Annotated in this window: 177 protein-coding genes and 3 pseudogenes; 89 read left to right on the top strand and 91 right to left on the bottom strand. The window is 68.2% G+C overall.

All coding sequences use genetic code 11. The features are described from left to right. Positions 1 to 111 precede the first annotated feature (111 nt). The 7 genes from holA to ACODTB_RS13345 all read right to left on the bottom strand — a co-directional run bounded on the left by holA (position 112) and on the right by ACODTB_RS13345 (position 7,131). Positions 112 to 1,164, bottom strand: a complete 1,053-nt coding sequence (gene holA / locus ACODTB_RS13315) for a DNA polymerase III subunit delta (RefSeq protein ID WP_291113706.1) — start codon at positions 1,162 to 1,164, stop codon at positions 112 to 114. 22 nt (positions 1,165 to 1,186) lie between these two features. Next, positions 1,187 to 1,726 (bottom strand): LPS-assembly lipoprotein LptE, encoded by a 540-nt coding sequence (locus ACODTB_RS13320; protein WP_291113703.1) that lies wholly within the window; start codon positions 1,724 to 1,726, stop codon positions 1,187 to 1,189. Between the two features lie 10 nt (positions 1,727 to 1,736). Continuing rightward, a complete protein-coding gene (gene leuS / locus ACODTB_RS13325) occupies positions 1,737 to 4,418 on the bottom strand; it encodes a leucine--tRNA ligase (protein WP_291113700.1) in 2,682 nt (893 codons plus the stop codon). A 114-nt stretch (positions 4,419 to 4,532) separates the two neighbouring features. Continuing rightward, positions 4,533 to 4,967, bottom strand: coding sequence for an ExbD/TolR family protein (locus ACODTB_RS13330; protein ID WP_291113697.1), 435 nt, complete (start codon positions 4,965 to 4,967; stop codon positions 4,533 to 4,535). 79 nt (positions 4,968 to 5,046) lie between these two features. Then, positions 5,047 to 5,724, bottom strand: coding sequence for a MotA/TolQ/ExbB proton channel family protein (locus tag ACODTB_RS13335; RefSeq protein ID WP_291113694.1), 678 nt, complete (start codon positions 5,722 to 5,724; stop codon positions 5,047 to 5,049). Positions 5,725 to 5,746: 22 nt separating this feature from the next. After that, positions 5,747 to 6,556 carry a 4-hydroxy-tetrahydrodipicolinate reductase gene (gene dapB, locus ACODTB_RS13340; RefSeq protein ID WP_488929392.1) on the bottom strand — a complete coding sequence of 270 codons (810 nt, stop codon included), beginning with the start codon at positions 6,554 to 6,556 and terminating at the stop codon, positions 5,747 to 5,749. Positions 6,557 to 6,564: 8 nt separating this feature from the next. Further along, complete coding sequence (locus ACODTB_RS13345) at positions 6,565 to 7,131, bottom strand: outer membrane protein assembly factor BamE (RefSeq protein ID WP_488929393.1); 567 nt, start codon at positions 7,129 to 7,131, stop codon at positions 6,565 to 6,567. Positions 7,132 to 7,318: 187 nt separating this feature from the next. On the opposite strand from ACODTB_RS13345, the gene fur reads away from it, so the two are divergent. After that, complete coding sequence (gene fur / locus ACODTB_RS13350) at positions 7,319 to 7,762, top strand: ferric iron uptake transcriptional regulator (protein WP_291113688.1); 444 nt, start codon at positions 7,319 to 7,321, stop codon at positions 7,760 to 7,762. Between the two features lie 80 nt (positions 7,763 to 7,842). On the opposite strand, the gene hprK is transcribed toward fur, so the two are convergent. From hprK to hpf, 3 genes are all read right to left on the bottom strand, one after another. Next, positions 7,843 to 8,793, bottom strand: a complete 951-nt coding sequence (hprK, locus tag ACODTB_RS13355; protein ID WP_291113686.1) for an HPr(Ser) kinase/phosphatase — start codon at positions 8,791 to 8,793, stop codon at positions 7,843 to 7,845. A 92-nt stretch (positions 8,794 to 8,885) separates the two neighbouring features. Next, positions 8,886 to 9,356, bottom strand: a complete 471-nt coding sequence (locus tag ACODTB_RS13360; protein WP_291113683.1) for a PTS sugar transporter subunit IIA — start codon at positions 9,354 to 9,356, stop codon at positions 8,886 to 8,888. A 141-nt stretch (positions 9,357 to 9,497) separates the two neighbouring features. After that, a complete protein-coding gene (hpf, locus tag ACODTB_RS13365; protein ID WP_291113681.1) occupies positions 9,498 to 9,827 on the bottom strand; it encodes a ribosome hibernation-promoting factor, HPF/YfiA family in 330 nt (109 codons plus the stop codon). Between the two features lie 90 nt (positions 9,828 to 9,917). On the opposite strand from hpf, the gene ACODTB_RS13370 reads away from it, so the two are divergent. The 3 genes from ACODTB_RS13370 to corA all read left to right on the top strand — a co-directional run bounded on the left by ACODTB_RS13370 (position 9,918) and on the right by corA (position 14,328). Continuing rightward, the gene (locus ACODTB_RS13370; protein ID WP_291113679.1) at positions 9,918 to 11,834 is read left to right on the top strand and encodes an ATP-binding protein; all 1,917 of its coding nucleotides are present in this window, start codon (positions 9,918 to 9,920) and stop codon (positions 11,832 to 11,834) included. 31 nt (positions 11,835 to 11,865) lie between these two features. Beyond that, positions 11,866 to 13,131: a patatin-like phospholipase family protein gene (locus ACODTB_RS13375; protein ID WP_291113677.1), complete on the top strand. Its 1,266-nt coding sequence runs from the start codon at positions 11,866 to 11,868 to the stop codon at positions 13,129 to 13,131. Between the two features lie 210 nt (positions 13,132 to 13,341). After that, a complete protein-coding gene (gene corA / locus ACODTB_RS13380) occupies positions 13,342 to 14,328 on the top strand; it encodes a magnesium/cobalt transporter CorA (RefSeq protein ID WP_291113675.1) in 987 nt (328 codons plus the stop codon). 94 nt (positions 14,329 to 14,422) lie between these two features. Here the strand turns inward: corA and ACODTB_RS13385 are convergent, their stop codons facing one another. The 7 genes from ACODTB_RS13385 to ACODTB_RS13415 all read right to left on the bottom strand — a co-directional run bounded on the left by ACODTB_RS13385 (position 14,423) and on the right by ACODTB_RS13415 (position 21,137). Further along, positions 14,423 to 15,115 carry a 5'-methylthioadenosine/adenosylhomocysteine nucleosidase gene (locus tag ACODTB_RS13385; protein WP_488929423.1) on the bottom strand — a complete coding sequence of 231 codons (693 nt, stop codon included), beginning with the start codon at positions 15,113 to 15,115 and terminating at the stop codon, positions 14,423 to 14,425. Positions 15,116 to 15,250: 135 nt separating this feature from the next. Continuing rightward, positions 15,251 to 16,939 carry a long-chain-fatty-acid--CoA ligase gene (locus ACODTB_RS13390; RefSeq protein ID WP_488929394.1) on the bottom strand — a complete coding sequence of 563 codons (1,689 nt, stop codon included), beginning with the start codon at positions 16,937 to 16,939 and terminating at the stop codon, positions 15,251 to 15,253. 200 nt (positions 16,940 to 17,139) lie between these two features. Continuing rightward, entirely contained in the window at positions 17,140 to 18,564 is a 1,425-nt protein-coding gene (locus tag ACODTB_RS13395) for an NAD(P)(+) transhydrogenase (Re/Si-specific) subunit beta (protein WP_291113667.1), read from the bottom strand. Then, positions 18,561 to 18,884 (bottom strand): NAD(P) transhydrogenase subunit alpha part 2, encoded by a 324-nt coding sequence (locus ACODTB_RS13400; RefSeq protein WP_291113664.1) that lies wholly within the window; start codon positions 18,882 to 18,884, stop codon positions 18,561 to 18,563. The genes ACODTB_RS13395 and ACODTB_RS13400 overlap by 4 nt, the downstream gene beginning before the upstream one ends. A 3-nt stretch (positions 18,885 to 18,887) precedes the next feature. Continuing rightward, the gene (locus ACODTB_RS13405) at positions 18,888 to 19,646 is read right to left on the bottom strand and encodes a hypothetical protein (RefSeq protein ID WP_291113661.1); all 759 of its coding nucleotides are present in this window, start codon (positions 19,644 to 19,646) and stop codon (positions 18,888 to 18,890) included. A gap of 1 nt (position 19,647) precedes the next feature. After that, the gene (gene panD / locus ACODTB_RS13410; protein WP_291113658.1) at positions 19,648 to 20,010 is read right to left on the bottom strand and encodes an aspartate 1-decarboxylase; all 363 of its coding nucleotides are present in this window, start codon (positions 20,008 to 20,010) and stop codon (positions 19,648 to 19,650) included. Beyond that, the gene (locus ACODTB_RS13415) at positions 20,007 to 21,137 is read right to left on the bottom strand and encodes a Re/Si-specific NAD(P)(+) transhydrogenase subunit alpha (protein WP_291113655.1); all 1,131 of its coding nucleotides are present in this window, start codon (positions 21,135 to 21,137) and stop codon (positions 20,007 to 20,009) included. Before ACODTB_RS13415 ends, panD begins: the two co-directional genes overlap by 4 nt. Positions 21,138 to 21,241: 104 nt before the next feature. Here ACODTB_RS13415 and ACODTB_RS13420 point away from each other — a divergent pair, with 104 nt between their 5' ends. Beyond that, the gene (locus tag ACODTB_RS13420) at positions 21,242 to 21,739 is read left to right on the top strand and encodes an NUDIX hydrolase (protein WP_291113652.1); all 498 of its coding nucleotides are present in this window, start codon (positions 21,242 to 21,244) and stop codon (positions 21,737 to 21,739) included. A 77-nt stretch (positions 21,740 to 21,816) separates the two neighbouring features. Further along, positions 21,817 to 23,184: a DUF3422 family protein gene (locus ACODTB_RS13425; RefSeq protein WP_291113649.1), complete on the top strand. Its 1,368-nt coding sequence runs from the start codon at positions 21,817 to 21,819 to the stop codon at positions 23,182 to 23,184. Here ACODTB_RS13425 and mnmA read toward each other — a convergent pair. Then, on the bottom strand, positions 23,181 to 24,332 hold the full coding sequence (mnmA, locus tag ACODTB_RS13430; RefSeq protein ID WP_291113646.1) for a tRNA 2-thiouridine(34) synthase MnmA: 1,152 nt from the start codon (positions 24,330 to 24,332) through the stop codon (positions 23,181 to 23,183). The two genes, ACODTB_RS13425 and mnmA, sit on opposite strands and share 4 nt — an antisense overlap. A gap of 79 nt (positions 24,333 to 24,411) precedes the next feature. Between mnmA and ACODTB_RS13435 the strand changes: the two genes are divergently transcribed. The 4 genes from ACODTB_RS13435 (at position 24,412) to ACODTB_RS13450 (ending at position 27,949) form a co-directional block, all read left to right on the top strand. Further along, complete coding sequence (locus ACODTB_RS13435; RefSeq protein WP_291113643.1) at positions 24,412 to 25,827, top strand: ethanolamine ammonia-lyase subunit EutB; 1,416 nt, start codon at positions 24,412 to 24,414, stop codon at positions 25,825 to 25,827. Then, positions 25,824 to 26,606 (top strand): ethanolamine ammonia-lyase subunit EutC, encoded by a 783-nt coding sequence (gene eutC, locus ACODTB_RS13440; protein WP_291113640.1) that lies wholly within the window; start codon positions 25,824 to 25,826, stop codon positions 26,604 to 26,606. Before ACODTB_RS13435 ends, eutC begins: the two co-directional genes overlap by 4 nt. A gap of 23 nt (positions 26,607 to 26,629) precedes the next feature. After that, on the top strand, positions 26,630 to 27,034 hold the full coding sequence (gene arfB, locus ACODTB_RS13445) for an alternative ribosome rescue aminoacyl-tRNA hydrolase ArfB (RefSeq protein ID WP_291113637.1): 405 nt from the start codon (positions 26,630 to 26,632) through the stop codon (positions 27,032 to 27,034). 171 nt (positions 27,035 to 27,205) lie between these two features. Beyond that, positions 27,206 to 27,949: a hemerythrin domain-containing protein gene (locus tag ACODTB_RS13450; protein ID WP_291113634.1), complete on the top strand. Its 744-nt coding sequence runs from the start codon at positions 27,206 to 27,208 to the stop codon at positions 27,947 to 27,949. Here ACODTB_RS13450 and ACODTB_RS13455 read toward each other — a convergent pair. Both ACODTB_RS13455 and ACODTB_RS13460 read right to left on the bottom strand, forming a co-directional pair. Next, complete coding sequence (locus tag ACODTB_RS13455; RefSeq protein WP_291113631.1) at positions 27,946 to 29,313, bottom strand: GAF domain-containing protein; 1,368 nt, start codon at positions 29,311 to 29,313, stop codon at positions 27,946 to 27,948. The two genes, ACODTB_RS13450 and ACODTB_RS13455, sit on opposite strands and share 4 nt — an antisense overlap. After that, positions 29,310 to 29,807, bottom strand: a complete 498-nt coding sequence (locus tag ACODTB_RS13460; protein ID WP_291113628.1) for a hypothetical protein — start codon at positions 29,805 to 29,807, stop codon at positions 29,310 to 29,312. The genes ACODTB_RS13455 and ACODTB_RS13460 overlap by 4 nt, the downstream gene beginning before the upstream one ends. Positions 29,808 to 29,915: 108 nt before the next feature. On the opposite strand from ACODTB_RS13460, the gene ACODTB_RS13465 reads away from it, so the two are divergent. Continuing rightward, on the top strand, positions 29,916 to 30,518 hold the full coding sequence (locus tag ACODTB_RS13465) for a TetR/AcrR family transcriptional regulator (protein ID WP_291113625.1): 603 nt from the start codon (positions 29,916 to 29,918) through the stop codon (positions 30,516 to 30,518). 56 nt (positions 30,519 to 30,574) lie between these two features. Continuing rightward, positions 30,575 to 31,459 (top strand): alpha/beta hydrolase, encoded by an 885-nt coding sequence (locus ACODTB_RS13470; RefSeq protein WP_291113622.1) that lies wholly within the window; start codon positions 30,575 to 30,577, stop codon positions 31,457 to 31,459. Between the two features lie 18 nt (positions 31,460 to 31,477). Here the strand turns inward: ACODTB_RS13470 and ACODTB_RS13475 are convergent, their stop codons facing one another. Then, positions 31,478 to 31,954 carry a MarR family winged helix-turn-helix transcriptional regulator gene (locus ACODTB_RS13475; protein ID WP_291113619.1) on the bottom strand — a complete coding sequence of 159 codons (477 nt, stop codon included), beginning with the start codon at positions 31,952 to 31,954 and terminating at the stop codon, positions 31,478 to 31,480. 125 nt (positions 31,955 to 32,079) lie between these two features. On the opposite strand from ACODTB_RS13475, the gene ACODTB_RS13480 reads away from it, so the two are divergent. The 4 genes from ACODTB_RS13480 to ACODTB_RS13495 all read left to right on the top strand — a co-directional run bounded on the left by ACODTB_RS13480 (position 32,080) and on the right by ACODTB_RS13495 (position 35,594). Next, positions 32,080 to 33,282: a 3-hydroxybenzoate 6-monooxygenase gene (locus tag ACODTB_RS13480; RefSeq protein WP_291113616.1), complete on the top strand. Its 1,203-nt coding sequence runs from the start codon at positions 32,080 to 32,082 to the stop codon at positions 33,280 to 33,282. A gap of 14 nt (positions 33,283 to 33,296) precedes the next feature. After that, positions 33,297 to 34,355 (top strand): cupin domain-containing protein, encoded by a 1,059-nt coding sequence (locus tag ACODTB_RS13485; RefSeq protein ID WP_291113612.1) that lies wholly within the window; start codon positions 33,297 to 33,299, stop codon positions 34,353 to 34,355. Between the two features lie 16 nt (positions 34,356 to 34,371). Beyond that, on the top strand, positions 34,372 to 35,073 hold the full coding sequence (locus ACODTB_RS13490; protein WP_488929395.1) for a fumarylacetoacetate hydrolase family protein: 702 nt from the start codon (positions 34,372 to 34,374) through the stop codon (positions 35,071 to 35,073). Positions 35,074 to 35,192: 119 nt separating this feature from the next. Further along, positions 35,193 to 35,594 carry a YbaN family protein gene (locus ACODTB_RS13495; protein WP_291111831.1) on the top strand — a complete coding sequence of 134 codons (402 nt, stop codon included), beginning with the start codon at positions 35,193 to 35,195 and terminating at the stop codon, positions 35,592 to 35,594. Between the two features lie 6 nt (positions 35,595 to 35,600). Here the strand turns inward: ACODTB_RS13495 and ACODTB_RS13500 are convergent, their stop codons facing one another. The 8 genes from ACODTB_RS13500 to ACODTB_RS13535 form a co-directional block, all read right to left on the bottom strand. Continuing rightward, positions 35,601 to 36,497: a LysR family transcriptional regulator gene (locus tag ACODTB_RS13500; protein WP_291111833.1), complete on the bottom strand. Its 897-nt coding sequence runs from the start codon at positions 36,495 to 36,497 to the stop codon at positions 35,601 to 35,603. A gap of 12 nt (positions 36,498 to 36,509) precedes the next feature. Continuing rightward, positions 36,510 to 37,595, bottom strand: coding sequence for an ABC transporter ATP-binding protein (locus ACODTB_RS13505; RefSeq protein WP_291111850.1), 1,086 nt, complete (start codon positions 37,593 to 37,595; stop codon positions 36,510 to 36,512). A 31-nt stretch (positions 37,596 to 37,626) separates the two neighbouring features. After that, a complete protein-coding gene (locus ACODTB_RS13510; protein ID WP_291111835.1) occupies positions 37,627 to 39,357 on the bottom strand; it encodes an ABC transporter permease in 1,731 nt (576 codons plus the stop codon). 74 nt (positions 39,358 to 39,431) lie between these two features. Beyond that, positions 39,432 to 40,766 (bottom strand): ABC transporter substrate-binding protein, encoded by a 1,335-nt coding sequence (locus ACODTB_RS13515; RefSeq protein ID WP_291111837.1) that lies wholly within the window; start codon positions 40,764 to 40,766, stop codon positions 39,432 to 39,434. Positions 40,767 to 40,886: 120 nt separating this feature from the next. Further along, positions 40,887 to 42,083, bottom strand: coding sequence for a phosphoglycerate kinase (locus tag ACODTB_RS13520; RefSeq protein ID WP_488929396.1), 1,197 nt, complete (start codon positions 42,081 to 42,083; stop codon positions 40,887 to 40,889). 71 nt (positions 42,084 to 42,154) lie between these two features. Next, entirely contained in the window at positions 42,155 to 43,909 is a 1,755-nt protein-coding gene (locus tag ACODTB_RS13525) for a phosphoethanolamine transferase (protein WP_291121727.1), read from the bottom strand. A 65-nt stretch (positions 43,910 to 43,974) separates the two neighbouring features. Further along, positions 43,975 to 45,321, bottom strand: coding sequence for a sensor histidine kinase (locus tag ACODTB_RS13530; RefSeq protein WP_291121728.1), 1,347 nt, complete (start codon positions 45,319 to 45,321; stop codon positions 43,975 to 43,977). After that, on the bottom strand, positions 45,318 to 46,043 hold the full coding sequence (locus ACODTB_RS13535; RefSeq protein WP_488929397.1) for a response regulator: 726 nt from the start codon (positions 46,041 to 46,043) through the stop codon (positions 45,318 to 45,320). Before ACODTB_RS13535 ends, ACODTB_RS13530 begins: the two co-directional genes overlap by 4 nt. Positions 46,044 to 46,153: 110 nt before the next feature. Here ACODTB_RS13535 and ACODTB_RS13540 point away from each other — a divergent pair, with 110 nt between their 5' ends. Beyond that, positions 46,154 to 48,850: a sulfatase-like hydrolase/transferase gene (locus tag ACODTB_RS13540; RefSeq protein ID WP_291121730.1), complete on the top strand. Its 2,697-nt coding sequence runs from the start codon at positions 46,154 to 46,156 to the stop codon at positions 48,848 to 48,850. A 16-nt stretch (positions 48,851 to 48,866) separates the two neighbouring features. Here the strand turns inward: ACODTB_RS13540 and ACODTB_RS13545 are convergent, their stop codons facing one another. The 5 genes from ACODTB_RS13545 to def are packed head-to-tail and all read right to left on the bottom strand — an operon-like array spanning position 48,867 to position 51,991. Then, positions 48,867 to 49,202, bottom strand: coding sequence for an AzlD domain-containing protein (locus ACODTB_RS13545; protein WP_291121731.1), 336 nt, complete (start codon positions 49,200 to 49,202; stop codon positions 48,867 to 48,869). Further along, positions 49,195 to 49,938 (bottom strand): AzlC family ABC transporter permease, encoded by a 744-nt coding sequence (locus ACODTB_RS13550; protein ID WP_291121732.1) that lies wholly within the window; start codon positions 49,936 to 49,938, stop codon positions 49,195 to 49,197. The genes ACODTB_RS13545 and ACODTB_RS13550 overlap by 8 nt, the downstream gene beginning before the upstream one ends. After that, a complete protein-coding gene (fmt, locus tag ACODTB_RS13555; protein ID WP_291121733.1) occupies positions 49,938 to 50,918 on the bottom strand; it encodes a methionyl-tRNA formyltransferase in 981 nt (326 codons plus the stop codon). The genes ACODTB_RS13550 and fmt overlap by 1 nt, the downstream gene beginning before the upstream one ends. 39 nt (positions 50,919 to 50,957) lie before the next feature. Beyond that, positions 50,958 to 51,473 (bottom strand): hypothetical protein, encoded by a 516-nt coding sequence (locus tag ACODTB_RS13560; RefSeq protein ID WP_291121734.1) that lies wholly within the window; start codon positions 51,471 to 51,473, stop codon positions 50,958 to 50,960. Continuing rightward, positions 51,470 to 51,991, bottom strand: a complete 522-nt coding sequence (def, locus tag ACODTB_RS13565; RefSeq protein ID WP_291121735.1) for a peptide deformylase — start codon at positions 51,989 to 51,991, stop codon at positions 51,470 to 51,472. Before def ends, ACODTB_RS13560 begins: the two co-directional genes overlap by 4 nt. Positions 51,992 to 52,212: 221 nt before the next feature. Between def and ACODTB_RS13570 the strand changes: the two genes are divergently transcribed. Both ACODTB_RS13570 and dprA read left to right on the top strand, forming a co-directional pair. Continuing rightward, on the top strand, positions 52,213 to 53,448 hold the full coding sequence (locus ACODTB_RS13570) for a LysM peptidoglycan-binding domain-containing protein (RefSeq protein WP_488929398.1): 1,236 nt from the start codon (positions 52,213 to 52,215) through the stop codon (positions 53,446 to 53,448). Positions 53,449 to 53,456: 8 nt separating this feature from the next. Then, the gene (gene dprA / locus ACODTB_RS13575) at positions 53,457 to 54,563 is read left to right on the top strand and encodes a DNA-processing protein DprA (RefSeq protein ID WP_291121737.1); all 1,107 of its coding nucleotides are present in this window, start codon (positions 53,457 to 53,459) and stop codon (positions 54,561 to 54,563) included. A 16-nt stretch (positions 54,564 to 54,579) separates the two neighbouring features. On the opposite strand, the gene ACODTB_RS13580 is transcribed toward dprA, so the two are convergent. The 5 genes from ACODTB_RS13580 to ACODTB_RS13600 all read right to left on the bottom strand — a co-directional run bounded on the left by ACODTB_RS13580 (position 54,580) and on the right by ACODTB_RS13600 (position 64,039). Then, positions 54,580 to 56,973, bottom strand: a complete 2,394-nt coding sequence (locus tag ACODTB_RS13580; protein WP_291121738.1) for a DUF1631 family protein — start codon at positions 56,971 to 56,973, stop codon at positions 54,580 to 54,582. Between the two features lie 83 nt (positions 56,974 to 57,056). Continuing rightward, positions 57,057 to 58,010: a protein translocase subunit SecF gene (secF, locus tag ACODTB_RS13585; protein ID WP_291121739.1), complete on the bottom strand. Its 954-nt coding sequence runs from the start codon at positions 58,008 to 58,010 to the stop codon at positions 57,057 to 57,059. A gap of 15 nt (positions 58,011 to 58,025) precedes the next feature. Further along, positions 58,026 to 59,900 (bottom strand): protein translocase subunit SecD, encoded by a 1,875-nt coding sequence (gene secD / locus ACODTB_RS13590; RefSeq protein ID WP_291121740.1) that lies wholly within the window; start codon positions 59,898 to 59,900, stop codon positions 58,026 to 58,028. 93 nt (positions 59,901 to 59,993) lie between these two features. Next, on the bottom strand, positions 59,994 to 60,320 hold the full coding sequence (yajC, locus tag ACODTB_RS13595) for a preprotein translocase subunit YajC (protein WP_291121741.1): 327 nt from the start codon (positions 60,318 to 60,320) through the stop codon (positions 59,994 to 59,996). Between the two features lie 119 nt (positions 60,321 to 60,439). Then, positions 60,440 to 64,039, bottom strand: a complete 3,600-nt coding sequence (locus ACODTB_RS13600; RefSeq protein ID WP_291121742.1) for an indolepyruvate ferredoxin oxidoreductase family protein — start codon at positions 64,037 to 64,039, stop codon at positions 60,440 to 60,442. A gap of 182 nt (positions 64,040 to 64,221) precedes the next feature. Here ACODTB_RS13600 and ACODTB_RS13605 point away from each other — a divergent pair, with 182 nt between their 5' ends. The 7 genes from ACODTB_RS13605 (at position 64,222) to ACODTB_RS13635 (ending at position 70,084) form a co-directional block, all read left to right on the top strand. Then, positions 64,222 to 64,725 (top strand): Lrp/AsnC family transcriptional regulator, encoded by a 504-nt coding sequence (locus ACODTB_RS13605; RefSeq protein ID WP_291121752.1) that lies wholly within the window; start codon positions 64,222 to 64,224, stop codon positions 64,723 to 64,725. A 207-nt stretch (positions 64,726 to 64,932) separates the two neighbouring features. Then, entirely contained in the window at positions 64,933 to 65,523 is a 591-nt protein-coding gene (locus tag ACODTB_RS13610) for a hypothetical protein (RefSeq protein WP_291121743.1), read from the top strand. Positions 65,524 to 65,654: 131 nt separating this feature from the next. After that, positions 65,655 to 66,314: a hypothetical protein gene (locus tag ACODTB_RS13615; RefSeq protein ID WP_291121744.1), complete on the top strand. Its 660-nt coding sequence runs from the start codon at positions 65,655 to 65,657 to the stop codon at positions 66,312 to 66,314. Next, complete coding sequence (locus ACODTB_RS13620; protein WP_291121745.1) at positions 66,311 to 66,772, top strand: hypothetical protein; 462 nt, start codon at positions 66,311 to 66,313, stop codon at positions 66,770 to 66,772. Before ACODTB_RS13615 ends, ACODTB_RS13620 begins: the two co-directional genes overlap by 4 nt. A 7-nt stretch (positions 66,773 to 66,779) precedes the next feature. Then, positions 66,780 to 67,598, top strand: a complete 819-nt coding sequence (locus ACODTB_RS13625) for a fimbrial biogenesis chaperone (protein WP_291121746.1) — start codon at positions 66,780 to 66,782, stop codon at positions 67,596 to 67,598. After that, the gene (locus ACODTB_RS13630; RefSeq protein ID WP_291121747.1) at positions 67,595 to 69,556 is read left to right on the top strand and encodes a carboxypeptidase-like regulatory domain-containing protein; all 1,962 of its coding nucleotides are present in this window, start codon (positions 67,595 to 67,597) and stop codon (positions 69,554 to 69,556) included. Before ACODTB_RS13625 ends, ACODTB_RS13630 begins: the two co-directional genes overlap by 4 nt. A 63-nt stretch (positions 69,557 to 69,619) precedes the next feature. Next, positions 69,620 to 70,084, top strand: a complete 465-nt coding sequence (locus ACODTB_RS13635; RefSeq protein ID WP_291121748.1) for a hypothetical protein — start codon at positions 69,620 to 69,622, stop codon at positions 70,082 to 70,084. 126 nt (positions 70,085 to 70,210) lie between these two features. Here ACODTB_RS13635 and ACODTB_RS13640 read toward each other — a convergent pair whose 3' ends face one another. After that, positions 70,211 to 70,639 (bottom strand): helix-turn-helix domain-containing protein, encoded by a 429-nt coding sequence (locus ACODTB_RS13640; RefSeq protein ID WP_488929399.1) that lies wholly within the window; start codon positions 70,637 to 70,639, stop codon positions 70,211 to 70,213. Positions 70,640 to 70,987: 348 nt separating this feature from the next. Here ACODTB_RS13640 and wbaP point away from each other — a divergent pair, with 348 nt between their 5' ends. From wbaP to ACODTB_RS13730, 18 genes are read left to right on the top strand one after another with little or no spacing between them, the layout of a single operon-like run. After that, positions 70,988 to 72,574 carry an undecaprenyl-phosphate galactose phosphotransferase WbaP gene (gene wbaP, locus ACODTB_RS13645; protein WP_291121750.1) on the top strand — a complete coding sequence of 529 codons (1,587 nt, stop codon included), beginning with the start codon at positions 70,988 to 70,990 and terminating at the stop codon, positions 72,572 to 72,574. Next, on the top strand, positions 72,574 to 73,554 hold the full coding sequence (fcl, locus tag ACODTB_RS13650) for a GDP-L-fucose synthase (RefSeq protein ID WP_488929400.1): 981 nt from the start codon (positions 72,574 to 72,576) through the stop codon (positions 73,552 to 73,554). Before wbaP ends, fcl begins: the two co-directional genes overlap by 1 nt. Positions 73,555 to 73,573: 19 nt before the next feature. Then, complete coding sequence (gene gmd, locus ACODTB_RS13655) at positions 73,574 to 74,725, top strand: GDP-mannose 4,6-dehydratase (protein ID WP_488929401.1); 1,152 nt, start codon at positions 73,574 to 73,576, stop codon at positions 74,723 to 74,725. A gap of 19 nt (positions 74,726 to 74,744) precedes the next feature. After that, on the top strand, positions 74,745 to 76,088 hold the full coding sequence (locus ACODTB_RS13660) for a lipopolysaccharide biosynthesis protein (RefSeq protein WP_291111630.1): 1,344 nt from the start codon (positions 74,745 to 74,747) through the stop codon (positions 76,086 to 76,088). Beyond that, positions 76,085 to 77,680: a GMC oxidoreductase gene (locus ACODTB_RS13665; protein WP_291111628.1), complete on the top strand. Its 1,596-nt coding sequence runs from the start codon at positions 76,085 to 76,087 to the stop codon at positions 77,678 to 77,680. Before ACODTB_RS13660 ends, ACODTB_RS13665 begins: the two co-directional genes overlap by 4 nt. Beyond that, entirely contained in the window at positions 77,677 to 78,636 is a 960-nt protein-coding gene (locus ACODTB_RS13670; RefSeq protein ID WP_291111626.1) for an aldo/keto reductase, read from the top strand. The genes ACODTB_RS13665 and ACODTB_RS13670 overlap by 4 nt, the downstream gene beginning before the upstream one ends. Next, complete coding sequence (locus tag ACODTB_RS13675; RefSeq protein WP_291111624.1) at positions 78,624 to 79,949, top strand: O-antigen ligase family protein; 1,326 nt, start codon at positions 78,624 to 78,626, stop codon at positions 79,947 to 79,949. Before ACODTB_RS13670 ends, ACODTB_RS13675 begins: the two co-directional genes overlap by 13 nt. Before the next feature lies 1 nt (position 79,950). Next, a complete protein-coding gene (locus ACODTB_RS13680) occupies positions 79,951 to 80,937 on the top strand; it encodes an acyltransferase family protein (RefSeq protein ID WP_291111622.1) in 987 nt (328 codons plus the stop codon). An 18-nt stretch (positions 80,938 to 80,955) separates the two neighbouring features. Then, a complete protein-coding gene (locus tag ACODTB_RS13685; RefSeq protein ID WP_291111620.1) occupies positions 80,956 to 82,071 on the top strand; it encodes a glycosyltransferase family 4 protein in 1,116 nt (371 codons plus the stop codon). Further along, complete coding sequence (locus ACODTB_RS13690; protein ID WP_291111618.1) at positions 82,068 to 83,216, top strand: polysaccharide pyruvyl transferase family protein; 1,149 nt, start codon at positions 82,068 to 82,070, stop codon at positions 83,214 to 83,216. Before ACODTB_RS13685 ends, ACODTB_RS13690 begins: the two co-directional genes overlap by 4 nt. Continuing rightward, positions 83,213 to 83,785, top strand: coding sequence for an LbetaH domain-containing protein (locus ACODTB_RS13695; RefSeq protein ID WP_291111616.1), 573 nt, complete (start codon positions 83,213 to 83,215; stop codon positions 83,783 to 83,785). The genes ACODTB_RS13690 and ACODTB_RS13695 overlap by 4 nt, the downstream gene beginning before the upstream one ends. Then, positions 83,778 to 84,734 (top strand): nitroreductase family protein, encoded by a 957-nt coding sequence (locus ACODTB_RS13700; protein WP_291111614.1) that lies wholly within the window; start codon positions 83,778 to 83,780, stop codon positions 84,732 to 84,734. The genes ACODTB_RS13695 and ACODTB_RS13700 overlap by 8 nt, the downstream gene beginning before the upstream one ends. Before the next feature lie 13 nt (positions 84,735 to 84,747). After that, complete coding sequence (locus ACODTB_RS13705) at positions 84,748 to 85,731, top strand: glycosyltransferase family 2 protein (RefSeq protein WP_291111612.1); 984 nt, start codon at positions 84,748 to 84,750, stop codon at positions 85,729 to 85,731. 31 nt (positions 85,732 to 85,762) lie between these two features. Continuing rightward, entirely contained in the window at positions 85,763 to 86,662 is a 900-nt protein-coding gene (locus ACODTB_RS13710; protein WP_291111611.1) for a LamG domain-containing protein, read from the top strand. Further along, on the top strand, positions 86,659 to 87,942 hold the full coding sequence (locus ACODTB_RS13715; protein WP_291111610.1) for a glycosyltransferase WbuB: 1,284 nt from the start codon (positions 86,659 to 86,661) through the stop codon (positions 87,940 to 87,942). Before ACODTB_RS13710 ends, ACODTB_RS13715 begins: the two co-directional genes overlap by 4 nt. Then, entirely contained in the window at positions 87,939 to 88,676 is a 738-nt protein-coding gene (locus tag ACODTB_RS13720; protein ID WP_291111608.1) for a polysaccharide biosynthesis/export family protein, read from the top strand. The genes ACODTB_RS13715 and ACODTB_RS13720 overlap by 4 nt, the downstream gene beginning before the upstream one ends. Before the next feature lie 13 nt (positions 88,677 to 88,689). Further along, entirely contained in the window at positions 88,690 to 91,083 is a 2,394-nt protein-coding gene (locus ACODTB_RS13725) for a GumC family protein (protein ID WP_291111606.1), read from the top strand. 14 nt (positions 91,084 to 91,097) lie between these two features. Next, positions 91,098 to 91,565 carry a J domain-containing protein gene (locus ACODTB_RS13730; protein WP_291111604.1) on the top strand — a complete coding sequence of 156 codons (468 nt, stop codon included), beginning with the start codon at positions 91,098 to 91,100 and terminating at the stop codon, positions 91,563 to 91,565. Here ACODTB_RS13730 and mltA read toward each other — a convergent pair. Further along, positions 91,505 to 92,776 carry a murein transglycosylase A gene (gene mltA / locus ACODTB_RS13735; RefSeq protein WP_291111602.1) on the bottom strand — a complete coding sequence of 424 codons (1,272 nt, stop codon included), beginning with the start codon at positions 92,774 to 92,776 and terminating at the stop codon, positions 91,505 to 91,507. The two genes, ACODTB_RS13730 and mltA, sit on opposite strands and share 61 nt — an antisense overlap. Here mltA and ACODTB_RS13740 point away from each other — a divergent pair. After that, positions 92,709 to 92,861 carry a hypothetical protein gene (locus tag ACODTB_RS13740; RefSeq protein WP_291111600.1) on the top strand — a complete coding sequence of 51 codons (153 nt, stop codon included), beginning with the start codon at positions 92,709 to 92,711 and terminating at the stop codon, positions 92,859 to 92,861. The genes mltA and ACODTB_RS13740 overlap by 68 nt on opposite strands. A gap of 15 nt (positions 92,862 to 92,876) precedes the next feature. Here ACODTB_RS13740 and ACODTB_RS13745 read toward each other — a convergent pair whose 3' ends face one another. From ACODTB_RS13745 to ACODTB_RS13760, 4 genes are all read right to left on the bottom strand, one after another. Beyond that, positions 92,877 to 93,506, bottom strand: coding sequence for a response regulator transcription factor (locus ACODTB_RS13745; protein ID WP_291111598.1), 630 nt, complete (start codon positions 93,504 to 93,506; stop codon positions 92,877 to 92,879). A 120-nt stretch (positions 93,507 to 93,626) separates the two neighbouring features. Continuing rightward, positions 93,627 to 95,690 (bottom strand): two-component system sensor histidine kinase NtrB, encoded by a 2,064-nt coding sequence (locus ACODTB_RS13750; RefSeq protein ID WP_291111597.1) that lies wholly within the window; start codon positions 95,688 to 95,690, stop codon positions 93,627 to 93,629. A gap of 11 nt (positions 95,691 to 95,701) precedes the next feature. Beyond that, a complete protein-coding gene (locus ACODTB_RS13755) occupies positions 95,702 to 96,508 on the bottom strand; it encodes a carbon-nitrogen hydrolase family protein (RefSeq protein ID WP_291111595.1) in 807 nt (268 codons plus the stop codon). Positions 96,509 to 96,537: 29 nt separating this feature from the next. Then, positions 96,538 to 100,746, bottom strand: a complete 4,209-nt coding sequence (locus tag ACODTB_RS13760) for a YhdP family protein (protein WP_291111593.1) — start codon at positions 100,744 to 100,746, stop codon at positions 96,538 to 96,540. A gap of 14 nt (positions 100,747 to 100,760) precedes the next feature. Between ACODTB_RS13760 and glnE the strand changes: the two genes are divergently transcribed. Next, positions 100,761 to 103,673: a bifunctional [glutamate--ammonia ligase]-adenylyl-L-tyrosine phosphorylase/[glutamate--ammonia-ligase] adenylyltransferase gene (gene glnE / locus ACODTB_RS13765; protein ID WP_488929402.1), complete on the top strand. Its 2,913-nt coding sequence runs from the start codon at positions 100,761 to 100,763 to the stop codon at positions 103,671 to 103,673. Further along, positions 103,670 to 104,290, top strand: a complete 621-nt coding sequence (locus tag ACODTB_RS13770; RefSeq protein ID WP_488929403.1) for a rhomboid family intramembrane serine protease — start codon at positions 103,670 to 103,672, stop codon at positions 104,288 to 104,290. Before glnE ends, ACODTB_RS13770 begins: the two co-directional genes overlap by 4 nt. 30 nt (positions 104,291 to 104,320) lie before the next feature. On the opposite strand, the gene ACODTB_RS13775 is transcribed toward ACODTB_RS13770, so the two are convergent. Then, a complete protein-coding gene (locus ACODTB_RS13775; RefSeq protein ID WP_291111587.1) occupies positions 104,321 to 105,166 on the bottom strand; it encodes a ferritin family protein in 846 nt (281 codons plus the stop codon). A 209-nt stretch (positions 105,167 to 105,375) separates the two neighbouring features. Between ACODTB_RS13775 and ACODTB_RS13780 the strand changes: the two genes are divergently transcribed. The 9 genes from ACODTB_RS13780 to ACODTB_RS13820 all read left to right on the top strand — a co-directional run bounded on the left by ACODTB_RS13780 (position 105,376) and on the right by ACODTB_RS13820 (position 113,556). Next, positions 105,376 to 105,963, top strand: coding sequence for a glutathione peroxidase (locus ACODTB_RS13780; protein ID WP_291111585.1), 588 nt, complete (start codon positions 105,376 to 105,378; stop codon positions 105,961 to 105,963). Positions 105,964 to 106,304: 341 nt separating this feature from the next. Continuing rightward, on the top strand, positions 106,305 to 107,729 hold the full coding sequence (locus tag ACODTB_RS13785) for an NAD(P)/FAD-dependent oxidoreductase (RefSeq protein WP_291111583.1): 1,425 nt from the start codon (positions 106,305 to 106,307) through the stop codon (positions 107,727 to 107,729). Then, positions 107,726 to 108,598: a DUF1365 domain-containing protein gene (locus tag ACODTB_RS13790; RefSeq protein WP_291111581.1), complete on the top strand. Its 873-nt coding sequence runs from the start codon at positions 107,726 to 107,728 to the stop codon at positions 108,596 to 108,598. Before ACODTB_RS13785 ends, ACODTB_RS13790 begins: the two co-directional genes overlap by 4 nt. After that, entirely contained in the window at positions 108,595 to 109,824 is a 1,230-nt protein-coding gene (locus ACODTB_RS13795; RefSeq protein WP_291111579.1) for a class I SAM-dependent methyltransferase, read from the top strand. The genes ACODTB_RS13790 and ACODTB_RS13795 overlap by 4 nt, the downstream gene beginning before the upstream one ends. Positions 109,825 to 109,834: 10 nt before the next feature. Then, a complete protein-coding gene (locus ACODTB_RS13800; RefSeq protein WP_291111577.1) occupies positions 109,835 to 110,398 on the top strand; it encodes a chalcone isomerase family protein in 564 nt (187 codons plus the stop codon). Further along, positions 110,395 to 111,711 carry an MFS transporter gene (locus ACODTB_RS13805; RefSeq protein WP_291111575.1) on the top strand — a complete coding sequence of 439 codons (1,317 nt, stop codon included), beginning with the start codon at positions 110,395 to 110,397 and terminating at the stop codon, positions 111,709 to 111,711. The genes ACODTB_RS13800 and ACODTB_RS13805 overlap by 4 nt, the downstream gene beginning before the upstream one ends. Positions 111,712 to 111,720: 9 nt before the next feature. After that, positions 111,721 to 112,260 (top strand): DUF3833 domain-containing protein, encoded by a 540-nt coding sequence (locus ACODTB_RS13810; protein ID WP_291111573.1) that lies wholly within the window; start codon positions 111,721 to 111,723, stop codon positions 112,258 to 112,260. 83 nt (positions 112,261 to 112,343) lie between these two features. Beyond that, positions 112,344 to 113,108, top strand: coding sequence for an SDR family NAD(P)-dependent oxidoreductase (locus tag ACODTB_RS13815; RefSeq protein ID WP_291111635.1), 765 nt, complete (start codon positions 112,344 to 112,346; stop codon positions 113,106 to 113,108). A 7-nt stretch (positions 113,109 to 113,115) separates the two neighbouring features. Beyond that, positions 113,116 to 113,556, top strand: a complete 441-nt coding sequence (locus tag ACODTB_RS13820) for a nuclear transport factor 2 family protein (protein ID WP_291111571.1) — start codon at positions 113,116 to 113,118, stop codon at positions 113,554 to 113,556. A 13-nt stretch (positions 113,557 to 113,569) separates the two neighbouring features. Here the strand turns inward: ACODTB_RS13820 and ACODTB_RS13825 are convergent, their stop codons facing one another. Beyond that, positions 113,570 to 114,184, bottom strand: a complete 615-nt coding sequence (locus tag ACODTB_RS13825) for a glutathione S-transferase C-terminal domain-containing protein (RefSeq protein ID WP_291111569.1) — start codon at positions 114,182 to 114,184, stop codon at positions 113,570 to 113,572. Positions 114,185 to 114,309: 125 nt separating this feature from the next. Between ACODTB_RS13825 and purB the strand changes: the two genes are divergently transcribed. Continuing rightward, positions 114,310 to 115,737, top strand: a complete 1,428-nt coding sequence (gene purB, locus ACODTB_RS13830; protein WP_291111567.1) for an adenylosuccinate lyase — start codon at positions 114,310 to 114,312, stop codon at positions 115,735 to 115,737. On the opposite strand, the gene ACODTB_RS13835 is transcribed toward purB, so the two are convergent. After that, a complete protein-coding gene (locus ACODTB_RS13835; protein WP_291111565.1) occupies positions 115,738 to 116,160 on the bottom strand; it encodes a DUF3717 domain-containing protein in 423 nt (140 codons plus the stop codon). Positions 116,161 to 116,601: 441 nt separating this feature from the next. Here ACODTB_RS13835 and ACODTB_RS13840 point away from each other — a divergent pair, with 441 nt between their 5' ends. Together ACODTB_RS13840 and ACODTB_RS13845 are read left to right on the top strand one after the other, a co-directional pair. After that, on the top strand, positions 116,602 to 117,354 hold the full coding sequence (locus tag ACODTB_RS13840; protein WP_291111563.1) for a TerC family protein: 753 nt from the start codon (positions 116,602 to 116,604) through the stop codon (positions 117,352 to 117,354). A gap of 95 nt (positions 117,355 to 117,449) precedes the next feature. Then, positions 117,450 to 117,800, top strand: a complete 351-nt coding sequence (locus ACODTB_RS13845) for a phage holin family protein (RefSeq protein WP_291111561.1) — start codon at positions 117,450 to 117,452, stop codon at positions 117,798 to 117,800. Positions 117,801 to 117,826: 26 nt separating this feature from the next. Here the strand turns inward: ACODTB_RS13845 and ACODTB_RS13850 are convergent, their stop codons facing one another. Next, the gene (locus ACODTB_RS13850) at positions 117,827 to 119,521 is read right to left on the bottom strand and encodes a M48 family metalloprotease (RefSeq protein WP_291111559.1); all 1,695 of its coding nucleotides are present in this window, start codon (positions 119,519 to 119,521) and stop codon (positions 117,827 to 117,829) included. A 57-nt stretch (positions 119,522 to 119,578) separates the two neighbouring features. On the opposite strand from ACODTB_RS13850, the gene moaC reads away from it, so the two are divergent. From moaC to ACODTB_RS13865, 3 genes are all read left to right on the top strand, one after another. After that, the gene (gene moaC / locus ACODTB_RS13855; RefSeq protein ID WP_488929404.1) at positions 119,579 to 120,076 is read left to right on the top strand and encodes a cyclic pyranopterin monophosphate synthase MoaC; all 498 of its coding nucleotides are present in this window, start codon (positions 119,579 to 119,581) and stop codon (positions 120,074 to 120,076) included. A gap of 267 nt (positions 120,077 to 120,343) precedes the next feature. Then, entirely contained in the window at positions 120,344 to 121,198 is an 855-nt protein-coding gene (locus tag ACODTB_RS13860; RefSeq protein WP_488929405.1) for a site-specific integrase, read from the top strand. 127 nt (positions 121,199 to 121,325) lie between these two features. Next, entirely contained in the window at positions 121,326 to 122,033 is a 708-nt protein-coding gene (locus ACODTB_RS13865; RefSeq protein ID WP_488929406.1) for a hypothetical protein, read from the top strand. A gap of 61 nt (positions 122,034 to 122,094) precedes the next feature. On the opposite strand, the gene ACODTB_RS13870 is transcribed toward ACODTB_RS13865, so the two are convergent. Continuing rightward, positions 122,095 to 122,604 (bottom strand): hypothetical protein, encoded by a 510-nt coding sequence (locus ACODTB_RS13870; RefSeq protein WP_488929407.1) that lies wholly within the window; start codon positions 122,602 to 122,604, stop codon positions 122,095 to 122,097. Positions 122,605 to 122,800: 196 nt separating this feature from the next. Here ACODTB_RS13870 and ACODTB_RS13875 point away from each other — a divergent pair, with 196 nt between their 5' ends. Continuing rightward, on the top strand, positions 122,801 to 123,004 hold the full coding sequence (locus ACODTB_RS13875) for a helix-turn-helix domain-containing protein (protein WP_488929424.1): 204 nt from the start codon (positions 122,801 to 122,803) through the stop codon (positions 123,002 to 123,004). A 96-nt stretch (positions 123,005 to 123,100) separates the two neighbouring features. Here the strand turns inward: ACODTB_RS13875 and ACODTB_RS13880 are convergent, their stop codons facing one another. Next, positions 123,101 to 123,703 carry a recombinase family protein gene (locus ACODTB_RS13880; protein ID WP_488929408.1) on the bottom strand — a complete coding sequence of 201 codons (603 nt, stop codon included), beginning with the start codon at positions 123,701 to 123,703 and terminating at the stop codon, positions 123,101 to 123,103. A gap of 207 nt (positions 123,704 to 123,910) precedes the next feature. On the opposite strand from ACODTB_RS13880, the gene ACODTB_RS13885 reads away from it, so the two are divergent. The 4 genes and pseudogenes from ACODTB_RS13885 to ACODTB_RS13900 all read left to right on the top strand — a co-directional run. Beyond that, positions 123,911 to 124,795 (top strand): sce7726 family protein, encoded by an 885-nt coding sequence (locus ACODTB_RS13885; protein WP_488929409.1) that lies wholly within the window; start codon positions 123,911 to 123,913, stop codon positions 124,793 to 124,795. Positions 124,796 to 124,797: 2 nt separating this feature from the next. Further along, positions 124,798 to 125,733: a sce7725 family protein gene (locus ACODTB_RS13890; RefSeq protein ID WP_488929410.1), complete on the top strand. Its 936-nt coding sequence runs from the start codon at positions 124,798 to 124,800 to the stop codon at positions 125,731 to 125,733. Next, entirely contained in the window at positions 125,730 to 126,761 is a 1,032-nt protein-coding gene (locus ACODTB_RS13895; protein WP_488929411.1) for an RES family NAD+ phosphorylase, read from the top strand. The genes ACODTB_RS13890 and ACODTB_RS13895 overlap by 4 nt, the downstream gene beginning before the upstream one ends. Before the next feature lie 217 nt (positions 126,762 to 126,978). Further along, positions 126,979 to 127,116, top strand: a pseudogene (locus ACODTB_RS13900) (cyclic pyranopterin monophosphate synthase MoaC); the annotation flags it as partial. A 10-nt stretch (positions 127,117 to 127,126) separates the two neighbouring features. On the opposite strand, the gene tfpZ reads toward ACODTB_RS13900, so the two are convergent. The 9 genes from tfpZ to sucC all read right to left on the bottom strand — a co-directional run bounded on the left by tfpZ (position 127,127) and on the right by sucC (position 137,986). After that, positions 127,127 to 127,888, bottom strand: coding sequence for a TfpX/TfpZ family type IV pilin accessory protein (gene tfpZ, locus ACODTB_RS13905; protein WP_291111555.1), 762 nt, complete (start codon positions 127,886 to 127,888; stop codon positions 127,127 to 127,129). An 11-nt stretch (positions 127,889 to 127,899) separates the two neighbouring features. Beyond that, a complete protein-coding gene (locus ACODTB_RS13910) occupies positions 127,900 to 129,729 on the bottom strand; it encodes a PglL family O-oligosaccharyltransferase (RefSeq protein ID WP_291111553.1) in 1,830 nt (609 codons plus the stop codon). A gap of 78 nt (positions 129,730 to 129,807) precedes the next feature. Beyond that, complete coding sequence (locus tag ACODTB_RS13915; protein WP_291111551.1) at positions 129,808 to 130,293, bottom strand: pilin; 486 nt, start codon at positions 130,291 to 130,293, stop codon at positions 129,808 to 129,810. Between the two features lie 189 nt (positions 130,294 to 130,482). Then, positions 130,483 to 131,286 carry a 3',5'-cyclic-nucleotide phosphodiesterase gene (locus ACODTB_RS13920; protein ID WP_291111549.1) on the bottom strand — a complete coding sequence of 268 codons (804 nt, stop codon included), beginning with the start codon at positions 131,284 to 131,286 and terminating at the stop codon, positions 130,483 to 130,485. Positions 131,287 to 131,481: 195 nt separating this feature from the next. Next, on the bottom strand, positions 131,482 to 132,111 hold the full coding sequence (locus ACODTB_RS13925) for an FHA domain-containing protein (RefSeq protein WP_291111547.1): 630 nt from the start codon (positions 132,109 to 132,111) through the stop codon (positions 131,482 to 131,484). A gap of 50 nt (positions 132,112 to 132,161) precedes the next feature. Continuing rightward, positions 132,162 to 132,947: a Stp1/IreP family PP2C-type Ser/Thr phosphatase gene (locus ACODTB_RS13930; protein WP_291111545.1), complete on the bottom strand. Its 786-nt coding sequence runs from the start codon at positions 132,945 to 132,947 to the stop codon at positions 132,162 to 132,164. Positions 132,948 to 132,957: 10 nt separating this feature from the next. Continuing rightward, on the bottom strand, positions 132,958 to 135,651 hold the full coding sequence (locus ACODTB_RS13935; protein ID WP_291111543.1) for a CHASE2 domain-containing serine/threonine-protein kinase: 2,694 nt from the start codon (positions 135,649 to 135,651) through the stop codon (positions 132,958 to 132,960). A gap of 227 nt (positions 135,652 to 135,878) precedes the next feature. Further along, positions 135,879 to 136,772: a succinate--CoA ligase subunit alpha gene (gene sucD / locus ACODTB_RS13940; RefSeq protein WP_291111541.1), complete on the bottom strand. Its 894-nt coding sequence runs from the start codon at positions 136,770 to 136,772 to the stop codon at positions 135,879 to 135,881. 53 nt (positions 136,773 to 136,825) lie between these two features. Continuing rightward, positions 136,826 to 137,986 carry an ADP-forming succinate--CoA ligase subunit beta gene (gene sucC / locus ACODTB_RS13945; RefSeq protein WP_291111539.1) on the bottom strand — a complete coding sequence of 387 codons (1,161 nt, stop codon included), beginning with the start codon at positions 137,984 to 137,986 and terminating at the stop codon, positions 136,826 to 136,828. Positions 137,987 to 138,156: 170 nt separating this feature from the next. Here sucC and argC point away from each other — a divergent pair, with 170 nt between their 5' ends. Both argC and ACODTB_RS13955 read left to right on the top strand, forming a co-directional pair. Next, positions 138,157 to 139,068, top strand: coding sequence for an N-acetyl-gamma-glutamyl-phosphate reductase (argC, locus tag ACODTB_RS13950; protein WP_291111537.1), 912 nt, complete (start codon positions 138,157 to 138,159; stop codon positions 139,066 to 139,068). Positions 139,069 to 139,169: 101 nt separating this feature from the next. After that, positions 139,170 to 140,729 (top strand): MFS transporter, encoded by a 1,560-nt coding sequence (locus tag ACODTB_RS13955; protein WP_291111535.1) that lies wholly within the window; start codon positions 139,170 to 139,172, stop codon positions 140,727 to 140,729. Between the two features lie 9 nt (positions 140,730 to 140,738). Here the strand turns inward: ACODTB_RS13955 and recX are convergent, their stop codons facing one another. Next, entirely contained in the window at positions 140,739 to 141,200 is a 462-nt protein-coding gene (gene recX, locus ACODTB_RS13960) for a recombination regulator RecX (RefSeq protein ID WP_291111533.1), read from the bottom strand. Positions 141,201 to 141,217: 17 nt separating this feature from the next. After that, on the bottom strand, positions 141,218 to 142,339 hold the full coding sequence (gene recA / locus ACODTB_RS13965) for a recombinase RecA (protein WP_488929412.1): 1,122 nt from the start codon (positions 142,337 to 142,339) through the stop codon (positions 141,218 to 141,220). 134 nt (positions 142,340 to 142,473) lie between these two features. Between recA and ACODTB_RS13970 the strand changes: the two genes are divergently transcribed. The 3 genes from ACODTB_RS13970 (at position 142,474) to ACODTB_RS13980 (ending at position 145,262) form a co-directional block, all read left to right on the top strand. Beyond that, complete coding sequence (locus ACODTB_RS13970; RefSeq protein ID WP_291111521.1) at positions 142,474 to 142,992, top strand: MarR family transcriptional regulator; 519 nt, start codon at positions 142,474 to 142,476, stop codon at positions 142,990 to 142,992. 100 nt (positions 142,993 to 143,092) lie between these two features. Continuing rightward, positions 143,093 to 143,767, top strand: coding sequence for a response regulator (locus tag ACODTB_RS13975; RefSeq protein WP_291111520.1), 675 nt, complete (start codon positions 143,093 to 143,095; stop codon positions 143,765 to 143,767). A gap of 115 nt (positions 143,768 to 143,882) precedes the next feature. Continuing rightward, positions 143,883 to 145,262, top strand: coding sequence for a sensor histidine kinase (locus ACODTB_RS13980; protein WP_291111531.1), 1,380 nt, complete (start codon positions 143,883 to 143,885; stop codon positions 145,260 to 145,262). A 4-nt stretch (positions 145,263 to 145,266) separates the two neighbouring features. Here ACODTB_RS13980 and ACODTB_RS13985 read toward each other — a convergent pair whose 3' ends face one another. Further along, complete coding sequence (locus ACODTB_RS13985) at positions 145,267 to 145,917, bottom strand: glutathione S-transferase family protein (RefSeq protein ID WP_291111518.1); 651 nt, start codon at positions 145,915 to 145,917, stop codon at positions 145,267 to 145,269. 23 nt (positions 145,918 to 145,940) lie between these two features. Beyond that, the gene (locus tag ACODTB_RS13990) at positions 145,941 to 148,886 is read right to left on the bottom strand and encodes a DNA topoisomerase III (protein WP_291111516.1); all 2,946 of its coding nucleotides are present in this window, start codon (positions 148,884 to 148,886) and stop codon (positions 145,941 to 145,943) included. 97 nt (positions 148,887 to 148,983) lie between these two features. Between ACODTB_RS13990 and ACODTB_RS13995 the strand changes: the two genes are divergently transcribed. The 3 genes from ACODTB_RS13995 (at position 148,984) to ACODTB_RS14005 (ending at position 151,205) form a co-directional block, all read left to right on the top strand. After that, complete coding sequence (locus ACODTB_RS13995; protein ID WP_488929413.1) at positions 148,984 to 149,523, top strand: SET domain-containing protein; 540 nt, start codon at positions 148,984 to 148,986, stop codon at positions 149,521 to 149,523. A gap of 114 nt (positions 149,524 to 149,637) precedes the next feature. Beyond that, on the top strand, positions 149,638 to 150,438 hold the full coding sequence (locus ACODTB_RS14000; RefSeq protein ID WP_291111514.1) for a biotin--[acetyl-CoA-carboxylase] ligase: 801 nt from the start codon (positions 149,638 to 149,640) through the stop codon (positions 150,436 to 150,438). After that, positions 150,432 to 151,205 (top strand): SPOR domain-containing protein, encoded by a 774-nt coding sequence (locus ACODTB_RS14005; RefSeq protein ID WP_291111513.1) that lies wholly within the window; start codon positions 150,432 to 150,434, stop codon positions 151,203 to 151,205. The genes ACODTB_RS14000 and ACODTB_RS14005 overlap by 7 nt, the downstream gene beginning before the upstream one ends. A 19-nt stretch (positions 151,206 to 151,224) precedes the next feature. Here the strand turns inward: ACODTB_RS14005 and ACODTB_RS14010 are convergent, their stop codons facing one another. The 5 genes from ACODTB_RS14010 to tkt form a co-directional block, all read right to left on the bottom strand. Next, positions 151,225 to 153,144, bottom strand: coding sequence for a S8 family peptidase (locus tag ACODTB_RS14010; protein WP_488929414.1), 1,920 nt, complete (start codon positions 153,142 to 153,144; stop codon positions 151,225 to 151,227). Between the two features lie 133 nt (positions 153,145 to 153,277). Further along, positions 153,278 to 154,174 carry an alpha/beta hydrolase family protein gene (locus tag ACODTB_RS14015; protein WP_291111509.1) on the bottom strand — a complete coding sequence of 299 codons (897 nt, stop codon included), beginning with the start codon at positions 154,172 to 154,174 and terminating at the stop codon, positions 153,278 to 153,280. A 10-nt stretch (positions 154,175 to 154,184) separates the two neighbouring features. Next, positions 154,185 to 154,787, bottom strand: coding sequence for a TetR/AcrR family transcriptional regulator (locus ACODTB_RS14020; protein ID WP_291111507.1), 603 nt, complete (start codon positions 154,785 to 154,787; stop codon positions 154,185 to 154,187). Between the two features lie 111 nt (positions 154,788 to 154,898). Beyond that, the gene (gap, locus tag ACODTB_RS14025; RefSeq protein ID WP_291111505.1) at positions 154,899 to 155,897 is read right to left on the bottom strand and encodes a type I glyceraldehyde-3-phosphate dehydrogenase; all 999 of its coding nucleotides are present in this window, start codon (positions 155,895 to 155,897) and stop codon (positions 154,899 to 154,901) included. 43 nt (positions 155,898 to 155,940) lie between these two features. Then, positions 155,941 to 158,034 (bottom strand): transketolase, encoded by a 2,094-nt coding sequence (gene tkt, locus ACODTB_RS14030; protein WP_488929415.1) that lies wholly within the window; start codon positions 158,032 to 158,034, stop codon positions 155,941 to 155,943. 208 nt (positions 158,035 to 158,242) lie between these two features. Here tkt and ACODTB_RS14035 point away from each other — a divergent pair, with 208 nt between their 5' ends. The 7 genes from ACODTB_RS14035 to ACODTB_RS14065 all read left to right on the top strand — a co-directional run bounded on the left by ACODTB_RS14035 (position 158,243) and on the right by ACODTB_RS14065 (position 166,530). Then, a complete protein-coding gene (locus ACODTB_RS14035; protein ID WP_291111527.1) occupies positions 158,243 to 158,938 on the top strand; it encodes a nucleotidyltransferase family protein in 696 nt (231 codons plus the stop codon). A gap of 40 nt (positions 158,939 to 158,978) precedes the next feature. After that, complete coding sequence (locus ACODTB_RS14040; RefSeq protein WP_291111501.1) at positions 158,979 to 160,376, top strand: aminopeptidase P N-terminal domain-containing protein; 1,398 nt, start codon at positions 158,979 to 158,981, stop codon at positions 160,374 to 160,376. Between the two features lie 132 nt (positions 160,377 to 160,508). Next, complete coding sequence (locus tag ACODTB_RS14045) at positions 160,509 to 161,693, top strand: imelysin family protein (RefSeq protein ID WP_291111499.1); 1,185 nt, start codon at positions 160,509 to 160,511, stop codon at positions 161,691 to 161,693. A gap of 143 nt (positions 161,694 to 161,836) precedes the next feature. After that, positions 161,837 to 163,330: a di-heme oxidoreductase family protein gene (locus ACODTB_RS14050; RefSeq protein ID WP_488929416.1), complete on the top strand. Its 1,494-nt coding sequence runs from the start codon at positions 161,837 to 161,839 to the stop codon at positions 163,328 to 163,330. Then, positions 163,327 to 164,421 carry an imelysin family protein gene (locus ACODTB_RS14055; RefSeq protein WP_291111497.1) on the top strand — a complete coding sequence of 365 codons (1,095 nt, stop codon included), beginning with the start codon at positions 163,327 to 163,329 and terminating at the stop codon, positions 164,419 to 164,421. The genes ACODTB_RS14050 and ACODTB_RS14055 overlap by 4 nt, the downstream gene beginning before the upstream one ends. Next, positions 164,411 to 165,517, top strand: a complete 1,107-nt coding sequence (locus ACODTB_RS14060; RefSeq protein ID WP_291111493.1) for a DUF1513 domain-containing protein — start codon at positions 164,411 to 164,413, stop codon at positions 165,515 to 165,517. The genes ACODTB_RS14055 and ACODTB_RS14060 overlap by 11 nt, the downstream gene beginning before the upstream one ends. Before the next feature lie 98 nt (positions 165,518 to 165,615). Beyond that, the gene (locus ACODTB_RS14065; RefSeq protein WP_488929417.1) at positions 165,616 to 166,530 is read left to right on the top strand and encodes an AraC family transcriptional regulator; all 915 of its coding nucleotides are present in this window, start codon (positions 165,616 to 165,618) and stop codon (positions 166,528 to 166,530) included. A gap of 12 nt (positions 166,531 to 166,542) precedes the next feature. Here ACODTB_RS14065 and ACODTB_RS14070 read toward each other — a convergent pair whose 3' ends face one another. The 14 genes from ACODTB_RS14070 to ACODTB_RS14135 form a co-directional block, all read right to left on the bottom strand. Then, the gene (locus ACODTB_RS14070; protein WP_291111488.1) at positions 166,543 to 168,051 is read right to left on the bottom strand and encodes an amidase; all 1,509 of its coding nucleotides are present in this window, start codon (positions 168,049 to 168,051) and stop codon (positions 166,543 to 166,545) included. A gap of 31 nt (positions 168,052 to 168,082) precedes the next feature. Next, positions 168,083 to 168,790: an ABC transporter ATP-binding protein gene (locus ACODTB_RS14075; protein ID WP_291111486.1), complete on the bottom strand. Its 708-nt coding sequence runs from the start codon at positions 168,788 to 168,790 to the stop codon at positions 168,083 to 168,085. Further along, positions 168,783 to 169,529: an ATP-binding cassette domain-containing protein gene (locus ACODTB_RS14080; protein WP_291111484.1), complete on the bottom strand. Its 747-nt coding sequence runs from the start codon at positions 169,527 to 169,529 to the stop codon at positions 168,783 to 168,785. The genes ACODTB_RS14075 and ACODTB_RS14080 overlap by 8 nt, the downstream gene beginning before the upstream one ends. Next, positions 169,526 to 170,512: an ABC transporter permease subunit gene (locus tag ACODTB_RS14085; protein ID WP_291111483.1), complete on the bottom strand. Its 987-nt coding sequence runs from the start codon at positions 170,510 to 170,512 to the stop codon at positions 169,526 to 169,528. Before ACODTB_RS14085 ends, ACODTB_RS14080 begins: the two co-directional genes overlap by 4 nt. Continuing rightward, complete coding sequence (locus tag ACODTB_RS14090; protein ID WP_291111481.1) at positions 170,509 to 171,372, bottom strand: branched-chain amino acid ABC transporter permease; 864 nt, start codon at positions 171,370 to 171,372, stop codon at positions 170,509 to 170,511. The genes ACODTB_RS14085 and ACODTB_RS14090 overlap by 4 nt, the downstream gene beginning before the upstream one ends. A gap of 7 nt (positions 171,373 to 171,379) precedes the next feature. Next, entirely contained in the window at positions 171,380 to 172,609 is a 1,230-nt protein-coding gene (locus ACODTB_RS14095) for an ABC transporter substrate-binding protein (RefSeq protein WP_291111479.1), read from the bottom strand. Between the two features lie 147 nt (positions 172,610 to 172,756). Next, positions 172,757 to 173,194 (bottom strand): hypothetical protein, encoded by a 438-nt coding sequence (locus tag ACODTB_RS14100; protein WP_291111477.1) that lies wholly within the window; start codon positions 173,192 to 173,194, stop codon positions 172,757 to 172,759. Further along, complete coding sequence (locus ACODTB_RS14105; protein ID WP_488929425.1) at positions 173,191 to 174,003, bottom strand: heme ABC transporter ATP-binding protein; 813 nt, start codon at positions 174,001 to 174,003, stop codon at positions 173,191 to 173,193. The genes ACODTB_RS14100 and ACODTB_RS14105 overlap by 4 nt, the downstream gene beginning before the upstream one ends. 131 nt (positions 174,004 to 174,134) lie before the next feature. Further along, positions 174,135 to 175,217: a FecCD family ABC transporter permease gene (locus tag ACODTB_RS14110; protein ID WP_291111473.1), complete on the bottom strand. Its 1,083-nt coding sequence runs from the start codon at positions 175,215 to 175,217 to the stop codon at positions 174,135 to 174,137. Then, positions 175,214 to 175,711, bottom strand: a complete 498-nt coding sequence (locus tag ACODTB_RS14115) for a VOC family protein (protein ID WP_291111471.1) — start codon at positions 175,709 to 175,711, stop codon at positions 175,214 to 175,216. Before ACODTB_RS14115 ends, ACODTB_RS14110 begins: the two co-directional genes overlap by 4 nt. A 61-nt stretch (positions 175,712 to 175,772) precedes the next feature. Further along, entirely contained in the window at positions 175,773 to 176,678 is a 906-nt protein-coding gene (locus ACODTB_RS14120; RefSeq protein WP_291111469.1) for a heme/hemin ABC transporter substrate-binding protein, read from the bottom strand. A gap of 94 nt (positions 176,679 to 176,772) precedes the next feature. After that, positions 176,773 to 177,843, bottom strand: coding sequence for a hemin-degrading factor (locus ACODTB_RS14125; protein ID WP_291111467.1), 1,071 nt, complete (start codon positions 177,841 to 177,843; stop codon positions 176,773 to 176,775). Positions 177,844 to 177,880: 37 nt separating this feature from the next. Next, positions 177,881 to 178,210, bottom strand: coding sequence for a hypothetical protein (locus ACODTB_RS14130; RefSeq protein ID WP_291111466.1), 330 nt, complete (start codon positions 178,208 to 178,210; stop codon positions 177,881 to 177,883). Positions 178,211 to 178,219: 9 nt separating this feature from the next. Continuing rightward, entirely contained in the window at positions 178,220 to 180,463 is a 2,244-nt protein-coding gene (locus tag ACODTB_RS14135; protein WP_291111464.1) for a TonB-dependent hemoglobin/transferrin/lactoferrin family receptor, read from the bottom strand. 198 nt (positions 180,464 to 180,661) lie between these two features. Between ACODTB_RS14135 and bfr the strand changes: the two genes are divergently transcribed. From bfr to ACODTB_RS14150, 3 genes are all read left to right on the top strand, one after another. Then, positions 180,662 to 181,138 (top strand): bacterioferritin, encoded by a 477-nt coding sequence (bfr, locus tag ACODTB_RS14140; RefSeq protein ID WP_382152838.1) that lies wholly within the window; start codon positions 180,662 to 180,664, stop codon positions 181,136 to 181,138. A 140-nt stretch (positions 181,139 to 181,278) separates the two neighbouring features. Next, entirely contained in the window at positions 181,279 to 181,503 is a 225-nt protein-coding gene (locus ACODTB_RS14145) for a (2Fe-2S)-binding protein (RefSeq protein ID WP_382152835.1), read from the top strand. Positions 181,504 to 181,731: 228 nt separating this feature from the next. Beyond that, complete coding sequence (locus tag ACODTB_RS14150) at positions 181,732 to 184,059, top strand: NADP-dependent malic enzyme (protein WP_488929418.1); 2,328 nt, start codon at positions 181,732 to 181,734, stop codon at positions 184,057 to 184,059. Between the two features lie 21 nt (positions 184,060 to 184,080). On the opposite strand, the gene ACODTB_RS14155 is transcribed toward ACODTB_RS14150, so the two are convergent. Then, entirely contained in the window at positions 184,081 to 184,281 is a 201-nt protein-coding gene (locus ACODTB_RS14155; protein WP_291114878.1) for a hypothetical protein, read from the bottom strand. Here ACODTB_RS14155 and ACODTB_RS14160 point away from each other — a divergent pair. Both ACODTB_RS14160 and ACODTB_RS14165 read left to right on the top strand, forming a co-directional pair. Then, positions 184,280 to 184,702, top strand: coding sequence for a guanyl-specific ribonuclease (locus ACODTB_RS14160; protein ID WP_291114880.1), 423 nt, complete (start codon positions 184,280 to 184,282; stop codon positions 184,700 to 184,702). The two genes, ACODTB_RS14155 and ACODTB_RS14160, sit on opposite strands and share 2 nt — an antisense overlap. Before the next feature lie 54 nt (positions 184,703 to 184,756). Further along, positions 184,757 to 185,152 (top strand): annotated as a pseudogene (locus ACODTB_RS14165) (barstar family protein); the annotation flags it as partial. 199 nt (positions 185,153 to 185,351) lie between these two features. Here the strand turns inward: ACODTB_RS14165 and rsmA are convergent. From rsmA to ACODTB_RS14180, 3 genes are read right to left on the bottom strand one after another with little or no spacing between them, the layout of a single operon-like run. Next, positions 185,352 to 186,125, bottom strand: coding sequence for a 16S rRNA (adenine(1518)-N(6)/adenine(1519)-N(6))-dimethyltransferase RsmA (rsmA, locus tag ACODTB_RS14170; RefSeq protein ID WP_291114885.1), 774 nt, complete (start codon positions 186,123 to 186,125; stop codon positions 185,352 to 185,354). A gap of 34 nt (positions 186,126 to 186,159) precedes the next feature. After that, positions 186,160 to 187,545 (bottom strand): peptidylprolyl isomerase, encoded by a 1,386-nt coding sequence (locus ACODTB_RS14175; RefSeq protein WP_291114887.1) that lies wholly within the window; start codon positions 187,543 to 187,545, stop codon positions 186,160 to 186,162. Then, positions 187,538 to 190,003: an LPS-assembly protein LptD gene (locus ACODTB_RS14180; RefSeq protein WP_291114889.1), complete on the bottom strand. Its 2,466-nt coding sequence runs from the start codon at positions 190,001 to 190,003 to the stop codon at positions 187,538 to 187,540. Before ACODTB_RS14180 ends, ACODTB_RS14175 begins: the two co-directional genes overlap by 8 nt. Before the next feature lie 144 nt (positions 190,004 to 190,147). On the opposite strand from ACODTB_RS14180, the gene ACODTB_RS14185 reads away from it, so the two are divergent. Beyond that, entirely contained in the window at positions 190,148 to 191,239 is a 1,092-nt protein-coding gene (locus ACODTB_RS14185) for an aminoglycoside phosphotransferase family protein (protein WP_488929419.1), read from the top strand. A 2-nt stretch (positions 191,240 to 191,241) separates the two neighbouring features. Further along, a complete protein-coding gene (locus ACODTB_RS14190; protein WP_291114893.1) occupies positions 191,242 to 191,967 on the top strand; it encodes a 16S rRNA (uracil(1498)-N(3))-methyltransferase in 726 nt (241 codons plus the stop codon). Between the two features lie 5 nt (positions 191,968 to 191,972). Here the strand turns inward: ACODTB_RS14190 and ACODTB_RS14195 are convergent, their stop codons facing one another. The 4 genes and pseudogenes from ACODTB_RS14195 to ACODTB_RS14210 form a co-directional block, all read right to left on the bottom strand. After that, positions 191,973 to 193,502 carry a methyl-accepting chemotaxis protein gene (locus ACODTB_RS14195; RefSeq protein WP_488929420.1) on the bottom strand — a complete coding sequence of 510 codons (1,530 nt, stop codon included), beginning with the start codon at positions 193,500 to 193,502 and terminating at the stop codon, positions 191,973 to 191,975. Between the two features lie 19 nt (positions 193,503 to 193,521). Further along, a complete protein-coding gene (locus tag ACODTB_RS14200; protein WP_488929421.1) occupies positions 193,522 to 195,102 on the bottom strand; it encodes a methyl-accepting chemotaxis protein in 1,581 nt (526 codons plus the stop codon). 58 nt (positions 195,103 to 195,160) lie between these two features. After that, positions 195,161 to 196,717, bottom strand: coding sequence for a methyl-accepting chemotaxis protein (locus tag ACODTB_RS14205; protein WP_488929422.1), 1,557 nt, complete (start codon positions 196,715 to 196,717; stop codon positions 195,161 to 195,163). 35 nt (positions 196,718 to 196,752) lie between these two features. Then, positions 196,753 to 197,143 (bottom strand): annotated as a pseudogene (locus tag ACODTB_RS14210) (methyl-accepting chemotaxis protein); the annotation flags it as partial.

A 197,143-nucleotide genomic window follows, 5' to 3' on the forward strand; every position in this document is an offset into this window, starting at 1 on the left:
TGTTGACGAAAGGGTAGCGGCAGACCCGGGCAGACACCCGCGAGCGGCCGGCGCCAGCCTGCCCGGACCACCCGACCTCGCCAACCGCGGCAGAGTGAAAAAGGAAGAAGCCTACCGAACCGAACAGGCCAAAGACACCTTCATGGCCATCTGCTGCAAAGCCTGCCAGGGATCGGCAGGCCAGGTAGGCACCTTGAGGCCTTTGACGATGCCGTCCACGGTGTGCGCATCATCGAGCCAGCGAGACAGGGTGGCGATGCTGAGCAAAGGAATCGCGCGCTCCATGAGCTTCTCCTTCACCCCCCACACCCGGTTCTCGCGCAAAGCCATCGGCAAAGGCCGGCCCGCGTCCATCGCGGTGCGGACGCGGTGCAGCGTGCGGATGTCTTCCGACAAAGCCCAATGCACCAGCACCGGTGCCTCGCCCTCCGCCTGCAGACCGTCCAGCATGCGCTGCACCCGCTGCACCTGCCCGCCCAGCACGGCCTCGGCCAGCTTGAAGGCGTCGTAGCGCGCCACGTTCAGCACCGCGCCCTCCACCTGCTCGAAGCTGAGTTCACCCGCAGGATGCAACAGCGCGAGCTTCTGGATCTCCTGGTGCGCGGCGAGCAGATTGCCCTCCACCCGGTCGGCAAAGAACTGCAGCGTGCGCTGGCCCTCCTCGCCCGAGGCCACGCGCTGGCCTTGCTGTTGCAGGCGCTGCGCGATCCACTGCGGCAAGGCCTTGCGGTCCACCGGGTCCAGCTTCACGGTGGCGCCGTAGCTTTCCAGTGCGGCGAACCAGGCGCCTTTTTGCGTGGCCATGTCCAGGCGCGGCAAGAGCACGAGCGTGAGGGTGCTGTCGTTGCCCTGCGCGGTTTCGGCGATCTGCTGCAGCACTTGCGAGCCGTCCTTGCCCGGCTTGCCGGAGGGGATGCGGATCTCGATCAGCTGCTTGTCGGCGAACAGGCTCATCGAGCCGCCACTGGCCAGCACCTCGCCCCAATCGAAATGCGCGCCCGCCACGGTGTGCACCGTGCGCTCGGTGTAGCCCTGCTCGCGCGCCACCGCGCGAATCGCATCGGCCGCCTCCTGCACCAGCAAGGGCTCGTCGCCGTGCAGGGTGTAGAGGCTCTTGAGCCCACGCTGCAGTTGGGCGCTGAGTTGCGGTGCGGCGATCTGCATGGGTCTCGCTGGGCGCTGTTCGTCAGAGGGATTTCACCGCCGCCATGCGGCGCACGACCTGCTGCACGGCATCGCTCACCATGTCCCGGTACAGCAGCTCTTCTTCGGACGCCTTGGAGAGCACCACCGTTTCGTTGAAGCTCAGCTCGCGCTCCAGCAGCAGTTCCGTGTCCTCGATCAGATCCTTGTCGGTTGCCGTGCGCAAGCGGAAGGTGAAGCGCGTGCGCAACTGCAGTTCTCGCACCTGGCCGGCGGCCGTCTGGCCCACGGCGATGCGCTCGCGCTGGTCGGCAACCACGGTCAACACCACGTCGGCGGGTGTCGCACCGCTCACCACCTGCAGGCCGTTGGTGAGCAGCGCCTTGCGCAACTCGTATGCCACGGGTGTGCTCGCGGCACTGGCGAAGCGCACGGTCTTGAAGGCGAAGGTGGGTGCCTGGCGCAGCTTGAAGCCGCAGCCGGCAACGCCGCCCGCCAGCACCACGGCGCCCGCCGCCAGTTGCAACAGTGCGCGGCGGCGCGTGGCAGAAGGGGACGACGGGAGCGCGCGGTGGGTTGGCATGAATCGACTTTCAGATGACCACGTTGACCAGGCGACCGGGCACGACCACCACCTTTTTCGGCGCGGTGCCCGCGGCCTGCTTGATGAAGGCTTCGCTGGCCAGCGCCGCGGCTTCGATGGCGGCCTTGTCCGCAGCGGCGGGCACGGTCACGCTGCCGCGCAGCTTGCCGTTGATCTGCAGCATGAGTTCGATCTCATCGCGCTGCAGCGCGGCGGGGTCGGCCTCGGGCCAGGGCGCATCGAGCAGCTCGCCGGCGTAGCCCAGGTCGCTCCAGAGCGTGTGCGCGATGTGCGGCGTGGCCGGGTAGATCGAGCGCAGCAGGATGCCGAAGCCTTCGGCCAGCGCGGCGTTGTCGCCCGCGGAGCCGTCGGGCTTGAAGTCTTCCAGCGCGTTGAGCATCTTCATCGCGCCCGAGACCACGGTGTTGTATTGCATGCGCTGGTAGTCGTAGTCCACCTGCTTGAGCACGGTGTGGATTTCCAGCCGCAGCGCCTTGGCAGGCTTGGACAATGCCTGACCCGACACGCCGGCGGCGAGCGCGCCCAGGCCACCGATGGCCGAGAGCTTCACGCCGAAGGCCCACACGCGGCGCAGGAAGCGGTAGCTGCCCTCCACCGCCGCGTCGTTCCACTCCAGCGTGGCTTCAGGCGGCGCGGTGAACATGGTGTACAGGCGCGCGGTGTCGGCGCCGTATTTCTCGATCAGGTCCTGCGGGTCCACGCCGTTGTTCTTGGACTTGGACATGGTGCCCACGCCCTCGTAGTCGATTGGTGTGCCCACGGGCAGCATGCCGTCGCCGCTGGTGGCGGGGTTCTTGAGCTTGGCGCCGATGATCTTGCCGCCTTCGTCGAGCACGTGATCCACGTCGTGCGGCCAGAAGTAGTCCTTGCCGCCCTTGGCGGTGCGCCGGCTGTAGATGTGGTTGAGCACCATGCCCTGCGTGAGCAGGTGGGTGAAGGGCTCATCGACCTTGACCAGGCCGAGATCGCGCATGACCTTGGTCCAGAAGCGCGCGTACAGCAGGTGCAGGATGGCGTGCTCGATGCCGCCGATGTACTGGTCCATCGGCATCCAGTAGTCCGCGCCGCCAGCGACCATCTGCTCGTCGTTGGTGGGGTCGCAGTAGCGCATGAAGTACCAGGACGAGTCCACGAAGGTGTCCATGGTGTCGGTCTCGCGGCGCGCGGGCGCTCCGCACACGGGGCAGACCACGCCGGCGTGGAAGCCCTCGTGCTTGTGCAGCGGGTTGCCCGAGCCGTCGGGAATGCAGTCCTGGGGCAGCACGACCGGCAGGTCCTGCTCGGGCACGGGCACGGCACCGTGTTCGGCGCAGTGGATGATGGGAATGGGGGTGCCCCAGTAGCGCTGGCGGCTCACGCCCCAGTCGCGCAGGCGGAAGGTGGTCTTCTTCTCGCCCATGCCCTTGCCGGCCAGCAGCTCGGCGACCTTGTCGACGGCGGCCTTGTAGCCCAGGCCGTCGAGCACGCCGGAGTTCACGCACACGCCGCGCTGCTTGTCGCCGTACCAGTCGGCCCAGGTCTCGGTGCTGAAGGTTTCGCCCTCGACCGCCACGACCTGCTGGATCGCGATGCCGTACTTGTTGGCGAACGCGAAGTCGCGCTCGTCGTGCGCGGGCACGCCCATCACGGCGCCGTCGCCGTAGCTCATGAGCACGTAGTTGCCGACCCACACATCCACCTCCTTGCCGGTGAGCGGGTGGGTGACGGTCAGGCCGGTGGCCATGCCCTTCTTTTCCTGCGTGGCGAGCTCGGCTTCGGTGGTGCCGCCGGTCTTGCACTCCTCGATGAACGCGGCCAGGGCCTTGTTGCTCTCGGCGGCGTGCGCGGCCAGCGGGTGCTCGGGCGCCACGGCGCAGAAGGTCACGCCCATGATGGTGTCGGCGCGCGTGGTGAAGACGTACATGCGGCCGCCGCCGATCGGCGTGCCACCGGCGTCCTGGATGGTGTGCGGGAAGGCGAAGCGCACGCCCTCGCTCTTGCCGATCCAGTTTTCCTGCATCAGGCGCACCTTGTCGGGCCAGCCGTTGAGCGTGGCCTTGGGGTTGCCGATCTGCACATGGTCGAGCAGTTCGTCGGCGTAGGCGGTGATGTTGAGGTAGTAGCCCGGGATCTCGCGCTTCTCGACGACCGCGCCGGTGCGCCAGCCCTTGCCGTCGATCACCTGCTCGTTGGCCAGCACGGTCTGGTCTACCGGGTCCCAGTTGACGACCTGGGTCTTGCGGTAGGCGATGCCCTTTTGCAGCATGCGCAGGAACAGCCACTGGTTCCATTTGTAGTAGCTCGGGTCACAGGTGGCGACTTCGCGCGACCAGTCGATGGCCAGGCCCATGGCCTGCATCTGCTGCTTCATGTACGCGATGTTTTCGTAGGTCCACTTCGCGGGCGGCACGCCGTTCTTGAGCGCGGCGTTCTCGGCCGGCAGGCCAAAGGCGTCCCAGCCCATGGGCATGAGGACGTTGTGGCCCTTCATGCGCAGGTGGCGCGCGAGCATGTCGTTGATGGTGTAGTTGCGCACATGCCCCATGTGCAGCTTGCCACTGGGGTAGGGCAGCATCGAGCAGGCGTAGAACTTCGACTTGCCCGCATCCTCGCTCACGCGGTAGGCGTCGATGGCGTTCCAGTGGGCGTGCGCGGCGCGCTCGACTTCCTTGTGGGCGTATTTGTCTTGCATGAACCAGGGGCCGGACCAGCCGGGGACGGGGTGAAAGGAGAGAGGGCGCGCGGTGGCGCGGGGAGATGCGGGATTTTAGGCCTTGGCCCGATCCGCACGCCGGTGCCCCGGCATTCAGCGCGCGGCGGGGGGCGCGCTGTCGGCCACGAAGCCGATGCGCGAGAGGCCGGCGCTCTGCGCCAGGCCGATCAGCTGCACCACGCGGCCATAGGGCGCGGCGGCGTCGGCGCGCAGCTGCAGCTCGGTGGCAGGGTTGCGCCGGGCAGTCTCCTGCAGGCGCTGGCGCAAGGCGTCCTCGGCCAGCGGTTCGTCGTTCCAGTGCAGCTGACCCTTGGCGTCCAGGGCCAGGGAAACAAAGGCCTCGGCCGCCGCCGGGGCGGTGGCGGGCGCCTCGGCCTTGGGGAGTTCCAGGGCCAGCCGGCCGGCCATGAAGGGGGCGGCAATGATGAAGATCACCAGCAGCACCAGCATCACGTCCACCAGGGGCGTGACGTTGATGTCGCTCATGGGCCGGTCGCCCGTGGGGCGTTCCAGCCGGCCGAAGCTCATGCCCCCACGCTCCGCCGCTGACGCGGGTCGCTGCCCCCCGAGGGGGCTGACCTGCCTTGGGGCGGCCCGGCGGCAGGTCTCACGATGGGCTACCCGGATGCGCCAGGAGCTCGCGCAGGTCGCGCGCGAAGCCTTCCAGGTCGGCCTCGATGCGGGCAATCTGGCGGCCCAGCACGTTGTAGGCGAGCACGGCGGGAATCGCCACCGCCAGGCCGGCGGCGGTCATCACCAGCGCCTCGCCCACCGGGCCGGACACCTGCTCGATGCGAAAGGGCCCGTCCAGCCCGATGCCGGTGAGCGCGTGGTAGATGCCCCAGACGGTGCCCAGCAGGCCCACGAAGGGCGCGGTGGAGCCCACGGTGGCCAGCAGCACCTGGCCGAACTGCAGGCGGTGCAGCACGCGGTGCAGGGCATCGCGCAGCACACGGGTGAGCTGCTGGGAGCGGTCGCCGGCGGCGGCCAGGGTGTGGGGCGCTGCGCTGTCCAGGCCGCGAGCGGCCTGCAGCAGGGGCAGCACGATCTGCTGCGGGTCGAAACGGCCCAGGCGGGCCTGGGCGTCGTCCAGGTCGCTGGCCTGCCAGAAGGCGGCGGTGCTCAGGTTCAGGTCGGCGGCGGCGCGGCGCAGCAGCCAGGCTTTCCAGAGAATGACCACCCAGCTCGCGACCGACATGGCCAGCAGCAGCAGGGCCACGGCACGGCCAAGAGCGTCGGCCTGGCTCAGGGTCTGCAGAAGGCCCACCGGGGCGCTGGCGTCCATGGGGCTGTGGCGGAGGCGGTGCTCAGCGCAGGCCTAGCACGTCGAACATGTCGTACAGGCCAGCGGGCTTGCCAGCCAGGAAACGCACCGCGCGCAGGCTGCCCTGAGCGTAGGTGGTGCGGCTGCTGGACTTGTGCGTGATCTCGATGCGCTCGCCGGTGCCGGCGAACAGCACGGTGTGGTCGCCCACGATGTCGCCGCCGCGGATGGCCGCGAAACCAATGGTCGACGGGTCGCGCTCGCCGGTGACGCCTTCGCGCGCATAGACCGCGCATTCTTTGAGGTCACGGCCCAGCGCGTCGGCGATCACCTCGCCCATCTTGAGCGCGGTGCCGCTGGGCGCGTCCACCTTGTGGCGGTGGTGCGCCTCGATGATCTCGATGTCGTAGCCCGTGGCCATGGCCTTGGCCGCCATCTCCAGCAGCTTGAGCGTGACGTTGACGCCCACGCTCATGTTGGGCGCCATGACGATGGGGATCTGCTTCGCGATCTGCGCGATCTCGGCCTTCTGCGCGTCGGTGAATCCGGTGGTGCCGATGACCACGGCCACGCCGAGCTTCGCGCATTCGCGCAAATGCGCCATCGTGCCCTCGGGGCGGGTGAAGTCGATCAGGAACTGGCTGCCCGAGAGGCCGGCGGTCAGGTCGGCGGTGATGGCCACACCACTGGCCTGCCCCGCAAAGCCGGCCGCGTCCTGGCCGATGGCCGGGCTGCCGGCGATGTCGAGCGCGCCGGTCAGGGTGCAGTCGCCGCTGTCGCGCACGGCTTCGACCAGCATCTGACCCATGCGGCCGCTGGCGCCGGCCACACACACGCGCAGGGCGGTGTTCACGGCGGCGCTCAACGTGCCGCTCCCGAGCTCTCCAGCGGCGGGTAGACGGTGTCGGGCGATGGCGCCGGCGGCGTCGGCTCGGGCGCCAGGGGGGTGTTCTTGTCCTGGAAGGCTTTCAGCTGGGCCTCGGTGGCCTGCAGCTGCGGCACCTTGCCGAACTTGCGCCTCGCGTCGAGCGAAGCCACGAATTCCACCTCGCTGGGCAGCTCGTCGCCCTCAAAACGTTCGAGCGTCTCGCCCTTGAAGAACACCGTCAGCTTGCGCTGCTGGGGCTCCTGGCCCTGGCGGCGGAAGGTGAACACGTAGTCCCAGCGGTCGGCATGGAACACGCTGGACAGAAGGGGCGAGCCCAGGATGTCGCGCACCTCGGCCCGCGACAAGCCGGGCTTGAGCGCCTGCGCCTGCTCACGCGTGACCACGTTGCCCTGCACGATGTCGATCTTGTAGGGGGTGATGATGGTCGGGACGTAGCTGCAGGCCGAGAGCGAGGCCACGGCCATCAGCGCGCACAGGGCGTGCGCCAGACGCGGAGACGGCTTCGTGGAACGGGCGCGGCGGGGTGAGAGGAAATGCATGTGGGCTGACCCTGGAGGCGCAACGCCGTGTGCCGCACGGGGAAAAATGCGGCAGCCGGCGGACGCTGGCGATATGATCCGATCATTGTAGCCCCGGGGTCCTGCGCCGGAGGGCACCCACCCCAGGGGTCGGCGATGCCCGGTGGCGCTGATTTGCGCCTGTTTCAACCCCTTGCACCTGCCTGCCATGACCAACATCGAAGAACTCAAGAGCACGGGGCTCAAGGCCACCCTGCCCCGGCTGAAGATTCTGGAGGTGTTCCAGAACGCCAAACAACGGCACATGACGGCCGAAGACGTGTTTCGCGTGCTGCTCGAAGAGCGCTCGGACATCGGCCTGGCCACGGTCTACCGCGTGCTGATGCAGTTCGAGCAGGCGGGCCTGCTCACGCGCAGCAACTTCGAGTCGGGCAAATCGGTGTTCGAACTCAACGAAGGCCAGCACCACGACCACCTGGTGTGCCTGGACTGTGGACGGGTCGAGGAATTCTTCGACGCCGAGATCGAGAAGCGCCAGCAGATGGTGGCCAAGGCCCGTGGCTTCGTGCTGCAGGAGCACGCGCTGTCGCTCTACGCCAATTGCAGCAAGACCGATTGCCCGCACCGGGGCAATGTGCACCGCGTCACCTGACGAACGCGCCCGGGTTTTCTTTTCTAGAAGCGCCGCGGAACTGGCTTTGCCAGGCCGCAGGCGGCGCGGGGGTGTTTCTTCTACTCACTGCGCGACATGGCCGCGCGGTGGCGTGAGACGAATTCCTGGTAGGTGTCGATGCCGCGCAGCTGCAGGATGGTGTTGCGCACGGCCGCTTCCACCAGCACGGCGATGTTGCGGCCGGCCACCACCTGGATCACTGCCTTGCGCACCGGCACGCCCAGCACGTCCTGGTACAGCGGCTCGTGGGGCATGCGCTCGTAGTCCCGCTCCATGGTTTCTCGGCGCACCAGGTGCACGATCAGCGAGAGCCGCATCTTGCGGCGAACGGCGGTCTCGCCAAAGATGGCCTTGATGTCGAGCAGGCCGATGCCGCGCACCTCGAGCAGGTTCTGCAACAGCTCGGGGCAACGGCCCTCGATGCTGGTCTGGTTGATGCGGTAGAGGTCCACCGCGTCATCGGCCACCAGGCCGTGGCCGCGCGAGATCAGTTCCAGGCCCAGTTCGCTCTTGCCCAGCCCGGATTCGCCGGTGATCAGCACGCCCATGCCCAGGATGTCCATGAACACACCGTGCATGGAGGAACGGTCGGCGAAATGGCGCGAGAGATAGGCACGCAGCACGTCGATGACAAAAGCCGCCGACTCCTGCGTGGAGAACATCGGGATCTGGGCCCGCTCGCACATCGCGGTGAGGGCGTCGGGCGCGGTCTGCCCGTCGGCCACCACCAGCACCGGCGGCTCCAGCGTGACGATGCGCGCCACGCGGCGTCGGTTGTCGTCCTCACTGGGGCTGGTGAGGTAGGCGACTTCGCGCTCGCCGAACACCTGCACACGGTAGGGGTGGATGTAGTTGAGGTACCCGACCAGATCGGCGCCGGAACGCGCGGCGCGGATGGCGACTTCGTCGAAACGGCGCTCGGAAGCCCCGAGACCGGCAATCCACTGCCATTTCAGGGCGTCGCGATGGTCCTCGAACAGGACATCGGCGCTGACGACGGTGGGTTTCAAGGCAAGCGGCCAGCCGCAGGGCCGCCCCAAGGCTGGTCAGCCCCCTCGGGGGGCAGCGACCCGTGAAACGGTGAAGCGTGGGGGCTCAAAATTCAGGCGGCGGCGTGGGCCGACTGCCAGGACGTGATCAGCTTGTGCAGCTCGGCAGCGTCGGTGGAGGTCTTCATCTGCTCGCGCAGGGCGCTGTCGCTGAGCATCTCGGCGATCTCGGACAGGATTTCGAGGTGCTTCTGTGTGGCCACTTCGGGCACCAGCAGGAAGATCATGAACTGCACCGGCTGCTCGTCGGGCGCGTCGAAGCCGATCGGGCTGCCGAGCTGGAACACCGCGGCCAGCGGCTGCTTGAGACCCTTGATGCGACCGTGGGGGATGGCCACGCCATGGCCGAGCCCGGTGGAGCCGAGACGCTCGCGCGCGAAGAGGCTGTCGGTGATCAGGGCGCGATTGAGCCCGTGCTCGGTTTCAAACAGCAGGCCTGCCTCTTCGAATGCGCGTTTCTTGCTGGTGGCGTCGACGCCAACAAGCACTTGCACGGCGGGCAATATGGCGGAAAGTCGGTTCATGTGGGCCCTTTCGGACCGCAAATTATGCCGAGTTGGTGTCCCTTGGCTAGACTGCGGGCACAAAAAAGCCGCTTGACATATCAAGCGGCTTGCTGCAATGCAACATTTCTCACGCTCCCTGCGCCGGGAGCCGTGAGCGGGTCACATCAAACGTTTGACCGTACCGTGGTGATGGTCTTGCGTCTTGTCCTTGTAGCGCAGCACCTGGCGGTCCAGTTTGTCGGCCAGTTCGTCCACCGCCGCATAGAGATCGGCATGGACGCTTTCCGCAAACAGGTCGCGCCCTTTGACGTGGACATTGCACTCGGCCTTTTGTCGCAGGTCCTTCTCCTTGAGGTTGTCCACCGTCAACAGCACCTTGATGTCGACCACTTGATCGAAGTGTCGGGAGATGCGCTCCAGTTTGGTGGTGACGTAACCGCGCAAGGCGGGTGTGACCTCGAGGTGGTGACCGCTGATCGTCAGGTTCATAGATGAGCCTCCATTTGCTCCGGGTTGACACAAGCCGCCTGGGGCAAGACCTCCCGACGGCCACGGGGATGTCTTGAGACCACTATGCCCATGAATGCCCGACGGCGCAAGCCGCAGGGGGCAACAAAGCGCGAGAAACCGATGAAAAAAAATGCGCCAACTCGTAAACTTGAGCGCAACGGGAGTTGGCTCGAGACCGGAGGCGAACTCAGGACGCTTTTTTTCATGCCCAACACCGTCGACAAGCTGGACCTGAAACGGCGCCTCCTGCGCGAACAGGTGAGCATTCTGCTGAGTCACCTGCCGACCATGGTGATAGGCACGGTTTTGTTGGCCAGCGGGGGCGCTTGGCTGTTGTATCTTCAGAACCTGCCGACAAACCGGGTGCTGGGCTGGCTCGCGGGCATGACCTTGTACTCGGGTTTGCGACTGGTGCTGTATGCGAAGCGCCACCGCCATCCTGTCACCGATGGCAATGCCCACCGATGGGCGCTCGTTCTGACGATAGCCTCGGGGGGCGCCGGCCTGATGTGGGGATCGATCGCCCTGCTGTTCTTCACGCCAGAGAACCTCTACACACAGGCCGTCATTGCAATCATGCTATGCGGCATTCTCGCCAGCGCCGCCCAGTCGATTGGCGTGTACTGGCCCGCGCACATGGCCTTCGCGATTCCTTGCTCGCTGCCGTTTTCGTTCCGTTGCCTGATCGAAAATGTGCCGGAACTGACCACCTTGGGCGTGCTGTCGCTGCTGTTTCTGGGGTTCACTTCCTCGTTTGCTCGCAGCATCCCCTTGTCGCTTCGCCAGTCGATCCAGTTGCGGATGGAGAACGAGGCGCTGGTGGAACGCCTCACCTGGGCCAAGGAGCAGGCCGAAGCGTCCGAACGCCGAAAGACGCGGTTTCTCGCCGCGGCCAGCCACGATCTGCGGCAACCCATCCACGCCATGGGTCTGTTTGTCCCCGCGCTCCAGCGCCTGGTGCGGCACGCTCGGCCGTCCCCTCAGGCGCTGACCGACATCGCCGATCGCATGCATTCGGTGCTGGAGAGCATGGGCCAGCTGCTGCAGGTGCTGATGGAAATTTCCCGGCTGGACTCTGGCGCCGTCACGGTTCGAAGAGCCCCCTGTGCGATCAACCCCATCCTGCTGCAGGTCGGCGAGGTCTTGCGCGGCCAGGCGAAGGCAAAGGGCCTTCGGCTTCGACTGCGGGAAACTTCTCTCTGGGTGCAGGCCGATCCCGCGGTCCTGCACACGGTTCTCCTCAACCTGGTGGCCAACGCGGTGCGCTACAGCGAGCGCGGCGGGGTGCTGGTGGGCGCCCGATGCCGGGGCGACGAGGTGGAGATTCAGGTCTGGGACAGCGGCATCGGCATTCCGGAAGGCGATATGCCCCGGGTGTTCGACGAGTTCTACCAGGCCAGCAATGCGCACCGGGCATCGGCGCAGTCGCGTGGCTTCGGCCTGGGCCTGTCGATCGTCCATCGCTCGGCGGAGTTGCTGGACGCGCGCCTCAACGTGCGCTCGCGCCTGGGCCGGGGCTCGGTGTTCTCGGTGTTCCTGCCACGCTGCGACCCCGTGATCGAGCCGCCAGCCCCCGCCAGGACATCCGCGTCCGCCGCGCCCACCCAGGTGGTGCTGGTGCTGGACAACGACGAGCAGGTGGTTCGCGCGCTCACGCACTTGCTGAGCGGCCTGGGCCATCGGGTGCTGGGCGCGCAGACGATGCGCGACGCCCTCGTCCTGGCATGGAACAACAGTGCATCGATTTCGCTGATCGTGGTCGACTACCACCTGAGCGAGACCTTCGATGGCCTTCAGGCCATCTCCCGGCTTCGGGGCATTCTCGAGCGCGAGGTGCCAGCCCTGGTGATCACCGGCGACGCGAGCCTGCAGTTGACAGGCGGGGGCATGCGGCAGGACATCACCCTGCTGAACAAACCCGTCGATCCCCGCGCGCTGCAGCGCTGGATGACCCAGGCCGCCCCATCGGCCGCGGCGATTGATTAGGATGTGGCGATTCACACCGTTCGACACCCCTTTGTCTCTCGACACCCTCATCACCCACAACACGCTGCTGCCTGCCGCACCCGAGTACGGTGACGGCACCTGCGCGCTGGTGCTCATGGGGGGTGGCGCGCGCACGGCGTACCAGGTGGGCGTCCTCAAGGCCGTAGGCGCCCTGCTGGCCACGCGAGCGACCGCGGGCCCGGCGGTGCCGGCCTTCCCCTTCCAGTGGCTGTTCGGTACTTCGGCCGGCGCGCTCAACGCGAGTTACCTGGGCAGCATCGCCACCCTGGGCCTGCCTGCGCTGTCGCAACTGGCCACGTTCTGGAGCGGCCTGCGCTCGGAGCGCGTCTACCGGCTCGAAGCGCCCGGCTGGGTGCGGGCGAACCGTGTGGTGGCTGGGCTCACCTTGGCGCGCCAGGTGCGCCGGCACCGCGCTCTGCTCGACACGCTGCCCCTGGTGGACACCCTGCACCGCGCGATCGACCTGCAGGGCCTGGAACGCGCGCTGGAGCAACGGCTGATCCATGTGCTGGGCGTCACGGCATCGAGCTACACGACCGGTGAGCACTGGACCTTCTGCCAGACCCGGCCCGACCACCCGGTGCAGCCCTGGCACCGGCCGGGGCGGCGCTCGGAGTTCCAGCCCATCACCATTGAGCACCTGATGGCCTCGAGCGCCATCCCCTTTCTGTTTCCGGCCGTGCCGCTCTGGGTGGACGGGCACAAGGCGCATTTCGGCGACGGTTCGATGCGGCAGCTCTCACCACTCTCACCGGCGATCCAGTTCGGCGCGCGCCGCATTCTGGTGATCGGCGTCGGCCAACCCCAGCGCGCCGGCCTGGCCGCGCGCAACGGCAGCGAGCCCACGGCAGGCACCATCGCCGGCCACGCCATGGCCAGTGTGTTCCACGACACCCTGCAGGCCGACGTGGAGCAGACCCAGCGCGTGAGCCAGACCCTGGCGCGGCTGCCGCCGAGCCTGGCGGCCGCGTTGCCCTACCGGCCGGTGGAGGTGCTGGCGATCCAGCCCAGCTTCTCGCTGGACGAGCTCGCGAGCAAGCACATCCGCGAATTGCCCGCGCCCACCCGCAACACGCTGGCGGGCCTGGGCGCACTGGATACGCGGCGCGGCGCGGCCGGCAGCGCGGCCGCGCTGGCGAGCTACCTGCTCTTCGAGCCGGGCTTCGTCAACGCCCTGATCGAGTTGGGCGAACACGACACCTGGCGGCGAAAGGACGAACTGATGCGCTTTTTTGGCGCATCCGAAGACCTCGGGGCCGGCACCGCGGTGCCATAATTCGGCCTGTTTCACACATGGAGACCCGCATGGAAAGCACGCCCCCCAGTTGCGTGCTTTCAGCCACCCCCGCGACCGTCTGAGCGCCGCCCCCGAGCGGTTTTGGGTCAGGCGGCCGGACGGCTGAAAGCAGCCCCCGAACCGCCCCGAGGCCCGCGGAGCCGGCCTCGACCCTTAGCCAGACAGCACGAAACCGCCGGGAGCGCCGTCATGCTCAACGTATTCACCTTGGCCAATGGCCGCCTGTTCCAGGAAGAAATCGAGTCGCTCGAAGAGCTGGCCCGCTTCAAACCCATCTGGGTCGACCTGGAAGATCCCACCCTCGAAGAACGCCGCTGGGTCAAGCAGCACTTCGGCCTGTCGATTCCCGAAGACGCGATGGACGAGGACATCGAGGAATCGGCGCGTTTCTTCGAGGAAGACAACGGCGAGCTGCATGTGCGCTCGGACTTCCTGATCGACGACGACGAGGATCCACGCGCAGTGCGCGTGGCCTTCATCCTGAACGAGCACAACGACACGCTCAAAAGCCGGGGCGTGCTGTTCTCCATCCACGACGAGGACGTGCCGGTGTTCCGCCTGCTGCGCATGCGCGCGCGCCGCATGCCGGGCCTGATCGAGGACGCCAAGGACGTGCTGCTGATGCTGTTCGACGCCGACGCCGAGTACTGCGCCGACACGCTCGAGGACATCTACGACGAGATCGAGACCGTGAGCAAGAAAGTGCTCGACAGCAACGCCTCGGACAACCTGCTGAGCGAGGCGCTCTCGGCCATCGCGCGGCACGAGGACATGTCGGGCCGCATCCGACGCAACGTGATGGACACGCGCCGCGCGGTGAGCTTCATGATGCGCAGCCGCATGCTCAGCGTCGAGCAGTTCGAGGACGCGCGGCAGATCCTGCGCGACCTGGACTCGCTCGACAGCCACACGGCCTTCCTGTTCGACAAGATCAACTTCCTGATGGACGCGACGGTCGGCTTCATCAACATCAACCAGAACAAGATCATCAAGATCTTCTCGGTGGCCAGTGTCTCGCTGCTGCCCCCGACGCTGGTGGCCAGCAGCTACGGCATGAACTTCGATTTCATGCCTGAGCTGAAGTGGCACTACGGCTACCCGCTGGCGCTGGCGCTGATGGTGCTGTCGGCGGTCTTGCCGATGCTCTACTTCCGCAAGCGCGGCTGGTTGAGATAAGCCCACCCCTGCGCCGCGCCTTCGGCGCGTCACCCCCTCAAGGGGGCAATGCCTGCGGCCTGGCAGGGCCAGTTCCGCGGCATTCTGGTGAGCGTTACGTCTCTCGCAGCAGGGTTTCGATGACCGCTGCGCTGTAGCGGCTCGCCACCTCGCGCAGGAAGCGCGGAAAGTCCACGTGGGCCGCGTCGTCGGCGCGGTCCGAGATGGTGCGCACCACGGCCAGCGGCACGCCGTAGTCGTGACAGACCTGGGCGAAGGCGGCACCCTCCATCTCCACCGCGAGGGCCTCGGGCAGTGCTTCGCGCAGCGTCAGGCTCTCGGCGGTGGAAGAGACAAAGCGATCCCCACTGATCAGCAGGCCCTGGTGACAACGCGGGGCCTCCAGCTTGAAGGCCTGCATCACCCCGGCACCGAGGCGCGCGGGAAGTTCGCGCAGCACCTGCTCACTCGCCAGCGCCAGCCGTGCGCTCAGGCCGGCATCGGCGTCGAAGCGGGATCGGCCATAACCCGGCACCTCGTGGCGCGGAAAGAGCGGCGAGGCGTCCATGTCGTGCTGCAGGAAGTGCCGGGCCACCACCACATCGCCCACGTTCACGCCCGGCGCCAGCCCGCCGGCCACGCCGGTGAACACGATGCGCTGCACGCCAAAGCGCTCGATGAGCGCGGCGGCGGTGGTGGCGGCGGCGACCTTGCCGATGCCCGAGAGCACCGCCACCACGTCGTGCCCGTGCAGGTGCCCGCGCCAGAAGGCGCGCCCGCCCACGGTCTGCTGCTGTTCGTCGGGCATGAGGTCGAGCACGGCGGCCAGCTCTTCGTGCAGGGCACTCACGATGGCGGTGATGGTCACGGGAAGCTCACTCCTGGGAAGGCAAAAAGAAAAGGCGGCCGAAGCCGCCTTGCATTGTGGCGCAGCGCGCCCGCCTCATTTCTTGTCGCGCAACTCGCGCCGCAGGATCTTGCCCACGGGTGTCTTGGGCAGCTCGGTGCGGAACTCCACTACCTTGGGCTGCTTGTAGCCGGTGAGGTTGGTCTTGCAGTACTCGCGCACCTGCGCCTCGGTGAGGCTCTCGTCCTTCTTGACGATCACGAGCTTGACCGCCTCGCCCGACTTCTCGTCCGGCACGCCGACCACGGCGCACTCCATCACGCCGGGCAACAGGGCCACCACGTCCTCCACCTCGTTGGGGTACACGTTGAAGCCGCTGACCAGCACCATGTCCTTCTTGCGGTCCACGATCTTGAAGTAGCCGCGCGCGTCCATCACGCCCACGTCGCCACTCTTGAAGAAGCCGTCGGCCGTCATGACCTTGGCGGTCTCGTCGGGGCGCTGCCAGTAGCCCGCCATGACCTGCGGGCCCTTGATGGCGATCTCGCCCGGCTGGCCCATCGGCACCTCGTTGCCGTCGTCGTCCAGGCACTTCATGTAGGTGTGGGGCAGGGGCACGCCGATGGTGCCGCTGTACTCGGTGCTGGTGGTCGGGTTGCAGCTGGCCGAGGGGCTGGTCTCGCTCAGGCCATAGCCTTCGCAGATCGGGCAGCCGGTCTTCTCCAGCCAGAGCTTGGCCACCGCGCTTTGCACCGCCATGCCACCACCCACCGAAACCTTGAGGTTGCTCCAGTTGACGGTGTTGAAGTCGGGGTGGTTGGCCAGTCCGTTGAACAGCGTGTTGACCGCCGGAAAGCTGTGGAAGGTGTGCTTGCTCAGCTCCTTGAGCACGGCCGGCAGGTCGCGCGGGTTGGGGATCAGGATGGTCTTGCCGCCCGTGCGCATGGCCAGCATCATGTTCACCGTGAACGCGAAGATGTGGTACAGCGGCAGGGCGCACACGCTGGTGGGCTGCTCGCCGGCCGGCACCTTCTTCATCACCGGGTCGTTCCAGGCCTCCGACTGCAGCACGTTGGCGATCACGTTGCGGTGCTGCAGCACCGCGCCCTTGCTCACGCCGGTGGTGCCGCCGGTGTACTGCAGCACGGCCATGTCGTCGGGCTTGATCTCGGGCCGCTTGAGCGTGCCGCGCGTGCCCTTGGCAATGGCGTCGTTGAAGCGCACCGCCTGCGGCAGGCTGTAGGCCGGCACCATCTTCTTGACGTTGCGCACCACGTAGTTCACCAGCGCGCCTTTGAGCAGCCCCAGCTGGTCGCCCATGGCCGTGAGCACCACGTGCCGGGTCGGCGTGTTGGCGATGCACTGCTGCAGCGTGTGCGCGAAGTTCTCGATGATCACGATCGCCTTGGCGCCCGAGTCCTTCAGCTGGTGCTCCAGTTCACGCGGCGTGTACAGCGGGTTGACGTTGACCACCACGAAGCCCGCGCGCAGGATGCCGGCCACCGCCACCGGGTACTGGGGCACGTTGGGCATCATGATGGCCACGCGGTCGCCCTTGACCAGCCCCAGGCCCTGCAGGTAGGCCGCGAAGGCCTGCGAGAGGCTGTCGGTCTGCGCGAAGCTGACGTCCTTGCCCATGAAGCTGTAGGCGGTGCGACCGGCGTGCTTCTGGAAGCTTTCCTCCATCAGGTGCACCAGCGAGGGATATTGCGCCACGTCGATGTCGGCAGGCACGCCGGCGGGATAAGCCCCCAGCCAGGGACGGTTGGCCGTCGGTTCGCTCATTCGGAATCTCCTCGTTCTTGTGGATACAACAACCGGGCATTGTCAGTGGGAAGCAAGGCACGGGGCCTCGTGTTTTTCCCTTACGCGGTTCTGACAGCCCACTCTAAAACCCGCGACTGGCTGCAAGCATGCTACAAAAACCGAAGGGCCGGTGTCACCACGGGCCCTTCGGGTATCGGTCGAAAATGGACGCTTTCGATTTACTCGACGGCCTTGGTCATGTCCTCGACGACCTTCTTGGCGTCGCCGAAGACCATCATGGTCTTGTCCATGTAGAACAGCTCGTTGTCCAGACCCGCGTAGCCGGCGGCCATGGAGCGCTTGTTCACGATCACCGTCTTGGCCTTGTAGGCCTCCAGGATCGGCATGCCGTAGATCGCACTGCCCTTCTGCAGGGCGGCCGGGTTCACCACGTCGTTGGCACCCAGGATGATGGCCACGTCGGCCTGGCCGAACTCGCCGTTGATGTCCTCCATCTCGAACACCTGGTCGTACGGCACCTCGGCCTCGGCCAGCAGCACGTTCATGTGCCCTGGCATGCGCCCGGCCACCGGGTGGATGGCGTACTTTACGGTGATGCCCTTTTCGGTGAGCTTGTGGGCCAGTTCCTTCACCGCGTGCTGAGCGCGCGCCACGGCCAGACCGTAGCCGGGCACGATGACAACGGTCTCGGCGTTGCCCAGGATGAAGGCCGCGTCGTCGGCGCTGCCGCTCTTGGCCGTGCGCTGCACACCGCCGCCGGCCGCGGCCGCCGTGGCGTCGCCACCGAAGCCGCCCAGGATCACGTTGAAGAACGAGCGGTTCATCGCCTTGCACATGATGTACGAGAGGATGGCACCGGAGGAACCCACCAGCGAGCCGGCGATGATCAGCATGGAGTTGTTCAGGCTGAAGCCGATGCCGGCCGCCGCCCAGCCCGAGTAGCTGTTGAGCATGGACACCACCACCGGCATGTCGGCGCCGCCGATGGGGATGATGATGAGCACGCCCAGGATGAAGCCCAGCGCGATCACCAGCACGATGTCCATCCAGCTCTGCGAGTGCCAGAAGCCGAAGATGAAGAAGGCGGTGGCCAGACCCAGCAGCAGGTTGAGCTTGTGCTGGCCGGCGAAGGTGACCGGTGCGCCCTGGAACAGGCGGAACTTGTACTTGCCCGAGAGCTTGCCGAAGGCGATGACCGAGCCCGAGAAGGTGACGGCCCCGATGAAGGCCCCCAGCGCGAGTTCGATGCGGTTGCCGCCCGGGATCGCCTCGCCCTTGGCGACGATGGCGAAGGCCCAGGGCTCGGCCACCACGGCCACGGCGATGCACACCGCGGCCAGGCCGATCATGCTGTGCATGAAGGCGACCAGCTCGGGCATCTTGGTCATCTCGACCCGGTTGGCCATGAGGGCGCCGATGGCGCCGCCGACCACCAGACCGCCCAGCACCCAGACCATGCCCTGCGCCTTGCCGCCGGAGAGCTCGACGATGAGCGCGGCGGTGGTCAGCACGGCGATGGCCATGCCGGTCATGCCGAAGATGTTGCCCCGGATGGAGGTGGTGGGATGGCTCAGGCCTTTCAGGGCCTGGATGAAGCAGACGCTGGCAACGAGGTACAGCAGCGTGACGAGGTTCATGCTCATTTGTGCGCTCCCTCAGCGGCAGGCGCCTTGCGCTCTTTTTTCTTGAACATCTCCAGCATGCGCCGCGTGACCAGGAAGCCACCGAAGACGTTGACCGCGGCCAGCGCCACGGCCAGCACGCCCATGGTCTTGCCCAGGTTGGTCTCGGTCAGCGCGGCGGCCAGCATGGCGCCCACGATCACGATGGCCGAGATGGCGTTGGTCACGGCCATCAGCGGCGTGTGCAGCGCGGGTGTGACGTTCCACACCACGTGGTAGCCGACATAGATGGCCAGCACGAAGATGATGAGGTTCAGGATGGTGGGGGATACGGCTTCCATGGCTCAGTTTCCTGGGTTGAGATTGAGGGCCAACTTGTGGGGCTTGATGTCCATTGACGGCATTCGAAGCTTGCCGCTGAGGGAGTAGACGCTGCTGCGCACAGCCTCTTTCAGCTGCCTCCCCCAGCGCACATGCTGCGGCATGACACCACTTGGCAACTGCACGTCGGGCGTGTCGTCCTCGGGCGCACCGGTCTGCTGCGTGACGAAAACGCGCACGTCCAGAAATGTTCCCGTGGCCACCGAGTGATTGCTCATGATGGTGGCCATCGATTTGGGCAGCTGGAAGCGCGATGCACGAAGCCAGTCTTGCACCGCAGCAGGAGCCAGCTTGCTCATCACCTCCTCGGAGGCATACTCAGGAAGCACCTTCAGACAATGCGCGGCACGCGACTTGAACCCTTCATTGCCTTCGGCATAGAAGTACTCACTGCTCTGGCAGCTCGTGCTGTAGACCATCGTGCCGCTGGTGCCCATGCCCGAAGCATTGGCCCGGATCAGGACCATGGCGACAGCCTGCTCATCGGAGGAGGGCCGCACGAACAGCTTGGTCTCGCTCTTGATGACACCAGGGTGGTCGCCGCCATAGGTCTTGCCCGCGTCAGGCAAGACCACCTCGCGCCAATCGTCCGTCGGGAAAACCACCTCCACGCGGCCTACGGAAAACTCGACGGCCAAGGCGGGCTGCAGGCTCAACGCCAGCCACGCGGCGGCGGCGATCCCACGCAGTCCACGGCCCAGCCTTGAAGAAAAGCGGCTCATGTCAGGTTTTCTTGATCTCGTTGATGCGGTTGCCCTCGCCGAGCAACACGACACGCGGCTTCCACTGCGGCACGGCCGCGTCGTCCACCGGGGAGTAGGTGCAGATGATCAGCAGGTCGCCCACGTGCGCCTTGCGCGCGGCCGCGCCGTTGAGCGAGATCGCGCCCGACCCGCGCGCGGCCTTGATGATGTAGGTGGAGAAGCGCTCGCCGTTGTTGACGTTGTAGAGCTCGATCTTCTCGTACTCCCGCATGTCGGCGGCATCCATCAGGTCCTCGTCGATCCCGCAGGAGCCTTCGTAGTGCAGATCGGCTTCGGTCACGGTCGCGCGGTGCAGTTTCGCGCGCAGCATCACACGGCTCATTTGCGCTTGACCTCGCCACCTTGCGCCATCAGGCAGGCCGCCACGATGTCGTCTTCCATGTCCACGTGCAGCGCACCGTCCTTGTTGACGATGAGCTTGAGGAAATCGAGCACGTTGCGCGCATAGAGGGCCGAGGCATCGGCACCGACCATGGCCGCCAGGTTGGTCTCGCCGACCAGCGTCACGCCGTGTTTGACGACGGTCTTGTCGGCCTCGGTCAGCGGGCAGTTGCCGCCCACGCCGTCGGCGCCCTTGCCGGCGGCGATGTCCACGATCACGCTGCCGGGCTTCATGGACTTGACCATGTCTTCGGTGATGAGCACGGGCGCGGCGCGGCCGGGGATGAGCGCGGTGGAGATGACCACGTCGGCCTGCGCCACGCGCTTGGCCACCTCGGCCTTCTGGCGCTCCAGCCAGGATGGCGGCATCGGGCGGGCGTAGCCGCCCACGCCTTCGGCCGCTTCCTTCTCTTCGGCGGTCTCATAGGGCACGTCGATGAACTTGCCGCCCAGCGACTCGACCTGTTCCTTCACGCTCGGGCGCACGTCGGAGGCCTCGATCACCGCACCCAGGCGCTTGGCCGTGGCAATGGCCTGCAGGCCGGCCACGCCCACGCCCAGGATCACCACGCGCGCGGCCTTGACCGTGCCCGCCGCCGTCATGAGCATGGGGAAGAAGCGCTGGTAGTGGTGCGCGGCGACCATCACGGCCTTGTAGCCGGCGATGTTGGCCTGCGAGGAGAGCACGTCCATGCTCTGCGCGCGCGTGGTGCGCGGCGCGGCTTCGAGCGCGAAGGCGGTCAGGCCGGCCGTGGCCAGGCGCTGCAGGCCCAGGGGATCGAAGGGGTTGAGCATGCCGACCACGGCGGCGCCGGGTTTCATCAGAGCGAGCTCGTTGTCGAACGGCGGGCGCACCTTGAGCACCAGGTCGGCGCCCAGGGCGCCGGCCGCATCGGTGATCTCCGCGCCCACGGCGGTGTAGGCCGCGTCGGTGACGCTGGCGGCCACGCCCGCGCCCGACTGCACGCGCACGGTGTGGCCTTGCGCCACGTACTTCTTTGCCGTCTCCGGGGTCACGGCCACTCGGGTCTCGCCCACTGTGGTCTCAGCGGGTACGCCTATCAGCATGAATATCTCCTCACCCACAAGTTGAATGTGAAAGTCGCGCGAGCTTACCCGAAAGCGCCCGATTCGGCCCATGCCGGCGCGCCGCAAAGCCCATAATGCGCGCCATGAACACCCGATGGAAACCCAGCGTCACCGTGGCCGCCGTCATCGAACGCGACGGGCGCTTCCTGCTGGTCGAGGAGCACACGGCCGACGGCCTGCGCCTGAACAACCCGGCCGGCCACCTCGATCCGGGCGAAGGCCCGCTCGAAGGCGTGGTGCGCGAAACGCTGGAAGAGACCACCCACGCGTTCACGCCCACGGCCCTGGTGGGCGTGTACCTCTCGCGCTTCCAGCGCCCGGGCCGCGCGGGCCAGCCGGACGAGGACATCACCTACCTGCGCTTCGCCTACAGCGGGGAACTGGGCGAGGCACTTCCCGGCCGCGCGCTGGACGCCGGCATCGTGCGCACCCTGTGGATGACACCCGAGGAAATCCGCGCCAACGCCGCGCGCCTGCGCAGCCCGCTGGTGCTGCGCTGCATGGAAGACCACCTGTCGGGGCAGCGCTATCCCTTGTCGCTGGTGTTCACCGACCCATCGGTCGCCCCCTCGGTTCGCTAGGGCCTGTCACCCCTCAGGGGGCAGCGGCGGCCACGTCGCTTCGCATACAGTGGACGTCCATCGCCGATGCCACGCCCATGAACGACTCCCCCGAAACGTCCGCTCCGACCGCCCTGCCCCAGGGTCTGCTGCCCGCCGACGACGCGTTGCGCGCCGAGTTGCACAACGAAGTGCACGCGCGGCCTTCCGCGCGCATCCGGCTGCCCGCGCTGGTGGTGTTCGTCGCCGTGCTCAACGAGGGCGTGAGCCGCGAGCAGGAACGTGAGCACCTGCGCCGGCTGCCGGGCCAGCAGGGGCTCTCGCCCGAGCAGATGCAAGGCAACTTCCTGCGGCTGCGCTTCGGAGAGCACACGCTGAAGTGGGAGCGCCACACCGAATTCACGCGCTACTCCCTTGTGCAGGCCCTGCCCGCCGAAGCCGGGCTGGGCGCCAGCGACCCCGACCTGCTGGAGGCCCTGGTGACGCCACCGGGCTGGCTGCGCGACATTCCCGGCCGGACCATCGCGGCGATCCAGCTCGTGATGCTGCACGCCGAGCTGCCGGAGCAGACGCCGTCGGCCCAGGCCAGCCTCATGGGGCCGGCCCAGCGCTGGTTCGGCCACCGCACCGTGGTGGCCTCCCAGCTGGGCGGCGGCCATTCGTGGGCGGTGACCGACTTCCACCTGCAGCCCTCGGGCTTCGAACGCGTGCTGGTGATCGCGCCGCCCCACGTCAGCGAAACCCGGGCTGGGCGCATCTCGCAGCGTCTGCTGGAGCTGGAGACCTACCGGCTGATGGCGCTGCGCGGCCTGCCCGTGGCCAAAGCCCTGGGGCCCACGCTGACGCAGGCCGAAGCGCAGCTCGCCAGCATCACCGCGCAGCTGGAAAACAAGTCGGCCTCGGAACAGGACCTGCTGGACCAGCTCGTGTCCCTGGCCGCGCGCGTGGAGCGCGCCACCGCCGAGAACACCTACCGCTTTGCCGCGACGCGCGCCTACGACGCCCTGGTCACGCAGCGCATCGCCGAGCTGCGCGAGCGGCCCATTCCGGGCACGCAGACCATCGGCGAATTCATGCAGCGGCGCCTGTCACCGGCCATGGCCACGGTGGCCGCGAGCGCGCAGCGGCTCACGTCCCTCTCCGAGCGCGTCTCGCGCACCAGCGCCTTGCTGCGCACCCGGGTGGACATCGTGACCGAGGCGCAGAACCAGCAGCTGCTGGAGAAACTCACGCGCGGCCAGGAAATGCAGCTGCACCTGCAGACCACGGTGGAAGGCCTGTCGATCGCGGCGATCTCGTACTACGTGATCAGCCTGCTGCTCTACCTCGCCAAGGGCGCCAAGGCGGCGGGGCTGCCGATCCAGCCGGAAATGGCGGCGGGCGCCCTGATTCCCCTGGTGCTGTGGGCCGTGTGGCGCACCACGCGGCGGATTCACGCCCGGCTCGGGGCGTCGCACAAGGCCTAAGCCGTCACGGGCCGGGCATTCACCGGCGATGCCTGGAAAGACGCGGCGTCGGTGGTGATCACGCCACCACCCAGGCAGACCTCGCCGTCGTACAGCACCGCGCTCTGGCCCGGGGTCACGGCCCATTGCGGGTCGGTGAAGTCCAGCGCAAAGCCCTGATCGCCCTCGGCCTCGAAACGGCAGGGCGCATCGGCCTGGCGGTAGCGCGTCTTGGCGGCCAGGGTGGCGGTCTCGGGCGCATGGCCGGCCACCCAGCTCGCGTCCTGCGCGCGCAGGCGCGGCGTGAGCAGCCAGGGGTGGTCGTGACCCTGCACCACCCACAGCGTGTTCTTCTCGACGTCCTTGCGCGCCACGAACCAGGGCGCGTGGTCGTTGCCGCCCTTCTGCGCACCCTTCTCGCGCACACCACCGATGCCCAGGCCCTGGCGCTGGCCCAGGGTGTAGAAGCTCAGGCCCACGTGCTGGCCAAGCACGCGGCCCTTGGCATCCTTGATCGGGCCGGGTTCCTTGGCGATGTAGCGGTTGAGGAAATCGCGGAACGGCCGTTCGCCGATGAAGCAGATGCCGGTGCTGTCCTTCTTCTTCGCGTTGGGCAGGGCGATCTCGGCGGCGATGCGGCGCACCTCGGTCTTGGGCAGCTCGCCCACGGGGAACAGCGTCCTGGCCAGCTGCGCCTGGTTCAGGCGGTGCAGGAAGTAGCTCTGGTCCTTCAGCGGGTCCTTGCCCTTGAGCAGCTCGAACGCCCCGGCCCGCTCACGCACCCGGGCGTAGTGGCCGGTGGCGATCTTCTCGGCACCCAGGCGCATGGCGTGGTCCAGGAAGGCCTTGAACTTGATCTCGGCGTTGCACAGGATGTCGGGGTTGGGGGTGCGCCCGGCCTGGTACTCGCGCAGGAACTCGGCGAACACGCGGTCCTTGTACTCGGCGGCGAAGTTCACATGTTCGATGTCGATGCCCAGGACGTCGGCCACGCTGGCGGCGTCCAGGAAGTCCTGCCGCGTCGAGCAGTATTCGCTGTCGTCGTCGTCTTCCCAGTTCTTCATGAAGATGCCGATGACCTCGTGCCCCTGCTGTTTGAGCAGGTACGCGCTCACCGCGGAGTCCACGCCCCCGCTCAATCCGACCACCACGCGCTGTTTGCTTGCCATGGGGCGATTATCCCAGCGCGGCCATCCTCCCACAGGTTCCGGGGTGACTGGAGCCGCGCTTGGCCGTACAGTGGGGCGCATGGGTTTTCACCACAGCGTCGGCACACAGAACCACCGGTTCGACGACCTGCGCACGCTGCTGGCGCGCGCCACACCCCTGCGCTCGGGCGACCAGCTGGCCGGCGTGGCCGCCGCCAGCAGCCAGGAGCGCGTGGCCGCGCAGATGGCGCTGGCCGAACTCCCGCTCTCGCACTTCCTGCACGAGGCGGTGGTGCCCTATGAGGACGACGAGGTCACGCGGCTGATCGTGGACACGCACGACGCGGCCGCCTTCGCGCCGGTGGCGCACCTCACGGTGGGCGACTTCCGCAACTGGTTGCTCGGCGATGCGGCCAGCCCCGAGGCGCTCGCCGCGCTGGCCCCCGGCCTCACGCCCGAGATGGTGGCCGCGGTGAGCAAGCTCTGCCGGGTTCAGGACCTGGCCCTGATCGCGCGGAAATGCAGGGTGGTGACGCGCTTTCGCGGCACCATCGGCCTGCCGGGGCGGCTCGCCACGCGCCTGCAACCCAACCACCCGACCGACGACCTCGCCGGCATCGCGGCCAGCCTGCTCGACGGCCTGCTGCACGGCAGCGGCGACGCGGTGATCGGCATCAACCCCGCGAGCGACAACCTGCCCCAGGTGATGCGCCTGTTGTCCATGCTCGACGAGCTCATCACCCGCTACGCCATGCCCACGCAGAGCTGCGTGCTCACCCACGTGACGAACACGCTGCAGGCGATCGAACGCGGCGCGCCGGTGGATCTGGTGTTCCAGTCCATCGCCGGCACCGAGGCTGCCAACCGCGGCTTCGGCATTCACCTCGCGCTGCTGGCCGAAGCGCGCGCCGCGGCGCTCTCGCTGCAACGCGGCGCGCTGTTCGACGACGGCCGGCGCGGTGAACACGTGATGTACTTCGAGACCGGCCAGGGCAGCGCCCTCTCGGCCGGCGCGCACCACGGCTGCGACCAGCAGACCCTGGAGGCACGGGCTTACGCCGTGGCACGGCATTTCCAGCCCTTGCTGGTCAACACCGTGGTCGGCTTCATCGGCCCGGAGTACCTCTACAACGGCAAGCAGATCCTGCGCGCCGGGCTGGAGGACCATTTCTGCGGCAAGCTGCTGGGCCTTCCCATGGGCTGCGACGTGTGCTTCACCAACCACGCCGAGGCCGATGCCGACGACATGGACGCGCTGCTCACCCTGCTCTGCACGGCGGGCGTGCACTTCATCATGGGCGTGCCGGGCGCCGACGACATCATGCTCAACTACCAGAGCACCTCGTTCCACGACGCGCTGGCGATGCGGCAGCTGCTGGGCCTGCGGCCGGCGCCCGAGTTCGAGGCCTGGCTGCAGCGCATGGGCGTCACCGAAGCCGGCGACGTGCTGCGCCTGAGCCCCACCCTGCCGGCCGCGTTCGCGCCGGCCATCGCCCGGCTGGGCAGCAGCGCATGAGCGCGCCGGTGATCCCCGCCACCTGGGCGCGTTTGCAAGGCTTCACCGACGCGCGCATCGCGCTCGGCCGCGCGGGGCACAGCCAGCCCACCGCCGCGCACCTCGCCTTCCAGCTGGCGCATGCCCAGGCGCGCGATGCGGTGCACCTGGCCTTCGACCCCAGCGACCTGGCCGGTGCGCTGCAGGCACTCGGCCTCACCAGCCTGCACCTGCACAGCGCCGCGCCGGACCGCGCCGCCTACCTGCAGCGCCCCGACCTCGGGCGGCGCCTGGACGCCGCCTCGCGCGAGCGCTTGCAAGGCGGGGGCGCCGCCCCCGAAAGGCCCGACCTGGCCTTCGTGATCGCCGACGGCCTCTCGGCGCTGGCCGTGATGCGCCACGCCGCGCCCCTGATGGCCGCGCTCCTGCCCCGGCTGCGCGCCAACCCCGCCCCCCGCTGGACGGTGGCGCCCGTGGCCCTGGTCGAACAGGGCCGCGTGGCCATCGGCGACGAGATCGGCGAAGCGCTGGGGGCGCGCACCGTGGTCGTGCTGATCGGTGAACGACCCGGCCTGAGCTCGCCCGACAGCCTGGGCATCTACTTCACCTGGGCGCCCCGGCCGGGCCGCCGCGACGCCGAGCGCAACTGCATTTCCAACGTGCGCGATGCCGGCCTGCCTCCCGCGCGCGCCGCTGCGAAGCTGCATGCGCTGCTCACACAGGCCCGAGAGCGCCGGCTGACCGGCATCGGGTTGAAGGACGAGACCGACGACGACACAGCGGCCTTGCCTTCCGGCTGAAGGCCGCGTGGCACACTGCGCCGATGCCCATCACCATCGATCCCGCCGAGGTCGAGTTCACCGCCATCCGCGCGCAGGGCGCCGGCGGGCAGAACGTGAACAAGGTCTCCAACGCGGTGCACCTGCGCTTCGCGGTGCACGGGTCCTCGCTGCCCGAGGCCGTGAAGGAGCGCCTGCTCGCGCTGAGCGACCAGCGCATCACCACCGAGGGCGTGGTGGTCATCAAGGCCCAGACCAGCCGCAGCCTGGAACAGAACAAGGCCGAGGCGCTGGAGCGGCTGCAGGCCCTGGTGGACAGCGTGGCCACGGTGCCCAAGGCACGCAAGGCCACGAAACCCAGCTTCGGCTCGAAACAGCGGCGGCTCGAAGGCAAGGCCACGCGCTCGGAAGTCAAACAATTGCGCGGACGCGTGCGTGGTTTCGACTGATTGGCACCCGTTCTGTGCGCTTAAGGTTTTTTTACGATTCCTTTAAGCGCTATTTAGCGGCGCGCATCGGCTCGGATTCCTAGACTGACTCTCCATGATTCGTCGCACATGGGGTGCGGCGGTCATCCCGAGACAAGGCCGGGCCATTCGCCTGCCAAAGGAATCCACACCATGCAATCCCACACCCTCGAAATGGCGCACGTCGCCGCCACCGCCCGCACCGGCCTTGGCCGCTTCAACCTCTATGCCGGCATCCACAAGGCCTTGCGCGCCTTCATGGCCGACACCCTGCTCACGGTCGGCCGCACCGATCCCACCGACGGCGCGGAGTTGGCGCGCACCGTCGCGCAGGTGGTCGAGCTGATGGCGCTGTGCGCCAACCACGTGGCGCACGAGAACGGCTTCGTGCACCCGGCGCTGGAGGCGCGCTGCCCGGGCGTCTGCGATCGCGTGGCGCAGGAACACGATGGGCACCTGCACCACATCCAGCACCTGTGCGACGCCGCCCAGGCCCTGCCAGGCTGCGACGCGGACGAGCGCGAAGCCGGCCTGCACGCGCTGTACCTCGCGCTCGCCCTGTTCGTGGCCGACAACCTGCAGCACATGCACACCGAAGAGACCGCGCACAACGCCGCGCTCTGGGCCGCCTACACCGACGCCGAACTGGTGGACGTGCACAACGCCCTGGTGGCGACCATCCCGCAGGCCGAGATGATGCTCGTGATGCGCTGGATGCTGCCCAACCTGAATGCGCCCGAACGCCTCGGTGTGCTGCAGGAGATGCGGGCGGGCGCACCGGCACCGGTGTTCGAGGGCATGCTCGACGCCACGCGCGGCATGCTCAATGCGCACAATGCAATGAAGCTTGCGCGCGGGCTCGGCCTGCCGCCCGTGCCCGGCCTGGCCACGGTCTAGGCCGCCACCTCTTCCAGCTCGACCGGGCGCAGCGCCTCGAAACGGAAACACCCCCGCCCCGTCTTCTGGATGCGCAACTGCGGGCACTGCTCGGCCAGCCGGCGGTGCAGCAGCAGCAAGCGAGCCTCCAGGTTGTCGGCCACATCGGGCAGGCGCAGCGAGGCATCGAGCCGCAGCTCGCGGTTGGTGAACTCGCTGCGGCCCTGGCGCTGGCCGTCCTGCAGCAGTTTCCACAGGATCGCCCCCGCCACGCCCTTGATCAGGTAGCTGTTGTTGACGAACACGCTGTCGTTGCTGCGGTAGTGCCGCACGCGCAGCGCGGGCCCAGCCGGCACCGGTGCCGCGGTGGCGGCGGCGCTCGGGGTCTCTTCTTCGGTGCAGACCGTTTCAGACGCCTGCATCAGGTCGATCACGGCGCCGAGCTGCCCACCCAGCGCCACCAGCAGGTCCTCGTCTTCGTAGCTGAACCGCAGGTCCAACGGGCTTTCAACAAAGAGCACGCCGGCCACGCGGCCGGCCGACAACAGGGGCACGGCCAGCTGGCTGTGCGGCTCGGACAGGCCGGGGTACGGGATGTCGGTGCCGGCCGGGAAACTGCCGTCGCCACTCACCAGGCTGTCGCGCATGGCCCGGCTGTAGAGGTAGGCGCTGGCCATGTGGCCGATGCGCACCGGCGTGCGCTCGCGCGCGGCCACGCCAATCACACCGTCGCCCAGGGCGATCTCCGAACCCACGCCAGAAGTGGCGTAACCCCGGCTGGCCACGGTGTAGAGGCGCTGCGAGGCCGCATCGAGGATCAGCAGCATCGCGTGCGGCATGGCCAGCTCGTTCTCCAGCACGTCCAGCGTCGCTTCCAGCACCGCGCCCAGGCTGCGGGCGCTCGACAGGCGCGCACTGGCCCGGCGCAGCACCGCGAGCGCCGCCGGCGGGGCAGGCGGCAGCGGCAGCGGTTCGGCCAGCGGCTCCTGCGGCAGACGTTCCACCTCGATCACCTCATGGATGTCCGAGCCGCGCAGGCGGAACACCTCGGCCATGCCGGTGTGGGAAGCGATGCCGGCGAGCTGCGCCTTCATGCTCTCGAACACCGGGCCCTCCTCTTCGGTGCGCAGGTAACGCAGGTGCAGGCGGTAGAACACCGCGTTGAGCGGGTTGAGCACCAGCAGCGTCGAGCGCGGGTGGGCCAGCAGGTTCTGGCGCGTCTTGTTGAAGAACTGGAACGACAGCGCGACGTGGCCTTCGTCCACGTAATAGACCTGCGAGATGTAGGCCACGTTGGGCGTGCCGTCGGCCGCCGTGGTCGCCACCATGGCGGGGATCACCCCTTCCAGACAAGGCCGCACCTCGGCCAGGTCCACCGCCGTCATGCGCGCCCCGCGATGGGCTGGCCGGCCTTGCTGCCCGGCGTCTGGTCGAAGGCTTGTTCGGGCTCGAACTCGATCGCCACCACGTCGTCGAGGCGGTGCGTGAGCATGGCCCTCGCGTAGACACGGCCGAAGCCGAGCAAGGCCAATTCGTGCTCCATGCCGCGCAGGTAACGCTGCAGCACCGCCGCTTCCTCCTCGCGCGCCTCGCGCAGGCGGGCGGTGCGCGTCTTGAGCTGCACGGTCTTGTGGGTGCTGGGCTGGCTGAACACCGCGGCGAGGCGCCCGCTGCGGGCGATGTCGCGCAGCAGCTGCGCGGACTGGCTGCGGCACAGGTACACCGTGATGAGGCGGCCCTGCGGCCCGACCTGGCTGCCCACGGCCCGCATGACGCTGGGCGTGAGGTCCGGTCCGCAGCTGCTGACGATGACGGAAACCCCGGCATCCATCATGGCCAGGTGTTCCAGCGTCAGCAGGGGGGAGTGGGTGGGTTCCAAGGGCGGCCAACCAGGGTGCACAGGACGCCGCGATCATAGCGACGGCGGCGGGCTGCGCCAAGCGGAACGGGGTCTTGTTATTTCGCACGATCGTGCTAAAGTCGCGCCATGGACGCCCGAACCCAGAAAAGCGAAATGACGCGCGCCGCCATCGTGGGCGCGGCGCTCGACCTGGCCGCGTCCGACGGGCTGGAGGCCATCACCCTGCAAGCGGTGGCCGACCGCATCGGCATCTCCAAGAGCGGCGTGTTCTCGCGCGTGGGTTCGCGCGAGGCTTTGCAGAAGGCGGTGATCGAGGAGTTCGGCCGCCGCTTCATCGGCGACGTGTTCGTGCCCGCCATGCAGGCGCCCAAGGGGCTGCCGCGCCTGAGTGAGATCGTGCGGCGCTGGCTCATCCGCCTGCGCGATGTGGAGGCGCACACCGGCTGCCTCTACACCTCCGGCGCCTTTGAACTCGACGACCGCGAAGGCGAGCTGCGCGACCTGCTGCTGGGCGAGGTCACGCGCTGGCGGGCCGCGCTGCGGCGCACCGTGCTGCAGGCGATCGAGCTCGGCCACCTCCAGCCCGACACCGACCCCGAACAACTGGTGGGCGAGATCTGCAGCCTGGCGATCGGGCTGGTTCACGACGTGCGCTTCCTGCGCGATCCCCGCGCCGCCGAGCGCGCCCAGGCGACCTGGGCCCGCCTGGTCAAGACCTACGAACACTGACCGCTTCTCTTTTTTACCTCAATTTCGCACGATTGTGCGATTTAACGGAGAACCGCATGAACACCACCCCCTTGCAAACCGCCTCCACCTACTACCAGGCCAACCCGGGCACGCGCTGGCTGCGCTGGGCGCTGAGCCTGTCCGAAAAGCTCTGGCCGGCGCTGGCGGTGCGCGGCGCCTACCGCGTGTTCGGCACGCCGCTGCCGCCCAAATGGCTGCACCGCCGCCAGCCCGCGCTGGCCGCCTGGCGGGCCACGCCCTGGCCCTTCGAGCAGGCCAGCATCACGCTGTACGAGCCGCCCGGCGCGCCCGGCCCCGTGGTGCTCCTGCTGCATGGCTGGGGCGGCCACGCCGCGCAGATGCTGCCCCTGGCGCAGACCTTGATGAATCAGGGCCTGCGGCCCGTGCTGGTGGACCTGCCCGCGCACGGGCGCAGCCAGGGCCGCACCAGCAACCTGCCTCAGTTCGCGCGCGCCATCGAGTACCTCACCGCGCGCTTGCAGCAGCAGGGTCATGAGGTGCGCGCCGTGGCAGCGCATTCGCTCGCGGCCAACGCCCTGGCCTATGCGGCCGCGCGCGGCCTGCCCGTGGCCCGGCTCGCGCTGCTCGCGCCCCCCGCCTCGCCCCATGCGTACACCCGCCTGTTCGCGAAGGTCTTCGGCCTGAGCGAGGGCACGCGGGAGCGCCTGCAGCAGCGGGTGGAAGCGCGCGAGGGCATTCTGATGCGCCAGTTCGAGCCGGCGGCGGTCGGCCCGCGCGTGGCCGTGCCCACGCTGATCGTGCACGACCGGGAGGACCGCATCAACCGGTTTGCCGACGCCGAGGCCTACCGCGATGCGATCGCCGGCGCGCGCCTGATGGCGACCGAAGGCCTGGGTCACACGCGGCTGTTGCGCGACGATCAGGTGGTGAGCGCCGTGGTGGCGCACCTGCGGGGCTGAGCCGCCCCGCCGCGCGGCTCACTTCATCGCTTCGCTGGGTGCGCGGCTGTGCGCGTTGTTGGTGTCCACCAGCAGGCGCAGCAGCTTCATGAACTCGCCGCGCTGGCGCTCGGACAACGGCGCCAGGATGTGCTCCTGCACCTGCAGCATGGCCGGCACGGCCTCGGCCAGCAGCGCGTTGCCCGCGTCGGTCAACACGAGCTGGCGCGAGCGCCGGTCTTCGGGTGAGGTGCGCCGTTCCAGCCAGCCGCGCGACTCCATGCGGTCGACCACACCACCCGTGGTGGACGCGTCCAGCGCGATGGTGCGCGCCAGCGTGCGCTGGTCGATCCCGGGGTGGTTGGCCACGGTCTGCAGCGCCGCGTACTGCACCGGCGTGAGTTCAAGTTCGCCCAGCTCCCGAAGAAAGATGCCGACCGAAATCTGGTGCAGCCGCCGGATGTTGTGGCCGGGCTGATCGTCGATGTCGATGGCCGGAGGCTGGCAGCGCTTCATGAGAGAGGGGGGAGCGGAAGAGGGTCGGGCAGTCGGAGGACGGGAGGGGCTTGTCGGAATCCTAGCATCGCCCATACAATAAGTACACTTATCGTTAGCATGCCTTGCATGTGAAGGAGACAACCATGACTTCACCCTCCCAGGAACTCCCCGTGCTGGTGGCCGGTGGCGGTATCGGCGGTCTGGCCGCTGCGCTCGCCCTGGTGCGCCAGGGCTTTCGCGTCAAGGTGCTGGAGCAGGCGCCCGAGATCGGCGAGATCGGTGCCGGCATGCAGCTGGGCCCCAACGCCTTCCACGCCTTCGACGCGCTGGGGGTGGGCGAGCAGGCGCGCAGTCGCGCGGTCTACACCGACTTCATGGTGATGCACGACGCGCTCGACGAGTACCAGGTCGGCAAGATCCCCACGGGTGAGGCTTTCCGTCAGCGTTTTGGCAATCCCTATGCGGTGATCCATCGCGCCGACGCCCACGGCTCGCTGCTGGAAGGCGTGCAGGCCAGCGGCCAGATTCAGTTCCTCACCTCCACGCGTGTGGAGCGCATCGAGCAGGATGCCGCTGGCGTGACGGTGCACGACCAGCACGGCACGGCCCACCGCGGCCTGGCGCTGATCGGGGCCGACGGCGTGAAGTCCGTGGTGCGCCAGCAGTTCGTGGGCGACGAGGCCCGCGTGACCGGCCACGTGGTCTACCGCGCGGTGGTGGACAAGGCCGACTTCCCCGAAGACCTGCGCTGGAACGCGGCCAGCATCTGGGTCGGCCCGAACTGCCACCTGGTGCACTACCCGCTGCGCGGCGGCGAGCAGTACAACGTGGTCGTGACCTTCCACAGCCGCGAGGCCGAAGAATGGGGCGTGAAGGAAGGCAGCAAGGAAGAGGTGCAGAGCTACTTCCAGGGCATCTGCCCCAAGGCGCGCCAGTTGATCGACCTGCCCAAGAGCTGGAAGCGCTGGGCCACGGCCGACCGCGAGCCGATCGGCCAATGGAGCTACGGCCGCGTCACGCTGCTGGGCGACGCCGCTCACCCGACCACGCAGTACATGGCGCAGGGCGCCTGCATGGCGATCGAGGACGCGGTGACCCTGGGCGAGGCCCTGCGCGTGAACCACAATGACTTCGAGAAGGCGTTCGACCTGTACCAGCGTTCGCGCGTGGCGCGCACCGCGCGCATCGTGCTGAGTTCGCGCGAGATGGGCCGCATCTACCACGCCAGCGGGGTGGAGCGCCTGGTGCGCAACGACCTCTGGCGCGGCCGCAGCCCCGAGCGCTTCTACGATGCGATGGAATGGCTGTACGGCTGGAACGTCGAGAACTGTCTGGCCCCTCGCTGAACCCAGGAGACCCCATGAACGACCTCGGACGACTCGAAGACCTGCCCGCCGACTACGTGGCCGAGCTGCGCGCGCTCAACCTGGTGCCGCTGTGGCCCAGCCTGCGCGGCGTGCTGCCGCCGAAGATCCCCACCCGCCAGACGCAGGCCACGCACTGGGCCTACCGGTCGATCAAGCCCCTGCTGCTCAAGGCCGGTGAACTCACGCCGATCGAGAAGGCCGAGCGCCGCGTGCTGGTGCTGGCCAACCCGGGCCACACGCTGGAGAAGATGCAGGCCAGCGCGGCCATGTACCTGGGCATGCAGCTGCTGATGCCGGGCGAATGGGCGCCCAGCCACCGCCACACGCCCAACGCGGTGCGCATGGTCGTGGAAGGCGAAGGCGCCTGGACCACGGTGGACGGCGAAAAGTGCCCGATGTCGCGCGGCGACCTGATCCTCACGCCCACGGGCCGATGGCACGAACATGGCCACGACGGCGACCAGCCCGTGATCTGGCTCGACGTGCTCGACCTGCCTCTGATGTACTACCTGGAGGTGAGTTACCACCTCAACGGCGGGCGCCAGGAAACCCTGCCGGGCCGGGGCGACCGCGCCTACGCGCGACCGGGCGTGGTGCCCACGCCGGTGTTCGGCCGCAGCGGCAAGCGCTATCCCATGCTGCGTTATCCGTGGGTCGACGCGAAGGCGGCGCTCGAATCGATCGCCGCCGACCAACCCGAACTCGATGCGGTGCAGGTGACCTACACCAACCCCGAGTCCGGCGAGGACGCCGAAAACGTGCTGGGCTTCCACGCGCTGATGCTGCGCCCGGGCCAGGCGCTCACGCTGCCTGCGCGCTCGCCCGCGGTGATCTACCACGTGATCGAAGGCGCGGCCCGCGTGGCCACCGAGGCACAGGGTTTCGACCTGGTGGTGGCCGACACCTGCTGCATTCCCGGCTACACCGCCACCACGCTCACCAACGCCTCGGCCACGGCCCCGGCTTTCCTGTTCATTGCCGACGAGTCGCCGCTGCACCGCAAGCTCGGCGTCTACGAAGTGCGCCCCGACAACCAACCCAACATGCCGTGAAGCGGCCTGCCCTCCCATGACCACCTACCTCTTCTCCCCTCCCCCTGTCGCGTCCGTTCCCGTGCGCGGCAAGACCGAGCAGTTCCCCGTCAACCGCCTGTTCTTCGTCGGCCGCAACTACCACGCGCACGCGGTGGAGATGGGCAAGCCGGTGGACAAGACCGCCGAGCGCCCGTTCTATTTCACCAAAGCCCCGCAGACGCTCGCGCTCTCGGGCACGACCACGCCGTACCCGAGCGAGACGAACAACTACCACTTCGAGATGGAGCTGGTGCTGGCGGTGGGCAAGGCGGGCTTCCGCGTGAAGGCGGAGGACGCGCAGGACATCATCTACGGCTATGCCTGTGGCCTGGACATGACGCGGCGCGACCTGCAACTGGTGGCGCGCGACAAGGGCCGCCCCTGGGACCTGGGCAAGGACGTGGAGCATTCGTCCGTGTGCAGCGAGATCGTGCCCATGTCGGGCGTGGTGATCGAGCGCGGCGGCATCGAGCTGGCCGTCAACGGCGAGGTCAAGCAGAAGTCCGATGTGGACAAGCTGATCTGGAACATCCGCGAAATCATTGCCGACCTCTCGCTGTTCTACCACCTGCAACCCGGCGACCTGATCTACACCGGCACGCCCGAAGGCGTGGGCGCGGTGCTGCCGGGTGACAAGATCACCGGCAGCGTCGAAGGTGTCGGCACGGTCGAACTGACCGTCGGCCCGAAAACCTGAATCCCCCCCGCGCCGCCTTCGGCGTCACCCCCCTGAGGGGGCGCACCTGGCGGCCCGGCAAAGCCGGTTCCGCGGGTGCTCTGGCTGCCGTCCCTGGCGCTGGCTAAGATGCAGGCGTCATGTCCCCCTCTCCCTCGTCCTCCCGCACCGTGCGCTGGCTGCTCTGGCTGGCCGGCACGGTGTCGCTGGCGCTGGGCCTCATCGGTGTGGTGCTGCCGGGCCTGCCCACCACACCCTTCGTGCTGCTGGCCGCCGCCTGCTATGCCAAGGCCTCGCCCCGCCTGCACGGCTGGCTGCTCAACCACCACTTTCTCGGCCCCATGGTGCGCGACTGGGAGCAGCACCGCAGCCTGACCCGGCGCACCAAGACGGTGGCGATCGGCTCCATGGTGGTGATGGTCGGTCTGTCCGCCTGGGGCTTTCGGCATCAGCCCTGGGTGCTGGCCGCGCTGCTGGCCGCGGCCGCCGTCGGGCTCATCGTGGTGGCGCGCATCCCCACGCGCGAACGCCCCACCTCCTGAGCCGCCTCAGGCCGGCTGTCGCGATGGCAGGCCCCAGACCTGGCGCAGCACCGACAGCGCCGCGACGATGGCCGGGTCGTGCTCGGCGGTCTTGGGGTAGATGAAGCTCAAGAGGGCGGCCACGCGCGTGTGAGGCCAGATCACCAGCTCCTCGCGCTCGGCGGCGGGCACGGCCATGTCCTCGCGCAGCAGCGCCAGCCCCAGGCCCGCGCGCACCAGGCTGTAAGGCGCCGAGGCATCGTCGGACTCCACCACCTGGTTGGGCAGCAGGCCCTGGCGCGAGAACAGGTCGCGCAGCAGCGTCTGCACGTGGCCGGCGTGCGGCGTGCCGATCCAGGGCAGGTCGGCGATCTCGCGCCAGCCTGCGTGCAGCAGCCGGTCGCGGTAGGCCATCGGCGCCACCACCCGGTAGTGCAGCGTCTGCAGGGGCAGCCCGAGCACGTCGCGCGGAATGTGAGGGCCGATGTAGAACGCCGCCTGCAGCGTGGACGTGGCCACGCCCTCGCGCAGCGTCTCGGCGTCGCCCGAGCGGGTCTTGATGTCCAGCAGGGGCAGCGCCGCCACCAGGCCACCGAGCAAGGAGGCCAGCCGCAAGGCATCCGGGTCGCCCAGCGTGCCGATGACCAGCGAGCCGGCCACCTCGCCCTGCAGCTCCTTCGCGCGGCCGATCAGCGAGCCGGCGGCGGCCAGCACCTTCTCGGCCTCGGGCAGCAGGCGCTCACCGGCGCGCGTGAGTGCGATGCGCCCGGGCCGCCGGTCGAACAGCGAGACGCCCAGCTCTTCCTCCAGCGCCTTGATCTGCCCGGTGACGGCGGGCTGCGTGACGTGCAGGGCCTCGGCCGCTCGCGTGAGCTGGCCGATCTTGGCCACCGTGACGAAGGCACGCAGCTGGTAGATCTCCATGCGGGCGGGTACTTAGTGCGTCAGGAAGCGCGCCTGCGACGGCTCGATGCCCAGCCGCACCTCGGCCCCGGGCGGGAACAGCGAGAGGCCCGAGAAGTGCGCCTGGTTGGCGACGATCAGGGTCTCGCCCACGCGCACGCGGTAACGCGAGGTCTCACCCAGGAACTCGGAGCTTTCCACCCGGCCGTCGAGCCAGATGCGCGAGGCGTCGCCGTGCTCGTCGCGCACGCGGATGTGCACGGTGTGCGGCCGGAACGACAGCGACGCCGGCCCGGTGCCCGGGCTCTCCTGGTTGCGCGGCAGCACCATCTCGCCCAGGCCGTCGGCCTGGAAATGCAGGGTCTCGCCGTTGACGTGCGTCACCCGGCCCCGCACGAGGTTGGCCGTGCCCACGAAGCTCGCCACGAAGCGGTTGGCCGGGAAGTCGAACAGCGCCGCGGCCGTGCCCACCTGCTGCAGCACGCCCTTGTCGAGCACGGCCATGCGGTCGGCGGTGGTCATGGCCTCTTCCTGATCGTGCGTCACGAAGATGGTGGTCAGGCCCAGCGTGCGCTGCAGGTTCTTGAGCTCTTCGCGCATCTGCACGCGCAGGTTCTTGTCGAGGTTGGACAACGGTTCGTCGAGCAGCAGCAGCTTGGGCTCGATCACCACCGTTCGCGCCAGCGCCACGCGCTGCTGCTGCCCGCCCGAGAGCTGGCTCGGCCGGCGCTGCGCGTAGTCGTGCAGGCCCACCAGTTCGAGCGCGGCCCCCACCTTGCGGCGCAGCGAGTCCTTGGGTTCCTTGCGCTCCACCAGGCCGAAGGCCACGTTGTCCCACACCGTCATGTGGGGCCACAGCGCGTAGTTCTGGAACACCATGCCGACGTTGCGCAGGTGCGGCGGCGTGCCGGTGATGTCCTTGCCGTCGATCAGCAGCTCGCCGCGCTGGTGCTGGTTGAAGCCGGCGATGAGCCGCAGCAGCGTGGACTTGCCGGAGCCCGAGGGCCCGAGCAGGGCGAAGAACTCGCCCGGCTCGATGCGGATGTTGACGTCCTTGAGCACCTCGGTGCTGCCGTAGCTCAGGCTGATGTGGCGCGCTTCGAGGGAGACCTTGTTCAGATGCATGGCTGTCTTTCGATGTGTCTGTCGTTCAGGGCTGCGCGGCGCGGGTGGGGGCACGCGATTTCTCCACCACGCGGTGCGAGAGGTAGGTGCCGATGGCCACCACCACCACGGCCACCACACCCAGCGCGGCGCCCGGTCCGCGCCCGGCGATGCTCTGCATGTAGAGGTAGATGCCGTAGCTCATGGGCGCCTGGCTCTGCGCCGAGGTGAGCAGGATGGTGGCCGAGAGCTCCACCGCAGCAGTGATGAAGCTGGTGACGAAGCCGGCCAGGATGCCACCCATCATGAGCGGCACCATGATGCGCCGCACCGTGCTGACCTTGCCCGCGCCCAGGCTCTGGCCGGCCTCTTCCAGCGAGATGTGCACCTGCTGCAGCGCGGCCATGCAGGAGCGCAGCGCGTAAGGCAGGCGGCGCACCGCGTAGGCGATCATGATCAGCACCCAGGTGGTGATCACCGGCGTGTCGGTGAACGGAATGTCCACGCCCTTGAACATGCGCAGGTAGCCGATGGCCAGCACCAGGCCGGGAATGGCCAGCGCGATCGAGGCGATGTAGTCGAGCCAGCGGCGCGCGGGCAGCTCGGTGCGGAAGATCAGGTAGGCGATGAGCGTGCCCAGCACCACGTCCAGGCTCGCGGCCATCAGGCAGTACTTGAGGGTGTTGACCACCATCAGCTTGGAGTCGGTGAAGATGGTGGCGTAGTGCTCCAGCGTGTAGCTGTCGGGCAGCACCGAGAAGCTCCAGACCTTGGAGAAGGACATCAGCAGGATGCCGATGTGCGGCGCGAGCGTGACCAGCAGCACGAAGCCCACCCAGGCGTAGGCCAGCACCGAGGCCCAGCCGCGCAGCGGGCGGCGCTGCAGCGAGTTGCCCCCCTTCTGCAGCGTGGAGTAGTCCTTGCCCTTCATGACGCGCGAGGCCATCCACAGCGCCAGGATCGACAGCACGATCATGATCACGCTGATGACGTAGCCCAGCGGGTCCTCGATGCCCACCGAGGTGATGCGCAGATAGGCCTGGGGCGCGAGCATGTTGGTCACGCCCATCACCAGCGGCGTGCCCAGGTCGTCGAACACCTTCACGAACACCAGCGCCGCGCCGGCCAGGTAACCCGGCAGCGAGAGCGGGAAGATGATGCGCCAGAACAGGCGCCAGCCCTTGGCGCCCAGGTTCTGCGCCGACTCTTCCATGGCGCCGTCGATGTTGCGCATCGCGGCCACGAGGTTGAGCAGGATGAAGGGGAAGTAGTGGATGCTTTCGACGAAGGTGACGCCGACCAGCCCGTCCATGATGGGCACGGTGAAGCCGAACGCGTCGTTGAGCAGCAGGTTGACCGAGCCGCTGCGCCCGAAGATGAGCTGCAGCGCGACCGCGCCCACGAAGGGCGGCATGATCAGCGGCAGCACGCCCAGCGTCTGGATCAGCAGCGCGCCGCGGAATTCGAAGCGCACCGTGAGGTAGGCCAGCGGGATCGCGATCACCGAGGCGAAGAACACCGAGGCCAGCGCCACCACCAGGCTGTTGATCAGCGATTCGCGCAGCAGGCTCTGGCCGAAGAAGTTGCTGAAATGCCCCAGCGTGGGCGCGCCGGTTTCCGTCACGAAGGCGGTGTAGATCACCTCCGCGATCGGCAGCAGCAGAAACAGGAACAGGAAGGCCAACACCAGGCCGGCGAGCAGCCAGTGGCCCCACACGATGGGTGGGCGCAGCCGGCGCGGCGCGGGCGCGGCGGAACCTGTCAGGACAGCGGACATGGGCAATCTTTCCGAGAAGGGAGGGACCCGCGCGCGGCAGGCCGGCGCGCGGGCATCACGGGGCGTTCAGGCGCTCACTTGGCCAGCGCGGCGGCCTGGTTGGCCAGGTCGCGCGCGCGCTCGTAGTTGGCCTTGGCCTTCGAGCTCCACAGCTCTTCGAGCCCGGTGAGCTGCTTGGCCACTTCCACGTCGCGCTTGTTCTGGCGGAACAGGTTGAGGAATTTTTCGTCCTTCACCATGCTCTCGGGCACCAGCGACGAATAGGCAAAGCTGCGGGCCTGGCGCAGCAGCTCGCCGCCGTGCGCGTTGGGTTTGGCCTGCAGCTTGCGGTCGGCCTCGTGGATGGCGCGCGTAGCGGCCTGCAACTCCTTGAGGCGGAAGGTCACCATCTGATCGAACAGGCTCACCACCACCTGGTAGCGGTTGCTGGAGAGGTCGGTATTGAACTGCACCTTGGCGCGCTTGGCGATTTCCTGCGCGTCGGGATAACCGGCCGGCGCCTTGTTGCCGAACGAGGCGTTGGGCAGCACCGGCAGGCGACTGATCTTCGGGTCGAACAGCAATTCCTGGCCTTCGCGCGAGAGCGTGTAGGCAATGAACTTCTTGGCCTCGTCGGCGTTCTTGCCGCCGCTGATGAGTGCGATGTTGGCCGGCACCACCGCCGTCACCGAGGGGTAGTGGAACTCCACCGGGTAGCCCGAGTACTTGCCCGCCAGGCCGAAGAAGTCGATCACCATGCCGACGCCGTACTGGCCGTTGTTCACGCCATCGGGCACCGCGAAGCTGCGGTCGGTCACGGCCGCGCAGTTGCCCGCGATCTGCAGCATCTGCGTCCAGCCCTTCTCCCAGCCCTCGCCTTGCAGGATGGTCTCGACCGTGAGGTGGGTGGTGCCCGAGCGCGAGGGCGAGGAGATGGAGACGTGACCGAAGTAGGCGGGCTTGGTCAGGTCGGCCCACTCGCGAGGCGCGGGCACCTTGTTGGCCTGCATGTAGCGCGTGTTCCACATCAGGCCGTAGCCGGCCAGCGCCTGGCCGTAGTACAGGCCGTTCGGGTCGTTGATGGGGTAGTTGCCGACCTTGGCCGGCACCTGGGCGTTCTTGACCTCGGGCGCGGCCTGCAGCAGCTTGTCGCGCGCCAGCACCTCGAAGGCATCGGGTGCCGAGGCCCACATCACGTCGGGCCGCTGGCCCACCGCCAACTCCTTGATGTAGGCGATGCTGGCCGTGGTGTTCTTGTTGAGGATCTCGATCTTGATGCCGGGGTTGGCGGCTTCAAAGGCCTTCTTGTAGGCCTCCGTCAGTTCCTTGGGGAACGAGGTGAGCACGGAGACCGTGCCGGCCTGCGCCGTGGACCATGCCGTCACCAAGGAAAGAACCACCACCTTCAGTGCTGCTGTCTGTCGTGCCATGCCTGTCTCCATCGTTGTGTTTGCGACGGGACCAATTTAGCAACAGAAAGCGCGCGCGACCAATCATGGTTTCTGATAGGCCGCATAAACCGCGGCGTGAGTCGGGTAAACCCCGACGCTTCAGCCCCGAGCGCGGCGTTCGAGGACTTCGAAGGCCGGCAAGGTCTTGCCTTCGAGCACTTCGAGGAAGGCGCCACCGCCGGTGGAGATGTAGCCCACGTCCTTCTCGATGCCGTACTTGGCGATCGCCGCCAGCGTGTCGCCACCACCGGCGATGCTGAACGCGCTGCTCTTCGCAATGGCGTCGGCGATGGCCTTGGTGCCGCCCTCGAAGGCCGCGAACTCGAACACACCCACCGGGCCGTTCCACACGATGGTGCCGGCCTGCATCAGCTGCGCGGCCAGCTTCGCCGCCGTCTCGGGGCCGATGTCCAGGATCAGGTCGTCGTCCGCGACGTCCGTGGCCTTCTTCACCGTGGCCGGCGCATCCGCCGCGAAGGCCTTGGCCGTCACCACGTCGGTGGGGATCGGCACCTCGGCGCCGCGCGCCTTCATGGCCTCGATCACCGCCTTGGCCTCGTTCACCAGGTCGGCCTCGGCCAGGCTCTTGCCGATCTTCAGGCCCGCGGCCAGCATGAAGGTGTTGGCGATGCCACCGCCCACGATCAGGTTGTCCACGTTGTTCGCCAGGCTCTTGAGGATGGTCAGCTTGGTGCTGACCTTGCTGCCGGCGACGATCGCGACCAAGGGCCGTTTCGGGGCGGCCAGGGCCTTGGCAATCGCGTCCATCTCGGCGGCCAGCAGCGGGCCGGCCGAGGCGATGGGCGCGGTCTCGGCGATGCCGTAGGTGGTGCCTTCGGCCCGGTGCGCGGTGCCGAAGGCGTCGTGCACGAAGATGTCGCACAGCGCGCCCAGCTTCTTCGCCAATTCGGGGCTGTTCTTCTTCTCGCCCACGTTGAGGCGGCAGTTCTCCAGCAGCACGACTTCGCCGGGGGCGACGGAGAAGTCGCCGTCGATCCAGTTGGCCACCAGGCGCACCGGGCGGTCCAGCAGCTCGCCCAGGCGCGCGGCCACGGGCGCGAGCGAGTCTTCGGGCTTGAAGGCGCCTTCGGTGGGGCGGCCCAGGTGGCTGGTGACCATCACGGCCGCGCCCGCCTGCAGCGCCATCTGGATGGCCGGCAGGCTGGCCCGGATGCGGGTGTCTTCGGTGATGCGGCCCGCGTCGTCCTGCGGCACGTTGAGGTCGGCGCGAATGAACACGCGCTGGCCCTTGGCTTGGCCGCTGGAGCAGAGGTCGGAGAAACGGATGAAGGACATGGTGGGCGGGGTGGATCGTCAGAAAGAAGCCCGCATTGTAGGAAACGCGGCCCCCCATGCCCGTCGGCCGCTCAACCCGTGTGCAGGAGAGCGGCCGGTGGCTCGCCGGGCGAGCGGGCCTGCGACGCCGCGCTGCAGGGCATCAGCGCGTCCAGCGCGGGCTGGTAGGCGCGCGTCTGCACGTCCATCAACCCCAGCACGGAATGGAAGACATGGTCGTGCGTGATCGGCGCCGCCGCATGCCCGCGCAGGCAGCCCATCGACAGGCCGGTGCGGCGCTGCAGGCCGGGCGAGAACCAGCTCACCATGGGCACCTGGGTCTGCTGCGCCGGCGCCAGGGCGTAGGGCACACCATGCAGGTAGAGCCCGTTCTCGCCCAGCGACTCGCCGTGGTCGGACACGTAGATCAGGCCGGTGTCCTCGCTGCCGCGATCGGCGCGCGCCTTCAGCCATTGCAGGGTCTGGCCCAGGAAATGGTCGGTGTAGGCGATGGAGTTGTCGTAGGCGTTGACCAGCTGTTCGTGCGGGCATTCAGACAGGGTGATGCTGCGGCATTCCGGCTGGAACGGCTTGCGGTCTTCGGGCGCGCGGTGGGCATAGGCCGGCCCGTGGCTGCCCATCTGGTGCATCACCAGCACCACGCCGCGCGCGCGGCGCCGCGGGTCCAACGCGGCGAGGCGCTGATCCAGGCCATCGAGCATGGCCTCGTCGTAGCACTCGCTGCCATTGCAGAGGCCGGGCACGGCGTGGTCGCCTGCGTAGGCGTTCGGCACGCGGTCGCACACGCCCTTGCAGCCGGCCTGGTTGTCGATCCACAGCACGGCCAGGCCGGCGCGCTGCAGCACATCGAGCAGGTTCTCGTGTTCGGGGGTCTTGTCGCCGCCCTGCGCGCGCGTGAGCGGCGAGAAGATGCAGGGCAGGGAGACCTGGGTGTTGGTGCCGCAGGAACCCACCTGGGCGAAGTTCACCAGATCACCCTGCGCCTGCCAGCGCGCGAGCGTGGGCGTGGTGTTGCGCGCGTAGCCGTTGAGCCCGAAGTTCTGCGCGCGCGCGGTCTCGCCGATCACCAGCACCAGCAACGGTGGCCGCGGCTGGTGCGCGTAGCTCGCGCCCAGGGCCGCGTCCTGGCCCACCGGCTGCAGTGGGCGCACCTGGCGCGGCAGCTGGTCCACCACCAGGCGGGCGCCGGCGTACACGGTGTTGAGGGGGTTGGCCATGTAGCGCAGGTCCTTGTGGTTGCGCATGAGCGAGGCCAGGCCCTGGTAGCTCATCAGCGCGGCCGCCACCAGCAAGGCGAGCGCGGCCAGGGCCCCCGTGAGGTTGCGCACGGCTTGCGGCCCCAGGCTGCGCAGGGCCAGCGGCCGGCGCCAGAGCGCCCACAGGGGGAGCCCCGCCACCAGCAGCACCGTGCCCGGCAGGGCCCACGAGAGCAGGTCGCGCACCTCGCGCACGTCGGTGTGCACCACATTGGCGAGCATGGTGGGGTCGATCACCACCCCGTACTGCCACATGAAGTGGGAGTTGAACGCGGCCACCAGCAACAGCGCGCTGGCGGCGGGCCGGAACACGCGCGGCCAGGCCAGCAGCGAGAGCAGCGCCGCCAGGGCCCCCACCAGCAGCAGGCCCAGCCCAACGATCAGCGCCAGGCGCTGGGTGGGTGTGCCGCCCAGCCCATCGATGCGCTGCCACAGCGGCAGGTTGCCCACGCTGGCCAGCCACAGGGCCAGGCCCCACACCGCCACCCTGGGGCGTGTGCGCGCGCCGGGCGGGGAGAGATGGAGGGTCGGGGAAAAGCGGGGAAACGCAAAGGGCAACGAGAGCTGCATGGCCGGCATCCGAATGCCAGCACATGCCGGCCCCGGCACTGTGCGCAGCCGACGTTAAATCAACCTTATGCGCGCGGCCAGCGCAGCGTGAAGCGCGTCGTCATGGGCGCTTCGCCCCGGTCGCGCTCCAGCCGAGCGCCCATCTGCTCGGCGATGCGCTCCACCAGGCGCAGGCCCAGCCCCAGGCCACCGCGCTCGGCGGCCAGGGGGGCCGCGTCGGCGCGCTGGCCGTCGTCGCTCACCGAAACGCCCAGGTCCGCGCCGGTCCGCCACACCGCCACCGCCACCTGCGAGCCGCTGGGCGTGTGGCGCAGCGCGTTCTCGATCAGGTTGCGCAGCGCGAGTTCCAGCAGCATGGGCTGGGCCTGCACCACCACCGGCTCGTCGGGCTGCGACAGGGAAAGCTCGTGGCCGCTCTCGTAGGCCGCGGGCGCATGGGCCGCGATCAGCCGAGCCGCGAGTTCGCCCAGCGCCACCTGCCCCGCGACCAGGGGCCCCGCGCCCGCGATGGCGCTGCGCTGGGCGCGCGCCAGTTCCAGCAGCTGCGAAAGAATGCGGCCCGCGCGCAAGGCCTCCTGCTCCAGCTGCGCCAACCGCTCGGGGGACGGGTCGTGCTGTGCCGCGCCGGCCTGCAAGGCTAGCGCGGCCAGCGGCGTGCGCAGTTCGTGCGCCACGTCGGACGCGAACTCGCGCTCGCGCTGGGCGCGCGTCTGCAAGGTGTCGACCAGCGCATTGATCGCGGCCACCGTGCTCGCGAACTCGCGATGGCGGTGCTGCGTGCCCAGGCGCTGGCCCGCGAAGCCGTCGAGCGCGGCCACCTCGCTCGAGAGCTGGTCGAGCGGGCGCAGGCCGCGGCGGATCGCCCACCACAGCAGCAGGCTCACCAGGGGCAGCACCAGCAAAGCGGGCAGGGCCACGTGCTCCGCGATGTCCTTGCCCAGTTCGTAGCGTTGCTTCAGGTCCATGAGGACGATCACGCGCCGCAGCCGCCCTTCCTGCGTGACCTGGGCCGAGTAGGCGCGCCATTCGGGCACCACACCGGGGACGTTCACCCGCACGGTGGCGAAACCCTGCGCCGGCAATGCCGCCAGCGCCAGGCCACGCACCATGCCATGCGTGTCTGCGACCAGGCGCCCGTCGTCCCAGGCCACCAGCGCCACGTCCTGCAGATATTCGTGCTGCAGGTCCGGCACATCGACCGGTGCATGGGGTTCGAGCCGGTAGGGTGCCGCGCTCAGCCAGAGCTTGGCCACGGCGGTCATCTGCCCGTCGGAAAACTGGCGGGTTTCCCGGAAGGTGGTGGACCAGGCGAAAGCCAGCAGCGCGAGCCACACCACCACCAGCACCCCGAGCGCCCACGCCAGCAGGTAATGGCGCAGGGTCTTCGCACGCGCGGCCACGGCGTTGTTCATCGCCGCGCCGCTTTCGCGGGCGGCCCGGGCGCGTCCAAGGGCACGAAGTAGCCCACGCCGCGCACCGTCTTGATCAGGGACTCGCCGAGCTTGCGGCGCAGGTGGTGGATATGCACCTCGATCGCGTTGCTCTCCAGGCCTTCGTCAAAGCCGTACAGCGCCGATTCCAGCCGCGCCTTGGACAGCACCTGCGGCCGCGCCTGCAGCAGCGTGAGCAGCAGCGCGAACTCCTTGCCGCCCAGCGCCACCGGCTCGCCCGCGCGCCGCACGGTGTGGGCCGCCGGATCGATCACCAGCTCGCCGTGTTCGATCACCGGGTTGCTGCGCCCGCCGGCGCGCCGCAGCATGGCGCGCAGCCGGGCGAGCAGTTCGTTCGCGTCGAAGGGTTTGACGATGTAGTCGTCGGCGCCGCTGTCCAGGCCGCTGATGCGGTCGCTCACGCCGTCGCGCGCGGTCATGATCAGCACCGGCATGTCGTGGCGTGGCAGGTCGTCCCGCCCCGGCGCGGGCGCGGGCCGGCGGCGCAGCCGGGCCAGCAGGTCCAGGCCTTCGCCGTCGGGCAGGCCGAGGTCGAGCAGCATGACGTCGAAGGGCTCCACGGCGAGGGCCAGCCAGGCCGCTTCGAGCGAGGGGCAGGTGTCCACCGCATAGCCCGCCTGGCGCAGCGAAGCCTGCAGGCCGCTGGCAATGCCGGGGTCGTCTTCCACCACGAGAGCGCGCATGTGTTTGAAGGGGACGCGGGGTCCGTTGAGGCTGAACCCACCCATTATGGGTTCGCGCCTTAGCACCGCCTTAAGGCGCATTTAACCTGGGGCTCCCACAGTGCCGCACCATGCACGCACTGTCTCGCCCCCGCTGGGTCACCGGCCCCTTCCGATCGTCTCCCGCCACCTGGCTGCTCGGCCTGTTCACCCTCACCCTGCTCTGGGACCTGGGCGGCCTGGACATGGCGGTGATGCACGCCATCGGCACGCCGCGCGGCTTTGCGCTGCAGGACAGCTGGTGGCTCTCGCGGGTGCTGCACGACGGCCTGCGGCAGGCCATGACGGGTGGCTGGCTGCTGCTCTGCGCCTGGGCCTGCTGGCCCGGGCTGCAGATGCCCCGGCGCGAACGCTGGACCGTGGTGGCGCTGGCCACGCTGTCGCTGCTGGCGGTCAACCTGGTGAAGAACACCAGCCTGACCAGTTGTCCCTGGGACCTGCAGGCTTTCGGCGGACCGGCCCACTGGGTTTCGCACTGGGCCTGGGGCGTGGTCGACGGCGGCCCGGGGCGTTGTTTCCCGGGCGGCCACGCGTCCAGCGGTTTCGCGTTCATCGGCCTGTGCCTGCCCTGGCTGGACGCGCCGCCAGGCACGCCCCATCGCCAACGCGCGACCGGCCTGCGCTGGCTGGCCGCCGTGCTGTTCGTGGGCGGGGTGGCGGGTGCGGTGCAAACCCTGCGCGGTGCGCATTTTCCCAGCCACACGCTGTGGACGCTGCTGATTTCCGCCGCCGTGTCGTGGGCAGGCTGGCGGCTGGCCCAGCCGTGGCTGACCCCGTCGAAGAGCGCACGGCCTGCGCCGGCCGTGGGGGAGGTCGATCATCCGCCTCGCCGGCCCCGCCCGACCCACCTCCTCGCCGTGCTGCGCCCCCTGCTCATGCCCATGGCCTGCATGCTGGCGGTGCTGTGGCTGTCGCGCGCCGGGCTGGCCTGGTGGCAGGCCGACCGCATCGCCCAGGCCCAGGCGGCGCCATTGGTGTGGTGGGAAGGCTTGCGCTTTGACGCGGTGCTGATGGGCCTGGCCTGGGTGTTGCCCGCCACGCTCACGCCCTGGATGGCCACCCACCGGCGCAGCCAGCGCGCGTGGGGTGTCTTCCTGCGCGTGTACGGTGGCATCGCCCTGCTGCTGGTGGTCTTCATGGAGCTGGCCACCCCGGCCTTCGTGCTGCAGTACGACAGCCGGCCCAATTACCTCTTCGTGGAATACCTGGGCTACGCGAAGGAAGTGGGCGGCACGCTGATCAAGGACTATTGGGCGCACCTGCTGACCACGGCGGTGCTGCTGCCCACCATCGGCTGGGCCTATGTCCGGCTGACCCGCCCCGCGCCGCACCCACCCGCAACCTTGCGGGTCTGGCAGGCCGGGCTGCTGTCGGTGCTGCTGTTCGTGGCGCTCGCGCTCTGCGCGCGCGGCGCGCTGGGGCACCGCCCAGCCAACCCCGCCACGGCGGCCGTGACCACCGACCACCTGGTCAACGAGTTGCCCCTGAGTTCGCTCTACACCGTGACGTACGCGATCTACCAGTCGCGCAAGGCCGAAGAAGGCGGTATCACCTACGCCGAGATGCCGCTGGAGCGCGTGATCGACATCGTGCGGCGAGAAACCGGGCTGCCGCCCGGCGCCTTCACCGACCCCGCTTCGCCCCTGCGCCACACGCTGACCAGCCAGCACCCGCGCGCGCGGCCGCTGAACCTGGTGATCGTGCTCGAAGAGAGCCTGGGCGCCGAGTTCGTCGGCCGCCTGGGGGGCTTGCCGCTCACGCCGAACCTGGACCGGCTGGGCGATCAGGGCATCTGGTTCGACCAGCTCTACGCCACCGGCACACGGTCGGTGCGCGGCATCGAGGCGGTGGTGGCGGGCTTTCCGCCGACCTCGGCGGTGAGCACGGTGAAGCTGGCGAAATCGCAGCGCGACTTCTTCACGCTGGCCAGCTTCCTGAAGCCCAGGGGCTACGAGTCCACCTTCTTCTACGGCGGCGAATCGCACTTCGACAACATGCGCAGCTACTTCATGGGCAATGGCTTCGACCACGTGGTGGAGCAGAAGGACATGCCCGCCAGTGCTTTCATCGCCACCTGGGGCGCGTCCGATGGCGACCTGTTCGATGTGGCCCACCAGCGCTTCAGCCAGCAGCCCGCCGACAAACCCTTCTTCGCCCTGGTGTTCAGCTCGTCCAACCACGCGCCCTTCGAATTCCCGGACGGGGGCTTCGAGCTGCACGAGCAGCCGAAGAACACCGTGAACAACGCGGTGAAGTATGCCGACCACGCCCTGGGGCGCTTCTTCGACCAGGCGAAGCACTCCGCCTACTGGGACAACACCCTCTTCCTCGTGGTGGCCGACCACAACTCGCGCGTGTACGGTCCCTCGCTCATCCCGATCGAGCGCTTCCACATCCCGGGCCTGATCCTGGGCGGCGCGGTCCGCTCACCCGAGCGCATCCGCACCGTGGCCAGCCAGATCGACCTGGCTCCCACGCTGATCTCCATGATGGGCCTGAGTGGCGAGGTTCCGCTGACCGGCCGCGACCTGAGCGACCCGGCACAGCGCGCCCGGCCCGGCCGCGCCATCCTGCAGTTCGACAAGATCCAGGCCTACATGGAAGGCTCCAACGTGTCGGTGCTGCAGCCCGACAGCCCACCCCGGCTCATGAGCTACCTGGATGGCCAGCTGAAGGACAGCGACGAGCGCCACCCGGCGCTGGTGGAAAAGGCGCAGGCGCATGCGCGCTACGCGCAGTGGGCCTACCAGAAACAATGGCACCGTTGAACAACGGCGCCAGACCTCACCAGCCCAGGCCCAGGCGCAGCGGCAGGTAGACCGCCATGCCGCAGACGATGGTGCCGAGCACGCCACGCTTCCAGAAGAACCAGGCCATGCCGGCGGCCGCGGCGAACAGGCGCGCGTCCTTCCAGGTGGTGATGAGCGCGCCCTGGTTCATCACGATCTCGGGAACGATCACCGCCGCCAGCGCCGCGATGGGCGCGTACTGCAGGCCGCGCTGGGCCCAGTGCGGCAGGCTCCAGGGCTTGCTGGAGATGAAGAAGAAGCCGCGCGTGATCACGGTGATGCAGCCCAGCGCGACGATGGTGAGCAGGGTCCAGGGGTCGAGGTCAAACATGGTGCGCCCCCGATCCTGGCACCTGCGGCCTGAATTTTTCCAGCACCAGGCAGATCGCCACCGCGCTCGCGATCGCCACCAGGATGTTGAGCTTGAGCGGCAGCGCCCAGGCCGCGACCGCCGCCGCGCCGGCCACGCCAGCCGAGACGAAGCGCAGCTTCGATGACGCCAGCGAGCACAGCACGCCCAACAGCGCAAGGATGCCGGCGAAGCCCAGGCCCCAAGCCACGGGAATCGCGTTGGCCAGGGCGATGCCGGCCAGGCTCGCGCCCATCCAGGCCACGTAGTTCACCGCGCAGTTGCCCATGAGGTAGGCCTGCTGCTGAGCCAGCTCTTCCTCGTTGCTGCCCGGGTGCGGGTAGCGGCGCGCGAAGAACACGTAGCTCAGGTCGCCGGTGATGTAACCCTTGATCAGGCGCTCCCAGCGCGGCAGGTGCATCAGGTAGGGCCGCAGGTGCGCAGAGAACACGACGAAGCGCAGGTTCACGCAGAAAGCCGCCGCCAGGATCACCCACAGCGGCGCGCCCGCGGCGATCATGGGCACGGCGGCGAGTTGTGCGCTGCCGGCGTAGACGATCAGCGTCATGAGCACGGCCTCCAGTGCCGACAGGCCGGACTGCACCATGGCCACACCGGTCATCAGGCCCCAGGCACCGATGCCCATGGCCACCGAGACCTGGTCGCGCACGCCATCCCAGTACTCGGGGCGGTCGCGGTACTCGCGGCGGTGGAACATCAGGGCGCCTCTTTCGGCGAGGGCGCGGCGTCCAGCACCTGACCGGGTGCGAGCGCAAAACCGCGCAGGAATTCCGCCGCCGCGAGGCGCTTGCCGCCCGCGCGTTGCAGCTCGGTGAGCACCAGCACACCGCTGCCGGTGACCACGCGGATGCCACTCCCCTCCGCCGCCAGCACCTGGCCGGGCGTGCCCTGCACCGCTGCGGCCTCGGCGTGCGCGGACCACACCTTGATGGCCTCGCCCGCCAGCGCCGTCGCCGCCCCCGGGAAGGGGTTGAACGCGCGGACCCGGCGCGCCAATGTCTCGGCCGGCGCGGTCCAGTCGATCGCGGCCTCGGCCTTTTCGATCTTGTGCGCATAGGTCACGCCCTCGGCAGGCTGTTTCTCGGCCCTCAGGCCACCGCAGGCGGCGATCTCCAGTGCCTCCACGATCAGGCGCCCGCCCAGCGTGGCCAGCCGGTCGTGCAGGCTGCCGGTGGTGTCGTGGGCCTGGATGGGCAGGCGCTCGATCAACAGCATGTCGCCGGTGTCCAGGCCGGCGTCCATCTGCATGATGGTCACGCCGGTCTGCGCGTCGCCCGCCTCGATGGCGCGGTGGATCGGCGCCGCGCCACGCCAGCGGGGCAGCAGCGAGGCGTGGATGTTCAGGCAGCCCAGGCGCGGCGTGTCCAGCACCCACTGGGGAAGGATGAGCCCGTACGCGGCCACCACCATGGCATCCGCCTGCGCGGCCTCGATGGCGTCACGCGCCGCCCGCGCATCGTCGGGGTACTTGCCGTCCAGCCGCAGGCTGCGCGGCTGCGCCACGATGATCTGTTGTTCCAGCGCGAGTTGCTTGACGGGCGAGGGCTGCAGTTTCATGCCGCGCCCGGCCGGCCGATCGGGCTGGGTCAGCACCAGTGGCACGCGAAAGCCGGCGGCGAGCAAACGCTCGAGCGCCACACGCGCGAATTCCGGCGTGCCGGCAAAAATGAGGTTCATGAAAAAGGAAAGGGACCGATGGCGCGATGCCGCGCGGCCTCAGGGATGGGAGACCGCGTCGACGGGATCGCCGAGCACCTGGTCGTCGGAGAACATCAGCTGCCGCACCACACCCGAGGGATCCAGGTGCACATGCACCAGGCGCGGCCGCGTGGCCTCCAGAAAGCGGTAACTCCAGACCTCGCCATCGAAACGCGCCACGCGCTCCACCATGGCCGGGCGCCCCATGCCGCGCAGCACGTCCTCGCGCGTCCAGCGGCCGATCTCGATGTGCCGCAGCAGCCAGCCCGCGTCCATCACCTGCTCGTACCGCAGCAGGCGGCCATCGGGTCCGAGATCGAGGTTGTGCACCCAGGGGCCCGAGGGCTGCCCCGAGTACTGCAGGCGCGTGCCTGCGGGCAGCGTGTGAACCAGCGTCGGCCGGCCCAGCCGGGTTTCGATCTCGGTGCGCGGCGTGCCCGTCGCCACCTGTTCGGGCATCAGTGAGCAGCCCGCCAGTGCCAGCGCGCTCACCACGACCAGGCCACGCAGCGAAAAAGCCAGAGAGATGTTCATGCGCGCAATGCCTCTCGTTGAGCCTTGACCAGTTTGGATTTGATGCGATCGCGCTTGAGCGGCGAGAGGTATTCCACAAAGACCTTCCCGAGCAAGTGGTCCATCTCGTGCTGGATGCACACCGCCAGCATGCCCTGGGCATCGATCGTGCGCTCCACACCGTTGCCGTCGAGCGCACGCACCCGCACGGCGATCGACCGCTCCACGCCGTCGTAGATGCCGGGCACCGACAGGCAACCCTCTTCGCCCTTGCGCTTCTCCGGGCTGGCCCATTCGATCTCGGGGTTGATCAGCACCAGGCGCTCGTCGCGCGTCTCGCTCACGTCGATCACGATCAGGCGCTCGTGCACATCCACCTGCGTGGCCGCCAGGCCAATGCCATTGGCGTCGTACATGGTCTCGAACATGCGCTCGATCAGCGAGCGGATGCGATCGTCCACCGCCTTGACCGGCTGGGCCACGGTGTGCAGGCGCGGATCGGGGTAACGCAGGATGGGCAGAAGCGACGGCGAATTCATGAAAATCGGGTGGGTTCGGGACAGGTCCAGGCAGGGGCCTCCATTGTCGCGGGGCGACGGCTGGCGGCAAGCCGGTGACAGGCGGAAGACGATGTCGCTATTTTCGCCACTTTTGCGACGGCGCGTGAAATCCCTCCGCCATATACGTTGCCCAATCAATGGCTTGGGCGCAAAATCAAAAGCGACTTGTCAAGACGCGATCGCCGCTCAGGGGCCACTTCATGCCATTGCAAACCCGCCAGTCCGCCGAATTTTTCTTCTTGCACCCGCGACGTTCGCTGGTCTGTGCCGCCGCCGTGCTGGCCACCTCGATCACCGGCAGCGCCTTGGCGCAGAACTTCCCGATCACCCCCGGCCAACGCGCCACCGCCGACCAGGTGGCACAGAACGGCGTGCCGCTGTCCGAACTCGCGCCCAATGCGCCCGACAGCTACACCATCAAGCGCGGCGACACCCTGTGGGCCATCTCCGGCGTGTTCCTCAAGACGCCGTGGCGCTGGCCCGAGCTCTGGGGCATGAACCGCCAGGACATCCAGAACCCGCACCGCATCTACCCCGGCCAGGTGCTGTACCTGATCAAGTCCGGCGACCGCGCCATCCTCAGCACACGCCCCGCGGGCAACGGCGACCCGGCCACCGTTCGCGTGTCGCCCCGCACCCGCTACGAAAGCCTCGGTGACTCGGCAGTACCGCCGGTGTCGCTGCAGGCCATCGAATCGTTCCTGACCGAACCCATGATCGTGGACGAAGCCACCTTCGCGCGCGCACCGCGCATCGTGGCCACGCAGGAAAACCGCGTGCTGCTCACCCGGGGCGACCGCGCCTATGCGCGCGCCCTGTACGGCGACGGCCCGCAGAACGAACCGCTGCGGGTCGTGGACGGCAAGTCGATCGACTACCGCGTGTTCCGCAACGCCACCCCCCTGCGCGATCCCACCACGAGCGAAATCCTGGGCTACGAAGCCCAGTATCTTGGCAAGGCCCAATTGGTGAGCAGCGAGACCCAGCGCCCGACCACCGACGGCAAGGCACCGGCCGAGATCGTGCCGGCCTCCATCGACATCGTCGCGGCCAAGGAAGAGATGCGCATCGGCGACCGGCTGTTGCCCGAACCGGAACGCGAACTCACCCACTTCGTGCCGCGCGCGCCCGACACGCCACAAAGCGGCCAGATCGTCTCGGTGTATGGCAACGCGGTGCGCTATGCGGCCCAGAACCAGGTGGTCACCATCAACCGCGGGCGCGTGCACGGCATCGAGCGCGGCCATGTGCTGGCGCTGCAGCGCGAAAGCAGCCTGATCACCGACACCACCGACCAGACCCGTCCGCAACTGCGCCTGCCCGGTGAGCGCAACGGCCTGATGATGGTCTTCCGCACCTTCGACAGGGTGTCCTACGCGCTGGTGCTGCAGATCACCGACGGCGTGAAGGTCGGCGACCGCTTCGTCAACCCCTGATCGGCGCGATGCCCCGACCCGAGCTGGCCGCCTGGTTGCGGTTGCTGCTCACGCCAGGCGTGGGCCTCGACTCCGCGCGAAAACTGCTCGCGGCCTTTGGCCTGCCCGAAGCGGTCTTCGCCCAACCGGCCTCGGCCTGGCAGGCGGTCGTCGGTGCCCGCGTGGCGAACGCGCTGGAACAAGCCCCCGAAGATCTCGAGGCGCAGGTGGATCGCACGCAGGCGTGGCTGGCCGACGCCGCGGACCGCCACATCCTGACCCTGGGCGATCCGCTCTACCCGTCCGATCTGCTGCAGATGGCCGATCCACCGGTGCTGTTGTACGTGCTGGGCGACGTGCAGGCCCTGCACCATCCCCGGCGGCTGGCCATCGTGGGCAGCCGCAACCCCACGCCTCAAGGCGAAGCCAACGCCCGCCAGTTTGCGCAAGCACTCGGGCAGGCCGGGGTCTGCGTGGTCTCGGGTCTGGCCCTGGGCGTGGATGGCGCCGCGCACGATGGCGCGATGCTGGGTGGCGCGCCCACGGTGGCCGTGGTGGGCACTGGGCTGGACCGCGTCTATCCCAAGCGCCACCTGGCCTTGGCCCACCGCATCGGGGCGCAGGGCGCCATCGTCAGCGAGTACCCGTTGGGCACACCTCCGCTGCCGGCCCATTTCCCGCAACGCAACCGCATCATCGCGGGCCTGTCGCAAGGCACGCTGGTGGTGGAAGCGGCCGTGCAGTCCGGCTCGCTGATCACCGCGCGGCTGGCGGCGGAACAGGGTCGCGAGGTGTTTGCGATCCCGGGCTCGATCCATGCACCGCAATCGCGCGGCTGCCACGCGCTGATCCGCCAGGGCGCCAAGCTGGTCGAGTCGGCGCAGGACATCCTGGAAGACCTGCGCTTCGTCGAACCGGTGCTGCCGGACGACAGCGCCGGGCCGGGCAGCGGCCACGGCGCCAGGGAAGACAGCCTGTTGCGGGCCATGGGCCACGATCCGGTGAGTCTGGACGCCTTGCAGGCCCGCACCGGCCTGGACACGGCCCACCTGCAGGCGCGCCTGCTCGAACTGGAACTTTCAGGAGAGGTGGCCCGCTTGCCGGGCGGGCTGCTGCAACGGCAGGGCCAGGGCTGAGCCCCGGCAGACCCGCTCAGTTGAGCAGGCGCTCGGGGTTGGCTTCGAGCTTGGCCATCGCGTCGCGCGTGGCGCGCACCGTGAGGGCCTCTTCCTCACTGGGCACCAGCAGGCCAGCCTGCAGGTAGGACGCCACACGCATCGCCTGGATCAGGAAACAGCGCCCACCGTTGGTCACGAACAGGTAGAGCTGGCCACGCTCGCTGCGCCAGGCCAGTTGCACGCTGTTGAGCTTGCCGTTGTGGTCCAGGCCGAACCACGAACCGATCTGCAGCTCCACCGCCCAGGAGCGCATCGCCTCGTTGGGCTGGCTGCCGCCCTGGTTGATCACCTCGATGTTGCTGGCGTCCACGCCGGTGATCATCTCGATGCTCTCGGTGTCCAGGTCCAGGTCGCCCACACCGTTGGCCGGCAGGTAATCTTCCAGGTTGGCCAGCCGGTCGGACAGGTTGTCCAGGCTTTCCTGCGAGATGGGTTCGGTGCGCGACATGAAGGCATCGGCCAGCGTGTCGCTCACCGACTTGATGTGCTGGTCCTGCAGCGAGGTCGGGAAACCAAGAAGCCCCATGCCATGGCGCAGGCGCTGCAGCAGGCCGGGCAGTTGCTGGATCACGCGGGCGCGGTCGTTGCGGTTGGGCTTGGCGCTGGCCGCCCACAGCAGGTCGGACGCGACCTGCTTGAGCGAGGTCGTCTCTTCGTGCTTCAGGCCGTACTTCACGCTGGCCACGGCCAGCACATCGACCCACACCTTGAACAGGAAATCGCGCACCTCGTCGCGCACCGGCACGTCGTCCAGCAACTTGCGCAACTCGATCGTGTACTGCACCGACAAGGTTTCCTTCTGCTCCACCTGCTGCGCGACGCTCACGAAGCGGCTGGCGCTGCCTTGCTCGCTGAGGTAGGTGGAGAGGAATTTCTGGAACTCGTCGAACACCAGCTGAAACACGCGCCGCCCGGTTTCGGGATACTGCTCGATCACCTGCACCACGCGCTTGATCTCGGCCTCCAGCGCGGCCGAGCCGACGTTGGACTCGAAGCCCATCACACAGGAGCCCATGCGGTCGATCAGGCGGCGCGCCGGGTGCTGCAGGGCGCTGAAGAACTCGGGTTCGGCCAACGCCACGCGCAGCACCGGGATCTGCAGTCGCGCGAACCAGACCCGTACGCTCGGCGGAATGCGCTCTTCGGCCAGGATGCTCTGGAACATCAGCGCCACGACCTCGATGGTGGCCTTTTCGGTCGGCGTGCTCGCGGCCTGCTTGAGTTCGGCGGTGCGCTGGCGCAAGGAGGTGGCGACGCGCTCCACTTGCGAGGCGTCCACATACACCGCGCCCACGCCCGAGGAGCCGGACACGTAGAGACCCGCGGCCACGCTGGGCGACGCCACCTGATGCTGGATCGCCTGCTGCAGACGGGGCGAGGGCGGCAACAGCTGTGTGGCCTCGAAATCGCCTCCGACGCGGTCGATCAGCATGCGCTTGAGGCGCCCGACCACGCCCTGCGCGCGCATGCGCGCACGGGCCAACGGGGACGTGCCCGTCATGAGCCGGGTTTCATCGTGCACACCCATGCCGGACGATGGCGCGCCCGCACGGCCGGCGCCGAAGTTCGACCCCGGCCCCATGCCGGACACCCCACCAGGTGCGGAGGCGGGCATGGACGCCGGTCCGCCGGCCATCCGCTGTCCCGCCGTCATCGGGCGCGGCGCGGTGGCCGCCGCCGACGCGTCGCGGCGCACCACCGGACCTTCGCTGCGGCTGCCCGGCACCCGCTTGACCAGGGCCTGCAGGTCGATTTCCTTCATCACCCCGCTGGCCACCAGAAACTCGTTCGCGGCCTTGTAGGCCTCATGCAGCTTGGTGGCCATGACCGGCGCCAGCGCGTCCTGCACCAGCACCCAGGCCTCCCGCGTCATGTGAGCGTCCAGCCACTGGTCCACAAGGATGCGCGCGGTGACGTCGGGCAACAGCACGTCGCCCCGAGGCAGCTCCAGCCGGCCTTCCAGGTGCTGGATGCGCAGGCGCAATTCGTTGAGTTCGGTGGACGACTTGTCGAGCACCTGCATGGCCAGGCGCGAGGCCAGGATCTGGTCGTCGATCGCGCCTTCGGCCACCAGCTCCAGCTGGCCCGAGACACTGGTGGGACTGCCGGAGTTGGAGAAGCGCGGCAGCAGCGAACGCTGCAGCGCCTTGCGGCTCTGGTTGAGCCAGGTGGTCTGGTTTTTCTGGAACCCGGTCCATGCGTCGCGACGGGCCTGCATGTCGCGCGCCGAGCCGGCCTGATCGAGGATCGAGGTCAGCCGCGTGTCACAGACCTTGACCCATTCGGGAAGCGCCCGTCCCACATGAACCACGAAGAGTTCACGTGCCTGTTTGGCCAGGGATGAAACGTGCTGATCGGGCGGCGACACAATGTGTGCAGTATGACACGATTGGATTCATCCTCAGGCGTCAGGAGCGCGGGGCGCGCTGTATAAGGCGCGCGCTTTCGCGCTTAAACGACAGCACCGGCGTTCGGGTCGTCCGGATCGCCTTCGGTTTTGCTGCTGGTCTTGACCAGGTCTTCGCGCTTGATGCCCAGCCACATCGCCATGGCAGCTCCCACGAACACCGACGAGTAGATGCCGAAGCAGATGCCGATGGTCAGGGCCAGGGCGAAATAGAACAGCGTGGGGCCGCCGAACACCAGCATGGACAGCACCATGGCCTGCGTGGACCCGTGGGTGATGATGGTGCGGCTGATGGTGGAGGTGATCGCGTGGTCGATCACCTGCTGCGTGTTCATCTTGCGCTGGCGCCGGAATGTCTCGCGGATGCGGTCGAAGATCACCACCGACTCGTTGACCGAATAGCCCAGCACCGCGAGCACCGCCGCCAGCACGGCCAGCGAGAACTCCCACTGGAAGAAGGCGAAGAAGCCCAGGATGATGACCACGTCGTGCAGGTTGGCCACGATGGCCGAGACCGCGTACTTCCATTCGAAACGGAACGCGAGGTAGATCATGATGCCCACGATCACCAACCCCAGCGCCAGCAGGCCGTTGGTCACCAGTTCCTGGCCCACCTGCGGGCCAACGAACTCGGTGCGGCGCAGTTCCACGGCGGGGTTCTGCGCCTTGAGGGCTGCAAGCACGATCTCGCTCTGCTGGCTGGAGGTCTTGCCCGCCTGCACCGGCAGGCGCAGCAGCACGTCGCGCGAGGTGCCGAAGTTCTGCACCGGCACATCGGCGTAACCCAGCGATTCGATGACCTTGCGCACCGAGGTGAGGTCGGCCGGCTGTTCGTAGGCCACCTCCATGACGGTGCCGCCCGTGAACTCGACCGACAGGTGCAGGCCGCGCGTGGTCAGGAAGAAGACGGCGGCGATGAAAGTGAGGAAGGAGATCGCGTTGAGCAACAACGCGTTCTTCATGAACGGGATGTCGCGGCGGATGCGGAAGAATTCCATGGCGTGAGGTCCTGATCAGTCGGCCTTGGCCGTGGCGTTCTGGGCGTCGGGACGCCAGACGGTCCCGATGGAAACGGTCTTGAGCTTCTTCTGACGGCCGTACCAGAGGTTGACCACACCGCGCGAGAAGAACACCGACGAGAACATGCTGGTGAGGATGCCCAGGCAGTGCACGACGGCAAAGCCGCGCACCGGGCCGGAGCCGAAGATCAGCAGCGCAATGCCCGCGATCAGCGAGGTGACGTTGGAGTCCAGGATGGTGGACCACGCGTGGTCGTAGCCCGCGTTGATGGCCATCTGCGGCGACGCACCCCGGCGCAGTTCCTCGCGCACGCGCTCGTTGATCAGCACGTTGGAGTCGATCGCCATGCCCAGGGCCAGTGCCATGGCGGCGATGCCGGGCAAGGTCAGGGTGGCCTGCAGCATGGACAGCAGGGACACCAGCAGCAGCACGTTGAAGCCCAGCGCGATGCTGGAGAACACGCCGAACAGGGCGTAGTAGATGCACATGAACACCACGATCGCGATGAAGCCCCACAGCACGCTGTGGAAACCCTTGGTGATGTTCTCGGCACCGAGGCTCGGGCCGATGGTGCGCTCTTCGATGATTTCCATCGGCGCGGCCAGCGAGCCGGCGCGCAGCAGCAGCGCGGTGTCGTTGGCTTCCACCGTGGTCATGGCGCCCGAGATCTGGACCCGGCCACCGCCGATTTCGCCGCGGATCACGGGCGCGGTGACGACCTCGCCGCGCCCCTTCTCGAACAGGATGATGGCCATGCGCTTGCCGACGTTCTCGCGCGTGACGTCGCGGAACACGCGCGCGCCCTTCGCGTCCAGCGTGAGGTGCACGGCCGCTTCCTGCGTCTGGCTGTCGAAGCCGGCCTGGGCATCGGTGAGGTTCTCGCCAGTCAGCAGCACCTCGCGCTTGACGACCACCGACTGGCCGCCGCGCTCCGGATAGCGCTCGGCACCGAACGGCACCGGCCCGGTGCCGCGCGCGGCCGCCTGGGCTTCCATGCTCTCGTCCACCATGCGCACTTCCAGCGTGGCGGTGCGGCCCAGGATGTCCTTGGCCTTGGCCGTGTCCTGCACACCCGGCAGTTGCACGACGATGCGGTCGGCGCCCTGCTGCTGGATCACCGGTTCGGCCACGCCGAGCTCGTTGATCCGGTTGTGCAGCGTGGTGATGTTCTGCTTGAGCGCCTGCTCCTGCACGCGCCGCGCGGCTTCGGGACTGATGGTGCCCACCAGCCGGAAATCGGCCGTCTCGGTGACCTGCAGGTCGGCGAACTGGGTGCGGATCAGGTCGCGTGCCGCGCCCAGGGTCTGGGCGTCACCGGCGCGCAGCTCGATGGTCTGGCCGCTGCGGTTGATGCCGCCGTGCCGCAGGCCCTTTTCGCGCAGCAGGGTGCGCAGGTCGGTGGCGAGCACGTCGGCGCGCCGCTGCAGGGCGGCCTGCATGTCCACCTGCAGCATGAAGTGCACGCCCCCGCGCAGGTCCAAGCCCAGGTACATGGGCGAGGCGCCCAGGGAAGCGAGCCACGCCGGTGTGCGGGGCAGCAGGTTGAGGGCCACCACATAGCTGGCATCGGCCGGGTCGGGGTTGAGCGCTTTCTCCAGGGCATCGCGCGCCTTGAGCTGGTCGTCGGTGCTGTCGAAGCGGGCCTTGACCGAATTGGCATCGAGCTGGATGCGCGTGCTCTGCACGTTCTGCGCCGCCAGCGCCTGCTCCACCCGAATGACCGTGCTGGGCTCGATGCGCACCGTGGACCGGGCCGCCGAGACCTGCACGGCGGGCGACTCCCCGAACAGGTTGGGCAGCGCATATAGCGCACTGATCAGCAGGGCGACCAGGATGATCGCGTACTTCCACAGCGGGTAACGGTTCATGGTGAAGCCGGGCCTGAGGCCTGGAGTTGTTCAGCGGAAGCGAAAGCGCATTTCAAGGGCCCGGTCCGGCACAGCGGCGCCGGGCCGGCTTGCTCAGACGCTCTTGATCGTGCCCTTGGGCAGCACCTGCACGACGGCGGTGCGTTGCATCTGGACTTCCATGCCGTCGGCAAGTTCCACGCCGACATAAATCTCGCCGATCTTGGACACCTTGCCCAGGAAACCGCCGGCGGTGACGACTTCATCGCCCTTGGCCAGGGCCGAGACCATGGCCTTGTGCTCTTTCTGGCGCTTCATCTGGGGGCGGATCATCACGAAGTACAGCACCACGAACATCAGCACCAGGGGCAGCATGCCCAGCAGGGTGGATTGGGTGTCGCCAGCGGCTGCGGCTTGGGCGTAAGCGGAGGAAATGAACACGGGAGGTCTCCAACAGGTTCGGGGTCAGGACAACGCCAAAGGCCCGGGGCCGCCTGGATGAGGCGACGCCGGGCACTCCGGACTCAACCGGCGATTGTATGCCGGGGTGGTTCCGCGGATCAGGCGGCGCGGGCCAGGTTGGGCGCCGCTTCGGGCTGGCGCCATTGCTGCAGCAGGCCCTCCCGGCGGCTGCGCGCGGCGGCAAGGTGGCGCTCCTTCACATGGCCAAAGCCCTTGATCTGCTCGGGAAGGCGCGCGATCTCCACCGCCAGGGCGTGGTTCGTGCTGGTCAGGCCGCTCAGCAGCGCATCGACATCGGACCGGTACTGCCCGATCAGAGCCCGCTCGGTGCGGCGCTCTTCGGTGCGGCCGAAGACGTCCAGCGAGGTGCCACGCAGGCCCTTGAAACGCGCCAGCAGCTTGAACACCTTGAACATGAAGGGGCCGAACGGCCGCTTGACCAGCTCGCCCCGCTCATTCTTTTTGGCGATCAGCGGTGGGGCCAGGTGCACCTTGAGCTTGTAGTCGCCTTCGAACTGGCTGGCCAGGCGGGCGTGGAAGGCCGGGTCGCTGTGCAGGCGGGCGACCTCGTACTCGTCCTTGTAGGCCATGAGCTTGAACAGGTTGCGCGCCACGGCTTCGGTCAACGTGGTCTTGCCCAGCGAGGCTTCCGACGCGCGAACGCGGTTCACGAAGTGCCGGTACTGGTCGGCGTAGCCGGCGTTCTGGTAGCCGGTGAGGAAGTCGACGCGGCGGGCGATCAGGTCGTCGAGCGAGTCGCGCTTCTTGAACTGGATCACCTGCTCGCCCGCCCCGGCCTTTTGCCAGAGCGCGGCCACGGCCTGCAGGTCGTGCGCGGCGCGGCGGCCCCATTCGAAGGCCGCCTTGTTCTTGTCGATCTGCACCGCGTTGAGTTCGATGGCGCGCATCAGCGAAGCCAGTTCCAGCGGCAGCCAGCCCTTCTGCCAGGCGTAGCCCAGCATCATGGGGTTGGTGTACAGGCTGTCGCCCATCAGGCGCGTGGCCGCCGTCTCGGCGTCGAACGTGCCCACCGCATCGGCCCCCAGGCTGTGCACCAGCGCGTCCACGCAGGCCTGCGCCGGGTTCTGCCAGTCGGGGTTCTTGACGAAGGCCGCGGTGGGCGTGGCGTTCACGTTGAGCGCCACGTGCGTGCGGCCGGCGCGCAGGCGGGCCCAGGTTTCCTTGTTGGCGCTGACGATCGGGTCACAGCCCAGGATCAGGTCGGCCGACGCGGCCGACACGCGGGTGGTGCGGATGTCGTCCTGCCGTGCGCCGATGAGCACATGGCTCCAGGTCGCGCCGCCCTTCTGTGCCAGACCCGCCGCGTCCTGCGTGACGATGCCCTTGCCTTCCAGGTGCGCGGCAACACCCAGCAGTTGGCCGATGGTGATGACACCCGTGCCGCCCACGCCGGCGACGATGATGCCCCAGGCCTCAGCGTCCAGGGTGGGCAGCACGGGCAACGGCAACGCGCCGCCGGTCCATTCGAGCTTGGCCCCGCCCTTTTCCTTCTTGCGCAACTGGCCGCCTTCGACGGTGACGAAGCTCGGGCAGAAGCCCTTCACGCAGGAATAGTCCTTGTTGCAGGTGCTCTGGTTGATGGTGCGCTTGCGGCCGAATTCGGTCTCCAGCGGCTCGACGGACAGGCAGTTGGACTGCACGCCGCAGTCGCCGCAGCCTTCGCACACCAGCTCGTTGATCACCACGCGCTTGTCCGGGTCGACCATGGTGCCGCGCTTGCGGCGGCGGCGCTTCTCGGTGGCGCAGGTCTGGTCGTAGATGATGACCGTGGTTCCCTTGATCTCGCGGAACTCGCGCTGCACGGCATCGAGCGTGTCGCGGTGCTGGATCGCGATGCCCTCCGGCAGGCCCTTCACACTGTCGTACTTCTCGGGTTCGTCGGTGACGATGGTGATCTTCACCGCGCCTTCGGCGCGCATGCTCTGCGCGATCTGGACCACGCTGTGGCCTTCGGGCCGCTCGCCCACCTGCTGGCCGCCGGTCATGGCCACGGCGTCGTTGTAGAGGATCTTGTAGGTGATGTTCACACCGGCCGCGATGCTCTGGCGCACCGCCAGCAGGCCGCTGTGGAAGTAGGTGCCGTCGCCCAGGTTGGCGAACATGTGCTGGTCGTGGCTGAACGGCTGCTGGCCGACCCAGGGCACGCCTTCGCCGCCCATCTGGGTGAAGCCCACGGTGGCACGGTCCATCCAGATCGTCATGAAGTGGCAGCCGATGCCGGCCATGGCGCGCGAGCCTTCGGGCACGCGCGTGCTGGTGTTGTGCGGGCAGCCCGAGCAGAACCAGGGCTGGCGCTCGGCGCCGGCCACGCCCTGCGTGAGCAGGGTCTGCATCGACTGCTCCTGCGCCGTCAGGATGGCGAGCTGGGCATCGATGCGCGCCATCACGTCCTCAGGGACGCCGCCGATCTTCTTGAGGCGCCTGGCCACGGCGCGCGCGATGATGGCCGGCGACAGGTCGGCGTTGGCGCGCAGCAGGGTGCGCGCGCTGGGGTTGGGCATGCTCCATTCGCCGCCGCTGAAATCGCCCTCGACCTCGTCGAACTTGCCCAGCACGTTCGGGCGCACGTCAGGGCGCCAGTTGTAGAGCTCTTCCTTGAGCTGGTACTCGATGACCTGGCGCTTCTCTTCCACCACCAGGATCTCGCGCAGGCCGGTGGCGAACTCGCGCGTGGTCTGCGCCTCCAGCGGCCAGACCACCGACACCTTGTGCAGGCGCAGGCCGATGCGGCGGCAGGTCTCGTCGTCCAGCCCCAGGTCCAGCAGGGCCTGGCGCGTGTCGTTGTAGGCCTTGCCGCTGGCGATCAGGCCGAAACGGTCGTTCGGCCCGGCGATCACGTTGTGGTTGAGCTTGTTGGCGCGCACATAGGCCAGCGCGGCGTACCACTTGTAGTCGAACAGGCGGGCTTCCTGGTCGAGCGCGTGGTCGGGCCAGCGGATGTGCAGGCCGCCGGGGGGCATCTCGAACTCGGGAATCACGATGTTCACGCGCCCGGGATCGATTTCGGCCGTGGCGCTGGATTCGACGATCTCCTGGATCGTCTTCATGCCGGCCCACACGCCGCTGAAGCGGCTCATGGCCAGGGCATGCAGACCCAGGTCCAGGATGTCCTGCACCGAGGTCGGGAAGAACACCGGCAGGCCGCAGGCCTTGAAGATGTGGTCGCTCTGGTGCGCGGCGGTGGAGCTCTTGGCCACGTGGTCGTCGCCGGCCACGGCGATCACGCCGCCCCAGGGCGTGGTACCCGCCATGTTGGCGTGCTTGAAGACGTCGGAGCAGCGATCCACGCCCGGGCCCTTGCCGTACCAGATGCCGAACACGCCGTCGAAGCGGTTGCTGCCCGCTGGCGCGAAGCCCAGCTGCTGGGTGCCCCAGAGCGCGGTGGCCGCCAGCTCCTCGTTCACCCCGGGCTGGAACACGATGTTCTGCGCCTTCAGGTACGGCGCCGCCTTCTGCAGGGCCTGGTCGTAGCCCCCCAGCGGCGAACCCCGGTAGCCGCTGATGAAGCCCGCGGTGTTCTTGCCCAGCAAGGCGTCTCGCTGGCGCTGCAGCATGGGCAGCTTCACCAGCGCCTGCACGCCGCTCATGAAGGCGCGACCGTGATCGAGGGCGTACTTGTCGTCGAGGGTGACCGTCTCGAGCGCACGGCGGATGTGGTCGGGCAGGGGGGCGTTCATCGGCTTGTCTCCGTGGGGGATGTGGGGCCTGCTTCGTGGGCGGGTCGTGAACGGGGCTTGCAACGGGTAGATGCTCGCCTCCAGTGTGGCGCACAGTGTATGCCCCAGCGCGCGATAGGTGTTTGCGTTTCATGCCTGTTTTCACGATGATCTGGAAAGATTCATTCCCAAAACAGGCCATCATGGAAACACTCGACAAGTTTGACCTCGCCATCCTGCAAGAACTGCAAAGCGACGGCCGTCTCACCAACGCCGAGCTGGCGCAACGGGTGGGCCTGTCGGCCGCGCCGTGCTGGCGGCGCGTGCGGGCGCTCGAGGAATCGGGCTTCATCCGCGGCTACCGCGCCGAGATCGACCGTGAAAAGATCGGCCTGGGCGTGCTGGCCTTCGTGCGCCTGGACGCCGACCGCAACAGCGGCGACGTCACGCGCAACCTGGAAAACGCCATCCGCGGCATCCCCGAGGTGGTCTCCTGCCACTACATCAGCGGCTCCGGCACCTTCGAGCTGCAGGTGGTCAGCCGCGACCTGAACCACTTCAGCCAGTTTGCCCGCGAGGTCCTGCTCAACCTGCCCAATGTGAAAGACCTGCACACGAGTTTTTCCCTGGGCGAGGTGAAGTCCGGCAGTGCACTTCCGTTGCAGCACCTGGCAACCAGAAGTACGAACACGGCAAAAGCGGCGTGAACTTGAGCACTTTCTCCACCGCTCGTCTTCGTTTTTTTACCGTTGGTTAACAAATCCGCCGTAAGTGCTTGAAAAGTGTGAAATTTTTCCTCGGCCACATATTGATCCGCGAAGTGACTTTCCGTAACATCCGCCCATCACCCACCCGTGGGCCGCGTACCTAAAAGTGCTCAGACCCCACTTCTGCACCGTCCTGAAGGAAACGTCGTGAAAAAAGCCCTGTTGCTCCAATCTGCCCTGGCGCTGGCCCTGGCCACCCCGCTGATGGCTTCGGCCGAATCCCAGCTCGTCACCGGCGCGGGCAGCGCCGTGGCCCGCCTGGACTTCCGCGTGACGATTCCCCGGGTGCTGTTCCTGGCCGTGGGCACCGGTGCCGGCGCCTTCGCGACCAACACCACGATCGACACCGTGACCTTCGACTACACCAGCAACCCGGCCGCCGTCGGCACGGGTGCGACCGCCGGCGCGGTCACCGGCAACGTGGTGCCGGTCCGCGTGGTGGGCAACAACGGCCAGGTCACCCTGGCCGCGTCCACCACCGGCGCGCTGACCAACGGCACGGCCGACACCATTCCCTGGTCCGAAATCTCGGCCACCAGCAACCTGGCCGCGCTGCCCAGCCCGGCGATTCCGAACACCGGCGCGGGCGCGGCCTCCAACGTCACGCTGTCTTCGGGCACCAAGATCACCGACCGCACGGCCAACTGGACCTTCAGCTACGCCAACTCGGCCGTGGTGGCACCGGGCACCTACGGCACGACCAACGGCCGCGTGACCTACACCGCCTCCATGCCCTGAGTCTGCGCAGCAGACCTTGAGAGGGCGGTCCCACCGCCGCCATCGGCCTCCCGGAGGGTTTGCCCCGTGCAACCCTCCGTCGCCATTTCAGGCGCCAAGCTTTTTCGGACAGCCACGGTCAGCCAGACACCATGAAGCGCACGACAACCCGATCCAGCCAGGCCCGCCTCGCGGCGGCCACCGGCCTGGCTTTGCTGTGTCTGGCGGAAATGGCCGCCGCGCACGCCTGGTCGCTGACGATCACCTCCGGCAGCCGCCGCCTGTTCCTGCACGTGGGCAACGGCGCCATGAGCGGCACCAGCGGCACCTTGAATGGCACGGCCGGCACCAGCGGGCCCGTCAACCTGGTGCAGGTCACGGTGCCGGCGGCGCAGCTGGGCAATGGCACGGACCTGGCCATGACCAGCGACAGCACGCAGTCCACCAGCCTGTACGCCGACGGCTACACCACCTGCCCCACGCCCGCCAGCCAGGTCATGGTGGGCGCCGGCTACCGCCGCAACAGCGGCTCGGCCAACGCCACACTCACCGTCTCCTCGCCCACCAGCCTGACCAACGCGGGCGGCGACACCATTCCCTTCAGCGAGATCAGCTGGACCGTGTCGGCCCCGGGCAGCGGCGCGCCCAACGTGATCCCGGCCGGCACCTTCAACGGCGGCACGCAGACGCTGGCGACGGTCCCGGGCAACACGTATTTCGAGAACTGCCACTCTTACGTCTACGCCAACAACGCGGTGCGGGCAGCCGGCACCTACAACGGCCGGGTGACCTACACCCTGAGCAGCCCATGACGGCTTTCCGTCGCTTTGCCCTGGCGACCCTGTGCGGCCTGCTGGCCACCACCGCCTGGGCCAACCCGCACCGCCTGGACGACTCGCTGAGCCACACGGTGCCACCCAACGTGCAGATGCAATGGCTGCCCCTGAAATCGGGCCAGCCCTTCGCGGGCGGCATGGAAGCCAGGCTGCGCGTCAACATCCGCATCGACACGCGCGACTGGATCGGGCGCAGCGGGCGCATCTACATGGTGCTGCCGCGCGACGAGGCCTCCACCGTGGAAGCGGTGTGGACCACCCAGGGCCGCCTGCAGGCGGGTCGGCTGGTGTCGGGCGAGCGCGCGCTGGTGCATGCCGGCCCGATCACCACCCCCACGCTGGAAGATCAGTTTCAGGTGCGACTGCGCTCGAACGCCGACTGGCAGTCGAACAGCCGCCGACTGAATTTCCATTTTGAACTGGATGCCGACTGAGTCCGCCATGCACCCTGCGTTCCTGAGCCTCTTTCGCCGCCCCGCCCTCGCCCTGGGCGCCCTCGCTCTGGCCAGCGCCTCCCACGGCGCGCTCGCGCAGGGCTTCGCGGCCTACATCACGCCCCCGCGTTTCGAGGTACAGGTCGCGCCCGGCCAGAGCCTGCGCCAGGTGGTGGAGATCCAGCACGTCGGGCAGCAGAAGGGCAACTACCGCATCTACACCAACGACTGGGCCTTCCTGCCCGACAACTCGGTGGCCTTCAGCGACGCGCTCGCCGCCGACAGCTGCCGGCCCTGGGTCGCGGTCGAGCGGCGCGAGCTGACGATCGAGCCCGGCGCGCGCTACCGCTACCGCTTCGAGATCACGCCCCCGCCGGGCACGCCGGCGCGCGAGTGCCGCTTCGCGCTGATGATCGAGGGCCTGGAGCCCGCGCGCGTGCAGGGCGACCTCAATTTCCCCGTGGGCGGCCGCATCGGCGTGATCGTGTACGCCACCATCGGCGACGCTGCCCCGAAGCTGGAGATCACCGGCACCCGCGTGGCCCAGGTGGATGGCCAGCCCAGCGCCGTGGTCGAGGTGCGCAACCTGGGCAACGCCCATGGTCGCCTCGAAGGTTTCGTCAACGGCACCGACGCCAGCGGCGCGCGCTTCGAGATGGCACCGGCCGACCTGCCCATCCTGCCGGGCGAGACGCGGCGCATCGCGATCACGCCGGTTGCCGAGAACGGCAAACCCACGCCCACGGTGCGCTTTCCGCTGGTGGTCAAGGGCAACCTCGAATGGGGCAAGAACCGCCTGCCGCTGGACGCGAGCTTCGCTCCATGAAGGGGCTGGTGCCGCGCCCGTCCCATTGCCTGCTGGCGCTCCTGGGTGCATTCACCCCCTGGCTGGCGGCCTGGGCGCAGAGCGCGGCCTCCACCTACGAAGACCGGGTGATCGAGGGCCTGCCGCCCGAACCGGCGGAGGACGCCGAGGCCTATGCCTACGACCGCCAGGGCTGGCCGCGTTTTCTGCGCCTGGAGACCCGCCTGGGCACGCAACCCTTCGACGCGGCGCGCAAGACCCGCATCGGCTACGGCATCTACGGCCTGCTGGAGACGCCCAACCACGGCTCCCTCTCCATCGACGGCACCTACGCGCCCAGCGACAGCAGCGGCACGCTGACCCTGCGCCAGCGCGCGATGCCGCTCTCCGGCGGCTGGCTGATGAGCAACGAACTGGGCGTGATCAACCCGCCCACGCCCGCCATCCTGCGCCTGCCCGCGCGCATCTACCTGCCCTCGGCCATCGTGCAGGGCATCAGCACCGAGTGGGAGAACCCTGGTGCGGGTCTGCAGCTGCAGGCCAGCACCGGTGAACCCGGCCGGCTGGACTTCCTGCCGGCCAACGGCTTTCGCAAGCTGCCGGGCCAGCGCACCTCGTTCGGCGGCCAGTGGCGCCTCAACGCGGACGGTGCGAACCCCTTGTCCCAGCACGGCTGGACGCTCGCCCTGCAGCACGAGGACGCGCGCAAGGTCTCCAACCTGGACGTGCCGCTGCAGGCCAGCGACATCGTCGATGCCAACTCCACGCTGCTGGCGCTGCGGCACGAAGGCGCCGAGCACCGCATCCAGGGCCAGGTGCTGCGCACCCAGGCCAACAACGTGAACGGCGCGCGCAGCGGCTTCTGGGTCGACGGCGAATGGGACGACGGCCCGCGCCGGCACGGCCTGGGCGCCTACCGGCTCGAGCAGGACCTGAGCTGGGCCAACCTGCCGCTGGCCAACGACCTCGTGGGCGCCTATGCGCGCACCAGCTGGCGCACGCGCCAGTGGTCGGCCGAGGGTTCGGTGGACTGGCTCGACTCCATCAGCGGGCGCAGCGGCAGCGGTTTCTTCGCCACCGGTTCGGCGCGCTGGCGCCTCAACCGCGACCACACCGTGGGCGCCGGCACCACGGTGCGCCGTTTCGATGGCGATGCCTGGAGCAGCTACGGCGACTGGCGCTTCCAGAACGGCTGGGGCAACAGCGGCCTGCGCCTGGAGTTCGTGCACAGCGACAACGAAGCCCACTCGCGCTGGCTGACCTGGGACCAGGAATGGCTGGCGCCGCAGAGCTGGGCCGTCTCCACCAGCCTGGGCACCGGTGCCTACGACGCCTACCAGGGCCGCCCCCGGGAGTCGCTCTGGAGCGCCGCGCTCAGCGTGTCCGCGCCGATCACGAACAAGGCCAGCCTGCGCGGCAACCTCAACACCGAACACAGCGACACCGGGCAGTCGCGCCACAGCCTCAACCTGGGCGGCCACTGGCGCATCGACCCGCGCTGGAGCGTGGAGGCCAACTACAACCGCTCCACCGGCCGCAGCCGCTTCAACCCCTCGCTGGACCCCCTGGCGCCGCCGCTGGCCATCGTGATCCCCGAGTCGGACCGCTCCTTCTACGCCGTGCTGCGCTACGAGCTCGAAGCCGGCAGCCGCAACGTGCCGCTGGGCGGCCGGGCCAGCGACGGCGGAGGCCGCATCGTCGGCACCGTGTACTTCGACGCCAACCGCAGTGGGACCCAGGAAGCCAGCGAACAGGGCGTGCCCAACGTCACCGTCTACCTGGACAACCGCTACGCCGTGCGCACCGACAGCCAGGGCCGTTTCGAATTCCCCTTCGTGGCCGGCGGCCCGCGCACCGTGAGCGTGCGCGGCGAGACGCTGCCACTGCCCTGGAACGTGGTGGACCAGGGCCAGGCCAAGGTGGACGTGCGCCTGCGGGAAAGCGCCTCCATCAGCATTCCGGTGCAGCGCAGCGAATAAGCGGGGGATCTCCCCTTCTTATCTTGGGATTCAAGTTCCCGGAATGGGGGCCGATAGTGGGACATGCCCTCCCACCGCCTCCTCTCCGCACTGGCCGCCAGTGCCCTGATGCTGGTCCCCGCGACCAGCATCGGCGAGAGCGTGCTGGCGCACCAGGGCCAGGCCGGCGCCTCGCTGGACTTCCGCATCGTCATCCCGCCCATCATGCGGGTGCTGGAAAACAGCCACCCCCAGCTGCTCGACACCACCGACGGCGAGGCCAGCGCCGAACAACGCCTGGTGGTGATGTCCAACATGAAGCGGGGCTTCTGCGTCTCGCTGCGCCGCGCCGCGCCCCAACTCGGCACCTGGGAGCTGCAGACCGCCCCACAAAGCGGCGTCCAGCTCAGCCCGGTGGCCGACGGCTACCGGCTCTGTGGCACCCGCCCGGGGCAATACACCGTGCTGCTGCAGCACCGCTTCGGCACCACCGACAGCCGCGCCAGCGCGCTTCACTGGCCGGTGCAGACCGACATCTCGGCCATTTAACCGTTCGTCGTGGCCGCTGGTCCACGAAAACGGGTTTCGGGATGTAAACCCCTCATCCGCGCGCAAACGGCCATTCAGCAGGTCAATTGCTGCACTGCGCCATTTTGATCTGCACTTATGACTTGATCACTCCGCCGCGTAGGGTTTGATGCCGTTGCGCCGCCACACCCGGCGGATGGTGGTGGCGCCCAGGCCCAGGTACGAGGCCAGCGTGCGCGTGCTCCACTGCGCGGCTTCGGCCGGTTGTTCGTGCAGCGTCGTGCTCACGATATGCGACTCGAGCGCCGACGTCACGCTCGGTGTGCGCCCCGAACGTGGCGCGTCCTGCAACAGGACCTCGAGACCGCCTTCGATGAAGCGCCGCCGCCACAAGGCCACCTGCCGCCGGTCGAGCTTGACCTCGTCCGCAATGTCCTTGTTCTGCCAGCCCTGCGCCGCCAGCAGGATGACGCTGGCGCGCTGCTTCACGCGGGCCTCGACCCGCCGTCCCTGGGCCAGCGTGCGCAAGGCACGCTCGGTTTTCGCATCCAGCTCGATCGCTTCGGCCACTCGCATCGCTTCACCTCCAGGCGCTGTCGGAGTCGGTTCAAAAACATAAGTTCCATCAATTAAGGCGCACACCCCCCGTGCGGGACTTGGCCTTGTATCGAAGCAAGGTTCAGTCCTACACAAGCCCCGTGTCTTAACTCAAAGCTCGTTACATCTCGCGCATTCTCGTGGCCTAAAAAGAAAAGGCGAACGCAGCGCTGCATGCCTGCGAACCGTCAACGAACCCAGGGAGTGCACCTATGCCGTGCTTCAGCCACCCGTTATTCCTTTGCGCCGCGCGCGCTTTCCGAGTGCATGCCATGCACCGGCATGGGGCCCCGCCATCGGCCCATTCCATCTTCAGCGGGCGCTGACATGGCCCGCGCGCGCACCCATCCCCGGGAGAGGCCGTCACCCTCGCCCGCGCCCACCGAAGCCGGCCCAGGCGTCGTCGTCCCGCTCTACAACGAACACGACCTCGCTCGCAGCCTGCTCCCCTGGGCCGATCTCGCGCGGCGCCAGCAGAAGGTCAAGGCCTGGCTGGTGCTCACCGATCTGTGCGTGCTCGCGCTGTGTTTCGTGGCGGGCCGCCTGCCCGCGTGGCTGCGCGACGAGATCAGCCTCTCGCAAGCCATGAACGTGTGGTGGGCCGCCAATGGCCACCTGCGCCTCACGCTGTTCGCCGCCGTCGCGCTGACCATGGTGAGCTGGATGTGGACCGTGCAGGGCCACTACTCGGCGCACCGCCGCAAGCCCTGGTGGGACGAGACCCGCCAGCTGATCCAGGTGATCGTGCTCGCGGCCTTGCTCGATGCCATGGTCATCTACCTCGCCAAGTGGCCGCTCTCGCGCCTGTGGACCGGCGCCACCTGGGGCCTGGTGCTCGTCCTCCTGCCGCTGTCGCGCCTGGCCGTGCGCCACTGGTTGCTGCGCGCGGGTCTGCTCACGCAGCCCTATGTGCTCATCGGCCACCCCGACGATGTGGAAAAAGCCGCCGCCGCCCTGGCCAGCGAGCCGCTGCTGGGCTACAAGCCGGTGGCCGTGGTGTGTCCCGCCCCCGGCGCGCGGCTGGTCCAGCTCGGCGGTGGGCAGGTGGCCGCGCCCACCGCGCTGACGCCGGGCGTTCGCCAGTACCTCGCCCAACCCAGCCCCTACCAGCTCGTGGGCGTGCTCGGCATCCGGGACAACGGCTGGCTGCGCGAACTCGCACAGGAACTCATGCTCACGCGCGACGACCTCGTCATGGTGCCCGCGCTCGGCGGCCTGCCCATCTACGGCATGGAGGTCTCGCATTTCTTCAGCCACGACGTGCTGCTGCTGCGCGCGCGCAACAACCTCAACCGGCGCGGTCCGCAGGTGCTCAAGCGCGCGCTCGACATCGTGGGCGCCACTACCCTGCTGGTGCTGCTCGCGCCGCTGTTCGCCTGGGTCGCCTGGCGCATCAAGCGCGACGACGCGGGCCCCGCCTTCTTCGTGCAGAAGCGCGTGGGCGTGGACGGCCAGCTGTTCGACTTCATCAAGTTCCGCAGCATGGTGATGGACGCCGACGGCGCCCTGGAGCGCTGGAAGACCGAGAATCAAAAACTCTACGTGCAGTACCTGGCCAGCAACTTCAAGCTCGCCAACGACCCGCGCATCACCAAGATCGGCCGCCTGATCCGCCGCACCAGCATCGACGAGCTGCCCCAGCTCATCAACGTGCTGCGCGGCGACATGAGCCTGGTCGGCCCGCGCCCGCTGCTGGCGCGCGAGCTGGGCGAGTACGGCAAGAGCATTGCCGCCTACGGCAAGGCCCGCCCCGGCATCACCGGCCTCTGGCAGATCAGCGGCCGCAGCACCAGCACGTTCCAGCACCGCATCAACATGGACCTCTGGTACGTGCGCAACTGGTCGCTCTGGTACGACCTCGTGATCATGCTGCGCACCGTGCGCGTGGTCCTCAGACAAGAAGGAGCCTGCTGATGAACACCCCTGACACCATTTACGTCGCCGGTCACCGCGGCATGGTCGGCTCGGCCATCGTGCGGCAGCTGCGCGCGGCCGGCCATCCCGCCAGCCACATTGTCACGCGCACGCACGCCGAACTCAACCTGACCGACCAGGCCGCCGTGCGCGCCTTCTTCGCGCGCACCAAGCCGCAACAGGTCTACCTCGCCGCGGCCAAGGTGGGTGGCATCCACGCCAACAGCGTGTTCCCCGCCGACTTCATCTACCAGAACCTCATGATCGCGGCCAACGTGATCGAGGCCGCCTTCTGCAACGGCGTGCGCAAGCTGCTGTTCCTCGGCTCGAGCTGCATCTACCCCAGGCTCGCGCCGCAGCCCATGAGCGAGCACGCCCTGCTCACCGCGCCGCTGGAAGCCACCAACGAGCCCTACGCCGTGGCCAAGATCGCCGGCATCAAGCTCTGCGAAAGCTACAACCGCCAGTTCGGCGCCAGCCACGGCGTGGACTACCGCAGCGTCATGCCCACCAACCTCTATGGCCCGGGCGACAACTACCACCCCGAGAACAGCCACGTCATCCCCGCGCTGATCCGCCGCTTCCACCAGGCCCGGATGGCGGGCACGCCCGAAGTCGCCATCTGGGGCAGCGGCAAGCCGATGCGCGAGTTCCTTTACGTCGACGACATGGCCGCCGCCTGCGTTCACGTGATGAACCTGCCCAAGGCCGACTACGACCAGCACACTCAGCCCATGCTCAGCCACATCAACGTGGGCTCCGGGTCGGACCTGACCATCGCCGAGCTCGCGCACAGCGTGGCGCGCATCACCGGCTTCGAGGGCGGCATCCGCTTCGATGCCAGCAAGCCCGACGGCACGCCCCGCAAGCTGATGGACAGCAGCCGCCTGCACAGCCTGGGCTGGCAGGCCAAGGTCGATCTCCCCGCCGGCCTGGCCCTCACGTACCAGGACTTCCTGCAGCACGCCGCCGCCCACTGACATTCGCGAGCCCTACACCATGACCAAGAACCCGCCCATCCCCCACACCCAGCCCAAAGTCGCGCTCATCACCGGCGTCACCGGGCAGGACGGCTCCTACCTTGCCGAGCTGCTGCTCGAAAAGGGCTACATCGTGCACGGCATCAAGCGCCGCAGCAGCCAGTTCAACACCCAGCGCGTGGACCACATCTACCAGGACCCGCACATCGACGACGCGCGCTTCCACCTGCACTACGGCGACTTGAGCGACACCAGCAACCTCATCCGCATCGTGCAGGAGACCCAGCCCGACGAGATCTACAACCTCGGCGCGCAAAGCCATGTGGCGGTGAGCTTCGAAAGCCCCGAATACACCTCCGACGTGGACGGCCTGGGCACGCTGCGCCTGCTCGAAGCGATCCGCATCCTCGGCCTGGAGAAGAAGACCCGCTTCTACCAGGCCAGCACCTCCGAGCTCTACGGTCTGGTGCAGGAAATCCCGCAGAAGGAAAGCACACCCTTCTACCCGCGCAGCCCCTACGCCGTGGCCAAGCTCTACGCCTACTGGATCGTGGTGAACTACCGCGAGGCCTACGGCATGTACGCCTGCAACGGCATCCTGTTCAACCACGAATCCCCGCGCCGCGGCGAGACCTTCGTCACCCGCAAGATCACGCGCGGCCTGGCCAACATCGCCCAGGGGCTGGAGCCCTGCCTCTACATGGGCAACCTGGATTCGCTGCGCGACTGGGGCCACGCCAAGGACTACGTGCGCATGCAATGGATGATGCTGCAGCAGACGGAACCGGAAGACTTCGTCATCGCCACCGGCGTGCAGTACAGCGTGCGCCAGTTCATCGAGATGAGCGCGCGCGAGCTGGGCATCACGCTGCGTTTCGAAGGCCAGGGCGTGAACGAACAGGCCATCGTGCAGGCCGTCGAAGGCGACAAGGCCCCGGCGCTGCGGCCGGGCCAGGTGATCGTGAAGGTGGACCCGCGCTACTTCCGCCCGACCGAAGTGGAAACCCTGCTGGGCGACCCGGCCAAGGCCAAGAACAGCCTGGGCTGGGTGCCCCGGATCGCGCTGCAGGACATGGTGACGGAGATGGTGGTCTGCGACCTGGCCGACGCCCAGCGCCACGCCCTGCTCAAGCACCACGGCTACGCCGTGGCCGTCTCCAGCGAACACTGACCACCCGGTGCCGATCCCCATGTCCGCCCCCTTGCGCACCGCCCCCACCCGCCGCGCCTCCATCGCCCGCCGCATGGCCTCGGGCGCGGGCGCCTACGGGTATGCGCAGGCGGTCAGCATCGGCACGCAACTGGTGGCCTTGCCGGTCTTCCTCCACCAATGGGACATGGCCACCTACGGCTACTGGCTGGCCCTGACGGCACTGCCCTTCTACCTGTCGATGGCCGACGCCGGCATCTCCACCGCGTCGTGCAACCGGATGATCGGTCTCATCACGCAGGGCCAGAAGGCGCGCGCGGCCGGGGTGTTCCAGAGCGCCGTGGCCTTTCTGCTGAGCGTCTCGCTGCTGGCCTTGCTCGCGGTGGGCAGCGCGCTGCTGCTGTTGCCCGACACCACCTTGCAGGCGCCGCAGTGGAAGGCCGTGCTCATGCTGCTCTCCCTCAGCGTGGTGCTCAGCCTGTTCTGCAGCCTGGCCGAGGTGGTCTACAAGGCCACCGGCGGCTACGCGGCGGGCACCTACCTCGTCACCACCGGGCGCCTGGTCGAATGGGCCGGTGGCCTGGCCGGCCTGGTGCTCACGCAGACCTTCATCGGCGTGGCCAGCTCGGCCCTGCTGGCCCGGCTGGCCTACACGGTGCTGAGCATCGGCCTGAGCCAGCGGCGCACCGATTTCCTGCGCTGGGGCGTGGCGCGCGCCAGCTGGGCCGACGTGCGTCAGACCGCCGCACCGGGCGCGCTGTTCTTCTCGATCTCGATGACCAACGCGCTCAGCCTGCAAGGCTTCACCCTGCTGGTGGCGGCCACGCTCGGCCCCGCCGCCACCGCCGTCTTCAACACCTACCGCACCGTCGCCCGGGTCGTGGTGCAGGTCACCAACGCGCTGAGCAACCCGCTCTGGCCCGAGCTCACCGCCCTCAAAGGCCAGCAGGACGACCGCGCCTTCTGGAAGCTCTACCGCCGGGCCAAGCACCTGGGCCTGCTCATCGCCGCCGCGGGCGCGCTGCTGGTGTACCTGGTCGCGCCCTGGCTGCTCGAGGTCTGGACGCACGGCCAGATTCCCTTCACCGCCACCAGCATGGCGCTGTTCCTGCTCTACGCCGCCGTGTGCTCGGCCACCCAGGTCCCGCGCGTCGTGCTCATGTCCATCAACCGCCATGCCGGCCTGGCCGCGCAGAGCCTGGTGGCCGCTGTGGTCTCGCTGGTGGTGGCCTGGCTGATCTGGCGCAGCGCCGGCATGACGGGCGTGGTGGCCGCCATGGTGCTGGGTGAGGCCATGGTCTGGCTCACCGCCACGCGCGCCGTGCGCCGCCTGCACCGTCAGCACCGGCTTCAGGACCCGCCGGCCACAGGGGTCGCCGCATGATCATCGATCTGAACCACGCCCCGCCACCGGAGACCGCGCAAGACGTCGTCATCGTCGGCGGCGGCACCGTGGCCCTGTTGCTCGCGGTGCTGCTGGAACGCCAGGGCCAGCGCGTGACGGTGCTGGAGAGTGGCGGCGGCAGTTTCGAGACGCCGGCGCAGGCGCTCAACGACGCCACCGTCGTCGGCCGGGCCCACAGCGGCATTGCCGTGGCGCGCGGGCGCGCGCTGGGCGGCACCTCCAACCTCTGGGGCGGCCAGCTCACCGGCTTCGTGCCCTCGGATTTCGAGGCCCGCGCGGGCGTGTCGGACGCGCCCTGGCCCATCACCTACGACGAGCTGCTGCCCTGGTACGAGGCCGTGGCCAAGGAACTGCGGCTGGCTGACGCGCTCGACGAGCACACGCCCCAGGCGCGCAAGCTCTTCGGCGGCGGCTACCCCGACATTCCCGGGTTCACGCTGTTCCTCACGCGCTGGCTCAAGGAGCCTGCCATGGCGCGCCACTTCCGCGAGCGCCTGCAGAACGCGCCGAACCTCACGGTGCTGCTGCACGCCCACGCCACGGGCCTGGACCTGTCGCCCGATGGCGAGCGCGTCAGCACGGTCCGCGTGGCGCGGCCCGACGGCAGCCTCACCGCCATCGCCGGCCAGCGCGTCGTGCTGGCCAACGGCACAATCGAGATCGCCCGCCTGCTGCTGGCCTGCGCGGCCGAGCAGCCCCAGGCCCCCTGGGTCGGCAACCCCTGGGTGGGCGCGGGCTTCCAGGACCACCTGGAAATGCGCGGCGGGCGCGTGCACCCGCTGGACAAGCCGCGCTTCCTGCGCACCTTCCAGAACATCGTGCTCGGCGGCCACAAGTACCAGCCCAAGCTGCGGCTGGCCAGCGCCGGCGCAGGCGCCCTTGCTGCCGACCCGGCGCTGCAGGTCACCGGCTATTTCGCGTTCGAGTCCAGCATCGGCGAGCACCTGCAGCACCTGAAGGTGATGGCCAGGTCGCTGCGGCGCGGCGCGCTGCCGCGCCAGGGCCTGGGCGAGCTGCTGCGCCACCTGCGCGGCATGGGCAGCGCCTGGTTGCCGATGGTCGTGCAGTACCTGCGGCACCACCGCATCCACAACCCGGCCGACCGCGGCGTCTGGCTGGTCATGCACGCCGAGCAGCTGCCGCGCCACGACAGCCGCATCACCCTCGACCCGCAACGCAAGGACCGCTTCGGCATGCCGCTGGCCAAGCTGGACTGGCGCATTGGCGGCCAGCCTGAATTGCGCGCCATGGCCGGCTTCATGCGCCGCATCGGCGACAGCCTGCAGGCGGCCGGCTTGGCGCGGGTGGAGATCGATGCGCTGCTCGCCAACGAGGACACGCGCGCGCTGGACCAGGCCACCGACACCTACCACCAGTGCGGCGGCGCCCGCATGGGCCACCACGCGCGCGACGGCGTGGTGGACCGCGACCTGCGCGTGTTCGGCACCCGCAACCTTTACGTGGCGGGGGCCGCGGTGTTCCGCACCTCCAGCTATGCCAACCCGACGTTCACCGCGATGGCGTTCACCGCCCGGTTGGCCGAGCAGTTGCGACAGGAGGCCTCGACATGAACACCGCCACCCTCGATATGCGCACGCCCGATCTGCTCACGGACCGGCTCGGCTTTGGCTGCGGCCGCCTCAAGGGCGGTCGCGACAAGGCCACCTCGCTGCGCCTGATCCACGCCGCCCTGGATCTGGGCATCCGCTATTTCGACACCGCGCCGCCGTATGGGCTGGGTTCGTCCGAGTCCGTGCTGGGCGATGCGCTCAAGGGTCGGCAGGAGAACGTGCGGGTCGCCACCAAGGTCGGCCTGGCGCGCCCGGGATCGCCGGGGCTGCTGCAGAAGGCGCGTGCGGTGGTCAAGCCGCTGGCGAGCTGGGTGCCGGGTGTGCGCCAGGCCGTGCTCAAGGGCATGGCGCGGCGCGCGGCGCCGAGCAACTTCGACACCGGCTTCGTCGCCCGATCGTTCGAGACCAGCCTGCAGCAACTGCAGCGCGACCGCGTGGACCTGCTGCTGCTGCACGAAGCCCGCAGCCACCACGAGCTGGCTCCGCTGCAGGCGCTGTTCGAGCGCTACGTCGACACCGGGCGCCTGGGCGCCTACGGCAGCTCCACCGGCGACCCCCTGTACCAACTGGTGCGCTTCGGCTCGGTGCTGCAGTACCGCTGCCCGCCACCCGACGCCACGTGGACCACGGTCGACCCCTCCGATGTGCTGCACGGCACCTTGCGCTTCACCGCGCCCGCGGTGCAGCAGGCGATGGTGCTCGACCGCCGCCTCACCGAGCAGCTGGCCAGCCTGTTGCCCCGTGGCACGGAGCCCGTCAGCGCGAGCGGCTCGCTGGCACTGGCCTATGCGCTGGCCCGCTTCGACACCCGCCTGCTCCTGTCGACCAACGAGCCGCGCCGCCTGGTCGCCACGGTCGAGCAGCTGCAGCACATCACGGCCTCGCCCGACTGGCGGCCTGCGATGCAGAACCTCCACGCGGCCTTCGCTCCTGCGGGTGTCCCATGCGCGCCCTGAACACGCAGCTCTCGCGATGGCTCCTGGGCGCGTCGATCTACCTCACGGGCTGGTACTACGAAGGCCCGGCGCTGCAGGCCGCGCAGATGGGCGCTATCAGCCTGCTGCTGATGGCCGCCTTCTTCTCCGTGCTCTCGGGCGACACCCTGCGCGTTCGCATCAGCCTCGTGGAATGGGTCTTCGGCACCGCCTTCCTGTTCGCCATGCTGGTGGCCTGGTTCACCGGCAACGTGCTCTCCTCGCTCTATGGCGCCATGCTGCTGCTGGTGCTGGTGGGCATGTCGATGCTGGTTCGGCACCGCACGGCGGGTGAGCTCATCGTCGTGTTCCGCTGGGCCTATGTGGCGCTGGTGGCGTCGGTGGCGTTGCTCGAACACCAGGATCTCCTGGCGTCTCTCACGGGCAGTGTGGAGTACGGCCTCGGGCTGGTGCGCTACCAGCCCCTGGGCATGCACCCCAACCTGAGCGGCCTCGTGTACGGCGGTGGTGCACTGCTGTTCTTCCAGCGTTTCCTGGCGGCACCGCGCAGCCTGCAGAAGGCCTTCGCGCTGGGCATGGTGGGTCTGTGCCTGTGCGTGCTGCTGGCCGCTTCCGCGCGCGCGGGCATGTTCGCCCTGGCCGTCGCCGGTGCCACCGGCGTGATCCTGATCGCCTTGCGCGGCTCGGCCCGTTCGCGCATGAGCCTGGTGCTGGCGGTGATCGCCGCGCTGGCGTTCGTGGTCTTCAAGTGGGCCGACATCAAGACCTACCTCACCCTCATCCTCGACCTGGAGTCGCCGACGCGGGGCGTGGAATCCGGCGCGACGGGGCGCACCGACATCTGGCGCGCGGGCATCGAGCTCATCTTCTCCGACGCCCTGCGCATGCTCACCGGCACCGGCATCCGCTCGGCGCTGCCCGAACTGATCGGCTTCCCGGTGGAGAGTTCCTACATCAACCTGGCACTGGAACATGGCCTCGTGTTTGGCCCGCTCATCCTGCTCACCTTCGTGGTCACGGCCTGCCGCGCCCTGACCCACGGCCTGCGCCCGGGCCATGCCCGCTACCAGCTGTTCCTGGCCGGGCTGATGGTGGTCTTCATCCTCGCCCAGTCCATCTTCAACCGCTACCTGATCGGCGTGGGCAATCCGTATTCGCTGTGGATCTTCGTGCTGGTGCTGCAGCTCAACCTGCACCCCATCGCCATCGCCCGCCAGGCCACGCAGACCCTGCGCCAACCCGAGTTCCGCCAGCGCGCCCGTGGCCCGCTGGCGCCCGGTCGCGAGACCTTCTCTCACCTGACTCCGCGTCAGGAACCCACGATGGGAGCCTGAAATGACACGCAGACCAACCGACACCACGCTGATGCTGTTCATGGCCACGTGCCTGATCACCCTGTCCCACCTGGACAACTTCGTGCCGGACCCGCGCATCGCCACCGGCGGTGCCATCGGCAACGCGCTGTTCTTCTTTCTCTCCGGCTTCGGGCTGACCATGAGCCTGAACGCCGTCGGGTCGGGCGGCGCCGAGCCCTCGCTGCTGGCGTACCTGCGCAAACGCGTGCTGCGGCTGTATCCGGCGGCCCTGCTGGTGGCCTGCGTGATGCTCGCGGTCGGCATGATCGGCATCACCACCCCGGCCGACCTGGTGAAGACCTTCATCTGGCCCACGCCGTTCTGGTTCATCTCGGCGGTCATGGCGTTCTACGTGCCGATCTTCTACCTGGCCCGCCTGCAACCGCGCGGCATCGCCATTGCCATGGGCCTGCTGCTGATCCCTTACGCCATCTTCTACAGCCAGCTCGATCTGAGCCGCTTCGTCGTCGAAGGCGACGACTACTTCAAGTGGATCAACTACTTCGGCATCACCCTGATGGGCTGCCTGGTCGCGCGCCTGCAGCTCAGGCCTGAGGTGAGCCTGGCGGCCATCGCCGGCCTGGCGCTGTCGCTGCTGGCGTTCCTGGTCGCCAAGCTCACCGTGTTCCGCTTCGACCTGGGCGAGCTGCAATTCGTCTTCCACGTCCTGCTCTATCCCATCATCTTCTTCAGCTACCAGGTGCTGGCGGCCGAAACGGTGGTGCGGCCCCTGCGCGCCATGCCGTTCTTCCCGGCGATCGCGCTGCTGGCCGGGCTCACGCTGGAGATCTACCTCACGCAGACCGCGTGGATTCACTGGCTGGAAGCGCAGAACTACCCCTACGGCCACGCCGTGCTGCTGCCGCTGGCCGTGGTGCCGCTGGTGGTGTTCTCCGTTCTCACGCAATGGCTCTCCAACCGCATGGCCCACGGCGTCTCGCGCCTGCTGCCGCCCGTGCCCGTCTGATCACCCCGGACCACCGACATGACCTACGTCTTCTGGCACTCCTACCTCATGTTCCACCAGGCCGCGTACATCCGCGCCCTGGCCGAGCTGCCCGGCAACACCGTGCACTGGTGCGTGACGCAGGACCTGCCCGCCTACTACCGCGACCGGGGCTACCCGGTGCCCGACACCGGCCAGGTCCAGGTGCACCGGGCGCCCACGCCGGCCCAGATCGCCGAGCTCGCTTCCTTGCCCGGCTCGGTGCAGGTGTTCTTCGGCCTGCGCGGTTTCGCGCTGCCGCTGGCCGCCTTCCAGGCCAGCCTGGGCGCGCCGGTGCACCGCTTCCTGATGACGGAAAACCGCTATGAGCCGGGCGCGCGCCTGCTGCCCCGCTGGCTGGCCTACACCTGGGACGCGCTGCGCTACCGGCGCCACCTCAGCGGTGTGTTCTGCATCGGCCACTCGGGCCGCTACGGTGGCGCGCGCTTCTTCTCCGCCTGCGGCTACCCCCGGGAGCGCATCGTGCCCTTCGTGCATGTGGTGGACCGCACGCCGGTGCGGCACGACCCTGCCCCGCGCGATCACCTCGAGATCCTGTACGTGGGCCAGCTGATCGTGCGCAAGCGGGTCGACCTGCTGCTGCAGGCCTTCAGCGAGCTCGGCGTGCCGTCGGCCCGCCTGCGCCTCATCGGCCAAGGGCCCGAGGCGGACCGGCTTGCGCAGCTGGCCGACCGCCTCGGCATCGCCGACCGGGTGCGCTTCTCACCGGGCATGCCCAACGCAGACACCGTGGCGGCCATGGCCGATGCCGACGCACTCGTGCTGCCCAGCCGGTTCGACGGCTGGGGCGCGGTGGTCAACGAGGCCCTGATGGTGGGCACCCCCGTGATCTGCAGCAACCGCTGCGGCGCCAGCGACCTGATCGAAAGCGGCCGAAACGGGGATGTGTTCGAGGCCGGCAGCGCGCCCGCGCTGCGCGAAAGCCTGCAACGCTTCTGCGAGACGTTCCAGTGGGACCGCGCCGCACTGGCGGCCACCGAGTCCCACCGCCTGGGCGGGCCCGCGGTGGCGGCCCGCTTCCAGCAGAACGTCTTCCGGCTGCTGGCGCCCGGGCCGGTCACCGCGCCCTGGAAACCCGAGGTGGCCCAGCGATGAACATCGGCATCCTCACTTTCCACTTCAGCGACAACTACGGTGCCGCGCTGCAGGCCTATGCCTTGCGCCGCTGGCTGACGGAGCAAGGTCACCACGCCAGTTTCATCGACTACCGGCCCGCCCACATCGAGCAGGGTGGCCGGCTCACTCTGCCCACCTCGCCCGCCAGGATCAAGGCCAACCTGAAGGTGGTGTACCTGGCGGTGTCCTCGTTCCTGCACCAGCACTTCGGCCACCGGGACCAGAAGGACAAGTTCGTCCGCTTCCGGGAACAGTTTCTGGGCGTGCACCCCAAGGCCACCCCGTCCGAAAACGAGGCCTCTCTGGCGGCGGCACAGGCCTGCGACCTGATCGTCGCCGGCAGCGACCAGATCTGGAGCCCGTCCCAGCATTTCGGTTTCGATCCCAACTACTTCCTGGCCTTCGCCCAGTCGTTCCCCGCCAGAAAGATCTCTTACGCCGCCAGCTTCGGCAGGGACCAGGTGTCGGCGGCCGAAGCCGCGCAACTGCCGCCCCTGCTGCACCACTTCGATGCCATTTCGGTGCGAGAAGCATCTGGTGTCGCACTGGTCGAGCGGGCCACGGGGCACCGACCCGCCAACGTGCCCGACCCGACCTTGCTGCTGGGCAACTACGCCGAACTGACCGAGCGGACGCCGCCCGAGCCACAGGACCCCTACCTCTTCTGCTACGGACTGCGCTCGCCCGACAACATCCGCCAGACCGCCGAGCTCGTGGCCCGCCAGCTGGGCTGCCCCATCCTCTCGCCGCACAACCCGCACCGGCGCTGGGTCGAGATCGGCCAGACGGTCTACCCCGATCCGGCCGAGTGGGTGGCGCTCATCAAGAACGCGCGCTTCGTCGTGACCAACTCCTTCCACGGCACCGTGTTCTCGCTGCTGTTCAAGAAGCCCTTCATCGTGGCCGGGCTGACCGGCGACAAGGCCGTGGCCAATGCCCGCGCGATCCACCTGCTGCGGGCCGTGGGGCTGGAAAGCCGTTTTGCGGCGTCGTTCTCGGCGCAGCGGACCGAAGCCCTGATGGCCACGCCGATCGACTGGGCCGCCGTGGACCAGCGGCTCGCGGACCTGCGCCGGGCCGGCAACGAGTTCCTGAGCGGGCAACTGAAGGCGGTGACCCCATGAACCCCATGAGCGACTTCGGTGCGCTGAGGTACCGCAACCGGTTCACCTCCACGGACAAGCTGCGGCGCTGGGCCTGGGAGCTGGTGTGGCTGCTGGCGTTCCGCCCCACGCCCCGCTGGGCCCTGCATGGCTGGCGGCGCTTCCTGCTGCGCTCGTTCGGGGCCCGGGTGGGCACCGGTTGCCGCATCGCGCCCTCGTGCCGCATCTGGGCGCCGTGGAACCTGAGCATGGGCGATTACACGGCCCTCGGCGATGGCGTGGACTGCTACAGCATGGACCGCATCACCCTCGGCTCCAAGGTCGCGGTCAGCCAGCGCAGCTTCCTGTGCGCGGGCTCGCACGACATCCGCTCCCTGTCCCGCCCGCTGATCACCGGCCCCATCACGATCGAGGACCACGTGTGGATCGCGGCCGAGAGTTTCGTGCACCCGAACGTGGTGATCCGGGAAGGCGCCGTCATCGGTGCGCGCTCGGTGGTCATCAAGGAGATGCCCGCCTGGTCGGTCTGCGCCGGCCACCCCTGCCGCAAGATCAGGGACCGCGTGGTGAAGGAGCGTCACCATGTTTAGCAAGCTCGCCAAGGTGGCCGGGATCTTCAGCGAGGCGATGCGCGACGCCGTGCTGTTCCTGCGCTTCAACTCGTACTCCCCGTTCGTGGACCCCTCCAAGCGCGCGTTCTACAAGATCCTCATCGAGGCCCACACGATCGAGAAGGGCCTGTCGCTGCCCGACCCCAAACCGCTGTTCGGCAAGGACAAGATCCGCTTCGTCATGAACGCGCTGTCGCGCTACGACATCGGCTACTCGACGGTGCCGGCCCACATGTCCCTGGGTGCGCTGGAGGCCTATGCCAGCTTCCACGCCAAGGCCGGCCTGAGCGACCCCCTGCTCGACGAGATCGCGGCCTTCCTCAAGGCCTGGGAGTCCAGGGTCCCGCGGCCCTGGAAAGGCGGCACGCGCGAGGTCTCGTTCCAGGAACAGATGCCCGAAGACCTGCCGCACCTGCTGGCCAGCCGTTCGAGCATCCGCGCCATGCGGCCCACGCCGCTGCCCGGCGATCGCATCGTCGAGGCCATCGCCCAGGCCCAGCAGGCGCCCTCGCAGTGCAACCGCCAAGCCTCGCGCGTGCACGTCTATCAGGACCGCGCGCGCATCCAGGAGCTGCTGGCCCTGCAGGGCGGATCGCGGGGCTTTGCGCCCACGGTGGGCAACCTGTTTGTGGTGAGTTCCGACATCTGCGCCTGGGGCGGCCCCGGCCAGCGCAACCAGGCCTACGTCGATGGCGCGCTGTTCGCCATGTGCCTGATGTTCGCCTGCCGCTCGATGGGCTGGGGCGCCTGCCCGCTCAACCTTGCCATCGACCACAAGACCGAGTCCGCGATCCGGCGTGTCGGGGGCATCCCCGCCGGCGAGCGGCTGATCATGATGATCGCCTTCGGCGAGCCCATCGCACCCCAGACCCGCGTGGCCTTCTCACCGAGAAGACCGGCCGCCGAGATCGCCACGCTGCACGCATGAGGAGCAGAGCGCCATGCGCATCACCGCCATCATCCTGACCTACAACGAAGCGATCCACATCGAGCGCGCGATCCGCTCCATCCAGCCGTTCGTCGATCAGATCTGCGTGGTCGACTCGGACTCCACCGACGACACGCGCGACATCGCGCGCGAACTCGGCGCCGAAGTCCACACCCACGCCTTCATCAACCAGGCCCGGCAGTTCCAGTGGGCGCTCGACACGCTCGACATCCGCGGCGAATGGGTGCTGCGCCTGGACGCCGACGAGATCATCGAGCACGACCTGGCCCGGCGCATCGCTACCGAGCTGCCCGGGCTGCCGGCCGATGTGGTGGGCATCCACTTCAAGCGCAAGCACATCTTCATGGACCGCTGGGTGCGCCACGGCGGGCGTTACCCCCTCGTCATGCTGCGCCTGTGGCGGCGCGGACAAGGCCGCGTGGAAGACCGCTGGATGGACGAGCACGTGGTGGTCCAGGGCGGGCGCACGGTCACCTTCGAGGGCGGCTTTGCCGACCACAACCTGCACGACCTGGGCTACTTCACCGACAAGCACAACAAGTACGCCACGCGCGAAGCCATCGAGGTGCTGAACCAGCGGCTCGGCCTGTTCGCGCGGGACGAGGCGCTCAACGCGCACAGCGCCTCGTCCCAGGCCGCCCTCAAACGCTGGGTGAAGGAGCGCCTCTACAACCGCACTCCCTTCACCGTCAGCGCCACGCTGTATTTCCTGTACCGCTACATCGTGCAGCTGGGTTTTCTGGATGGCCGCAGCGGCCTGGTCTACCACTTTTTGCAAGGCTACTGGTACCGCTTCCTGGTGGGCGCCAAGGTGATGGAGCTCGAGCGCGCCGTGGCCCACCTGCAAGACAAGGCCCTCATCTGCGCGGAGCTGAGCCGGCTCACCGGCCACCGCCTGGTGGCGCAGCCGCCGCCCCCCTCGCCCGAAGCACCCCACCCGGATGTCACGCCGCGCGCTCTGGCCACCCGGCCCTGACGCGCGCCATCCGAAGAACGAAAGGAACCCCATGCGCCCCCCCCCCTTCACCCCGTCGCGCGCCTGGCTGCTGGCCAGCCTGTTCGTGTCGGCACACGCATGGGCGCAGGGCGAAGACGCGCTGATCTGCCAGGACGCGTCGGTGCCGCCCGGCGCCCAGCAGGTGGGCGCCACGCAGCCGCTCTTTCGCGACTGCCCGCGCGTCGAGGACGTCGACTTCACCGGCCGCGCCAATGGGAAGAAGTACTACGCCGGCTTCTACGCCATCGGCGCGAAGAGCCCCAGCATGTACGACACGGCACAAGACGGTGTGGTGATCAAGCGCGGCGGCCTGCTCACCACCGTGAAGACCGATTCGACGCCAGGCGGCTTCCCCCTGCTCGCCGGCAACCGGCCGTTCTACATCGAAGCCCAGACCGTGCTCTCCAACACCCACCCGGACAACTTCCCTGCCATCTGGCTCATGCCGATCGAGCACAACCTGCGCATGGAAGACGTGTACGAAGGCGATCCCAAGAGCTTCGAGCGCTGGTTCGAGCTCGACATCGACGAAGGCGGCTTCGGCCCGGGCGGCCACCACACCGCCATCTCGTGGACCGGCATCTGGCCCAACTACAAGAAGATCCAGAACCCCAATCCGACCTCGAAAGCGCCGCTGGACCGCACGCGCCCGAACGTGTTCGGCGTGTCGTACGACCCCGCCACGCTCACTGTGCGCTGGTGGGTCAACGGCCAGCAGGTGCTCGAAGCCGGCGCGCCCTATGTGCCCGAGATCGCGCGCCGGCAGAACTTCTACCTGATCGTGTCATCGCAAAGCCGCAAGAACGTCAACGACTACCAGACGACGTTCATGGGCGTGCGCGCGTTCTCGAGCGAGGCCGCGCCGGCCGCCAGGGCCAACGCCAGGATCCCGGCCAGGGGCAAGCCATGAAGATCCTGGTCTACGGCATCAACTTCGCGCCCGAGCTCACCGGCATCGGCAAGTACACCGGCGAGATGGCGCGGTGGCTGGCCGCTGCGGGGCACGAGGTGCGCGTGATCACCGCGCCGCCCTACTACCCCGCCTGGCAGGTGGGCGAGGGCCACAGCGCCCGCCGCTACCGCACCGAGTCGTGGCAGGGCGTTCGGGTGATGCGCACGCCCCTGTGGGTGCCCCGACAGCCGGGCGGCCTCAAACGCCTGCTGCACCTGGGCAGCTTTGCGATCAGCAGCCTGCCGGTGCTGATCGCGCAATGGCGCTGGAAACCCGACGTGGTGTGGGTGGTGGAGCCACCGCTGATGTGCGCGCCCGCCGCTGTCGCCTTCGCCGCGCTGCGCGGCGCCCGGAGCTGGCTGCACATCCAGGACTACGAGGTGGACGCCGCGTTCGACCTCGGCCTCATCCAGGGCGCCATGCTGCGCCGCTGGGTGGAGCGCGCCGAGCGCTGGCTGATGCGCCGCTTCGATCGCGTCTCCACCATCTCGGGCCGCATGGTCGAGCGCGCGCGCGGCAAGGGCGTGGAGGCCCGGCGCGTCGTCCACTTCCCCAACTGGGTCGACATCGGTGGCATCGCGCCGCTGGTCGCCCCCAGCCCCTACCGCACCGAACTCGGGCTCGCGCCCGATGCCGTGGTGGCGCTGTACGCCGGCAACATGGGCAACAAGCAAGGCCTTGAGATCCTCGCCGACGTGGCCCGCCTGGTGCAGGACGACACCCGCATCCAGCTCGTGATCGGCGGCAACGGCTCCGGCAAGGCCGATCTGCAGGCCCGCTGCGCAGGCCTGCCCAACGTGCGCTTTCTGGACTTGCAACCGCTGGAGCGGCTGAGCGACTGGCTTGGCCTCGCCGACGTGCATTTGCTGCCGCAGCGCGCCGACGCGGCCGACCTGGTGATGCCCTCCAAGCTCACCGGCATGCTGGCCAGCGGGCGCGCCGTGCTGGCCACCGCGCGGGCGGACACCGAGCTGTGCCGCGTGGTCGAACACGACGCAGCTTGCGGCGTGGTCGTGCCGCCCGAGAACCCCACCGCCATGGCCGAGGCCCTGCGCGCGCTGGCCGCCGACCCGGCGCGCCGCGCCGCGCTGGGCGCCCAGGGCCGTCGTTACGCCGAAGCCGAATTGAGCCAGGACGCGATCCTGCACCGCTTCGAAACGCAGCTGCATGCCCTGGTGCCGGGCGCGAACGTGCTGCGCGATTCACCGGCGCCACAACAGCAAGGAGTGACACGATGAAAACCATCCCCACCCAATGCATCGGCCTGATGGGCCTGCTGGCTCTCGCCACCGCCCTGCCCCTGCACGCGCAAACCCCCGAAGCGCCGACCAGCACCCTGGCCCAACCCGTGGCGGTGCGCAGCGCCTCCAGTGCCGAGGCCATGGGCGCGCCGCTGGCTGCGCCGACCACCGCGAGCGCCGACTACAAGATCACCGCCAACGACCTGATGGAGTTCGACGTGTTCGGCGTCCCCGACATGAAACGCGACGTGCGCGTGAACGCCTCGGGCGAGATCTCGCTGCCGCTCATTGGCCAGGTGCCGGTAGCGGGCCTCACCGCGAAAGAAGCGGCCGACCGCATCGCCGACAAGTACAAGGAAAAGTACCTGCAGGACCCGCAGGTCTCGCTCTTCATCAAGGAGTTCACCACGCAGCGCGTCGCCATCGAAGGCGCGGTGATCCGCCCCGGCATCTACCCGGTGACGGGTCAGCTCACGCTGCTGCGCGCCCTGGCCTTGTCGGGCGGTTTCGCGCCCTATGCCGACATCAACCAGATCGTCGTCTACCGCCAGGGAACGGGCGGTGCGCGCGAGCAGTTCACCTACGACCTCGACAAGGTGCGCGCCGGCCAGGAGAAGGACCCGAACATCCGGTCGGACGACGTGATCGTGGTCCAGCGCAACGCCCGGCGCACCGCGCTGAGGGACTCGCTCTTCAGCGACATCCTCAGCACGCTCAATCCATTCAAGTGACGGGAGAACCGCCATGACCACCGACCAGCACCACCTGCCTTACGTGCCCGACCCCAGGGACGCGCCCAGCCTGTACCGGGAGGCGGGCCCGTCCGAGCGCGCGCGTTCCCGGGGCGAAACCATCGCGCTGACCGAGGACCGCCTCGACCTGCGCACCGTCTACCGCGCGCTGGTGCGGCGCAAAGGGACCATCCTGGGCATCGCCCTCTTGGCCACCCTGGCGGCCAGCGTGTACACGCTGAGCATCGAGCCGCAGTACCAGAGTTCGGCCATGCTGCAGATCGACCGCGCCGCGCAGAAGGTGGTCGGCTTCAACACCGAGGTGGAGGTGGAAGAAGGTCCGCTGTCCGATCAGCTGCAGTTGCGCACCCAGGTCGAGCTGCTCAAGAGCCGCAGCCTGGCCGAGCGCGTGATCGATGAAATGGGTCTGTACAAGCCCGGTGGCATGAGCACCGCGCCCGCACCAGCCGCCACCGAGGCCGCCTCGGCGGTTGGCAGCGGGCTGATGGACCAGGCCGCCGCCGTGGGGCGCCAGGCGTGGAGCCAGTTGCACGCCTTGATCGCCCCGGCACCGTCCGCCCCCGAGTCGCTCAGCCGAGGGGCCACGGTGGCGCAGTTCCAGCAGGCCGTCACCGTCGAGCCCGTGCGCAACTCGCGCCTGGTGCAGGTCAGCGTGCGCAACGCCGACCCTGAGCTGGCGGCCGCCATCGCCAACACCATGGCCAAGGCCTTCATCGCCATGCACATCGAGCGCCGGCTCGAATCGTCGGTCTACGCGCGCCAGTTCCTGGAGCAACAGATCCGCCAGAGCAAGGCCAAGCTGGAAGAAAGCGAGCGCGTCATCAACGAGTACGCCAAGAAGAACCAGATCCTGAACCTGGGCGAAAAGGGCAGCGCCACCACCCAGACCTTCGTGGACTTCTCGACCGCGCTGACCCAGGCGCAGCAGGAACGCATCAAGGCCGAGACGCTGTACAACCAGGTCCGGCTCAACCCCGAGAGCGCGCCGCAGGCGGTGGTCAACGAGGCGATCCGCGCCTACAAGGAACAGCGTGCCCGGCTGGAGGCCGACTACGCCAAGAACCGCAGCGTGTTCAAGCCGGACTACCCGGCCATGGTGCAGGCACGGGCCCAGATCGCCGAGCTGGACGGTCGCATCAAGACCGAGGTGAACAACATCCTGTCCAGCATCCAGGGCCAGTACATGGCCGCCGTGAAAGCCGAAGAGCAACTCAAGAACAAGGTGGCCGCCAGCCGCAGCGAGGTGCTCAACGTGCAGGATCGCAGCGTGGACATGAACCTGCTGAGCCGCGAGCTGGACACCAACCGGCAGGTGTACGACAGCCTGCTGCAGCGCCTGCGCGAAGTGAGCGTGACCGCGGGCATCACCACCAACAACGTGAGCATCGTCGATCAGGCCTCGGCGCCCCTGTTCCCGGCGTCGCCCAACCTAAAGATCAACATCGGGCTGGGCGTGTTGCTCGGCCTGTTCCTGGGCGTGCTGGTCGCCCTGCTGCGCGAACAGATGGACGACTCGGTCAAGAGCGTCAACGACATCGAGGGCCAGTACCGCCTGCCCCTGCTCGGCCTGATCCCGTTCACCCGCAGCGCCGGGGTGCGCCGCGAACCGGTGGCCCTGCTGGCGCACCGCGAGCCGCGCAGCACCTTCGCCGAGTCCTACCGCTCGCTGCGCACCGTGCTGCAGTTCGGCTCGGCCGATGGCCCACCCCAGCGCTTCATGGTGACGAGCTGTGGCACCGGCGAAGGCAAGAGCACCACCGCGCTCGCGCTGGCCATCAACTTCGCCCAGCTGGGCCAGAGGGTGCTGCTCATCGACGCCGACATGCGCAAGGGCGGCCTGCACAAGATGCTCAAGCTGTCCAACGATCGCGGCCTGTCCACCCTGCTGGAGTCCGACCGCGCGATCGAGGGCTCGATCCGGGACACCACGGTGGCGAACCTGGGCGTGATCACGGCCGGCCCCACGCCGCCCGACCCGGTGGAACTGCTGATGGGCCCGCGCCTGGGCGCCTTGCTGGAGCAGGCGCAGGCCCTGGGCTACACGCAGATCGTGGTCGACGGGCCGCCGCTGCTGGGCCTGGCCGACGCGATCGTGCTGGGCAACCAGATCCCGAACATCGTGCTGACGGTGAAAGCCGGCGGTACCAGGAAGGACAGCATGAAGGACGGGCTTCGCCGCCTGCGCTCGGCCGGCCTGACCCCCATGGGCGTGGTCCTGACACACGCGCGCAACGAGCACAACAACGACCATGCCTACGCGGCCTACTACGGCCACGGTGCGCCACCCGCGCCGCGCCCGGCGCCCGTGCGCAGCCCGCCCCCCGTCGCGTTGCCGCCAGGCACCCGCATCGAGCCCACGCTGGACCCGTCTGCCGCATCGGCATGAGCGCCGCCGGGCCCATGAACCTGCCTGACGGAAGACGCCTGCTGCCGGCCCTGCTGGCTTTCGAACGCGCGCCCGGCCGCTACCCCGTGGCGCGGCGCGAGCCACACCCGCTGTTCGCGCACATCGACAGCGTGATGCGCCTGGCCGCCGGGCGCCCGGTGCAGGGCCTGCCGGCGGCCGCCGCCCACAACCCCGAACTGCGCCGCGCGGCGCGCTTCTTCGTGCGCACAGTGATGCTGCGCCCGGGCTCGGACCCCTACACCCTGCTGGGCCTGACGCCGGACTTCGAGCCGGCGCAACTGCGCGAGCACTACCGGCTGATGATCCGCCTGACCCACCCGGACTTCGAAGCCACGGGCGAACGCTGGCCCGCTGGCGCGGCCACGCGAATCAACCTGGCCAACGACCTGCTGTCAGGGCGTCAGCGCGGCCACAAGGCCCACAGCTGCAGCGGCTGCTTGAGCGCGGCGGCCGTGAGGTAGGCCTCGTCGCTCCAGCCGCCCCAGCCCGTGAACAGGTCGGCCCGCACCGCGCCCACGATGGCGCCGCCCGTGTCCTGCGCCATCACCAGGCGCTGCGCGTTCATCGTCGGGCCCTGCGTGGCCAGCCACACCGGCGTGCCATAGGGAATGCTCTGCGGATCGACCGCGATCGAGCGCCCGGGCGTGAGCGGCACGTTCTGCGCACCGCGCGGGCCGAAGCGCGCGTCCAGCTCCGACAGCGCCTCTTCGCGGAAGAACACGGTGCGCGGGTTGCTCCACAGCATCTCGTTGAGGCGCTGCGGGTTCTGCAGGGCCCAGGCCTTGATGGCCGACCACGAGGCCTCGTTGATCGCGCGCTGGTCGAGCAGCCAGCGGCCCACGCTCTGGTACGGATGGCCGTTGTGCGCCGCGAAGGCCACCCGCACCTGGCGCGTGCGCCCGTCGGCCTCGGCGATGTTCAGCCGGCCCGAGCCCTGGATCTGCAGGATCAAGGCGTCGATGGGATCGGCCAGCCAGGCCACGGCGCGGCCCTGCAGCGCGGCCTGCGCGGCGGGCAGCGTGTCGATCTCCTGGCGGCTGTGCCAGGGCTGGCCGGGCCGCAACCCCGGCGGCGGGCCATAGAGCGGCACGCGGTAGGTGGCGGTGGGCACGCGGCTGGCGGCCATGATGGGCTCGTAGTAACCGGTGAGCAGGCCGGCCGGCAGGCTGCCATCGACCTCGGTGACGCGGTAGGGCAGGAAGCGGCGCATCACCCAGGCCTGCTGCTCGGCGGCGGTGGCGATGGAGAGCTGGCGCACTTCGGCGCACAGGCCCGCATGGCCCGCCACCGGCCGCTCGCAGCCACGCACCCAGGCGTTCCACACCTCGTGCAGGCTGTCCTGCCCCCAGCCGGGCAGCTCGCTCCAGCGCACCGGCACCCAGCGGCTCTTGCCGCGCTGCATCGGGGCGGGCAGCACCGTGTCGTCGGGCGCCACCACCACCGGGGGCACCCCGGTGACCGGAGGCGGCATGGGGGGATAGGTGCGGGGGTCGATCGCGCAGGACGCCAGGCTTCCTACAATCAGGGCGCTCCCGATCCAGCGCAGCGCCCTGAGGCCGCTGCCCGTTCTTCCACCCCCCACCGCAGAAACGCCATTCCTTCCCATGACCTTGTTGTTGCTTGAAGCGCTTGGCGCGCTGGTGTTGCTGGTGTTCATCGTGTGGTGGACCATGTTTTCGGGTCGCAAGAAAGGCGAGTTGCCCGAGGAAGTGGCGCCACGCGAGAAGGACGAAGCCCCGCCATCGCGGCGCGACTGAGGCGAACGCCGCCGCTCACGGCGGGCGCAGCACGTTGGCCAGCTCGACCGCGGACTTCACGCCCATCTTGTCGAACACGCGCGAGCGGTGCACCTCCACCGTGCGCACGCTGATGTTGAGCTGGTCGGCCACGAGCTTGTTGGGCAGGCCGGCGATCACCAGGTCCATCACGTCGCGCTCGCGATCGGTCAGGCTGTCCAGGCGCTGCTGCAGCTCGCGCTGGATGCGCTGCTGGGCCAGCACCTGGGCCGAGCGGTCCAGCGCCTGCTCGACGCGGTCGACCAGCGCGTTGTCCGAAAACGGTTTCTCGCAGAAGTCGAAGGCGCCGCGCTTGACGGCGTCGACCGCGGTGGGCACGTCGGCGTGGCCCGAGAGAAAGATCACCGGCACCGCGGCCTGCCAGGGCAGCTGCTGCATGCGCTCGAACAGCGTGAGCCCGCTCATGCCCGGCATGCGCACATCGAGCACCACGCAGCACGGTGCCTCGGGCGCCTGGGTCCACACGGCGGCCTCGGCCTGGAAGGCCTCGGCATGGTCGTAGCCTTCGCTGAGCAGGCGGCGCGTGCGCAGCAGCCAGGCCAGCGCCTGGCGCACCTCGGCGTCGTCGTCGACGAGGTAGATCTTCGCGTCAGGGTGCTGCGTCATGAATCCGATGATAAAGGGCACCCCGCCGCGCTGCGCGCGTCCCCCTGAAGGGGGGCGCACGCTGGGACCGGCGGAGCCGGATCCTCGCGAGCCCTGGCTGGAGGCATCTCGCGCCGACGATCAAACGGCGGCGGGCAGGGTGAAGCGGAACACGGTGCCACGCGGCTCGTTGGGCTCGTGGGTGAGCGCGCCGCCGTGCTGCTCGATCACGGTGCGGCACAGGCTCAGCCCCAGGCCCATGCCTTCGGCGCGGGTCGTGAAGAACGGCGTGAACAGCTTGGCCTGCACCTCCTCGCTCAGCCCCAGGCCATGGTCGGTGACAGAGAAGGCGACCCAGGCCTTCTGCGGCAGGCCGCCCGGCGCGAGACCCGAATGCAGGCGCGCCTGCCCCACCTCCAGGCGCAGCACGCGCAGGCTCATGCGCGAGGACGGGTCGGTCAGCGGCATGGCCTGCATGCCGTTGCGCGCGAGGTTGAGCAGCACCTGCTCGACCATGGTGCGGTCGCACAGCACCGGGGGGCAATCGGGCGCGATCTGGATCTGCAGGCGGATGCCCTGCTTCTTGGCCTGCAGGCTCAGCAGCGGCAGGATGGCGTCGATCAGGCTCTTGGGCGTGACCGCCTCGTGCACCCGTTGGCGCCGCCGCACGAAGTCGGCCACGCTCTTGATGACGCGCGCCGCGCGCTCGGCCTGCTCGCCAATGCGCCGCACAGCCTGCATCAGGTCGGCCTGCACCGGGTCGGCCACCGCCGCGCCCGCCCCCTCGGGCTGCTCCAGCAGGTTGAGCGTGCCGCTGGCGTAGCTCGAGATCGCGGCCAGCGGCTGGTTGAGCTCATGGCTCAGCAGCGAGGCCATTTCGCCCATGGTGGCCAGGCGCGCGGTGGCCTGCAGGCGCTCCTGCGAGGCGCGGTTGAGGTCTTCCACGCGGCGCTGCTCGGTCAGGTCCAGGATGGCGCTCATGAAACCGGTCTGCTTGCCTTGCGCATCGATCAGCGGCGCCTCGATGATGAGCACCGGGAAGCGCGTGCCGTCGGGCCGCTGGAACACCGATTCGTAGCCCTCGCGCGGCAGCACCTGCCCGGCCAGCCGCACCATCTGGCGCTGCTGGTACTCGTCCACCAGCTCGGGCGGCCACCAGGGCGCTGGCAGGCCGGTGCCCACGAGCTGTTCGGCCGTGAGGCCCACCATGTCGCAGAAGGCCGGGTTCACGTAGGTGATGCGGCCTTGCATGTCGCGCGCGCGCAGGCCGGTCACCAGCGAGTCTTCCATCGCCTTGCGGAACGCCAGGGACTTGGCCACTTCCATTTCGGCGCGCTGGCGGCGACGGATGTCGCGCCCGAGCAGGAACAGCACCGACAGCAGCGCCAGCGACAGCGCGCTGACCATGGCGGTGAGCACATTGGGGAAGAGGCCGCGCAACAGGCGCGGGCTCTGCAGTTGAAGGATGAGCGTGTGGCCCGGCAGGTCGAGCACCTGGCGCGCGGTGAGGGTGCGGCGCGTGCCGGTGACGATGCTGTGCAGCGCCAGTCGCGTGCCGTCGGCCTCGTTGAAGGCCAGCCCCCGGCCGCGCAGCAGGTCGCGGTTGGTGAGTTCCGACAGCAGGCCGGGCAGCGAATAGGTGGCCACCAGAAAACCATTGGGCAGGCCATTGCGCGCCACCGGCAGGCACATTTCGATCAGCTCCAGGCCCTTGCCGTGGCGCAATGGCCAGAAGTAGCTGCTGGAGTAGGCCGGCCCGGACAGGCGCCGCGCGTGGTCGCAGGCCAGGCGCACCTCAGGCAGGGCCTGGTCGCGGTCCAGGTAACCGAACAGCTCGGGGATGAAGGGCGTGTCGCGCGCGGCGGCCACCTGTTGCGCGTTGTCGCGCCATTCGAGCCGAACGATCTCCCGGTGCTGCGCCATCAGCTCGGCCGCCGGAAAGGCCCACGAATCGGCCGTGGGCGCCACGCTGTGCAGCGACTGCAGGGTCTGCACGTTGCGCACCAGGCTGCTGCGGATGTCGCTCACGAGCGAGGCCGCGTCCTGCTCCAGCGCGGTCTGGTCGCGCGCCTCTTCGTACTCCGCGGCCAGGAAGATCAGCACCCCCAGCAGCGTCGCCACCAGCAGCAGCAGGGCCGCCCACAGGCGCCAGCGGAGCGAACGAAGGCTTTCGCGCCACGCGCGGATGAAGTGCGGGCGCTCCATGGCCGAGCGGGTCAGAGGCGGCGGTGCTGCAGCGAAGGCAGTTGTTCGCGCACGCTGCGCAGGCGCTCGATGTCCAGCTCGGCCAGCACCACGCCGGGGCCTTCGGCCTGCAGCGCCATCACCTCGCCCCAGGGGTCGATCACCATGCTGTGGCCCCAGGTGCGGCGGCCGTTCTCGTGCACGCCACCCTGGGCGCTGGCGATCACGAAGGCCTGGTTCTCGATCGCGCGGGCGCGCAGCAGCACCTCCCAGTGCGAGCGCCCGGTGGTGTAGGTGAAGGCCGCTGGCACCAGCAGGATGTCGGCGGCGAGCATGCGGTAGAGCTCGCCAAAGCGCAGGTCGTAGCAGACGCTCTGGCCCACGCGCCAGTCCTGGCCCGCGTGGTCGCGGCACTCGAACACGGTGGGCGTGTCGCCCGCGACCAGCACCGTGGCCTCGTCGTAGTGCTCGGTGCCGTTGTCGTAGCGGAACAGGTGGATCTTGTCGTAGCGGCTGGTGCTCTCGCCGCGCGGGTTGTACACCACCGAGGCGTTGGCCGCGTGGCTGGGGTCGTCGGTGGCCATGGGCAGCGTGCCGCCGACGATCCACATCTTGAGGTCGCGCGCGGCGTCGGAGAGGAAGTCCTGCACCTTGCCCAGGCCGGGCGTTTCGGCCAGCACCAGCTTGTCCTCGTCCTTGGCGCCCATGAAGCAGAAGTACTCGGGCAGCACCGCGAGCTCGGCCCCGCCAGCGGCGGCCTGGCGCAGCAGGCGCAGGGCTTCGCTGAGGTTGACGTCCAGGCTGATGCCCGAAACCATCTGGATGGCGGCGACTTTCATGCGGTGTCCTTTCGGTGAAGCCTGACAGCTTACTGCAGCACCGGCGTGGGGTCGCGCGGCGCCGCGGCGGCCGGTGAAGCCCGCTCGACCTTGTCCACCTGGGGATCGGCCCAGCTGCCGGTGATGCGGAACTCCTGCGTCGTTGCCGACTGCAGCGGCTGGCGCAGCAGGAATTGCGCCAGGAAGGTGCCCAGACCGATGGCCGGGTTGATGGCGGTGGCGATCAGCGAGGCGGTGCCGGCGTTGATCTCGGGCACCACCACCACCTTGAGGTCCTGCTGCTCGCGCGCGATGTCGGCGCTGCCTTCCATCAGCACGGCCGCGTTCACGCCCTTCATCTGCAGGTTGTTGGTGTGCAGCACGCCCTGCTCCAGGCGCGCGTCGCCGCGCACGAAGTCGAAGGCAAAGCCTTCGGAGAACACGTCTCGGAAGTCGAGCACCAGGCGTCGCGGCAGGGCCTGCAGGCTGAGCACGCCCAGCAGGCGCCCGGCGCCGGGGTCGACCTTGAGGAACTGGCCGCGCTCGATGTCGGCGTGGATCTGGCCCGACAGGCTGGGGTAGTCGATCGACAGCGGCGAGCCGATCCAGCCGATGTTGCCTTCGAGCCGACCCTTGCCACCGCGCACCAAGCCCTCGCGGCCGAAGCGGGTGAGCAGTTGGCCCGAGTCGTCGATGTCGAGCCGGAAATTGAGCGCGGTGCGGCGCTGGCCGGCCGCGCCGGCCCCGGCGGCGACCCAGTTGCCGGTGGCGCTCAGGCGCGCCTCGGGCGCGGCGACGCGCAGTCGGGTCAGGCGCCATTCGCTGCCGCGCAGCGGCCCGCCGCGGTTGATGGCCTCGACCTCCACACGCCCCAGGTTGCGACCGGCGATGGTGAGCTCGTCCACGGCGATATCCAGCGAGGGCACGCTGGTGGTGGGCTGCTCCAGCAGCTGTTCGACGTCGTTCGCCGCCGAGGGCTCCAGCTGCAGGCGCTTGAGGCGCGCGTACACATTGCCCGCCGTACCCGGGCCCGACTGGCGCACCGACACGTAGCCATTGAGTTCGTTGGCGTCGATGTTGGCCTGCCACTGCGCGCCTTCGCGCGAGCCTCCCAGCACCACGCGGTGGAACTGGCGCCCGCGCACCGTGAGGCGGTCGGCGCGCACCGCCAGGGTGGTGGGCAGGTAGGCCAGGCTGGCGTTCTGGTCGCTGACCGGGCCCACGCGCGGCAGCACCGTGGCGCCGGCCGTGGCCGCCGTGCGCACGTCCACCCCCGTGGTGGTGTTGAACGCGCGCTCCCAGGCATCGGTGTCGAGCTGCGCGAGTTGCACATGAGCGACGACGCCCTCGGGCGGCAGGGACGCGGCGGTGTTGTCGCCCTCCACGCCGACCGCGATGGCGCCGCGCAGCACCCGCGGCTCGCCGCTGCCGAGTTCGCGCTCGTACTGCAGCGAGGCCACCGGCGCCAGCGAGGAGCCGAGCTGGATCGCCAGCCGGTCGGTGCGCGCGCTCTCGCCCGCCACGGTGAGCACGTGGTTTTCGTAGCGCAGCGGCAGGCTGGCCTCGGCCGCCTTGTTCAAGGGCGCCGGCAGGTTCAGCGCCAGCCCCTGCAGGTTGCTCGTCACCTGCAGCTCGGGCACGCCTGCGCGAAAGCCGAGCTGGGCCGTGTAGGCCGCGCTGCCGCTGGCATGCTGGAACAGGCGCGAGACAAAACCCAGCCCGGCGTCGCGCAGGCCGTCGGCGCTGGCCAGGCCCTGGCCTCGGAACTGCACCTGGGCCGTGCCCTTGGCGTCGACCTGCATGCCACCCTCGAAGCGCAGGTCGCCGCCGTACACCCGGGCCTGGGCGGCCTTGACCGAGAAGCCGGTTTCGCTGAAGGCCAGGTTGCCGCTGGCGCGCCCGAGCAGGGGCGCATCGGGGCTGATCTGCAGGTCGTTGCCATCGAGCTTGACGGTGCCGCTGACCTTGGTGGCGTGAGGGTCGGCCAGTGGGAGCTGGAGCGCGAACCCCACTTGCGTGGCCCCGGCACCAGTGCGGGCCCGCGCCAGCGCCTGGCCCGTCATGGCGTTGAGCGGCGAGCCCTGCACGAAACCCAGCGCCTCGTTCGCCGGCCCCTGGGCCTGGGCGTTCACCATCAGCACGCCGTCGTGGCCCAGGTGCTCGATGCCCACCTGTCCCTTGCTCAGGCGCACGCCGGGCGCGTTCGCCACACCGCCTTCGAGCGCGCTGAGCTTGAGCGAGGCGCGGTCGAGCAGCAGCTCGCCCGAGACACCGCGCAGCGCAGGCCAGGCCGCCTCGCCCGCCTTCTGCAGGTAGGCGGGGATGTAGTCGAAGTCCACGTTGCGCAGCGGCGCGCTGATGCGGAACTCGCCGCGCTCGCCGGGCTTCTCGAAGGGCACGTGATCGACCAGCCCCTGCACGCGGAACTCGACCCGGTTCGAGCTGCCACCGCGCACCGCCTCGCGCACGTAGTGGCGCGCGTCGGCATTCACGGTGAGCGGCAGGTAGCGGTGCACGCGCGTGGCGTCGGCGCGCGTGAGGGTGGCGGTGAGGTCGAGCACGCCGGGAAACCGCGAGGCGGTCGATCCGGTCGGCACCTCGCTGGTCTGCCAGCGCACCTGGGCCGTGCCCTCGGCATCGGCGTTGCTCAGGCGCACGTTGTCGAGCTGGGCTTCGATGCGCTCGCCCTGCACGCGCCAGGAAAAATCGGCCTCCAGCTGGTCGACCGGCACGCTGGGGTCTTCGAACACATCGGGCAGTTCCACGGTGCCGTCGGCCACGCTGATGTGCGCCCGCCCGCCCGCCTGGTTGAGGTCGAAGTCCACCGTGGCCCCCGAGATGCCGGGGCGACCGGGCAGCGGGAAACGCCCCGAGATGGACATGCGGCCGCTGGGTTCGCCCGCCACCGACAGACCACTCACCCGCCCTTTGGCCTGGTAGCTCGCCAGGTCCCAGCCCGCCGATGCCGCCGCGCCGGCCCGGCCTTGCCAACGGGCCGAAAAGCCGTCCACCCGGCCCACGGGCCGCAGCTGCTCCAGCCGCCGGTGCGCTTCGGCCGGCAGGGGCAGGCGGCTGGCGAGGGCCGCGAGCGCGCCCAGCTCCAGCCGCTCAGCGCTGAGTTCGGTGCTCGCGCCCTGCTGCCCGGACAGGGCGGCCGTGTGCTGCAGGCGCAGCCGGCCGCTGGGCCAGTCCACGCCCTCGCGGGTGCGGAAACGCAGGTCGTCGGTGGCCACATTGAAGCCCCCCTCGGACCACTGCGCGGCCAGCCGGCCTTGCAATTCGTCGATCGCCAGGGCCGGCAACCCGGGGCCGAGCTGGGCGTCCACGTCGCGCAGCGCCAGGTCGGTCGTGGCGCCCGCCACGGCGCCGTTGACCACGTCGGCCCAGGCGCGCAGCGCGCCTTGCCCGGCGCGCACATCCACGCCCCAGGTCGACAGGTCCGCGTAGGCCCGCAGGCGCGCCACGTCCACGTGGCTGAAGTCCGCGTACAGCTCGCCGCCCCAGTTGTGCCAGATCGGTTGCCCGGGCGCACGGCCGCCCAGCTCGATCAGGGGCTCGCGCAGGCGCCCCCGCACGCTCAGGCCCTCGCCCCATTCGGCCGGCGGCGTGGCGTCGAGCCGGAACTGGTGCGTGCGGGCGGTGTTGCGCACCACGAAGCTCAAGGCCCCCAGGGCCAGCGGGGGTTGGGCGCGCAGCTCGTCCGTCCAGCGCACGGTGCCGTTCTGGATGACGAATTCGCGCAGAGAGAAGAACCAGTCGGCGGCGCGGCCATCTTGCTGGCCCGGGCCCGCGATGTCGAGCCCGGCCACCTCGATGCGGCCCTGCGCGGTGCGCCGCACGTCCAGCACCGGCTGGTCGATCACGACCTGTTCGAAGTTGCCGTGCCAGAGGGAGCGCACCGACACCGCGGTGCGCACCAGCGGCAGGTGCAGGGCGACGCGACCGTGGGGATCGAACAGCTGCACGTCGCGCAGCTCGAAGGACGGCATGAAGGCGGGCAGGAAACCCAGGCCGCTGCTGGTGTTGTCGGCCCGGATCTCGCCCACCTTCACCGGGGCGCCGACCGTGCTGCTGGCCCATCGCTCCAGCTCAGGGCGCCATTCGCCGATTCGGGGCACAATCCACCAATTCAGCGCCGCCCAGGTCAGCACGAAGAGGCCCCAGGCCAGGAACACGAGCCACAAGCAAAGCCGGGCCACCACCGAAAGTGTCTTGAGGGTTCGCGGGGCAGGGGCGATGGGAGCCGGGCTTTGATTCATGTCCACCGCAAATTATGACGGCCAGCCATTTCACAGGTTCCACAGCGGAAGCGCCCGTTTTGTCATCAAATGTGAACCTCTGTCCGCCGCTCTCGGCCCAAGACCGCCGGGCCGACCATTCGCGCTTCGTGCAGCGGGTGCGCCGCCGCTACGCCACTGAACTGCCCTGCCTTCCCCCGGGAGAACCCGTGCTCGCCAGCATGCGGGCCTGCCTGGGCGTGCTGCGCGAGCGCGGCCTGCCGGTGCCCGCCGCCCTGCGCGTGCTGCGCCAGCTGGTGCTGGAGCGCCTGGTGGTGCTCGACTGCGAGCAGGGCGCGCCGCTGGCCGTGGTCACGCGCGCCGTCACCGAACTGGCCGAACTCGCGCTCGACGAAGCCTGCACCCTGGCCTGCGCCGATCTGGACGAACAGCACGGCGCGCCGCAATTCACCACGCCCAAGGGCGAGTTGCAGCGCGCGCAGCTGTGGGTGATCGGCATGGGCAAGCTGGGCGCGCGCGAGCTCAATGTGTCGAGCGACATCGACCTGATCTACGTCTACGACCAGGACGGCGAGACCGCCGGCAACGCCCAGGGCCGCCAGCGCATCAGCAACCACGAGTATTTCGGCAAGGCCGTCAAGCACATCTACAACACCGTGGGCGAGACCACCGAACACGGCAACGTGTTCCGTGTCGACCTGGCCCTGCGGCCCAACGGCAACTCAGGGCCCAGCGCGGTCTCGCTCGGGGCGCTCGAAGAGTATTTCCTGGTGCAGGGCCGCGAGTGGGAACGTTTCGCCTGGCTCAAGAGCCGCGTGATCGCCCCCATCGCGTGTGTGCAGGACCGCAGCGCCAGCGCGCTGCGCGGCACCGTGCTGCCCTTCGTGTTCCGCCGCTACCTCGACTACGGCGTGTTCGATGCCTTGCGCACCTTGCACCGGCAGATCCGCGACCACGCGTCCAAACGCGCCGCCGGCAACCCGGGGCGATCGAACGACGTGAAGCTCTCGCGCGGCGGCATCCGCGAGATCGAGTTCACGGTGCAGCTGCTGCAGGTGGTGCGCGGCGGCCAGTTCCCCGAGCTGCGCACGCGGCCCACGCTGGATGCGCTGCAGCGCCTGTGCAAGGCCGGCCTGATGCCGCCGGCCACGGCCACCGCGCTGGCGCAGGCCTACGAATTCCTGCGCCGGGTCGAGCACCGCATCCAGTACCTGGACGACCAGCAGACCCACGTGATGCCCACGCGCGACGACGACCTGGCCTGGCTCGCGGCCACGCTCGGTTACCCCGACGTGTGCGCCTTCCTGCACGCGCTGGACGCGCACCGCGAGCTGGTGGCCCAGGAATTCGACACCCTGCTCGGCGGACCCACCAACGGCGGTTGCAACGGCAAGGGCTGCGGCAGCAAGAAGAACGGTGCCAACGGCCGCAGCGCGGTCGAGGACCTGCAGGGCGTGCTGGAGCAGCTGCCCCCGGCCTTCGCGGCCCGCGTGGGCCAATGGCGCGAACACCCGCGGGTGCTCGCGCTGCGCGAGGACACCCGCGCACGCCTGGTGCGGCTGGTGCAGCGCACGGGGGCCTGGATCGACGAAGGCCGCGTGAGCGAAGAGGCCGCTCTGCGCATGGCCGACTGGATCGAGCCGCTGCTGCGCCGCGAGAGTTACCTCGCCCTGCTGCAGGAACGGCCCTCGGTGCACGAGCGCCTGCTGCGCCTGCTGGGCGCGGCGAAGTGGCCCGCGCGCTACCTGATCAAGCACCCCGGCGTGATCGATGAACTCGCCAGCCAGCAGCTGCTGACCGACCGCTTCGATGCCGCGCAGTTCGAGGACGAGCTGGAGGCGCGGCGCACCGCGCTGCGCTCCACCGGCGAGGACGATGAAGAAGCCCTGCTCAACCTGCTGCGCCGCGCGCACCACGCCGAGGTGTTCCGCACCCTGGCGCGCGACGTGGAGAAGGTGCTCACCGTCGAACAGGTGGCCGACGACCTTTCCGCCCTGGCCGACTCGGTGCTGCGCACCACCGCGCGCTGGTGCTGGGCCCGTCTCAAGAGCCGCCACCGCGACGAGCCCAGCTTCGCCATCATTGGCTACGGCAAGCTCGGCGGCAAGGAGCTGGGCTACGGCAGCGACCTGGACATCGTCTTCGTCTACGAAGACGAACACGAGAACGCCCCGGAGATCTACGCCGCCTTCGTGCGCAAGATGATCAACTGGCTCACGGTGAAGACGGGCGAGGGCGACCTGTTCGAGATCGACACCGCGCTGCGGCCCAACGGCAGCTCGGGCCTGCTGGTCACCAGCTTCACGGCCTATTCCAACTACCAGCAGCAGCGCGGCAGCAACACCGCCTGGACCTGGGAACACCAGGCCATGACACGCGCGCGCTTCGTGCTCGGTGGTGTGGCCGAGAGCCCGCCGCCGGGCCTTCCCAAGGCGGGCTCAGCCCCCCCGGGGGGCAGCGACCCGCAGGGGGGCGCAGCGTGGGGGCTCTCCCTCGCCGGCCGCTTCGACGCGGTGCGCGAGGCGGTCATCACGGCCGAGCGCGATGCCGCCTCGCTGGCCGCCGAAATCGTCGCCATGCGCGGCAAGGTGCGCGCGGCGCACCCGGTGCGTGGCGAACGCTTCGACGTGAAACACAGCCCGGGCGGCATGGTGGACGTGGAGTTCGTGGTGCAGTACCTGGTGCTGCTGCACTCTCGCGCGCACCCCGAGTTGCGCGCCAACACCGGCAACATCAACCTGCTGCGGCGCGCCGAAAGCGCCGGCCTGCTCGAACCGGGCATGGGCGAGGCCGCGGCCCGCGCCTACCGCGAGCTGCGCCAGATCCAGCACACCGCGCGGCTGGACGAGGCGCCCACGCAGGTCGATGCGGCGCAGGTCGAAGAAGCCGCTCGCGCGGTGCTGGCGTTGTGGCAACACGTGCTGGGCCGCGTCACGTCGACCGCTTGAACGATCGACCTGCCTTGACACCGTGGCGCGGCAGCTGGTTGTGGCTTTGCGGCCTGCATGCGGCGCTCAGCCTGCTGGTGTGGTGGTCCCCTGCCGGCGTGGCCGACGCACTGACTTGGCGCGCGGGCGAATGGACGGCACGGCCCTGGACGCTGTGGAGCAGCGCCTGGGTCCACCTGAACCTCCCCCACCTCGTGGGCAACGTGCTGGCCATGGGCGGCGTGGCCGCCGCAGGTTGGGTGCTGCGGCCCGGTGCGCGCTGCACGCTGGCGTGGCTGCTGGCGTGGCCACTCACGCAGGTCTCGCTGCTGCTGTGGCCCCAGGTGGGGTACGCGGTCGGCCTCTCTGGCCTGATGCACGCCGGCATCCTCGTGCTGGCGGTGCAGGTCGCGCTGCGCCGCCTGCCCATCCAGGGCGCGCGGTTCTGGGGCGGGCTGCTGTTCGTGGTGGTGCTGACCAAGGTGCTGCTCGAGCGGGGCTGGTCCCAGCCCATCGTGTGGGACGCCGACAGCCACCTGTCGGTGGTGCAGGCCGCGCACGTCACCGGCGCCTTCTGGGGCGTGGTGCTGGGGCTGGCCGAACCCCTGCTGAAGCGCCCACGAAAAAGCCCGCCGTAGCGGGCTTTCAGGCACGGGGCGCGCAGGGGCTCAGGCCGCCGACGGCGCCGCGGTGACCGAGACCGCCTTGCGGAAGCGGTTGAGCTCCTGCACGGTCTTGAAGCTCTGCTCCATCAGCAGGCTCATGTTGTGCAGGATCCGATCGACCACGCGCGTTTCCCACACCGCATCGAAGTTGATCTGCTTGTCCAGCCAGTGCTCCAGCCACTCCGGGTTGGGCAGGCGGCTTTGAATGGTGTCGTTGGGGAACAGGTTCTTGTTCACGTGCAGGTTGGTCGGGTGCAGCGCCTGCGCGGTGCGGCGCGCGCTGGCCATCAGCACGCCCACCTTGGCGAAGGCCGAGCGGGCCTCGTTGCCGAACTTGCCGATGGCGCGCTTCATGTAGCGCAGGTAGGCGCCGCCGTGGCGCGCCTCGTCCTGGCTGAGCGTGCTGTAGATCTGCTTGATCACGGGTTCGGTGTGCCACTCGCTGGCGCGGCGGTACCAGTGGTTCAGGCGGATCTCGCCGCAGAAGTGCAGCATCAGCGTCTCCAGCGGCGGAGCCGGATCGAACTCGAAGCGGATGTCGTGCAGCTCCTGCTCCGTGGGCACCAGCTCGGGACGGAAGCGGCGCAGGTACTCCATCAGCACCAGCGAGTGCTTCTGCTCTTCAAAGAACCAGATCGACATGAAGGCCGAGAAGTCGGAATCGTCGCGGTTGTCGCGCAGGAACATCTCGGTGGCCGGCAGCGCCGCCCATTCCGTGATCGCGTTCATCTTGATGGTCTGCGCCTGTTCATCGGTCAACGCGCTGGCATCGAACTTGTCCCAGGGGATGTCCTTGTCCATGTCCCAACGCACGGATTCGAGTTGTTTGAAGAGTTCAGGATAGAGCATGGTGGTCTTTCTTAACGCGGACATTCTATGCGGCGGGCTTTCACGGCAATGACAAACCACCCCATCGTTCGGGACTTGCCCCCTCGGAAAGTTCCGATGGCACCGGTTTGAATCCACCCAGCCGCCGCCTGCGTAGAGGAGATCAGACGCGCTTGAGTTTGCGACAGGCCCATGTTGGAATGAATTTTTTGCCCCTCTGGAGTTGCCGCATGAAGAACCTTGAAACCCTGGGCCTGGCCATTGCGCTGGCGTTCGCCACGGTGCCGCCCGCCGCGGCCCAGACCGCGCCGGCGCCCGCGCCGACGGGTGCCAGCTGCCCCGCGCTGCTGCAGCATCGCTTCGACCGCCTGCAGGACGAAAAGCCCCAGTCGCTGTGCCAATACAGCGGCAAGGTGGTGCTGGTGGTGAACACCGCGAGCTTCTGTGGTTTCACCAAGCAGTACGAAGGCCTGGAGGCACTCCACGCGCGCTACCAGTCCCAGGGGCTGGTGGTGCTGGGCTTCCCGGCCAACGACTTCGGCAGCCAGGAGCCGGGCAACAACCAGGCCATCGCCGACTTCTGCGAGAACACCTTCGGCGTGAAATTCCCGATGTTCAGCAAGACCAGCGTGGTCGGGCGAGACGCCAACCCGCTGTACCGCCAACTGGCTGAAAAGACGGGCGACCACCCGCGCTGGAACTTCCACAAGTACCTGATCGCGCGCGACGGCCAGACCGTGCGCAGCTATGCCAGCGGCGTCGACCCCAAAAACCCCTCGTTCGTCAGGGACATAGAAAAGTTTCTGTCGGCTAAATAGTGACTGATGAGTCACAATGAAAACCAATAAGTATTTCAACGCGAGTTGCCACCATGCCCCTGCCCAGCCAATCCCGCTCTGCGCGCCCGATGACCGGAGCATGGAACTTTTCTCGCGCAGCGGGCGTCGTAAACAGCAGGCCGGACAGCGTGCCGGCCGCCGATTTCCGTTTTGTACTGCGAAGCCTTCCGGGTCTGCGTGATCCGGCTGCAATCCCGAGGCGCTTCTCCTCCTCCTCCCTCCCTCCCTTGTTCGTCTGGGGGCGCTTCGCAGTCTTTTGTATTGGCCTCCGTGGCCGCCGCACCCGCCGGTGCGCGGCCCACCGGCCCTGAGGTCCGTCCATGCAGTCGGGCCTCCTCCCCACCTCCGTCTCCCCTGCGCGCGCCGCCGTCTCGCGGCCTTCGCGCGTGGCCATCGTGGGCTCCGGCATTGCCGGCCTGGCCGCCGCCCACACCCTGCAGGGCCTGGCCGATGTCACGCTGTACGAGGCGGGCGACCATTTCGGCGGGCACACCCACACGGTGGACGTGACCCTGCCCGATGCCTACGGCGTGCCCACCACCTTTGGCGTCGACACCGGCTTTCTGGTGCTCAACGAGCGCACGTACCCCAATCTGCTGGCCTTGCTCGCCGCTCTGGAGGTGCCGATCGCCCGCGCCGACATGTCGTTCTCGGTCCAGGTGCCGGGTGCCGGGCCCGGCGGCGACGCGCTCGAATGGAGCGGCAGCGACCTGTCTTCCGTGTTCGCGCAGCGCCGCAACCTGGCCAACCCACGCTTTCTGCGCATGCTGGCCGACATCGCGCGCTTCAACCGCGTGACCACCCGCCTGGCCGAACGTGGCGACGACCTGCGACCCGACAGCCCCCTGCTGCAACCCTTGGGCGACTTCCTGCGCGACCAGCGCTTCTCGGCCGAATTCCGCGACTGGTACTTCCTGCCCATGATGGGCTGCATATGGAGTTGCCCGACCGACCAGATGCTGGCCTTCCCGGTCGCCACCATGGTGCGCTTCTGCCACAACCACGGCCTGATCCAGGTGAGGAACCGGCCGCAGTGGCACACGGTCGCGGGGGGCGCCCGCCAGTACGTGAGAAAGATCCTCCGCGGGGTGGGCGACCTGCGCCTTTTCACGCCGGTGCAGCAGGTGCTGCGCGACGACGAGGGCGTGCGCGTGGTCTCACCCGGCCAAGTGGACCGCTTCGACGCCATCGTGATGGCCTGCCACAGCGACCAGGCGCTGCGCCTGCTGGGCAACCAGGCCTCGGCGGCCGAACGCGAGCTGCTCGGCGCCATCCGCTACCAGCCCAACCGCGCCGTGCTGCACACCGATGCCTCGGTGCTGCCGGAGAACTCCCGTGCCTGGGCGGCCTGGAACTACGAACGCGCGCCCACTGCCGATCAGGAATCGGCCAACGTCTGCCTGCATTACCTGATCAACCGCCTGCAGCCACTGCCAGTGCCGCAACCGGTGGTGGTGTCGCTCAATCCGCAGCGCGAGATCACCCCCACGCAAGTGCTGGGCGAGTACGCCTACGAGCACCCCGTGTTCGACCTCGCGGCGATCCGCGCCCAGGCCGGCATTCCCGGCTTGCAGGGCCATCGCCATACCTGGTTCGCCGGCGCCTGGACCGGCTATGGCTTTCACGAGGACGGGCTCAAGTCGGGCCTGCAGGCCGCGCGCGGCCTGATCGATGCGCACCGCCTGATGCCGCTGACCCACGAGCGCGAGCTGCGCCGGGCCGCGCTTCCCGGGGTGTTCGCATGAGCGCAGCGCCGGGCCGCCCCAAGCCAGCTCGCACCGCAGGCGAAGCCGAAGGTATACCAGTGAACGCGGCCGTGGCACAGCTGGGCTTTGGCCAGGTGCGCCACACACGCCACCGGCCCCGGCGCCACGCGTTCGCCTACGCCACCTGCTTTCTGATGCTGCCCATGCGCAGCCTGCGCGTGCACGGCCCCGGCGCGCTGGCGCGCAACCGCAGTGCCGCGCTGAGCTTTCACGACACCGACCACGGCGATGGCCGCGCCGACAGCCTGGGCTGGCTGGACGAGGTGCTGCGCCAGCATGGCATCCACGACGCACAGGGCGAGGTCTGGCTGCACACCTACCCGCGCATGCTGGGCTACAGCTTCAAGCCAGTGAGTTTCTGGTACTGCCACCGCGCCGATGGCTCGCTGCGCGCGGTGCTCGCCGAGGTGAACAACACCTTTGGCGAACGCCATTGCTACCTGCTCGACGCGCCCCGCTATGGCCAGCCCTGCGAAGCCGCCAAGGTGTTCCACGTCTCGCCGTTCTGCCCGGTGCGCGGGCGCTACCGCTTCGTCTTCATGCGCACGGAAGGCCCCACCGCCCGCACCGTGGCGCGCATCGACTACTTCGATGGCGCGGGTGATGCGGCCCTGCTCAACACCAGCGTGAGCGGCGAGCTGCTGCCACTCAATGCCCGCACGCTGCGCCGCGCGCTGTGGTCTCACCCCGCCATGACCCTGGGCGTGATCGCCCGCATCCACTGGCAGGCTTTGCGCCTGTGGTGGCAGAAGGCCCCATTCTTCCGCCAGCCGCCCGCGCCGGGCGACTTCGTGACCGCCGCCGTGCCCTCGGCGCCCACTGTGACCGCCGAGCCGCGCCAACCATGAACAGCACCACCGCCTCCCGCCGCCCCGTGGGCTTCGAACTGCCCCACAACACACCGGCCGCCGCGCGCACCGTCCTGCAGCTGCTGCAGAGCCTGGTGCACGGCAGCCTCACGCTGCAGCTGCCCGACGGCTCGGTGCAGCGCTTCGGGCAGACCGACGGACCGCATGCGAGCATGAAGCTGCACAACTGGAACGTGTGCGGCGCCACGCTCAAATCGGGCGACATCGGTTTCGCCGAGACCTACATCGCCGGCGACTGGAGCACGCCGCACCTCACCTCGCTGCTCTCGCTGCTGGTGGCCAACCGCCACGAGGTGGAGGACATGGTCTATGGCTCCTGGCTGGGCCGCCTGGCCTACCGCGTGCGGCACCTGCTCAACCGCAACTCCAAGGCCAACAGCCGCAAGAACATCCACGCGCACTACGACCTGGGCAATGCGTTCTACCGCCTGTGGCTGGACGAGACCATGAACTACTCGTCGGCCTGGTTCGAGACACCGGAGCAGACCATGGTGATGGCGCAGCATGCCAAGGTGCGCCGCGCGCTGCGACTGGCCGGGGTGCGCCCGGGCGACCGCGTGCTGGAGATCGGCTGCGGCTGGGGTGCGCTGGCCGAAAAGGCGACCACCGAGTTCGACGCCTCGGTGGTCGGCGTGACGCTGTCGACCGAACAGCTGGCCTTCGCGAAACAGCGCCTGCAGGCCATCGGGCGCCAGGACCGCGCCGACCTGCGGCTGCAGGATTACCGGGACATCCACGACGCACCATTCGACGCCATCTGCTCGATCGAGATGGTCGAGGCGGTGGGGCGCTCGTACTGGCCGACCTACTTCCAGACCGTGGCCCGCCTGCTCAAGCCCGGGGGCCGGGCCTGCATCCAGAGCATCGTGATCGCCGACGCGCATTTCGACCGCTACATCCAGGGCACGGATTTCATCCAGCAATACATCTTCCCGGGCGGCTGTCTGCCTTGCCCGCGCGAGTTGCGCGCCCAGGCCGCGCGGGCGGGGCTGGAGGTGGTCGATGAGTTCGCCTTCGGCCAGGACTACGCGCGCACGCTGTCGATCTGGCGCGAGAGTTTCCTGCGCGAACAGGAGCACGTGCTGCAACTGGGCTTCGACCAGCGCTTCCTGCGCATCTGGGAGTTCTACCTCGCTTATTGCGAGGCGGCGTTCGAGCAGCAGAACGTGGACGTCGTGCAGTACACGCTGCGCAAGCCCGCCTGAGGCCCGCGCCATGTCCACGCTCCCTCTTCACCTGTTCGTGGCCCTCGCGCTGCTGGTGGGGGGACCCGCAAGCGCGCAGCCCGCGCCAGCACCCCTGCTGAGCGCGGTGCTGCAGGACCAGACACGCACCGGCAGCGCCCGCCTTCGGTACTGGGGGTTCGATGTCTACGACGCGCGCCTGTATGTCGCGCCCGGCTTTGACATCCAGCGCTTCGAAGACCAGCGCTTCGGCCTGGAACTGAGCTACCTGCGGGGCTTCAAGGGCGCCGACATCGCCGAGCGCTCCATCGAGGAAATGAAAGGCCTGGCCCGGCTGGACCCCGCGCAGGCCCAGCGCTGGCAAGCCGCGATGAGCGCCCTCTTCCCCGAGGTGCGGCGTGGCGACCGCCTCACCGGCGTGCACGTGCCGGGCAGCGGCGCGCGCTTCTACGTCAACGGCCAGTGGCTCGGCGAGATCGCCGACGACGCCTTCTCGCGCCTGTTCTTCGGCATCTGGCTCTCGCCCAGGACCTCGCAGCCGAGCCTGCGCGAAGCCCTGATCCAGTCCCTGGGCGGCCCGCCGCGCGCGCCATGAGCGAACCCGCCGCCCGCTTCATCGGGCCAGGCGCCTGGCGCCATGGGCTGCGCTACGGTCTGCTGGGCCTGCCGCTGGCTTTCGTCGCGTTGCCGCTGTACGTGATCCTGCCCAACCACTACGCGCGCGCGTTCGGCGCGCCGTTGGCGGCCCTGGGGGCGGTGCTGCTGGCCGCGCGACTGATCGATGCCGTGCTCGATCCCTGGATCGGGCGTTGGTGCGACCGCCTCTTTGCGCGCTCGATCGCGGCCGTGCTGGGCGCTGCCGCCGGCGCCGCGCTGGTGCTCGCGGGCGGGCTGTGGGGCCTGCTGTTTCCGCCGGCCGCCGTGCGCGACGCGGGCAGCGCGATCCTGCTCGGCTGGGCGGGCGGGCTGATGGCCCTGACCTACATCGCCTACAGCGTGATCTCGGTGGCGCACCAGGCCTGGGGGGCGCGCCTGGGCGGCGACGAGGCCCAGCGCAGCCGCGTGGTGGCCTGGCGCGAAGGCCTGGCCCTGCTGGGCGTGCTGATCGCCGCCGTGCTGCCCGCCACGCTGGGGCTGGGCGCCACGGTCTCGGCCTTCGCCGCGCTGCTGGCGCTGGGCTGGTGGGCCTGGAGCCGCGCCACGCGCCCGCTCGACCGGTCCCTGGCCACCACGGCGGATGGCCCCTCCCCGCTGCGGCAACCCGCGTTCCGGCGCCTGCTCGCGGTGTTCGTGATCAACGGCACCGCCAGCGCCGTGCCGGCCACGCTGGTGCTGTTCTTCGTGCAGGACCGGCTGCAGGCACCGGCGGCGGTGGAGCCGGCCTTCCTCGCCACCTACTTCCTGTGCGCCGCGATGTCGATGCCGCTCTGGGTGCGGCTGGTCGCCCGCCTCGGGCTGGCGCGCACCTGGCTCGCCGGCATGGGCGTGGCGGTGGCGGTGTTCGTCTCGGCGGCCCTGCTCGGCGCGGGCGACGTGCTGCCCTTCCTGATGGTGTGTGCCCTCTCGGGCGTGGCGCTGGGCACCGACCTCGCCCTGCCCGGCGCGATGCTTGCCGGCCTGATCGGCCGGCTGGGTGAACGCGGCCAACGCGAGGGCGCGTACTTCGGCTGGTGGAACTTCGCCACCAAGCTCAACCTCGCGCTGGCCGCGGGTCTCGCCCTGCCACTGCTGGCCTGGTTCGGCTACACCCCAGGCACGCGCGACCCCGCCGCGCTGCAGACCCTGACCATCGCCTACTGCCTGCTGCCTTGCGCGCTCAAGCTGCTGGCCGGGGGCGCGCTGTACGCGCTCGTCATCCGGCCCGAGCAAAAGCCCGCGCCGCCGCGCCCCGCCCTGTCCACGAACTGAAAGACCACCATGCAACGACGCCACTTGCTCGCCGCCGGCATCGCGGGCGCCGCCGCACTCTCGGGCTGCGCAGGCCCGCAGATCGCGCAGTACGCGGGCGAAAAACCGGTGCTCGACCTGCGCAGCTATTTCAACGGCACGCTCGACGCCTACGGTGTCTTCACCGACCGCTCGGGCGAGGTCGTCAAGCGCTTCACCGTGGTCATGCGCTGCCAATGGAACGGGGACGATGGCGTGCTCGACGAGGCCTTCACCTACTCGGATGGCACGACCCAGAAGCGCGTGTGGCGCATGAAGCACCTGGGCAACGGCCGCTTCAGCGGCACCGCCGACGACGTGGTGGGCACCGCGCTCGGTGAGCAGCAGGGCAATGCCTTCCGATGGGGCTACACGCTGCGGCAACCGGTGGACGGCAAGACCTACGAAGTGCAGTTCGACGACTGGATGTACCTGATGGACGACCGCGTGATGCTCAACAAGGCCACGATGAGCAAGTTCGGCATCCGCCTGGGCGAGGTCACGCTGTCGTTCGTGAAGCGCCTGCCATGACCATCCCCAGAACCTTCATCGATGCGCCCATGCCGTCCCCTCGGGCGGCGAGCGGTGCGCGCGGCTTCTCGCTGTTCGGGCCCATGAACCCCCGCATCACCGACTGGCGCGGCCTGCGCGTGTGGCTGATCGGCGCCTCCAGCGGCATTGGCGAAGCCACCGCCTCGGCCCTGCACGCGCGCGGGGCGCAGGTGCTGCTGTCGGCTCGCAATGCGCCCGCGCTGAACGCCTTCGTGGCCGCGCACCCGGCCGCGCAGGCCTGGCCGCTGGACGTGACCGATGCCAATGCGGTCATGCGCACCACCTACCAGATCCTCGCGCAAGGCCCGCTGGACCTGGTGCTGTACTGCGCCGGCCACTACCGCGAAATGCGCGCCACCGACATGGACCTGGCCGACCTTCGGCGACACGTCGACATCAACTACCTCGGCGCGCTGCACGTGCTCGACGCCGCCGTGCCCGCGATGGCGGCGCGGGGCCATGGGCACATCAGCCTGATCAGCAGCGTGGCGGGTTTTCGCGGCCTGCCCAAGAGCCTCGCCTACGGCCCGACCAAGGCCGCGCTCACCCACCTCGCCGAGACGCTGTACCTGGACCTGCAGCCCCTGGGCCTGGGCGTGAGCGTGGTGCATCCCGGCTTCGTGAGCACGCCCCTGACGGCCCGCAACGGCTTCACCATGCCCGCGCTGATCACACCAGCACAGGCGGCCCAGGCCATGCTGGCCGGCTGGGGCCAGGGCGCGTTCGACATCCACTACCCCAAGCGCTTCACGCGCTGGATGAAGCTGTTGCGCCTGCTGCCCTACCGCGCGTACTTTCCGGCGGTGCGCCGCGTCACCGGGCTATAACGCGTTCATGTCCACCGACAACCGCGCCGCCATCGACCACCTCTGCAACTGGTTCGAGTCGCTCTCCCCCGGCTCGCTCGCCCGGCTTGGCGAGTTCTACACGCCGGACGCGCGCTTCAAGGACCCGTTCAACGAGGTGCAGGGCATCCCGGCCATCACACGCGTGTTCGAACACATGTTCGACAGCCTCACGGCGCCGCGCTTCATCGTCACGGGCAGGCTGGTCGACGGCGCGCAATGTTTTCTGGTGTGGGAGTTCCGCTTCCGTTTTCAGCGCTTTGACACCGCGACCGAGCAGGTGGTGCGCGGCGGCTCGCACCTGCGGCTCGCGCTCGATGGCCGCGTCAGCGACCACCGCGACTATTGGGACGCGGCGGAAGAGCTGTACGAAAAACTGCCCGTGCTGGGAGGGCTGATGCGCTGGCTGAAGCGGCGCGCCAACGGCTGAGGCGCGGTGCGCCTCAGCTCGGCTTCGTGTCGACGAAGCTCTGGCGCAGGTTGAGTTTCTCGGCCAGGCGGGCCAGATTGGGGTACTGCGAGCGCCAGTCGATGCTGGCGAAGCGGAAGTCCAGGTAACCCAGCGCGCAGCCCACGGCCACGTCGGACAGGCTGAAGTGGATGCCCGAGCAGAACGCCTTCTCGCCCAGGCCCTGGCTCATGGACTTCAGGCTGGCGTCGATCTTGGCGCGCTGGCGCTCGATCCACGCCTCGCTGCGCTCGCCCGCGCCGCGGCCGGGCCAGGTGGCTTCGAGCCGGGCCAGCACGGCGGCGTCCAGCAGGCCATCGGCCAGGGCTTCCCAGGTCTTGACCTCGGCGCGCTCGCGGCCTTGCGTGGGAATCAGCTTGCCCACCGGTGAAAGGGTGTCGAGGTACTCCACGATCACGCGCGAGTCGAACACCGCCTCGCCGCCCTCCATCACCAGGCAGGGCACCTTGCCCAGCGGGTTGGAGGTCATGATGGTGGTGTCGGCGGACCACACGTCTTCCAGGATGAACTGGTAGTCCAGTTTTTTCTCGGCCATGACAACGCGCACTTTTCGCACGTAGGGGCTGGTGATGGCGCCGATGAGTTTCATGGGGAATGGAATGGTCGTTGGACTGGGGAACACGATTCTAGCCAGCACCAGGGACGCCCCCTCGGACGGCGGACACGGCGCCCGACGGTGGGCCCGCCGCCGGACGGGCCTCCTACAATCGTGGGATGCGCCCGACCACCTCTTCTCCTGCCACGCCCGCCCACACCATCCCCGGCGCCCTCAGCGCCATTTCCGCCCTGTCGCCGCTCGACGGCCGTTACGCCGGCCGCCTGGCCAGCCTGCGCCCCTTCATGAGCGAGCAGGGCTACATGCACCGCCGCGTGCAGGTCGAGATCGCCTGGTTCATTGCGCTCTCCGATGCCGGCCTGGCCGAGTTCAAGCCGCTCTCGCCCGGCGCGCGCACCTACCTGCTGGGCCTGGTGAAGAACTTCAGCGAAGCCGATGGCCAGGCCATCAAGGACATCGAGAAAGTCACCAACCACGACGTGAAGGCGGTCGAGTACTGGATCAAGTCGCGCTTCGAGGCGCGTCCTGAGCTGGAGAAGGCCGCCGAGTTCGTGCACTTCGCCTGCACCAGCGAAGACATCAACAACACCAGCCACGCCCTGCAGCTCAAGGGCGGGCGCGACGCCGTGCTGCTGCCCGCGCTGGACGCGGTGATCGACAAGCTGCGCGAAATGGCCCACGCCTTTGCTGCCGTGCCCATGCTCAGCCGCACGCACGGCCAGACCGCCAGCCCCACCACCGTGGGCAAGGAAATCGCCAACGTGGTGGTGCGCCTGAGCGCCGCACGCGACCGCATCGCCGGCGTCAAGCTGCTGGGCAAGATGAACGGTGCCGTGGGCAACTACAACGCCCACCTGAGCGCCTGGCCAGAGTTCGACTGGGAGGCGTTCAGCCGCAACGTGATCGAACAGCCCGAGCCACTCGGTCTGGGCCTGACCTTCCAGCCCTACAGCATCCAGATCGAGCCGCACGACTACATGGCCGAGCTGTTCGACGCGGTCGCGCGCACCAACACCATCCTGATCGACCTCTCGCGCGACATCTGGGGCTATGTGAGCCTGGGCTATTTCAAACAACGCCTGAAGGCGGGCGAGATCGGCTCGTCCACCATGCCGCACAAGGTCAACCCGATCGACTTCGAGAACGCCGAAGGCAACCTGGGCCTGGCCAACGCGCTGCTGCGCCACCTCTCCGAGAAGCTGCCCATCAGCCGCTGGCAGCGCGACCTGACCGACTCCACCGTGCTGCGCAACATGGGCGTCGCCCTGGGCTATGCGGTGCTGGCCTACCACTCGATGGGCGTGGGGCTGGGCAAGCTCGAACTCAACGAGGAAGCCATCGCCGCGGACCTCGATGCGTCCTGGGAAGTGCTGGCCGAGCCGATCCAGACCGTGATGCGCCGATACGGCGTTTCGGGCGCCTACGAGAAACTCAAGGAAGTCACGCGCGGCAAGACCGTGACCGCCGAGGCACTGCACGAACTCATCCGCAGCCTGGACATTCCCCAGCCCGAAAAAGACCGCCTGCTGGCCATGACCCCGGGCAGCTACGTCGGCAAGGCCACCGAGCTGGCGCGGCGCGTCTGACTACCGCCCGGAACCGGGCTCTTCCAGCGCGCGCTCGGCGTAGCGGTTGAAGCGCCAGGCGTCGCCTTCGATGGTGATGCGCCGCCAGCTGGCGCGTTTCTCACCGGGGGTCATCTCGGTCCAGCGCTGCACTTCGTCGAAGCGCCGGCCACAGCCCTTGCAGACCTCGTCACCCTGGCTGGTCGAGCAGATGGCGATGCACGGCGTGTCGGGCGTGGTCTCATACCAGGCCAGCCAGGCCTCGCGGGCGCGGGCGGGCAACGTGGCCTCGTCGGCCTCGGTCTCGTGGAACCAGATCATCAGCGCATACACCTCGGCCAAAGCGCGAAGTTCCTTGCACAGGGAAACACCATCTGGCGAGGGTGAGCGCTCACGCCAGTAGTTGATCGCGGCTTCGATGTCGGTGATGTGGATGCCGGCCATGGGGTGTGGATCATAGCCAGTCTGGCCCTTCGATGAACGCACCGGCAAGCGGAGCCAACCCTGGCCTTGTGGTAACTGCGTACCCATCCCAGGCACCGGACGCGGTAACGGCCCGCTACAATCGCGGGTCTCGAAGGGGAGTAGCTCTCCGCTCCAGCGCTTGCCGCTGGACATTCGGGTTGTCGTCAATACGGAGCCACCGCTTCCGGCAACCCGGGCCCGGCAATCACCTTGCCGGGCTGAGCAAGACCTTTGATAGGCCCCATGGGCCGATCAAGACACGTCCATCCCCTTCGCCAGCGCAGTTGCGCCATTGCGGGCGGATGACACAGCGCCTTCCGATCGACCATGGTGGTCGATGCATGAGAAGTGAAGGCCGGGCGGATGGCGACGAGATCGGCTCGCGCCCCACCCATTTGGACAAACGACAACGAGGAATTTATGGATTTCCTGACATCGCCCGCGTTCTGGGTCGCCCTGGGACAGATCATCATCATCGACATCCTGCTGGGTGGCGACAACGCGGTCGTGATCGCGCTGGCCTGCCGCAAGCTGCCGCCCGCACAGCGCACCAAGGGCATCATCTGGGGCACTTTCGGCGCCATCGTGCTGCGGGTCATCCTGATCGCCTTCGCGATGACACTGCTGACCGTGCCGTTCATCAAGCTCGTGGGCGCGCTGCTGCTGGTGTGGATCGGCGTGAAGCTGCTGGCCCCCGATGACGAGGCGCATGGCGACATCCAGGGCAGCGACAAGCTGTTCGCCGCCATCAAGACCATCATCGTGGCCGACCTGGTGATGAGCGTGGACAACGTGATCGCCATCGCCGGCGCCGCACAGAACGCGGGCGAGCACTCGTTCCTGCTGGTGGTGCTGGGCCTGCTGATCTCCATTCCCATCATCGTCTGGGGCAGCACCTTGGTCATCAAGCTGATGGCCCGTTTCCCGATCATCATCACCCTGGGCGGCATGCTGCTGGGCTGGATTGCCGGTGGCATGCTGGTCACCGACCCGGCCTTTGTCACGCCCGACAAGTGGACCTTCATGCCCAAGCTCGGCACGGTGGATGAGAAGGGCATGGCGGTCATCTCCGACACCCTTTACTGGACGGCCCACGTCGTCGGGGCGCTGGTGGTGCTCGCACTGGGCAAGTGGATCTCCTCCCGCCGTCCGCCGGTGGTGCACGAAGGCTGATCCCGCCTTTCGAGGTCCTGACACACCAGGGCGGCGTCCGCAAGGGCGCCGCCCTTTTTCATGTCGGCGGGCGGACCGGTGCTATGCTGGTCCGCATGAAACTCATCCTGACCTGGCTGCTCGCGGCCTGCGCCCTGCTGGTGGTGGCCTACATCTACCCCGGCGTGCAGGTGCAGAGCTTCACTTCCGCCCTGATCGCCGCGGCGGTCATCGGCCTGTTCAACGCCGTGCTGCGGCCCATCCTGGTGATCCTGACCTTGCCCGTCACCATCGTCACGCTGGGTCTCTTCCTGTTCGTCATCAACGCCCTGATGTTCTGGGCGGCATCGGGTGTGCTCGATGGCTTCCGCGTCAACGGCTTCCTGGCCGCGCTGCTGGGCTCGTTGATCTACTCGGTGCTGATGCTGGTGGTGAGTTCCGCCGTGCGCTCGCTCGGCTCGCGCTGAGCCGAGCGGCCGGCCCGTCGCCGGGTCTACTTCTCTTCGCGCACGGACTCGCGCAGCTGCGCCTCGACTTCACGGCGGCGGCTGTCCACGATGGCCAGTTCCATGCCGTCCGTGCGTTGCGCGGCGGGCAGCGCCTGGGCCGCCTTGAAGCGGTCCACCGCACCACCGAAGTCCAGGTGGGCGGCACGCGCCTCCGCCTCGGCACGGATGGCGCGCAAGGTCTGCCCTTGCACGGCATGGCCTCGCGACAGCGTTTGCCAGGCCACCGCGTCGCGCGGCTGCAGCGCCACCCAGGCCTGCAAGCGGCTGACCGCGCGCTGCGGCTGACCGGTGGCCAGCGCGGCCTGCGCACCAAGCAGGGCACTGGCGCGGGAGGTTCCCGCCAAGGCCTGGTCGCGCAGTTCCGCGAGCAGGGCCGCCTGCGCGGGAGGCAGGGAAGGCACACCGCCCGCGACGGGCGACAGCAAGATGTCGAGCAGCAGCGCATCCACCGTGGGGCGCGCCTCGGGCGCCACCGCCCCGCGCAACTGCTGCGCCAGCTCCAGGGCCAGATCGCGCTGCCCCAGGCGCAGTGCCGAGAGCGCGGCCGCGTAGCGGTCGCCGGGCGAGGCATTGGCCGATCGGCCATTGGCGAGCCAGGCGCGCTGCCGATCAGGACCGTTCTCCGCCAGCACCCTGGCGCGCGCCGACACCAGCACGTGCACGCTGCGCGAGGGCATGGGCAAGCCCACGGAGGCGCTGGACGCGCCCCGCGTGCCTGGCAAGTCCAGGCGCAGGCCCAGGGGAGCGGTCGGCGCGGTGGCGCCGCCGGCCTCCGGCGTGGCGGCCTTGACCGGGCCCACCTGGCCGCCTGCCGCCGCGACCGGCCCGGAGGGCACCCGGGACCGCATGTCGGCAATTCGCTCCCCCGTCAACGGGTGGCTGCGCAGGTAGGGGAACGAGCCGTCGTCGTAGCGCGAGGACTGCTGCATCTTGTCGAACATGCTCACGAAGCCCAGGCCGTCAAAGCCGGCACCCGTGAGGACGCCAAAGCCCACGCGGTCGGCCTCGCGCTCCATGTCGCGCGAGAAGTTCAGTTGGGTCTGTGCCGCGACGGCCGTGCTGCCCGCGATCGCGGCGCTGGCCACCTGCGGGTTGGACCCCGCCGCCAGCGCGCCCAGGATCATCGCCCCCATCATCCACGGCGCCATGCGCTCCTCGCGCGTCATCATGCGGGCGATGTGGCGCTGCGACACGTGGCTGAGCTCGTGTGCCATCACCGAAGCCAGTTCCTCGGGCTTGTCGGTGATCGCGACCAGGCCCAGGTTCACGCCAAGGTACCCTCCTGGCAGGGCAAAGGCATTGACGCGCTTGTCGCGCGAAACCACCAGTTCCCAGGCCAGGCGCTCGGCCAGTTCGGGCGGCACGTCGCCGCGATCGCGCGCCGCGCCCAGCAGGGGCTGCCACAAGGCCTGCAGGTGGTCGCCGAGCACGGGATCGTCCAAGTAGTCCGGGTCGCGGTAGATGTCGCGCGCGATGCGGTCCCCCAGGCGCCGTTCGGCCGCGATGGACATGCCATCGCCGTCGCCCAGGCTGGGCAGCGAGGAGGTGGCCGTGCCGTCACGGACCGGCTGGGCGATCGAGGCCGGTGTGGGCAGCAGCATCGACGCCATGGCCAGCACGCCCAGGCCCAGGGCGGTGCGTCGAACAGGGGAAAGCAGCGACTTCGGTAAAAAACGCATCCCCGTATGATGCCGCCAACGCCTGACGGTTCTGTAAAGCCCGCGAAACAAGCCCCCATGACCGATACAAAAGCCACCTCTTCCTTGACCCATTTCGACGCCCAGGGCCAGGCCCACATGGTCGACGTGGCGGCCAAAGCCAGCACCCATCGGGTGGCCGTCGCGGAAGGCCGCATCACCATGTTGCCGGCCACGCTGGCGTTGATCCAGGCGGGCACCGCGAAAAAGGGTGACGTGCTCGGCATCGCGCGCATCGCCGGCATCCAGGCCGCCAAGAAGACCAGCGACCTCATCCCGCTGTGCCATCCGATCGCGTTGACCCGCGTGGCGGTGGAATTCGACATCGAACCCGAGTCCCACAGCGTGCACTGCCGCGCGACCGCCGAGTGCACCGGTCAGACCGGGGTGGAGATGGAAGCCCTGTCAGCGGTGTCCGTGGCGCTGCTGACGATTTACGACATGTGCAAGGCGGTGGATCGCGGGATGGTGATGGGGGGGGTGCGGTTGGTGGAGAAACGGGGGGGGAAGAGTGGGGAGTTTGTAGCGGGGTCGTAAGTGATTGATTTCACTAGGAATCTTCTACCAAGCCTGCCTCACCTGCTCACTAGCCGCTTGCTGTCGCTACAGCCCATGAAGAGCTAAAAGCCTCGCAAAACTCGTTCTTGTCCAACGCCTGTCCAAGTGAGAGGCGCAATGGCATCGATTCGACAACGGTCCGGCACGTGGCAAGCACGCGTGATCCGCGAGGGATTTCCGGCAGAGGTGAGGAGTTTCGCAACGCGAAGCGAGGCTCAGAAGTGGGCAAGGCATATCGAGAGCGCGATGGACAGCGGCAGCTACAGGTCCGGTGGCGTCGCTGATCGCATGCTTTTGGGCGATGTCCTTTCTCGATACTCGCACCAAGTCTCCCCATCGAAGCGCGGACATCTTGACGAGGTGATCCGGATCAATGCGCTCAAGCGAACCAAGATGGCCGGGTACAGCATGGCGAATCTCTCGCCTGCGGTCGTTGCCAGATTTCGAGATGAGCGACTGAGAACCGTTGGTGCTGGGGCGGTGATCCGCGACCTGTCATTGCTTTCGAGCGTCATCAACCATGCTCGCCGGGAATGGGGCGTCACGGCTGAGAACCCGTGCCAACTCGTCAAAAAGCCGCCCACGCCTTCCGGTCGTACACGCGTGCTCTCCGCAGAGGAGGAGGCGCGATTGCTTCGTAGCGTCGCCCCTGCGGGCCGTCGCAATCCCGAAGTTAAGCCACTTGTGCAACTCGCACTTCACACCGCGATGCGGCGGGGCGAACTGCTCGCACTGCGATGGGCGCACATCGACCTCGTCGCACAGACCGCCTACCTGCCGACATCTAAGAACGGTCAACCTCGCACCGTGCCACTCTCCCGCGCTGCGATAGAAGTCCTTCTGCAGGTGTCCGCTAACAAGGGCGAGCAAGTCTTCTCCATTACTGCGCCTGCGCTGGCGGCTGCATTCAAGAAAGCCACAGCAAGAGCAGGACTCGCAACATTCCGCTTCCACGATCTCCGTCACACAGCAACGAGCCGCATGGCCGACAAACTGCCAAACGTCATTGAGCTAGCAGCCGTCACCGGACACCGAAGTCTCCAGATGCTTAAGCGGTACTACCACCCGCGCCCGGCAGACTTGGCTCGGAAACTTGGCTGAGGCCCTGCGCCGTTTTGATTCAGTACCAATACTACACAGGCAGGTCGCGCAGCTCGGAAGTTCGCGCGGCCATTTTTTTGGACAAATTCCCCATATATCTCTATGGAGATACATAAGGAGCCCTTGTATGTCGCTTTCCCACAATTCTGAAATTGAAGAAGAATTTTTGTTCCCCGAGACTGCCACCTTTGCAGCTACAGAATCGGGTGAGAGCGCTTCCGCCAAGCGTCGCTACGATCCCGGACTCTACCTACGCGGTATCACCTTACAGAAGGACTTGAAGGCGTACCTAGAGAAGATGACGGCGGTGTATTTGGCAAGCCATCCCGAACAGCAGCGAGACTTGAATGTGAGTCTAGATGTGAAGGCTCGCGCAAAGAGCACTCCCGGCGCCTACAAAGTTACGCAAGCACTAATTGAGCTGATCGTCGGCCCGCGAGGAGCGGAGCTGACGCAGGACAAATGCCGGCAAGAAGTTCAGTCGCGATTTCCCGGCTTTGCCGTTCCGAAGGACTGGACGAAAGCAATGAGGCCATGGGAAATGGCCCATGCCAAGAAGGTTGCCGCTAGTGCAGCGGGATGCACCGCTTCGGTAGTTGTGAAGGCAGGCATGTCTCTTCGAGACCTACATGCCGCGAAGAAGCTATTGGCAGCGAGATCAAACTCCGAAGCGAGGACATATCGCGTTGAGATCACGTTCACCGATGAAGCCATCACCATTGGCGGGCTTCAAGTGAAGCAGACCAACAACCGCAGCAACGGCAAGGAATATGCTGTCGCCCGATTGAATGTGTCCAAGCTTGAACAGGCCGTGGCTCGCAAGCGCAGCAAGTGAGAGCGCGGCCCCTTCGGGGGCTGCTGCCTCCTTGCGCGATCTGTCTTTTTCTTAGCTCTCTCTATTTCATGCGCTGGATAAGTTCGTCCATTCTCCGCTGTCGATCTTGGCTCGTCTCTTCGCTCTTGGGAAGGCTTTCTGAGGAGGGCGCAACGGCTGAGCGCATGACTTCAGACATGAGCGGCGAAGGCACTAGCTCTCTGAATTGAGCCAGGACATTCCGCGCTGTCTCCAGCATGGCTTGATCGTTGTAGGAATGCAGATGGCCTTCCTTGCTGGCAACCTTCAACATCCCCGCAAGCGCCATGGCGCAGTAGTCCCGGACCTCAAGCGGCAGTCCGTTTTCCATGATGACGATAGAGAGCACTGTTGCGGCGAGCACATAGCCCTTGAGGCCTCCGCTCGCCAAGTCTGGAACTCGATTGAAGGCTAGCTCAACGAGCTTGTTCGCCATAGTCGCAGGGTCGCCGGGGAATGCTCCCATGCGCTGGCTGAACTCGAAATATTGTTGAATGGTCGCTGCCGCTTTGCTCTTTTGCACATTGCCGGACACCCAAGAGAACAGACCCATAAATCCTCGCCAATGAAGATGCGCTCAACCGGCCTGCGGTACATCCACAGACCTTGATGCTGCAGCCTGTATAGCAGAATGTGACGTAAAGGCGGCTGACTCAAACGCGGCACCGTTTGAGACTAAGCCTATGTCCCGTTCACAGGCCTCCGCTCAGCCCTCCGCAGGTCGGGCGCGAGAGGCATTGGCCTTGAACATGATTCGGTTGCGAGGTGAGCGCGGTTGGTCGCAAGAGGACTTGGCCCTTGAAGCCGGGTTGCACCGCACCTTTGTTGCCCATGTGGAGCGACAGGCTCGCAATATCTCCATCGACAATGTGGAGCGCCTTGCCCATGCCCTTGGGCTTCAGGCCTACCAACTGATGACGCCAACGGCAAAAGTCAAAAACGCTTCGCAATAGCGAGGCCCCACCTTCGCATTTACGCATCCGAGATTTCCCCCAGGCCCTCCCGCTTGCGAGAACGAGCAGCCCGTGGGGCCGCTCACGGGGGCGAGGTCAGTGCGCAGTCATGGGGTGGCCGGTGGCCGCGTTATCACGCACCCTCATGATGGTTTGCCTTGAGGTTCGCAGTTCGCGGGCGACCGACGCCACGGAGCCGCCATCAGAAAGCCGCTGGAGCGCTGCGCGGGCCTGCTCAGTCGTCAGGGCAGGCGGACGGCCTAGAACGGCTCCTGAGGCCTTTGCGCGGGTCAGACCGGCCTGTGTCCTCTCCACCAGTAGATCGCGCTCAAACTCTGCGACGGCAGCAATCACGCCCATCGTCATGCGTCCTGCGGGGCTGGAGAGGTCCACGCCGCCCAAGGCGAGGCAATGCACCCGTATGCCCTCCTGCGCCAAGCCTTCGACCGTTGCACGCACATCCATGGCATTGCGGCCCAACCGGTCCAGCTTTGTGACCACCAGCACGTCGCCGCGCTCCAGCTTGTTGCGCAGTTGGCGGAAGCCCGGGCGCTCCGACGCGGGCACGCTGCCAGACACCGTTTCCACGACTGCCCGCTGGGGCTCAACGATGAAGCCCGCTGCGGCGATCTCCTGAATCTGGTTGTCGGTGGTCTGGTCTTGGGTGCTGACGCGGCAGTAGGCAAAGACTCGGGGCATCCGTGATCTCCTGTTCAAAAAGGGAGTCCACAGATACCGGCTGTCCACAATGCCGTCAAGCTAGCTTATGGTCAGGGCGCAACAGGCTGTCCGGAACCGGTCGTTTTCGGATGGAGGTTTGCCTGGGCCACGCCTTCGGAGCCAAGGTAACTCACCGTCCTATACTTGCCACGTTGGCCCGAGGGGGCGTTTCTCTAGGAGAGTTCCTTGCGTTTGAGCGCGACCCAGCTGTCAGCCTGCTCAAGGCTGTTCTCCTCCGCTGTCTTTAGACAGTTGGCAGGGAAAGGCAAGTCCCCGTTGTTTGCGCGACTGATCAAGGAACTTGCGCCCTCCGGCGTAACGGGTGCCACCGTTGGTGAGGCTTTCGATGCGGCATTTTCTATGCTGCGCGTCGAAGCTCGTCGCGACGAATACGTGTACAGGTCAGCAGTCACACGTAAAGTCTTGTTGGGTACCCACTCACTATCTTCAGCATCTATGCTGACAGAGTTCCGAGTTGCCGATTGCAAGGCCGACTTGGCAATTTTGAATGGGACCGCAACAGTCTACGAGATCAAGTCCGAACGCGACTCTCTAAGCCGGTTGGCAAAACAGGTAGCGACTTATCAGACCTTCTTCTCTCGCGTGGTCGTAATTTGTGGAGAGAGTCATGCTGAAGAGGTTCTCAAGGTCACGCCGAGCGACGTTGGCGTCTTGCGTCTCTCGAAAAGACATCAAATCTCCACCTTGCGCGAAGCCACCGACCGCCCTGATCTAATTTGTCCGTTGACGGTCCTCGACTCGCTACGCTCTTCCGAGGCAGCAGAAATCCTCAACCGTCTTGGCATCTCAGTCCCAGCCGTTCCAAATACGCAATTGCGGTTAGAAATGCGGGCACTCTTCGCACGACTAAAGCCTGAAGACGTTCACGGAGAGATGATCCGAACATTGAAAAGGTCACGTGATCTTGCGCCTTTAAGAACTCTCGTTGCACAATTGCCTACATCTTTGCAGGCCGCCGCGCTGTCGGTGCCCATAAAGAAATCAGATCACGATAAGTTGGTCGAAGCTATAAACACAAATTTAGATTTGGCACTAGGCTGGGGCGGATAATAATGTATTTCCCTTACTTTCGAGGCAAGCAGTACGAGCTAATTACTGTACGCGAGAATGCCGCCAAACTGCAAGCTGCGGGGTTCACACCCATCATTGAACCGGTCAAGGAGTCGCTGGGTGGCTTGGAAAAGGCATTGAATGCCATTTGCGAGGCAGATGGGACAGCTGTAGTTATCGTGAACCCATATCACGGTGACCACGCAGCGACAGGCGATGCGATTTCAGCACTATTGAAAGAGAAGTTCCTGCCCAAGCGTAAGATTGCCGCTGGGGTTCTGCTCAAAGAGAATGTCACTGTCGAAGAGGCGCTGCACTGCTGCCAGATTCATGCGGACCATGACCTCACACTAATTCATGCAGGTTTCACTGGTGCAAGAGCGCTTGCTGAGGGCTTGGGTGCTAAGCTGGCTGATACTAGACACGTTTTTTTCGAGAAAGATTGTGGCAAGCTTTATCGCAAGCACTTTCAAGGTAGTAAACGCATAATTGTTGGCGATGGTTTTCAAAAGCGTACCAATAGCAAGTATCCACTAGTAGAACCATACTCTGACCTCCATGTAACCTACACCGAAGAAGGCATGGACGGCTTTGGTGATTTTCTAACGGTAGGCGACGATTATTCAGAGGGTGGGGGGCCTGCCTACGCTATTGCCATTCATCTCACCTTCATTGATGCGGCAAATGATGATGCAATGTTCATCTATCACTTCAAATCTCTACGGATCGACACGCCCACTGATCCAGCCGGAAAATTTGCAGAAGCGCTCAATGCAATGATTGAAAAACTCGACGAGCCTCAATCTAAGGTACTGGAAACTGAGGCTGTTCAAGAGTTCCGCAGCCTCCATGAGAAGCGTCACTTTCCAGGGCTTGGCTACATAAAGAAGCTCTCCATGCAGCACCATATTGAGACGTTGGCAGCTTACTTCTCATGACTTCGAGCGCTGCGGGGATGAAATGTTGCGCCAGCTGCTTTAACGATCGCAGCCTGCTTAGAGATATCATTCCCTCGCTTTCTGAGGAGCTTGGCAAATGCTCTTATTGCGGGACAGATCAAGCCACGCTCGTGCATCCAACGCAGCTAGCAGAGCTGTTTGGGCCATTGATTTCAATCTATGAGCCAGATGCTCATGGAAAGCTTCTTGTTGAGTGGATGAAGTCCGACTGGGGGCTATTCAGTCATCCACGCATGGATGTGCCTGCAGCCAAGAATTTGCTCGGGGACATACTCGACGATGGCGAGATCGTGCGCCGCAATTTTTCGCCTTCCAGCAAGTATCTAAGCGATGGCCTAGACAGATGGGAGGCGTTACGCGATGAATTGATGTACAAAAACAGGTACTTCCCTGACTCTAATCTAGATAAGGAGCGACTGTCTAATTTGCTGCTCCACTTAAGAGCTGACGCTCCCCCAGTGATCTGGTATCGCTCAAGAATTCAGCAAGGAGATCAGCCCTATCCCGTCGAGGCGATGAGCGCTCCCCCCAAGCGTGTCACCTCGCATGGTCGGGCCAATCCGCCCGGTATTCCGTACCTATATCTCGGCTCAACTCAGCAGACAGCAGTTTCTGAAATTCGGCCTCACACTGGCGAGATCGTGTGCATAGCTGACTTCACCCTAGCTCCAGGCCTGCAAATGATTGATCTGCGCAATCCTAAGAGTTTGATTTCCCCGTTTTTCTTCGGTGACGAGGATCAAATCGGGGCCATGCGAAATGATCTGCCGTTCCTCGAACGGCTGGGACAAGAGCTTACTAGGCCCGTTCTCCCGCAGGGCGCAGCTATCGACTATGTACCTAGTCAATACCTATGCGAGTTCATCAAGAAGGCGGGGTATGACGGGGTGATTTACAAGAGCTCTGTAAGTGATGGAATGAATCTGGCACTGTTCAGTCCCGACAAGGCTGTTCCGGGAGCGGTAGAGCAACGTCGCGTCGTAAGCGTGCAGGTTGAAATCGCATAACAGAGGAACACAGCACACGGACCCGATGGGCAAAGGCATAGCCGCAGCGTCAATCCGTTAGCTTCTGCCGTTTTGTTGACTCGCTTGCGACTAAGCAATATCCTGCGTCCCCTTGGTCAAAGTTCTTGTCCAAGTTTTGTCCAACTGCGTTGACCAAGAATCGTGTTTTTCGTTGCCTCCGGCACTACCCCTCCGCGCTAAGTCGTTGATTTAGCACGCCTTATCAGCGGTATCGGTAGCATTGCTCGCCATTTATGACATGTGCAAAGCCGTGGATCGGGGGATGGTGATGGGAGGGGTTCGGCTGGTGGAGAAACGCGGGGGGAAGAGCGGAAGCTTCACGGCGCTCCCTTGACCATCCACGCTCAATAAGGGTCCACTGGCAGAAAAAGCACGGGGCGTGCATCCAGCGGCGAGAGGATGGCTGTCCAGAACGCATGCCGGCTGGCCACCGGCAGGTAGCGAGCACCGTCCAAGCTCAATCCCGCCGACGCCAGGCCGGCCTGAATCATCGGCACGGCCTCGGGTTTGGCGGCAAGCAATGCACTGAGTGGCAGGGCGGCTGACTGAATGGCTTGCGTCTGCGTGTCATACCCAACCCAGAGATCGGCGCGCGCACCGATGTCCAAGCCTTGCAAGGCTGCCATCGTCACCTCCATCCTTTCGGTTGCCGAGGCAAACGGGCGCACCGCCACCAGCTCGGGACCGCGAACCGGCAGCGAGCGGAATTCGGGCGCGCTCTGAGCAAGCAAGCCTGGGTCGACGTCGATCGCGTGAATCACCCTCAGGCGATCGATCTCGAAGGCCAGGTACACCGGCCGGGCCTGGAACACGGTCCACGCCCCATACGACAAGGCGCCGACCTGCACGAGCGCAATCAGGGCCACGTCCATGCGCAACTCTTTGAGCGGCTTCTTCGCGGCCGCGACCGCGAAGGTGCACACGGGACCCAGCACGACGTCCACGGCCGCCACGAGCAGGAACAGGTTCAGACCACCCGCCAGAACCCGGTAAGGGTGGGGGTACCAGACGAAGAAGATCAACCCGCCCACCACGAGCAGGATCAGGGCACTGACCAGGAAATGCCCGATGGCCCACTTGAAGCGGTATCGAAGAGCAGCGTGCATGGCGGAGGGACTCACGGGGTTGGCAAGGAAACCTGGGGATTGTCGGACGGCGCAAGGGGCAGGGGCTCGGAGCGATCCACGGTTTCCGGGGCCAGCTGGAAAGAGGTGCTGCGTCCGGCATAGTCCGGCCAGTTCAACGAGGCGAGCGAAGGATGAGTCTTCTGATCGCGCGCCCAGATGTCCTGCATCGTCGAAACAAGGTCAGCGCCCATGATGGCGTTGAGGCGCATCATCCAGACGCGCGCAGTTTCTGTCTCACCGGCAAGCGCATGCGCCTTGGCCGCCGCGTAGTAGGCCGGCGGAGAGTTCACGCTGCGCGCCGTGTCCGAAATCCAGAGGAGTTCCTGCTCGCTCATCCCCGGCCGCAGCGGCAGGCGGTACAACACCAGTTCATCGTGAATCTGGTTGAGCACGCGCGGCTCGTGCACTTCAATGTCCGGCCGCTGGCCCACGCGGCTGTTCTCGAAGCGCCACTCGGTGTAGCGCTCCTGGTAAGGGAAATAGTCGGCCGACATCCAGCCTGCCACGCCCAAAGTCAGCAACCCAACCATGCCCCACGACCACCGGGGCAACGAATGCCCCTTCGAAGTGGCATCCACTGGCATCAACCAGCCGGCGAACAAGGCGGCGGGCGCCATGAAATAGAGAAACTGATGAGGCAGTTCAAGCATGGCGTGCACACCCAACGCCGCCAGCACGGCCAGCGCAAAGACGTTCTCGGGCCGCTTCGGCAGCTCCAGCAGCCGCTTGCTCAACCAGAGACCCACGGCGCCCAGCAGCATCAGCCCAAGAGGGATTCCGAACCAGAGCAACACGTCGAGGACGGCATTGTGCGCATGAGCGAAACGCTGGCCGATGTACAACTCCGGTTGCAGATGCGCCACGGCCACGTAGGCAAACCCGCCGTCGGTCAGACCGTAGCCGAACCACGGGCGCTCAAGAAGGGCGGCGCCAAAGGCCCGCCAGGCGTCGATGCGGGCACCATCAATGGCAGTCAAACGGGCCTCGGTGTTCTGCTGCATGCCCAGGCCCAGCCAGTTGGCTACCTCCTTGAAATTCAGCAACCACAGGATCAGCAACACCAGGCCCGCAAACCAGACCATGCAGATGGCACGTCGCCCTTCGCCTTTCAACACCAAGGCCAGCAGCCCGGTTACAACAGCCATCTCCAGCAGGCCCGCGCGCGACTGGGTAAGACCGATGCCGATGCCAATCCACGCGAACAGCAGCACGAACATGCCCAACGAGAGCATGCGACGGTGCCGAAACCAGGTCAGGCCGATCAGCCCCCAGACCTGGATGGTCGCCAGCTGGTTGGGCTGCAGGATCATGCCGGAGGGGCGCTGACGATCGTTGATGGGGGTGACCAGCAACAGCACCAGGGAGTCGAAATCGCTGGAGTACCACTGCAACCACTGGATCCACTGCACCGGCACGTTCAACGCCGCGCCCAGGGCCAGGGCCGCGAAAACAATGTCCAGCAGCCGGTGGTGCTGGTTCGACCGCGCAGCATGACCGAGCAGAAAGGCCACCAGGACGGCCGCCACGTAAGCCGATGACACCGCCGCCGTGCCCGCTTTGGGCATCAGACCGCCAAGCCACTGCCCCCAAGGCACCAGGATCAGCAGCCCCAGCACGCCAACGAACGCCGACAGGGGCACGCGCCAGCGGGTCTGCCAAGCCACCACGATGGCGATCAAGCCCAGTGCGACGGCCATCGCCACTTCGTGGTGAAAGGCATTCCAGGGCAGTTGATGATTCGGCATCAGCCAGATCAGCGACAGCACCATCGCGGCGAGAACATTCTCGACTTGCTGGAGAGGCTCGTAACGAGGCGGCATGAAGACGGTCTGAATCAGAGCAAAAGAAAAGGCCGCATCGCGGCCTTTTCGGATTGGATCACGCTTTGAGCAAGGTAATCACTGACGGCAGGAGCCGGGGAGGTACTTCGCCAGCATCGGGTTGGTCGTATCGGGGCCGCAGCGCCATTCCTGAATCACACTGCCGCCATCGGTCGTGCCTTCAAGCGCACGGCCAGAAATCCAGGGAACCAGGCGGATCTGGTTGGTGGTGGCGGTCACTTGCCCACCGATGTTGGCCGCGTTGCCAATGATCGTGATGACACCGTCGTCATTCGCGGAACCGGACGACACCATGCGCGTCGGGGTGACGTCGCAGGCGGCCGGGATGGCAGAAGCAACGTTGGCGCCGGGGGCGGTCTGAACCACTTCCGTGATCGAGGTGCGGCAGGAAGAAGCCGCCAGGATCACTTCCGACACGCGCGCACGCACCGTGTAGTCTTGGTAAGCGGGCAACGCGACGGCCGCCAGAATACCGATGATGGCCACCACGATCATCAATTCGATCAGGGTGAAGCCTTTTTGAATGGCACGGTTCAATTTCATGGAGAACTCCTTGGGAGGCAGGGGTTGGGATAAGAACGGCCTCCTATCAGCACGCCCCGTGCCAGCCCGAAATGCCACGCTTTTTGAGGTCTTTTTAACGCTTCACCCTGCATCAGTGACATTTGGTGACCCCTGCATCGGCATGCGACCGACAATTTTTGTCACCTCGCCTTCAGGCAACGGCTTTTGTCACAACTCGAAGGTCTGCCCCGCGCTGAGCCAGCGGATGTCGTGGCGCACATCGCCCGCGCGGTTGGGCGCTTCGTCGAAGCGGCGGATCTCTTCCATGATCAAACCGGTTTCCGCCGGCTTGGTGTGGGTGATGTAGATCGGGTAGCGCTGACGGCCATCGATCTGCTCCAGCTCCTGCGCCAGCAGGCTGGGAGCCAGGTGCAGGCTGCGCTGCGCGAGGGCGTGCTCCCGGTCGCTGAAGGCGGTTTCGATCACCAGCAGGGCCACGGGGAGCTGGTTGACGCGCTGCCAGAACGCCGGGTTGCGCCCGGTGTCGCCACTGAAGACCCAGTGCCCCGAGGCGCTGGCGGCGGCAAAGCCGACCGCCGGCACGGTGTGCACCGCAGGCAAGACCTCGACCGACTTGCCGCCGACATGGAGCACCTCCCCGACCGCAATGGACACGAAGCGCATGAGCGGCGTGTCCACACTGGGAATGGCGGAGAAGTCGGGCCAGATCAGGTTGTTGAAGATGTGCACCTTGAGCGCGGCGATGGTGCCTGGCAGCGCGTGCACCTGCAGCGGCGCAGCGTTGCTGGCCAGGCGCCTGGCGGCCACGGCATCGAGCATGAGGGGCAGCGCGGCCACGTGATCCAGGTGCGAATGGGTGAGCAGGACGTGGTCCACTCGCGCCATCTCATCCAGGGTCAGATCGCCCACGCCGGTACCGGCGTCGATCAGGACGTTGTCGTCGAGCAGAAAGGACGTGGTGCGGCAACCATGGGCGATGGCGCCAGAGCACCCCAGTACGCGGACCCTCATTTGGCAGCTTTGGCAGTGGCATGGCCGGGACCGCCGGCACATTGGATGGGGGAAACTGGTTGCCTCAACCCGAACAAGCCGGGTCGGCAACCGACTGCCGAAGGCTACCCGTTTGACCAGGCGCCGGAAAGGACTTTTTTGGCATTTCTGCCGATGGTTGCCATGCCCGGTCCACGGGCATGGCACGGCTTCGTCTCAGTGCTGGACGAACTGCATCTGCGTGCCGGCCAGTTCCAGCAGGTCGCCATGGTGCAGGCTCACGGCGTCGGTCCCGATGGGGCTGCCGTTGATGGTGGGCTTCTGCGTGCCTTCGACCAGGGCCACCACATAACCATGGGGCCGGCGCGTGATGGCCGCCACCGCCACGCCGGGCTTGCCGATGGTGGTCACCACCTTGACCAGAGGCACTTCGCGGCCGGCCGCCGTGCCGGACATGACCTTGATCGCGGCGTTGCCCAGCGGTGCGCCCTGGGAGTCGCCAGCCTCCACCACGGAGCCGGCGTTGATGACGGTGGTCTTTTCGTAGGTTTCGCTCGCGCCTTCGTGCACGAACTTGATCTTGTACTTGCCGATTTCGACGGCATCGCCGTTCTGCAGCTGCTGCTTCTTGATCGCCTTGCCGTTGACGTAGGTGCCGTTGGTGCTGTTGAGGTCTTCCAGGAACACGTCCATGCCCGACATCTGCATCACGGCATGCTCACCGCTGACCGCGAGGTTGTCGATCACGATGTCGTTGTAAGGACGCCGGCCCAGCGTGGTGCGGTCTTTCGTGAGCTGCACTTCCTTGATGACGACACCGTCGATGGAAACGATCATTTTCGGCATGGCCGACTCCTCTGGAACCTATTGATTGAATTCTGATAATGCGCTGGCGACTACTTGCCGAGCATCCGCGATAGCAGGCCTTTGCGGATCGGCTTCGATCGAGCATACGCCAGTATCACCGAAATATTGTCGCGTCCACCGCAGTCGTTGGCCCCGTCCACCAGGGCCTGCGCCTTTTCCTCCAGCGTGCCCGCGGTCACCAGAATGGCGGCAATGCGCTCGTCGCTCATCATGTCGCTGAGCCCGTCGGAACAGAACAGATAGAGGTCTTCATCCTCGACCCGGTACTCGTTGACTTCGAGCAACACCGTGTCTTCCACCCCCAGGGCGCGGGTGACCAGGTTCTTGTGGGTGGCGTACTGGGCCTGCTCCAGCGAAATGAGCCCGGCGTCGATCTGCTCCTGCAGCAAGGAGTGGTCCCGCGTGATCTGCACGAAGCTGCCGGTGCGCAGGCGGTAGCAGCGCGAGTCGCCCACATGGCCGATCATGGCGCGCGCGCCGTGGAACACACCCATGACCAGGGTGGTGCCCATGCCGGCGTATTGCGCGTTGGAATTCGCGGCGTTGAAGATGGACCGGTTGGCGTTGTCGATGCAGATCTCCATGGCGCGCTTGAGTTCGCGCGCGCTCGCCTCATGCCCCCCCTCGGACATCCATCGCCCAAGCTCGGTCCGGATGAAGGTGGTCGCCATCGCGCTCGCGACTTCTCCCGCGTTGTACCCGCCCATGCCATCGGCCAGCACCACGATCTGGTTGTCGGGATCGAGGGCCACGGAGTCCTCGTTGTTGTCCCTGACCAGACCCGGATCTGTCAGACAAAAATACTCAAAAATCATATTGTTGGATTTATAAGCGGATATCGAAGCTGACTGTCTCGGGCTCGCGCGACGAAACCGGCACCGGCGTGACAACTGTGGCAAGCACCGCGTTTTCATGGCCGGTCCCATGGGAAGCGGGCACGGTCTGATGCGCCATGTGAACGTCGGGGGACGCAGACAGGGCGACGATGGTCTTGCGGAGGTCGGTGGCGATTTCGAGCCCTGTCTGGTACCTTTCCGCAGGTGATTTCGACAGGGTCTTGCTCAGTATATCGGCCAGTTCCGGTGGCAATTCAGGACGTCGTTCACGCACATCGGGAGCGGGCTGGTTGGCGATCTGGTACATGAGCGCGGCCATCGAATCGCCGCGCAGCGGCAAGCTGCCCGTGAGCAACTGGAACAGCATGACCCCCAGCGAATAGAGGTCCGAGCGGCCGTCCACGCGCTGGCCGGCCAGCTGCTCGGGCGACATGAAGCTCGGGGTGCCCAGCACCATGCCCGTGCGGGTCTTGCTGGACCCCGTGATGCGCGCAATGCCGAAGTCGGTGACCTTCACCGAATCGGTGGCGGGGTCGTACATCACGTTGGCGGGCTTGATATCGCGGTGCACCACCTGCTGGCGGTGCGCATGGTCCAGCGCCAGCGCCACGCGTTCGCCGATGGACAGCACGGCCGCGACCGGCAACAGCTGTCCGTCGCGGGTGTGCGCTGCGAGGTCGCGCCCCTGCAGGAACTCCATCGCGATGTAGGCCAGGTCATGCTCTTCGCCCGCATCGAAGATGGTGACGATGTTCGGGTGCTGCAGCCGCCCGGCCGTTTCGGCTTCGCGGAAGAAACGTTCGCGCACGTCGGCCAATTCCGTGCCTTCGAACTCGGCGCTCAGCGCCAGCGTCTTGATGGCCACGGTGCGCCCGATCTTCGGATCCAGGCCCTGGTACACCACACCCATGGCACCCTTGCCCAGCTCCTTCTCGACCCGGTATCGGCCCAACATGGGTTTCTCGACACGCTCATCGCCGAGCACCAGCGTTCCGCCTGGATGCGACACGCCCGGCCCCAGCACCACCGTGTTCGAAAGATGCCTGGTCCGCTGAAGGCGTGCCACCACATCGGTGTCGGTGCGATCGAGCCGTGTCATGTGCTCGTACACCGCTTCGGCCTTGTTGAACTGGCGCTTGCGCTCGAAGTCCAGCGCAAGATGCCGGAGGTTGTCCATCAGCGCGGGACTGAAGGGCACGCGGCGCAGGCGGTCGAACGCCATGTCGAGCTGACCCTGGCCCTGCAGCGCCAGACCCATCATGCGGTTGGTTTCGGCCGACTCCTCGTCCGCCTTGATCTTGCCCGCTTCCGTTGCGAGGAAGCGCCGGGTGGTGAGCGCGAGGTGCCCGATCAGCAGCAGCGCGGCCGGGAACACCAGCTGGAGCCAGACGGACGCCGACGCCAGAAGTTGGTATTCGGCTCCCAGCAGGGCCAGGAACAGCGCACCCGTCACCACGGCGCCCGCAGCGGCGGACAGGCGCGGCAGCAACGCCACCAGATACGCCACGACCACCAGCAACACGCCCAGCACCGCCAGTCCACCCCAGGCCGGCTGGGCAATGAAATGCCCATTGAGGATGCTGGAAGTGATGTGCGCAAGGATGGCGGCGGGGGACATCGCCGGCGACACCGGGGTGGTGAAGAGCGTGCCCACGCCCGCTGCGGTCGCACCGATGATGACCACCTTGTCGGCAAACTTGCTGGCGGGAATGCGCCCGGAGATCACGTCGTAGAAGGAGTCCACCGCGAAGGCGGGCTTGCCGTCGCGATCGGCATAGAACTGCGGCAGCAGGCGCGCGGCTTCGTCGGTCGGCAGGCGGGTCGGGCCCAGCTGCACGCCCTCGCCCGGCCACAGGCGGATGTCCTCCATGCCCAGGTTCAGGCTGTGCGCCGCGACGCTCAGCGCCATGGAGGGCACCGCGTAACCATCGAAATCCACCAGCAGCGCTTCCCGGCGCACCGCGCCGTCGGCATCCTGAATCTGGTTGAGGTGGCCCACCGCCCGCGCGGCCTCTCCCACGGCGGGCAGGGGCTGTTGCGTGCGTTGCGCCGGCAGGCCGAAGCCGCTGTCGTTGGCCAGCGCGCTGCGCTGGGCGAAGGCGGGCAAAGGCGCGTCGGGCCGGCCCAGCGGCTCACCCAGGGTGAACACCGAAGGCACGATCACGTTGCCCGCGCGCGCCATGCTGCCGACCAGCCGGGCATCGGTATCCAGCCGTTGCTCGGCCTCGCCAATGAATCCCAGCAGGCGCTGGCGCGACACGGCGCCCAGATCGGGCAGCGGTGTGGCGCCGGGTGCCGTGCCGTCGAGCTGGCCGCGCAAGGCCCGCAACTGGGCCAGGCCCCGGTCGGTCTGCGGTTCGAAGAAGAAGGCGGTGTGGGCGACGGTCTTGGCCTTGGCCGCGCTGAGCTGGTCGATCAGCTCCGCATGCACCTCGCGCGACCAGGGCCATCGCCCGATGTTGGCGATGCTCTGGTCGTCGATCGCGATGATGGCGATGCGCTCGCTGGGCAGGCGGCTGCTGGCCGCGCTGGCGACGTCGTAGAAGCGGCGTTCCAAGCTGTCGAACAGGTCGGTCGAAGCGTGCAGCGCGAGAACGGCGAGCACCACCCCGAGGCCCAGGAAGGCGTCGGATCGCCAGATCCGGCCTCGGCCTGGCAGGGGTTTCGTCTTGCGGGTGGACACGTCGCGCATTCTCCGGGTAGGTTCGCCTGCAGGTCGCCGCGAACTGCCCAAAGGTCAGAGACAAGCGCACCGTCGGTGCCGGCAGATCGCAGGCATCCTGGATGTTGCATTTTGTTGCAATCAGGCTCCGCCGAGCAAGCGCATTTGTGGATTCGGCACCTCAAATGCCGTGCAGACGCAAAAAAGGCAACGCAAGCGTTGCCCTTTTCACACCCGCGGGAGGTGGCTCAGAGCTGGGCCTTGAGCAGCTTGCCGAGTTCCGAGGGGTTGCGCGTGATGATGAAGCCGGACTCTTCCATGACGGCGAGCTTGGCATCGGCGGTGTCGGCGCCGCCGGAGATCAGCGCGCCCGCGTGGCCCATGCGCTTGCCGGGGGGCGCGGTCACGCCCGCGATGAAGCCCACCACGGGCTTCTTCATGTTGGCCTTGCACCAGCGGGCCGCGTCGGCCTCGTCGGGGCCGCCGATCTCACCGATCATGATCACCGCATCGGTGTCGGGGTCGTCGTTGAAGGCCTTCATCACGTCGATGTGCTTGAGACCGTTGATGGGGTCGCCACCAATGCCCACGGCGGTCGACTGGCCGAGGCCCACTTCCGTCAGCATGGCCACGGCTTCGTAGGTCAGCGTGCCGGAGCGGCTCACCACGCCGATGCGGCCCTTGCGGTGGATGTGGCCGGGCATGATGCCGATCTTGATCTCGTCGGGCGTGATCAGGCCGGGGCAGTTGGGGCCCAGCAGCAGGGTCTTCTTGCCGCCGGCGGCTTCCTTGGCCTTCATCTTGTTGCGCACTTCGAGCATGTCGCGCACCGGGATGCCTTCGGTGATGCAGATGGCCATGTCCAGGTCGGCTTCCACGGCCTCCCAGATGGCGGCGGCGGCACCCGCGGGGGGCACGTAGATCACCGACACGGTGGCGCCGGTCTGCGTCGCGGCTTCCTTGACGGAGGCGTAGATCGGGATGTTGAAGATCGACTCGCCGGCCTTCTTCGGGTTCACGCCGGCCACGAAGGCGTTCTTGCCGTTCGCGTATTCCTGGCACTTCTCGGTGTGGAACTGGCCCGTCTTGCCCGTGATGCCCTGGGTGATGACCTTGGTGTCTTTGTTGATGTAGATCGACATGATGCTAGTCCTAGTCAGTTGGGGACAGAGCTAAAGATCTGTCCCCAAGGTCATTACTTAACGGCAGCGACAATCTTGGTCGCGGCTTCGGCCATGGTGTCTGCGGCGATGATGGGCAGGCCGGATTCGGCCAGGAGCTTCTTGCCCAGCTCTTCGTTGGTGCCCTTCATGCGCACCACCAGCGGCACGGAGAGGTTCACGGCCTTGCAGGCGGTGATCACGCCGGTGGCGATGGTGTCGCACTTCATGATGCCGCCGAAGATGTTGACCAGGATGCCCTTGACGTTGGGGTTCTTGAGCATGATCTTGAAGGCTTCCGTCACCTTCTCGGCGGTGGCGCCACCGCCCACGTCCAGGAAGTTGGCGGGCTCGCCACCGAACAGCTTGATGGTGTCCATGGTGGCCATGGCCAGGCCGGCGCCGTTGACCAGACAGCCGATGTTGCCGTCCAGGCTGATGTAGGCCAGGTCGAACTTGGAGGCTTCCACTTCGGCCGGGTCTTCTTCGTCCAGGTCGCGGTAGGCCACGATCTCAGGGTGGCGGAACAGGGCGTTCGCGTCGAAGTTGAACTTGGCGTCCAGCGCCATCAGGTTGCCCTTGGAGTCGCAGTTCAGCGGGTTGATTTCCACCAGCGACGCGTCCGTGTCCATGTAGCACTTGTAGATCTTGGAGAAGATGTCCACGGCCTGGTCGACGGAGGCGCCGGTCAGGCCGATGGCCGCGGCGACCTTCTTGCTCTGCTCGGCGGTGATGCCGGTCAGGGGATCGATCATCTCGGTGATGATCTTTTCGGGCGTGGCGTGCGCCACTTCCTCGATGTCCATGCCGCCTTCGCTCGAAGCGATCAGGGCCACCTTCTGCGTCGCGCGGTCGGTCACCAGCGAGACGTACAGCTCGTTCTTGATGTCGGCGCCGTCTTCGATGTAGAGGCGGCGAACCTTCTGGCCTTCGGGGCCGGTCTGGTGCGTCTTGAGCTGCATGCCGAGGATCTCGCCGGCCAGGCGCTTGACGTCGTCCACCGACTTGGCCACCTTCACGCCACCGCCCTTGCCACGGCCACCGGCGTGGATCTGGGCCTTGACCACCCAGATCGGGCCGCCGAGCTTTTGAGCGGCTTCCACTGCCTCTTGCACCGTAAATGCCGCAATGCCGCGGGGCACGGGCACACCAAACTGGCGCAAGATTTCCTTGCCTTGGTATTCATGGATCTTCATGAGGTCTCTCTCAGGAACAGGTAAAAGAGTGACGGCCGAACCGGGTGGCCGCTGGGTGGGCACTGAAAACAGCAACCCGGGACTGTATCATGGTGCAACGCACCAAAAGCGCGCGTTCGACGCGCGGGTTTGGTAATCCCCCTGAATCCAACTGACAAGGCAGAGCGGCCATGGCCAAGGTTTTCATCGACGGCGAAGCAGGCACCACCGGGTTGCAGATTCGCGAGCGCCTGCAGGGCCTGCCGCAGATTGAACTCGTGAGCATCGCACCCGAGCGCCGCAAGGACCCGGTCGCCAAGCGCGAGCTGATGGCGCAGGTCGATCTGGTCATCCTCTGCCTGCACGACGACGCGGCGCGCGAATCCGTCGCCATGATCGATGCCCTGCCCGGCCAGCAGCCCAAGGTCATCGACGCCTCCACCGCCCACCGCACGGCGCCCGGCTGGGTGTTCGGCTTCCCCGAACTCGCGCCGGGCCAGCGCGACGCGGTGGTCAACGCCCGCCGCGTGGCCAACCCGGGCTGCTATGCCAGCGGCGCCATCGCCCTGCTTCGCCCACTGGTCGACGCCGGCCTGCTGCCCCCTGACTACCCGGTCTGCCTGCCGGCCGTCAGCGGCTACTCGGGCGGCGGCCGCACCATGATCGAGGCCTACGAAAAAGGCGAAGCCCCGGCCTACGAGCTGTACGCCCTGAGCCTCAGGCACAAGCACATCCCGGAAATCCTGGCCTACACCGGCCTCACGCGCCGGCCCATCTTCGTGCCATCCGTCGGCAACTTCGCACAGGGCATGCTGGTGCAGTTGCCCCTGCACCTGGACACCCTGCCCGGCCAGCCCACGCTGGCCGACCTTCACGCGACCTACGCGAAGCACTACGCGGGCAGCGAATGGGTGAGCGTGCAACCGGCGACCGAAGACGGCAAGCTCGACGCCCTGGCCTTGAACGACACCAACCAGCTCGAAATCCGCGTGTTCGGCAATGCCGAGGCGAAGCAGGCGGTGGTGGTGGCCCGGCTGGACAACCTGGGCAAGGGCGCCAGCGGTGCCGCGGTGCAGAACCTGAAGCTGATGCTCGGCCTGTAAGGCTGGGCGGCGGGTTGTCGAAACGCCCGGCCCTGGTTCGTCGTACCCCAGGATGGCGCCGGATCTCGGCGCGGTCCACCGCCGAACCTTGAGGAAACCCCATGCCTGCCACTGCGCCAGCCATCGAGATCGCTCCGCCCCGAGCCACGCGCCGCGAATGGGTGGCGCTGGGCGTGATCGCCCTGCCCTGCCTGGTCTATGCCATGGACCTCACCGTGCTCAACCTCGCGCTGCCCGCCATCAGCGCCGACCTGCGCCCTTCGTCCGCGCAACTGCTCTGGATCATCGACATCTACGGCTTCATGGTCGCCGGCCTGCTGATCACCATGGGCACGCTGGGCGACAAGATCGGGCGGCGCCGGCTGCTGATGATCGGGGCGGCGGCGTTCGCGGCGGCCTCGGTGGCGGCAGCCCTGTCCACCACCGCGCAGGCCCTCATCGCCACGCGCGCGCTGCTCGGCATCGCGGGCGCCACGCTGGCGCCGTCCACGCTCTCGCTCATCTCCAACATGTTCCGCGACGAACGCGAGCGGCGCGTCGCCATCGGCATCTGGATCTCGAGCTACTCGGTGGGTGGTGCGATCGGCCCGCTGGTGGGCGGCGTGATCCTGCAGTACTTCGCCTGGCCCGCGATCTTCTGGGCCGCCGTGCCGGTGATGTTGCTGCTGCTGGCGGTGGGCCCCTTCCTGTTGCCCGAGTACCGCGACCCCGAGGCGGGCCGGCTCGACCTGGGCAGCGTGGCGCTCTCGCTCACCGCGGTGCTCGGCGGCGTGTTCGCCCTCAAGCAGGCGGCCGAAGGCCATGTGGACGCGCCGACCTGGGTAGCCGCCGCGCTCGGCCTCGCGGCGGGCGTGGCCTTCGTGCGCCGCCAGCGCCGCATCGCCTACCCATTGCTGGACCTGCGGCTGTTCGGCCAGCCCCGCTTTGCGGCCGCCATCTGCACCTACGCCCTCACCTCGTTCGCGATGTTCGGCGTCTACATCTTCATCTCGCAGCACCTGCAGCTGGTGCTGGGCCTCTCACCCCTGGTGGCGGGCCTGTGCACCGTGCCCTGGGCCCTGTCGTTCGTGGTCGGCTCGATGCTGACGCCGGCCATCGCGCAACGTTGTTCGGCACCTCGCACCATGGTGACGGGACTGGCGGTGGCGGCGGTCGGCTTCGCAGGCGTGGCGCTGGTCGATGGCACCCATGGCCTGCTCGCGCTGGTCGTGGGCATGACGCTCATGGGCATCGGCATGGCGCCGGTGTTCACATTGGGCAACGACATCGTCATCAGCTCGGCGCCGCCCGAGCGCGCGGGCGCGGCATCGGCCCTGTCGGAAACCAGCGCGGAGTTGTCCGGGGCCCTGGGCATCGCGGTGTTCGGCAGCATGGCCACGGGCCTCTACCGCGCCGGCATGGCGGGCCAGCTGCCGGTGGGCCTGCCCCAGGAAGCGGTGGCCGAAGCTTCCACCCTCGGAGGCGCGCTGCGGGTCGCCGAAAGCCTGCCCGCGCCGCTGGCCGAGGCCTTGGGGCTGGCCGCGCGCACCGCCTTTGTCGATGGGCTGCAGGCCGCCGCGGTGCTGGGCACGGGCATCATGGTGGCCAGCGGCCTGCTGGCCTGGCGCATGCTGCGCCCGCCCCGGGCGCCGGGCGGCGCCGCGGCCACCCTGCCACGCTGACGCGCGCGTTCAGTCCTCGCTGTCGTCGGCAGGCGCGCCCTTCACCACGCGCCGCACCACCTCGGCGCCAAAGCCACGCGTGAGCAGGAAACGCATCTGCTTGCCGCGCTCGGCGGCGTCGGCCGGCGGCCCGGCGAAGCGTTTGCGCCAGACCTCACGGGCGCGCGCTTCCTCCGAACCCTGCAGGCCTGCCACCGCCTCGGCCACTGCCTGCGGATCCAGCCCCTTGGCCTGCAACTCCTGGCGCACGCGAGACGCGCCCAGGCGGGCCGAGCGCCGGTGCAATACCGACTCCAGCACGCGCTGCTCGTTGATGAAGCCCTTGGCCTGCAGCTCGTCCAGCGCTTTGGCCAGCTCGCCAGGCTCGGTTTCGTGTGCGCTCAGCTTGCGCTGCAATTCGGCGCGCGAATGTTCGCGCCCGGCGAGCAGGCGCAGCGCACGGCCTTTGAGGGAAATCTGGTCGAAGGCCATGCGCGCAAGGGCGGGGATCAGGCCGCCGGCGTGGCGTCAACGTCCTTGGCCTTGGCCGCCTTCTCGGCTTTTTCGGCCTTGCCGCCCTTGGCGGGCGCGGGCGCTTCGTCCACCGGCAGCAGCGGCACGCCCAGCTCGGTGCGCACCTTGTTCTCGATCTCCACGCGCAACTCGATGTTCTCGCGCAGGAATTCGCGCGCATTGTCGCGGCCCTGGCCAATCTTCTCGCCGTTGTAGGCGTACCAGGCGCCCGACTTCTCGATCACGCGGTGCACCACGCCCAGGTCGAGAATCTCGCCCTCGCGGCTGATGCCTTCGCCGAACAGGATGTCGAACTCGGCCGTCTTGAAGGGTGGCGAGACCTTGTTCTTGACCACCTTGACCTTGGTCTCGTTGCCGATCGCGTCCTCGCCCTTCTTGATCGTGCCGGTGCGGCGGATGTCCAGGCGCACCGAGGCGTAGAACTTCAGCGCGTTGCCGCCGGTGGTGGTTTCGGGGCTGCCGAACATCACACCGATCTTCATGCGGATCTGGTTGATGAAGATGACCATGCAGTTGGTCTTCTTGATGTGCGCCGTGAGTTTGCGCAGCGCCTGGCTCATCAGGCGGGCCTGCAGGCCGGGCAGCGAGTCGCCCATTTCGCCTTCGAGTTCGGCCTTGGGCGTGAGCGCGGCCACCGAGTCGACCACGATCAGATCGACCGCGCCGGAACGCACCAGGCTGTCGACGATCTCGAGCGCCTGCTCGCCGGTGTCGGGTTGGGAAATGAGCAGGTCCTGCAGGTTCACGCCGAGCTTCTGTGCATACTGGATGTCCAGCGCGTGCTCGGCATCGACGAAGGCGCACTGGCCACCGAGCTTCTGCATTTCGGCAATGACCTGCAGGGTCAGCGTGGTCTTGCCCGAGGATTCCGGGCCGTAGATCTCGACCACGCGCCCCTTCGGCAGACCGCCGACGCCCAGCGCGATGTCCAGGCCCAACGAGCCGGTGGAGACGACCTGGATGTCCTCGATCACCTCGCCCTCGCCCAGCCGCATGATGGTGCCCTTGCCGAACTGCTTTTCGATCTGGGCCAGCGCGGCCTGCAAGGCCTTGGCTTTTTCGCTGTTGAGGGGGTTGTTCTTGACGGCTGCGTCCATGAGGGGCTCCTGAGCGGGTGGTAGTGGTTCGCAAAGCCTGTGAATGCGTACAGGCTGGATGCTTGAGCAGGAGTTTACAGGCAGGTTGAATTCAAACAAGCCATCATTTGGTCAGTTTGCCTTACGATCTGCAGATGACCGATGCCTCCCCCGCATTGCCCGACGACCGCTGGCGCGGCGGCCACCTGGGGCGCCTGATGGGCCTGGCACTGCGCCGCTTCGACGAGCGCGTGCTCAGCCTGATGGCGCACGACGCCAACGTGCCGCTGGCGCTCTCCCACTTGGCCGCGCGGGCGCAGGTGGGCGCCGCGCACATCCACATCACGCGCCACCTGGGCCTGCACGGCTCGCGCCTGACCGAGCTGGCGCACCAGGCGGGCATGAGCAAGCAGGCCATGGGCGACCTGGTGACGCAGTGCGAGGCCTGGGGCCTGGTGCGGCGCGAGGCGGACGCGCGCGATGCGCGGGCACGGCGCATCGTGTTCACCGACACCGGCTTGCTGTGGCTGGAGGCGTTCCGCCAGGCCGTGGCCCAGGCCGAGGCGGAATTCCGCGCCCAGGTGGGCGACGCGGTGGCCACCGTGGTGGCGCTCGGCCTGGAGGCCTATGGCTCGGAATCACCCGGCGCGCGCGCGGCCGTGCCCCCCCGCTGAACCCCGTGCCGCAGGGGCCTGCGCGGCCTAAAATGGTTCGCCCGATGCCGGGCATTCCCCGATGAAGCGCTGCCCCGGCAGCCACCCAGGAGACCTTCCCATGCGCATCCTGATTGCCGAAGACGACCACGTGCTGGCGGACGGCCTGCTGCGCAGCCTGCGCGCCGCCGGCGCGGCGGTGGACCACGTCACCAGCGGCACCGAGGCCGACGCCGCCTTGCTGACCAACAACGAGTTCGACCTGCTGATCCTGGACCTGGGCCTGCCCCGGCTGCACGGCCTGGAGGTGCTCAAGCGCCTGCGTTCGCGCGGCTCCACGCTGCCGGTGCTCATCCTCACCGCCGCCGACAGCGTCGAAGAACGCGTCAAGGGCCTGGACTACGGCGCCGACGACTACATGGCCAAGCCGTTCTCGCTGCAGGAACTCGAAGCGCGCGTGCGCGCGCTCACCCGGCGCGGCATGGGCGGCTCCACCAACACCATCCGCCACGGCCCTCTGGAATACGACCAGGCCGGCCGCGTGGCCACCATCGACGGCAAGATGGTCGAGCTCTCGGCGCGCGAACTCGGCCTGCTGGAGGTGCTGCTGCAGCGCGCTGGGCGCCTGGTGAGCAAGGACCAGCTGGTCGAGCGCCTGTGCGAGTGGGGCGAAGAGGTGAGCAACAACGCCATCGAGGTCTACATCCACCGCCTGCGCAAGAAGATCGAGAAGGGCCCGATCCGCATCGCCACCGTGCGCGGTCTGGGCTACTGCCTTGAAAAAATCGCCGGCTGAAACCGAGGCTTTGATCGAGGCCGCACCGCCTCCGGTGGCGGGCCGCCCCATCCCGAAGTCATTCGGCCTGTTCCAGCGTGAACAGCGCAGTCTGTTCGGCGAGATCCTGGACTGGATGCTCACGCCGCTGCTGCTGTTGTGGCCGCTCTCGCTCGCCCTGACCTGGTTCGTGGCCCAGGGCATCGCGAGCAAACCGTTCGACCGCGCGCTGGAGTTCAACCTGCAGGCGCTCACCCAGTTCGTGGCGAACCAGAACGGGCAGATCAGCTTCAACCTGAACGCCCAGGCGCGCGACCTGCTGCGCGCCGACGACAGCGACCTCGTCTACTACCAGGTGATCGACCCGCGTGGCAAGCTCGTTAGCGGCGAGCTGGACTTTCCCCGCCCGCGCGAGGACGAGACGCCCGAGGCCGGCCGCGTGCTGCTGCGCGACGACGTGGTGCGCGGCGACGAGGTGCGGGTGGCCTACACCTGGCTGGAGCGCAACGACGCCCAGAACCTGGTGCTGATGCAGGTCGCCGAGACGCGCGGCAAGCGCTCCACGCTGGCGGCCGAAATCATCAAGGGCGTGATGGTGCCGCAGTTCGTCATCCTGCCGCTGGCCGTGCTGCTGGTGTGGCTGGCGCTGGTGCGTGGCATCCGCCCGCTCAACGAGCTGGAGCAGCGCATCCGCGCACGCAAGCCCGACGACCTGAGCCCGATCGAGGAGTCGGCCATCCCACAGGAGGTCGCGCCGCTCGTGTCGTCGATCAACGACCTGCTCACGCGCCTGAAGGCCTCGCTCACCACGCAGCGGCGCTTCCTGGCCGATGCGGCGCACCAGCTCAAGACGCCGCTGGCCGGCCTGCGCATGCAGGCCGAACTGGCCCAGCGCGAGAGCAACGCGGAGGAAATCCACAGCTCGCTCAAGCAGATCGCGCGCTCCAGTTCACGCGCCACGCACACCGTGAACCAGCTGCTCGCGCTCGCGCGCGCCGAGACCACCGGCCGCACCCTGCCCAGCGCGCGCGTGGACCTGGCGCGCCTGGTGCGAGGTGTGGTGCAGGATTCGGTGCCGCGCGCGCTGGAACACGGCATCGACCTGGGCTGCGAAGGCCCCGAGGAGGTCCCGGAGGACTGCCTGATGGACGGCAACCCGATCCTGCTGCAGGAGATGGTGCGCAACCTGGTGGACAACGCAATCAACTACAGCGGGCGCGGCGGCGTGGTCACCGCGCGGGTGCTGATCGACCCGTTCAGCGGCGTGCAGATCCTGCAGGTGGAGGACAACGGCCCGGGCATTCCCGAGAACGAACGCGAGTTCGTGCTGCAGCCGTTCTACCGCGCGCTGGGCACCAACGTGGACGGCTCGGGCCTGGGCCTGACCATCGTGCAGGAGATCGCGCAGCAGCACGGCGCCACAGTGCTGATCGACAGCGCGCACCCCGAGCGCCACCCGCCCGGTCTGCTGGCCTCGGTGCGCTTCACCCCGAAGACGCCCCGACTGCCGGCCTGAACGATCAGGCCTTGGGCTTGTAGATGTTGAGCACCAGCTTTTCGCGCTCGACCGCGCGCGCCACCGGCGCCAGCGCGGCGAAGCGCTGGGCGAGGTCCCAGGTCGCCGGCTGGGTGGTGGGATCGATGCCCGCAAAACCGCCCCAGCGCAGCAGCGTGAGCGCGTAAGCGTCCAGCGCGCCGGGACGCTCGCCCATCATCCAGGGCGAGGCCTGCCTGGCCATCACCTCGATCTCGTCCAGCAGGCCCTTGTAGGTCTTGGCGGCGTGGGCGCGGATCGCCTGCTTGGCGGCCTCGTCGTCGGTGAACTTGTCCGGCATGAACACGTGCGTGAAGGTGGGGTGCACGGTGTTGTTCATCCAGGTCAGCGTCTGCAGCGCGCGCGTGCGCGCCAGGCCGGACGCCGGCAGGATGCCCGCCTCGGGCAGCTTCGCATCAAGGTGCAGCAGGATGGCCACGATCTGCGTGATCACCTGGCCATCGTCCACCAGCACCGGCACCTGGCCACGCGGGTTGATCGCCAGGTACTCGGGGCTGCGCTGCTCGTTCTTGTGCAGCTTGACGCTGTGTGGCTCGAACGCGGTACCGGAGAGCTCCAGCATGCTGTGAGGCACGAAGGAACACGCGCCGGGGGCGAAATAGAGAGTCAGGCTCATGCGAAAAATCCTCTTGAAAACAATCAGCTCAGGTGCTGGCCCACAATGCCGGCGATCTCGAACATGGTGACTTGCGGCTTGCCGAACACGGCGGCGAGCTTGGCATCGGCGTTGACGCGGCGCTTGTCGGTGGCGTCCTGCAGGCCATTGGCCTTGATGTAGTCCCACAGCTTCTTCACCACCTCGGGGCGCGACACCGGGCCTTCGCCGATCACCGCGGCCAGGGCGGCGCTGGGCTGCTTGCCGCTGGCCGCCGTGGTCTTGCGCGGTGCCTTGGGCGTCTTGGCCGCCGCGGCTTTCTTGGCCGCGGGCGCCTTCTTGGCGGGCGAGGCCTTCTTCGCCGGAGCGGCCTTGGCTGGCGCGCCGGCGGCGGTCTTGCGCGGCGGGAACTTGCTTGCGCGCGGCTCGAACTCGAAGTTCACCTTGCCGGCCTCCTTGTCCCAGGCCAGGAAAGCCTTGAACGCGCGGCGCGTGCGCATGGAGACGAACTTGTCGAGCAGGTCGGTCTTGCCGGTCTCCAGCAGCTTGCTCATCTGCTCGCGCGCCACCGGCTGCTGCAGGATGATCTTGCCGCTCTTGAAGTCGCACGTGGGCGTGGGCTGGGTCAGGGTCGGCACCGATTTTTCGCACACGTAGTTGCTGCCGTGCTCGTGCACCGGACTGCCGCACTTGGGGCAGGCGCCCAGCGACTCGCTGCCGGTGAAGTCCACCAGCTCGCCACTTTCTTCGCCCTTCTTGTCGTCGCCGAAGTCGAACTCCAGCTTCCAGTTCTTCTCTTCTTCGTTGTACTTGATCACGATCTCGGCCACGAAGGGCCAACCCGCCTTGGAGCGGAAGCCTTCAAGCGGGCCGATCTTCTTGTCGCGCAGCAACTGTTCGGCCTCCTCGGGCTCGAAGGTGCGCCCGGCGGGCGACTTGCCGAACGAGAAGCCACAGCCCTCGCTGTTGCCGTCGGCGCCGGTGCAGGTGTAGCGGCGGTAGTTTTCCTTCACCACGCCGCCGCAGTTCGGGCAGGGCGTGGACAGCGTGGCGTAGTTGCCGGGAATGGTGTCGCGGTCGTATTCCTTGGCCTTCTTCACCATGCGCTCGGTCATGGCGGCGATCTCGCCCATGAAGGCGGCGCGGCTGAGCTGGCCATGCTCCATCTGCGCGAGCTTGTACTCCCACTCGCCGGTGAGCTCGGGCTTGGAGAGTTCTTCCACGCCCAGGCCGCGCAGCAGCGTCATGAGCTGGAAGGCCTTGGCGGTGGGGATGATCTCGCGGCCTTCGCGGAACATGTACTTCTCGGTCAGCAGGCCTTCGATGATGGCCGCGCGCGTGGCAGGCGTGCCCAGACCTTTTTCCTGCATGGCTTCGCGCAGCTCGTCGTCGTCCACCAGCTTGCCGGCGCCTTCCATGGCGCCCAGCAGCGTGGCTTCCGAATAGCGCGCGGGCGGCTTGGTCTTCAGGCCCTTGGGCTCGACGCTCTCGGTGCGCACGGTCTCCCCCTCGCGCACCGGCACCAGGTTCTGGCCCTTGTCACCGTCCTTGGCATCGGCCACGTCCTCGGCGGCCTCCTTGCCGTAGACGGCCATCCAGCCCGGCTTCACGAGCACCTTGCCTTCGGTCTTGAAGTGGTGGCTCAGCACCGAGCTGATGCGCGTGGTCACCATGAACTCGGCGCTCGGGAAGAACACCGCCAGGAAGCGGCGCACGACCAGGTCATACAGCTTCTGCTCGGCCTCGCTCAGGCCGCTGGGCGCCTGCAGCGTGGGGATGATGGCAAAGTGGTCGCTGACCTTGCTGTTGTCGAAGATGCGCTTGCTAGGACGGATGTAGCTGTTGTCCAGCGCGGTCTTGGCGTGCGGCGCGAGGTGCTTCATGCCGCTGCCGGCGAGCATCTCGAAGGTCTGCTTGACCGTCGGCAGGTAGTCCTCGGGCAGGGCGCGCGAGTCGGTCCGCGGGTAGGTCAGGGCCTTGTGGCGCTCGTACAGGCTTTGCGCGAGCTGCAGCGTGGTCTTGGCCGAGAAGCCGAAGCGGCCGTTGGCCTCGCGCTGCAGGCTGGTCAGGTCGTACAGCAGGCCACAGGCCTGGGTGGTGGGCTTGCTCTCTTCCTTGACGCTGGCGGCCTTGCCGCGCACGGCGTCGGCGATCGCCAGCGCCTCGCGCTGGGTCCAGACGCGGTCGGCCCGCAGCTCGGCGTCGGCATCGTCACCGGTGGGCTTCTTGAAGTTGGGGTCGAACCACTTGCCCGGGTACTCGCCGGCCTCGGCCAGGAAGCTGGCGTGGATTTCCCAGTAGTCGCGGCTCCTGTGGGCGCGGATCTTTTCCTCGCGCTCAACCACGATGGACAGCGTGGGCGTCTGCACCCGGCCGACGGTGGTGAGGAAGAAGCCCCCGTCGCGCGAGTTGAAGGCGGTCATGGCGCGCGTGCCGTTGATGCCGACCATCCAGTCGGCCTCGGAACGGCTGCGCGCGGCATCGGCCAGGCCCAGCATCTGCTCATTGCTGCGCAGCTGCTCGAAGCCGTCGCGGATGGCCGCGGGCGTCATCGACTGCAGCCACAGGCGCTGCACCGGCTTGCCCAGCGGCTGGTAGCTGCCGTTCTTCAGCCCCCCGGCGTACTGCTCGATCAGGCGGAAGATCAGCTCCCCCTCGCGGCCCGCGTCACAGGCGTTGATGAGGCGCGACACATCCTTGCGCTTGACCAGCTTGACCACCGCGGACAGCCGCGACTTGGTCTTGTCGATCGGCTTGAGCTCGAAGTACGGCGGCAGCACCGGCAGGTGCGCGAAGCTCCACTTGCCGCGCTTCACGTCGAATTCCTCCGGCGCAGCGATCTCCACCAGGTGGCCCACGGCGGAAGTCACCACGTACTTGTCATTCTCAAAGTGGTCATCGTGCTTGTCGAACTTGCCCGCCACCGGGGTAAGCGCTCGCACGATGTCTTGGGCCACGGATGGCTTCTCGGCAATGACCAGGGTTTTCATCTCTACAATCGGCTTTCCACGCGCGTGTACACGCGCACATGGGCACGCGCACACCCGCGCGCACCTGCATGAAACAACCTTACCAAATATTTCGGCCGTGACGAAAAGCCCCCGCCAGACGCAGCCGCGCCCTTCTTCCACCAAGACCAAGGCCGCCGCACCCACCGCCAGCCGCCGCATCCAGACCCGGCGCTCCGGCGTGCATGGCAAGGGCGTGTACGCCGTGGTCGATCTGGCCGAGGGCGAGACGCTCATCGAATACGTGGGCGAGATCATCACCTGGGAGGAGGCGCTGCGCCGCCATCCGCACGACCCGAGCGACCCGAACCACACGTTCTACTTCCATATCGATGAAGAGCACGTGATCGACGCCAAGGTCGGCGGCAACTCGGCACGCTGGATCAACCACAGCTGCAAGCCCAATTGCGAAGCCGACGTGGAAGACGGCCGGGTGTTCATCCGTTCGCTGCGCCCCATCCAGGCCGGCGAGGAGCTGTTCTACGACTACGGCCTGGTGATCGACGAGCCTTACACGCCCAAGCTCAAGGCCGAGTACCCCTGCTGGTGCGGCGCCAAGAAGTGCCGCGGCACGCTGCTCGCTCCCAAGCGCGCGGGACGCGCCTCCAAACTGGGCTGAACATGAATTACCCCCCGAAGCGCCTTTGGCGCCTCCCCCCGGGGGGCAACACCTGCGCCCCGGCAAAGCCGGTTGCGCGGTGTTCTGGACGAGCGCCCGAGCGCGCCACGGTCTGTGTCTGATCTGCTCTCGCACGCCGAAGCGGTCTGGGAAGCCGTGGTGCTCCTGCTGCCGGGCTTCACGGTCGAGGTGCTGCCCAGCATCGACTCCACCAGCAGCGAGCTCATGCGGCGCGCGCGCAGCGGCCTCATGCAGCCGGTGCTGCTGACCGCCGAGCAACAGACCGCAGGGCGGGGCCGGCTCGGCAAGGGCTGGCACAGCAAGCCGGGCCAATCGCTCACGTTTTCCATCGCCCTGCCGCTGGCACCGTCGAACTGGTCGGGCCTGTCGCTCGCGGTGGGCGTGAGCCTGGCCCACAGCCTGCATCCCGACGTGCGGCTGAAGTGGCCGAACGATCTTTGGCTGCACCAGCGCAAGCTCGGCGGCATCCTGGTGGAGACCGCCAGCACCGGTGACGCGGCGCAGGGCCAGCGCATGGTGGTGATCGGCGTGGGCATCAACATCGCCCGGCCCGAGGCCTCGGCCGTGGCCGCCCTGGTGCCAGACGGCTCGACCGTGGCCGCCATGGCGCCGGCCGGCCTGGCCGAGGTCAGCGTGGGCATCACGCCCGGCGAGGTGCTCGAGCGCGTGGCGCCGCCGCTGGTGCGGGACGTGCTCGCGTTCGCCTCGCAAGGGTTTGGCGCCTTTGCGCAGCGTTTCGCCGGCCTGGACGCCTTGCAGGGCCTGGCCGTGCAACTCTCCGACGGCACCCGGGGCACGGCCTGCGGGGTGACCCCCGACGGTGCCCTTCAGGTGTTGACCGACCAGGGCATGTTGACCGTCACCAGTTCAGAAGTGAGTGTGCGCCCGTGTTGAGGTGGGCGGTCATCGTGCTGGTGCTGGCCAACGCGGGCTATTTCGCCTGGACCCAGGGCTACCTGGGCGGCCTGGGCCTGGCCCCGATCGAACAGCGCGAGCCCCAGCGCCTGGCACAGCAGCTCAGGCCCGAGGCCTTGCGCCTGCTCAATGGCCCCAAGGGAACGTCGGCCGACACCGCCACCGCGCCGGAGCCCGAGACGGCGGCACCATCGGCCGCGCAGCCGGCCCCAGCGGTGGAAGCCGCACCGGCGCCACCGGCCGCACCCACCCCGCCCCCACCCGCAGCGGCCGCCCCGGCCAGCGATGGCCCGCGCGCCTGCTGGCAGGCCGCCGGTTTCACCGAAGCCCAGGCCGAGCTGCTGCGCGCCGAACTCGCGCTGCTGGGCCTGCCCGCAAACGGCTGGCAGCTCAACGAGACCCGCAGCAGCGGCCGCTGGATCGTCTACATGGGGCGCTACGACAACACCGAGCAGGTGGAGCGCAAGAAAGCCGAGTTGCGCGCGCTGGGCGTGCAGTTCCGGGAGCTCACCGCGAATGGCCTGGCCCCGGGACTGGCGCTGGGCACCTACTCCACCGAAGCCGCCGCGCGGCAGGCGCTGCAGCAGACCGAGCGCGACGGCGTGCGCACCGCCAGGGTGGCACAGGAACGGGCGGAAAGCGTGTCGTTCGCGCTGCGCCTGCCCGCCATCACCGACGCCCAGCGCGCGGCGGTGGACGGCTTGCGCGAGGCCATGGCTGGCAAGGCGCTGCGCCGCTGCAGCTGAGCCGACGGGCGGGTCAGGCTCAGACCCGACGGCGGCGGCGCTGGCACAGCGCCACGGCGATCACCCAGGCCCACAGGCTCAAACCCCAGAGATGGCCAGTAGAGCCGCCACCGCCACCTCCTGCGCTGCTGGCGGCAAGCACGGGCATGGCCGCCACCGTTCGCACGGTGTCTTCACCCGTGCGGCCGAAGTTGTCGACCACGGTGAGCGAGAACACATAGCTGTCCTCCGCCACGAGCGTGGCCTTGGCCACCGCGCTGCTGGCCGACGAGAGCGTGACCGGCGGCCCGCTCACCTGCACCCACTGGTAGGACACGATGCTGCGGCCGGGAATGGGCACGCTCTGGCTGCCGTCGAGCGTGATCACCGTGCCCGGCTCGACTTCACCCACCGGCTTGATCACGACCGCCGGGCCGGTGGCCAGCTGCACCGAGGTGTTGGCGTCCAGCAGGCCGGCGCCGCAGGTGGTGGTGGTGCAGCCGCAGACAGCGCCCGCGCCCGGGGTGCCGCACGCGGCCAATCCCGTCACCACGTGAGGTCGGGCCCCCGCCTTCATGCGCTCGATGAGCTGGCGCGGGCTCAGGAAGGGGTTGACCGCCAGCATCAGGCTGGCGGTGCCCGCGGCCTGTGGCGCGGCAAAGCTGGTGCCCTGCTTGTAGCCATACATGTCGACCCCTGGCGTGGTCGTGCCGCTGTTGTCGGTCGAGTACAGCAAGGTTGATGGGCCGGCATCTGTCGAGCCCCCGGGCGCGGCCAGCGCCACGCGCGTGCCGAAACTGGAGTACTCGGCCTTCGCCCCATCCTTGCGCACCGAGGCCACGGTCATGACCCGACGGCAGTCGGCCGGACGGGTGAGCGTGGTGTTCGAGTTGCCGGCCGCCACGACGATGAGGGCGCCCGCGTTGGTGACCGCGTCGATGGTGGTCTGGTAGCCCGGCGTGCAGGCCGAATCGCCACCAAAGCTGAGGTTGATCACGCGCGCCGGGTTCGGGTTGATCGGCAGGCCCGAGACTGGCAGGCCGGCCGCCCAGCGCAGGCCGTCGAGCAGGTCCGACAGGTGCGCGCCGCATTTGCCCGAGACGCGCACCGGCAGCACCTTCGCACCCCAGTTCAGGCCCGCGACGCCCTGGGCGTTGTCGGTGGCGGCGGCGATCTGCCCCGCGATGAAGGTGCCGTGCCAGGTGCTGTTGGACAGGTCGCAACCCGCGAACAGGGGATTCGCCAGGTCGGCTGGGTGCACCCAGTCACCGGGGTCGCTCGGGTCGGGGTCGCGCCCGTCGCCGTCGTTGGACACGGCCAGCTCACTCACCAGGTCGTAGCCGGGCAACAGCTTGCCGGCCAGATCCGGGTGTCCCGCCCGGATGCCGCTGTCGACCACCGCCACGACCGCCGTGGACCCGGAGGTGCTGCCGGTCGTGTCCCCCCAGGCGGGGGGCAGGTTCAGGCCCGTCAGATTCACCAGATCGGGCGTCTGCAGGTGCCATTGCTGGGGAAACAGCGTGTCGCTGGGGGTGACGGGCGCGCCCAGGCGGGGCACCAGCACATCGGGCTCGACCCAGGCCACATCGGGATGCAGGCGCGCGCGGCGCAGGGCATTGTCCAGCGCCTGACCGCGCAGGGGTCGGTCGAAGCGCAGCAGGCGGGCGTTGCCCGCCTCGCCGGCCTTGCCCGAGGGCAGGCCCAGTTCGCGCGCCCAGAGGGCCACGCGTTCGCGGCCCTGGCGGGCGTTGCGGTCCCATTGCGAACGGGCCCGCTCACGCCCGGAGGCCCAGGGCCCCTGGTCCGTCGCGGTGTTCGATTCGAGTTCGTCGCCCTTGAAGCCAATGATCAGGCCGGCCGCCTCACGCCGGCTGGACGGGTCCTGCGCCATGGCGGGAGTGGCAATCAGGCCCGCCAGGGTGGCCGTGCACAGGAGCAGTGCTGGAAACAGTCGCCGCATGGAATGGGGAGGGCCGGAAGGGCAAGCGAGGCAAGGTGGGGAATGTGTCGAAACATTTTGACATGCCGGTCTTTCGCATGGCCTTTATCCCCTGGCGATTCGGCATTTCCGCACAGCTTTACAACACCCGCGCTCAACGGCCGGCCAAAGGGGTGGCGGCGGGACGCAGCGCCTCGAACCAGTCGAGCGCCTCGTTCCACAAGGGCAAGGCCTTGGGCCGGAAGTAGCCCATGTGGCCGATCGGCCCCAGGCCCGCGCGGCGCGGGTCGATGGTGACGGCCCGCACCGAGGTGTTGCGGTAGCCGGCCATGAAGGCATCGCGCGAGGCCGGCGGCGCCCAGGCGTCGTCCAGCGCGTTGGCGGCCACGATGGGGAAACGCACCTGGCCGAAGCGTTCGGTGGTGGCCTGCATCTGCGGGTCGTCGAAGAAGTAGCGCGGAAAGCGGCACCAGCCACGCCACTGGCGGTACACGTCCAGCGGCAGGTCTTCGCCCATGCCCAGGCGGCTCCAGGGCAGGTAGCCCGCGAACCTGGTCCACACCGGCCCCAGCACGCGCCACATGAACAGCACCCTCATGCGCTCCAGCGGTGGCATCCAGCCGTGCCAGCCGGCGCCGGTGGCGAAGGTGTAGGCGCCGTCCACCCAGTCGTGGTGTGGCAGCAGGCCCAGGGCATGACCGCCGTACGAATGGCCCACCAGGTACAGCGGCATGCCGTCCTGGCGCATGGCTTCGACGGCGGCCGCCAGATCGAGCCGGCCCCAGTCAAGGTAGTCCATCCGAAAGCCCTTGAGCGTGGGCGGGGCCGACTCGCCGATGCCCCGGTAGTCCAGTGTGAGCACGTCGAAACCGCGGCGCGCGGCGTGTTCGGCAAAGCGCTTGTAGAAGCCCTGTGGCACGGCGGTCGCGCCCCCGATCACGAGGTGGGCGCGGGCCGGCGTGGGGCTGCGGTAGCGGCGGGCCGCGAGCGGGTAGCCGTCGGCGGCGGTCAGCCGGAGGGTTTCGATGCGAATGTCCTGGGGGGTGCTCATGGGGGTCTCCTCAAGCGGCGCCCGTTCCACGCGGGCGGCGCGCGGCGAGCAGGCCCAGCAGGGTCTGGACGGCCTGCTGGATGGGTTCGGTGCTGTGGGCCACGCGCGCCTGCAACAGCCCGCCTTCGTAGGTGGCGACGATCAGCGCCGCCACGCCCCGGGCCGATTCGCGCGGCTCGCCGGCCTGTTCCAGCGCCAGCGCGATGCGCTCGCGCAAGGTGGCGAACGCGCGCGCCAGGGCCTCGCGCAGGGCGTGGTCGTCGGGCGAGCTCTCCAGCGCGACGGTCGCCAGTGGGCAGCCGGCATGGAAACCGGTGCTGCTCAGGCGCTGGGTCGCGCCCTGCATCCATTGCCGCGCGGCTTCGATCGGATCGCTCTCCTTGGCCAGGAGGCCATCGAGCCAGCCCAGCATGCGCGCGACCACGTCGTCGATCGCGGCCACGGCGAGTTCGGTCTTGCCACCGGGGAAGTGGTGGTACAGCACGCCCTTGGGCGCGCCGGCCTGGGCCAGCAGTTCGGTCAGGCCGATGCCGTGCAGGCCGCGCCGGCGCAGGGCGTCGGTCATGGCGGCGATCAGGCGTTCGCGGGTGCCGGGAGCAGGAATATCGGTCATGGAACGCAATCTATAGACCGGTCGGTCTAGTGTCAATTGGCTCACTGTCCCTTAGGTGCCAGGCAACAAAAAAGCGCCCGAAGGCGCTTTTTCAGTCGAGTGAGCTTGCGCTTACTTGGCGACGACGCGAACCATTTCGAGGCACTTGTTGGAGTAGCCCCATTCGTTGTCGTACCAGCTCACGACCTTGATGAAGGTCTTGTCCAGCGCGATGCCCGCGTCGGCGTCGAAGATCGAGGTGCGCGTGTCGCCCCGGAAATCGGTGGCCACCACCTTGTCCGTCGTGTAGCCCAGCACGCCCTTCAAGGCCCCTTCGCTCTGCGCCTTCATCTCGGCACAGATCTCTTCGTAGGTCGCTTCCTTGTTCAGCTCCACCGTCAGGTCCACCACCGAGACGTCGCTGGTCGGCACCCGGAAGCTCATGCCCGTGAGCTTCTTGTTGAGCTCGGGGATCACCACGCCCACGGCCTTGGCCGCGCCCGTGCTGCTGGGGATGATGTTTTCCAGGATGCCGCGGCCACCGCGCCAGTCCTTGTTGCTCGGGCCGTCCACCGTCTTCTGCGTGGCCGTGGCCGCGTGCACCGTGGTCATCAGGCCGCGCTTGATGCCCCACTTGTCGTTGAGCACCTTGGCGATCGGCGCCAGGCAGTTGGTGGTGCACGAGGCGTTGGAGATGATGGCCTCGCCCTTGTAGGTCTTGTCGTTCACGCCGAAGACGAACATCGGGGTGTCGTCCTTGGAGGGGGCCGAGAGGATGACCTTCTTCGCACCCGCGTCCAGGTGCTTCTGGGCCGTGACCTTGTCCAGGAACAGGCCGGTGGATTCGATGACGACGTCGGCACCGACTTCGTTCCACTTCAGGTTGGCGGGGTCGCGTTCCTGCGTGAGGCGGATCTTCTTGCCGTTGACGATCAGGGTGTTGCCCTCGACCTTGACTTCCCCCTTGAAGCGGCCGTGCACGCTGTCGTACTGCAGCATGTAGGCCAGGTAGTCGGGTTCGAGCAGGTCGTTGATCGCCACCACTTCGATGTCGTTGAAGTTCTGGATGGCGCTGCGCAGCACGTTGCGGCCGATGCGGCCGAAGCCGTTGATGCCGATCTTGATCGTCATGTCTCGTCTCTCCTGGAAGGTTTCAAAAGGGGTTAACAAAAATTCACTTCGCGAGCACGGCGCGCACCGTGTCCGCCACGTTCTGCTCGGTGAAGCCGAAGTGCTTGAACAGCACCGGCGCCGGGGCCGATTCGCCGTAGGTGTCGATGCCCACGACAGCCGCCACACCGTACTTCCACCAGCCGTCGGTGGTGCCCATCTCGACCGCGATGCGCGGCACGCCGGCCGGCAGCACCGAGGCCTTGTAGGCGGCGGTCTGGCGGTCGAAGGTGGTGGTGCTGGGCATGGAGACCACGCGCACGGCGATCTTGTGCTCGCGCGCCAGCAGTTCCTGCGCCTTCAGGGCGAGCTGCACTTCGGAGCCGGTGGCGATGATCACGGCCTGCGCCTTTTTCTTCAGGCCCACTTCGGCCGGCTCGGCCAGCACGTAGGCGCCCTGGCTGATGTGGCCCAGGTCGTTCTTGGGCGCGTAAGGCAGGTTCTGGCGGCTGAGCAGCAGCGCGGTCGGGCGGTGGGCGTTCTCCAGCGCCACGGCCCAGGCCACGGCGGTCTCGGCCGTGTCGGCGGGGCGCCACACGTCCAGGTTGGGGATCAGGCGCAGGCTGGCCGCGTGCTCGATGGACTGGTGCGTCGGGCCGTCTTCGCCCAGGCCGATGGAGTCGTGCGTGAACACGTGGATCACGCGCTGCTTCATCAGCGCAGCCATGCGGATGGCGTTGCGGCTGTAGTCGCTGAAGGTGAGGAAGGTGCCGCCGTAGGGGATGAAGCCGCCGTGCAGCGCCACGCCGTTCATGATCGCGGCCATGCCGAATTCGCGCACGCCGTAGTTGATGTGGCGCCCGCCCTGGCCCTGCTCGTTCTTCACCACGTCACCGGCCATGTTGAAGCGCAGGCTGGGGGTGGACTTGGTGTTGGTGAGGTTGGAGCCGGTGAGGTCGGCGCTGCCGCCCAGCAGCTCGGGCAGCGCGGCGGTGAAGGTCTCCAGCGCCAGCTGGCTGGCCTTGCGGCTGGCGACCGTCTCGGCCTTGGTGTGCGCGCCCACGGCGGCGTCCACCGCGACCTGCGCGAAGTTCTTCGGCAGCTCGCCCTTCATGCGGCGGGTGAACTCCTTGGCCAGTTCGGGGAAAGCGGCTTTGTAGGCGGCGAATTGGCCGTTCCAGTCGGCCTCCACCGCCTGCCCGGCGGCCTTGGCGTCCCAGGCGGCGTACACGTCCTGCGGCACCTCGAAGGGCTTGTGCATCCAGCCCAGGGCCTCGCGGGTCAACTGGATCTCTTCGCCGCCCAGCGGCTCGCCGTGCGCCTTGGCGGTGTTGGCGCGGTTCGGGCTGCCCTTGCCGATGTGCGTCTTGCAGATGATCAGCGTGGGGCCAAAGGTGCCCATGCTGGCCTTGTTCTTGGCGTCGGCGATCGCGCGGTCCACGGCGTCGGTATCGTGGCCGTCGATCGGGCCGATCACGTTCCAGCCGCTGGCGGTGAAGCGCAGCGCGGTGTTGTCGATGAACCAGGGCGTGACCTGGCCATCGATCGAGATGCCGTTGTCGTCGTACAGCGCGATCAGCTTGTTGAGCTTCCAGGCACCGGCCAGGGCCACGGCCTCGTGGCTGATGCCTTCCATCAGGCAGCCGTCGCCCAGGAACACATAGGTGTGGTGGTCGACGATGGTGTGGCCGTCGCGGTTGAATTCGGCCGCCAGCAGCTTCTCGGCCAGCGCCATGCCCACGGCGTTGGTGATGCCCTGGCCCAGCGGGCCGGTGGTGGTTTCCACGCCGGGGGTGATGCCCACCTCGGGGTGACCGGCGGTCTTGCTGTGCAGCTGGCGGAAGTTCTTGAGTTCGCCGATCGGCAGCTTGTAGCCCGTGAGGTGCAGCAGCGCGTAAATCAGCATCGAGCCGTGGCCGTTCGAGAGCACGAAACGGTCGCGGTTGGCCCACTGCGGGTTGGCCGGGTTGTGGCGCAGGTGGCGCCCCCAGAGGGCGACCGCCATGTCCGCCATGCCCATGGGCGCGCCAGGGTGGCCCGAGTTCGCCTGTTGCACCGCGTCCATGGCCAGGGCGCGGATGGCGTTGGCCTGGGTCTGGGCGGTCACGGCCGAAGCGGCGGGGGCGGTGCGGGTGGGGGTGCTGGCGGCGTCGGACATGGGGTGCTGGGGGGGAGGGTATGAGGAAGGAACCATTGCGCGGCGGCGCAAAACAGAGGATTTTATCGGGCCGCCCGAACCGGCGCCCCCGACGGCCGGCCGAGTTGCGCGCAGGCGCTCATAATTCCGGATGCGTCGGGCCCTGTGAACCCGGTACGCCCACCGTCCACCACCCATGACCCGACTTGCCACCGCCCCCATCCCGGCCATGCTGCTTGCCGCCGGGCGCGGCATGCGCATGCGCCCCCTGACGGACGAAACACCCAAGCCCCTGCTGACGGTGCAGGGCCGGCCCTTGATGCAGTGGCCGATGGAGGCCTTGCTGGCCGGCGGCTTCCGGCGCCTGGTGGTCAACACCGCCTGGCTGGGCGAACAGATCGACGCCTTCTGCGCCGACTGGCAGGCGCAGCACCCGGGCACCGAGGTGACCGTCTCGCGCGAAGGCCAGGACTTCGGCTACGCGCTCGAAACCGCCGGGGGCATCGCGCGCGCGCTGCCGCTGCTGGGTGATGTGTTCTGGGTGCTCGCGGGCGACGTGTACGCGCCGGAGTTCGCCTTCACGCCGACCAGCGTGGCCCGCTTCAAGGCCAGCGGCCAGCTCGCCCACCTCTGGCTGGTGCCCAACCCGCCGCACCACCCACGCGGCGATTTCGGCCTGAGCGCCGAGGGCCTCGCGCTCAACGAGGCCGACACGCGCCACACCTACAGCACCATCGGCCTGTACCGCCGCGAACTGTTCGAGGCGCCCTGGTGCGAAATCGTGCCGGGCAACCCGCAGGGCACGGCCGAGCCGCTGGCGCCGCTGCTGCGCCGCGCCATGAGCGCCGGCCTGGTGAGCGCCGAGCTCTATACCGGCCCCTGGGTCGACGTGGGCACGCCCGAGCGCCTGAAAGAACTGGGCTGACCGCCTGCGCGGGCGCGGCAAAACGCCGACAATGGCCCGCATGGACTCCACCACCCACACCACCCTGTACGCGGAGCGCCGCGCCCGCGTGGCCGCCCAGCTCGGTGCCGGCGGCATCGCCATCGTGCCCACCGCGCTGGAACGACCGCGCAACCGCGACACCGATTTCATCTACCGGCACGACAGCTACTTCTACTACCTCACCGGTTTCACCGAGCCCAACGCCTGGCTGGTGATCACCGCCGAGGGCCAGACCACGCTGTTCTGCCAGCCCAAGGACCTGGAGCGCGAGATCTGGGACGGCATCCGCCTGGGCCCTGAAGCCGCACCGGAACACCTGGGCGTGAGCGAGGCATTTTCCGTCGCCGAACTCGACCAGCGCCTTCCCAAGCTGTTGGAGAACCGCCAGACCGTGTGGTACCCCTTCGCCACGCACGCGGGGCTGGAGAGCCGCATCAACGGCTGGCTGCAACCGGTGCGCGCGCGCGTGCGCTACGGTGCGCTGTGCCCCGAATCGCAGCGCGACCTCTGCGGCATCCTCGACGAGATGCGCCTGGTGAAAGACGCCTTCGAACAGGCCACCATGCGCCGCGCCGCGCAGATCAGCGCCAAGGCCCACATCCGCGCCATGCAGCGCAGCGCGGCCATGCTGCGCGCCGGGCAGGACGTGCGCGAGTACCACCTCGACGCCGAGCTGCTGCACAGTTTCCGCGAGCATGGCTCGCAGTACCCGGCCTACGGCAGCATCGTCGCCGCCGGCGCCAACGCCTGCGTGCTGCACTACCGCGCCGACGCCGCGCCGATCCGCAGCGGCGAGCTGGTGCTGATCGACGCCGGTTGCGAACTCGACGGCTACGCCAGCGACATCACCCGCACCTTCCCCGCCAACGGCCGCTTCACCGGCCCGCAGCGCACGCTGTACGACCTGGTGCTCGCCAGCCAGGACGCCGCCGTGGCCGCCACCAAGGCCGGCGCGCGCTTCGTCGACCCGCACGAAGCCACCGTGGCGGTGCTGGCCCAGGGCCTGCTCGACGTCGGCCTGCTCGACCGCAACAAGGTCGGCAACGCGCAGGACGTGATCGCCAACCGCGCCTACTTCCCGTTCTACATGCACCGCACCGGCCACTGGCTGGGCATGGACGTGCACGACTGCGGCAGCTACGTGGAGCCGGCCGAGCTGGGCAGCGTGAGCGAGCGCAAGGACCCGCTCAGCGGCGAGACCATCAAGGACCGGCCCAGCCGCGTGCTGCGGCCCGGCATGGTGCTGACCATCGAACCCGGCCTGTACGTGCGCCCGGGCGAAGGCGTGCCCGAGCATTTCTGGAACATCGGCATCCGCATCGAGGACGACGCCATCGTCACCGCGACCGGCTGCGAACTCATCTCGCGCGATGTGCCGGTGAAGGCCGACGAGATCGAAGCCCTGATGCGCGCTTGACGCAGGTCAAGAACACCGCCGATGGGCCCATCGGCGGACGGGTCTTGGATAGATAGCAGGAATCATTCTCATTTACACTGTGAGACCCGCCGGCACTGCCGGCCCGATTCCTTCACTCCGAGCCCTTCCGCCATGAAACCCACCCTGCTCGTTCTGGCCCTGTCGGCCACCCTGTCCCTGCTGCACGCACCGGCCCACGCCCAGGCCGCCGCACCCGCGGCGGCGAGCGCGCCTGCGGCGGCGACCTACGCCACCGTGGCCACGCACTACGCCGCGCTGGTGCACGCCAACTACAGCGACACCCTGGCCGCCGCGCAGGAGATGCAGGCCGCCATCAAGGCCTTCGTGGCCGCGCCTTCGGCCGACGGCCTGGCCGCCGCGCGCAAGGCCTGGCTGGGTGCCCGCGAGTTCTACGGCCAGACCGAGGCCTTCCGCTTCTACGGCGGCCCGATCGACGACGACAAGGGCCCGGAAGGCCAGATCAACGCCTGGCCGCTGGACGAAGCCTATGTGGACTACGTGCAGGGCAAGCCCAAGGCCGGCCTGATCGCCAACACCAAGTTCAAGATCAGCAAGGCCAACCTGGCCAAGTTCAACGAACGCGGCGGTGAAGAGAACATCAGCTCCGGCTGGCACGCGATCGAGTTCCTGCTGTGGGGCCAGGACCTGAGCGAGACCGGCCCGGGCAACCGCTCGTTCGAAGACTACGTGGACGGCAAGACACCCAACGCCGACCGCCGCCGCCAGTTCCTCACCGTGGCCACCGAGCTGCTGGTGGACGACCTGAACTTCCTGGTCAAGGCCTGGGCACCGGGCCAGAAGAACTACCGCGCGCGTTTCGAGAAGGGCGGCAAGGAATCGGTGCGCAAGATCATCGTGGGCCTGGGCTCGCTCTCGCGCGGTGAACTCTCGGGCGAGCGCATGGAAGTGGCGCTGAACTCGCAGGACCAGGAAGACGAACACTCCTGCTTCTCCGACAACACGCACCGCGACATCGTGACCAACGCCACCGGCATCCAGAACGTGTGGCTGGGCCAGTACAAGAAGCGCGACGGCAGCGTGCTGCAAGGCCCGGGCGTGCGCGACCTGGTGGCCGCCAGGAAGGCCGACCTGGCCGAGAAGACCACCTCGCAGATCGCCGCATCGGTGGCGGGCGCCGAAGCCATTCCCGCCCCGTTCGACCGCGCCATCGCCAAGGGCTCGGCCGGCCGCCCGGCGATCGAGAAGACCGTCGCCAGTCTGGTGGAACAGTCCAAGCTGCTGGTGGAGTCGGCCAGCGCGGTGGGCATCGCCAAGCTGACCCTCGTCGAACCTTGAACTCCCCCCTGCGCCGCTGCGCGGCTTCCCCCCTCTCTGGCGCGCCTTCGGCGCTGGGAGGGGGGACGGGGTCTCGGGCCGGCGGAGCCGGACCCTTGTCCCCTCTGGATTGACATCCCCTCTGTTTGCCCGGGCTTTTCATCATGTCGCTCTTTCCCAAAGCCACGCGCCTTGCGCTCGCCATGGGGGCTTTGTTTCTTGGTGCCACCGCGCTGGTCCTTCATGCGGACGAGGCGCCCGATCCGCTGGGTGAGAAGACCGGTGGCGCGACCACGGTCTACGCCACGGGCAAGAACGCGTTTTCGTTTCCGCTGGCCAACCTGGACGATCCGGGGCGCACGCGCTTCGTGATCGGCAATTCCTTTTTCAAGCGCAACTGGGTGGAGGCACCGGCCTCGACCACCGCGCGCGACGGCCTGGGCCCGCATTTCATCGCGCGCTCCTGCGCGGGTTGCCACGTGCTCGACGGCCGCGGCGAACCACCCGCGTGGAAGAACACGCTGGGGCCCGAGCCCGAGGGCACGGTGGCGCTGCTGATGCGCCTGTCGGTGGCCGGCACGCCCGACCCCAAGGCCGGCGTGCGGCCCGACCCGGTGTACGGCGACCAGTTCAACAACGCCGCCATCCAGGGCGTGAAGCCCGAGGGCCGGGTCGAGATCCGCCAGCAGGCCCTCCAGGGCCGCTTCGCCGACGGCACGCGCTACACGCTGCAGAAACCGATCTACAAGCTGACCGACCTCGCCTACGGACCGTTCGCGCCAGGCCTCATGGTCAGCCCGCGCATCGCGCCGCAGCTCGCCGGCATCGGCCTGATCGAAGCCATCCCCGATGCCGAGATCCTGCGCAATGCGCGCGAACAGGCCGCCGCGCCCGGCCCCATCAAGGGCCAGCCCAACCGCGTGTGGGACGTGTTCGCCCAGGAAGAGCGCCTGGGCCGCCTCGGCTGGAAGGCCAACGTCGCCACACTCGCGCACCAGACCGCCGGCGCCTTCCATGGCGACATCGGCATCACCTCCAACGCCTTCCCGCACGAGACCTGCACCCCCACGCAGAAGGACTGCCTGGCCGCGCCGCACGGCGGCGGCAAGACCACCGGCCGCGACGGCATCGTGCCGGCGGCCCACGCGACCGCGCTCAAGCCCGAGATCGACGACGAGACCCTGGGCCACGTGATCTTCTACCAGGCCACGCTGGCCCCGGCGGCGCGGCGCAACGTGAACGACCCGCAGGTGCTGCGCGGCCAGGCGCTGTTCGCGCAGGCGCAATGCGCGGCCTGCCACCGCCCGAGCTACGTCACGGCCGAAGGCCCGTTCCCGCCGCTCACCAGCCCCGCCCTCAAGGGCCAGCGCATCTGGCCCTACACCGACCTGCTGCTGCACGACATGGGCCCGGACCTGGCCGACGGCCGTCCCGACTTCCTCGCCAGCGGCAGCCAGTGGAAAACCCCGCCGCTCTGGGGCATCGGGCTCATCAAGGACGTCAACGGCCACACCCGCCTGATGCACGACGGCCGCGCCAACGGCGTGCTCGAAGCCATCCTCTGGCACGGCGGCGAGGCCCAGGCGGCCAAGGAGCAGGTGCTCAAGATGAAACGGGCCGACCGCAGCGCGCTCGTGAAATTCGTGGAGTCGCTATGACACCCAGAAGCTTTGCCCTCACCCAGTGCGCCGCCGCGCTGGCCCTTGGCCTCACGCTGGCCGGCCTCGCATCAGCCCAGACCGCCCCAATCGTGGCCGCGCCCTACTACTCGGCCGAGCAGGCCCTGCAAGGCCTGTACACGCACCACTTGCCGCCGCTGGTGCGCGACTTCCAGGCCCAGGCCGACCGCCTGGTCGAGACCACGGCCCGGCATTGCAAGGGCCAGGCCACGCTGCCCGCGCTGCTCGCGCAGTGGCAGGACACGCTGGTGAGCTGGGAGACCCTGTCCACGCCGGCCGTGGGGCCGCTGGTCGCGCGGCGCTCGCAGCGCCAGATCGACTTCTGGCCCACGCGCCCGGACCTGCTGCGCCGCTCGATGGAGAAAACTCCCGACACGCTGGCCGACATGGAGCGCGTGGGCACGCCCGCCAAAGGTTTCCCTGCCTTCGAACTGCTGCTGAACCAGTGGGCCGGCAGCCGCCAGCCCGCGCCGGCCCCGGCGTGCCGCTACGCCGAGCTGGTGGCGCAGGGCATCGCCGCCGAGGCGCGCGCCCTGAACGACGAACTCGGCCAATGGGCCACGAAGGAATGGGACGACGAGCCCGAAGTCACCACCGCCTCGCTCGCCGAATGGGTCAACCAGTGGCTCGCCGGCCTGGAGCGGCTGCGCTGGGCCCACATCGAAAAGCCCATCACCACCCACCAGACCACGGGCAACGCAGCCAGGGGCGCGCCGGTGCCCTACGCGCGGCTCGACCGCGAGAGCAACCTGCGCGACTGGCGCGCGCAATGGCAAAGCCTGCGCCAGCAGGGCCGCCTGCCCCCCGGTGCGCAACCACCCGCCGCCGGCCAGGCCCTGGTGCCGATGGAAGCCCTGCTCATGGGCCGCGGCCAGCTCGCGCTGGCGCAGAAATGGGGCCAGGCGCTGGACACCGTCACGGCCGGCATGGACAAGCTCACGCCGCGCTCCAGCGAGCGCGAGCTGCTCGCGCTCACGAAGTCGATGAAGGCCGTGACCGTGCTGTTCCAGAACGAGGTCGCGGCCGCCCTGGATGTGCCTCTCGGTTTTTCGGACGCCGATGGAGACTGATAACGCTATCTCACGCCGCCGCTGGCTGGTCGCCGCTGCGGCCCTGGGCCTCGCTCCCGCCTGGGCCGCGCGCACCACTGGCGCGCGCCTGGTCTCGGCCTGGCAGACCCCGAGCGAACACCACATCGGCGTGATCGAGGTGGACGGCGCGCGCTGGTCGGTGCAGCGCTCGCTCGCCGTGCCCACGCGCGCGCACGGCCTGCTGCTCGAAAGCGGCGGCAGCGTGCTGGCCACCGCGCGCCGGCCGGGCGACTGGCTGCTGCGCTGGCACCCCGCGAGCGGGCAGACGCAATGGCACTGGATCGAGGACGACCGCCGCTTCAACGGCCACGCCGTCGCCAGCCCCGATGGCCGCACGCTCTGGACCACCGAGACCGACCTCGACAACGCGCAGGGGCGCCTGGCCACGCGCGATGCGAAGACACTGGAGAAGACCGCCGAATGGGCCACGCAGGGCATGGACCCGCACGAGCTCATCGTGCTGCCGCAGCGCGTGGGCGAAATCCCGGCCGGCAGCCTGCTGGTGGCCAACGGCGGCATCCCCACGCTGCCCGAGACCGGCCGCAGCAAGCGCCAGCTCGACCGCATGGACGCCTCGCTGGTGGCGCTGGACCCGCGCGACGGCGCGGTGCTGGGCCAGTGGCGCCTGGACGACCCGTACCTGAGCATCCGCCACCTGGCCTGGGACCCGGTGTCGCGCACGGTCGGTATCGCGCTGCAGGCCGAGCACCCCGATGCCGACGCCAAGCGGCGCGCGCCGGTGTTCGCCGGGTGGAACGGCCAGCGCCTGCAGGCCTCGCTGGCCCAACCTGCGGTGCAGGGTTACGGCGGCGACATCTGCGCCCTGCCCGAGGGCGGTTTCGTGGTGAGCTGCCCGCGCGCGGACGCACTGGCCCTGTTCGGCGCCGACGCGCGCTGGTCGCAGAACCTCGCGCATCGCGAGGCCTACGCGCTTGCGGCCGACCGGGGCCACTGGTGGGCCAGCGGCGCCGAGGGCGTGTGGTGCGCGCCCGAAGGCACCGAGGCCCGCACCCATGCGCGCGGCGGCGAGCGCCTGCAGATCGACAACCACTGGGCCGTCTGGCCCCAGGCCTGAGGCGGGTACCCGCCACCGCGCCACCCCCGCCGTGTGGTGCGGTGGCAGAATCAGGCGCCCGGCACGTTGGCGGCCGGAAGGGTGATCGCTAGCTGCCCATGAACACCGTCGCACCGCACCTGGCGAATGTGCTGTCCCGCTCGCCCAACTTCCACCTGGACCAGGTCACGCCCCTGGGCGGCCGGTGCCGGGGCCGCCTCATCCACTGCACCTTCGAGGCCCACACGGTAGACATCCCGCCGCTGGACGAGGTGGTGCTGCTGGCCGCCAACCAGTACCGGCTCAAGCGCGCGCTGTTCGATTTCGGCTGGGGTTTTCGCGACCACTTCAGCAGCCATCCGCACCCGCTGCACCTTTTCCCTGCGGGCAACGCCTACCGCTGGCTCAAGGACGGTTTCGCGGACGTGACCCTGCTCGCGCTGTCGGCCACCGACCTGGCCGCGCTCCTCGACGAGCTGGGCCACCGCAATCCGAACGACGGCCTGTGGGAACTGTCGCAGCGCGGCTTCGCCAACCCGATGATCTACCAGGCGCTCACGCAGTTCATGCAGCAGGCCTCGCAGGACTGCCCGCAGATTCTGGTGGACAGCTACTGCACCGTGATCGCCAACGAGCTGGCGCGGCAATGGAACACGCGCGCGCCCGCCGGGCCGGCGGTGCGCAAGCTGCCCTCGGCCCAGCTCGCGCGGCTGATCGACCACATCAAGGAACAGCTCGCGCAGGACCTGAGCCTGGACGACCTGGCGGCCCAGACCGGCCTCACCAAGTACCACTTCATGCGCTGCTTCAAGGCCTCCACGGGCCGCTCGCCGCTGCAGTACGTGACCGAGTTGCGCGTGGCGCAGGCGCGCCGCCTGCTGGAGACCACGGCGCTGACGATGGAGGTGGTGGCGCGCCAGAGCGGCTTTTCAAACGCCGAGCACCTGGCTCGCGTGTTCGGCAAGGCCACCGGGCTTTCACCGCGCGCCTACCGCACGGCCCTGGGCGAGGTGCGATCGCCCCGCCGGCACTGAGGCCGGCGCGCCTCAGCGGCCAGCGTGCAGCCGCTCGTGGCCGGCGGCCGCGCGCAGCACCAGCGCGTCGTCGAAGTGGCGGCCGATCAGCATCAGGCCCACCGGCTTGCCGTCGGCCTCGCCGCACGGCACGCTGATGGCGGGGTGGCCGGTGAGGTCGAACGCGCTGGTGTTGGCCAGCATGGTCCAGCTGTGCTGGATCACCTCGGCCACGCTGGCATCGGCCGGCGGAATCGGCAGCGTGGGGAACGGCGTGGTCGGCATCAGCAGCAGGTCGCGGCCGTCCAGCGCGTCGTCGTAGGCCTGGCGCAGGCGGCGGCGCAGGTTCTGCGCCTTCGCGTAGTAGCGGCCCTGGTACTGCTGGTGCACGTAGGCGCCGAGCAGCATGCCGATCTTGAGCGTGTGCGGCATCTCGTTGGCGCGCTCGCGCAGCCCGCCCAGCGCGGTCATCAGCCCGAGCGGGTAGGCGCCCGTGGTCAGGTGACCCGCGCCCTGGCCGCCGTACAGCGTGTGGTACGTGCCTTCGTTGGCGATCGCGCTCCAGATCGCGAAGCCGTGGCGGTGCCAGGGAATCGACACTTCGTCCACGATCGCGCCGGCCGCGCGCAGCGCATCGGCAGCGGCGCGCACCGCCGCGTCGGTGCCCGGGTGCGACTCGGGCAAGCCGAACGACTCCGTCACCACGCCGATGCGCAGGCCTTTCACGCCACGGTCCAGGCCCTCGGTGTACCGGTCCACGCGCAGGTTGCGCTGGCGGCCGTCGATGCCGTCCTCGCCGGCGATCACCTCCAGCAACAAGGCCACGCCGGCCACGTCGCGCGCCATCGGGCCCACGTGGTCGATGGTGTAGTCCAGCCCCATCACGCCGGTGTAGGGCACCAGGCCGTAGGTGGGCTTGAGGCCCACGATGCCCGAGAACGAGGCCGGGATGCGGATCGAGCCGGCCTGGTCGGCGCCGATGGCCAGGTCCACTTCGCCGGCCGCGAGCAGCGCCGCGCTGCCGGTGGTGGAGCCGCCGGGCGTGTGGCCCGGGTTGCGCGGGCTCTCCACCGGGCCGGTGGCGCTGGTGGCGCTGCCGCCGGAGAACGAGAAATACTCACAGACCGACTTGCCCACGATGTGGCCGCCGGCATCGAGGATGCGCGTGACCAGCGTGGCATCGCCATCGGGCACGAAGCCTTCGAGCAGCGAGGCGCCGTTCATCATCGGCACGCCGGCGATCTGCACGTTGTCCTTGATCGCCAGGCGAAGGCCGGCCAGCTTGCCTTGGGCCGCACCCCGGATGTCGGTGCGCATCCACCAGGCGCCCCAGGGGTTGTCCTGCGGCTCGGGGCGCGTGCCGCCGGCGCGCGGGTAGTGCACAGGCAAGGGCTCGTGCGGCAGGCGGTCCAGGGCCCGGAACTCGGGCACGAGCGGTGCCAGCATGTCCAGCACGGTCTGCGCGTAGTCCGCGTCCACGTCGATGCCCAGCTCCGCGCCCAGGCGGTGCAGGCGGTCCTTGTTCGGCAGGTTGAATGCCATGGTGCTCCTCTGAAAAAAAGCGGGTTGATGGTCAGCCGGCGAACTCGGCCGACTCGACCAGCGCTGCCATCGCGGCGGTGTCGCTGGCGCGCGCCTCGCGCACGGTGCGGCCCTTCTCCAGCACGACGATGCGGTCGGACAGGGCGCGCAGGAAGTCCAGGTTCTGCTCCACCAGCACGATGGACAGCTGGTGGCGTTGCCGCAGCGAGCGCAGCAGCAGCACCATGTCTTCGATGATGGACGGCTGGATGCCTTCGGTGGGCTCGTCCAGCAGCACCAGCTTCGGGCGCGTGCACAGGCAGCGCGCCAGCGCCAGGATCTGCTGCTCGCCGCCGCTGAGCAGGCCGCCGGGCCGCTCCAGCAGGCGCGGCAGCGCGGGGAAATCGGCCAGCACCTCGTCCACCACCTGCGCGGCCTGCCGCCCGCCGTGCACCGAGGCGGCGAACAGCAGGTTCTCGCGCACCGACAGCAGCGGGAAGATGCGCCGGCCCTGCGGCACGTAGCCGATGCCGCGCGCCACGCGTTGGTGGGTCGGCAGGCGCGCGATCGACTCGCCCTGCCAGCGCAGCTCACCGGCGCTCACCGCGATCTCGCCCACGATCGCACGCATGAGCGTGGTCTTGCCCATGCCGTTGTGGCCGAGCACGCCGAGCACCTCGCCGTCGTTCACGCGCAGCGCAATGCCGTCGAGGATGTTGATGCGGCCGTAGCCGCCACGAAGGCCTTGCAGTTCAAGCACGGACATGCTCCTCACGCCCCAGATACACATCTCGCACGACCGGATCGGCCAGCACCTCGGCCACCGAGCCGTCGCGCAGCACCGCACCTCGGTGCAGCACGGTCACGCGGTCGGCGATGCGGCGCACGAACCGCATGTCGTGCTCCACCACCACCACCGCGCGCCCGGCGCGGATGGAGAGGATCAGCTCGGCGGTGCGCGCGGTCTCCTCCTCGCTCATGCCGGCCACCGGCTCGTCCAGCAGCACCAGCTGCGCATCGGTCGCCAGCACCATGCCCAGTTCCACCCATTGCCGCTGGCCGTGCGAGAGCGTGGCAAGCTGGCGATCGCGCACCGCGCCCAGGCGCAGCTGCTCCAGCACCTCGTCGACCACAACATCCACCGGCCGCCGCTCGCGGTGCCGCCCCGCCGCCACGCGCAGGCTGGCGCCCACCGTGAGGCCGTCGAACACGCTGGGCACCTGGGTCTTCACGCCCACACCCAGCCGCGCGATCTGGTGCCGTTCCAGGCGACCCACGTCCTGGCCCAGGATGCGAACCTTGCCAGCGCTCGCTTTCTGCTGGCCGGTGAGCGTCTTGAACAGGGTGCTCTTGCCGGCGCCGTTGGGGCCGATCAGGCAGCGCAGTTCGCCGCGCGCCACCTGCAGGTTCACCCGGTCCACCGCCACCACGCCGCCAAAGCGCACCGTGAGGCCTTCGGTATCCACGGCCCACACCGGAGGGACTTGCCCCGCGTTCATGCCGCGCTCCCGGGGTCGCGCCGCAGGCGCTGGCGCAGCCAGGGCAACAGCCCCGCAGGCAGCAACAGCACGCACAGCACGAAGATCACGCCCAGCACCAGGTTGGTGTCGGCCAGCCGGGTCTGCCCCAGCCAGGTGGTGAGCCACTGGATCAGCACGCAGCCCACCACCGGACCGGCCAGCAGGCCCACGCCACCGACCTGGGCCCAGATGATGATCTGTGCCGCGAAACCGATGCCGAACACGTCGGGCCCGACGAAACCGCCCCAGGCCGCGTGCAGGGCACCCGCCAAACCGGCAATGCCCGCGCCGATGACGAACACCGCCAGCTTGTAGGCGCGCGCGTCGTAGCCCAGCAGCTCGGCGCGCAGCTCGTGTTCGCGCACGGCGGCCACCGCCTGGCCGAAGCGTGTGCGCACCAGCCAGCGCAGGCCCGCGTACACCAGCGCCAGCACGCCGGCCGACAGCAGATAGAGCTGCACGAAATCCAGCTCCTCCCCCCCAGGCAACGCGGGTGGCGGCACGCCAGGAATGCCGTTGTAGCCACCGAGGGCGACACCGCCGAGGCGGAAGTCCGCGCCCGACACCGTGTTGACCAGGTGAAACAGGATCAGGGACGCGGTGAGCGTGATCACGCCCAGGTACACGTCGCTGATGCGGCCGTAGAACAGGAAGTAGCCCATCAGCGCCGCGCCCACGCAGGGCACGATCACCGACGCCGCCATCGCCATGGCACTGCCGTGTCCACCGAGCGCGAGCACCGCATAGGCATACGCGCCGAGGCCGAAGAACACCGACTGGCCGAAGCTGAAGATGCCTGCCACGCCCCACACCAGCGCCATGCTCAACGCCAGGATGGAGAGAATCACGTAGACGTTCAGGCTCACCAGCGTGGCCAGTTCGACCACCCCGGCCACGCCGAACAACACCACCAGACCACCGACCCACAGCAGCGGCTGGAACTTGCGCAGACCGACGTTCACAGCGACCTCCGGAAGAAACGACCGGTGATGCCCGAGGGCATGAGCCGCAGCAGCACGATGGCGGCCACCAGCAGCGCCACGTGGCCGGCCACCGGCGTGGCCCAGCGCGTCACGGCCTCGCTGAGCGTGCCGAACAGCGTGCTCGCCACCACCGTGCCGGTGATGGCGTTGGCGCCGCCGGTGATCACGGTGATGAAGGCGCGCGTGACGTAGGCGGTGCCGATGGTGGGCACGGCGCCCGTGAGCGGTGCCATCACCGCGCCCGCCAGGCCGCTCACCGCCGCACCGGCCGCGAAAGTCCAGGCGTACACGCGCGAGGTGTTCATGCCCAGGGCTTCGGCCATCGGCGCGCTCTGCATGGTGCCGCGCGCCAGCAGGCCGATGCGCGTGCGCCGCAGCACCCACCAGGTGGCCGCGACCAGCACGATCGCCACCCCGATGATGAGCACGCTGTACCAGGAGTCGCGGTGGCCACCGAGCGTGAAGCTGCCCAGCGGCGGGACCACGCCGCGCTGCTGGAAGCCGAACGCCCAGGTGGCCAGGCCGATGAGCGCCAGGCTCACGCCCCAGGTGGCGAGGATGGTGTCGAGCATGCGGCCGTAGAGGTGGCGGATGATGAGCCGCTCCAGCGCGTAGCCCACCAGCCCCACCACCAGCGGCGCGATGACGAACATCGCCAGCCAGATGTTGATGCCGGCCTGGACGCAGAGCACCAGGGTGTAGCCGCCGATCATGAGGAACTCGCCGTGCGCGAAGTTCACCACGCGCATCATCCCGAAGACGATGGCCAGGCCTAGGCTGGTGAGCACCAGCAGGGCGATGGCGTACAGCAGATGGAAAGACAGGACGAGGAGCTCCATGCGGCGGTCAGATCTTGGGCTCGAACTGCTGGTTGGTCGCCGGGTTCTTCACGAGGTCGCACTGCCCCACCATGTCGATCGCGGTCACGGCGCTGGCCTTCTCCAGCACGCGGTAGCCGCCATCGCGCACCTCGGCGAGGTACATGTCGTAGCTGCAATGGTGGGTGGCCGCGTCCAGCGACACCTTGCCGTGGGGTGCTTCGATCGACAGGCCCGATTCCAGCGCCTTCAACACGGCGTTGCGCTCCAGGCTGCCGGCCTTGGCGACGGCAGCGGCCCACAGACGCAGCGCCACGTACTCGTTCATCGTGGTGTTGCTCACGTAGTCCTTGTGGCCGGCGTCGCGGTAGGCTTTGATGAAGGCCTTGTTCGAGGGCAGGTCCAGCTCCTCGAAGTAATTGGTGCAGATGATCACGCCGTTGGTGATCTCCTTGGGCATCAGCAGGTGCTCGCCCACGTCGCCGAAAGTCTGCGAGGCCAGGGCCACCTTGCCCTTCATGCCCGAGGCGGCCCACTGCCCATAGAAGCTGCCATGCGCCGGGCCGACGAAGCTGTTGATGATCGCGTGGGGCGCGGCAGCCTGGATCTTGGCGATGGTGGCGTTGAAGTTGGCCGCGTCCATCGGGAACAGCTCGACCCCCACCACCTCGCCACCGTGCTCGGCCGCGAGCCGGCGGATCCACTTGGCCGAGAGCTGGCCGAAGTTGTAGTCGGCGCCCAGCACGTAGAGCTTCTTGCCGTGGTGCTTGATCAAGTGCGGCACGATGGTGCGCAGCGCGTGGCTGGGCGTGACGCCGGTGAGCACCGTGTTGCGGTCGCACACGCCGCCTTCGTAGGGCATGTTGTAGAAGTACGGCACGTTGGCGCGCCGCAGCACGGGCCGCACCACCTCGCGCGCCGCACTGGTCACGCCCCCGAAGGCCACGACGGCCTTGTCACGCAGTGCGAGCTGTTGGCCGAACTGGGCGTAGAGCTGGTTGTTGGACTGGGTGTCGTACTCGACGATGCGCAGCTTGCGCCCGAGCAGGCCACCCGCCGCGTTGATCTGGCCCACGCCGAACTTGAGCACGTTGCTCTTGCCACGGCCAAAGGGCTGCAGCGGGCCCGACATGTCCTGGATGCTGCCGATGACGATGTCGTTGCCCTGGGCGCGCGCCAACGAAGTCAGGCTGGCGAGCGGCGCGGCCAGCAGGCCGGAGGCCAGCGCGCCCGTGAAAGAACGGCGGTTCGGATTCAAAGCGTTGCTCCTTGTCGAAAGCCCGGCGGGCCCGTATGGGGAGCGACGATATTTCAGCCGTGCGACGCGGCCAATGCCTCGGAGGGGGTGCGGTCGTACTTCAGCGCAACTTCGGCAGGGTCAGCGCAATCCCTGCAGGGTCTGGCGCTATTCGGCGGCCTCGCTGGCGCTGCTGGCGTAGAGATCGCAAGCCTGACCCGTGCGGCGGCACTGGCCGTCGCCCTCCAGCCAGGGGTGGGCATGGCCCACGCAGCCGGTCTGGCAGATCACGTTGCTGGCTTCGGCCATCGCGCGGGCCCCCGCCTGCCCGGCCGGCGGGGGCCCGCGGCGCGCCAGCGGCCTCATGACGCCGGCCACGCCCAGGCCCCAGAGCAGGCTGGTGCGCGAAACGATGAGCTGCGCGCGAAGGTGCAACACCTCGTCTTCCAGCGCCAACACCTGTTGTGCGTACGCGCGCAGCTGCTCGCTCATGCGGCGCTGCAGGCCGGCCACCTGGCGGGTGAGCGCACCGTGTTCGATCGCGATCTCGCGCGCGGCCACGCTGTCATGGCGCGCGAGCAGGGGCGATGGCGGGTTCTGTGTCATGGGCGGTCCTTCCCTGGCGACGGCGGCGCACCGGCCGCGATGAGCAACTGGGCCACGCCGTCGGCCGCGCGCACGGTGCTGGCCTGCACCTGCCACACGCGCTGCACCAGCGCGGGCCGCAGCACGCGCGCGGGTGGCCCGCTGGCCTGCAGCACACCGTCGTCGAGCACCCAGACGCGATCGGCGTAGCGCAGGGCGAGGTTGGGGTCGTGCAGCACGGCGAGCACGCCCACGCCTTGCTCCCGCGCCCAGCGCTGCACGGTGCCCAGGGTTTCGTGCTGGTGGCGCAGGTCGAGCGCGGCCGTCGGTTCGTCGAGCAGCAGCCAGCGCGGAGCGCCGTCGGCCAGCGGCTCCCAGATCTGGGCCATCACGCGCGCCAGCTGCGCGCGCGCGCGTTCGCCACCGCTCAGGCTGCCGATGCTGCGCTCGGCCATGCCGGCCACACCGGTGGCCTGCATGGCGGCGCGCACGATGGCGGCTTCGTCGGGCGAGGGCTGCTGGTGGTGCGGGTAGCGGCCGAGTTCCACCACGTCCTGCACGCGGAAGTCGAAGGCCACTGCGGTCTCCTGCGGCAGCACCGCGCGGTGGCGCGCGAGCTGGTGCACGGTCGCGGGTGAGACGGCCTGGCCGTTGAGCGTCACGCGGCCACTGTCGGGCGCGCGCAGGCCCGAGAGCACCGAGAGCAGGGTGGACTTGCCCGCGCCGTTGGGGCCGAGGATGGCGCCGACCTCGCCGGGCGCGAGCCGCAGCTGCACGCCTTGGAGCAAGGTGCTGGCGCCGGCGCGCACGCCCACGTCCAGCGCGCGCAGACCCTGTCCCTCGTCGACGGGGGTGACGTCGTCGGTCGCGGCGTCATCGTCGTCGTCCAGCCACAGCGGGCGTTCGCCCGCTGGCAGGTCGCCACAGGCGCAGCGCCAGTCGGCGTCGAGCAGTCTCGCGTTCACAGGCGCCTCCCGTGCGCGCTGCGCAGCAGGAGCAGGAAGAAGGGCACGCCCACCACGGCGGTGAGCACGCCCAGCGGCAGTTCGGCGGGTTGCAGGATGGTGCGCGCCACCGCATCGGCCAGCAGCACCAGCACCGCGCCCAGCAGGGCCGAGCCAGGCAGCACCCAGCGGTGGTCGGGCCCGGCCACCAGGCGCACCATGTGCGGCGCGACCAGGCCGATGAAACCGATGATGCCGGTGGTGGCGGTGACCGCGCCCACGGCCAGCGCGGTGACCACGATGGCGATCTGCTTCACGCGCTCGATCGACACACCCAGCAGCACCGCCTGCGCCTCGCCCAGCGCGAGCGCATTGAGCGGGCGCGCCAGCCGCAGCCCGATGACCCCGGCCACGAGCGTGATGCCGCCCACCAGCGCGACCGCGCTCCAGCGCGCGCCGCCCAGGCTGCCGAGCAGCCAGAACTGCAGGTTGCGCAGCTGTTCGTCGGTGGCCAGGAAACTCAGCAGGCCCAGCCCCGCGCCGGCCAGCGCGTTGACCGCGATGCCGGCCAGCAGCATCAGCCCCACGCGTGTGCCGCCTTCGCCGCGCGAGAGCAGGTAGATCAGCACCGTGACCGCCAGGCCGCCGCCGAAGGCCATGAGCACCAGCGTCCAGCTGCCCAGCGAGCGCGGCAGGTCGGGGAACCAGAGGTTGCCCATGACGATGGTGGCGCCCGCCGCGAGCGCCGCGCCGCTGCTCACGCCGATCAGGCCCGGGTCGGCCAGCGGGTTGCGGAACAGGCCCTGCATGAGCGCACCGGCCAGGCCCAGACCGGCCCCGGCGGTCAGCCCGAGCACCAGGCGTGGCAGGCGGATGTTGAAGAACACCAGCTCGGCGCCTCTGCTGCTGGGCACGGCGGTGGTCACCGCGCCCAGCAGCACGCCCGGCAACTCGCTCAGCGGCAGGCTGTAGGCGCCCTGGCCCGCCGCCCACAGCAGCGTGAGCATCAGCAGCGCGCCCAAACAGAGCAACAGGCTCGGACCGGAAAGGCGGCGCGGCGTCCAGCGCGGGGCCGCCACCGCCGGCGCGGCCGCGTTCACGAGCGGTCCTCCATGCGCTGCTCGCCCGGCTGGCGCTGCGCCGACACGTCGGGCCACCAGGCCACGCGGTCGATCAGGTGCAGCACGTTGCCGTCGATGTCGCTGAGCGTGAGTTCCCACGCGCCCCAGGGCTGCCAGCGCGGCGCTTCGCCTTCGAAGCGGTGAGCGTGCAGCGGCTTGCGCCCGCCCAGGCCGGTGCGGCAGGGGCGCAGCACGGCCGCGCGCAGGCTGGCGTGCAGCACGTGGATGCGCGGCACCTCCACGCGGTGGTGGCCGGGCGCGAAGCCCCGGTCGCCCGGCGTGGGCCGCTCCCATCGGCCGGGCGTGGCGGCGCAGGCCCAGAGCTGCACCTGCAGCGGGCCGTGCGTCACCAGCGCGCAGACGCCAGGGATGTGCTGCCGGCATTCGAAGCCCAGCACCTCGGTGTAATCGGCCACCGAGCGCTGCAGGTCGGGCGTGCGCACGTTGGCGAGGTCGTGTCGCACGGCGTTCATGGTGAAACCTCCGTGCTGCGCACTGCGGTGCGAGCTTGCTTGGGGCGGCCCGGCGCGGCGCTCATGTCTTCACCACCTGCGCGTGCAGGCGCTCCACCACCTCGGGCAGGCGCGGGCCGAAACCCAGCAGCTCCAGCGCATCCAGATGGATCAGCGTGGTGACGGTCGTGCGGCGCTGGAAGGCGGGCGTAAGGGCGAGTTCGGGGCGTTGCCAGAACTTCGCTTCGCCGCCGATGGCTTCGATGCCTTGGGTGGTGGTCAGGATCAGGTCGGGCGCGGCCTGCGCCATGGCCTCTGCCGTCATTGGCCGGTAACCCTGGAAACCGCCGAGCGCGTTGCGCGCGCCGATGAAGCGGATCAGCGCATCGGCCGCCGTCTTCTCGCCCGAGACCTGCGGGCTGCCGCTGTGCGAGAGCACGAACAGGATCCTGGGCCCCGAGCCCTTGGCGGCTTGCACGCGCGCGCTCACGGCTTGCACGCGCGCGCTCACGGCCTGCCAGCGCGCATCGAGCCGGGCCTGCAACTCGCGCGCGGCGACCTCGCGGTTCGAGGCGCGGCCCACGGCGGTGATCTTGCGGCGCACCTCGTCCCAGGTGTGGTCGGACGCCACCAGCTCCACGCGCACACCGGCGCTGCGCAGCTGGTCGATCACCACCGGCGGGCCGGCGTCGGTGCCGGCGATCAGCGCGTCGGGCCGCAGCGCGAGCAGGCCTTCGGCCGAGAGCTGGCGCATGTAGCCCACCTTGGGCGTGGCCTGCGCCGCCGCCGGGTACAGGCTGGTGGTGTCGGTGCCCACCAGCTGGTCCTGCGCACCCAGCGCGTAGACCACCTCGGTGATGCCACCGCCCACGGTGATGAGACGCGGCGCGAGGGTGGCAGCCATCAGGCCGAGGGGCGATCCCGCCGCGGCCATGGCCGAGAGGGCCTGCAGCGCACGCCGGCGCGAGAGGGAGGGGGCATTGAACATCGTGGGTTCCCTGGAAACTGGAGAAGCGGCGCTCAGGGCAGGCGGCCCACCGGCACGAAGGCCTTGAGCTCGACGGCCTGAACGGCGGCGGCGCTCATGCGGTCACCGCGGCGGCCTGCAGGTGCGCGACGATGTGGCGCCAGGCCTGCAGCTCGCTCTGGCCGGGCTTGCGTGCGCCGAAGAACATGGCCATGAGTTCACCGCGCGCGTCGAAGGCCTCCACCGAGGTGACGACGCCGTCGCTGGTGGGTTTCTCGACCACCCAGACGTCCTGGACCAGATCCTCGCGCAGGTGCAGGTTGAAGCCGGGGTCGAGCACGTTGAGCCAGGCCTTGCCCTGGATCTCCATCGGCTCCACGCGCTGCACGGGACCGGTGTGGATCTGGATGCAGCCCGGGCTGCCGACGAAGACCATGATGGGCGTGCCGTCGAACGCCGCTTCCACCAGCAGCTCGCGCACCGCCGCCTTTTCCACGCGGTGCGTGTAGCGGCCCTCGACCAGGCGAAAGCCCTGCTGGCGCTCCAGGCCGAACTGCTTGAGCAGCGGGAAGAACTGGTGCGTGTCGGTCATTGCGCCCCAGGCGTTGCCGAACGCGTTGGCGTCCACCAGGGGTTGGGGCGAGGCCGCGCCGGCCGCATGGCGCGCCACGAAGTCGATCTCGCGCTGGTCGTCGCTGTGCGCGGTGATCACGCGCTGCCAGGCGGCCAGGTCGGTCTGCTCGCGCACATGGATCTTGTGCACGGCCACGCCATGGCGGTCGAAGAACTGCAGGCTGGGCGTGCCCATGCCGGGCTGCGACTTGAACGCCTCGGCCACCACGAAGCCCGCGTGCCACTGGTTGAAGAACAGGCGCAGGTCGATCTGCTCGCCCAGCGCCAGGCCCACGGGCCCGCTGGCCGAGACCTTCTGGTACACGCCGGTCTTCTCGTGCACCACGCTTTCGTTGCGCGTGAGCGCCATGAGCGGGCCGCAGGCTTCGAGCGCCTGGAGCAGGCCCAGCCAGTCGGGCTTGAGCGCGATGGCCTGCAACGGTGCGTCGTGCGCCCCCCGATGGGCGGCGATGGCGGCGCCTTCGCTCAGGCCCAGCGATTCGGCGGCCTCCTTGGCCCGCAGGCCACTGGCGCGCATGCCCTGGAAGGCGGTTCGGATGTCGTGGGCGTTCATGGTGTTCTCCTGGAAGTGAGGTGAGGGCCGGCGCGCGTCACTGCACGCGGGCGGGAACGGGATGCCACAAGGGTGTGGGCGCAGTCTCGGCGGCCGGCGCATCAGCGGCGTTCTCCATCTCCAGCTGCCAGCGCGTGCGCAGGTTGGCCAGCATGGTCTGCATGGGAACGGAGAGCTGCGGATGGGCTGAGAGGTAAAGCAGGTTGGAGACCAGCTTGCGCGCCATCAGCGGGCGGTGCGGGCACTCGCGCGCGCTCTGCGCATAGCCCGTCATGAGCGCCAGGGTGCCCGCGAGCAGGGCCTCTACACCGGGCAGGGTGTACTCCTCGTCGGCGGTGTCGGTCTGGTGGTCGGCGGATGCGGGCATGGGGGGCTCCTAGAAGTCGGTGACGAGCGCCACCGACAGGCTGCGGCCCGGTGCGGTGTAGGCGTCGAGCACAGGTGAGTTGGCGGCCACGCCAACGACGTTGGTCCATTCCCAGTACTTGCGGTCCGTCAGGTTGTGGATCGCCGCGCTGAGCTTCGTGGCCTTGCTGACCTGCCAGCTCGCGCGCAGGTCCAGCGTGGTGTACGCGGGCGGTGCGAACTGGTTGGCCAGGTTGGCGTAGTTGATGTCGCTGGTGGACTTCTTCATCGTGTGCGCGACCACAGCGCCGAGCTTCCAGTCGCCCACGCGCTGGTCCACGCCGACCAGCAGGCGCGCCGGGTTGACCGTGTTCAGCGGCACGCCCAGGCGAGTGTCCTTGCCCTTGGTCTGGCCATAGGCCAGGCGCAGGTCGGTGGCCGGGCCGAGCGCGAACTTGCCTTTGAGTTCGAAGCCGCTCAGGCGCACCTGGCCGCGGTTGACGGCCTGGTAGGTCAGCGGATTCAGCGGGTTGCCCGCCTGCCCGCCCACGACCACGAGCTCTTCGATGAAGTCCTTGTAGCGGCCGCTGAACACGGCGGCCTCCCACTGCACCGGGCCCACCTTGTCGCGCGCACCGAGCTCCAGCGTGCGGCTGCTCTCGGGTTTGAGGTTGGGGTTGGGAACCGTGCGGTAACTGGCCAGCGTGTTCTGGAAGTAGTTGTTGAGCTGCAGCGCGCTCGGTGCCTTGAAGCCGGCCGCGAGGTTGGCGAACAGGTTGAGCTCGGCGCCGGGGCGGAAGATCGCGCCCAGCTTGGGCGAGAGCGCCGAGTCCGACAGGCTGGCCGGCTGCAGCGGGTACAGCGGGCTGCCCTTGGCCTTGAGGTCGAAGCGGTCGTAGCGCAGCGCCGGGATGATGCTCCAGCGCTCGGTGGCGAACTCGCTCTGCACGAACAGCGCGATGTTGGTCTCGGTCGTGGGCGGGAAGCGCTTGAGCGGGTAGCTCTCGTAGGACGGCGCACCGACGCCGGTGACGAGGTTGTCCATCTTCGCGACCGACACATCCACGCCGTAGACCAGCTTCTGGCCCCAGTCGGCGGCCAGCGAGCGCGCCTTCTCGGCCTGCAGCACGCCCTGCCAGAGCTTCTCGGTGTAGCTCACGTCGCGCACTCGGTAGGTGGGCGCCGCGCTGCGCCGCTCGGTCGACACCTCCTGCGATTCGGCCTGCTGGTAGCCCAGGGTGGCACGCAACTCGTCGGCCCAGGCCGAGCTCACCTTGAAGCGGCCGTCCCAGCTCAGGCGCGTGCGCTCCATGTCGGTGGTGCCGTCCACGTCCTGCGTCGCGACGCCCATGCTGGTCGCGCGTGCCGTGTGGGCCTCGACCTCGCCCGACTTGTCCACGTGTTCCAGCGTGAGGGTGTGGCGCTGGCCCGCGCCGGGGGTGAGCACCACCTTGCCCAGCAGCGAGACGTTCTTGTCCTTCTGCGGGTTGGGCGCGGTGCGCGTGCTGTTGAGCGATTCGTTGGTGCCCTGGTTGTCCAGCTCGCCGCTGCGACCGACCTGCACGCTGCCCAGCCATTGCAGCGTGTCGTTCGGCGCGCCGACCAGCGTGACGCCGACGCCGCGGCTGTGATCTTCGCTGTCGGCCTTGAGCCCCACGCGGCCACCGAAGGTCTTGCCCGGCTGGAGCAGGTCCTTGGGTTCGGTGGTGAACATCGCGACCATGCCAGCCAGGCCATCGGAACCATACAGTGCGGAATTCGCGCCCCGCACGATTTCCACGCGCGAGATCAGACCCAGGTCGTAGTAGTCGCGGCCGAACGAGGCCGAGCCGAACACCCCGCTGGAGAGTTCGCGCGGCACGCGGATGCCATCGACGGTGAGCAGCACGCGGTTGCCTTCGAGACCACGCAGGTTGAAGCCCGCGTTGCCATCGCGCCCGGTCGAACCGGTGACGCCACCGAAGCGCTGCGGCGCACGCCGCACGCTCATGTTCGGCACCTCGCGCACGAGGTCGCGGATGTCCTGCACGCGCGCGGGGTCGAGGTCCTCGCCCGTGATCACGTCGATGCTGGCGGGCACGTCCTCGATCGCGCGCTCGCTGCGCGAGCCGCTCACCACCACCTCGCGCATGGTGGATGCCTGAGCCACCTGGGTGGCCTGGGGCACGGTCTGCGCCAGGGCGGGACCAGACAGCAGAGCGAGGCAGGCCAGGCAGAGCGGGCTGAGCCGCAGGGAAGAAGGGAAAAGGGAGGCGGGGGAGCGCAAAGGGGTCAAGACGGCACCTGGATCCAGAGGGTGGAGGACAAGGCTGGCGTCACGACCTCAGGCGGGCTGCCGGGTGCGGGCTGGCTGGAGAATTGATTATATGCGAACGATTCTCATTTGCAAGTCGTACCGATTCTCAGCACTGAATTGATAGCGCGCTACGCGCACAATGCGCGCCTGTCAACCAAAAACGAAAGGAGGGGTCCCATGAAAGGCGACGCCCAAGTCATCACCCATCTGCAAGCACAGCTCAAGAACGAGCTCACCGCGATCAACCAGTATTTCGTCCACTACCGCATGCTCAAGCACTGGGGCCTGGACAAGCTGGCGGCCAAGGAATACGAAGAGTCGATCGGCGAAATGAAGCACGCCGACAAGCTCATGGACCGCATCTTCACGCTCGACGGCCTGCCCAACCTGCAGGACCTGGGCAAGCTGCACATCGGCGAGGACGTGCCCGAGATCCTCAAGAGCGACCTGGGCCTGGAAACCGGCGCGCAGAAGACCATCAAGGACGGCATCGCCCACTGCGAATCGGTGCGCGACTACGTCTCGCGGGACCTGCTGCAGACGATCCTGGATGACACGGAAGAGCACATCGACTTCCTGGAAACCCAGATCGACCTGCTGGACAAGGTGGGCATCCAGAACTACCTGCAGAGCCAGATGGGCTCTGTCAGCTGACCGCCCCTTCTCAGGCCGTCCCCTTCCTGCCACAGAGCCCCGCCGTTTCGCGGGGCTTTTTTTGGTCTTTTGAATACGATCAATTATCATTTGCGCACACGTTCACTTTGAACCACCCTTTTTCCGTCCCGCCCAGTCCCATGATCGTTTGCGTTTGCCACCGAGTCAGTGACCAGACCATCGCACGTTGTGCGCGGTCGGGCATGGCATTCGACGACATCCAGCTCGAGCTGGGCGTGGCCACCCAGTGCGGCCAGTGCGAGTCCTGTGCGCGCACCCTGTGGTCGGAGTGCACTCCCCACCAGTCGGTGGTGCACCTGCAGCTGCACCCCGCCACCCTGCCCGCCCAGGCCGCTGCGGCCTGAGCGCCGCAGGGCTTTCCCCCTCCTGACTTTCCCTGCCCGGCCCGCATCGGGCGAAATCGCTGCCGCATACTGCGGTTGGTGGTGTTGGCCTTCGCCATTCCTTCCCGAAAAGTCACAGGCGCCCGGACGCTTTACGCGGTTTCACTCACTAGGGTTTTCCCGCCCGGCGCTTTAGAATGCGCAATTCCTTTCCGCATCGCAAGATAACGACCCGCTGGAGACAAGAGCATGAGCATGGAAAACAGCCCTGAGAACAAGCGCGCCGAGCTGCGCCGAGCCGCCCTCGAATACCACGAGTTCCCAGTCCCCGGCAAGGTGTCGATCGCCGCCACCAAGCAGCTCACCAACCAGCGCGACCTCGCCCTGGCCTACTCGCCCGGTGTGGCGGCTCCCTGCGAAGAGATCGTGGCCAACCCGGTCAACGCTTACAAGTACACCGCCCGCGGCAACCTGGTGGCCGTCATCACCAATGGCACCGCCGTGCTTGGCCTGGGCGACATCGGCCCGCTGGCGGCCAAGCCGGTGATGGAGGGCAAAGGCGTGCTCTTCAAGAAGTTCGCCGGTGTCGACGTGTTCGACATCGAGATCAACGAGAAGGACCCGGTGAAGCTGGTTGAAGTGATCGCCGCGCTGGAGCCGACCTTCGGCGCCATCAACCTCGAAGACATCAAGGCGCCGGACTGCTTCTACGTCGAGCGCGAGCTGCGCAAGCGCATGAAGATCCCGGTGTTCCACGATGACCAGCATGGCACTGCCATCACGGTGGCAGCAGCGATGCTCAACGGCCTGAAGGTCGCGGGCAAGGACATCGGCCAGGTCAAGCTGGTCACTTCGGGCGCGGGCGCGGCGGCACTGGCCTGCCTGAACCTGCTGCTCAAGGTCGGGCTCAAGCGCGAGAACGTCTTCGTCACCGACCTGGCCGGGGTGGTCTATGAGGGCCGAGAGGAACTCATGGACGACGACAAGCGCCAGTACATGCAGAAGACCGACAAGCGCAAGCTCGCCGAAGTGATCGTCGGCGCCGACGTGTTCCTCGGCCTCTCGGCCGGCGGCGTGCTCAAGCCCGAGATGGTGGCCTCGATGGCGGCCAAGCCAGTGATCTTCGCGCTGGCCAACCCGAATCCCGAGATCGCGCCCGAGGACGCGCACGCGGTGCGCAACGACGTCATCATGGCCACGGGCCGCACCGACTACCCGAACCAGGTCAACAACGTCCTGTGCTTCCCCTACATCTTCCGCGGCGCGCTCGACGCGGGCGCCTCCACCATCACCGACGAGATGGAGATCGCCGCGGTGCACGCCATCGCCGAGCTGGCGCAGGCCGAGCAGAGCGAAGTGGTGGCGGCGGCGTACGCCGGCGAGAAGCTGGCCTTCGGCCCCGAGTACCTCATCCCCAAGCCATTCGACCCGCGCCTGATGATGAAGATCGCGCCGGCCGTGGCGCAGGCCGCGGTCGACAGCGGCGTGGCCCAGCGCCCGGTGCCCGACATGGCGGCCTACCGCGAGAAGCTGCAGAGCTTCGTGTTCGCCTCGGGCACCATCATGAAGCCGATCTTCTCGGCGGCGAAGGCAGCGGCCCGCAAACGCGTGGCCTATGCCGAAGGCGAGGAAGAGCGCGTGCTGCGCGCCTGCCAGATCGTCGTTGACGAAGGCCTGGCCCGCCCCACGTTGATCGGCCGCCCCGCCATCATCGCCCAGCGCATCGAGAAGTTCGGCCTGCGCCTGCGCGAGGAACTCGATTACGACGTCGTCAACGTCGAGCAGGATGACCGTTACCGCGACTTCTGGCAGACCTACCACCGCATGACCGAGCGCAAGGGCGTGACCCAGCAACTCGCCAAGATCGAGATGCGCCGGCGCCTCACGCTGATCGGCGCCATGTTGCTGCACAAGGGCGAGGTGGATGGCCTGATCTGCGGCACCTGGGGCTCCACCCAGCACCACCTGAAGTACATCGACCAGGTGATCGGCAAGCGCGAGGGCGGCAGCCCCAGCACCGCCCAGGACGTGCGCATCTACGCCTGCATGAACGGCCTCATGCTGCCCGGCCGCCAGGTGTTCCTGGTCGACACGCACGTCAACTACGACCCCACGCCCGAAGAGCTGTGCGAGATCACGGTGATGGCGGCCGAGGAAATGCTGCGCTTCGGCCTGCAACCGAAGGCGGCCCTGCTGTCGCACTCCAACTTCGGCTCTAGCGACGAACCCAGCGCCCTCAAGATGCGCCGCACGCTGGCGCTGCTGCGCGAGCAGGCGCCCTGGCTGGAGGCCGACGGCGAAATGCACGGAGATGTGGCACTGGACCCCAACGCACGCCACACCCTGATGCCCAACTCCACGCTGAAGGGCCCGGCCAACCTGCTGGTGCTGCCCAACATCGATGCCGCCAACATCGCCTACAACCTGCTCAAGACCGCGGCGGGCGGCAACATCGCGGTCGGGCCGGTGCTGCTGGGGGCCGACAAACCGGTGCACATCCTCACCGCCAGCGCCACCGTGCGTCGCATCGTCAACATGACCGCCCTCACCGTGGCCGATGCCAACGTCTCGCGTTGACGCCTCCCAAACAAGCAAGCGCTAACTTTTACACACATTCCCGGCGCGGAGATTTGCTGAATATTTCAGCAGGCGCTTGCTTTTTCCCCCCGGCTCAGGCACACTAGCGCGCTTGGATTTCAGGGTTAACCCGCCCTCCAGTGCGACGTAAAATAATGCTTTGGCATTGCTTTCAAAAGGTGCCGGCGGCGGGTTGATGTCTTCAGGAGCTGGGAATTTCATGGGTCTGAAACAGATCCGGGCTCGTGTCGGGAAGGCCAGGGGAGTGGCCCTCGCCGCCGTTCTGGCGGCGGTATTGGGCACCATTGCGGTGCAGGCCCGCGCCCCGAATGCTTCATGGTCCGATCCGGGTGCCGCGTCGGTGGTGGTCACGGGACTGCCGCCGCAAGGTCAGGACGTGTTGAACCAGATCCGGCAAGGCGGGCCCTTCCGATACGACAAGGACGGCTCGGTGTTCGGCAACCGCGAACGCCTTCTGCCCAGCGAGAAGCGTGGGTACTACCGGGAATACACGGTGCCCACGCCGGGCCTGAACCACCGGGGAGCCCGGCGGATCGTGTGTGGCGGGTTCAAGCCCCGGGCCCCTGAAGCGTGTTATTACACCGAAGACCACTACAGCAGCTTTCGGCTGATCGTGCAGTGAACCTCCGGTGGTGTGAACGGATTTTTAACTTTGACCTTAGAAAGAGACGCGGAGATGGACACGCCACTTCGTAACGTACGCCCCAACATCGTTCAGTCGATTCGCGCCCATGGCGTGAAAGACCTGCAGGCCGCGGCCGAGCACCTGGGGCATCACTTCCTGTACGCCAACCTGGCCAAGGCCCAGAGCAAGCAGGATGTGTTGGAGTTGATCGCTGCCCAGTACACCTTGCCGTCGCACTTCGGCAAGAACTTCGACGCGCTCTACGACTGCATGACCGACATGGTCCACAAGTCGGGCCCGCAGACCGGCTTCATCGTCGTGCTGGAGCACATTCCGGCGCACGCCAAGTTCGACAAGGAAGCGCGCGAACAGCTGCTGGACATCTTCCGCGACGCCGCCGACTACTGGTCGGACCGCAAGATCCCGTTCCGCTGCTTCTATTCGTTCTCCGTGGCGCGCGCGCCCAAGGGCGAAGAGCCGATCGAGGTGCAGACCGACGAGCCCATGCCCACCGACAAGATCCTGGACGTGAGCCCGATGGCGCTGCGCATGAGCAGCCCGTTCAACGCGGGTTACTGGCTGGCCGCCGCCTGATCGCGGTCGTCCCCCCGCTCGCCCAAAAGCCGCTGCAGCCCAGCGGCTTTTTTCATGCCTTTGCGGGGGTGGCCTGCGCCAGCGCGACGTATTCGCTCACCGGCACCTCTTCGGCCCGGCGTTGCAGGTCGAAGTCGCCCGCGAAGCCCTGTTCGTCGAGCCAGCGGCCCAGGGTGTTGCGCAGGATCTTGCGGCGCTGGCTGAACGCCACCTGAACCATCGCCCCATAGCGGGCCACATCCAGCGCGGGCGGCGTGGTCAGCGGCACCATGCGCACGATGGCGCTGTCCACCCGGGGAGGCGGGTCGAAACTCTCCGGCGGCACAAACAGCACGTTGTCCATGGCGTAGCGCCACTGCAGCATCACCGACAGGCGGCCATAGTCCGCCGTGGCGGGGCGCGCCACCATGCGGTCGATCACCTCTTTCTGCAGCATGAAGTGCTGGTCCTGCACGACCGCGACGTGGTCGAGCAGGTGGAACAGGATGGGGGTGGAGATGTTGTAGGGCAGGTTGCCCACCACGCGCAGGCGCCGCTCGGTGTCCACCCGCTGGGCCAGCGCGCTGAAGTCCACCTTGAGCACGTCCGACTCGATCACGTCGAGCTGGCCGTGCTCGCGCAGGCGCACGGCCAGATCGCGGTCGAGCTCGATCACCGTCAACCGGCCCAGGCGTTCCACCAGGGGCTGCGTGAGCGCGGCCAGGCCAGGCCCGATCTCGACCATGGCGTCGCCCGGTGCCGGCGCGATGGCAGCCACGATGGCATCGATGACGGCGCTGTCGGTCAGGAAGTGCTGGCCGAACCGCTTGCGGGCGATGTGCTTCATGCGATGGCTGGCGTCGCGCCGCGCGGCAGTGGCCTCACGGCTGCGGCGGGTCGCGGTACTCGACGTAGGCCCGGCTGCGCGTGTCCTGCGTCCAGACCCGCAAGGCGTCTTCGAGCTTCTTCTCACGCGCCAACCCGCGCACCATGTCGCGCTGCTCGCGCTGCGTGAGCGTGGCCTGCCGGCGCTCGTCGACGCGGATCAGGTGCACCCCGAAACGCGACACCAGCGGTGCCGACATCTCGCCCGGGCGCAAGGCGTTCATGGCCTGCTCGAACTCGGGCACGAACATGCCCGGCCCGGCCCAGCCGAGGTCGCCGCCCTGGCTGGCCGAACCGTCCTGGCTGTGCTCGCGTGCAAGCGCTTCGAAGTTGGCCTGGCCGCTGGCGATCTGCTGGCGGAAACCGGCAAGCCGCGCGACCGCGTCCGCCTGGCTCAGCTGCGGCCCTGTGCGCAGCAGGATGTGGCGCGCCCGGGTCTGCGTGACGACGGCGTTGGGCATGCCCGCCTGCTTTTTCTCGATCACCTTGAGCACGTGAAAACCGGCAGGGCTGCGCAACGGTCCGGCCACGCCGCCCGCGTTGAGCGTGCGCGTGGCATCCACGAACAGGGTGGGCAGTCGATTGGCGGGGCGCATGCCAAACAGGCCTCCGTTGGCCCGCTCGGGCGCATCGGACGACTCGCGCGCGAGCTGAGCGAAGTCAGCGCCGGCGCGGGCCCGATCGGCCACCCCTTGCGCACGGGCCTGCAGTTCCTGGATGCGCTCGGGCGTGGCGCCCTCTGGCACCGCCACCAGCACGTGGGCGAGGTTGAGCTCCAGGTTCGCGAGGTCGTTGTTGCCGCGCTGTTCGCGGATGAAGTCGTCGATGTCCGCATCGGTCACGCGAACGCGGGAATCGACCTGGCGTTCCTGCACGCGCTGCAACAGGATCTGGTTGCGCAGGTTGTTGCGGAAGCGGTTGATGTCGATGCCCTCGGCCGCCAGGCGACGACGAAGCTCGTCGGGGCTGAGCTGGTTCTGCGCCGCGATGGCCTGTTCGGCCTGCGTGACGGCGGCTTCGTCGACCGTGATGCCGAGCTCGCTCGCCTGTTGCGTCTGTGCCCGCTCGTTGATGATCTGTTCCAGCACCTCGCGCACCAGCACCTCGCGCGCCGGCATGGCCGTGCCTTCCTGGGCGATCTGCTGCTCCACGCGCAACAGGCGCTGGCGCACCTCGTTGTTGGTGACCGGCTCGGAATTGACCAGCGCGACGATGAAATCGGCCGTGCCCTGCTGGGTCGGTGCAGCGGCTGCGGTGCTGCGCGGCAGGTTGAGCTGGCCCGTGGACCGCAAGCCTTGCGCCTGGGCGGTGCAGGCCCACATCAGGGGCACGCACAACAACCAGGTGGACAGGCGTGAGGGGGCGGAGTGGCGATCAGTCATATTGTTGGAACCGGCTGGGCGGGTTGATGTCTTCGCGCAGGTACTGGTAGCGCGGCACGTTGTCCTTCAGCGTCTTCAACGGATTGGAGCCGAGGCGGGAGAAGCCGGAGAACTCCAGCTGGAACAGGATACGCTGATTGGCGGAGGAGGCGCTGCGCTGCAACCGCTCCAGCACGACGCGCCCGATCCAGCAACCGGCATCGTACTCAAAGCCCGCCACCAGATCGACCACCTTGCGGTCGGGCACGCTGTAGTTGATGCGGCCCACGCTGTACCACTGACCCGCGCCGAGGCCACGGCCGGGCACGCCAGTTTTCGCGGGCGTTTCCCACAGGTCGTTGAGCGGCCACTGCCAGCCGAAGTCGTACTGCTCGCTGCTGCCACGCTGCAGGCGGTAGGCCGCGCTGAACACGCGGTAGCGGCTGGGCATGAAGCGCACGCCCAGCGTGGTGCGCACCGAGTCGCGCGCACCCGGGCTGTACTGGAAATTGGTGTCGACAGTCCAGCGCGGCGTCCACTGCACACGCGTGGCCAGCAGGACGTCGCTCAGGCGATCGGTCACCGGCGCGCCACCCGACAGGGCACTGGTGTTGGGCAGGAAGACGTTCTGGTCGCGGATCAGGTAACGCTGGGCCAGCCCGACGCGCACGATCTCGGCGCCGGAATCCGGATCGAGCAGGCGCGAACTCGCGCCCACGGTGAAGGCGCGCGTGTCCGAGATGCGGTCGTTGCCGCCGAACACGTTCTCCGAGAAGATGGTCGCGAAATTGAAGTCGTTCGCGGCGGAGTCGTAATTGGGCAGCAGGCGCTGGTCGCGGTAGGGCGTCCAGGTGAAGAAGGCGCGTGGCTCCAGCGTCTGCACGAAGGCACGGCCAAAGTAGCTCGCGTCGCGCTCGAAGATAAGGCCGCTGTCCAGGCTGACCGTGGGCAGCACGCGCGAAGCGGTGCGCGAGCCGTCGGCCAGGGGACCGTCGAATTGGTACTGCGTGGCGTGCAGCTGCGCCCGTGGCTTGACGAACCAGCCAGGCGTCTCCCAGCGCCGGCTGAGCTCGGCAATGGCCATCGAGCGCGAACCGTTGGGCTGGCGGGTGAGCAACGGGTTGGACTCGAAGCGGGTGTACTCGCTCAGCACCGAGTAGTCCCAGCCGCTGACGCCTCCAATGCGGCCATCGCCGCGGCTGTAGCGCACGGCGACGGAGGGCAGTCGGTCATACGGCGGCGTGATGGGGGCCTCAATGTCCTGCAGCGTCTGCCAGGTGTAGACGCCAGCGCTGACGGCCCAGGGGCCACGGCCCCAGTTGTAGATTGCATTGCCCGCGAGCAGGCGGTTGGTGAGCGAGCCGAAAGCGCGCGGGAAGTCGCGCCAGTAGTTGTCGTCGCTCACGCGATTGAGATCCAGCGAAAGACTGGCCGAACCGCCCAAGCCCAGACCGGTGTTGCTCAGGCTCTGGCTGTGCTGCAGCGAATAGCCCCAACGGTCGGCATCGCGCAAGGGGTCGGACGGCAGGAACGAACCACGCACCTGGCCCGCGTAGCTGGGCTGCAGGTAACGCACCTCGGCACCCAGTTCCACCCCACGCTTGCTCATCAACGTCGGGTAGATCGTGGCGTCGAGGTTGGGCGCGATGTTGAGGTAATAGGGCAGCGTGAGTTCGAGCCCGTTGACGTTGTCCAGGTTGATCGTGGGCGGCAGCAGGCCGGACTTGCGCTTGTCGGTGAGCGGAAAGCTGAAGCGCGGCCAGCCCAGGATGGGCACGCCCTTGAATTCCAGAACCCCGCCAGTGGCGGTGCCCATCTCCTCCACATTGTCGAAATCGATGCGCGTGGCCCGGACCAGCCAGGCGGGCATCCAGTCGGCACCCGGCGTGCGCGGGCAGGTGGAGTACCGGGCCTGGTGGGCTGTCGCGTAGTCCTCGCCCAGGAAGTCCAGCCGGCTGGCATCGCCCTTGCCCTCGTTCTGGAGCAGGGTGAAATTGGGTTTTTGGAACTGGCCTTTGAAGGTGTCCACGTTGATCTGCAGCTCGGGACCTTCGAAACGATCGCCATTGCGGTTGATCAGCACATTGCCGGTGGCCTTGGCCTCGCTGTCGCGCTGGTCGAACTCCAGCCGATCGGCACGGATCACGGTGTCGTGCCGGCGCAGTTCGGCATTCCCCTCGACGGTGGTGACGCTGTCGGTCTGCCCTTCGATGCGATCCCCCCGGACGAAGGTCGGCGCCTGCTGGCGCGCGTCCTCCGGCAGGCTTTCCTGCAACAGGCGGCTGGGCTTGAGGTGCACGGTGGCTTCATCGCCATCGCCCGACTGCGCGCGCACGGCGCCGGGCGCGAACAGCGCGCCCCAGGCCATCACAGCCAGCAGCACGTGCACCGCGCGCGCCACAGGCGCCGCCACGAATTGCGGGTTGGCGGGGACTCCGTGCGGGCGCTTGGAGGGCAACGGATCGGTGCGGCGGTTCAAGGGTGGAATTCGGTGGTCCGGCTGCCAGAACGGGCCCGGAGGCCAGTCGCCGCGATGCAGGGGGTTTGTAGAATCAAGGGCGATTATCCACTGCCCGACACCCGGACAGGTCGCTCGGCCACCCACGTCCCACCACCCGCCCCCATGAGCCCGTCCCACCCCGCCGTCACCTGGGCCGATCCGGTTCGGGAAGTCGCCTTTCACGCCTGGCTACAGCCGTTGGCCGCCCGCCTGGACCTGCTGCCCGGCACCCTGCGCCCCGCCTCGGCCGACGCGAGCTTTCGCCGCTACCTGCGCCTGGACGCGCAAGCCGGCGGCAGCCTGATCGTGATGGACGCGCCCCCGGCGCAAGAAAACTGCCAGCCCTTCGTGCACGTGGCCGGTCTGCTGCGCGAGGCCGGCCTGCTGGTGCCCGAGATCCTCGCCTGGGACGAACCGCAGGGCTTCATGTTGCTGAGCGACCTCGGCCACCAGACCATGCTCGACGGCATCGACGCCGAGAGGCCGCAGGCCAACCACGCGCGCTACATGCAGGCGCTGGATGCGCTGCTGGCCTGGCAGCTGGCCTCCAGACCCGGTGTGCTGCCGCCCTACAACGACGCCCTGCTGCGCCGCGAGCTGCAGCTCTTTCCCGACTGGTACCTGGCGCAGCACAAAGGCCTCGCGCTCGATGCCACGCAGGCGCAGACACTGCAGAAGACCTTCGACACCATCGTCGCGCACAACCTCGCGGCGCCGCAGGTCTACGTGCACCGCGACTTCATGCCGCGCAACCTCATGTTGCCACTGCAACCCGGTGATACACCCGCCCGCCAGCTCGGGGTGCTCGACTTCCAGGACGCCGTGCACGGCCCTATCACCTATGACGTGGCCAGCCTGATGCGAGACGCCTTCCTCAGCTGGGACGAAGACTTCGTGATCGACGTCACCGTGCGCTACTGGGAAAAGGCGCGCGCGGCCGGCCTGATGGATTTCGAAGACTGGCACAGCGACTTCGGCGCCTTCTACCGGGGCGTTGAGTGGATGGGCCTGCAGCGCCACCTGAAGGTGGCTGGCATCTTCGCGCGCCTCACCCTGCGCGACGGCAAACCCAAGTACCTGGCCGACGCGCCGCGCTTCATCGGCTACATCCGCCACACGGCGCACCGCTACCGCGCGCTTGGCCCGTTCCTGAAGATGCTCGACGAGATCGAAGGCCTGCAGGCCGCCTCCGGCTACGCCTTCGGGCGCGTCTGAGCATGCCGCGTTTCCACTGCCCGGCGCCGCTGCTCGAGGGCCAGCCCCTCGCACTGCCCGCCGCTGCGGCGCGCCATGTGCAGGTGTTGCGCCTGCAACCCGGTCAGACCATCACGCTGTTCAACGGCCAGGGCGGCGAGTGGGACGCCACCATCACCCGCATGGGCCGCAGCGACGTGGAGGTGCTGCTCGGCGCGCACCACGCCACCGAACGCGAGCCCATCCGCGCGGTGCACCTGGCGCTGGGCATGCCGGCCAACGAGCGCATGGACTGGCTGGTGGAGAAAGCCGCTGAACTCGGCGTGGCCAGCCTGCAGCCGCTGCACACCTCGCACAGTGTGCTTCGCCTGAGTGGCGAACGCGCGACGAAAAAACAGGCGCACTGGCAATCGGTGGCGGTGGCGGCGTGTGAACAGTGTGGTGGCAACCGCGTGCCCACGGTGCACCCGGTGAGCGACTTCGCGGCCTGGCTGAAAACGCTGCCGCCCGCCGATGCCGGTCTGCGCTGCCTGCTCTCGCTGGCCGAGGGCACCCGACCGCTGGCGCAGGCCCTGGCCGAGGTGCCGGCGCAGGCGCCAGTTTGCTTTCTCAGCGGCCCCGAAGGCGGCCTGAGCGCCAGCGAGGATGCGCTTGCCCGCGCCGCCGGATTCCTGCCCGTCACGCTTGGGCCGCGCGTGCTGCGCGCCGAGACGGCCGCGCTCGCGGCGCTCACGCTCGCGCTGGGCTGACGCGCTCAGGCCGGCGCGAGCCGGAACAGCTGCACGACACCGGCCAGGCGCCGGGCCTGGTCCTTGAGGCTCTCGGCGGCGGCCGCGCTCTCCTCCACCAGCGCCGCGTTCTGCTGCGTCATCTGGTCCAGCTGCGTCACCGCCACGTTCACCTGCCCGATCCCGTCGCTCTGCTCACCCGCAGCCGCCGTGATCTCCCCGATGATGTCGCTCACCCTCTGCACCGAGCCCACGATCTCGCTCATCGTCTGACCCGCATCGGCCACCAGCCTGGAGCCCGTCTCCACCTTGTCCACGCTCGCACCGATCAGCCCCTTGATCTCCTTGGCCGCCTGCGCGCTGCGCTGCGCCAGATTGCGCACCTCGCCCGCCACCACCGCGAACCCACGGCCCTGCTCCCCGGCCCGCGCGGCTTCCACCGCCGCGTTCAGCGCCAGGATGTTGGTCTGGAACGCGATCCCGTCGATCACGCCGATGATGTCGCTGATCTTCTTGCTGCTGTGGTTGATCTCGTCCATGGTCGTGACCACCTGGCCCACCACCTCGCCGCCACGCACCGCGATCTCCGCTGCGCTCGCCGCCAGCTGGTTGGCCTGGCGCGCCGCATCCGCGCTCTGGCGCACCGTGCTCGTGAGCTGCTCCATGCTCGCCGCCGTCTCCTGCAGGTTGCTCGCCGCCTGCTCCGTGCGCGCGCTCAGGTCCTGGTTGCCCGACGCAATCTCGCCGCTGGCCACGTCGATGCCACCGCTGGACTGCTGCACCTGGCCGACCAGGGTGCGCATCGAGGTCTGCATGGCCGAGAGCGCGCCCATCAGGCTGTTGGGATCCTGCGCGGGCGGGGTGGCGCCGCTGAGGTCACCGTCGGCGATGCGGCGCAAGGCGCTGCGCGCCATGGCCGGGTCGCCGCCGATCTCGCGCTTGAGCGTGCGCTGCACCACCAGCCCCAGCACCACGGCGGCCGAGAGGGCCAGCAAGGCCAGGCCGATGGCCAGCGCGCGGGCGCGGTCGGCTTCGGCGTTGACCTGTTCGTGCGTCTGCGTCGACAGCGCCTGCGAGGCCTTGCCCAGCTGCAGCAGCTCGCCGCGCAGCTTGCGCCAGGCCGGGGTCTCTTCCGTGTTGAGCATCTGCACCGCATCGGGTGCGCTGGTCTTCAGCAGGGCCAGCACCTTGTCCTGCGCCTGGGCCTGGGCCGTGCGCAAGCCGACCAGTGGGGCCAGACCCGCTTCGGCGGGCGTGCCCTTGGCGGCCGCGAGCGTGGCTTGGTGGGCCGCGTCGAAGGCCTCGCGCGCCGCCTCCAGGTTCTTGTAGGCCTGCTGGTTGCTCGGGTCGAGCACGATGTTGCGCAGCGCCTGGCCCATCTGCAGGCCTTGCGCATACATGTCCTGCAGGCCGCTGGCCGTGGCCTGCTCGGTCTTGATGTAGTGGTCGAAGCGCGACTGCGTCTGCGCCAGCGACCAGATGCTGCCCGCCAGGCCGGCCACGAAGAGCGCGGCCGGCGCGACGAACGCCAGAAGAAGACGTTGGTTGAAGTTCATGGCGTGCCCCTCGCGGCGCTCAGGCGCGCAACATCGGGGTGCCGTCGTCGATGCGGAAGAACCGCACCGCTTCGGCCAGGCGACCGGCCTGGTCCTTGAGGCTCTCGGCGGCGGCCGCGCTCTCCTCCACCAGCGCCGCGTTCTGCTGCGTCATCTGGTCCAGCTGCGTCACCGCCACGTTCACCTGCCCGATCCCGTCGCTCTGCTCGCCCGCGGCAGTGGTGATGTCGCTGATGAAAGCCGACACCTTCTCGGCGTTGGCCACGATCTCGCCGATGGTGCTGCCGGCCTGCGCCACCAGGCGCGAACCGTCCTCCACCTTGCCCACGCTGGTCTCGATCAGGCCCTTGATCTCCTTGGCCGCCTGCGCGCTGCGCTGCGCCAGGCTGCGCACCTCGGCCGCCACCACCGCGAACCCACGGCCCTGCTCCCCGGCCCGCGCGGCTTCCACCGCCGCGTTCAGCGCCAGGATGTTGGTCTGGAACGCGATGCCATCGATCACGCCGATGATGTCGCCGATCTTCTTGCTGCTGTGGTTGATCTCGTCCATGGTCGTGACCACCTGACCCACGACCTGGCCACCGCGCACCGCCACCTCGGCATTGGCCACGGCCATCTGCGTGGCCTGGCGCGCCGCATCGGCGCTCTGGCGCACCGTGCTCGTGAGCTGTTCCATGCTGGCGGCGGTTTCCTGCAGGTTGCTCGCCGCCTGCTCCGTGCGGCTGGAGAGGTCCTGGTTGCCGCTGGCGATCTGCTGGCTGGCGGTGCCGATGCTGTCGGTGGAACTGCGCACCTCGCCCACGATGCGGGCCAGCGAGGCCTGCATGTCGCCCAGTGCGCGCATGAGCGCGGCCGTTTCGTCCTTGCCTTCGCGCTGGATCGTCCGCGTGAGGTCGCCCTTGGCGATCGCGCTGGCCAGATGCTGGGCTTCGTCCAGCGGGCGGCAGATGCTGTTCATGTTGGACAGCGTGGTCGGCACCACCACCAGGGCGGCGATCGCCACGGCCAGGCCGAACAGCATCAGGGTCTGGTCGTTGGCGCTCTTGCCCGCTTGCCGGGCGCTGGCGGCATCGGCCATCAGCACCTCTTCGAGTTGCTTGAGACTCTGCAGCAGGTCGCCATAGTTGGCGTGCGCGCGACCCAGCATGCGGTTGGCCACCGTCGCCGAATCGTAGCCGGAGGACTCCAGCTGGTTCGTCACCGGCCCCACGGCGGCGACGTACTTCGTGAGGTGCGATTGCATCTCGCGCACCAGTTCGTTCTCGCCGTCTTCCTTGCCAGCCTGCAGCACGTCCATCTGTTTCTGAGCTTCGTCCCGCGCGGCCTGCCACTGGGCCTTGGCCTTGAGCACGGCCTCGGGTTTTTCGTAGGCAATGATCATGTCCTTCTCGTGGCGGCCCATGTCGCCCAGCGCCACCTGAAGGCGCGAGAGCGTGAGCGTCTCTTCGAAAGTGCGTTCGACAAAGTCTTCGTTCAGCGCGTGCATGCGCGCCATGCCCCACCAGCCGGCGGTACCGACCAGCAGCAGCAGCATCAGGACCACGCCGATGGCGGCCCTCATGCGGATTCGGATGGAAAACTGGCGCATCAAGTGTTGCATGACTGTCTCTTCGTCTTGTTGATTGAAAGGATGCGGCGGGCTCAGGCGCCGCCCGTGTTCATGAGGAATGGGCGTCCGTTCGGAAGATCTGCACGACACCGGCCAGGCGCCGTGCCTGGTCCTTGAGGCTCTCGGCGGCGGCCGCGCTCTCCTCCACCAGCGCCGCGTTCTGCTGCGTCATCTGGTCCAGCTGCGTCACCGCCACGTTCACCTGCCCGATCCCGTCGCTCTGCTCACCCGCAGCCGCCGTGATCTCCCCGATGATGTCGCTCACCCTCTGCACCGAGCCCACGATCTCGCTCATCGTCTGACCCGCATCGGCCACCAGCCTGGAGCCCGTCTCCACCTTGTCCACGCTCGCACCGATCAGCCCCTTGATCTCCTTGGCCGCCTGCGCGCTGCGCTGCGCCAGATTGCGCACCTCGCCTGCCACCACCGCGAACCCGCGGCCCTGCTCCCCGGCCCGCGCGGCTTCCACCGCCGCGTTCAACGCCAGGATGTTGGTCTGGAACGCGATCCCGTCGATCACGCCGATGATGTCGCTGATCTTCTTGCTGCTGTGGTTGATCTCGTCCATGGTCGTGACCACCTGGCCTACCACCTCGCCACCACGCACCGCGATCTCCGCTGCGCTCGCCGCCAGCTGGTTGGCCTGGCGCGCCGCATCCGCGCTCTGGCGCACCGTGCTCGTGAGCTGCTCCATGCTCGCCGCCGTCTCCTGCAGGTTGCTCGCCGCCTGCTCCGTGCGCGCGCTCAGGTCCTGGTTGCCCGACGCAATCTCCACCGACGCCGTGTTGATGCTGTCCGTCGCGCTGCGCACCTGGCTCACGGTCTGGATCAGCGAGTTCTTCATCGAACCCAGGGCGTTGAGCAAGTCACCCAGCTCGTCCCTGCGGTTGGTCTGCACCGGCACCGACAGGTTGCCGTCGGCCACGGCCGAGGCGATCGCCACCGCCTGGCGCACCGGCACCGTCACCGAGCGGGTGATGCGCCAGGCCAGCAGGGACGCCACCACCACCGCCAGCGCGGCCAGCGTCACCAGCCAGGTCACATTGCGGCTCACGGTGTGGGCCGAGTCGGTCATGGCGGCCTGCACCAGGCTGCGCTGGGCCGCCAGCATCTCGTTCTGGGCGCCGCTGTAGCGGTCGGCGGCCGGCAGCACCTGGTTGGCCAGGATCTGGTTGGCAGCCACGAGGTCGCCCGTCTTGAGGACGTCGAAGAAGGTCTTGCGCACCGCGATGTACTCGCCGCGCACCGTCGAAATCTTGGCCAGCAAGGCCTTGCCTTCGGCGCTGGTGATCTCGGCTTCCAGCGTCTTCTGCAGTTCGCTGATGCGCGTGGACGTCTGCGCGATCAGGGGCTTGAAGTAGGCATCGACCTCCGGGTCCGCGCGGGACTTGGCCACGGCGAGCGCGCGGCTGATGTTCAGCGTCGTGCCGGCAGCCCACTCTTCCGTGACCGAGGCGAGGTGCTCGAGACGGATCACGCGCTCGGTGGCCGCCTGGGTGGCGCGAAGGCCGCTCCAGCCCAGCGCGGTGACGGCCAGGAGCAGCACCAGCACGCTGAGAAAACCCAGGCCCAGCCGATGACCGACCTTGAATTGATGGAAAGACATGGGAAGGAAGAATCCGTGTGGGTGAAAAGAATCGATCAGAAGCTTTCCCAGTCGCCTTCGCTGGCGGCACTGGGGGCTGTGGACACGGCAGGCGCCTGGCGCAGCGGTGCCGCCGCCGGCTCCACGGGCCGGCTGGCTTTGGGTTTGGCTGGGGTCGGCTGAGCCACCACCACGGGAGCGACCGCCGCCTTGGCGGGCACTGCGGCCTTGGCCTTGGCGGACGTCACGGACGTGGCCGGTTTCACCACCGAGGTCAGCACCGGTGCCGATGCCGGCGGCGTGGCGACGGTGGCGACGGGCGACGGCTCGGCGGGACGTTGGTGCTCGGCGTCGCCGGTGCGGAACACGCGCACCACCTGGTCCAGCCGCTTGGCCTGGTCCTTGAGGCTCTCGGCGGCGGCCGCGCTCTCCTCCACCAGCGCCGCG

It is taken from the genome of Hydrogenophaga sp. FG152 (genome assembly GCF_057809615.1).

What these genes read in the sequence shown, in the direction of transcription:
- gmd (WP_488929401.1), top strand. Translation starts at nt 73,574, where the DNA reads ATGACCAAGAACCCGCCCATCCCCCACACCCAGCCCAAAGTCGCGCTC.
- ACODTB_RS13890 (WP_488929410.1), top strand. Translation starts at nt 124,798, where the DNA reads ATGTATTTCCCTTACTTTCGAGGCAAGCAGTACGAGCTAATTACTGTA.
- ACODTB_RS13620 (WP_291121745.1), top strand. Translation starts at nt 66,311, where the DNA reads ATGACGGCTTTCCGTCGCTTTGCCCTGGCGACCCTGTGCGGCCTGCTG.
- ACODTB_RS13795 (WP_291111579.1), top strand. Translation starts at nt 108,595, where the DNA reads ATGAACAGCACCACCGCCTCCCGCCGCCCCGTGGGCTTCGAACTGCCC.
- ACODTB_RS14050 (WP_488929416.1), top strand. Translation starts at nt 161,837, where the DNA reads ATGTCGCTCTTTCCCAAAGCCACGCGCCTTGCGCTCGCCATGGGGGCT.
- ACODTB_RS13510 (WP_291111835.1), bottom strand. Translation starts at nt 39,357, where the DNA reads ATGTCCGCTGTCCTGACAGGTTCCGCCGCGCCCGCGCCGCGCCGGCTG.
- leuS (WP_291113700.1), bottom strand. Translation starts at nt 4,418, where the DNA reads ATGCAAGACAAATACGCCCACAAGGAAGTCGAGCGCGCCGCGCACGCC.
- ACODTB_RS13955 (WP_291111535.1), top strand. Translation starts at nt 139,170, where the DNA reads ATGCCTGCCACTGCGCCAGCCATCGAGATCGCTCCGCCCCGAGCCACG.
- ACODTB_RS13530 (WP_291121728.1), bottom strand. Translation starts at nt 45,321, where the DNA reads ATGAACAACGCCGTGGCCGCGCGTGCGAAGACCCTGCGCCATTACCTG.
- ACODTB_RS13805 (WP_291111575.1), top strand. Translation starts at nt 110,395, where the DNA reads ATGAGCGAACCCGCCGCCCGCTTCATCGGGCCAGGCGCCTGGCGCCAT.
- ACODTB_RS14020 (WP_291111507.1), bottom strand. Translation starts at nt 154,787, where the DNA reads ATGACCGATATTCCTGCTCCCGGCACCCGCGAACGCCTGATCGCCGCC.
- ACODTB_RS14155 (WP_291114878.1), bottom strand. Translation starts at nt 184,281, where the DNA reads ATGAAATTCCCAGCTCCTGAAGACATCAACCCGCCGCCGGCACCTTTT.
- ACODTB_RS13775 (WP_291111587.1), bottom strand. Translation starts at nt 105,166, where the DNA reads ATGCTCTATCCTGAACTCTTCAAACAACTCGAATCCGTGCGTTGGGAC.
- ACODTB_RS14070 (WP_291111488.1), bottom strand. Translation starts at nt 168,051, where the DNA reads ATGGCATTCAACCTGCCGAACAAGGACCGCCTGCACCGCCTGGGCGCG.
- ACODTB_RS13660 (WP_291111630.1), top strand. Translation starts at nt 74,745, where the DNA reads ATGTCCGCCCCCTTGCGCACCGCCCCCACCCGCCGCGCCTCCATCGCC.
- purB (WP_291111567.1), top strand. Translation starts at nt 114,310, where the DNA reads ATGCGCCCGACCACCTCTTCTCCTGCCACGCCCGCCCACACCATCCCC.
- ACODTB_RS13480 (WP_291113616.1), top strand. Translation starts at nt 32,080, where the DNA reads ATGACTTCACCCTCCCAGGAACTCCCCGTGCTGGTGGCCGGTGGCGGT.
- ACODTB_RS13640 (WP_488929399.1), bottom strand. Translation starts at nt 70,639, where the DNA reads ATGCGAGTGGCCGAAGCGATCGAGCTGGATGCGAAAACCGAGCGTGCC.
- ACODTB_RS13630 (WP_291121747.1), top strand. Translation starts at nt 67,595, where the DNA reads ATGAAGGGGCTGGTGCCGCGCCCGTCCCATTGCCTGCTGGCGCTCCTG.
- ACODTB_RS13670 (WP_291111626.1), top strand. Translation starts at nt 77,677, where the DNA reads ATGAACACCGCCACCCTCGATATGCGCACGCCCGATCTGCTCACGGAC.
- ACODTB_RS13455 (WP_291113631.1), bottom strand. Translation starts at nt 29,313, where the DNA reads ATGACGGCGGTGGACCTGGCCGAGGTGCGGCCTTGTCTGGAAGGGGTG.
- ACODTB_RS13605 (WP_291121752.1), top strand. Translation starts at nt 64,222, where the DNA reads ATGGAAACACTCGACAAGTTTGACCTCGCCATCCTGCAAGAACTGCAA.
- ACODTB_RS14055 (WP_291111497.1), top strand. Translation starts at nt 163,327, where the DNA reads ATGACACCCAGAAGCTTTGCCCTCACCCAGTGCGCCGCCGCGCTGGCC.
- tfpZ (WP_291111555.1), bottom strand. Translation starts at nt 127,888, where the DNA reads ATGCACGCTGCTCTTCGATACCGCTTCAAGTGGGCCATCGGGCATTTC.
- secD (WP_291121740.1), bottom strand. Translation starts at nt 59,900, where the DNA reads ATGAACCGTTACCCGCTGTGGAAGTACGCGATCATCCTGGTCGCCCTG.
- ACODTB_RS13435 (WP_291113643.1), top strand. Translation starts at nt 24,412, where the DNA reads ATGGGTTTTCACCACAGCGTCGGCACACAGAACCACCGGTTCGACGAC.
- ACODTB_RS13685 (WP_291111620.1), top strand. Translation starts at nt 80,956, where the DNA reads ATGACCTACGTCTTCTGGCACTCCTACCTCATGTTCCACCAGGCCGCG.
- ACODTB_RS13535 (WP_488929397.1), bottom strand. Translation starts at nt 46,043, where the DNA reads ATGCGCGCTCTCGTGGTGGAAGACGACCCCGGCATTGCCAGCGGCCTG.
- sucC (WP_291111539.1), bottom strand. Translation starts at nt 137,986, where the DNA reads ATGAAGATCCATGAATACCAAGGCAAGGAAATCTTGCGCCAGTTTGGT.
- ACODTB_RS13415 (WP_291113655.1), bottom strand. Translation starts at nt 21,137, where the DNA reads ATGCTGATAGGCGTACCCGCTGAGACCACAGTGGGCGAGACCCGAGTG.
- ACODTB_RS13810 (WP_291111573.1), top strand. Translation starts at nt 111,721, where the DNA reads ATGCAACGACGCCACTTGCTCGCCGCCGGCATCGCGGGCGCCGCCGCA.
- ACODTB_RS13385 (WP_488929423.1), bottom strand. Translation starts at nt 15,115, where the DNA reads ATGCCCGACGAACAGCAGCAGACCGTGGGCGGGCGCGCCTTCTGGCGC.
- dprA (WP_291121737.1), top strand. Translation starts at nt 53,457, where the DNA reads ATGCCCCGACCCGAGCTGGCCGCCTGGTTGCGGTTGCTGCTCACGCCA.
- ACODTB_RS14185 (WP_488929419.1), top strand. Translation starts at nt 190,148, where the DNA reads ATGAGCCCGTCCCACCCCGCCGTCACCTGGGCCGATCCGGTTCGGGAA.
- secF (WP_291121739.1), bottom strand. Translation starts at nt 58,010, where the DNA reads ATGGAATTCTTCCGCATCCGCCGCGACATCCCGTTCATGAAGAACGCG.
- ACODTB_RS13875 (WP_488929424.1), top strand. Translation starts at nt 122,801, where the DNA reads ATGATTCGGTTGCGAGGTGAGCGCGGTTGGTCGCAAGAGGACTTGGCC.
- ACODTB_RS14100 (WP_291111477.1), bottom strand. Translation starts at nt 173,194, where the DNA reads ATGACACAGAACCCGCCATCGCCCCTGCTCGCGCGCCATGACAGCGTG.
- ACODTB_RS14010 (WP_488929414.1), bottom strand. Translation starts at nt 153,144, where the DNA reads ATGCGGCGACTGTTTCCAGCACTGCTCCTGTGCACGGCCACCCTGGCG.
- ACODTB_RS13825 (WP_291111569.1), bottom strand. Translation starts at nt 114,184, where the DNA reads ATGAAACTCATCGGCGCCATCACCAGCCCCTACGTGCGAAAAGTGCGC.
- fmt (WP_291121733.1), bottom strand. Translation starts at nt 50,918, where the DNA reads ATGAACCTCATTTTTGCCGGCACGCCGGAATTCGCGCGTGTGGCGCTC.
- mltA (WP_291111602.1), bottom strand. Translation starts at nt 92,776, where the DNA reads ATGGTCCACCACACGATGAACACCAGCAACACCAGCGCGCCAAGCGCT.
- ACODTB_RS13990 (WP_291111516.1), bottom strand. Translation starts at nt 148,886, where the DNA reads ATGAAAACCCTGGTCATTGCCGAGAAGCCATCCGTGGCCCAAGACATC.
- ACODTB_RS14080 (WP_291111484.1), bottom strand. Translation starts at nt 169,529, where the DNA reads ATGAACGCGGGGCAAGTCCCTCCGGTGTGGGCCGTGGATACCGAAGGC.
- ACODTB_RS13395 (WP_291113667.1), bottom strand. Translation starts at nt 18,564, where the DNA reads ATGAGCATGAACCTCGTCACGCTGCTGTACCTCGTTGCCAGCGTCTGC.
- ACODTB_RS13390 (WP_488929394.1), bottom strand. Translation starts at nt 16,939, where the DNA reads ATGAGCGAACCGACGGCCAACCGTCCCTGGCTGGGGGCTTATCCCGCC.
- moaC (WP_488929404.1), top strand. Translation starts at nt 119,579, where the DNA reads ATGACCGATACAAAAGCCACCTCTTCCTTGACCCATTTCGACGCCCAG.
- ACODTB_RS13475 (WP_291113619.1), bottom strand. Translation starts at nt 31,954, where the DNA reads ATGAAGCGCTGCCAGCCTCCGGCCATCGACATCGACGATCAGCCCGGC.
- ACODTB_RS13865 (WP_488929406.1), top strand. Translation starts at nt 121,326, where the DNA reads ATGTCGCTTTCCCACAATTCTGAAATTGAAGAAGAATTTTTGTTCCCC.
- ACODTB_RS13485 (WP_291113612.1), top strand. Translation starts at nt 33,297, where the DNA reads ATGAACGACCTCGGACGACTCGAAGACCTGCCCGCCGACTACGTGGCC.
- ACODTB_RS13930 (WP_291111545.1), bottom strand. Translation starts at nt 132,947, where the DNA reads ATGATTTTTGAGTATTTTTGTCTGACAGATCCGGGTCTGGTCAGGGAC.
- ACODTB_RS13985 (WP_291111518.1), bottom strand. Translation starts at nt 145,917, where the DNA reads ATGAGCCTGACTCTCTATTTCGCCCCCGGCGCGTGTTCCTTCGTGCCT.
- ACODTB_RS13820 (WP_291111571.1), top strand. Translation starts at nt 113,116, where the DNA reads ATGTCCACCGACAACCGCGCCGCCATCGACCACCTCTGCAACTGGTTC.
- ACODTB_RS13720 (WP_291111608.1), top strand. Translation starts at nt 87,939, where the DNA reads ATGAAAACCATCCCCACCCAATGCATCGGCCTGATGGGCCTGCTGGCT.
- def (WP_291121735.1), bottom strand. Translation starts at nt 51,991, where the DNA reads ATGAATTCGCCGTCGCTTCTGCCCATCCTGCGTTACCCCGATCCGCGC.
- ACODTB_RS13625 (WP_291121746.1), top strand. Translation starts at nt 66,780, where the DNA reads ATGCACCCTGCGTTCCTGAGCCTCTTTCGCCGCCCCGCCCTCGCCCTG.
- ACODTB_RS13750 (WP_291111597.1), bottom strand. Translation starts at nt 95,690, where the DNA reads ATGGAGCGCCCGCACTTCATCCGCGCGTGGCGCGAAAGCCTTCGTTCG.
- ACODTB_RS13450 (WP_291113634.1), top strand. Translation starts at nt 27,206, where the DNA reads ATGCAATCCCACACCCTCGAAATGGCGCACGTCGCCGCCACCGCCCGC.
- ACODTB_RS13910 (WP_291111553.1), bottom strand. Translation starts at nt 129,729, where the DNA reads ATGCCGCCTCGTTACGAGCCTCTCCAGCAAGTCGAGAATGTTCTCGCC.
- panD (WP_291113658.1), bottom strand. Translation starts at nt 20,010, where the DNA reads ATGAGCCGTGTGATGCTGCGCGCGAAACTGCACCGCGCGACCGTGACC.
- ACODTB_RS13975 (WP_291111520.1), top strand. Translation starts at nt 143,093, where the DNA reads ATGCGCATCCTGATTGCCGAAGACGACCACGTGCTGGCGGACGGCCTG.
- ACODTB_RS13465 (WP_291113625.1), top strand. Translation starts at nt 29,916, where the DNA reads ATGGACGCCCGAACCCAGAAAAGCGAAATGACGCGCGCCGCCATCGTG.
- ACODTB_RS13470 (WP_291113622.1), top strand. Translation starts at nt 30,575, where the DNA reads ATGAACACCACCCCCTTGCAAACCGCCTCCACCTACTACCAGGCCAAC.
- ACODTB_RS13755 (WP_291111595.1), bottom strand. Translation starts at nt 96,508, where the DNA reads ATGAAAGTCGCCGCCATCCAGATGGTTTCGGGCATCAGCCTGGACGTC.
- sucD (WP_291111541.1), bottom strand. Translation starts at nt 136,772, where the DNA reads ATGTCGATCTACATCAACAAAGACACCAAGGTCATCACCCAGGGCATC.
- ACODTB_RS13835 (WP_291111565.1), bottom strand. Translation starts at nt 116,160, where the DNA reads ATGGCCGGCATCCACATCACCGACATCGAAGCCGCGATCAACTACTGG.
- ACODTB_RS14015 (WP_291111509.1), bottom strand. Translation starts at nt 154,174, where the DNA reads ATGAGCACCCCCCAGGACATTCGCATCGAAACCCTCCGGCTGACCGCC.
- ACODTB_RS14195 (WP_488929420.1), bottom strand. Translation starts at nt 193,502, where the DNA reads ATGAACTTCAACCAACGTCTTCTTCTGGCGTTCGTCGCGCCGGCCGCG.
- ACODTB_RS13870 (WP_488929407.1), bottom strand. Translation starts at nt 122,604, where the DNA reads ATGGGTCTGTTCTCTTGGGTGTCCGGCAATGTGCAAAAGAGCAAAGCG.
- ACODTB_RS14115 (WP_291111471.1), bottom strand. Translation starts at nt 175,711, where the DNA reads ATGAACGCCGTGCGACACGACCTCGCCAACGTGCGCACGCCCGACCTG.
- ACODTB_RS13760 (WP_291111593.1), bottom strand. Translation starts at nt 100,746, where the DNA reads ATGAATCAAAGCCCGGCTCCCATCGCCCCTGCCCCGCGAACCCTCAAG.
- ACODTB_RS13785 (WP_291111583.1), top strand. Translation starts at nt 106,305, where the DNA reads ATGCAGTCGGGCCTCCTCCCCACCTCCGTCTCCCCTGCGCGCGCCGCC.
- ACODTB_RS13425 (WP_291113649.1), top strand. Translation starts at nt 21,817, where the DNA reads ATGAACGACTCCCCCGAAACGTCCGCTCCGACCGCCCTGCCCCAGGGT.
- ACODTB_RS13695 (WP_291111616.1), top strand. Translation starts at nt 83,213, where the DNA reads ATGAACCCCATGAGCGACTTCGGTGCGCTGAGGTACCGCAACCGGTTC.
- ACODTB_RS13915 (WP_291111551.1), bottom strand. Translation starts at nt 130,293, where the DNA reads ATGAAATTGAACCGTGCCATTCAAAAAGGCTTCACCCTGATCGAATTG.
- ACODTB_RS13800 (WP_291111577.1), top strand. Translation starts at nt 109,835, where the DNA reads ATGTCCACGCTCCCTCTTCACCTGTTCGTGGCCCTCGCGCTGCTGGTG.
- ACODTB_RS13400 (WP_291113664.1), bottom strand. Translation starts at nt 18,884, where the DNA reads ATGGAAGCCGTATCCCCCACCATCCTGAACCTCATCATCTTCGTGCTG.
- ACODTB_RS13675 (WP_291111624.1), top strand. Translation starts at nt 78,624, where the DNA reads ATGCGCGCCCTGAACACGCAGCTCTCGCGATGGCTCCTGGGCGCGTCG.
- ACODTB_RS13320 (WP_291113703.1), bottom strand. Translation starts at nt 1,726, where the DNA reads ATGCCAACCCACCGCGCGCTCCCGTCGTCCCCTTCTGCCACGCGCCGC.
- ACODTB_RS14160 (WP_291114880.1), top strand. Translation starts at nt 184,280, where the DNA reads ATGGGTCTGAAACAGATCCGGGCTCGTGTCGGGAAGGCCAGGGGAGTG.
- tkt (WP_488929415.1), bottom strand. Translation starts at nt 158,034, where the DNA reads ATGTCCGACGCCGCCAGCACCCCCACCCGCACCGCCCCCGCCGCTTCG.
- wbaP (WP_291121750.1), top strand. Translation starts at nt 70,988, where the DNA reads ATGGCCCGCGCGCGCACCCATCCCCGGGAGAGGCCGTCACCCTCGCCC.
- ACODTB_RS13600 (WP_291121742.1), bottom strand. Translation starts at nt 64,039, where the DNA reads ATGAACGCCCCCCTGCCCGACCACATCCGCCGTGCGCTCGAGACGGTC.
- ACODTB_RS13860 (WP_488929405.1), top strand. Translation starts at nt 120,344, where the DNA reads ATGGACAGCGGCAGCTACAGGTCCGGTGGCGTCGCTGATCGCATGCTT.
- ACODTB_RS14190 (WP_291114893.1), top strand. Translation starts at nt 191,242, where the DNA reads ATGCCGCGTTTCCACTGCCCGGCGCCGCTGCTCGAGGGCCAGCCCCTC.
- ACODTB_RS13895 (WP_488929411.1), top strand. Translation starts at nt 125,730, where the DNA reads ATGACTTCGAGCGCTGCGGGGATGAAATGTTGCGCCAGCTGCTTTAAC.
- ACODTB_RS13330 (WP_291113697.1), bottom strand. Translation starts at nt 4,967, where the DNA reads ATGAGCTTCGGCCGGCTGGAACGCCCCACGGGCGACCGGCCCATGAGC.
- ACODTB_RS13980 (WP_291111531.1), top strand. Translation starts at nt 143,883, where the DNA reads ATGCTCACGCCGCTGCTGCTGTTGTGGCCGCTCTCGCTCGCCCTGACC.
- ACODTB_RS13345 (WP_488929393.1), bottom strand. Translation starts at nt 7,131, where the DNA reads ATGCATTTCCTCTCACCCCGCCGCGCCCGTTCCACGAAGCCGTCTCCG.
- ACODTB_RS13850 (WP_291111559.1), bottom strand. Translation starts at nt 119,521, where the DNA reads ATGCGTTTTTTACCGAAGTCGCTGCTTTCCCCTGTTCGACGCACCGCC.
- ACODTB_RS14040 (WP_291111501.1), top strand. Translation starts at nt 158,979, where the DNA reads ATGGACTCCACCACCCACACCACCCTGTACGCGGAGCGCCGCGCCCGC.
- ACODTB_RS13560 (WP_291121734.1), bottom strand. Translation starts at nt 51,473, where the DNA reads ATGAACATCTCTCTGGCTTTTTCGCTGCGTGGCCTGGTCGTGGTGAGC.
- recA (WP_488929412.1), bottom strand. Translation starts at nt 142,339, where the DNA reads ATGGACGCAGCCGTCAAGAACAACCCCCTCAACAGCGAAAAAGCCAAG.
- ACODTB_RS13490 (WP_488929395.1), top strand. Translation starts at nt 34,372, where the DNA reads ATGACCACCTACCTCTTCTCCCCTCCCCCTGTCGCGTCCGTTCCCGTG.
- recX (WP_291111533.1), bottom strand. Translation starts at nt 141,200, where the DNA reads ATGGCCTTCGACCAGATTTCCCTCAAAGGCCGTGCGCTGCGCCTGCTC.
- ACODTB_RS13840 (WP_291111563.1), top strand. Translation starts at nt 116,602, where the DNA reads ATGGATTTCCTGACATCGCCCGCGTTCTGGGTCGCCCTGGGACAGATC.
- eutC (WP_291113640.1), top strand. Translation starts at nt 25,824, where the DNA reads ATGAGCGCGCCGGTGATCCCCGCCACCTGGGCGCGTTTGCAAGGCTTC.
- ACODTB_RS13665 (WP_291111628.1), top strand. Translation starts at nt 76,085, where the DNA reads ATGATCATCGATCTGAACCACGCCCCGCCACCGGAGACCGCGCAAGAC.
- ACODTB_RS14090 (WP_291111481.1), bottom strand. Translation starts at nt 171,372, where the DNA reads ATGGAGCTCCTCGTCCTGTCTTTCCATCTGCTGTACGCCATCGCCCTG.
- hpf (WP_291113681.1), bottom strand. Translation starts at nt 9,827, where the DNA reads ATGAACCTGACGATCAGCGGTCACCACCTCGAGGTCACACCCGCCTTG.
- ACODTB_RS13635 (WP_291121748.1), top strand. Translation starts at nt 69,620, where the DNA reads ATGCCCTCCCACCGCCTCCTCTCCGCACTGGCCGCCAGTGCCCTGATG.
- ACODTB_RS13570 (WP_488929398.1), top strand. Translation starts at nt 52,213, where the DNA reads ATGCCATTGCAAACCCGCCAGTCCGCCGAATTTTTCTTCTTGCACCCG.
- ACODTB_RS13700 (WP_291111614.1), top strand. Translation starts at nt 83,778, where the DNA reads ATGTTTAGCAAGCTCGCCAAGGTGGCCGGGATCTTCAGCGAGGCGATG.
- ACODTB_RS14035 (WP_291111527.1), top strand. Translation starts at nt 158,243, where the DNA reads ATGCTGCTTGCCGCCGGGCGCGGCATGCGCATGCGCCCCCTGACGGAC.
- ACODTB_RS13495 (WP_291111831.1), top strand. Translation starts at nt 35,193, where the DNA reads ATGTCCCCCTCTCCCTCGTCCTCCCGCACCGTGCGCTGGCTGCTCTGG.
- ACODTB_RS13815 (WP_291111635.1), top strand. Translation starts at nt 112,344, where the DNA reads ATGAACCCCCGCATCACCGACTGGCGCGGCCTGCGCGTGTGGCTGATC.
- ACODTB_RS14150 (WP_488929418.1), top strand. Translation starts at nt 181,732, where the DNA reads ATGAGCATGGAAAACAGCCCTGAGAACAAGCGCGCCGAGCTGCGCCGA.
- ACODTB_RS13845 (WP_291111561.1), top strand. Translation starts at nt 117,450, where the DNA reads ATGAAACTCATCCTGACCTGGCTGCTCGCGGCCTGCGCCCTGCTGGTG.
- ACODTB_RS13725 (WP_291111606.1), top strand. Translation starts at nt 88,690, where the DNA reads ATGACCACCGACCAGCACCACCTGCCTTACGTGCCCGACCCCAGGGAC.
- glnE (WP_488929402.1), top strand. Translation starts at nt 100,761, where the DNA reads ATGACGGCCAGCCATTTCACAGGTTCCACAGCGGAAGCGCCCGTTTTG.
- ACODTB_RS13710 (WP_291111611.1), top strand. Translation starts at nt 85,763, where the DNA reads ATGCGCCCCCCCCCCTTCACCCCGTCGCGCGCCTGGCTGCTGGCCAGC.
- ACODTB_RS13780 (WP_291111585.1), top strand. Translation starts at nt 105,376, where the DNA reads ATGAAGAACCTTGAAACCCTGGGCCTGGCCATTGCGCTGGCGTTCGCC.
- ACODTB_RS13920 (WP_291111549.1), bottom strand. Translation starts at nt 131,286, where the DNA reads ATGAGGGTCCGCGTACTGGGGTGCTCTGGCGCCATCGCCCATGGTTGC.
- ACODTB_RS13925 (WP_291111547.1), bottom strand. Translation starts at nt 132,111, where the DNA reads ATGCCGAAAATGATCGTTTCCATCGACGGTGTCGTCATCAAGGAAGTG.
- ACODTB_RS14125 (WP_291111467.1), bottom strand. Translation starts at nt 177,843, where the DNA reads ATGAACGCCCACGACATCCGAACCGCCTTCCAGGGCATGCGCGCCAGT.
- ACODTB_RS13550 (WP_291121732.1), bottom strand. Translation starts at nt 49,938, where the DNA reads ATGTTCCACCGCCGCGAGTACCGCGACCGCCCCGAGTACTGGGATGGC.
- ACODTB_RS13970 (WP_291111521.1), top strand. Translation starts at nt 142,474, where the DNA reads ATGACCGATGCCTCCCCCGCATTGCCCGACGACCGCTGGCGCGGCGGC.
- ACODTB_RS14200 (WP_488929421.1), bottom strand. Translation starts at nt 195,102, where the DNA reads ATGCAACACTTGATGCGCCAGTTTTCCATCCGAATCCGCATGAGGGCC.
- ACODTB_RS13545 (WP_291121731.1), bottom strand. Translation starts at nt 49,202, where the DNA reads ATGTTTGACCTCGACCCCTGGACCCTGCTCACCATCGTCGCGCTGGGC.
- ACODTB_RS13730 (WP_291111604.1), top strand. Translation starts at nt 91,098, where the DNA reads ATGAACCTGCCTGACGGAAGACGCCTGCTGCCGGCCCTGCTGGCTTTC.
- ACODTB_RS13335 (WP_291113694.1), bottom strand. Translation starts at nt 5,724, where the DNA reads ATGGACGCCAGCGCCCCGGTGGGCCTTCTGCAGACCCTGAGCCAGGCC.
- ACODTB_RS14060 (WP_291111493.1), top strand. Translation starts at nt 164,411, where the DNA reads ATGGAGACTGATAACGCTATCTCACGCCGCCGCTGGCTGGTCGCCGCT.
- argC (WP_291111537.1), top strand. Translation starts at nt 138,157, where the DNA reads ATGGCCAAGGTTTTCATCGACGGCGAAGCAGGCACCACCGGGTTGCAG.
- ACODTB_RS13540 (WP_291121730.1), top strand. Translation starts at nt 46,154, where the DNA reads ATGCACGCACTGTCTCGCCCCCGCTGGGTCACCGGCCCCTTCCGATCG.
- ACODTB_RS14130 (WP_291111466.1), bottom strand. Translation starts at nt 178,210, where the DNA reads ATGCCCGCATCCGCCGACCACCAGACCGACACCGCCGACGAGGAGTAC.
- ACODTB_RS13500 (WP_291111833.1), bottom strand. Translation starts at nt 36,497, where the DNA reads ATGGAGATCTACCAGCTGCGTGCCTTCGTCACGGTGGCCAAGATCGGC.
- ACODTB_RS14205 (WP_488929422.1), bottom strand. Translation starts at nt 196,717, where the DNA reads ATGTCTTTCCATCAATTCAAGGTCGGTCATCGGCTGGGCCTGGGTTTT.
- bfr (WP_382152838.1), top strand. Translation starts at nt 180,662, where the DNA reads ATGAAAGGCGACGCCCAAGTCATCACCCATCTGCAAGCACAGCTCAAG.
- corA (WP_291113675.1), top strand. Translation starts at nt 13,342, where the DNA reads ATGCTCAACGTATTCACCTTGGCCAATGGCCGCCTGTTCCAGGAAGAA.
- ACODTB_RS13615 (WP_291121744.1), top strand. Translation starts at nt 65,655, where the DNA reads ATGAAGCGCACGACAACCCGATCCAGCCAGGCCCGCCTCGCGGCGGCC.
- fur (WP_291113688.1), top strand. Translation starts at nt 7,319, where the DNA reads ATGACCAACATCGAAGAACTCAAGAGCACGGGGCTCAAGGCCACCCTG.
- ACODTB_RS14145 (WP_382152835.1), top strand. Translation starts at nt 181,279, where the DNA reads ATGATCGTTTGCGTTTGCCACCGAGTCAGTGACCAGACCATCGCACGT.
- ACODTB_RS13745 (WP_291111598.1), bottom strand. Translation starts at nt 93,506, where the DNA reads ATGACGCAGCACCCTGACGCGAAGATCTACCTCGTCGACGACGACGCC.
- gap (WP_291111505.1), bottom strand. Translation starts at nt 155,897, where the DNA reads ATGACGATCAAGATCGGCATCAACGGCTTCGGCCGCATCGGCCGCAAC.
- arfB (WP_291113637.1), top strand. Translation starts at nt 26,630, where the DNA reads ATGCCCATCACCATCGATCCCGCCGAGGTCGAGTTCACCGCCATCCGC.
- ACODTB_RS14120 (WP_291111469.1), bottom strand. Translation starts at nt 176,678, where the DNA reads ATGTTCAATGCCCCCTCCCTCTCGCGCCGGCGTGCGCTGCAGGCCCTC.
- ACODTB_RS13520 (WP_488929396.1), bottom strand. Translation starts at nt 42,083, where the DNA reads ATGTCCTTCATCCGTTTCTCCGACCTCTGCTCCAGCGGCCAAGCCAAG.
- ACODTB_RS14045 (WP_291111499.1), top strand. Translation starts at nt 160,509, where the DNA reads ATGAAACCCACCCTGCTCGTTCTGGCCCTGTCGGCCACCCTGTCCCTG.
- ACODTB_RS13680 (WP_291111622.1), top strand. Translation starts at nt 79,951, where the DNA reads ATGACACGCAGACCAACCGACACCACGCTGATGCTGTTCATGGCCACG.
- ACODTB_RS14175 (WP_291114887.1), bottom strand. Translation starts at nt 187,545, where the DNA reads ATGACTGATCGCCACTCCGCCCCCTCACGCCTGTCCACCTGGTTGTTG.
- ACODTB_RS13515 (WP_291111837.1), bottom strand. Translation starts at nt 40,766, where the DNA reads ATGGCACGACAGACAGCAGCACTGAAGGTGGTGGTTCTTTCCTTGGTG.
- ACODTB_RS13705 (WP_291111612.1), top strand. Translation starts at nt 84,748, where the DNA reads ATGCGCATCACCGCCATCATCCTGACCTACAACGAAGCGATCCACATC.
- ACODTB_RS13525 (WP_291121727.1), bottom strand. Translation starts at nt 43,909, where the DNA reads ATGCAGCTCTCGTTGCCCTTTGCGTTTCCCCGCTTTTCCCCGACCCTC.
- ACODTB_RS13690 (WP_291111618.1), top strand. Translation starts at nt 82,068, where the DNA reads ATGAACATCGGCATCCTCACTTTCCACTTCAGCGACAACTACGGTGCC.
- ACODTB_RS13420 (WP_291113652.1), top strand. Translation starts at nt 21,242, where the DNA reads ATGAACACCCGATGGAAACCCAGCGTCACCGTGGCCGCCGTCATCGAA.
- mnmA (WP_291113646.1), bottom strand. Translation starts at nt 24,332, where the DNA reads ATGGCAAGCAAACAGCGCGTGGTGGTCGGATTGAGCGGGGGCGTGGAC.
- holA (WP_291113706.1), bottom strand. Translation starts at nt 1,164, where the DNA reads ATGCAGATCGCCGCACCGCAACTCAGCGCCCAACTGCAGCGTGGGCTC.
- ACODTB_RS14065 (WP_488929417.1), top strand. Translation starts at nt 165,616, where the DNA reads ATGAACACCGTCGCACCGCACCTGGCGAATGTGCTGTCCCGCTCGCCC.
- ACODTB_RS13790 (WP_291111581.1), top strand. Translation starts at nt 107,726, where the DNA reads ATGAGCGCAGCGCCGGGCCGCCCCAAGCCAGCTCGCACCGCAGGCGAA.
- ACODTB_RS13405 (WP_291113661.1), bottom strand. Translation starts at nt 19,646, where the DNA reads ATGAGCCGCTTTTCTTCAAGGCTGGGCCGTGGACTGCGTGGGATCGCC.
- ACODTB_RS13715 (WP_291111610.1), top strand. Translation starts at nt 86,659, where the DNA reads ATGAAGATCCTGGTCTACGGCATCAACTTCGCGCCCGAGCTCACCGGC.
- fcl (WP_488929400.1), top strand. Translation starts at nt 72,574, where the DNA reads ATGAACACCCCTGACACCATTTACGTCGCCGGTCACCGCGGCATGGTC.
- ACODTB_RS13370 (WP_291113679.1), top strand. Translation starts at nt 9,918, where the DNA reads ATGAATGCCCGACGGCGCAAGCCGCAGGGGGCAACAAAGCGCGAGAAA.
- ACODTB_RS13880 (WP_488929408.1), bottom strand. Translation starts at nt 123,703, where the DNA reads ATGCCCCGAGTCTTTGCCTACTGCCGCGTCAGCACCCAAGACCAGACC.
- ACODTB_RS13740 (WP_291111600.1), top strand. Translation starts at nt 92,709, where the DNA reads ATGACCTTGTTGTTGCTTGAAGCGCTTGGCGCGCTGGTGTTGCTGGTG.
- ACODTB_RS13360 (WP_291113683.1), bottom strand. Translation starts at nt 9,356, where the DNA reads ATGAACCGACTTTCCGCCATATTGCCCGCCGTGCAAGTGCTTGTTGGC.
- rsmA (WP_291114885.1), bottom strand. Translation starts at nt 186,125, where the DNA reads ATGAAGCACATCGCCCGCAAGCGGTTCGGCCAGCACTTCCTGACCGAC.